The sequence below is a fragment of the Ruegeria sp. BK1 genome, assembly GCF_056535645.1.
In genome coordinates, this window is sequence record NZ_JBQFIS010000001.1 from 788181 (window position 1) to 1014972 (window position 226792).

A 226792-nucleotide genomic window follows, 5' to 3' on the forward strand; every position below is an offset into this window, starting at 1 on the left:
GATGTTCAGCCCGTTCCAGAGAATGCCGTTGATAAAGGCCAGTTGATAATTTCCGCTTACGTCGTAAATCCAACCCGACATCCAGCCGCCCAAGGCCATGCCCATGATGGTCATCATCATGACAAAACCTACGCGGGCTCCGGCCTCTTGCGGGGGCATGTATTCACGCACGACCAGCGCATAGCTGGGCACGATGCCGCCCTGTGCCAGCCCGAACATGAGGCTGATGATGTACAGCGAGACCATGCCGTCATAGGGCAGGAACAGGAACAGCGCGATACATTGCAGGATCGACCCGATCAGCAGGGTCATCAGCCCGCCCAGTTTGTCGGCCACCATCCCGGAAATCACGCGGCTGACCACGCCGCCCAGCAACATCAGCGACAGCATCTCGGCTCCGACAGCGGGGCCATAGCCCAGCCCGACGCAGTATGAGACAATATGGACCTGCGGCATCGACATCGCGACGCAGCACCCGATCCCGGCCAGACCCAGTATGTATTGCAACGCGCGTGGTGAGATCCCGACGCTGCTGGCCTTGATGCTGGCGCTGGCGGCTGCGGTCTGATGCGCTTCGGCCGGAACCTGACGGCGCAGCAATAGGGACAGGGGGATGACGATGGCGGGCGTGATCATGGCAAGCGTCAGGTAGACCTGCTGCCAACCGTCCCGCGCCAAAATGTCCGACAGAAGGGTCGGCCAGATCGCGCCTGACAGGTAATTGCCGCTGGCCACCAGTGCCACGGCAATACCGCGCCGCTTCATGAACCAGTGCGAGATATCGGCGATCAGCGGCCCAAACCCGATGGAGGTGCCCAGCCCCACCAGCAAATGTGCCAGTGACAGGGTGATCATGTTCGGCGCCAGCGTTGCCAGCACATAGCTGACGGTGCTGAGTATGGCGGCCCCGATCAACGCTTTGGTCACACCCAGCCGATCGACCAGTTGCCCCAGCCACATGTTTCCCAACGCAAAGCCTACCATGGTCAGAACGTACGGCAGCGAGGCTTCGGCCCGTCCGGCGTCGAACTGTGTCTCAATCGCGGGCATCACCACGATCACCGCCCACATGCCGACATTCGCCACCGTAGCGATGGCAAGCGTGATCGTGAGGCGTAGCCAAGAATAGCGGCTGTCGTGGATTGCGTGGCTCATTCCCGGAACGCTAGGGCGCAGGGTGGGGGTTGGCTAGTCACTTCTTTCGTGATCACGTGGTGGTGTCACGCCGATACCTCGTCGGTTGCCGTTCTTTGCAGGTTCAATCCGGCGCGCGGTTTGGTCTGGGTGGCCTGCCATGTGACTGGGGGCAGGGCGCGGGCACGGCGGCGGGTTAGGGTCCAGCGGCGCGCCTCTTGAGTATGGTTCGCGGCCATGTGCCAGCGCGTCTCAACCCCTTGCGCGCCGCCGTCGCCGGGTGTCAGCAACAGCCCCAGTGGGGCCCGTCCCATCGCGCCGCCCTGTTCGGCCGCCAGATGCATCCGCCGCACGGGCGTCAGCCCCGGCGCGCCGGGCAGATCACCGATCACCAGCGGAACGGCCCCGCTGCGCAGTGCCTCTTCCAGACACCACAAGATATCCTCGGCGCGGGTGGGGTGGACAAAGATGAACCGGGCGGGGTCGACAAAGGGCATCATGCCGTCGGGGTTCAGCTGGCCCGGCTCCCACGCGGGGGAAATCCACAGCACGGGGCCTTGCGCCTGACCAGCCAGCCAGACGGCGAAACTGCGCCGGGCAGGGCCGCAGGCTTCGTGCACGCGGCCCAGTTGCAAGGTGATCTGAGGGTGCAGCGCCAGCCCCGGTATATCACGTGCGGGTTTGCGGCCAAGAAGCGTTGTGGACATGCCGACAATCTAACATGTTCTTATTTTGTTCTCAATCCTGAAATATCTCTAGCGAGACAGGATCATACGCCCGTCCGCGAATTGGATGTTCGAAAACAGATGCAGGTAATCCATCCCCAACAGCGACTGGTGCAGCTCGCCCTCATTCACCCAGGCCGAGATATTCTGATCGGTGATCGGGCCCAAAGTGACCGTTTCCAGCCGTACAGGCGCGGTGCGTACCTCGCCATTCGCAGTCAGAGCGCGTCCGAAATAATTCAATTGGTTCAGGTCAACGCCGATCCGTTCAGCGTCGCGGGAGCTGAGAACTATCTGGCTGGCACCGGTATCCACTAGGAAAGTGATCGTCTGACCATCGACCTCGACCGGCAGGTAATAATGGCCATCTGCCGAGCGGGGCACTTCGATCGTTTCGCCGGTCACGGTCAACTGCGGCACCGGGCTGATGGTCGAGCGGATATCTTCCCACAGGCCAACGACGGCGATTACGCCGATGAAGATGAATACCCAGGCCATGGCCTGTTGCAACGTCTTGTTCAGCGTCTGCCGGTTTTGCGAGATGAACCACGCGACAACCGCCACGCCCAACAGGCTAAGATACGCCAAACGTGCAATGCTATCCCCATCCATACCGATATCCTAACGGGTTGACCTGACACGTATATGGGGGGTCAGGAGGCAAATCCAAAGGCCTTGAGGCCATCCAGAATGAATTGAACCGACAGCGCCGCCAGCAGCATCCCCAACAAACGGGTCAGCACATTCAACCCGGTCTTGCCGAGGATGCGCGCGATCACGCCGCCTGACAGGAAAAAGATCAGAACTACCGCCATGACGGCCAGCATGACGATACACGCTTCGACAATGCCCAGAACGCCGGGATGCTGCCCCGCCAGCAGGATGATCGTGGCAATCGAGCCCGGCCCCGCGATCAGCGGAATGGCCAGCGGGAACACAGACGGGTCGGGATGTTCCTCTTCCTCGGCCCGGTCCTCGCGCCGTTTGGTGCGGCGGTCGAACAGCATGTCGAGCGCGGTCAGGAACAGCAGCGCGCCGCCTGCGACGCGGAAGGCCTCCATCGAGATTCCGACAAAGCCAAGCACGGCCTCACCAAACGCGGCAAAGGCGATCAGGATGCAAACGGCAGTCAGGCAACTGCGGATCGCCGTTTTGCGGCGTGTCGCGGCGTCCATATCCTGTGTCAGAGCCACGAAGATCGGCGTGGTGCCGAACGGGTCGATCACCACGAACAAGGTGGTGAAAGCGGTGATGAAGAAGGCCAGGTCGATCATTCTGCGGCACCGCGCTGAAGTTCTGTCAGGATTGCCACGGCCTTATCGGCCTGATCGCTGGGAACGTAAACGTGGTCATGGTGATACCCCGCGACCATGTTTGCCGGAATGCCGGCTTGTGCAAGTGCGCTTGAGACAGCAGCGGTGAGGCCCACACCTTCCAGCGAGGAATGCACCTGCAGGGTAATGCAGCGCATAGGGACTGCGCCGGTCTGTGCTGCCTCGAAGGGAACGATCAGCGAAAGACCTTCGGCCTCGATACAGCTGGCCCTTGTGCCCTTTGGCCATTCTGCGTCGGACGGCCAGACAACAAAGGCATATTCACCGGGCTGAAGCGAAGGGCGCATACCGGCAATCATGGCTTTGGTTTCGGTCACGGGGGATGTCATGACGCTTCGGCTTCCTCCAAACGTTCTGCGGCGGCGACCCACAGAGCTTCGGCTTTTTGCATCGCTTCAACCACCTCGGCGAATTTGCGGTTCCATGTTTCCAGATCGTTGATCCGATCATCTTCATACAAGGCTGGATCAGCCAGTTTGGCAGACAGCTTTTCATGCATATCCGTCAACTTCTCAATCCGGTCCTCGCATTTGCGGAGATCGGCGCGTAGCGCCAGCATTGCATCGCGTGAGGGGCGTTTGGGTTTCGCAACTGCAGGTTTTTCCTTGACCGGCTTGTCGCGGGCCAGCAACAGGGCGCGATAGGCTTCCAGGTCGCCCTCGAACGGTTTTACCGTCCTGTCCGAGACCAGCCACAGCCGATCCGCAACCAGCGACAGCAGGTGCATGTCGTGGCTGACCAGCACCACCGCGCCGGAATAGGCGGTCAGCGCCTCGACCAGCGCCTCGCGACTTTCGATGTCCAGATGGTTGGTCGGTTCATCTAGGATCAGCATATGCGGCGCGTCGATCGTGGCCAGCAGCAGCGACAGGCGTGCTTTCTGGCCGCCCGACAGACGCCCGACCTCTGTATCCGCCTGGTCGGCATTCAGGCCAAACCCGGCCAGACGGGATCGCCACTTGCCCGGTGCCTCATCCGGGCGCAGGCGGCGCAGGTGGTCCAGAGGAGTCTCGTCCACATACAGCTCATCCACCTGATGCTGGGCGAAATAGCCAATGCGCAGCTTAGAGCTGCGGGTCATCTTGCCTGCCATCAGGGGAAGGCGGTCGGACAGCAATTTCGACAGAGTCGATTTCCCCTGACCGTTCTTGCCCAGTAGGGCGATGCGGTCATCCTGATCAATGCGCAGGTTCAGACGGCGCAGCACTTCGGTGTCGCCATAGCCTGTGATACCGCCCTCAAGATGAATGATCGGGGGCGAAAGTTCCTCGGGCTCAGGGAAAGAGAACGCGCGCAGGGCGGCCTCTTGCGGGGTTGAGACAAGCTGTATGCGCTCGATCATCTTCAGACGCGACTGGGCCTGCACGGCCTTTGTGGCCTTGGCGCGGAAACGGTCCACGAAGCTTTGCAGATGGGCAATGCGGGCCTTGGCCTTGGCGTTCTCCGATTCCGCCTGAACAATGCGTTCGGCGCGGCGTTCGGCGAATTTGTCGTAAGGCACCGCGTAGTAGGTCAGCTTGCGATCTTCCAGATGCAGGATCGACCCCACCGCGCGGTTCAACAGCCCGCGGTCGTGGCTGATGATGATGACCGTGTGCGGGTATTTGGCCAGATAGCTCTCCAGCCACAGAGCGCCTTCGAGATCCAGATAGTTGGTCGGTTCGTCCAGCAGCAGCAGGTCGGGCTGCGAAAAAAGCACCGCTGCCAGCGCAACCCGCATCCGCCAGCCGCCCGAGAAATCCGAGCAGGGTTTCAGCTGATCCTCATCATCAAACCCCAGGCCCTTCAGGATCGAGGCTGCGCGGGCTTCGGCGGACCAGGCGTCGATATCGGCAAGGCGAGTCTGAATCTCGGCAATGCGCGAGGGATCGGTGGCGCTGTCGGCCTCGGCCATCAGGGAACTGCGCTCGGTATCAGCCGCCAGAACGGTATTGATCAGCGAGACATCGGAGGAGGGCACCTCTTGCGCCACACCGCCGATCCGTGCGCGTTTGCGCAGCACGATATTGCCCGATTCCAACGCCAGTTCGCCCCGGATCAGGCGGAACAGAGTGGTCTTTCCGGTGCCGTTGCGGCCCACAAGACCCACCTTGTGCCCATCGGGTATGGTTGCACTGGCCCCGTCGAACAAGGGGCGGCCTTCAACGGCGTAATTGATGTCTTCGATCCGTAGCATGGGCCGCTCTTAACAGAGGTATGATGCCGCCGCCAGCGGCTTGGCATGTTCAACACGGGATCAATGTGATAGCGCTGCCATGTTTGAATGAAGTGGAATGTTTGATGCGGCCTGCGCAGTCCCCTCCGTCCTTGATCACATTGGTTTTGCTGACGGCGCTTTCGGTTCTGTCGCTGAACATGTTCCTGCCATCGCTGCCCAGTATCGGCGCGGCACTGGAGGCGGAATACGGCCTGGTGAACCTGTCGATCGCGGGTTATCTGGCGCTGTCGGCAGTCCTGCAACTGATCATGGGGCCGTTGTCCGACCGGTTCGGACGCAGGCCGGTATTGCTGATCTGTATGGTCATCTTCGTCATTGCCTCGGTCGGTTGTGCGCTGGCGCAGTCGATCTGGGTGTTTCTAGGGTTTCGGATGCTGCAAGGTGCCGTAGTGGCCGGGCAGGTGCTGGCCCGCGCCGCGATACGAGATATGCATCCACCGAATGAGGCCGCGGCAAAGCTGGGTTATGTCTCGATGGCTATGGCGCTAGCACCGATGCTGGGGCCGATGCTGGGCGGTCTGCTCGAGATGCTATTCGGCTGGCGCGCCGGGTTTATTTTGTATCTTCTTCTGGGCGCGGGCCTCTTGGCGTTGATATGGGTCGATCTGGGTGAGACCAACACTAACACAACCGCTACCTTCGCCGCGCAGATGAGGCTCTATCCGCAGCTTTTCAATTCACGTCGGTTTTGGGGCTATTCCTTTTGTGCGGCGTTTTCGATTGGAGGGTTCTATGCGTTTATCACCGGTGCGCCTTTGGTTGCAGCAACGTGGTTCGATCTGAACCCCGCGCTATTAGGGTTGGGGATTGGGATCATCACGCTGGGGTTCATGGCGGGCAGCTATCTGACCGGGCGTCTGGCGGCGCGGGCCCGGCTGAATAATATGATTCTTTTTGGGCGTGTGATTGCCTCGGTTGGGCCACTTGTGGGTCTTGTGGTGTTCGCAGCCGAGGGCGGCAGCGTCTGGACCTTTTTTGGTTCAGCCATTCTGGTGGGGTTCGGCAACGGGCTGACCGTCGCCAATGCCACCGCCGGTCTGATGTCTGTACGTCCGCAATTGGCGGGTAGCGCTGCGGGGCTGTCTGGCGCGATGACTGTGGCGTTGGGGGCCGTGCTGACCATGGCCACCGGGGCCTTGGTTACTGCCGCGAATGCCCCATTTATCGTTCTTGGCATGATGTGCCTCAGCAGTTTCGCAGGACTTCTGTCCATCCTCTATGTTCGGCGGGTCGACCAGTTGGACCCATTGCCGGACACGATCTGAGCGCCGCGCCATATAACACTTTTCTTGGGCCACATACCGTGCTAGGCGGCGCGCGATGGATTTCGGCGCACACCACGCGCCACATTGTAAGGAGAGGCCGATATGGCACTGGAACGCACATTCTCGATCATCAAACCCGATGCAACCCGCCGCAACCTGACTGGCAAGATCAACGCCAAGTTTGAAGACGCAGGCCTGCGCATCGTTGCGCAAAAGCGCATCCACATGACCAAGGAACAAGCCGGTAAGTTCTACGAAGTTCACGCCGAGCGTCCGTTCTATGACGAGCTGTGCGAGTTCATGTCGTCGGCTCCGGTCGTCGTTCAGGTTCTGGAAGGCGAAGGCGCCATTGCCAAGAACCGCGAAGTCATGGGCGCAACCAACCCCGCAGACGCGGCCGCCGGCACCATCCGCGCCGAGTTCGCTGAATCGGTTGGCGAAAACTCGGTCCACGGTTCCGACGCACCTGAGACCGCAGCGGTTGAAATCGCCTACTTCTTCTCGGGCATTGAACTGGTCGGCTAATCTTTAACCACAATAGAATTCAGGGCCGCTCCCGTCACCGGGGGCGGCCTTTTTCATTCGGGTTTGAGGTCCGCAGCCGAGACCCGCACGCCGATCGCATCCAGATCAGCGATGATCTGCATCTCAGGCGCGGTGCTGACACTGGCCTTGATCGCATCGAACCGTTTGCGCAGCGCCTTCTTCTCCTCGCCTTTGCAATCGTTCCATGGACGCCCCTGAAGGCCCATGACCAGCACGTAGTACCCGATGAAATGCGGGCGAGAACCCGACTGCAATAGTTTCGTGTAGGCCGCATCTGGTCCCAATTCCCGCAATCCTTGCGCCGAGTGTATCCCGGCACGAGCACAGGCCTGTTCGAAAGCGGGGCCGAGGTTGCGTATGGATGAGACGGGATCGGACATGTGAAAAGTCTTATGATACGGTGTATCCTCTGTCATCCGAATTTCACCGTGAATGCCTCCCGGTCGTAGTACCTTTGCCTGCAGGACCAAGTTAAGATTTCACGGGCAAATACCGTCATGAGGTCCTTTCGTGCCCAAGACTATGGAAATCGCTGAAAAACAAATTCTTACCTGCAAGATGTACATGCGATCCGGGCGGCTGGAGGGTTTTTGATGGGCAAAGAAAGTTCGGTGTTCTTCTTGTCAGGTCGGTTTGACGAAAAAGCTATCGAAGGGGTGCTCAAGAATCATTGGAACTTGACGATCGGCGAGTCATCAAAACGGCTTTTTCACATCCTAGATTGCCATGACCAATCTCTTGTGTCCAAAGGCAAACTTTTGATTGAAACTGATGGAAAGTTGCATCTGTTTTCCTTTAAGCGACATGTGACGCAGCAGGGCAGTGGCGCCGGACAGTTCGTTCAAAATCTACCAAACGGCGCGGTTCGGTCAGGATTGTCAAAGTTTCCCACGCTTCGGGCACTGATCCCGATTGCGTCTGGAACTGTGAAGGTGCGCAAGTTCTCGGTTCTCGACGACTTGCGAAAGACACGTGTTCAAGGCCAGGTGGTTGATCTTGTTTCGGATCATGGACGTGCGACGATTGTGGTTTTGTGCCAAGTGAACGGGCCATCTTCAAGTTTCAAAAATATCCGTAAGTCGATTGAAAAAAACAAAGATATACGAAACGCAACTGGGGTTTTCACTGCGCTGTCTCCGGACACGCCGCGTTATCAGGCCAAACCCGATATCCCCCTCGCTCGAGCAGAACCCACTGTAGATGTGGCGACCAAGATTATTGGGACCTATCTGGCGGTGGCGCGCCAAAACGAAAATGGTGTGATCGCAGATTACGATACCGAGTTCCTGCATGACTACCGTGTCTCACTCCGGCGCATCCGTTCGGTACTCAGCCTGTTCAAAGGAGTTTTTTCACCTCATCAGACGATGGGCTTGAAGAGAACGTTTTCCGATCTTATGGCCCCGACCAACCGGTTGCGCGACCTTGATGTCTATCTACTTGAGAAAAATAACTATTACAGCATGATACCGGAAAACCTTCATGTTGGTGCTGAGATCATGTTTGCACAGTTTGAGGCAGAGCGTAAAAGGTCATGGAAAGTTCTATCTCAGAAATTCAGAAGTGTGTCCTATAACCGGTGTATGTTGGAACTGAGCAGACAAATCACCGATCCAAAGAGTGTACAGACCGGCCCGAACGCAGAGCTTGCAGCTTATGACTTCGCCTGCACCATGATCTGGAAACGCTATCGAAAACTGTGCAGACGGGCGCGTCGGATTATGCCGAATTCGCCCGATACCTTGGTCCATGACCTGAGGATCGAAGGGAAGAAACTCCGTTATTTAATGGAGTTCTTTGGTCCTTTGTTCAACCAAAAATCTTTAAATACCATACTTAAACCGCTGAAAAAACTGCAAGATAATCTAGGCCGATTCAACGACTTCTCGGTTCAGCAAAAAGCGTTGCTGGAATTGGTGGATCGACAGGTTGAAACCGAACAGCCCGAAATCGCCCAGCTCGCTCTGTCCGCAGGCGGGGTGATCACTGTGCTAAAACAACGGCAAGAGGCAGAACGCCAGCGTGTGATCGCGCATCTCCGTGGTTTGGACAACCCCGAGATCAAACATCAGTTCTGGAGGCTGTTCCAATGACAGCCTGCGAGCCCCCTCGGTTCGGTGGCAAAGCCTTTTCTCATATGAGATAGTTACTAGTGATGAGGTTGGCCGTCGTTGATAGCAATGTAGGTTCATAGGCATGGGCACTGAAATCGAACGGAAATTCCTGGTTTCTGCGGTTCCAGACTTGCAGCATCTGGACCGGGCCGTGATCCGCCAGGGCTATTTGACTGCGCCTGAGGATTCCACTGAACTGCGGTTGCGGCAAAAGAATGAACGCTATTTCCTGACGCTGAAGGGTTGCGGAGAACTAGTGCGCGTAGAACGCGAAACCGAAATCTCGGGCGAGCAGTTCGAAACCTTCTGGCCCGAGACCACGGAACGGCGGGTTGAGAAGGAACGTTACACTGGAACGCTGTCCGATGGGCGCGTTTTTGAGTTGGATGTTTTTCAGGGTGGCCTGACGCCGTTGCACATAGTCGAGGTTGAGTTTGAGACCGAGGCAGACGCCAAATCCTTTGTTCCGCCCGAATGGTTCGGCGCGGAAGTCACAGAGGATAAATGCTATAAGAACAAGACCTTGGCGATCAAAGGTGTGCCAGTTTGATCGTCGCTTTCAGACCGGGGGCCGCGTCCTGCGGCAGGAATTCTCCACCGTGCATATGCGCGATGGCCGATACCAGCGCCAGACCAAGTCCTGCATTGCGTTCGGTCCGGGCTGGATCGAGGGTCACAAAGGCCACTTGAAGGCGTGAAAGATCCTCGGGCGCAACGCCCGGCCCGCGATCGCGGACGCTTAGGTATGTCTCCTTACCATCATCGGTCAAAGTGATTGTGATTTCAGTATGTTCCGGTGCGTAGCGCAAGGCGTTTTCAAGCAGGTTCGACAGGGCCTGGGACAGCAGGGGTTTATGCCCGCTCAGCGGTGCGGCGGTTCCTTCAATTACCAGACGAATGTTCTCTTCTGCGGCGACGGGATCGTAAAGGTCGACCACATCTCGTACCAGTTGTTCAAGTTCAACTGTTTCGAACTGTTCCCGCCCCACGCCGGCTTCGGCGCGGGAAATCTCGGTCAATTGGCCCAGAACGCGCAGTACATGGTCGATCTCGGTTGTTGCGCGGGCTACGTCGATATCGCGGTCTTGATCGGTTTTGGTGGGATCCGACAGCGCTTCGACGCGTTGCTTTAGACGGGACAGTGGGGATCGGAGGTCATGGGCGATTGAGTTGGAGGTGGTGCGCAGGTTGCTGATCAACTCTTCGATCCGGTCCAGCATCGAGTTCAGCGTGCCGGCGACCTGATCGAACTCATCCCCGGTTCCACGCATTGGCATTCGGCGAGACAGATCCCCGGAAACGATATCCTCGGCGGTGTTTGCGATGTCGGACAGGCGGGAAAAGACCAGACGCGTGAACAGCCACCCGGTCAAGGTGCTGAGTGCCAGGGCAATGACCAAGACGATCCCAACGGTGCGCAAAAGGACCCGGTCAAACTGCTGCCGCGCCAGCGCGTCTCGCCCGACCAACAGGCGCTCACCGCCGGGTAGACGGATTGAGGCCGCTGAGATGGGCACAAGTTGGTCATTGTCCGCACGGCGCAGTTCCAGATCGACCCAACCGCTGCCAGCCGCGATGTCTGCTGGCCATTGCTTGAGATTTCCGGCTAGTGTCGCCCCAAAGCGATCTGTCAGCAGGTACATCGCATCCCGCTCGGCGGCGGATGGCAGGCGGCGTTCAATCGCTGTTAGCAGCCCGATCAGCCCGCGTCGTTCATATTCATCCGCCAATCCGGTGAGTTCGGCCGATACGACCGAACGCGTCTCGCCCTCGATGCTTCGATTGGCAGTGACGTAGACCAATGCCAGAACCGTCGCGGTCAACAATGTGCTGAGCACCATGCTGGCCAATATCAGGCGCGTGCGTGAATTATTGAACGACAGCCGTATGTTATCCATCAGATATCATGTAACCCGCACCGCGAACGGTTTCAATCAGCGGCGGCCCACCGCCTTCGTCCAGCTGACGCCGCAGCTTCGAGATATGGACATCGACGACATTCGTATTTGGGTCGAAATGATAGTCCCATACCCCTTCCAGCAACATGGTACGTGACACCACGCGGTTCTTGCGGCGCAGGAAATATTCCAAAATCTGGAATTCGCGCGGGGTCAGTGTAACTTCGTGCCCATCGCGTGTGACCTTGCGGGTCAGCAAATCCATTTCAAGATCGCGGCAGGTCAGGATGGCGCTTTCCTCGGATTCCTGCGGACGCCGCAGGAGTGCTTCAATACGGGCATGTAACTCCTGAAAGGAAAACGGTTTTACCAGGTAATCATCCGCCCCCGAACGCAAACCTTTGACGCGTTCGTCCACCGCGCTCATGGCGGTCAGCATCAGGACTGGTGTCTTCAGCCCCGCGGCCCGCAAGGACCTGATTAGGGACAACCCGTCCAGCCCCGGCAGCATTCGGTCCAGTACAATGGCATCAAACCCGCCATCGGTGGCATGGTATAGCCCCTCGCGGCCATCAGCAGCTTGTTCGACCACGTAGCCTTCTTCGCCAAAACCTTTGGCGATGAAGTCGCGCGTATCTTGGTCATCTTCGACGATCAGCAGACGGCGGCTCATGATCGGACCTCCTTTCCAACGGGATTTAAACACAAATTTCCGGGTAAGGCACCGGGTTTGATGGGATACGTGCCGGGTGCGTTGCGGCGCACCCGGCAGTCCCGGCAGAGAGCGGACAAGACAAACTGCCGGGGAGGCGCACGCCAGATATTCCCCATCACGTGGCGCGCGCGGGTGTCAGATCAGGCGATTTCCACCGCCACGAAGATCTGGTTTCCGGCCCGGTTGATCAGCACCAGCGCGGGATCGGTCTTTTCGCTGTCCAGCGCGGCTTTCAGCGCGTCGGGCGTGTCGGTCTCCTGGCTGCCCAGTTTGACGATGACATCACCGCGTTGCAGGCCCGCTTTTGCCGCAGGGCTGTCGGGCTTGAGGTCGGTCACGATCACACCGTTGACCGAGTCGGACACACCGATCTCGGAGCGGGTGGTTTCGGTCAGCGGGGCGACGGTCACACCCAGTGCGGTGCCCGAGGTCGCCTCGGCCACCGGGTCTTCAACGTCCAGTGCCGCGCTTTGGTGCTGGCCGATGGTCAGTTCCAGCTGCTGTTCGGTCCCGTCCCGCAGCACCGTCAGGGTGCTTTCGGTGCCAACCTTGGTAGTGCCCACCAGAAGCGGCAGGTCACTGCTGGAGTCCACGGCCTCGTCATTGAAGGTCAGGATGATATCGCCCTGTTGCAAGACGCCTTCGGCGGGGCTGCCATCGACCACATCCGACACCAACGCGCCGGTTGAGATGTCAATGCCCATGGCTGCGGCAATTTCGGGGCTGACATTCTGGATCGAGACACCCAGCCATCCACGGCTGACCTGACCGTCATCGCGCAGGTCGGCGGCGATATGCTCGACGATGTTCGAGGTTACCGCAAAGCCCAGACCCACAGATCCGCCGCTGGGCGAATAGATAGCCGAGTTCACGCCAACCACTTCGCCGTCCATGTTGAACAGCGGCCCGCCCGAGTTGCCCTTGTTGATCGCCGCATCCGTCTGGATAAACTCGGCATAGGGCCCTTGCGAGATGTTGCGCCCCTTGGCCGAGACAATCCCTGTAGTCACGGTCGAGCTAAGCCCGAACGGGTTGCCGATGGCCACCACGTCCTCGCCTACGCGGATCACGTCGCTGTCACCCAGTTCAACGGCCTGCAATCCGGCGTCGGCGTCAATCTTCAACACGGCGATGTCTGTCAACGGGTCGGTGCCGATGATTTCAGCATCGAATGTGCGGTCGTCATACAGGCGAACGGTGACGGTCGTGGCGTTATCGACGACGTGGTGATTGGTGATGATGTAGCCTGCCTCGTCCAGCACGAAACCGGATCCCAGACCTTGTGCCGGTCCGCGCTGTGGTGTGTTGAAGCCCTCGGGCGTGCCGAAACGTTTGAAGAATTCGCCAAACGGGTGGGCCTCAAAGTCAAAGTTCTGACCCTGTGCCGGTGTCGGCTTTGCCTCTTGTTCCGCGATAATGGTCACAACCGAGGGAGACACGCTCTCAACCAGGTCAGCCAGGGCTTCGTCCGCTTTCGAGGGCAGGGCGGTGGTGGCCAGCAGCGCGGCGCTCAGGGCGCTGACGCCGATCCAGCCGGACGTGCGCGGCACGAGAAGAGAGGATTTACGGATGCTCATTTTGGTCTCCTGTTTTATCGCGCGGTTCCGTTCGCGCGTTAAGTCAGGAGGTGGCGCACCAGTCTGATCATTTCCTGTGCCAAAGGTTAAGAAATCTTAATTTTGCCATAAAGACACGGTGGTATGACGACCGGTCGGTCATACGACTCGGGTCAACGGAGCGAATCGCGTGGCTCGAATCGTGAGATTGTCCGCTATTGCCGGTCCAATCCTCCAAAAGACGCGAATTGATTCAATTTGATGAACAAATGATCAAGCCAAGGTGGTGTTGGCTTGGGGTTCGACTATTGGTTGTGGAGATGTGTCAAAACATATTGGTCGCACAGGTATAATCGTAGATTTTCGGTGGGTATACATGTCAAATGTGCATGTTTAACCTGCTATTTTCCTTAAATTTCAATAGCAGAATGCAACCTAAGGGAGAAGTCAATATTCAGAGATGTTGCTGAAAAACCATTCCGATACATCCTAAATGACCCGATCTTTCCAAATTTACGTTGTTTGCCCTCAACCAATCGGTGACGATGATCAGGCCCAAGCGAGGGGAAGCCGACGGCACTAGGGGGTGCCGAAGGTTCGTCACGATCACTGGAAGCGCTGAGCGGCATGTTAACGAGGGGGTCTTGTTTAGGTTCGGCAGCGGATAGCCGAGGTGCCTTATAGGCAGCTTTGGCCGCGCTTTCAGGGTTGATGAAAAGTGGTAGTCCTGTTTTGGGCACCGGCCCGGTCTGCAAAGACCGGGCCGTGTTTGTTTTACGGACCTGCCTTACAAGCTGTGCCGCGCCCGCCATGCCGCCCAATCTTCGGGCGTATCCAAGTCCAGCAGTGCGTTCCGATTGGGCAAGGGGTGAAGATGCACCTTGTCGGAATGCGCGCGCACAACAGTTTGCGCACCTTCATCGCCGGTCAGGCGGCGCAGCTCCGCGAACAGAGATTTGTCAAAAATAACCGGGTGACCGGGTTTTCCATCCTTAGTTGCGCCGCGCCATATCAACTTTTTCGGGTGTTCTGAAACCGAGCTGACCACACTGTTTAAATCCTCGGCCGTGATGTCGGGAAGGTCCGAAAGCAGGACCATTGCGGCTGTTGCTTCGGCCGGCAGATGGGTCATGGCACCCCGTAGGCTGGCATTCATACCTTCGGCGGCATCCGGGATCTCGACCAGTGTCAGGTCCAGCCCGTCCAGCGCTTGATAGCGCGGATGAGGGAGCGGGGGCAGGGCGACGATCACCGGCCCAACCTGCCGGGCCGTCATGGCTGAGCGGCGCAGAAGAGGAGTATCTCCGACGTTTTGCATCAGCTTATCCGTGCCGCGCATACGGCTGGATTGCCCAGCGGCCAAAAGGATGATCGGGATGAGACTCATTTATTTAAGATGGCCGCGTTCCGCCCCGCTGTCATCCCCGCATTCGCGAGCCATCCGCATCAAAAAGTGGGGTTGAAATCATCCGCGCGCGGCGGCGTTGCCCCAGTATCTCGATCTCGACGTCCTGACCGTCTGTCGCGTGTTCGACGGGCAGGAACCCCATAGCAATCGACTTTTCCGCAAAATGGGAATAGTCGCCCGATGTGCAGAACCCGACCACCTTGCCGTTCAACCAGATCGGCTCATAGGCGTTGACGTCGGCGTCCTCGGCATCGACCTGGAATGCGACAAGCCTTCGGGAGGGGCCGTTTTGCGCCTCACGTTCGACCGCCGCACGCCCTATGAAATCGACGGGTTTTGCGAAGGATATGAACCGATCCAACCCGGTTTCAGCCGGTGTGTAGTCGGGAGAATACTCCCGCATCCATGATCCAAAGAACTTGTCCAGACGTAGGCTCATCATGGCGCGCATGCCGAAGGGGGTCAGGCCCATCGGCTCTCCGGCTTGCCACAGCGTCCACCACAGCTGCCGCTGCGCCATCGGATCACAATAGATCTCGTACCCCAGGTCACCGGTATAGCTGACGCGTTGGACGATGCAGTCGGTCATGCCCACGGTCATGCGGCGCACATCCATGAAGCGCAGCGCCGAGACATCATCGCGGGTGCAGGCGGCCAGAACCTCTGCTGCCTTCGGGCCTGCGATCTGGAATCCATTCAGCCGGTCGCTGATATTTTCGATCTGCAAGCCGTCTTCGCGATGTTGCAGGAACCACCGCATATGGAACGCCTGCGCCCCGTATGAGGCGGTCAGGCGGAACTCGGTCTCATCCAGGCAAGAGACAGTGAAATCCCCGATCAGCTTACCCTTGGGCGACAGCATCGGCGTCAACGACAGGCGACCTGGTTGCGGGATGCGCCCGGCCATGATCCGATCCAGCCAAGCCCGCGCATTGGGACCTGTGATGCGGTACTTACCGAAATTGTGGACTTCGTTGATGCCCACGGCAGTGCGCACAGCACGAACCTCGCGCCCGGTGGCTTTGAAGGCATCGGACCGGCGGAATGAGGGCGTCTCATAGTCTGGTTCATCGCCCTGAGCGAAGTAATTGGGGACCTCCAGCCCGTATTGCTGGCCCCAGACAGCGCCCAGATCGGTGAAGATGTCATACATCGGGGTGGTTCGGTTGGGGCGGGCGGCGGGCAGTTCTTCGTTCGGATAGGCGACGCTTAAGCGTTTTTGGTAATTCTCGATCACCTTGGGGCGGGTGTAACCGGGACTGATCCAGTCGCCAAAGCGGGCCACATCCATAGCAAAGACGTCTCGCTCAGGCTCGCCCTCAATCATCCATTGAGCCAGCGTCAGGCCAACGCCACCACCTTGGCTGAACCCGGCCATAACTCCGCAGGCTGACCAATAGTTGCGCAGCCCCGGTACCGGTCCGACCAGAGGGTTCCCGTCCGGCGCAAAGGTGAACGGACCATGGATCACCGATTTCACTCCGGCTTCGGCCAGAACCGGAAAGCGACGATAGGCGAATTCAATACTGTCGGTGATCTTGTCATAGTCGTCGGGCAGCAACTCGTGCCCGAACTCCCACGGGGTTCCGTCCACGGCCCAGGGCTTGCAGGGTTGTTCGTAAAAGCCGATGCACAAGCCCCGGCCTTCCTGCTGCAGATAGCTTTCGCCTGCGGGGTCCATCACATGCGGATGTTCTCCGCCTGCGTCGATGATGGCCTCGATCTGAGGGATCGCGTCGGTGACCAGATACTGATGCTCCATCGGGTGCAGCGGGAAATAGACCCCTGCCATTGCGCCGACCTCACGCGCCCATAGGCCACCTGCGTTGACCACATGTTCGGCGTGGATGGTGCCCTTGTCTGTCACCACATCCCAAGTGCCGTCGGGGCGCTGGTTGGTCTCGTGCACCATGCAATGGGTTTCGATCGCGGCCCCGCCCATCCGGGCCGCTTTGGCATAGGCGTGGGTGGTGCCAGAAGGGTCAAGATGGCCGTCCAGCGGATCATAGAGCGCGCCAAGGATGCCATCGGTATTGGTGATGGGTGCGATTTTCTTGATCTCGTCAGGGCCAATGATCTCTGTCTCTAGCCCCATGAACCGGTGTTTGGCGCGCTCGGCCAACAGCATGTCGAACCGGTCCTGATTGTCGGCCAGCGTTACCCCGCCCACATGGTGCAACCCGCAGGACATGCCGGTGATCTCTTCCAGTTCCTTGTAAAGGCGGATCGTATAGCCCTGCAAAGCGGCCATGTTGGTGTCGCCGTTCAGCGTGTGAAACCCGCCCGCCGCGTGCCAGGTGGACCCGCTGGTCAGCTCAGAACGTTCCAGCAGCACCACGTCTGACCAACCCAGCTTGGTCAGGTGGTATAGAACCGAACATCCGACAACACCGCCACCAATCACTGCCACCCGCGTTGTCGATTTCATGCCCGTGCCTCCGCTTTGTATCTGGCCAAAGCGTGCAAGGGCAGACCGGGGCTGACTGTTCCGTTTCCGACGCGACATGTCGCACGAGACGTTTTACAGTGGACGGATTTTCAACTCAGTGATGCGGTTACCTTCACGGGTGGTAACTTCGAACCGGAAACCGTGGAACGAGAATACCTGACCCACTATGGGGATCATCTGCGCCTCGTGGATGACCAGACCAGCCACGGTATTGGCCTCGTCGTCAGGCAGCGTCCATTCCATCGCGCGGTTCACATCCCGGATCGTCATCGCTCCTTCAACAAGGTACTGACCATCTTCGGTTCGGGTGACGGGGACGTCCTCATCAATGTCGAACTCATCGGCGATCTCGCCCACGATCTCCTCAAGAATATCTTCCAGAGTGATCAACCCCCGCAGCGAGCCATATTCGTCCACCACCAACGCAAAATGACTGTGCATCCGCAGGAATTCCCGCATTTGATCGTCCAGAGTGGTGGTTTCTGGCACGAAATACGGATCATTGGCCACCTTCGAGATATCGAAGCTTTCCAGCCGGTTGGCTTCGCTTTCACTGTCGCCGGCATGCGCGTACATGGCGCGGAACAGGTCTTTGGCATGAACGACACCCACGATGTTCTCGGGCTCGTCCCGAAAGACGGGCAGGCGGGTATGAGGGCTTTTCAGACACTGCTGCAAGATTGCCTCGGGCGCGTCGTCGGCGTCGATCATCTCGATATTCGAACGGTGCAGCATGATTTCCTCGACTGCACGGTCCGCAAGATCCAGCGCGCCCAGAATACGATCGCGGTCTTCCTTTTCTACCACGCCTTCCGAATGACCCAGTTGCAGCGCACCGGCGATCTCTTCCCGCACGGCAAGGATGTTGCTGTCTGGGTCGATCTGTACCCCAAATAGCCGCAGAACACCCCGCACCAAAAGTCGGACGGCGGCCACGACCGGGGAAAAGACGGTCACCACTACGCTGATGATCGGGGCGACCAGCGCGGCGGCTTTCTCGGCATTGGTGATGGCATAGGTTTTGGGCAGTACCTCGGCGAAGATAAGCACCAGCAAGGTCATCACCAGTGTCGCAAGCGCTACGCCGCTTTCGCCGAACAGCTTGGTAAACAGCGCCGTCGCCAGTGAGGCCGCCAGGATGTTCACGAGGTTATTGCCCAGTAGGACCGAGCCGATCAGACGTTCATTGTCATCGGTGATATCCAGCGCCTTCTGCGCCCCGCGCGAGCCTTTGTCGGCCTGCGCCCGTAACTTGCCGCGCGACGAGGCGGTCAATGCTGTTTCGGAACCTGAAAAAAATCCTGAAAGGACAAGTAAAAGCAAAATGGCGCCGGTCGTAAACCAGAATGCGCCGTCGATCATAGAAGCAGAGGGTTCCATCGGTCCTTGGTTGTTTGGGTTGTTGTCTTCGTTATGGGGGTGCGGCCCCTGCGGATCAAGAGGTTAGCCCTTATCACCGGGGTCTTTCGCCAACGGGTGATGCTCGAGCACCAGCTCGGCCAGACGTTCGTCCAGCACATGGGTGTAGATTTCCGTCGTGGCGACATCGGCGTGCCCCAGCAATGTTTGGATCGAGCGTAAGTCGGCCCCGTTCGCCAAGAGGTGGGTCGCAAAAGCATGGCGCAATGTGTGGGGCGTCACCTTTTCAGGCGATACGCCACCCTGCACGGCCAGGTCCTTGATCAGGTGGAAGAACATGTGCCGGGTCAGATGCCCGGACTTGCCCCGCGACGGGAATAGGTACCGAGAACGCTGACCGCCATTTGAAACTGCGTCGTCCTCGGCGGCGTCTCTCGTCTCAAGCCACAAAGCCAGCGCGTCGCGGGCCGGAGGGGAGAGGGGGACCATCCGTTCCTTGCCGCCTTTACCCAAAACCAGCAGCATTCGAGGATCGCCCCGCGCCGAAGAGACCGGCAGTGACACCAGTTCGGTCACGCGCATGCCGGTGGCATAAAGCAGCTCCATCAGGCAGGTGTTGCGGATGCGGTCGGCCTTTGAGCGGCCGGTTTCGCGCGCGGCTTGCAGCAAGCGATCGACCTCGGGTACATCCAACGTCTTGGGTAGGCGTTTCTGGCGGCCCGGACCCTTGATCTGGATTGCCGGATTGGTGTCGCGCCAACCTTCTTCAAACGCGAACCGGTATATCTGCTTGATCGCAGACAAGCGGCGGGCGCGGGTCGACTGGGACAGGCCCTGCGCGTCGCAATCGATCAGATAGCGCTCGATCAAGTCGCGGTCTGCTGCGGTAAATCCCATCTTGCGGCGTTTCAGCCAAGCGGCAAAATCCTTCAGGTCGTTGCCATAGGCCAAAAGGGTGTTGTTGGCCGCACCTAGCTCGGCGGCCTGAGCTTCCAGAAAGGTCGAAATCCAAATCTCGGCGGAGGCAGGGGCGGCCATGATCAGGTGCCTTGCAGGATCAGCAGGTTCAGTGCAGCGCGGCGGGCGGTATCCTCAAGCCCGACGCGGCGCAGGGTGGCGATGGCAGCAGTCAGGTCCACGAGGTTCCCGCGAGAGCCATGAGCAAACAGGTTCATCGCTTCCAAAATCGCCTCACCCAGCTGGCTGTTGTTTAGCAGCGTTTCGATATCTGACGGCACAGGTGCGGCCCAGGCAAAGCCTTGTGCAACCGCATCGGCTAATGGCGATGGCGAGCGCGCGCGCCCCGGATCCCCTTGGGCTAGTGCGGCCAAAAACTGGTTCTCCTCGCCTTTGTCCGGGACGGATAGGGCGGCGCTTTCATAAAGGTCCGAGAGCAGCAGGATACGCCACCGCAAGGTCTCGGCTTCGGCATCCGTAAGTGAAACCTGCGACAGCCGGTCTGCGAAAAGTTCGGCAAACGGGACCTCAAGCCCGACGCTGCGCATTTGGGTCCAGACATCGAGAAGGGCGGGTGATATGGCCTCGGGCTTGCCGGAATCCAGCGCGGTTTCGAACCGCTGCACCGCCGCGACGCGATCCCAAACCGCACCTGAAGCGGCAGGCGAACGTTCAGTATAAAGCCCCAACAACTGGTTCGGCGTCAGCGCACCCACACGGGTCAACCGCTCGGCCGCCTCGATCTGGGCTTTCCAGCCCGCCACATCCCGCAGGTCGGCATTGGCAAAGGCCCGCGGCAATGGGGCCGAGGGCAAACGCTCGCCAATCGCCTCATAAAGGCGGAAGGTCAGCGGATCAGGGTCATCAGGTTGCGGCAGGTATTCGGCGTCTTCGAATAGTTCGGGGCTGAGGAAGCGGTCTAGAACGGCCAAATCCTCATCGGGCAGCACTTGCAGCGCATGGGCCGCCTCAAGCGTCAGCGCTGCTGAGGCCCAGTCGCCGCGTCGCGCTTTGCAGAAAATCTGCGCCGCGTAATCCTGTGACAGGTGCGGTTGCGCGATCAGTGCGGTGCAACTGCGATCTTCGTCGCCCGTCAGCAGCGTCGCGTCAAACCAACGTTGAAACCTGTCGCGGCTGTCGGTCGGACCAGCCAGTTGCACCAGCGATTGCGCAGGATCGGCCGCGCCCAGTTGCATCAACCGATCCAGTCGCGCCAGCAGCAATATCTCTTGGGCATTGGGGCCGGATGGCGCACGCGCCTCGGACAGCAGCAAGGTGAACAGCAGGCGCTGCATTGCCGGGTTATACCTTACGGGTACATCGGCGATCAGTTCGGCCAGCCTGCCTGGGTCGCTGTTTTTCCACATATCGACCGGCAGGCCTGTCACCGAGGACGACACCAACCCCAAGGGCGGCAACAAAGCCTCAAGCGCTGTGACCTCGACCCCCGGCTGCAGGCCGGTCTGTGACACGGGCGGTTCCAGCAAAACGGTGCCGGGCAAGTTTTCCGGAGGTTGGGTCAGCCATTCGATCGCAGACAGGGGTTCCTGCTGCGCCTGTGCGGCTCCGGCCAGGAAAAGCGCGGCAACTGCGCTCCTACTCCACATTCAGGATGACCGGTTCGCGGACTTCATTCTGCGGGGCCGAGAAATCCACCCCGAAGAACGGGCCAAGATAGGCATAGCCCACCAGCCCGATAAAACACAGGCAAACCAGATATATCAGCAGTTTGATCAGACGGCCCATTGCTCAACGTCGCCTCAATTTTTTCTTTTGTCCCAGTTATAGCTGGCATTTTTCTTAAGATCACGTCATTCACGGTGAAATGAGCGAAATAAAGCAAAACACTGACACGGTTGCCCCAGTCCAGCACCTTGTGTTGCACAAAACCGTAGTTCTGGTGGGGATGATGGGGGCTGGAAAGACCGCCGTGGGCCGTGCATTGGCCCTACGTCTGAGTGTCCCGTTCCTTGACAGTGATGCCGAGATCGAATCGGCAGCAAACATGACCATCCCCGAGATTTTCGAACGCGACGGCGAGCCGTTCTTTCGCGCCAAGGAAAGTCAGGTCATCGGGCGGCTGCTGGATGAGGAAAAGGGCATTCTGTCTACCGGCGGCGGCGCGTTTCTGTCCGAGCAGAACCGCAAGATGATCACCGAACGCGGCGTGTCCGTCTGGCTGAATGCTGATCTGAGCGTGTTGTGGAACAGGGTCAAGCACAAGGATACCCGGCCCTTACTGCGCACCGACGACCCTTATGCGACATTGCGCGGGATATATGAGGCGCGCGTGCCGGTTTACCAGCAGGCCGATTTGACTGTGACCTCGGACGGTGAGATTTCGATCGACAATATGGTTGGCCGCGTTGTCGAGGCTTTGCTGAAGCGGCCTGATGTCCTGGAACAAAAATAAATGCACCAAACCGTACATGTTGAGCTGGGCGAACGCGCGTATGATGTCGAAATCGGGCCAGACTTGCTGGCGCAGTCCGGCACGCGGATCGCGCCCTTATTGCACCGGCCCAAAGTCGCCGTCCTGACGGATGAGAACGTGGCCGCGCTGCACTTGGATGGGCTGCGCGAGGGGTTGGCGACAGCCGGGATCGAGATGTCGACACTGGCCTTGCCTGCGGGTGAGGCGACCAAGAGCTGGCCTCATTTCGAACGTGCTGTCGAGTGGCTGCTGGCCGAAAGGGTTGAGCGCCGGGATGTTATCATCGCGTTGGGCGGTGGCGTGATCGGCGACCTTGCGGGCTTTGCCGCGGCCGTTTTAAGGCGCGGTGTTCGGTTCGTACAAATCCCGACCTCGCTGCTGGCGCAGGTGGACAGTTCCGTCGGGGGCAAGACCGGCATCAATGCACCACAGGGCAAGAACCTGATCGGAGCCTTCCATCAGCCCTCGTTGGTGCTGGCCGATACCTCGGTGCTGGGCACGATGACAGATCGGGATTTCCTGTCCGGCTATGGCGAAGTCGTCAAATATGGCCTGCTGGGGGACGCCGACTTCTTTGAATGGCTCGAAGACAACGGAACCGATGTGGCGGGGGGCAATATGGCGGCGCGGGTGCGGGCCGTGACCCGCTCGGTGCAGATGAAGGCCGATATCGTGGCACGGGATGAGACCGAGCAGGGCGACCGTGCGTTGCTGAACCTCGGCCACACCTTCTGTCACGCGTTTGAGGCTGCAACGGGTTATTCCGACCGGCTGCTGCATGGTGAAGGCGTGGCCATCGGCTGCGCGCTGGCGTTCGAGCTGTCCTCGCGTCTTGGTCTGTGTTCTCAGGAAGACCCCAGCCGCGTGCGTGCGCATTTGCGTACGATGGGCATGAAGACCGATTTGGCGGACATTCCCGGAGAACTTCCAGGCGCTGAGGCTCTGGTTGATCTGATGGCGCAGGACAAGAAGGTGATCGACGGTCAGTTGCGGTTCATTCTGGCGCGCGGAATCGGCCAGGCATTCGTCACCTCTGACGTACCGCGTGATGCAGTACTGTCGGTGCTTCAGGACGCGCTGGCCACTGCCTGATCAACGCCCGTTGAGCACCATCAGCTCGCCGATATTCTCGCGTGTGATATAGCCCACCATCGCCCCCGAAGCAGTGCAAACCGCAATGGCCGGGGCGCCTTTATGCAGCCCGTCCAGCACGGCCTCCAACCCGTCGGTCAAGCGAACTTTTGGAATGTCCGGTTCCATGATCGAAGTGGCCGGATTGGACCGGGGTGTTTCATCGGCAAGGGCCGCGAACAGACGATTGCGCGGGACAAAGCCTTGCAGCTTGCCATCGGGGGACAGCACCGGAAACTCATGCTGCGTGGTATGGATGACGGCCTGCGCGGCGGTCGCCAGCGTGTCGTCGGGGGAAAGAGCGTGAAATTCGGTGATCATCGCATCGCGCGCCAGCACGCGCCGCGCGACCGAGCGCATGGTCACGTCCTGACTTTCGGCATTTGCTGCTACGAAGACGAATACCGCGATCAGCACCAACAGCGCATTCCCGGTGCTGAGCCCAAGGAACCCGAACCCGACCGCCACCGCCTGTCCCGCCAGCGCGGCGACCCGTGTGGCTTTGACGCGATCCATTTTCAGACACAGCAGGGCACGGAACACACGCCCGCCATCCATCGGAAAGGCGGGGATCATGTTGAACGCGGCCAACAGCAGGTTCACATAAGCCAGACGGTTCAGCAGGCCGGGGCCGGTGCTGTCGATCTGAGCCATGGTTTCAAGAGGCATTCCCGCGCCCAGAAGAACCAGCAAGACCCAGATTACAACATTGACCGCAGGGCCTGCCAGCGCCACCCAAACCTCTTGCATGGGGTTTTCCGGCATCCGCTCGAGCCGAGCCAGCCCGCCGATTGGCAATAGGGTAATGTCAGGCGTTTTGATCCCATAGCGCCGGGCCATCAGCGCATGGCCAAATTCATGGGCGACCACACAGGCAAATAGCGCCAGCACGAAGATCAGGTTTTCAACCGCGGCCGCCAGACCTCCACTGGAATAGGCGGCAAACCCGACCCAGGCCAGCAACAGGAAAAAGGTGACATGGACCCTCAGTTCCGACCCCAATATCCGGCCGAGTGAGAAGGACCATGTCATGATATTTCTCCGTCTTGGTTAGAACGGAATCTCGTCGTCGTCGATACCGCCGGATGCAGGTGCCGGAGAGCCGGACGGCCCACCATAAGGATCCCCATAGCCGCCACCGGCCTGACCGCCATAGCCGCCACCGGATTGGCCGCCGCCATAGCCACCACCGCCGCCACCTTCACCGCGCGCGTCCAGCATGGTCAGTTCACTGCGGTAAGGGCGCAGAACCACTTCGGTCGAATATCGATCCTGTCCGGACTGATCCTGCCATTTGCGGGTCTCAAGCTGGCCTTCGATGTAAACCTTGCTGCCTTTGCGCAGATACTGCTCGGCCACGCGCACCAAGGGCTCCGAGAAGATGGCGACCGTATGCCATTGCGTTCGGTCCCGGCGTTCGCCGGTATTGCGGTCTTTCCATGTCTCAGACGTGGCGATGCGCAGGTTGCAAACCTTTCCACCATTCTGGAACGACCGAACCTCAGGGTCGGCACCGAGATTTCCGATCAGAATGACTTTGTTGACTGAACCCGCCATATATTCCCTCGTTCTTGTCTGACTGAGCAGTGCCCGAATCTGGCACCTGTTATTTCTGCGACCCTATACGGCCTGCGCTTTGGTTGAAACATGGTTGATGACGCGAAAATGAGCGCGCTAATTCTTTAGGCATGATTTACCAAGCTTTCATTCTTTGCTGAAATATCTATACTCGTTCAGGTTCGTAGAGATCGGGATCGGCATTTATGCGGTTGTTGTTAGCGAGTTTTTCGGTGCTATGCTGTGCACTGGTCTCAGCCCCGGCTGAGGCGGATACCTTGTCGACGAAAAGCCGCAAGGACATTTTCCTCAAGCAATCCAAGGTGTTGGATTCGCGAGCGGCCACACAATACCGCAATTCCGAGCGCTATAAGCCAAAGACGCCGAGGCGTCAGTTCAGCCAGCGTTATAATGGGAAATACAAAGGCCAGTATCTGACCATCGCGCGGCAAGCGGCGCGTAAGCATAACGTCCCCGAAGACTTGTTCTTGCGGTTGGTGCAGCAGGAAAGCGGCTGGAACCCCAATGCTGTCTCGCATAAGGGAGCACTAGGTTTGGCACAGCTTATGCCTGCGACAGCAAGAACGCTTGGCGTCAACCCGCTGGACCCACGGGAAAATCTGGAAGGTGGCGCGCGCTATCTGTCCGCTCAATACCGCAAGTTCAAATCCTGGCGTCTGGCGCTGGCGGCATATAATGCTGGTCCGGGCGCGGTGGAAAAACATGGTGGCGTTCCGCCGTATAAAGAAACGCAGAATTACGTCAGGGTGATCTGGGGCGGTTAAACTCCGCTTCCCGTCCCAATAGGTAAAAGGCCAACCCTGCGGCTGGCCTTTGTGTTTTATTCGGCTGCAATCTTGATGACCGGCTCCATACGTTCCAGGACATCCTCGGCCAAATGACATTTGACCTGATGTCCCTCGGCCAGAGTTTTCACCGGCGGAACGCGCTGTTCGCACAAGCCACCCGGCACCTCGGACTTCCAGCGGCACCGCGTCTGGAACGGACAGCCCGGAGGCGGGTTCATCGCAGAAGGAATATCGCCTTCTAGCACGATATGCTGTTTCTCGATTGACGTATCAGCGATGGGCACCGCGCTCAGCAACGCTTCGGTATAGGGATGATAAGGCGGGGCAAAGACCTGATCGGTGGTGCCCAACTCGACCACATGGCCCAGATACATGACCATCACCCGGTCGCTGAGATAGCGTACAATCGACAGGTCATGGCTGATGAACAACAGAGTCGTTTTGTGTTCACGCTGGATCTCCATCAACAAGTCCGTCACGGCCGCCTGCACGGACACATCCAGTGCCGAGACCGGCTCATCCGCCACCACGATCCGCGCGTCCCCGGCAAACGCACGGGCAATGCCCACACGCTGTTTCTGACCGCCAGACAGCTGGCGAGGCATCCGATCGGCAAAGGCGCGCGGCAGCTTCACCAGATCAAGCAGCTCCAGCATCCGCTTCTTCCGCTCGGCTTCCGAGTTGCCGACACCGAAAATCTCAAGCGCGCGGATGATCTGGCGGCCAACGGTCATCGACGGGTTCAACGTGTCAAACGGGTTCTGGAATACCATCTGAACTTCGCCCACCGTCTTGGCGTCCCGCTCTTCAATCGGCACGGCCTCGATGTTGCGATTGTCCAGAAGGATTTGCCCATCCGTCGCCGTTTCCAGCCCCATCAACACCTTGGCAAACGTAGACTTGCCACAGCCGGATTCGCCCACAATGGCCAATGTCTCGGATTCATGCGCCTCGAAGCTGAGCGTTTCGTTGGCCTTCACCACCTTAGTCTCGCCGCCGCCAAACAGCGCATTCGCCGCGACCTCATAGTATTTCTTCAGATTGTCCATCTTCAGAACTGTGCGGCCAATCGCAGCCTTTTCCTTTTGTTCCCCAACGGTGATCGGTGCGTTCCAGTCAATCTCCTGGAATTTCAGACAGCGCGTATGGTGTCGGTCATTTCCGGGCACAGCCTGCATCAGGATATCCTGAGCATCACAACGCCCTTCTTCGAAATAGTCACAGCGCGGCCCAAAGTTACAGCCCGGCGGGCGCTCATGGGGCAGGGGGAAGTTCCCCGGAATGGCCACCAGCGGGCGCGTGTTCTTGTCGGCCCCAGGCAAAGGGATCGAGCGGAACAGCGCCTGTGTATAGGGGTGCTGCATCTCGTCAAACACATCCTTGATCGAGCCGCGCTCGACCGCCTCACCCGAATACATCACGCAAAGCCGGTCGCAGGTTTCCAACACTAGCCCCAGATTGTGCGAGATAAACAGCATCGAGGTGCCGTATTTCTTGCCCAAATCCTTGACCAGTTCGACCACAGCCGCTTCAACCGTCACGTCCAGCGCGGTCGTTGGCTCATCCAGAATCAAAAGCGCCGGTTTCGACATCAATGCCATGGCGATCACGATGCGCTGCTGTTGTCCGCCAGAGAGCTGATGCGGGAAAGAATTCAGCATTCGCTCGGGGTCGGGCAGGCGCACATCGGTGACAACCTCCAACGCGCGGGCATAAGCCTCTTCCGCGCCTACGCCTTCGTGGATCATCGGCACTTCCATCAACTGCTTACCGATCTTCATCGCTGGGTTCAGCGATGCCATCGGTTCCTGATAGATCATCGCGATCTCATTGCCGCGAATGTCGCGCAACTCCTCGGTAGTCATCTCACCCAGATCACGCCCTTTGAACTTGATCGAGCCGCCAACGATGCGCCCGTTCTTGCCCAAATCCTGCATGACTCCCAATGCAACCGTGGACTTGCCACAGCCAGACTCACCAACTAGCCCCACAGCCTCACCAGGTTGCACGCTGACCGAGAAATCCATAACGGCGGGAATTTCCCTCAACCGGGTAAAAAACGAGATTGAAAGCTTGTCGATCTCAAGAATTGGCCCGTCATAATCCGCCAGTTTGTTCATCTTGTTACTCCTCGCGAGAGTCAGGGGGATCCCTTCATCTGGCTAAAAATATCCCGGGGGGTCCGGGGGGCTGGCCCCCCGGCCTCGATCACAATCAGTCCTTCAGACTTTCTTCGCGCAAACCGTCGGCCAGCAGGTTCAAACCCAGAACCAGTGACAAGAGGGCCAAAGCAGGCGGAAGGGCAGGGTGCAGATAGATCGACAGCAGCTTACGCCCCTCGTTAATCGTTGAACCCCAGTCCGGGCTTTCCGGTGGCAGACCCAATCCAAAGAAACCCAAGGTCCCCAAAAGAATGGTCGTGTAGCCAATCCGCAAACAGAAATCGACGATCAGCGGACCACGCGCATTGGGCAGAATCTCCCATAGCATGATGTACCAGGGGCCTTCGCCTCGCGTTTGCGCCGCCGCCACATAGTCGCGGGTTTTGATATCCAGCGCCAGCCCGCGAACGATACGGAACACAGTGGGCGAGTTAACAAAGACCACCGAGACAAACACCACCAAAATACCGCCAGGGATGTCGAATAGGTCCAGATAGGTTGGCAGACCCCAGATGCTATAGCTGTCGGTGTTGACAATGTACCCGCCGGTCGAGATCAGCGACAGATACAGCCACAACGCCACCCCAAGCACACCAATCAGCAGCGGCGTGCGGAAATTCGGGCGTGTGTAGTAACGAGAGTTTAGCAATACGCCCAAAAAGATGATCGGAAAGACAAAGAGGACAGCGGCCATATAGTTCGGCACCCCTGTCGCCACGATCTCGGGCGTGACAAGCAGGTAGAACAACAGGATCACCGGGAAAGCCAGGATCAGGTTGGCCAGGAAGGACAGCAGTGTGTCCAAACGACCGCCATAGTACCCGGCAGGCAAGCCTAGCGTGATCCCGACCATGAAGGCGAACATCGTTGCCAGCGGGGCGATCTGCACCACGATCCAGGCCCCTTTGACCATGCGGCTGAACACGTCGCGGGCCAAGTTGTCTCCGCCCAGCAGATACCAGGCGTATTGACCCTCTTCCAAACTGGACAAAGGCGTTCCTGGTACTTTGTTCTTCATGCCCGAAATCTGGTCCAGCGGGTCATGGGTGACGATCAGATCCATCGCCCCAAAAATTCCGGTAAACACCCAGAACATCACAAGGCCGAACCCGATCATGCCGATGGGGCTGTCGAACAGCTTGCCATACAGACCCAGCTTGCGCTTGAACGCGATCGACATGGCGTAAAGCAGGATCAGCGACATCCAAACCGGCAGAAACTGCTGGGACATGGCGCCGATGATCCCGGCGTTTGTGCCCATTAGGATGCCAAGGACGATATAGGCAACCGCAAGGCCGACACTGGCCAGAAAACTGTATCGCATCGCGGCTTGGATCATATTTCGCAGCCCCGAACTGGACGTGAGCGTGCCGTCCGGGTTCACGGTCATCTGATCCTCGGGCAGGATGATGCTCGCCAGCATCCAGGCGACAACGGACAGCGCCATCAGTGCCAGCGCCAAGGCGATCAGCGGGTTGAGGAAGGCGATAGAGCCGGTCCAGGTAAGTGGTTCCATGATCTAACCCTCCCTTAAGAAATGCGAATACGCGGGTTGAGGTAGACATAGCCGATATCCGAGATCAGCTGCGTCACCAGCACCACAAAGACCGACACGACTGAAATCGCCAGCAAGAGCTGGATGTCGTTATTCCCCGCCGCCTGCACCAGCGCCCAACCAAAGCCCTTGTAGTTGAACAGGGTCTCGACGATCACCACACCATTCAGCAGCCATGGGAACTGCAACATGATGACGGTAAAGGGGGCGATCAGCGCATTGCGCAGCGCGTGTTTCATGACGATGTTCGAGAAGGACACGCCTTTCAGCCGCGCGGTACGGATATATTGTGCCGTCATTACCTCGGTCATCGAGGCGCGGGTCATCCGAGCGATATAACCCATCCCGTAAAGCGCAATCGTCAGCACGGGCAGGAAGAAATTCTCGAATGTCGGGTTCTCCATAGCCTGCGTGGCCGTGCCCTTGAACCACTTCAATCCGACGGCGGATGAAGTGAAAATTGCGATGAAGATCACACCTGACACATATTCCGGTGTCGCTGTCGTGGTGATGGCAAAGGTGGACAGCGTGCGGTCGGTGGCCGAACCCTCTTTCATGCCCGCCAGAACGCCAAGGATCAGTGCCGAAGGGACCATCAGCAGCATCACCCAGAACATCAGCCGACCGGTTAGGGCGAGACGTGTGCCGACAACTGTTCCGACCTCTTCTTTGAAGACTGTGGAATAGCCCCAATACCCCTGCAAGATACCGCAGAAATTGGGCGATTCCTCGGCGGTTTTACCCGGAAGAATGCATCGGCCCTGAATGGTTCCGTCTTCGTTGGTGTGCCGGTACGACGGCAGAACACCCAGCCATTCGCCATATTTTATGGGCGTTGACTGAAGATAGCCGCCTTTTTCCAGAAAACTCTCGACCTGTTCATCCGACATCCGAAAGTTGCCCTGCGTTTTGGCAAGCTTTTCGAGGTTCGGATACAGGTTGGTGAGGAAAAAGACCAGGAATGTCAGGCACAATGCTGTCAACAGCATGATCCCGACCCGCCTTAGAATGAATAGTCCCATGATAGCCCCTGTTGGTCGGCTGGCGCTGGTTTCAGGCCGTGCGCGTCGCTAGTATTTTTCGCCGGGTCAGCGCCGACGAAAAGGCCGCGCCCTTACGGCGCGGCCCTGTAGGTGTCGGCTTAAGAGACGATGCCGAACTTATACAGCTGCGGCAGGTCCGCGATGTGCTTTTCAACACCAACCATGTTGTCACGGTGGTGACGCATTGCTGTCCGCCAATAAGGCTGGATGGTCACACCCTCTTCGATCATGATCGTTTGCAGCTTGGCCATCACCTCGCGGCGCTTGTCCACATCGGCGATCGAGTTCGCTTCGGCGAGAAGCGCATCGAACTCGGCATTGGCAAAGCCGGACTCGTTCCACGCCACGCCTGACTTATACGCCAAGGCCAGAACCTGCGTGCCCAGCGGGCGGTGGTTCCAGTTGGTCGAGGAAAAGGCGTATTTCGTCCAGTCGTTCCAGAAGGTCGAGCCGGGCAGAACCGTGTGTTTGGCCTTGATGCCCGCATCGTTCAACTGCGCAACCACAGCAGCGGTGGTATTGCGACGCCAGTCATCGTCGATCGACTGAACTTCGTGCTCGAAGTCCGCCATGCCCGCTTCTTCCATCAGGGCCTTGGCACCTGCCGGATCATAGGGAATACGGGTCACCGCCGAGTCATATTCGGGGTGCATCGGACCTACATGGCAGTTCTCGGCAGGGATGCCGTAGCCGGACATACCAAGCTCGAGGCAGACATTGTTGTCCACGGCCATGGCCAGCGCCTGACGCACACGTTTGTCGCCATAGATCTTATTGCCATTGGCGTCTTCGGCCAACTGGTTCGGACGAATGACGATGGTAAAGCCCGAGGGGATTTCCGAGCGGGTCAGGCCGATGCCGTCGAAGATGTCAACAAATTCGCCGACCGATTCCCAGTTCATGTCGATCTCTTCGGCCTCATAGGCGGCCAGGAAGGCTGCCGGGTCGGTGCCGTAGTCGATAAACTCGATCCGGTCGATATAGCCGCCTTTGCCGGCCTCATAGCCCCACCAGTCAAAGCCTTCGTTGCGCACGAGCACACCTTTGACGCCGACCTCGTGGCTTTCGGGGATCATAAAGCCGGTGCCGACAGGGTTGGCCAGCATGTTATTGGCATCAAAGCTACTGTGTACGATGGCGGCCGGATAGTCCGCCATGCCGGGAATGATGGTGATGTCGGGCGCGTTACACGTCAGTTTGACGGTATGGGAATCAACAACTGTAATTGCACCGTCCGCGGCCTTCTGCGTGGCTTCGTCAATCAGCGATGCCATGCGGGATGCCATCGAGTTGCCCTCTAGCCCCGCATCACACCAGCCGGTGATGTTGCGTGCCACGTCTTCGGCGGTGAAGTCGTCGCCATTGTTCCACTTGACGCCTTTGCGGACGTTCAGAGTGTATTCTGTCGCGTCGTCATTGGCCTCCCAGCTTTCCAGCAGCATGGGTTTGAACGAGCCGTCATTGTTGTATTCGACCAAATATTCCAACCAGCCAGCGGTGTAAGTGGCGATTTGGGTCCAGTCATAGGTGCGCGGATCCTTCAGCGCGCGCACTTCCATCTGATAACGGATGGTGCCGCCACGCTGCGGTTCTTGCGCGGCTGCGGGTGAATTCAGTCCGATCATGCCATAAGCGGCGGGCACGGCAACGCCCAACGCGGTGGCGCGAGCCATGAACTCGCGCCGGCTGAGCTTGCCGTCACGATATTCCTGTGCGTGCATCTCCGCCGCCCAGTGCATCGGTGCTCCGGTCAAGGTTTGCTTTGTCATTTATGTCTCTCCCTGTGACATCAATTTTTGAGATTTGTGAGTGGAACCGCTCAACGCCGAAAGAAGCGTGCAGCGCGTCCGCGGGTATTCGTTGCTGTGATACTGAACATCCCCATGCCTTCATTCGGCACCAGAAATTCTGTTAGGTCAACGTTCGAAATCGTCATTCAGGAGACAAAAGCGACATTGTGGAGGGTCGCAGCCTGGAAATACGGGATCGTGTCCTGGCTCAAGATGCCTGGCGGGTTCCCATTAACACAAGGGATTCGGATCATCGATGGCGCGTAATTTTTGCCGTCTATCGCGGTGGCAAGTTGCGCTAGTATCACTTTGAGAAATCAACGTGAATCCAGTTTTTCATCCGTGCTCGAAACCAGGTGCGTTGTCGTTTGGCGAACTGGCGGGTCGAGATCGTGGCGCGATCTCGGGCGGCATCCAGGGAAAGCTGGCCGTCAAGATATGACATAAGCTCGGGGACACCGATGGCCTTGAAGGCGGGAAGAGAGGGGTCGTAGAGGGATCGCATCGCCTCGACTTCATTCAAAGCGCCTGTATCTAGCATCAGATCGAAACGGCGATTGATCCTATCCAGAAGCCATTGTTTGTCCACGTCAAATACGATCGGCACCGTGTCGTCCGGGCTCAGAATAGGCGGCGGAGTATCAGCTTGCCAGTCCCGCAGGCTGCGTCCGGTGGCGCGCTGCACTTCCCAAGCGCGCTGGACGCGGGCGCGGTTTTGCCGGTCCAACCGGGCCAGAGTTTCGGCATCCACACCCTTGCTCAGCGTTTGCAGGTCAAGCTGGTCGCCCTCGGCACGTATTTCTGGCGGAGTAGCGGGTATTTCGGCCATGCCCTCGGTCAAGGCCGAGAAATACAGCCCCGTGCCCCCAACAATAATCAGGCGTTGTGGGCCGGTCAGCAAGGGTGTGACCTCGCGCAGCCAATGGCCGGTCGAATAATCCTGATTATACGCGACATGACCATAGAGCAGATGCGGTGCGCGGGCCTCATCCTCAGTCGAGGGGCGGGCCGAGATCACCTGCCAGCAGTCATACACCTGACTGGCATCTGCATTGACGACGATGCCGCCAAATTCTTCAGCGATCCGAAGTGCAAGTTCGGATTTACCTGACGCTGTCGGCCCCGCAATCAGTACGGGTTTATCGTCTGGGATAGGGGGCAGGCGGTCCCAAACTGGCGATGTATCTGTTTTGGCCATTGGGGCTGCCTTGTTCCTCATGATCCGCATTGAACCTGTCGCGGTTTTGCTTCATTTTGCGCCGGAATTAAACCCGTGCCAGCCCGGAGCGCAACATGACCCTTTCCCCAGACATCGATACCCCGAAAACCAAATACAGTCGCGTGATGCTGAAGATCTCTGGCGAGGCGCTGATGGGCGACCAAGGGTTTGGCCTGCATCCGCCGACCGTCCAGCGCATCGCGCAAGAGGTCAAATCGGTGCATGATCTGGGTGTTGAGATCTGCATGGTGATCGGCGGCGGCAATATTTTCCGGGGTCTCAGCGGCTCGGCGCAGGGGATGGAGCGGACGACGGCGGACTATATGGGGATGCTCGCCACGGTGATGAATGCGCTGGGGATGCAATCCGCGTTGGAAGAGATCGGGGTGTTCACCCGTGTGATCTCGGCTATTCGCATGGATGAGGTGTGCGAACCTTATATCCGTCGGCGTGCTGTACGGCACCTTGAGAAAAAACGAGTCTGCATCTTTGCAGCGGGGACCGGGAACCCTTATTTCACCACCGACACTGCGGCTACTTTGCGAGCAAATGAAATGGCTTGCGAGGCGATCTTCATGGGGAAGAACGGCGTGGACGGTGTCTATGACAAAGACCCCAAAGAACATGCGGACGCGGTGCGCTATGACACAGTCACCTACGATGACGTGCTGGCAAAACGGTTGCGGGTTATGGACGCCTCGGCCATTGCGTTGGCGCGAGACAACAACCTGCCGCTCATCGTGTTTGGTCTGGACGAACCAGGCGGCTTCCGGGGAATCCTTGCCGGTGAAGGGACTTATACCAAGGTTCAGGGTTAAGCCTTCACCCATATGTGACAAAAGCCGGGCCATCGCACCCGGCTTTTTTTGTTCGGGCGCTTGACGGGATTGGTCGGTCTGGGCAGTTTGGCCGCGTCCTTGCCTGTGCTGGGGCTGTCGTCGCGGCTGCGGCGGCTCGGCTGGAAGACCTGCCATGATGTCCGAAGAGGCCGGAATCATGCCCGGTCCCTTAAAAGATTGACCTGCATGATCAAGGAGTTCCGTGCCATGAGCACTTTGGATATAGACTTTGTCCGCGCGCAGTTTCCCGCCTTTTCCGAACCATCTCTGCAAGGCCAGGCCTTTTTCGAAAACGCCGGTGGGTCTTACACATGCAAGCCCGTGCTGGACCGGCTGTTTCGCTTCTATACCGAACGCAAAGTACAACCCTATGCGCCCTATGAGGCCAGTCGTCTAGCGGGCGCCGAGATGGACGAGGCGCGTCGGCGCTTGGCGGCTATTCTGGGCGTCGACACCGATGAGTTAAGCTTTGGCCCTTCGACCACGCAGAACACTTATGTCATGGCGCAGGCATTTCGGCATTGGATGCAGCCGGGTGAAGCGATCATCGTCACCAATCAGGACCATGAGGCCAATTCCGGCCCGTGGCGGCGCTTGGCCGAGGATGGGATTGAGGTCAGGGAGTGGCAAATCGACCCCGAGACCGGCTCGCTTGACCCGCAGGATCTGGCAAACCTGCTGGACGACAAGGTGCGTCTGGTCTGTTTCCCCCATTGCTCGAACGTAGTTGGTGAGATCAATCCGGTGGCCGAGATCACAGCTATTGCGCATGCAGCGGGTGCGTTTGTCTGTGTTGATGGGGTGTCCTACGCGCCGCACGGCCTTCCGAATGTGGATGAGCTAGGGGCGGATATCTATCTGTTTTCAGCCTATAAAACTTATGGTCCGCATCAAGGATGTATGGTGGTCCGGCGAAAATTGGGGCAGACGCTGCCCAACCAGGCGCATTTTTTCAACGGCGATGTGCTGTATAAGCGGTTCACGCCTGCCGGACCCGATCATGCGCAGATCGCGGCCAGTGCTGGCATGGCGGATTATATCGCCGCACTCAGCGTTCATCACGGTGGTCCCGACGGGTCCGACACTCAGCGTGGAGCGTTCGTGCATGATCTGATGCGTGGGCACGAGGTGTCATTGCTGCAGCCGTTGCTGGATGCGGTGTCAAACCGCAATGCTGTGCGCTTGATTGGCACCGCTGATGCAGAAAAGCGCGCACCCACGGTTGCTTTGGCGTTGAACCGAAATGCGGAAGAGGTGGCGGGTGAATTGGCCACACACGGGATTATGGCGGGTGGAGGCGATTTCTACGCCGGGCGTCCGTTGCAGACGATGGGGGTCGATCCGGCGCAGGGCGTGTTGCGAGTCAGCTTTACGCACTACACATCGCAACAGGAAATTGATCAATTATTGAATGCACTTGACGCCGTTTTGTGATCCAGTTCCCGTCCACTCCCGTAAAATGGGAAAAACATCTGGGCGGTTATGGAACAGCAATCTGCTATCATCATGTGGTTCCGGCGGGACTTGCGCCTGTCAGATCACCCAGCGCTAAGCGCGGCCGCCGCCACCGGTCGGCCCGTCATCCCGCTGTTCATCTGTGATGATCTGACGGACAAATTGGGCGCTGCGCCGAAATGGCGGCTGGGTCTGGGGATTGAGGCTTTTCAGAGCGCCCTCGGCAAGGCCGGCAGCCGTCTGATCCTGCGCAAGGGCATCGCGTTGCAAGTATTGCAAGACGTTGTCGCCGAAACTGGGGCTTCGGCCGTCTATTGGTCGCGCGCCTATGACCCGGATGCCATTTCGCGCGATACCCAGCTAAAATCTGCCCTTAAGGACCAAGGGGTTGAAGCCAAATCCTTCCCTGGCCCTTTGTTGTTCGAGCCTTGGAACGTGGCCACCAAAACGGGTCAGCCGTTTCGCGTGTTTACTCCAATGTGGCGGGCTGTTCAGGGTCGGGCGGTTCCACAACCGTTGGCCGCGCCGACTCGATTGACGCCTCCGGTGCACTGGCCCGCGTCCGAAGATTTGTCCTCATGGCGTTTGGGTGCTGCGATGAACCGGGGCGCGCAGGTCGTAAAACCCTTCGTACAGCCGGGCGAAACTGCGGCACTGGTCGTATTGCAAGGGTTCTTGAATCGTCTGCCTGACTATTCCCGAAACCGCGACCTGCTGGCGTCCGAGGGGACCTCAACCCTGTCCGAATACCTGTCGCTGGGAGAGATCAGCCCTCGGCGTATTTGGCACGCGGTACAGAATGCTGCCCTGAACGGGGTGTCGGGCTCGGATGCCTATCTGCGTCAGCTTGTCTGGCGCGAGTTCGCCTATCACCTGATGTTTCACTGGCCGCATATCACATATCAGAACTGGAAGCCCGAATGGGATCAGTTTCCATGGCAAACGCGCACTGACCAACCCGAGGTTCTGGCCTGGACGCGGGCCCGAACAGGTATACCCGTGGTGGATGCCGGTCTGCGTGAGATGTATGTGACGGGACGGATGCACAACCGCGCGCGTATGATCGTGGCAAGCTACCTGACCAAGCATCTGATGACACATTGGAAAATCGGGATGCGGTGGTTCGAGGATTGCCTGATTGACTGGGACATCGCCGCCAATGCGATGGGCTGGCAATGGGTGGCCGGATCGGGGCCGGATGCGTCTCCGTTCTTTAGAGTGTTCAACCCGGTCACGCAGCAAGAAAAGTTTGACCCAGACGGCGAATATGTCCGGCGGTGGATCGCTGAAGGACAAGCCAATCCGCCCGACACCGCGCTTGCCTATTTTGAGGCCATCCCGCGCGCTTGGGGGCTGGCCCCAGATGACGGCTACCCTCAACCCGTTGTCGAATTGGCCGACGGGCGCAGGCGCGCGCTGGCGGCCTATGAACACTACAAGAACCAGTAAGGAACTGAAAACTTGCCAGAAACACAAACTCGGCCTAGCCTACGCCAACAACCGCATAGGGGAGAGCGGATGATCCTGACAACGACAGATGGGCAAGAAAACCTGCCACGATACTTCACGCAAGTGACGAAGATGTTGCGAAAGATGGAGTCCGGTCGCCTGGACATTGTGCTGCCTGATGGCCGCGTGTTTCGCACCGAAGGGGCCAAGCCCGGACCAATCGCGCAGGTAGATATCCATAACCCCGACGTTTTTGCCCGACTAGTGCGTGAAGGTGAGCTTGGGTTCTCGGACGCCTATCTGGAAGGTGACTGGAGCACGCCGGACCTGCGCTCTTTTATGGACCTGGTGCATCTGGGCACCGAAACGGTTTACGACGATTTCACCGGCAAGTTTCTGGTGCAGGCTTATGAGCGTTTGCGGTTCTGGCTAAACGGAAACAGCCGCAAGCAGGCCAAGAAGAACATCTCGTATCACTATGATTTGGGTAATGATTTTTACTCCGCATGGCTGGACGATACGATGACTTATTCCAGCGCTTTGTTCGAAACCGGACAGGAAAGCCTAGAGAAGGCGCAGACGGCAAAATATGCCAGCCTTGTCGACGAGATGGGCGCAAAACCCGGCGATCATATCCTTGAAATCGGATGTGGCTGGGGTGGCTTCGCTGAATATGCCGCGAAAGAGCGTGGCTTGCGGGTCACAGGGCTGACCATCAGCCAAGAGCAGTTGAAGTTTGCGCAAGAACGTATTGAGAAAGCTGGTCTTTCTGATCTTGTTGAATTCAAGTTGCAGGACTACCGGGACGAGCGTGGGCAGTATGATGGCATCGCCTCGATCGAGATGTTCGAAGCGGTGGGTGAGAAATACTGGCCGATTTATTTTGAAACCGTCCGCGAAAGGCTCAAACCAGGCGCGCAGGCCACGTTGCAGATCATCACTGTCGCCGACCATCGCTGGGACGTCTACCGCAATGGTGTTGATTTCATTCAAAAATATATCTTCCCGGGTGGGATGCTGCCCGCGCCGTCCGTGCTAAAGGATCAGGTGACTCAAGCGGGTTTGACCGTGGTCAAATCAAGGGAATTTGGCAAAAGTTACGATCTGACACTGCGACGTTGGTATGACACGTTCAACGATAAATGGGACGATATCGCTCAGATGGGTTTTGATGAGCGTTTTCGCCGCATGTGGAATTATTATTTGACCGCATGTGGCGCGGCCTTTGACACGGGTAATTGCGATGTGACACAGATCACAATAGCAAAACCGAGTTAAACAACGGACCCTTACAATGCCCACCGCGTCTCGTCTTGTCGCTGCAACCTGCTTATTGGTTGTGGCTTTTCTCGTCTCCAGCATGGTGATCGAGAACGGCGAAGAGGGGAAGGATTACGGCTGGTTCACCTATGTCAACATGTTGCTTGGGGTCATCTGTGGCTGGAAAGTCATGGGCAAACGTGCGGGCCGCGGGTGGACAGCCGGTGTGAACAACGGCCTGACCGGGATGGCGGCTCTGGTGTTCTGGGGCCTGTTTGTTCAGGGCTGCAATGAAATGATCCGGCTGGCCATGCGTCACCGCTATGATGGCCCGTTCGAGGCTTTGCTGGCCATTTTTCAGATCAGTGTCGAATTTGGGCAGCAGTTGCTGACCCCAGAAATACTGTGGACGTTGGCGATCGGTGCGTTGGTCGCGGGTCTTGCCACAGAAGAAGCCAGCCGTCGCTGGCGGTAATTCTCGACCGAATACGAGACTTGATCCGTGACTGACCTGTTTTTCTACGGCACGCTGCAACACCTGCCTTTGCTCGAGCTTGTGCTGGATCGCCCCGCATCTGAAATGAAACTGTCCGAGGCCAGACTGCGCGACCACGCGGTTTATGGGGTCAAAGATCAGGCGTTTCCGATGATCCTGTCAGAAAATGGCTCGTATGCGGAAGGATTGCTGGTTCAGAATCTGTCTCAGAACGACCTTGAGCGGCTCAATTTTTATGAGGGTGGATTTGACTACGAACTGCGCCCACTTCGGATTGAGACAGTGGAAGGTGACAGCGTGCAGGCAGACGTGTACTTCCCCGATCCGGGTCTCTGGACCCCGACGGAACTTTGGGAATTGCGAGATTGGGTAGATCGTTGGGGCGATATTTCCGTAACCGCCGCGCATGAGGTGATGGGCTATTTCGGCAAGATCGACGCGGCCACGCTGGCCAGAAACTTTTCGGCACTTCGAACACGGGCATGGGCAAAAATCGCCGCGCGTCAGCGCGGGACAGGGGACCTGCGTGATGTTACCAAGGATGTGGTCTTGCATAACCACCGGTATGCTCATGTGAACTACTTCGGAATGGAAGAGGTCGCGTTGCAACACAGGCAACATGACGGCACGATGGGGCCGGTTCTACAACGTAGCAGCCTGATGCAAGGCAGCGCTGTTGTGGTTCTGCCCTATGACCCGGCGCGCGATGTGGTCTTGCTGGTTGAACAATTTCGCCCGCCGGTTTTCATTATCGACGATCCCGAGCCCTGGATGTGGGAACCCGTCGCAGGGATGATCGACCCGGGTGAAACGCCCGAACACGCCGCCCGCCGCGAAGCGCAAGAGGAAGCGGGCGTGGTCCTGCAGTCGCTGGAGTATGCGGGCGGGGCCTATTCCTCGAGCGGGTCATCGACCGAATACATTCACCTTTACGTGGGTCTGGCGGATCTGGAACTGACAGTTCAAGGCGGTGGGCTGGCCTCGGAAGGAGAAGATATCCGAAGCCAAATCCTGCCATTTGTCGATTTCATGGATCGTGTCGATGCGCATGGGTTCAAAGATTTGCCTTTGCTGGCGCTGGCCCATTGGCTTGCGCGGCACCGAAACCGTTTGCGCGCCTGAGGATCGCCGCTTGTGGTTGGCGCGCGGCAACTGTAAATCTGCCTTGATCCGTAATGAAATGAGGGCGCCATGCGCATTGCGAAAGACCTTGCCGACGCAGTCGGAAAAACACCACTTATCCGATTGAAGCGCATCAGCGAGGAAACCGGGTGCGAAATTCTGGGGAAGGCCGAGTTCATGAACCCCGGCCAGTCGGTCAAAGACCGCGCCGCGCTCTATATCATTCGGGATGCCATCGCGCGGGGTGAATTGAAACCTGGTGGCACGATCGTCGAAGGCACCGCCGGGAACACCGGGATCGGTTTGGCGCTGGTCGGGGCCTCGATGGGGTTCAAGACTGTAATCGTGATCCCGGAAACCCAGTCCGAAGAGAAAAAGGACATGCTGCGTCTGGCCGGTGCGCAACTGGTGCAGGTGCCTGCCGCGCCCTATCGCAACCCCAACAACTTCGTGCATTACTCGCGCCGTCTGGCCGAGGAACTGGCGCAGACCGAACCCAATGGCGCCATCTGGGCCAATCAGTTTGACAACGTGGCCAACCGTCAGGCGCATGTGGAAACCACCGGGCCTGAGATCTGGGAACAGACCGGCGGCAAAGTCGATGGCTTTGTCTGCGCCGTGGGTTCCGGCGGGACGCTGGCTGGCGTCGCTGATGCATTGCAGCCAAAGGGCGTTAAAATTGGCCTCGTCGATCCGATGGGTGCGGGGCTTTATTCCTACTACACCACCGGTGAGATCGCGATGGAGGGCAGCTCGATCGCCGAAGGCATCGGTCAGGTGCGCATCACCAAGAACCTCGAGGGGTTCAAGCCCGATTACGCCTATCAGATGACCGATAATGAGGCGCTGCCACTCATCTTCGATCTGCTGCGCGAAGAAGGACTGGTTATGGGCGGTTCGACCGCGATCAACATGGCAGGTGCAGTGCGTCTGGCCAAGGACCTTGGGCCGGGCCATACGATCGTGACGATCTTGTGCGACTACGGCACACGCTATCAGTCCAAACTGTTCAACCCGGAATTCCTGCGCGAAAAAGAACTGCCGGTACCCGATTGGATGACCGAAGCCCCACGCAGCATTCCCGGCGTGTTCGAGGACGTGTGATGTTGCGACAGGTCCGCCTGTTCCTGGCGCTTGTCTCTGTTTGTATAGCGGTTCTGTGTGGCCCAGCGGTCGCGCAGCTTTCGGACAGACAGAGCGAGTATTATCAGGGCTGGGTCAAAACAGCGGACCGAGCCGAGACCGTGATCGAAGCGGATCGCGCCTCGAACGCAGCGCTCGAGAATCTGCGTGCGGAAATTCATACGTACCGCGATGACTTCAACCGAGCACGCGGCGCGAATACCGAGCGTATCCAGACGCTTGATGCGCAAATCAAGGCGCTGGGTCCCAAACCCGAAGGTGACGCGACCGAGCCCGATGACATTGCCGCTCTGCGGGCCCATTTGGAAGAACAGCTGAATACGCTTCGGGTCCCGCAGATCATTTCGGAAGAGGCGTTCAGCCGCGCCAATGGCCTGATCACCGAAATCGACCAGCTCTTGCGGACCCGGCAGACCAAAGAGCTGTTGGAGCGGGGACCGTCGCCGGTCAATCCCGTGTATTGGGGGCCGGCATGGACCGATCTTCGCGAAGCAGGTCAAAGCCTCTTTAACGAGGCGCGTCGAAACTTTGGCACGGATGCCGTGCATGAAAATCTGCGCGATCAGGGGCTGGGTATCGCCCTTCTGGTGACAGTTGCCGGGGTTTTGCTGTTCTTCGGCAAGCACTGGTCCGAGGTGGCCGGAAACTACATGCGGCAGTTCGGCGGGCAGGGCAGTGGGGTGTGGACCTTTCTGACATCGCTGCTGCGCATTCTTTTACCCTGGCTGGGGGTCTGGCTGGTCGTCAAGGCCATTGTCATGTCCGGACTTCCCGGCTTTCGCGGCACATTGCTGCTGCAAAACGTGCCATATTGGGCTGCGATCATTTTCTATTTCGACTGGATCGGGCGGCAAGTCTATGTGCTGCAAGAAGCACAGGGGTTTAAACGTCTGACCGCCAAGCCCGTGGCTGAGTTGCGGGTCTATTTGGACGTTCTGGCCGTGCTTTTGATCCTGCATGAGCTGGTAGACCTATTCGAGCAGATCGAGAATATCTCGGATGCGACGCGCGCTGTTGTCGGGTTCCCCGTCACCATTGTGACCGCACTGGTCCTGTTACGCGTGCGACAGATCCGAAGCACCGAAGCCCCGCTGGATGCTGATGATGGGTCGCTGGCTCGGGGTACGGGTTTGACCCAGTTGATCGAGTTTCTCCGCCGGGCATTGTTCCTGTTGGGTATAGCCAGCCCAATTCTGGCTGTCATCGGCTATACGAATGCCGCCGAAGCGATTGTCTATCCTGCGGTTAAATCACTGGTCCTGATTGGGGCACTGGTCATCTTCCAACGTTTCCTGACGGCCGTTTATGGCTGGATTTCGGGGCAGGGCGAGGCGGCGAAAGATTCGCTTTTTGCGGTCTTGATCGGGTTCGCGATGGCGATCTTTGCGTTGCCAGTTCTGGCGATCTACTGGGGCGCTCGCGAAACCGACTTACTCGAGGTCTGGTCCCGCATCCTGCTGGGTTTTGACATCGGTGGCGTGACGATTTCACCGAAGAATTTCTTTACCTTCCTGATCGTCTTCCTGATGGGCTTTGGCCTGACCCGAATGCTGCAAGGGGGGCTACGCAGTTCCCTGCTGCCCAAGACCAAGATTGACCCCGGTGGCCAGAACGCGATCGTCGCCGGGACAGGCTATGTCGGAATTTTCCTGGCGGCGCTCTGCGCCATTATGGTGGCTGGGTTCGACTTGTCCTCGCTGGCGATTGTTGCTGGTGCGCTGTCGGTCGGTATCGGCTTTGGCTTGCAGACCATCGTGTCTAACTTTGTCTCGGGTATCATCCTGCTTGTCGAGCGTCCGATCTCGAAAGGCGACTGGATCGATGTTAACGGGATGATGGGCTATGTGCGCGATATCTCGGTCCGTTCGACACGGATCGAGACGTTCGACCGATCCGATGTGATTGTGCCGAACTCGGACCTGATCAGCGGTGTGGTGACGAACTATACGCGCGGCAACACGGTCGGGCGAGTGATCGTGCCGGTCGGGGTCGCTTATGGCACCGATACCCGCCGGGTCGAGGCGATCCTGGGCGAGATTGCCAATGCGCATCCCATGGTTTTGGCTAATCCGGCCCCCAATGTGGTGTTTCAGGGGTTTGGCGCAGACTCGCTGGATTTTGAAATCCGGGCTATCCTTCGAGACGTCAACTGGATGCTGTCCGTGAAGTCGGACATGAACCACGAAATCAACCGCCGGTTTGTCGAAGAAGGTATCGAAATCCCGTTTGCCCAACGCGACGTCTGGCTGCGCAATCCCGAAACCTTGCGTGTGGCGGATCCCGCCCAGGACAGCGCGGCACAGGCGTCTGCGCCCGCATCCACGCCGATCGAGATGACCGAGGTTGACCTGTCAGGCGGGGACGGGGACGAGCCTTGACGGGTTTCGCGACCCTTTCCGCAAAGCGAAAAAACGCTCTAATCGGGCCTTGCAAATCCCCAAGCGATAGTCCAAATATCGCCCGCACGGAGAGGTGGCCGAGTGGTCGAAGGCGCACGCCTGGAAAGTGTGTAGGCGGGAAACCGTCTCCAGGGTTCGAATCCCTGTCTCTCCGCCACAATCCCTCAATTCTCGAACCTCAGATATACCCCCAGACTGTCTTAGCCCGAGGCGAATTTCTCCTTGGACCTTTGGTCGCGTGCTTGCTGGTTTGTTGTCTGAACGTCGCATAGTTTGACCGCTTCAGATAAATAACCGCTTTTGTCGCAAGTTGGGCGCAATGCTGCCATATCAGTCGGGCATCGGGACATCGTTGTGTAGTCCGAAACGGCAATGTGACAGATCGGTAACTACAGGCTGAAATCTGGCGTGTTTGGATTAGCGGTCGTTTCGGCTTGAGATATCAAGGGTAAGGATCCGAAAACTAGGAGTTGACCGGCCTCGCATGGCGGGGTTGGGATGTGCATAAAACGAGTAGGGCAATTTGCCTGCGGAGGTTAGATGTTATTGTCTGTCGTCGTCCCTTGCATGAACGAAGAGGACTCTCTTCCCATGTTGGTGGATCGTTTGATCGCTGCGACCAGGGCCTGGGCCTCGGAGGTTGAGATCGTGCTGGTTGATGACGGCTCAACGGACAAGACCTGGGACGGTATTTGCGCACAGGCGGATCGACATTCATGTGTGCGCGGCTTGAAGTTGTCGACCAATCGCGGACATCAGGTAGCACTGACCGCAGGTCTGATGGCAGCCAAAGGCGAGCGGATTTTCATGCTGGACGCGGACTTGCAGGATCCGCCGGAATTGCTGTCGGATATGATGGCGATGATGGATCGTGGGTATGATGTGGTCTATGGTCGGCGTAGTGAGCGCAAGGGCGAAAGCTGGTTCAAGAAGATGACCGCGCACGGGTTTTACCGCTTACTGAATCGCCTGTCCGATGTTCCGATCCCGAATGATACGGGCGATTTCCGGCTGGTCAGTCGCCGCGCGCTGGATGCGGTTTTGAACATGCCCGAGCGATCTCGGTTCATTCGCGGCATGTTTGCCTGGGTCGGGTTTCGCCAGATTGGCATTGAATACATCCGCGACCCCCGCGTGGCCGGTGAGACTAAATATCCGATGTCCAAAATGATTAGGCTGGCCTTTGACGCTCTGTCCAGCTTTTCGATTAAGCCCCTGCAAATCGCCACGCGCCTTGCGTTTCTGACCCTGATCATTGCGGCCTTGATGGCCGTTTATGTGTTCTGGTCCCTGATCCTGTATAGCACTGTGGCTGGTTGGGCCTCGACCGTTCTGGTGATCAGCTTCTTCTCGGGCATTCAACTGCTGACGCTCGGCATCATCGGTGAGTATCTTGGTCGCCTTTATGTCGAGGCCAAGGGCCGCCCGTTGTATTTTGTCGATGAACATGTCGGGCAATCCACGGATGTCTCGGTTAAGGACGTATCAAAGCAGGCATGACCGATACACGTCGCATATTCCGCTTTGCGGTCGTTGGTACAGGCGTGGCTGTCTACTATTTCCTGACCTATCTGGGGCTGTTGCGGCTTGTCGGCTCACCTTGGATTGCCAATGCGCTGGCTTTTGGAACCGCGATCTTGATCCAGTATATAGGTCAGTCTGTCTGGACCTTCGGCAAGCCCGTCATGGCGCCGGCTCAGTTTGGTCGGTTCTTGTGCATGATCGGCATCGGACTTGTCGTTTCATCAACCATTACAGGTGTTTTGGGGCCTCGGTTTGGACTGTCTCAGCCGGTCACCGCCGGACTAGTAGTCATCGTCCTGCCTGTCATAAATTTTGTGATCCTGCGGCTTTGGGTCTACCGCGAAGAAAAGTCACTTTGAAAGAGCAGCTATGTCTCACATCTATTCAAACGAGTTCTTTGATTATATCGACCGCGGAGCCCGCGAATCCGCTGTCCGGCTGATCCGTTGTCTTCAGACATGGGTCAAGCCAGACAGTGTTGTCGATTTCGGCTGTGGCCGAGGTGTCTGGCTGTCGGAATGGTCCGCGGCGGGATGCCCGGATATCGCCGGTGTAGACGGAGACTATGTTGATCGTGAGCGTCTGGCCATTTCACCGGATGCTTTTTTTGGAAAGGACCTAACTCAGCCCGTCGATCTTGGGCGGCGTTTTGGTCTGGCCCAATCTTTAGAAGTCGGTGAGCATCTGCCGCATGAGGCCTCGTCCAGTCTTGTGCAAAGCCTGACAGCCCATAGCGACCTTGTGTTGTTCTCGGCGGCGGTCCCGGGGCAGGGCGGAGAGTTCCATATCAACGAGCAACCTTTATCGTTCTGGCAAGGGCTGTTCGAAACGCAGGGGTACACGGCCTACGATTGCCTGCGCCCAAAACTGTTTTCCGACGGGGCAATCGAGCCCTGGTACCGCTACAACAGTGTGCTTTACGCCAATGCGGCTGCAGCAGCGTCCTTACCGCCAGAGGTTTTGGCAACAAAGGTTGCACCCGGAGCGCTGCGTGAGGTTGGAACCTTCGGTTGGAACTTGCGAAAGATGATTGTCCGGCGACTGCCATTGCGTACGGTCACCGCAATCGCGCAAGCCCGCGCTTCAATTGTCGCACGGTCTCATCGGAGCAACTGATGACCGCGCGTTCGGATATAACGCTGGTTTTCTGGCTGACGCTGCTTTGCCTCGGAACTCTGATGGCGACCTATGGGCCAATTCTGAGCGATCCATTTGTCCGTCATGACGACTTTCCCGCCTTGCTGGGCCATTTCGACATGGCTTATAGCAAAGCGCTGGATGAGGGGCGCTGGCTAAATTTCTGGTGGCAGTTTCGACCGTTCCTCTGGCCTGCACCGGTCAATTTTGCATTGTACCTTCTGGGTTGGTCGATCTTTTCTGCATGCACCGCGATCATAGTCCTTGGGCGCTCCATGCCTGCGTGGTTCTTGTGCGTCATGGCATTGTTCGTCGCGTTGTCGCGGCCGGCTTTTCTGATATCGTTCTGGTTCAACACTTTGCTGCCCGGTATCTGGGTACTAGCGTTGTTTTCACTGGCCGTAGTTTTTCTGTCCCATCGGGCGTCAGTTCTGTTGCTGATCGTGGCGGTGCCGCTGTCGTTTATGGCCTACACCACATACCCGTTCATGATGTTGAGCCTTGTTTTGCTGTCCCGAAAGGCGCCGCAAACCTATGTCAGTGCGGGCGTAACACTGGTGGTTTTTTTTGCGAGCCTCGCATTGGCCTTCGGTGTGGTCTACTCGTTGAATTTCCTGCATCACGGAGTGTTCGACATTCCGGTGGCCGAATGGCGCGACCCAACCGAGGTCAAGTCGATAAGCGATCTGGCATTGAACTATCAAAAGCTTAAACTGCACCTGTACGAAAACTTGCATCGCGTCGGCAGCGGGTCTTTGTCCAACGGGGTGTTTTTGATATCGCTCTTCGCGGTTTCGTGGCTTTACCTGCTTCGGCGTCAGCGTTATGTGGCAACGATTGTACTGGTCGCGGTACTCGCCGGTTGTGGCCCTTTGTTCGCCAAAACGCTGACATCAGGTCTTAAGGTTCCGTTTCGGGCACTTGGTTGGAACTGGATTTTGTTCGGTTACACCCTGACAATGTCGGTGTTTATCCTTACGAACACATCCACCCGGTTGGCCAGCGTCGCGCGCATTGTGATCATGTGTGTTCTGTTGATCGCAACGATCCAATTCGGACGCATCACCTACGGCACCTTTCCTCTGTGGCAAAAAACAACGCGGGCTTTGGCGGATGAGATCCCAGACGGGATGAAGCGAGTGCAGCTTTATGGTAGTTACTACGGATTGGAAGGCGCGCGCGAGGCGTTCATTCAGTTTGATCGCGGATTGCGTCTAAGGTTGGAATATCTGACTGGGGCAGAGGTTGTATCGTGCGACACGACACCAGACGAGTGTACGGATGCCACCCCGCCATTTGATCCGCTGGGCTGGACGCATACATCTTTAGTCGAAACGGATGGCACCGTGGCATTTGTCCTGCTGCCGAGCCCGCCGGTCGGGCCATAGTCTGACGGCGGTTATGGCAGGTTCGAGATTGCGTTGCGCTGAATCTCCGTCTCTGTCCGGTCGACGGTAAAAACACATTTGTAACCGCAGGGCGAAGGATTTATGACCCTGACGCAAGGTGCCAGTTTATGCGGCCGTCGGCCATGGCGCGCCCCCTTTAGGTATCGGATCCAAATGATTGACCTGACTGACCACACCCCATTGCGCAAAAGCCGGAATTACCTGATCTTTCAGCACCCCGATCGGCAGGATGCCTTGTTGAAAGTCCGCGCGGATGTTCCTGTACGTGATCATTGGATTCCGCGCTATGCGGAATGGCGCTATGGCAACCTGCGCCAATGGAACCGCGAAGCCAACGAATATTTGGCCGCGCTGCATCGCGGTTGCCCCGAGATTGAACGTCTGGCCCATTTCATGGGCTATGCACCGACCTCATTGGGGCCGGCGCTTGTTGTCGAGAAAATGACGGGACCAGATGGAGATCTGGCGCCGACAGTCTACAAGGAATGGATGTCGCTCAAAGAGGATCCCGCTGGACGCAAACGCCTTGGGGAAGAGTTCATGGAGTTGCTAGACGACCTGGAACGGGGGCGGATCATCGTCGGCGATATGAGCCACGAAAACATAGTGCGGGCCGAAGAACGCGGCGGCAAATTGGTGGTGATTGATGGTTTGGGCGAACGTGTCTTGTTTCCGCTGGCCTTGTTCAGCGACTGGGCATTTCGCAAGTCCATGCAGCGTCGTCGGGAACGGATGGGCAGCATGTTTGGAATTCGCTCTTAGGGCTGCATTTCTGCTAGGATCCCCGGATGCATGAGGAAAACAGGATCACGATCGGATTTCTGCTGTTTGACGGCTTTCCGATGGCCTGCCTGACCTCCGTCATCGAACCGCTTCGGGCGGCCAATGAAATCGCCGGGAAGCAAGCCTTTGGATGGGTGCTTGTGTCCGAGCGTGGGCAAAAGGTTCAATCCAGTGCGGGTGTGGGGTTTGAAGCCGCGCTAGCCCTGACAGGGTGCAAGGATATCGACATCCTGTTTCTGCTCAGCAGTCCGACATCCGGGTTTGCCGATCCGCGCACTGGAAACGGCGCGTTACGTGGATTTGGTCGGCACGGCACTGTCCTCGGCGGCATTAGCGGAGGCGTATTCCCCCTTGTTCGCTCGGGCGCGATGGTGGATCAGCCGGTCTCGGTTCATTGGTGTTATGAAGCGGCGTTCGAGGCTGAGTTTCCCGACATAGACGCGCGCAGTGAAGTGATTGTGCGCACCGATACGCGCTGGACCGCCGCGGGCGCGGCCGCTGGATTTGATCTGGCGTTGCACTTGATTTCAGACCGTCTTGGCAGCGAGATCGCGCATGAGGTCGCCTGCTGGTTTCAGCACCCGATGATGCGAGGCGCAGGGGTGCGTCAAAAAGTTCCGGACACAACTGCACCTGGTTCAGGTGATCAACTGCCCCCGTTGGTTGCGCGTAGCGTTGAGCTATTTGCCGGCCATCTGAGCGAACCGATCTCGATTGCAGAAGTTGCCGGGCAGATGAGGGTCACGCCCCGCCAGATCGAGCGAGCTTTCAAACAGGCGACGGGTCAAAGCCCAAGCCACTACTATCGGTCTATGCGCATGAAAGCCGCGCGCCAGATGGTTATGTATACGAAAGACCCGATTGCACAGATTGCCGCTGCAGTCGGGTACAGCTCGGTCACGCCGTTGGTATCGCACTACAAAGCGGCCTTTGGGCTAAGTCCTGCAGAGGACCGTCGCCGGATCAACCGGTTCCGGGTCGAGGACAACGCGCCGTTGCCTTCGATCTGATTGTCTTAATGGGCCGAACGCATGGCCGCCAGAACCGCATGGTGCAGCGATCCGGCCGATGATCTGGGACCATAAAGGCTGACATGGTCGGCGCTGCGGCACAGGATGAAACACCCGATGTGATGAACTGCGCCCCGCGCGACGTGACCGGACTGAAACTGACGTAGGTCCAGTTGGCATAGCAATTCCAGAACCGCGTTGATCCCGTCGCCCTGCAAGTCGAACCGCGCCCAGGCATCCGTTTGCTCAGTGACAGAAGCGACGGTTCCGACGGCGGTCTTGACGTAGGCGGCAAGGTCTTCTTGGGTGGAGAAGGGGGCTTCGATCATCCATTGGTCCGGGCCGGACCAGAAGGCGGTCACAGGGTCTCCGGCAAAACGCTGCACGGTCGGTGTTACGGTTCCGATAAGCCGCGCCACCTCATCCTGCGTTGCAGCCTCGTGCCCCAACCGGGCAGTGACTGAGGCCAACGCCACATCTGGGACTTCAGAACATGTGACCGAACCGACCGTATCCACGCGTGGCGCGGCCCCGCCGAGGGCGGTTATTGCAACAAGATCATGCACGCAGTCGTTCTCCTTCGGGGTCAACGAAATGAGCCGAGACAATTTCGACTTCGACATTCAATTCGGTCAGGGGTGACACAAGGCGCATCTTCTCGCCCATCCGCTCGTCGCCGCGTTTCAGCAGGCCCAGCCCGATATGACTGTTCAGATTGGGCGAATAGGCCGCCGAGGTCACATAGCCCTGATCATGTGCTGCATCGACCGGTCCATCCGCATTCATCAAATGGCCGCCAGCGGTGATCTTGTCCTGCGGATTCACAGGCTTTAGCCCGACCAGTTTCAGCACATCCGGTGCGGTCAACGCTTCACGCTCGGACAGAACAGAACCAATGCTGTCTTTCTTCTTTGACACCATCTTGCCCAGACCAAGGTTCAGCGCCGTGGTGGTGCCGTTCAACTCATTGCCGACCGGGTGGCCCTTTTCGATGCGCATCACGCTCAGCGCTTCGGTGCCATAAGGGGTGACGTCAAACTCTGCGTCCTCTGTCATCAACCGCCGCATCAGCGCATCTCCATAGCGCGACGGGACGGCAATCTCGAACGCCAATTCGCCCGAGAACGAGATACGGAACAGCCGCGCCCGTAATCCACCACAGACGGTGATCTTGCCGCAGGCCATGAAGGGAAACGCCTCGTTCGAAATATCGAATTCCGGGTCCACGATCTTTTGCAGAAGCTTGCGCGAGTTTGGTCCCGCCACCGCGTATTGCGCCCAACCATCGGTGGTCGAAATCAGCTGCACATCCATGTCCGGGAACAGGCACTGGCGCACAAATTCCATGTGGCGATAGACACTTACAGCATTCGCCGTGGTTGTGGTGACAACGAAATGATCCTCGGCCAGCCGTGCGGCGGTGCCGTCATCCATGACCATCCCATCCTCGCGCAGCATCAGCCCATAGCGCGTTTTGCCCACTGCAAGCTTGGCAAAGCCGTTGGCGTAGACGCGGTTGAGGAACTCGGCAGCATCCGTGCCCTGCACGTCGATCTTGCCCAGCGTGGTGCAATCGCACACCCCGACCGAGGCGCGGGTTTGGCGCACCTCACGGTCGACGGAGTCGCGCCAATGCGTCTCACCGGGCAGGGGAAACCACTGCGCACGCAGCCAGTTCCCAGCCTCGACAAACACCGCCCCGCGCTCCTTGGCCCAATGGTGCGATGGGGTCAGGCGGGTCGGGTGGAAGTCCTTGCCCGTCATTCGGCCCGCGAAGGCACCGATGGGCACCGGGGTATAGGGCGGGCGGAAAATGGTTGTGCCGGTTTCGGGGATCGACTTGCCCGCAACCTCGGCCATGATCGCAAGGCCCGTGATGTTCGAAGTCTTGCCCTGATCGGTTGCCATGCCCAGCGTGGTATAGCGTTTCAGATGCTCGACCGAGCGGAAGCCTTCCTGATAGCTGAGCTTCACATCCTTGATCGTCACGTCGTTCTGCTGATCGACCCATGCGCGTTTGCAGCCCTGCACATACCAGAACGGCTTTAGCGCAATGGGCGCGTCCTCGGCTTCTGGCAGGTCGGGCAGGGTGGTCAGGTCCAGCGCGGCAGCGGCCGCTTCGGCTCCCGAGCGCAGTGCGCCGTGGGTTGACATGACGCCATTGGCAGAACCCGCGACGGACATGCCAACCGGTAGGTTTTCTCCCGGAACGAAAGCAGCAAGGGCTTCGTTCCAAACAGGGCGTCCGCGTTGGTGGCAGGTCAGGTGGACATTCGGGTTCCAGCCGCCCGACACGCCCAGCGCGCCACAATCCAGTGTCCGGGTCGAACCATCGGGCAAGGCGACCTCGACAAAGCTCAAGCCCAGACGGCCCCTGGTGTTTATGACCTGCGCGCCTTTTAGCACCTCATAGTCATAGCTGAGGGGGGCATCTTCGCGCACATCGACCACGGCGGCGATTTTAACACCCTTGGCGTGTAGGTCATCGGCCGTGCGGTGGCCGTCATCATTGCTGGTAAAGATCGCAACCCGCGGCGAAGCTGTCACCGCAAAGCGATTGACATAAGTCCGCAGCGCGCTGGCGGTCATGATGCCGGGGCGGTCATTGTTTTCAAATGCAATGGGACGCTCGGTTGCTCCGGCACACAGCAGGGCCTTTTGGGTATAGATGCGCCACAGGATCTGGCGCGGTTTGCCAGCAGGCAGCGAGGGCAGATGATCACCCGTCCGCTCGACCGCCCCATAGATTCCATGGTCAAACGCTCCGATCACCGTGGTGCGCGGCATCAGCCGGACGTTCGGCATTGCCAACAGTTCGGCCACGGTTTGTGCCGTCCAGTCGGGGGCGCTGTGGTCGCCGACCGAGAAGGTCTCGCTGTTCAGGCGTCCGCCCAGCGTGAAATCCTCGTCTGCCAGTATGACATCTGCGCCAGCACGCCCGGCGGTCAACGCTGCCATCAGGCCCGCAGGTCCGGCACCGATGATCAGCAGATCGCAGTGACGAAACCCCTTGTCGTATTCATCCGGGTCCGCCTGCATCGACAGTGAGCCAAGGCCAGCAGCGCGGCGTATGATAGGTTCGTACAGTTTCTCCCAAAACGCAGCGGGCCACATGAAGGTTTTGTAGTAGAACCCCGCCGACAGGAAGTTGGAAAACAAGTCATTCACCGCAAGCGCATCGAACCGAAGACTTGGCCAACGGTTTTGCGAGTTTGCGATCAACCCGTCGAACATCTCGATCGTCGTGGCGCGGGTGTTGGGTTCCTTGCGGGCGCCTGCGCGCAGTTCCACCATGCCGTTGGGTTCCTCGGATCCCGCCGTCAGCAGCCCGCGCGGGCGGTGGTATTTGAACGATCGCCCGATCAGTCGCACATTGTTGGCCAGCAGCGCTGAGGCCAGAGTATCTCCGGGGTGCGCGGTATAGCTGCGCCCGTCAAAGTAGAAGTTCAGGGTCTTATTGCGGTCGATCTGCCCGCCGGTCAATCGGTTCGCTTGTGTCATTTCGAACGTCCCCGCGCGCAGGCCACATCGCGGGCCAGTTCAACCTTGGAAATCTCGTGGGTCAGAGTGTTGCGGGTGACAACTAGCCAAGACCGGTCCCCGGCTTCGTGATACCACAGCTCGCGGTGTTCACCGGCGGGGTTGTCGCGCAGATAAGCATAGTCATAGAACGCGTCGGCGGCATTCTCGGCCATTCCGTCGGGCCGGTCGATCAGGGATGCATCGCCCAGATAGGTGAATTCTGAGGCATCCCGGGGCCCAAGCAGAGGGTGGTTGATGATCATATCCCTAGGTCCCCTCTAGTGCAGGTTGGGCTGGTTGCCCGCGCCTTTTTCGTCGATCATCCGGCCAGTGAGGAACCGGTCCAGGCGATAGGCGGTGGCAACGGGGTGCGGTTCGTCTTTTGCCAGCAAATGCGCAAAGCAATAGCCAGAGGCGGGCGTGGCCTTGAACCCGCCGTAGCACCAGCCGCCGTTGAAATAGAGCCCTTGAACCGGAGTGCGGTCGATGATGGGTGAGCCATCCATCGACATGTCCATCACGCCGCCCCACATCCGCAGCAAACGCGCCCGGCCGATCATGGGCATCAGGGCCATGCCGCCCTCGCACACATCCTCGACCACGGGCAAGTTGCCGCGTTGGGCATAGGTGTTATAGCCGTCGATATCGCCGCCAAAGACCAGCCCGCCCTTGTCGGATTGGCTGACATAGAAATGGCCCGCACCAAAGGTGATGACGCTGGGCAGAACGGGCTTCAACCCCTCGGACACAAAAGCCTGCAACACATGGCTTTCAATGGGCAGCCGCATCCCGGCCATGCCCATCACGCGGCTCGAGTTTCCAGCGACCGCACAGCCCACTTTGCTGGCTCCGATAAAGCCTTTTGAGGTTTCGACGCCCAAGCAGGTGCCATTTTCAATCCGCAGGCCCGTGACCTCGCAATTCTGGATTATGTCGACCCCGTGCAAATCCGCCGACCGCGCATAACCCCAAGCCACCGCGTCATGGCGGGCCGTGCCCGCGCGGCGCTGGACGAGACCGCCTTTGATGGGAAACCGGGCGTCGTCGAAATTCAAATAGGGATGTTCGGCCCGTACCTGGTCGGCGTCCAGCAGTTCCGCATCAGCACCGTTCAGGATCATCGCATTGCCGCGCCGCGTATAGGCGTCGCGCTGGCTGTCCGTGTGGAACAGGTTGATGATACCGCGCTGGCTCATCATGGCGTTATAGTTGACGTCTTGCTCCAGCCCCTCCCACAGTTTCAGCGAGAATTCGTAGAAGGGCTCATTCCCGTCCAGCATGTAGTTCGAGCGCACGATCGTCGTGTTGCGCCCCACATTGCCGCCCCCGATCCAGCCTTTCTCGACCACTGCCACATTGCGCTGGCCGTAGACCTTGGACAGGTAGTGCGCCGTTGCAAGACCGTGACCGCCGCCGCCAATGATGATGACGTCGTAATGAGGTTTTGGGTCAGGCTCGCGCCAGACCGGTTTCCAGCCCTTATGGCCGGTCAGTGCCTCTTTGATGACTCGAAAGCCGGAATATCGCATGAATCGGACCTTTTTTTCCAGAATTCACTATTTTGGTGCGGTTGGGTATCCTCAGATGCGACATCGAACTGTCTGAATCAGACCCAAGTATCTGAATGATGAACCGATGGTGGGGGGTAACACTCAGGTTGCCTAAGGTTGTTTGCGGCCTCGCCAAACTCTCCGTCCTACTTCGACAGCAATCATAACATAAGTGCAGATAGCGCAGCTGTTGATGATGCGCTAAACCTGTGGAAACACAGGGAGAGCAGGCATGAAACTGAAGGCACCGAATTTCACAGCACCGGTAGATGCGGTCGTCCGTCAGAGCCTGCCTCCGGTCATCTGCTACCCGCCGGATAGTTTGCCGCAACCCGACATCGCCGGGCTGAAGGCTCTTCGACAGGGGGCGAAGAAAACGGCCGAGGCGACGGCGGCCCCGCGCGATGCAGTTTGTGTCGAGGTGCCCGCAGGGGCCTTTCTGCGCGTGCTTTCGGTGGATGGCCCACAGGTGGGCGATCTGAACATGTGGAACAAACATGACCTGACCGAGCGGTTTTATTCGGGTAAAACCCGCGCTTTGCACGGTACGCATTTGTCCACCGGCGACCGTATGTGGTCTAGCTTTCCTAACATGCGCCCGATGGCGACCATCGTCGGAGACACGCTGGACTGGTATGGGTTCGATGCCTACGGAGGATCGGTCCATGACGTGATCGGGACGCGCTGTGATCCTTATACGGGACGGTTGCTGTCAGGGGACGACTATCACTATTGCTGCCATTCGAACCTGACCCGCGCCTTGGCCGATCATTGCGACCTGCCGCTGCACGAGGCCGAGATGCATGTGCATGATGTGCTGAATGTCTTCATGTGTACCGGCTTTACCCGCGACACAGGGCAGTATTTCATGAAGGCCAGCCCGGTGCGCCCCGGCGACTATCTGGAATTCTACGCCGAGATTGACCTGATCGTGGGTCTATCGGCCTGTCCCGGCGGCGATTGTTCATCCGAGCATTCGTCAGACGTGGCCGCCTGCTATCCGCTGGTGATGGAGGTCTATGATCCCGGCGAGGATGTCCGCGCGGCCCATGTTCAGCCCGCGCGGTCCGCCTATGATCGGACGCACGGCACGGGCTAGGCGGTCAGGCGGCGGCCCAGACGGTCCAGCATCCGGCAACACAGGTCCAGCTGTTCGATCTCGACATATTCGTCGGCCTTGTGCGCTTGGGTGATTGAGCCCGGCCCACAGACGATGGCGTGAACGCCAAGCTGCTGGAACAGACCGGCCTCGGTGGCGAAGGCTACAGTGCCTGTGCCGTTGGCGCCGGTCAGTTCGGCCACCAATTTGCGGGCAACGTTGTCCTCCATCGGCTCCAACCCCTGAACTTCGGCGACGACGTCCTGCGTGATGCTGGCTTCGGGGTGAACGGCCTGCATTTCGGGTAGTAGCGTGTGGTTAATGTAGTCGCTGAGCGTCTGGTTAACGAGATCGGCGTCGCTGGCCTGAACCGGGCGCATTTCCCAGCCGATCTCGGCCTTGCTGGCGATCACATTATGCGCGACGCCGCTATTGAAGAACCCGACATTGATCGTGGTCCATGGGGGTTCAAACGCGCTGCCCGCCGGTGCGCGCGATTTCAAAATATGGCGCAGTTCAAGCAACTTGCCCACATAACGCGCGGCGTATTCGGCGGCGTTTACACCGTCATCCGGGGACGAGCTGTGACCTTCCAGCCCGGTAAAACGCGTGGTGTATTCAAAGCAACCCTTATGGCCTTCGATCACCCGCATTTCGGTCGGTTCGCCGATGATGGCAATGTCGGGCACGATGCCGCGTTGGGACAGGTCATTGACCAGATTCTGCGCGCCCAGACAGCCGGTTTCCTCGTCGTAGGTAAAGGCGAAATGCAGCGGTTGGGTCAGTTTTTCGACGTCCAAAGCTTCGGCAAAGGCGAGCGATGCCGCGATGAACCCCTTCATATCGCAGGTACCCCGCCCATACAGTCGCCCATCTCGTTCAATCATCTCGAACGGGTCTGAGGTCCAGTCCTGATCGGCCACGGGCACGACATCTGTATGGCCGGACAGCAGGATACCTCCGGGTATGTCAGGCCCGAGTGTTGCAAAGACGTTGGCCTTCTTGCCCGTCGCATCGCGCGTTTCGATACAGCGTGCTCCCAGGGCTTCAAGCCGGTCGGTCAGATAGCGGATTATCTCAAGATTGCTGTCGGCCGAGACCGTCTCAAACGCGATCAGATCGGCTAGAATGTCTTTGGTTCTTTGAAGGGTCATGGTTTCACGAACAGCTTTCTTGGACGGTTGCAGAGACATTCGGCGGGTCCGGTTTCGGTGATCAGGATGGTCTCGGTGATCTCAAGCCCCCAGTCGTCCATCCAAAGGCCGGGCATAAAGTGGAACGTCATGCCGGGTTCCAGCACGGTTTCGTCTTCCGCGCGCAACGATATGGTGCGTTCCCCCCAATCGGGCGGATAGCTGATGCCCACCGGATAGCCGCAGCGCGCACCGCGCTCGATTCCGGCGCGTTCCAGCGGAGCGGCCAGCGCAAGGGCGACGTCGCGGGCCTTATTGCCCGCACGGGCGGCATTCAAACCTGCCTCAAGTCCCTCCACCAGCGCGGCTTCGGCCCGTTGAAGGTGGTCTGGGGGCTGGCCCAGAAAGACTGACCGGCAGAAAGGTGCGTGATAGCGGCGATAGCAGCCCGAGAGTTCGAAGAAGGTGCATTCCCCGGTTTTGAATGGCGCGCCGTCCCATGTCAGATGCGGGGCGGCGGCATCAGGCCCCGAAGGCAGCAGGGGCACGATGGCGGCATAGTCTCCCCAATCCTCACCCACGCCCGAGATCGCGTCATGGTAAATCTGCGCCACCAGTTCGTTCTTGCGCAAGCCGGGTTCGATCCGTTCTATCACCCCATCAATCACATGTTCCGAAATCCGCGCAGATTTGCGCATCAAGGCGATCTCTTCACCGGATTTCACGGCACGCTGCCAGTTCACCAAAGCGTTGCCATCGACCAACGTGGCCTGAGGCAATTCGGCGGCCAATGTCAGATGCGCCTTGGCCGAGTAATAGTAATTGTCCAACTCAACCCCGATGCGGGCGCGTTCAAGGCCGCATTCCAAGATCAGGCGGGAAAGGTCTTGCATCGGGTGCCGCTCGGTCGATTGAACATAGTTATCTGCATAGCCGTGAATGCAGTCATCGCTCATCCAGACCGTGCGCCGCGCGCCGTTGGCGTCCTGATTGCGGCCCCACCAGATTGGATCAGTATCGTGTAGGACGACGACGCCCTGATGCACGTAAAAGGACCAGCCCTCATACCCGGTCAGCCACGTCATGTTCGACGGGTCCTGTACGAACAGCGCGTCCAATCCGGCGTCAGCCATGGCCGCACGCGTCTTGGCAAGCCTGCGATCGTATTCGGCGCGGGTGAAGGCCGGATTGGCATGGGGCATGAGGCGCTCCTATCGCGATGGAGTTTCCGTTGACAGAACGGGACGAATGCAGTCACGTCAATGGGCAACTCAGGAAAGACACCCCAGTGAAGATCACCCTCAATCCCCATCGCGGCGGGCAGAAACTCGCCGGCTCTGCTCCGTACCCTTCCATAAATGCTGCTCGTGTAGCGGATCTTCTGGCGCAATGTCCGGCGGCGGGGGAAACCGCTTTGGTCGATGCCAAGGGGCTGGCCGATGTGGCGAATCTGTGGGTCAAGGACGAGCGCGGACGCATGAATCTTGGGTCGTTCAAGGCCCTTGGCGCGGCCTATGTGATTGCACGACATGCTGCGGATGTGTCGGATTTGCCTGCCGAAACAACGCTTAGCGGGCGGACCTATGTCACCGCCAGCGCCGGAAACCACGGGATGAGCGTCGCCGCCGGGGCGCGGATATTCGGCGCGGATGCGGTCGTCTATATCGCCGAGACCGTGCCCGAAGGCTTTGCTGACCGCCTGAGGGCGCAAAACGCAACGGTCGTGCGACACGGCGTGGACTATGCCGCCAGCATGCAAGCTGCTAGTCAGGCCGCGCAGGATAACGGCTGGACATTGCTGTCCGACAGCTCGTGGGAGGGGTATTTTGAACTGCCCCACACTCTGATGGAGGGCTATCTTCAAATGGCGGCCGAGGCCGTGCGTCAATGCCCCGAGGTGCCGACGCATATCATGCTGCAGGCCGGTGTTGGCGGTTTGGCGGGGGCGGTCGCCGCCTATGCCCGGAATGTCTGGGGCGATGCGCCCCGGATTATCGTCGTCGAACCCGACGCCGCGCCCGCCCTGCAAGCGAGTATCGAGGCCGGAGCCTGCGTCTTTGCCGACGGCCCGGACAGCATCATGGGGCGATTGGATTGCAAAGAGCCTTCGCTGATTGCTTTGAACGGATTGGCGCGGGACGCCGATGTGTTCCTGACTTTGACGGATGATGAGGTCGCGCAACACCTGCCCGCGATGTCGGAGGCCGGTGTGGCCACAACGGCATCTGGCGGGGCAGGCGTGGCCGCCGTCATGAACCCGGACGTTCGCGCCGAACTGGGTATCGGTCCCGACGCACGGGTCCTCTGTTTCCTGTCCGAGGTCGCGGAATGAGGGGGTTTGACACCGCCGAGTTTCAAGCGCGGCTAACGCGCGCGCAAGACAGGATGGCCGAAGCGGGCCTGTCTGCCTTGCTGCTGACCACTGAGCCCGAGGTTCGGTATTTCACCGGCTACTTGACCCGGTTCTGGGAAAGCCCCACGCGGCCTTGGTTTCTGATCGTCCCGGCCAGCGGGAAACCTATCGCGGTCATCCCCTCGATCGGGGCTGCTTTGATGGGCCAAACCTGGGTCGAAGATATCCGTAGCTGGAGCGCGCCGGACCTGTCGGATGACGGGGTCAGCCTGTTGGCCGAGACTTTGAGTGAGGTCACTCCGGCTGACGCGACAATCGGCGTGCCGGATGGACATGAAACTCATGTCCGGATGCCTATGGCGGACTTGCTGCGGCTTCAGACGCAATTGGGGTCGCGGAAAGTCTCGGGCGATGCTGGGATTCTGCGAACCCTGCGCATGATTAAATCCGAAGCCGAGATATCCAAGATCGAAACCGCCTGTGCCATAGCCGGGCGCGCATTTCAGCGTGTGCCCAAGATTGCCGGGCGCGGGGTCTCGATTGATCAGGTCTTTCGCCAGTTTCAGATGCTGTGCCTTGAGGAAGGCGCGGACTGGGTACCTTACCTTGCGGGCGGGGCCGAGCAGGGTGGCTATATCGACGTCATTTCACCCGCTCCGGAAAGCGAGATGAGTGATGGCGATGTTCTCATGCTGGATACCGGTTTGGTGTGGGATGGGTATTTCTGCGACTACGACCGCAACTGGGCGGTCGGCGCGCCCACGGACGCGGTGCGCAGGGCCTATGCGGCGCTGATCGAAGCCTCGGACACCGCATTTCAAATCGCGCGCCCGGGGGCCACTGCGTCTGACCTGTTTCATGCTATGAATGACGTTCTGTCCCGCCACAACGCCGATACCGGGGCCGGAAGGCTGGGGCACGGGCTGGGGATGTCGCTGACCGAATGGCCGTCATTGATCCCGTCCGATCACACGGTGCTTGAACCCGGCATGGTGCTGACGCTTGAACCGGGCATTGCGGTTGGCGGCAAAATCCTAGTGCATGAGGAAAACATCGTCATCAATGACGGTGCGCCGCGCTTCCTCAGCCCACGCGTTGGGTCGGAGTTGCCTGTGATATGAGTTACTTACCTTACGAACTGGAACCAGACGATCCACAGGTCACACCGATGGGTCTGATCGTCCTGCAAACGGATGAAACGATCGAACCCGAGTTCAACACTTATTTCTCGGACCGTCGCGCGCCAATTTACGTGTCCAGAATTCCCAGCGGTCACGAGGTGACAACCGAAACCCTGTCGCAAATGGAGGCCGCATTGCCCGCAGCGGCGGATCTGTTGCCGAAGGCGAGGCCCTACAAAGTGGTTGGCTATGGGTGCACCTCGGCTAGTTCCGTGATTGGCTCGGCTGCCGTTGAGAGAATGGTGCAGAAAACCTGTGCTGCAGCGAGGGTTACGAATCCGCTGCGCGCGGCGTCTGCTTGCGCTGCGGACAGGGGTGTGTCCAAGTTTGCGCTGTTGTCCCCGTATATCGAAGAAGTGAACGAACCGTTACGCAAAGCCTTTGCTGAAAACGGGATTGAGATGGGTGTTTTCGGCTCGTTCGGAGAAGCCGAGGAAAGCAAGGTCGTCCGAATCTCACGCGAGTCCGTGGTCGAGGCCGCCGTGCGGTTGGGAGCTGATTCGGCAGTTGAGGCTGTGTTCCTAAGCTGTACGAATCTAAGAACTTTCGATGCGATACCTGAGATCGAAAATCGGCTGGGAAAACCTGTTCTGTCCAGCAATCAAAGCCTTGCGTGGCATATGCGGCACCTGAATTCAGCCTGAATTTCAGGCGGCTGGCGGCGTCATTGACATACTGCTGACATATTTTGGTTGCGCGACCTGTCCTGCTTGTCCTTAAATGGTTCGCGAAAGGTCTTTGAGATCCGGATAAACCGGGCAAGCAAGGACAGACAGGGGAGCCAAGTTGGTAATGTCAAATGACGCAGCGTTCGTCGAGTTTCAACGTGTCCAGAAATCTTATGACGGCGAGATCCTTGTCGTAAAGGATCTGAACCTTTCACTTCCAAAAGGTGAGTTTCTGACGATGCTTGGCCCATCGGGCTCGGGCAAGACCACGTGTCTGATGATGCTCGCCGGGTTCGAGACGGCCACACATGGCGAAATCATGTTGGACGGGCGTCCTATCAACAATATCCCGCCGCATAAGCGGGGCATTGGGATGGTGTTCCAGAACTACGCACTGTTTCCGCACATGACTGTGGCCGAGAACTTGTCCTTCCCGCTGGAAGTTCGCAAGATCGGCAAGTCTGAGCGCGAAGAGAAAGTCAAACGGGCGCTGGATATGGTGCAGATGGGGGCCTTTGGCAGCCGCCGCCCTGCGCAATTGTCCGGTGGTCAGCAGCAGCGGATCGCCTTGGCGCGCGCGCTGGTGTTCGAGCCCGAGTTGGTTTTGATGGATGAACCGCTGGGCGCGCTGGACAAGCAGCTGCGCGAGCATATGCAATTCGAAATCACGCGTCTGGCGCATGAGCTGGGTATTACCACGGTTTACGTGACCCACGACCAGACCGAAGCGTTGACGATGTCAGATCGTGTCGCCGTGTTTGATGACGGGCGCATTCAGCAGCTTGCCCCACCTGATCTTCTGTATGAAGAACCCGAAAACAGTTTTGTGGCGCAATTCATTGGTGAAAACAACACATTGGAGGGCGTTGTTAAATCGATAGACGGCGACTCTTGTGTCGTGACGCTGGATGACGGATCAGAGATTGACGCCAAGCCAGTGAATGTCAGCGCTGCGGGCGAGCGGACCAAGGTCTCGATCCGACCCGAGCGGGTGGAATTCAATAAGGACCGTTTGCACGCGGATGCGCATACGTTGAAGGCCACTGTGAAGGAATTCATCTATATGGGTGACGTGTTCCGATTCCGCCTGTCAGTTGCGGGGAATGATGACTTTATCATCAAAACCCGGAACGCACCGGATGCGGTTCGCCTGTCACCCGGCCAGGAAGTCGAGATTGGCTGGCTGGCTCATGACTGCCGGGCGTTGGACGCCTAAGGCATGAAGACCCCGCACCATCGGGGAAAAGAACAGCCGGATTGCCCCGTGATCCGGTTCTGAAATGCAAAATCAACGGGAATAACAGGGAGTTAATCATGAAAGTTAAAACCACTCTGATGGCAAGTGCGATTGCTGCCGTTGCTGGTGGCGCGATGGCCGAAGAGATGACCATCGTGTCCTGGGGCGGCGCCTATTCCAAATCGCAGCTCAAGGCGTATCACGAGCCCTATTCGGAAAAAACGGGCGTCACCATCCTGAACGATGACAGCTCCGCCGAAGCAGTTGCCAAGCTGCGCGCCATGAATGAAGCGGGCAACATTACCTGGGATGTGGTCGACGTTGTGGCTGCGGACGCGATCCGTCTGTGCGACGAAGGTCTGGCGATGGAGATCGACCCCGACGTGCATCTGGCCGCGGCGCCAGACGGGACTTCGGCGGCGGATGACTTCGGTGATCTGCTGGTCAGTGACTGCTTTATCCCGCAGATCGTGTATTCGACCACATTTGGCTATCGCACCGATCTGGTGGGCGACACACCGCCGACCGATGTATGCGCCGTGTTCGATCTGGAAGCTTATCCAGGCAAGCGTTCGTTGGAAAAGCGTCCGATCAACAACATGGAATGGGCATTGATCTGTGACGGCGTTGCCAAAGACGATGTCTATGATGTTCTGGCGACGGCTGAAGGCCAAGATCAGGCACTGGCCAAGCTGGACACGATCAAAGACAGCGTCGTCTGGTGGTCTGCCGGTGCTGACACACCGCAGCTTCTGGCCGATGGTGAGGTCATCATGGGTTCGACCTATAACGGTCGTCTGTTCAGCGTGATCGAAGAGCAGAAACAGCCCGTCGCCATGCTTTGGGACGCGCAGGTGTTCGATCTGGACGGCTGGATCATTCCGGCAGGTCTGAGTGAAGAACGCACGCAGCGTGCGCTGGACTACATCATGTTTGCAACCGACACGCAGCGTCTGGCGGATCAGGCCAAGTACATCTCGTATGGTCCGGCCCGTGCCTCGTCGGCTCCGCTGGTTGGTCAGCACGCCGACCTGGGTATCGACATGGCGCCGCATATGCCGACTGACCCGGAAAACGCCAAGAACACGTTCCTGTATAACTACGAGTTCTGGGCAGACTACCGCGACGACATCGACGCGAAATTCCAGGCATGGTTGGCTCAATAAGCCTGTTTTAAGTCATCGGTCGGGGCCGCAATTGGCCCCGACCCACCAAAAAAGACCAAGGGACGCAGATGACTGACGCAACTCAATCCGGTCCGATGCTGGCTGCAGATGGTACGCCGCTGAAGAAATCTCTGGCGCGATCATTGCGCCGCCGCAAGTTGCGGGCGCTGGCCCTGATTGCACCGCTGCTATTGTTCGTTCTGCTCTCTTTCGTGATCCCGATCGTTTCGATGCTGTTCCGATCAGTTGAAAACGGCATTGTGGCCGAGACCCTGCCATTGACCGTGGTCGAGTTGAAAAACTGGGATGCGGAAAGCGGCGAACTACCGGATGAAGCACTATACGCCGCGTTCACCAAAGATATGGTCGTTGCCATTGACGAGAAGACACACACCCGGCTTGGTTCGCGCCTGAACTATGAGCAGACGGGTATGTCCTCGATGTTCCGTCGCTCGGGTCGTCAGATCAAAAAACTGGACCCGGAAACCGATGGCCCGTTCAAAGACAAGCTGATCGACATTCACGACGGTTGGGGGGATATCGAAACCTGGCGTACCATCAAGACCCACGCTGTTCCGATCACCAACGGATATTTCCTGAACGCCATCGACATGCGCCGCACGCCCGAAGGCGCGCAGGCGCAGCCAGAAGACAAACAAATTCTGATCAAGCTGTTTGGGCGCACTTTGATGATGTCGCTGATAATCACGGCATCCTGTATCCTGCTGGCCTACCCTGTGTCGTATTTGCTGGCGACGCTGCCGATGCGCGTGTCGAACCTGCTTATGATCCTAGTGCTACTACCATTCTGGACGTCACTGCTGGTGCGAACTTCGGCTTGGAAGGTTATGTTGCAGCAGCAAGGTGTTATCAACGAAACTTTAGTTTGGCTTGGGTTAGTGGCCGATGATGCACGGTTGGTGATCATCAATAACCAGTTCGGCACAATCATTGCGATGACGCATATCCTGCTGCCGTTCATGATCCTTCCGATGTATTCGGTCATGCAGACCATTCCGCCATCCTACACCCGCGCCGCGAAATCTATGGGCGCGACGAACTGGACGACCTTCTGGCGTATCTATTTCCCGCAATCCATTCCCGGCATCGGAGCGGGGTCGATCCTCGTGTTCATCCTTGCCATCGGCTACTACATCACGCCGGAGATCGTTGGCGGGACCAAGGGTGTCTTCATCTCGAACCGGATTGCGTACCACATCTCATCCTCGCTGAACTGGGGATTGGCTGCTGCGCTCGGGACGATCCTGCTGGCGGTCGTTCTGTTACTCTACTGGTGCTATGACAAGATCGTGGGCATCGACAACGTGAAGCTGGGATAAAGAAGATGGCAGCACTTACACCTATATCCCGCAAACCCATGTCGGTTGTCCTGCCCGCAGTGGCCATTGCCGGAGGTTTCCTGGGCATGTTCGTCGGGGCCGGGCAGGGCAGTGTCTTGCTGGGCATTGTGATCGGCGCGGTTCTTATGGCGGGGCTGGCCTGGGTCTATATCAACGTTCTGGACAATGAACGTATGGCCCGCTGGATCACAATCCTCGGACTGGGCGCGCTTGGTTTGCTGTTTGCTGGCGTGACCGGCCTGATCGTTGGTTTGCTGGCTGGTTGGTTCTTTGCCTTCTTCATCTTCTGGCTTTACGAGGGGCGCTACCGCCAAAAGCTGCTGCCCTATATGACAGGCCAGCAGGTTTTCTGGCACTATGCGTTCCGAGTGATCTGCGGCGCGATCTTCGTATTCCTAATCACTCCGATCCTTGTGGTTCTGCCGCTGTCGTTCAACGCGCAGGATTTCTTTACCTTCACGCCCGAGATGCTGCGGTTGGACCCCGAAGGCTATTCGCTGAAACACTACCGCGACTTCTTCACCAACAATGAATGGCAGCGTAGCTTCAAGAATTCGCTGATCATTGCACCGATTGCTACGATCATCTCGGTCTCGCTGGGGACTCTGGCGGCCATCGGCCTGAGCCAGAGTCACGTTCCGGGGAAACGGGCCATCATGGGTATCCTGATCTCGCCCATGATCGTGCCGCTGATCATTTCGGCCACTGGCATGTTCTTTTTCTACAGCGATATCGGACGGTTCCTTGAGGGCACGCTGGGCATGGACAAGAACTTTGTGGGCTATGTAAAAGTGATCCTTGCGCATGCGGTTCTGGGTATTCCGTTCGTGATCATCACCGTGACCGCAACGCTGGTGGGTTTCGACCAGTCGCTAACGCGGGCCTCTGCGAATATGGGGGCAGGGCCGGTGCGGACCTTCTTCAAGATCCAGATGCCGTTGATCCTGCCAGGCGTGATCTCGGGTGGCTTGTTCGCGTTTATCACGTCGTTTGACGAGGTGGTTGTGGTGTTGTTTGTCGGCTCGGCCAGCCAGAAAACGCTGCCGTGGCAGATGTTCACCGGTCTGCGCGAACAGATCAGCCCGACCATTCTGGCGGTGGCGACGATTCTTGTCGTGATCTCAATTGCGCTGTTGACCACGGTTGAATTGCTGCGCCGCCGGTCCGAGCGTCTGCGGGGTCTTTCCCCCGCTTGACGCGCGCCGCGGCGTGATTTAGCCATTGCGATATGCAGCCCGGTCACGATGGCGTCGTGACATCTCTACGGGCGCATGGCTCTCGGTTCCCGAGACCGCTTGTCCTGAACGCCGGGACTTGTGGCCGGGCACCTTTCGTCCGGCATTGCAGGAGAGAGCATGATGACAGACCTGACAAACCGCCCCGAGTTCTTCACCAGCCACAATGGCGACAAGGCCCCGTTGCCGTTCAGCAAGGCCGAATATGACCGCCGCCTGTCGGGCCTGCGCGCCATGATGGCGGCACGGGATATTCCGGCGGTGTTGCTGACTTCGATGCACAATATCGCCTATTACTCGGGCTTTCTGTATTGCGCCTTTGGCCGTCCTTATGGCTGCGTGGTGACGCAGGACGCATGTACGACGGTGTCGGCGAATATCGACGCAGGCCAGCCGTGGCGACGCTCGGTCGAGGAAAACGTGATCTACACTGACTGGAAACGCGACAATTACTGGCGCGCGGTGGCCAGCCTGATCGGCGGCGCCAAGCGGATCGGGATCGAAGGCGACCACATGACGCTGGCCGCGCGTGATACGGCGCTGGCGATGCTGGGGCAGCCCGAGCTGGTGGATGTGGCCACGGATACGATGGCCGCCCGCATGGTGAAATCCGCAGAAGAGATTGAGTTGATCAAGGGCGGTGCGCGCACGGCGGATGTGGGCGGTGCTGCGATCCACGCCGCGATCCGTGAAGGGGCGACCGAGATCGAGATCGCTATGGCTGGGCGCGACGCGATGGAGGTTGAGATTGCCCGCGCATACCCGGATGCCGAATACCGGGACACCTGGGTCTGGTTCCAGTCGGGCCTGAATACGGACGGTGCGCATAACCCCGTAACCAAGCGGGCGCTGCAAAAGGGTGATATCCTGTCGCTGAACACCTTCCCGATGATCTCGGGCTATTACACCGCGCTGGAACGTACCCTGTTTCTGGGCGAACCCGACGCCGACAGCCTGCGCATCTGGAAGGCCAATGTCGCCGCGCATGAGCTTGGCCTAAGCCTGATTAAACCCGGCGCGACTTGCTCGGGCATCACAGCCGAGATCAATCGGTTCTTCGCAGATGAGGGGCTGCTGCAATATCGCTCGTTTGGGTATGGCCATTCGTTCGGAGTCCTCAGCCATTACTATGGCCGCGAAGCAGGGCTGGAACTGCGTGAAGATATCGATACGGTGTTGGAACCCGGCATGGTCGTGTCAATTGAGCCGATGCTGTGGATTCCCGAAGGCCAGCCCGGTGCGGGTGGCTATCGCGAGCATGACATTCTGGTTGTCGGCGATGATGGGGCCGAGAATATCACCGGGTTCCCCTATGGGCCTGAGCATAACACGATTGTCTGACCGGATAGGCGAGAGGGGCGCTTAGCCCCTCTTTCCACTTTCGTGGAAAATGAAGCCGATGAAATTCAGCAGCACCTGCGCGGCTAGAATTTGCGTGCTTTCGGTGGGATCATAGTTCGGCGCGACCTCGACCAGGTCAATGCCGACCACATCTCCGCGCTGCGCCAACCCCTGCAGGATCTCCAGCACGTCATAGTACAGAAACCCCCCGTGGCTGGGCGTGCCGGTGCCTGACGCAATCGATGGGCAAAAAGCGTCAATATCAATCGTCACATAATACCGCGCGCCTTCGGGGATGCGGGCCAGGACGCCCTCGGTTCCCAGTTTGCGGACCTGTCGCACCGACAGGATATCCGACCCCCGCGCGCGGGCGTCCTCATACCCTTCCTTCGCGGTCGATGACACATTGCGGATGCCCAGCTGGGTCATGCCCGAGACATAGTTTTTCTCAATCGCGCGCCGCATCGGGTTGCCGTGACCAGCGGTGACGCCGTGGCGTTCGTCAACGAAATCAAGATGGGCGTCGATTTGCACCACATGGATCGGACCATTCTCGGCGCAATCCTCGGCAAAGGCGTTTATGCAGGGGATGTTGATTGAGTGATCTCCGCCGATGGTGACGGGCAGGGCACCGGCGTTCAGGATTTTCTCGACCCCGAACTGGATATTGGCGTGGCTTTCGTCGGTCTTGGTGTGGATGATATCGGCGTCCCCGATATCGACCATGCGGACCGAGCTATCCAGATAGGTTGCGTCATCCTCGTGATCATACGCCCCGGCATGGCCAAAGCTGAACAGTGTCGACGCCTCACGCACCGCACGTGGCCCGAACCGAGCGCCGGATCTCCATTGTGTGCCGAAATCGAAGGGTGCGCCCATGATCGCCACATCCGCGTCGATCTGGTCCCAATCCTCGACATATGGCGATTTGCCAAAGGTCGAAATACCGACGAATGGCAGGTTCAGACGGCCACTTGCATACCCATGAGACGACATAGCGCGATTCCCGTTTCTTGTTTGTCCGTTGTAGCTTAGAAGCCTTGTCTTTAGCAGGATAGGTTTCTTTGAGGGGTGGATGGGTTGAATGTCGCCCGCCAAGGGTGTCTATCTGAGCGAAAGGTCTGAAAGGAATTGCCGTGGGACAGCACGAACTGCCACCCGAAACAGGTGTGTTCTATATCAATCTGGACCGCGTCCCCGCCCGTCGGGATTTTATGGAATCGCAGTTCGATCACGCTGGACTATCAGGTGCCACCCGGTTCAGTGCGGTTGACGGGCAGCAACCCGGAGCGTTGCACCAGAACGGCTATCTTCCCGGTTCAGGCAGTCGCTGGGGCTTGAAACAAAGCGAGATCGCCTGTTTCGAAAGCCACCGGGCCGTCTGGCAGGCCGCCGTCGACCAAAACCTGACCGCCGTGGCGATATTCGAGGACGATGTCGAGATGTCCGCAGATGCGGGCCGAGTCATTGTGGACGTTCTGAACCGTTCGACCGCGTATGATTTCGTCAAGCTGGACTATTCGCCCAGGCCCTTGCGATTTGGGACAGAACGGGATTTGGGGCAGGTGAAAGTTCGCCCCATGCTGGAAATGGCACCAAGCGCGGCGGCCTATGTGGTGTCGCAAGCGGCCTGTCGCAAGTTGCTGGCATGGTCTACGGCCTATTCCGACCATCTGGACGATTTTGTCTCGCTCCCGCGCGCGGATTGGCGGATGTATCAGTGCTTTCCTGCTGTCGGTGTGCAGATGATCTGGTCTAAGCAGCAGGCGGAAATTGTTGACGAGGTGAAGGTCAGCGAACGCTCGCAGGATCAGAAAACCAATAGCGGGTTGGACAAGGGGCCGACATGGTTCCGGTTGCGACGTGAATTGCTGGCGGCCGGGCGTAAGTTGCGCTGGCGCATGGGGGCCCAAACGCGGCTTTTGAAGCAAGGGGGATATGTCGGTTTCATCCCATGTGCCGATGATCTGAGCGTTTAGGTGCGCCGGGATTTTAACCTTTCGAAGCCCTGCGTTTAGCGATCCAAAGGCATAAGCGTTAACAAAACTGTCGGTTTGATATAATCTTCCAGTGTTGTTTACGGTTAAACAAGGGTCTGGGGGATGAGTCAGTCAATTTACGACCGCTATGGGGGCTTCAAAACGATCAGTCGGATCGTGATGACCTTCTATGAAATGGCGCTGGATTCTGATCAGATCGGCGGTCATTTCGAAGATATCGACATGCCGCGTCTGATTGATCACCAAACCAAGTTTGTGTCTTCTCTGGTTGGTGGACCTGCCTCGTTCAGTGATGACCGGATCGAGGCAGTGCATCGGCATCTGAACATCACGCATGAAGATTTCGACGAGATGGCCGATTTGTTCGGCGAAGCTCTTGCCCAGCACGGCATGGAAGACGCGCATATCAAGATTGCCTTGGGAGCCATTGAATCCAAACGCGCAATCATCGTTGCGCGCTCGGCGGCATGAGTATTCAGGCCATCAACGAACAGTTGCTGCGGGCAATTGGCGTTGGTGTTGCGGTCGTGCGTGCCGCGGATCTGAGCTTCGTTTTTCAGAACGGTCCGTTCATGGAATGGTTTGGGACGCCTGAAAAAGGACAAACGCTGCTGGATCTGTTCCCCGATCTGGACGCGCGCGAATTGGAGGACGTCAAGCAATCGGGCCTGCGCTATTCCGTGGAATTGCAGATCAAGCCCAAGCGCCGGACGTTGGTTTTTGCGGTCGCCGTGTCTTTGGCAAGTGGGCTGGACGAGCAGCTTCTGGTGGTCGAATGCCAGAACATCACCCGCATCCGCGAATTGGAAAGCATGATCGACAGCTATTCCTCAATGGTTGAGCGGAACACGCGTGAGTTAGAGCGCGAGAAAGAGCGTGTCGAACGTCTGCTGCTGAACCTGATGCCGCGCGCCGTGTATGAAGAGTTCAAGACATTTGGCGTGGTGACGCCGCAGCTTTATGATGAGGTCTCGGTCGTGATGCTGGACTTTGTCGGCTTCACGGACTTTGCCGCCAAGACGGACCCGACCGTGACCCTGAGCGAGTTGAATGACATTTTCACCGCCTTTGATCGCATCGTCGAACAGTTTGGCTGTGAGCGGATCAAGACCATCGGAGATGCTTATCTTGCGGTATCGGGAATGCCCGATCCAACCCCGGATCACGCAACCGCCGTTGCGCATTGTGCTGTCCGGTTCCTGCGGTATCTGGAGCGGCGCAATGAAAGCCACCCCCACAAATGGCAGGCCCGTGTCGGGTTGGGTATGGGGCCCGCAGTCGGGTCGGTCGTTGGTATACAGAAATACGTCTATGACGTATTTGGTCCGGCGGTGAACCTGGCCTCGCGCCTTCAGGTTTTTGCCAACCCGATGCATATCGTGGCGCCGGATGAGATGAAATATGCGCTGATTGACGCGTTTCAGGTGTCTGATATCGGTCGCGTCGACGTCAAAGGCATGGGTGAGATGGACTTGATCAATGTCACGTCGGGCCTGAGTATGCCGAAGCCCAAAACCGTTTTTTGATCAGTCATCCTGCGGCACAAGCCCCAGCCCCCGCAAATAGATACCGATCCCGGACTCCAGAAGATCCTCGGGCGGGAAAGGCGAACTGGCTCCGGTGTTGCGGGCGAACAGCTCCACCACACCGTGGCTCATGGCCCATATATGCGCGCTGAACATGGATGCCGGAGGCCGCTTTTCGGGCGGAATATGCTGTGACAGATCGGATGCAGCCTTTTCCAAAACCGCTTTTGCTCGGTTGGCGGCAAGGGCCAATTCTGGTGTGCGGTTGATCGAGATACCGCTTTCGAACATCGCGATATAGTGGCCAGGATGTTTGCGGGCGAAAGCCAAGTACGCGCGTCCGGTCGCTTCGAACGCGGCAAGGGCCGAGGGTTGGCCTTTGTCATAGGCGAACTGCATCAGATCCGCGAACATCTCAAACCCCTGACGGGCGGCTTCGGCGATCAGGTCCTCGCGGCCCTGATAGTGGCGATAGACGGCGGCAGGCGTCACGCCTGCGGTCTTGGCAGCTTCGGACAGGGTAAACCCGGTTGGGCCTTTTGCCTCGATCAACGATAGCGCCGCCTCGATCAGCGCCTGTTTCAGATTTCCGTGATGATAGCCGCGTTTGCTCATGCCTGTGTTAAGCGCCTTTTTTGTTTTGGCTCGTTGATCTTATGACATAATGCTGAGATGTCGGTACGTCCAACCGATCATCCGTCGGGCGCGGCCTACGCATCCCAGATATCCGGGCCCCCGCAAATTTTCGGATCGTTTGCGCCAATGGCATCCGCGTCTTTTTCGTCATAATCCACTGCGTGCAGCACGGTCCTGATTGCGGCAAGTCGAGCGCGTTTCTTGTCGTCGGACCGGACAATCGTCCACGGGCAGGTATCCGAGTGGCTGCGGGTCAGCGTCTCGGCTATGGACTGTGAATATTCCTCCCATTTACTCAACCCAGCAACGTCAATTGGGCTGAGTTTCCACTGTTTCAGAGGGTCGGTTTCACGCGCTAGAAAGCGATTAAGCTGTTCGGCCCGACCAACATTCAGCCAAAATTTGAAAAGCTGGATTCCGTCATTGACCAAACCGGTTTCAAGCGGCAGGACTTGGCGAAAGAACCGCTCGCGCTCTTCCGGTTCGCAAAACCCGAACACGTTCTCGACCACACCGCGATTGTACCAGCTGCGGTCGAAGAACACGATCTCACCGGCCGAGGGCAGGTGCGGGATGTAACGCTGGAAATACCATTGGCTGCGTTCTTGATCCGAAGGCTTGCTCAGCGCGACATTGCGCGCCCCGCGTGGATTAAGGTTTTCGCGAAAGCGCTTGATTGTGCCGCCTTTTCCTGCGGCATCTCGGCCTTCGAAGATGATTGCGATACGGCTTTCGGTTTCCTTGACCCAAGACTGCATCTTGACCAGTTCGATCTGCAATGCCTCCATCTGCTTTTCGTAGTCCTTACGCTTCATCCGTTCTTCGTAAGGATAGCTGGAGTTCAGAATATCGTCCTTGTCCGCCTTTTCGATCGCAGAGCGAACGTCTTTGGGCGCATCATTTCGAAAATATTTTTCAATGGAGCCTTTTGAGGATCGGGCCATTAGCTACCTCTCGATAAAATCCATATCCTACTATGGATTAGCGCAAGGCTTAACGCAAACCCGCCCTTTGGGCCGCGCGGTCGATGGCAGCGGCCACCTCGGGTGCAGCGACGACCTGCGGCATATGGCCGATCCCCGGCAGTTCGATCAGTTCCGCGCCGGGGATCTGTTCTATCAACCGGTGGGAATGCCAGCCCAACCCGACCGTGGTGTCGGCGGTGCCATGCACGATCTCGGTGGGAACATCGATATCCTTATAGCGCGGTTGCAGTGCGCGAACCTCTTCTAACAGGTTGGCGCGCTGTTTCGCATTGGCATGCATCGAGGCGCTTCGGATGGTCAGGCCGGGACCGAAGTGGTCTGAATAACCTTCGGGCGCGGTTTGTGGGGAGAAAACACGGTCCAGTGCCTTTTCGACATACCATTCGGGGATAAAGGCGCTGATCAGGGGAAGGGCCAGCGCGTTTCCGGCTGGGGTCGCTGCCATCCTGTTGAACCCGTCTAATGGGGTCTCCCAAGGAATGGCAGCCGGAGCGATCAACACTAGCGCCGAAATGTTTTCGGGGCGTGTCACAGCCCAGGCCAATGACACCGATCCGCCATAGCTTTGTCCGGCGACGATAGGCTTGTCCGCCCCAAGGCGCGCGGCGGCTTCTTGCAAGATTTCCGCTTGCTCGACAATAGTTTCGCCATCGGGGTTAAAGCTGGAGCTGTACCCCAGGCCAGGGCGATCAAAGACGATGACACGAAAATGCTCGGCCAGGATTGGGGCCAACGCAAAGGTCATGTCGCGCGTGTTCCCGCTGGAGCCATGGATCAACACCACATCCGGCCCTTCACCCATGACAACCGCGTGGACAGAAACGCCGTCTACGTCAACAATCTGACCTTCGGGTGGAAAGGCAGCCTCGGATCGCGCCTCATTCTGCGCTGCACGCCAGGTGGTAGTTATGGTCAGCCCGGCAACAAGCAGACCCAGAGTGACAAGCGTTTTAACGGCCAATTTGATCCATCTCGAACGGTGTGGTTTGGTAAATCTGATTGATCCAGTTGCCATAGAGCAGGTGCGCATGGCTGCGCCATCTGTTCTGCGGCGGCTGGCTCGGATCGTCATCAGGGTAATAATTCATCGGCACATTGATTGGCGTGCCATTGGCGATATCGCGATCATATTCTTGTTTCAGCGTGTCGCTGTCATATTCGAAATGATTGAATATATAGATTGCCCGATGCTCGGGGTCCTCAACCAGACAGGGGCCGACCTCGTCGCTGCCCAGAAGAGTCGTCAAGCCTACGGCGCCGTCGATCTCGGGTTGTTTCATCTCGGTCCAGCGGCTGACAGGGATCACGCATTCGTCCGAAAACCCACGCAAAAACGGCGAAGAGGGCACGAGATTGCGTTGTCGGAAACAGCCGAATGCCTTCGCGTCCAGCATATGTTTGCGAACGCCGTGGAAGTGATTGATCATCGCCATCCCACCCCAGCACACGCCGAAGGTCGAGTGCACGTTGGTCTGGGTCCAGTCGAAGACCTCGCTGATCTCCTCCCAATAGGTGACGTCATCGAATTCCAGATGTTCGATCGGCGCGCCGGTGATGATGAGCCCGTCAAACTTCTGGTCCTTGACCTCCTGGAACGGGCGATAGAACTCGGCCATGTGGGCGGCTGCGGTGTTCTTTGTGCGATGTTCCGTCATGCGGATCAGCGATAGGTCGATTTGTAGCGGCGTCGCGCCGATCAGGCGGGCGAACTGGTTTTCGGTCTGAATCTTCTTGGGCATCAGATTCAGCAACCCGATCCGCAATGGACGGATGTCCTGACGCATAGCCTGATCCTCGGCCATGACCATGACGCCCTCTTGCGAGAGTACGTCAAATGCGGGCAGGTCAGCGGGGATCTTGATAGGCATCAGGTGCAAGCCTTTGGTGTTTCAGTACAGAGGCGGTAATTAAGCGCGGTTGGCGCGGGTCTCAAGGGTGCGTTCGATCAACTCATCGAAATCCGCGGCGTCACGCACATTGTGCATGTCGTTTGCGGTTACTGCCACGCCCCAGTTTTCGGCCATGGCCTGATAGCGCGGTTGGCGATGGGCCAACGCGCGGGCATAGGTCCAGCGGACAAAGGCGTCGGGGTCGACCTCGGCGGCGGTGCAGCCTTGTTCGATCAGATACTCCTCCCAGACCCGCGTCAGGAATTCGGGCTGGTAGGACATCGGTTTGGGGGCCTTGTCGAAACGGCGGATCAGCTCGGCAGTGTGGTCTTCGTCCCCCTTGAGCCAGATCATCAGGGTCTGGCGCGACAGTTCCGACAGAACCTGATCGCGCGGATCATTTGGGTCGACCCATTCACAGATAGAGCCGCCAGTATCGCAGATAAAATGCGGATATTGGTAAAGGCGCTGCGCGCGGTCGATAAAGTATTCGGTGTCCAGCAGGGCGTGGATCTCGGCGAGGCGGAACTGTTCCTGCCTGCGGCGGTATTCCGACAGCTCCAATCCGCCCAATGCCGGGTTGCCGGGTTTGCCGAGATAGGCGGCGACGGGGGTCAGGTTTTCGAACGAGATATTCGAGCCGATATAGATCGAATCCGTTAGAAGAAGATCACGCAGGAACGGGACCTTCATCGCTTCGGCCTTGGCGTTGTCGGTGATGTATTCGCCCATATAGCGGGTACCAATGCGGTAATCGATCGAGTAGTGGAACCAGTCGCCCGAATCCCGCAGCACATTCGACACATAGGTTTTGCCCAGCCCCGACATGCCGAAGAAAAGCACTTTTTTCCGTGCCGCGCCCTGCCAGTCTTTTGCCGAGTTGTAGATCATCGACCGCTATCCCTTTTTCCAACCTTGCTAATTCGGGGCAGCGGCGGCGTCAATCACGTCTGGCCGAGCGGTTAAGGGTCAAGAGCCCGGCCGCCAGAACCGCAAAGCCCAAATAGGCTTGTGGCGGCAGGGCTTCATCCCGCAAAAGGCTGCCTAAAAGGATCGCCACAGGTGGAATGACAAGCGTGACCAGCATCAGATTTCCGGCACCCGCCATGGCGAGAACGCGGTAGTACAGCAGGTATGCGCCGGCGGTGGCGATGAGCGCGTAGTAGGCAATTGCCAGCCACGTTTCGGCGGGCAGGGCAAATGACGGCATCCCGTCTGTCATTAGGGAGAGCGGCAATATCATCATCGTTGATCCCGTCAGCATCCCCGCAGCGGCAACGATTGGCGAAAGATCGGCGAGGGTCGCGCGAGCCCATGCTCCGGCGAAGGCATAGGACAGGGTGCCTGCGACGATGGCCAACTGCGCCAGATTGCGCAGGTCGAAGGTGACTAAATTCTGCCAACCGATGGCGATCGTCACCCCGGTAAAGCCCAACCCAACCCCAACCGCGCGGGTCAGCGTCAAGCGTTCGTCCCGAAAGAACACCGCAGCGACCAGCACGCCGAAAATGGCAGTCGCTGCGTTCAGAATCGAGGTCAGCCCCGTTTCGATATACAACTGAGCCCACGCCATGAGAGAGAACGGGATCGCATTGTTCAAAAGGCCCATAACCAGAAAGGCTCCCCAAACGCGGCGGTTTGTCGGGATTTTCGACCCCTTGATCCAAACGACCAGCCATAAAGCTAACATCGCCCAGAAAACCCGGTGCAACACCGAGGTCATGACCGGTACCGTATCCAATGCAATACGAATCGACACGAAGGACGCGCCCCAGATTACGCCCAACAGTAAAAGTTCAGCCCATGCACGGCCTGAAAGGTGTTTTTGATCCATCATGCCGGTATTTCGCACGCTGCGATGATTCAAGGCGACCCGAAAGATGCGAAAAAGGCCCCGCCGATCAGGCAGAGCCTTTCAAGTAATCACTGAATGGATCAGTCCAGCGCGTAAGTCAGCTGCAGACCGGCACTCCAAGCAGAGTTGCCGCTGAATTCACCACCAGTGGTGGTGGTGGCGTCGCCGATGTCTGTATAGCGAATGCCGCCCGAGATCTGAGCTTTCTCAATCGAGTAGGTGCCACCTACGCCAACGCTCCAGAAGCCATTGGTCGGGCCGAGGTTCGACACTTCGGAGCCTGTGTCCTTCTCATAACCGAAGGACAGGGCGCCCGAGAATTCTTCGGAGAACTGGTAGCCGACACCCAGAGCGTAGGTGAAGGTGTCATCCGCGAAGCTTACAAGTGGATCGCTGTTGGGCGGTAGGCCGGTAAAGACCGGCGGTGAAACGTCAGACTGCGGCCAGTCGACCCAACGAATCGAACCGAACACCAGAGTCTTGGGCGCAACTCCGGTCTGGAAGTCCAAGTTGACAGACTGAGGCGAGACGATCTCGGTTTCGGTGTCCTGGGTTATCAAAGGTGCGCCGGGAGCCAGTGCGTTGAACGATTCAGTAGACGATACATCGTGGGTGATTTTCGAACTGTAAACCAGCGACACACGTGCCGCGATTTCAGGGCGTTCCCACGCCACGCCGACCACGTAGCCAAAGTCAATTTCGTCGCTGAAGTCGACTTCATAGCCTAGGACAGCCGGAACTGCGACATTGGCTTCGACGCGCTGAGCGCGGACGCCGCCGATGGCACTAAAGCCTCCGCTGAACTTGTAACGCAGCAGTGCAGTGATAGCGTCAAAATCTGCGTCGGCTCTTAATACGTCGGTTCGCCCGCCCAAACCCGCAAGAACTGTTGGATTCAGTGATAGGGGATAATTTGCAGGGTAGCTAACGTCCGCACCGAAAGGTTGATCATAGATCAGGGCAAAATCCAATGTTTCGTTGATTGCCCGTTTGTAACCCAATCCCGGTGAGAAAAAGTCCTCGGCGATGTCTCCGGAGTCGACGTCCCCCAGCCCGGGTGCAAACTGTGAGCCACTGATATCGGGGTCAGCGTAGCCAAGACGTGCCTGAACTACCGAGCCTTCTTCGAAGATCAAGTTGATGCCCTGACCGCTGCGGTCCAGACCCGCCGCGTGAACGCCGGTCGCACCAACGCACAAAGCGCACGCCTGCAGAAGCGCCTTTTTCATAGAATTCCTCCCTAATACTCTCCTGACATCTGCGCGGGGATCGTGTGTGAGTGCGCGCAGTGTGGTTGCTTGGACGCTCGATATTCACTCACGGGTCATTTTAGCGTCAACTAGTGACCGTGCGTTACTTGTGACGAGTGTTAGGGGAATCTGTTGCCAAACTGTTACGATTCTCTGCCCGAACGTTCAGAAAGATACCTGAAAAGATCACAACGGCACCTAGCAGCGTCCAGTGATCCAGCGGTTCGTTGTAAAGAATCACCCCCACAATGGCAATTGTGGGGAGCCTGGCGAAGTCAAAAGGAACAACAACTGTAGCGGGCGCGATCGCCAGCGCGTTGGTAATGCAGAAATGCGCCAGAAGCCCTGCGAACCCCACCAACAATAAGAACGGGGCGGTCGATAAGGTCGGCAGAACCATCTGACCGTCAACGACTGATGCGGCAAAGCCCAGCCCGGTTTGAATGACCGTCAGCCAGAACATGATGCAGCCGATACTGGCGAATTTAGTGAGTTTCTTCGTTGAAATCGTCGTCAGTGCGAAAAAGATGGCAGAGAGAGCTGCGGCGATCACTCCTGCACTTAACGGCACCGCGCCAGGGCGTGCCACGATCAGGATACCGGCAAACCCGATCAGCGCCGACAGGATGCGTATAGTGGTCAATCGCTCGCCCAATAGAAGCGGTGACAGCAGGATCACCCAGATGGGCTGAGTAAACTCAAGTGCAAAAACCTGCGCCAGAGGCACGACCGACACCGCGTAGAACCAAAGGTTCTGTCCGGTAAAGTGCATCACGTTGCGCAGACTGTGCAGCCCCAGACGATGCACCGAAATCTGATGCCATTTTCCTGTCACTGTGAGAACAAGGCTTACCACGCAGATGCCCACAATGCTGCGGTAGAACATGATCTCGAATGTATCATGCGTGACGCTGAGTTCGCGCCCGGCCACGGCCATCGAGGAAAACGACGCAATCGCCCCCAGCATCCAGAGCGCGGCCTTGCCGATTTGCGGTCTGGAACTGTCCATGAAAAGCCCTGTCTATTCTGGAATTTGTTGTCTTGATAAGTAACGGCAAATCGACCGACCAGAAACAAAAAAGCCGGGCAGAAGCCCGGCAATTTATCACTCCCATTCGATCGTGCCCGGAGGCTTTGAGGTGATGTCATAAGTACAGCGGTTGATGCCCTTGACCTCGTTGATAATCCGCGTGGCGGTCTCGCCTAGGAATTCATGGGTGAAGGGGTAATAGTCGGCAGTCATACCATCGACCGAAGTCACCGCGCGCAGCGCGCAGGCATAGTCATAGGTGCGCCCATCGCCCATCACGCCCACGGTGCGTACGGGCAGGATGGCCACGAAGGCCTGCCAGATCTCATCATAGAGACCATGTTTGCGAATCTGGTCGATATAGACGGCATCCGCCTCGCGCAGAATCTCCAACTTTTCGCGGGTGATTTCACCGGGGCAACGGATTGCCAGACCGGGGCCGGGGAAGGGGTGACGACCGATGAAGCTGGCGGGCAGGCCAAGTTCACGGCCCAAGGCACGGACCTCGTCCTTGAACAGTTCGCGCAGGGGTTCAACCAGTTTCAGGCCCATTTTTTCGGGCAGGCCGCCGACATTATGGTGCGACTTGATCGTGACCGAGGGGCCGCCCGAAAAGGACACCGATTCAATGACGTCGGGGTACAAAGTGCCCTGAGCCAGGAACTCGGCCCCGTCGATAGTGTCGGCGTGTTTCTGGAACACGTCGATGAACAGCTTGCCGATGATCTTGCGCTTGGTCTCAGGGTCGGACTGGCCTTCGAGTTCGCCGAGAAACAGCTCGCTTTCGTCCGCGTGGATGAGTTGGATGTTGTAGTTGTCGCGGAACATGCCGACGACTTCCTCGGCCTCGTTCTTGCGCAGCAGCCCGTGGTCGACGAACACACAGGTCAGCTGGTCGCCGATCGCCTCATGAATCAGGATCGCCGCGACCGAGCTGTCGACGCCGCCGGACAGACCGCAGATGACCTTCTTGTCGCCCACCTGTTCGCGGATTTTATCTATCATTTGTTCGCGGTAGGCGCCCATGGTCCAGTCGCCCTTGAACCCAGCGAGCTTCACGAAATTCTCGTACAGCTTCGCGCCTTTCGGCGTGTGATGTACCTCGGGATGAAACTGAACCGCATAGAAGTGACGGCTTGCATCAGCAGTGATCGCGAAAGGCGCGTTAGGCGAGGTGCCGAAAACTTCGAACCCTGGTGCGATTTCGCTGACGTGGTCGCCATGGCTCATCCAGACCTGCTCGTCACCCTCGGCGAACCAGTCTTCGAGAATATCGAGACGGTTCTGAGGCGTCACGAACGCACGTCCGAACTCGGCAGTGCCGTGGCCGCTTTCGACCTTGCCACCAAGTTGATGCATCATCACCTGCTGACCATAGCAGATGCCCAGAATCGGTACGCCATAGTCGAAAATCTCTTGCGGCGCGCGCGGAGAACCCTCGCGCGTCACGCTGTCCGGCCCGCCTGATAAAATCACGGCCTTGGGCGCCATCTGACGCACGAAGTCCATTGTGACGTTCTGATAAGGGTGGATTTCGCAATAGACGTTCAGTTCGCGCAGGCGGCGCGCGATAAGCTGCGTTACCTGGCTGCCGAAGTCGATGATCAGAAGGCGGTCATGGGTGTCCTGGGTCATGGTTGGCTATTAGGTCGCAAGCCTTGCATGTGCAAGCGCTATGACGGCAATAATGCAGGCATGGCAACGGAAAAGGTCGCAAATGTCTGAAATCGAACTGCGCCCGGCGACCGTGGATGACACACAAGCGGTCACAGACTGCATCGCGGCGGCATATGCCACGGCCTTGCGCGACCTGCCAGATTTGCCGGATGTGACCGATGGTGTGGCCGAGGATATCGCAAACCAAACGGCCTGGGTGGCCGTGCAGGGCGGGGATGTCATGGGCTTCATCGTATTTGGTCAGGTTGATGGCGCGGTGATGATCCATAACCTTGCGGTTTCACCAAGCGCCCAGGGTAAAGGGCTGGCAAAGCGCTTGCTAGGTGTCGCCGAAACCACCGCTCGTGTCAGTGGGTTGAAGAAACTCAGGCTGCGAACTCATCGTTTGATGAAGCAGACTGTATCTCTGTATCTTCATCTGGGTTGGGTGCAGCAAAAGGTGAGTGGAAACAGTGTTCTGATGGAAAAAACGCTGACAGAATAGCAACCGGGTCCACCGCGTTGGCGCAAAGCAGATGTCGCTTTTCCCCCGATAGCGCCGTAATCCATATGCTTTTCCCGCTTTAGCTGCTGTACCAAAATAATCAAACCAACCAACAGACGGGATCTTCACATGGCTGAGGCAAACACCCGGCGCCGGGCAAGAGGTGGCGGTGGCGCCGCCCGCCGGGCCGAGCGCACCGCGGTACGTATCGAAACAGCAAAGTATATCGAACGCAACATTCCGAACTTCGAAGTTCTGAACGAAGAAGCGTTGCAGATCATCGAAACCAACGCCGAAACCATTCTGGCCGAGGTCGGTGTCAACTTTGTCGACAACCCCGCCGCGCTTGAGCGTTGGAAGAACGCCGGTGCGGATGTTGACGGTGAGCGGGTCCGCATCCCGCGTGGTCTGGCGCGTGAGTTGATCAAAACCGCTCCCAGCGAATTCACCCAGCACGCCCGCAACCCCGAGAAATCGGTGGTTATCGGCGGTCGCAATCTGGTTCTGGCCCCGGTCTATGGCCCTCCGTTCGTGCGCGACGCTCAGGGTGGCCGTCGCTATGCGACCATGGATGATTTCAACAAGTTCGTGAAATTGGCCTACATGTCCAAATGGCTGCACCACTCGGGCGGTACGGTCTGTGAACCCACGGACATCCCGGTGAACAAGCGTCACCTGGACATGCTGATGGCGCATATGACCCTGTCGGACAAGCCGTTCATGGGGTCGGTCACCGATCCCAGCCGCGCGCAGGATTCGATCGAGATGTGCGAGATCCTGTTCGGCAAAGAATTCGTTCAGGAAAACACGGTCATGACCTCGCTGACCAACATCAACTCGCCGATGACTTTCGACGATGTGATGATGGGCTCTTTGGAAGTATACGCGGCGAATAATCAAGCCTGCATCATCTCGCCCTTCATCGTGGGCGGCGCTATGGCTCCAGTCTCGGTTGCGGGGACGCTGACTCAGGTGCTGGCCGAAGTGATGGCTGGTGTTGCCTATAGCCAGATCATCCGTCCCGGTGCTCCGGCTATTTTTGGTGCCTTCGTGTCGTCGATCGACATGAACTCGGGCGCGCCGACCTTTGGTACGCCTGAGGCGTCGATGGTCACCTATGGCGCAGGTCAGCTGGCCCGTCGTCTGGGACTGCCGTTCCGCTCGGCCGGGTCATTCTGCGGCTCGAAACTGCCTGATGCGCAGGCCGCGTATGAGACAGCCAACTCGTTGAACATGGGCCTGATGGCGGGTGTGAACTTCATGCTGCATTCCTGTGGCTGGCTAGAAGGCGGTTTGGTTGCCGACTTTGAAAAGTTCGTCATGGATGCCGACCAGTTGGGCGTACTGCACGGTCTGGCCAAGGGCGTTGCCTATGACGATAACGCACAGGCAATGGATGCGATCCGGGAAGTTGGCCCCGGCGGTCACTACCTTGGCTGTGCCCACACACAGGCGAACTTCAAGGAGGCATTCTGGAAGTCTGATCTGCTGGACTACAAACCGTTCGAAACTTGGGAAGACGAAGGTGGCCGCGACACGCGCCAGTTGGCGTCGTCGCGGGTTGAGCACCTGCTGGCCAACTACCAGCAGCCGCAGCTCGACCCCGGGATCCACGCGGCCCTGAATGAATATATCGAGAAGAAAAAGGCCTCCATGCCGGACGCCTTTGCTTGATTACTGATATTGCGCGGCGCGGCTGGCCTTGTACAGCTGCGCCTCGCCCAGTAGCGCGATCAGCAGGTCCAGATGACGGACCAAGGAATAGGCCGCATCTTCGGCAACTCGCTGCGCGTTGACCTCTCTCTCCATATCCATCAGCCGGATCAGCGCCGCGCCTGTTCCGGGCAGGGATCCGTAGCCCAGAATGCGCTGCAAGTGCCGATCCCGGTCATAGTCCTGCGCGCCGTGTTTTGCCGCCCGTGCTAACAGGCGAGGGCGGCGTAAAGCGGTAATCATGGTCATCAGATCTTGCATGGAAGGGGTCCCTTGTCTGTGTAAAAGTCTCCGTCTTTGTCACACAACCTAAGCGGGTGTTGCTTTAAATGCTTTCCCTCCGAACGATGGTTTCATGACTGTTTATGATTTTGAATCAAATCTGGTTTTTACCCCCGTTGGTTAACGAACGAGTAACGAAAGCGGCTCTAGTTAGAATTGGTTAACACATTCATCGGGGGCGATTGGAATCAGAATTGGATTGTCGACGAGGGCAAGTAACTATGGAAAATAACGTGGCTTTCACCATTCCGGCCTGGGTACCTGAGGGGGCGCAGAGATATCTGGCGCATACCGAGACCGGTCAGTCGATCCGCGACATTGCGCGGTCCGCGGGGTGCCATGCGTCGACCATACTTCGGCAAATACGTCGCGTTGAAATGCGGCGCGATGACCCGCTGGTGGATGCTGCCCTGCAATCCTTGGCCGAGACGCATTTCTCGGACACCTCCGAGAAGTTCCCAGCCGGGCATGAAGATCGGGTTGCTGCGGCCGAAGAAGAATTCTCGCGCGAGGCGCTGCGGGTTCTTAGGCGGTTATGCGAATCCGGGGCGGTGCTGGCCGTAGCCGAGGAAATGGATAAAGCGGTTGTGGTGCGCGACAGTGGCGACAATAGCGCGACCCGAACGGCGGTTGTGGACTGCAAGTTGGCGCAGGCGCTGGCGTTGAAGGATTGGATCACCTGCGACAATCCCGGTCGCATTTCCCGCTACCGGATTTCATCGTCTGGGCGCACCGCGCTCAGTCAGTTGGTCGCCGAGGCCGAGAACAAGGCGCGCAGCCGCAACGACTTTGGAATGGCCGAGGCGCAGGCTCCGTTTCAAACGGCGTCGTCGCTGGCGCAGGTCGGAGCGGCCAAAACGGAAGGACGCCGTCGGATGCGCTATAGCGCGGCCGAGAGCCCACTGATCGCCCTGGCGCGCCGCCGGGACCGGGATGGGAAACCCTTTCTGGATGAAACCCTTGTCCGAGCAGGAGAGCGGTTACGCGAAGATTTCGAACTGGCCCAGATCGGCCCACAAGTGACGCAGAACTGGGATCATTTCCTGACCGCGGGTGGGCGTGGCAGCTTTGGTGCAGGTATGAAAGATGGACGCGGTTCTTCCGATGCGCGGGATCGGGTCGAATGCGCCTTGTCCGATCTGGGGCCAGGTCTAAGCGACGTAGCGCTGCGGTGTTGCTGTTATCTTGAGGGACTCGAACTTGCCGAAAAGCGTATGGGCTGGTCGGCGAGGTCAGGAAAAATCGTCCTGCGGATCGCGCTTCAGCGCCTAAAGCGCCACTACGAGGATCAGGCGGAAAAGAACCGAATGATCGGCTAGGGTAATAATTTGCCCTTGCGGTTGGGCGGTGTTGAGATAATCAAAGGTTATGAATTTCACGCTCAGACAACTTCAATATTTCAATGCCGTGGCCGATCAGCGTAATTTTGGCCGGGCGGCGCAGATGTGCAACGTCTCGCAACCCGCCCTGTCGGTGCAGATCAAGGCGCTGGAGGAAACGCTGGGCGGCCCGCTGTTCGAACGGCAGGCTCGCGATATTCTGCTGACGCCGCTAGGGCGGGACGTTCTGGACTATGCGCAGCAGGTGCTGGGCGCAGCGGACCGGCTTGACCAGTTCGCGCGCGACCATTCAGGCGGGCACAGGTCTTTGTCTATCGGGATTATTCCCACCATCGCGCCCTATATCCTGCCGGGAGTTCTTGCAGGGCTTCGCGCCTCAGATGTCTCGCTACGGGTGCAGATTCGCGAGGCGCGCACGGACCGTCTATTGGCCATGCTGCGCGCTGGAGAGATCGACGCAGGCGTCATGGCGCTGCCGTCTGGCGGCAATGAGCTGTTCGAACTGCCCTTGTTTGAAGACCGCTTCTTGCTGGCAGGCAGCGCGGGTCGTTTGCAGACCATGAGGCAGGACCCCGAGGCGCTGCGCCCCGTCGATTTGCAAACCACGCAGTTAATGCTTCTGGATGATGGCCATTGCCTGACGGATCAGGCGCTTGAGGTCTGCGGGCAGGATCGCAGCAGTGGGTTGATCAATATGGGCGCGTCTTCGTTGGCGACTCTGTCAAGGCTTGTAGCCGAAGGATTCGGTTTGACGTTGATGCCGGAACTGGCAGCGAAGGCCGAAACCGGGGCGGTGCCGGGGTTAAAGCTACAACGGTTCGGCAAACCGCAGCCCTTTAGAACCGTGGGATTGGTCCGGCGCAGGTCTACCCGTGCCGAGGATTGGTTTGACAGTCTAGCCGATGTGATCCGTGTGGTCGGTGAAGACATCGTGTCGATTACGCGTATATAAATCCTGTCGGTCACGCGTACACAAAAAAGACCCGCCAAAAGGGCGGGTCGTTCCGACTTCAAAAGATGGACGCTCAGGCCAGCGCAGGTTCTTTTGAGTCTTCCAGATGCTGCATCAGCGTTTCCGGTGAGGATACGCCATATGGGTCTTCAGGGCAGTTATCCATCAGGCCGGGCTCTTCGAACCATGCGTCGACCACGCCATCATTGACGATGGCCGCATAGCGCCACGAGCGCATTCCGAACCCCAGATTGTCCTTGTCGACCAGCATCCCCATCTTGCGGGTAAACTCGCCCGAGCCGTCTGGGATGACTTTGACGTTCTTCAGCCCCTGATCCTGGGCCCATTTGTTCATGACAAAGCTGTCATTGACCGACATGCAGTAGATCTCGTCGATCCCTTTGGCGATGAAATCGGCATAGCCGTTTTCGAACCCGGGCAGTTGGTAGGTCGAGCATGTGGGCGTGAACGCACCGGGCAGCGAGAACAGGATGACCCGTTTGCCTGCAAAGTAATCTGCGGTGGTCTTGTCTTCCCAACGGAAGGGGTTGGGGCCTTCGACGGCGTCATCGCGGACGCGGGTGTGGAACGTGACCTCAGGCAGTTTGGCACCGGATTTCATATTCATCTCCTGTTATTCATTGATGATTTTTCGGCTCTTTAAAAGAGTTCCAACCCCGCTTCAATCGGCCTTTTGCTGCAAGTGCGAATTTGCCTAATCTGCTGAAATCGTGCGGTGGTTCGCACCCAATCGCGTGTCGCAACTGTTGAATGCTGCGTCGCAAAAACACCAACGCATGGCGGATATGTCCCAGTGGCATGGTGCGGATCGTCAGACTATGTTAGACGACAGCAAATTGACCCAAAGTCAGGAAAGCCAGCCGTGCGTGATCTGAAGATCCCCGAACAACGTCACCCTGAAAAGGCCCATAAGCCCGATAATGCTCAGCCCAAGAAACCAAGCTGGATTCGGGTCAAAGCGCCGGGCGGCAAAGGTTATGCGGATACGCGGCGGATCATGCGGGACAACAACCTAGTCACCGTCTGCGAAGAGGCAGGTTGCCCCAATGTTGGTGAATGCTGGAGCCAAGGCCACGCCACCATGATGATCATGGGCGAAATTTGTACTCGAGGTTGTACCTTCTGCAACATCGCTACTGGCCGACCGGATGCGCTGGATGTGTTCGAACCGGGTCGTGTGGCCCATGCGGTTGAAAAGCTGGGGCTGAACCACGTGGTGATCACCTCGGTGGATCGCGACGATCTGGCCGACGGTGGGGCAGACCACTTTGCCCAGACCATTCGTGCGGTGCGGCACCGCTCGCCCAAGACGACGATCGAGATTCTGACCCCGGACTTTCTGAAATGCGAGCCATCGGTTCTGGAAGCTGTGGTCGAGGCGAAGCCGGATGTGTTCAACCACAATCTTGAAACTGTGCCGGGTCTCTACCCTGAGGTGCGCCCCGGTGCCCGCTATTTCCATTCTTTGCGCTTGTTGCAGCGGGTCAAGGAACTCGATCCGTCGATCTTTACCAAATCCGGCATCATGGTTGGGCTTGGTGAGCAGGAACAAGAAGTGCGGCAGGTGATGGATGATATGCGCGCTGCCGATATCGATTTTCTGACCATTGGTCAGTACTTGCAACCGACGCCGAAACACCATGCGGTGGATCGGTTCGTGACGCCGGAGGAATTCGCGTCGTACGAAAAAGCGGCCTATGGCAAAGGTTTCCTGATGGTTTCGGCCACGCCGCTGACCCGGTCGTCTTATCATGCGGGCGATGACTTTGCCCGCCTGCGCGCCGCACGGCAGAAAATGTTGGATCAGGGGTGAGTCCCGAGACGCTGGCGCGACTAACCGCTCTGCGCCATGACCTGCACCGGTTTCCCGAACTGTCAGGGCAAGAGAATAACACAGCTGCGCGTGTGGCCGGTCTGCTGACCGATTTGGGCGCTGACGAAGTCCTGACCGGTATCGGCGGTCATGGAGTGGCCGCAGTATTCGATGGCGCGGCACCTGGACCCACCGTCGCCATTCGGTGTGAGTTGGATGGTCTGCCGATTCAAGAACTGGGGGATTTGCCTTACTGTTCGCAGATCCCCGGCAAAGGGCATCTGTGCGGGCATGATGGCCATATGGTCATGGTGCTGGGCGTAGCTGATCATCTGGCCCAGGCCCCTCCGCAAAAGGGCCGTGTGGTGTTGATCTTTCAACCCGCCGAGGAGACCGGGCAGGGGGCAGTATCATATATAGCTGATCCTCAGTTTGCGCCAATCGCGCCGGACTTCGTATTTTCGCTGCACAACCTGCCGGGCCTTGCGCTAGGTGAGGTGCTGCTGTGTGAGGGCCCCGCCAACTGCGCGTCACGCGGGATGCGGGTGATGCTTGGTGGCAAGACCTCTCACGCGGCGGAACCGCAGGATGGAATTTCGCCGGCTGGAGCGCTCGCGTCTTTGATGCCGGAGCTTGCGGATCTAGGAACGGGCGGTGCATTGAATGCCGATTTCGCCCTGACGACCGTGACCCATGCGCGGCTGGGCGAACCCACATTCGGCGTCGCCCCCGGAGCGGCCGAACTGTGGGTGACGCTGCGCACCGTGTCTGACACCCGTATGAAATGCTTGATCGCCGAAGCCGAAGATCTTGTCACCCAAACAGCAGAAGCCCAGGGATTGGCGGTCAAGATCACTTATGAGGATGTGTTTGAGGCCTGCACAAACAATGCGCAAGCAGTGGCTGCGGTTGCCGAGGCTTGTGTCACGGAGGGCGTGCCTTGCACTCTCACGAATGAGCCTCAAAAGTTTTCCGAGGATTTCGGCCAGTTTGGCAAAAGCGCCGCGGCGGCGATGTTTTGGCTGGGTGCCGGACAAGCGCACCCGCAACTGCACAACCCGGACTATGATTTTCCGGACGCGCTGATCCCTGTAGGGGTAGATGTTTTTAGTGCAGTAATTCGATCTCTTGTAGGCCGAGCCCTCAGTTTACGAGATCACTGACAATTCCAACGGCATCAATAACTGTTTTTGTGTCATCGGATATCGACAGGATTTCGTCATCTACGCGGATATACCGCTGACCGGCGGGCAGGGGTTTCAACTTCCAGCCATCGAGGTCGTCAAGATAGTCAAAATCCAAGTCATTAGGGATTTTCTGACCTCGCGTGTAACGCTTGATCTGTCCTGGCGGTACACCGACGCCTTTATTTGTTTTTACCGACTTTTCAATTTTCGACTTGTCGGGGCCTTTACCTTTGCCCTTGTTGTCCTTTGCATCCGCAATTCCAACTGTTGCGGCTACCGCGCAAGCCGCCATAAGTCCAATAGACAGTGTTTTCATACGTAAAAAACCTCCCAAAGTACTCGAATGGTAGTCTCTTGCTGGGAGGAATGTCCAATAATATTCAAATAGGAGAATTTTTAGGAAGCTTAACCACTGCTACTTGCACAAACTGGATAGGTCAGAGGGCCGCTCAGTCTTTGACAAATCGCACCTTGCCAATAAAGGGCAGGTTGCGATTGCGTTGCGCGTAATCGATGCCGTAGCCCACGACAAACTCATCAGGGATTTCAAACCCGATCCAGTCCGAGCGGAAATCGACCTCGCGGCGGCTGGGTTTGTCCAGCAACGCAATGGATTTCAGCCGCGCAGGCTTGCGGCTTTGCAGCAGTTTGGTAACGTGGTTCAGCGTGTGGCCGGTATCGACAATATCTTCAACCACCAACACATCGCGTCCTTCAATTGCGCCGCGCAAGTCCTTGAGAATACGTACTTCACGGCTGCTCTCCATGGAATCCCCATAAGAGGACGCCTCGAGAAAATCCACTTCGATAGGCAGGTCCAACTCGCGCACCAAATCAGCGATAAAGACAAAACTGCCGCGTAAAAGACCAACGACAACCAGCTTGTCGGTTGCGCCAAACTCGGCTGTGATCTCGCGGCACAACTCCTCGATCCGGGCGGCGATGGCCTTGGCCGAGATCATCTCATCTATCACATATGCGCGGTCTGTCATCACTGCCCCCTTGATCTTTGGCGCGCAACATACGACATGACGCGCCATTGTCACCTGCAAATAGCGGACCGCCATGCCGACCCATTCCGAGACACGTCACCTGCCGTATACCGCTCAGCAGATGTATGACCTTGTCGCGGATGTGGCGAAGTATCCGCAGTTTTTGCCGTGGTGCGCGGCGGCCCGGATCAGGCGCACTTATGCGGCGGGCGAGGCACAGGTGCTAGAGGCCGACCTGGTGATTTCCTTCAAAGTGTTCCGCGAACGGTTCGGCAGCCGCGTGACACTACACGCCGAGGAGCGCCGGATCGACACCGAGTATCTGGACGGGCCGTTCAAATACATGAAATCCGATTGGCAGTTCGCGGACGCGCCTGAAGGGGGCTGCAACATCTCGTTTCATGTGGATTTCGAGTTCAAGAACGCCATCCTGCAGGGCATCATCGGGGTCGTCTTTAACGAAGCCATGCAACGTGTGGTCAAAGCCTTCGAGGCCCGCGCCGCAGATTTGTACGGCTAAGGCTTTACCCGACCCCGGCGCACGCTAGACTGCGCCGCATGAGTGATTTTACCAATACCTTGGCCAGGTTTGCTGCTGGCCCCGTTTCCACGTCGCGACAAGCCCGCATCGTGACGTCTTTGTCCGTTTTGGATTGGCTGGCGGTGGGGCGGGCTGGGGTAGACGAACCCGTTTCGCAGACCGTGCGCGCCTTGGTTCTTGATGAGGGCGGCACCATGCAGGCCCATCTATTCGGCGGTGGGGCCGCGCCCTTACGCGGGGCGGCTCTGGTTAACGGGACGGTGTCGCATGCGCTCGATTATGACGACACGCATTTCGCCCATATCGGCCATCCGTCGGTGGCCATTCTACCTGTGGCGCTTGCGCTTGGTGAATGGGACGACCGCATTCTTGTGGATGTTCTTGAGGCCGCTTTGGTGGGGATGGAGGTCTCGATCCGCGTGGGGCTGTGGTTGGGGCGCGACCATTATCAGGCCGGGTTTCATCAGACGGCTACAGCCGGCGCGTTTGGGGCGGCCTTGGCTGCGGGCCGTATTCTGCGGTTCGATGTGGATCAGATGCGCAAAGTTCTGGGTCTGTCGGCGACCCGCGCGGCGGGGCTCAAAGCGCAGTTTGGAACTATGGGTAAGCCCTATAACGCGGGGCTTGCGGCCTCGGCTGGCGTCGAGGCGGCTTTGCTGATCGCCAAAGGTTTTGATCCAAATGTCGAGGCTATGGAAGGCCCTTATGGGTTCGGCGCAACCCATCAGGGGCAAAACGATACGCAAACCGCGCTGGACCGGTTGGGCGAGGATTGGTTGTTCGAATCCGTCAGCCACAAGTTCCACGCTTGCTGCCACGGGCTGCACGCAGCGCTGGAGGCCGCACGCACGTTGGATATCGCCGAACCCGAAGTGGCCGAGATCACGGTCAAGACCCATCCGCGATGGATGAGCGTGTGCAACCAGATTTCTCCGACAACTGGGCTGGGCGCAAAGTTCTCATATCGGACGGTGATTGCGATGCAGGCTCTGGGATATGACACCGCCTTGCCCGTCAGCTATTCCGAGAAAACCTGCGCCGATCCGCGCCTGATCTCGCTGCGCGATCGCGTTACGGTCGAAGCGGATGAAACGCTGTCCGAGACGCAAGCCCACCTGATCCTGCTGCGCCGTGATGGTGCGCGCAAAGAGGCCAGCCATGATCTTCTGACCCCGATGCCCTTATCTGAGCGAGAAGATCGGGTGCGCGGCAAGGCCGCCAAACTGATCGGAGGTGACGAGGCGGACTCGATCTGGTCGATGCTGCGCACAGGAGGCCGCGCCCGCGATCTGGCGGCATTGCTTGCGGATTAGACCACGCGCCAATGCAGCGGGAATCCTGGGTCGAACACCGTGACAGGCCCGTCACCAGAGTCGATTTTTTCGGGATACACGACCGGTTCGCCCTTGGTCAGTGTGATCGTGTCCTCATTCACCGGCAGGCCATAGAAACCGGGGCCATTGAGCGAGGTAAACCCTTCCAGCTTGTCCAACGCCACTTCACGGTCGAACATCTCGGCCACTAGTGACATCGTGTTCGTCGCGGTGAAGCACCCGGCACAGCCGCAGGCCATTTCCTTGTTCGCATCCGTATGCGGTGCACTGTCAGTACCAAGGAAGAACCGCGCATCGCCCGAGGTCGCAGCAGCCAACAGCGCCAGCCGGTGTTCCTCGCGCTTGGCGACGGGCAGGCAGTAGTAATGTGGCTTGATCCCGCCAACCAGAATATGGTTGCGGTTGATGATCAGGTGATGCGCCGTGATCGTCGCGCCCAGATCAGTACCATTGGCTTTGACATAGTCCACGCCGTTCGCGGTCGTGATATGCTCCATCACCACGCGCAGGCTGGGGGTCGATTTGCGGATCGGATCTAGAACGCGCTCGATAAACACGGCCTCACGGTCGAAAATGTCGATCTCCGCATCCGTAACCTCGCCATGCACACACATGGGCAGGCCGATCTCGGCCATCTTTTCCAGTACCGGGCGCACATTGTCGAAATCCCGCACGCCCGAGGCCGAATTGGTCGTGGCCCCTGCCGGATACAGCTTGCACGCCTTGATCAGCCCGCTGGCATGGGCGGCGGCGACATCCTCGGCATCCGTGTCCTCGGTCAGATAGAGAGTCATCAGCGGCTCGAACGCCATCCCATCGGGCAGGGCGGCCAGAATGCGGTCACGATAGGCGGCGGCCTGATCGCCGCGCACCACGGGCGGTACAAGGTTTGGCATGATAATCGCGCGGGCGAAATGGCGCGCAGTTTCGGGCAGGACAGCTTCCAGCATCGCGCCATCGCGCAAATGCAGGTGCCAGTCGTCGGGGCGGCGGATCGTCAGGGTATCGGTCATGGCCCCCGGCTAGCACAGTGCGCGCAGCCGTGAAAGGCCCCGAATGCACGGCTGCCCCTTGTCAACATGCCCGAACGTCGTAACTCCTTGCAAAGCCCCGGTCTTGACGCGCGCGCGCCGTCGTGACCTCTTGTGCCCCGAGGGAGATCGCCATGACACAGCCAAATTCCATCGACGCCGTTCAGACCATGCTGGGCGATCAGGGCTATGTCTGCGGACGGGCCTTGGCCACGGTTGTCTTCCTGTCGCTGAAACTGGGCCGCCCGCTATTTTTGGAGGGAGAGGCCGGTGTCGGCAAGACAGAGATCGCCAAGGCGCTGGCCGCCGGGCTGAACCGCCGACTGATCCGACTACAATGTTATGAGGGGCTAGATGCGTCCTCCGCCGTTTACGAATGGAACTTCCCAGCGCAAATGGTAGCAATCCGCACAGCCGAAGCCTCAGGCGGCGCCGACCGGGGTGCCTTGCAATCCGAGTTGTTCTCGGACGACTACCTGATCGAGCGCCCGCTGCTGCAAGCTATGCGCCCGGACGAACACGGCGCGCCGGTCCTGCTGATTGATGAATTGGACCGTACGGACGAGCCTTTCGAGGCGTTCCTGCTCGAAGCGCTCAGCGACTTTCAGGTTACAATCCCCGAACTGGGCACCGTCAAAGCGCCGGAACCGCCCATCGTCATCGTTACCTCGAACCGGACGCGCGAGGTGCATGACGCCCTGAAGCGCCGCTGCCTCTATCATTGGGTCGACTACCCCGATTTCGAGCGCGAGATCGAAATCCTTCACGCCCGCGCACCCGAAGCGGCACAGGAGCTCAGTCGTGAGGTGGTGGCCTTCGTCCAGCACCTGCGCACCGAAGACCTGTTCAAGAAACCTGGCGTGGCCGAGACGATCGATTGGGCCAAATGCCTGCTGGCACTTGATGTGATCAACCTCAGCCCCGAAGTGATCGGCGACACGCTGGGCGCGATCCTGAAATACCAGGACGACATCCAGAAACTGCAGGGTTCTGAGGCAAAACGTATTCTGGACGAAGCCAAAGCCACGCTTGAACCGGTGTGATGGCTGAGCAGCTTCCCCTAGATATCCCAGATGACCCCAAACTGGCGCAGAACATCACCCATTTCGCGCGGGCCCTGCGCAAGGCGGGATTGCCCGTAGGTACGGGCCGTGTTGTCGATGCCATCCGCGCGGTGCAGGCTGCCGGGTTCTCGGAAAAGCAGGATTTCTACTGGACCCTGCACGCCTGTTTCGTGAACCGCCCCGAACATCGCACAGTGTTCGCGCAGGTCTTTCGAATGTATTGGCGCGACCCGCGGTATATGGAGCATATGATGGCCATGATGCTGCCTGCGATCCGTGGTGTTCAGGAAGACCGCAAGGCCGACGCGGGCGAAAAGCGCGCGGCCGAGGCGCTGTTAGACGGTGTCGAACGCGATCAGCCAGAGACGCAAGACACGGGCGAAGAAACTGAGCTTGAGATCGACGCCTCACAAACCGCCTCGACCGAGGAACGCTTGCGCAGTCTGGACTTTGAACAGATGAGCACCGCAGAGATCGCTCAGGCCAAGCGCATATTGGCCCGTATGACGCTACCCGTAAAACCAATCGAATCCCGGCGCGGTCAAGCCAGCCATGTAGGGCAAAGGATCGACCGCGCCCGCACCTTGCGCGCCGCCATGCGCCAGGGCGGAGAGTTGCACGAAATCGCCCGTCAGAAACCCCGAACCCGCTGGCCCAATCTGGTGGTGCTGTGTGATATCTCGGGGTCGATGAGCCAATACAGCCGCATTATCCTGCATTTTCTGCACTCGGTCTCGAACGCGAAAGGCGCGGGATGGGCCAAGGTTCACGCGTTCACTTTCGGGACGCGGCTGACCAATATCACCCGCCACCTGCATCAGCGCGATGTGGACGCCGCTTTGGCCGCCGCTGGGGCGGAAGCGCAGGACTGGGAGGGCGGCACCCGCATCGGCGAATGCCTGCACGCGTTCAACCGCGACTGGTCGCGGCGCGTCATGGGGCAGGGAGCGGTGGTTCTGCTGATCTCGGACGGATTGGACCGGGGCGAACCGCAAGCGTTGGGAAAAGAGATGGAGCGTCTGCACCTTTCCGCCCGCCGTCTGATCTGGCTGAACCCACTGCTGCGCTGGGACGGGTTTGCACCTAAGGCGCAGGGCGTGGCCGCGATGTTGCCGCATGTAGACAGCTTTCGGGCCGGGCATTCGATTGCCTCGCTCGAAGATCTGGCCGAGGTCATCTCGAAACCCGATGACATGGGTGAGAAAGCGCGGCTGATGACCGCGCTTTCGAGTTAGGGTTAACTCAGCTGTTCTTCATTGCACTTGCGGGCCATTTCCATGGCCTTGTAGGTGCCAGTCAGATCCACGGTGAAGGCAAATTCCTTCTCGGGGAAGACAAGCATCACCTTTTGCTTGGCAATGTCTTCAGCGAATTGGGGATCATTGGACAGAACGTAGCCGCCCGAATACCCCTTGGTGATGTTACCCTTCATGCCGGTGGCTTCACCGATATAGAGATTGTCGCCCAGAAGAATTGCCACAGCCTCGGTATCGCCGCGCTTGATGTCGGTTTTTTCTTTGGTGAAGACGCCCACATAGCCAACGCCGCGATCTTCGGTTAGCCCCATCTGAACCACGTTCTCGGAGTCATCGATAGCCTCAATCAGGCAGGATTTCTTGTCCTGATCAATGAATACCTTCCAGCCCTCGACCTCGCCATAGCGCAGGAATGTATCTGCACTGACTGCCGTAGATGCCAAAAGTCCGATTGCTGTTCCGAGTGCAAAAATGCGTTTCAACTCTTTGTCTCCCTTGTGAAAATTAAATATGCGCATATTGGAATGCAGCAGATGTATGTGTAGGCTAGAATCTGCTCTGCAGACAATCAATGCTTTGCAGAAAATGGTAAAAACTCAGCTAATTCGCGCCGAAGCCTGACTGCCGCGTCTGACCTTAAAGTCGGGGTTCCTTTTCATCTGGCCAAACCTGCCTATGTTGGGTCAAAGCACTATGGGAGGGCGCAATGGACAGATTCGACAACAGCCCAGAAACTGCGCTGCGCTGGTTCAGCAATGGCAAAAAGGCCGCGCTCGCCACCGTGGTTGAGACTTGGGGAAGCGCCCCGCGCCGTGTGGGCGCGCAGTTGGTCATTGGCGGCGATGGTCGGATCGAAGGCTCGGTTTCGGGCGGTTGTGTCGAAGGCGCTGTGATCGTCGAAGCGCTTGAGGCCATAGATGAAGGCGAAGCACGTCTGTTGGAATTTGGTGTCAGCGACGAAGATGCGTTCGCTGTTGGTCTGGCCTGTGGAGGGACGATTCGGGTGTTGGTCGAGCCCATCGGAAGCGTTCTGCCCGAACCCATGCTTCGTGATCTGGTCGAGGCGCGTGCCGCGCGAGTTCCACTCGCCTATGAGGTAAATGTCGAGACCGGCCACCGCGCGCTGCGTCGCAACGCTTATACCGACCGGCTGCGCATGGATCGCTCGGGGTTTGAAGAGGACGGCAAGACCTTTGTGGCCGTTTACAACCCACCTTTGCGCCTGATTGTCGTGGGTGCGGTTCATATTGCGCAGGCGCTGGTGCCGATGGCACGGATTGCAGGGTATGACCCCGCGATTATCGACCCACGGGATGCTTTTGCGTCCAGCGCCCGTTTTCCGGGTGAAAACATACTGACCGATTGGCCGGATGAGGCTGTTGCCAAGCTGGGTCTGGATTCGCGCACTGCTGTGGTGTTGTTGACCCACGACCCCAAGCTGGACGACCCGGCGCTGGAATCAGCGTTGGCCGCCGGGGTGTTTTACATCGGTGCTCTGGGCTCGACCCGGACCCATGCCAAACGCGTGGCTCGTATGACCGAGGCCGGGTTCACCGAAGATCAGATTGCCCGCATTCATGGTCCGGTTGGTCTGGATATCGGGGCTGCCGATCCGTCCGAAATTGCAGTCGCCATATTGGCACAGATGACCGCCGTGTTACGAGGCAAGGCGTGAAGTTCGGTCCTGTCCCCGTTGCCGAGGCCGTAGGCACGATCCTTGCCCATTCGATCAAGGTCGGTGACCGTAAGCTGCGTAAAGGCATCGCGCTGACGGCAGACCACATCGAAGACCTGACCGAGGCTGGCCTTGGCTCCGTCACTGTCGCGCAACTGGAACCCGGTGACTGTCACGAGGATGAGGCCGCCCGGATGCTGGCCGCCGCTCTAGCTCCGAACCCAACCGAGGCGGGTTTACGCGTGACCCAACCATTCACCGGTCGCGTGAACCTGCTGGCGGATGGACCGGGCGTCGCCGTGCTGGATGTCGAGGCGTTGGAAGCGTTCAATCGCGTCAACCCGATGATCACCGTCGCGACTGTTCCGCAATACCAGCAGATGGGCGAAGGCGGCATGGTGGCTACGATCAAGGTTATCTCTTATGCCGTGCCCGGAGGCGATGTGATGCACGCAGCACGTCTGGCACAGGCATCCATCCGTATGGTCTCGCCGGTTCACAAAACGGCGGGTCTGGTGGTGACTGATATTCCCGGTGGCCCGTCGAACGAAAAGGGGATCGCAGCGATCCGCGGCCGTGTCGAAGCCCTGGGGATGGAACTGTCAGACGTTCGGATCGTCCCGCATCAGGCAGAACCTTTGTCCTCGGCTGTGTCCGACGCTGAGGGGGATATCGTCATGATTCTGACCGGCTCGGCCACGTCCGACGTTTGCGACGTGGCGCCCGAGGCGGTACGCGCCGCCGGAGGGCAGGTGGACCGGTTCGGAATGCCGGTCGATCCGGGCAACCTTCTGTTTCTCGGAACGCTTAGCGAGCGGCCCGTGATTGGCTTGCCGGGCTGCGCGCGTTCACCTGCACTGAACGGGGCCGATTGGGTTTTGTCCCGCGTGGCCTGCGGGATCGAAACAACGGGGCTCGACATCGCCGGAATGGGTGTTGGTGGGTTGCTGAAAGAGATCCCGACGCGCCCGCAGCCCCGTTCTTCTCGGAAACCGTGATGCGGTGAGCTTTCCCGACAATCCTCTGAACCGCCTCAGATTTTTGTTCTCAAATGAAAACCCGCGTGTTTAACTCCACCCGAGGAACAACACGAAACGGGAGGATTTCATGGCACAGGTCTCGATGACTGTGAACGGCGTAGCTGTGAGCGGTGAAGTTGAGGGACGGACGTTATTGTCTGGCTTTTTGCGTGATCATTTGGGGATGACGGGGACGCATGTTGGGTGTGACACGGCGCAATGTGGTGCGTGTGTTGTGCATGTTGATGGTCAGGCTGTGAAGTCTTGCAACATGCTTGCGCTTGAGGCGGACGGGTCTGATGTTGGCACGATTGAAGGTCAGGCGACTGCGGATGGGTCTTTGAACGTGATCCAGCAGGCGTTTCAGGATCATCACGGTCTTCAGTGCGGGTTCTGCACGCCGGGGATGGTGATGAGTGCGGCGGCCTTGCTGAAGGACAATCCGCGTCCGACCGAGGCCGAGATCCGGCATTATCTGGAAGGCAACCTGTGCCGGTGCACGGGCTATCATAACATCGTCAAGGCGATCATGGCCGCATCGGGTCAGGACGTGAGCAACATCGCTGCCGAATAGGGCGGCGGGCAAGAATTTTCGTCGAAAATTCTTTTCCAGGGAGGAGATCAAGCAATGCCCAAAGACAGTGGCATCGGAGCCAGTTCCAAGCGGCGCGAGGACGTGCGCTTTCTGACCGGAGCGGGCAATTATACCGACGACATCAACGTGGCCGGACAGGCCTATGTGTATTTCCTGCGCTCGGATATCGCGCATGGCCGGATCACCAGCATCGACACCTCGGCCGCTGAGGCCATGCCTGGTGTGGTCAAAGTGTTTACCGGCAAGGATTTCGAAGGGGTGGGTGGCATCCCCTGCGGCTGGGAGGTGACCGACAAGCACGGTGCGCCCATGCAGGAACCGGCGCACCCCATTCTGGCGCAAGGTAAAGTGCGTCATGTGGGCGATCCCATCGCGGCCGTGGTGGCTGACAGCCTGGAACAGGCGCGCGACGCGGCCGAGGCGATCGATCTCGATATCGAAGAACTGCCCGCCGTGATCGACATGAAAGCCGCCGCCCAGGAGGGCGCGACGCTGGTCCATGACGATCTGAAGAACAACATCTGCTATGACTGGCAGCTGGGTGAGGCGGATGACGCTAAGGTCAATGAGGTCTTTGCCAATGCGGCCCATGTGACCACGCTGGATCTGGTGAACAACCGTCTGGTTGCCAACCCAATGGAGCCGCGCGTGGCGGTGGCGGAATACAGCCGCGGGACCGAGGAGTATACGCTCTATACCACCTCGCAGAACCCGCATGTGATCCGTCTGCTGATGTGCGCCTTTGTGCTGGGCCTGCCGGAGCATAAGGTGCGCGTTGTGGCCCCGGATGTGGGCGGTGGTTTTGGCACCAAGATCTTCCATTATGCGGAAGAGGCATTTGTGACCTTTGCGGCCAAGGCCTGCAACCGGCCTGTGAAGTGGTCGGCCAGCCGGTCCGAGGCGTTCATGTCCGATGCTCATGGCCGCGACCATGTCAGCACGATCGAACTGGCGCTGGATGCGGACAATAACTTTGTCGGTCTGCGCACCAACACCTTTGCGAACCTTGGCGCCTATCTGTCGACCTTCTCAAGTTCCGTGCCCACATGGCTGCACGGCACGCTGATGGCAGGCAATTACAAGACGCCGGTCATTCAGGTGAACGTGAAGGCGATGTTCACCAACACGGTGCCGGTGGATGCGTATCGCGGCGCGGGCCGGCCCGAGGCGACCTATCAGCTGGAGCGCGTCGTCGACAAAGCCGCGCGCGAGTTGGGGGTCGATCCCATTGCGCTGCGCCGGCAGAACTTCATCACCCAGTTCCCCTATGACACGCCGGTGGCGCTGACCTATGACACTGGCGATTACAACGGGACCATGGACAAGCTGGAGGCCGCCGCCGATCTGGCCGGCTTTGCCGCGCGGCGCGCGGAAAGCGAGGCCAAGGGCAAGCTGCGGGGCCTTGGGATCAACTGCTATATCGAGGCCTGCGGCATAGCGCCGTCGAACATCGTGGGCATGCTGGGCGCGCGCGCGGGTCTCTATGACGCGGCGACCGTGCGGGTGAACGCCACCGGCTCGATCAGTGTCATGGTCGGTGCACACAGCCATGGACAAGGGCATGAGACCGCCTTCCCGCAGGTTGTGGCCGACATGATCGGCATCGACGAGTCGATGGTCGAGATCGTGCATGGCGACACCTCGAAGATCCCGTTTGGGATGGGCACCTATGGCTCGCGTTCGCTGGCGGTCTGTGGCTCGGCCATGGTCAAGGCCACCGAGAAGGTGATCGACAAGGCCAAGAAGATCGCCGCTCACCTGCTGGAGGCGTCGGAGGCTGATATTGAGCTGAAGGATGGTCAGTTCAGCGTGGCGGGCACCGATAAATCGGTGGCCTGGGGCGATGTGACCCTGACGGCCTATGTGCCGCATAACTACCCGCTGGAGGTCGAGCCGGGGCTGGAGGAGACCGCGTTTTACGACCCGGCCAACTTTACCTTCCCCTCGGGCGCCTATGCCTGCGAGGTCGAACTGGACCCCGAGACCGGCAAGGTCAGCATCGAGGCCTTCACCGCCGCCGATGACTTTGGCAATATCGTCAACCCGATGATCGTGGATGGTCAGGTGCATGGCGGTATCGGTCAGGGTATCGGTCAGGCTCTGCTGGAGAACTGCGCCTATGACGAGAATGGCCAGCTGCTGAGCGCGTCCTTCATGGATTACGCCATGCCGCGCGCCGATGATGTGCCCTTCTACGGCGTGGATCATTCCAGCCAGACGCCATGCACGCATAACCCGCTGGGTGTGAAGGGCTGTGGTGAGGCTGGGGCCATTGGCTCGCCGCCGGCTGTGGTCAATGCGGTTCTGGATGCGATGAACTCGGGCGGCAAAGCGGTGGATCACATCGACATGCCGGTCAGCCCGTCGCGCGTCTGGGCGGCGATGAACAGCTGAGTTGAGAGGGTGGACCGGGGGCCAGCCCCCGGACCCCCGAGGTATTTTTGAACAGAAGAAGGGCGGGGCGTGCCGTGTCCTGATTTTGGAAAGGAAAAGCGGAATGTATAATTTCGAGTTTGAGAAGCCCTCGAGCATCGCCGATGCGGTGGCTGCGTTGGGGGCTGAGGATGCGCAGGCGTTGGGGGTGGTCAGACGCTGATCCCGACGTTGAAGCAGCGGTTGGCGGCGCCCTCGGCGCTGGTGTCGCTGAGCGGGATTGCCGAGATGCAAGGGGTTTGCATCGAGGATGATGGCTCGGTCGCTATCGGTGGGGCGACGACCCACGCCACGGTGGCGCGCGAGGCGGCGGCAAGCTATCCGGCGCTGGCAGCATTGGCGGGGCAAATCGGGGATCCGGCAGTGCGCAATCGCGGCACCATTGGTGGCTCGGTGGCCAATAACGATCCGGCGGCCTGTTATCCGGCGGGTGTGTTGGGCTCGGGCGCAACTATTGTGACCAATGCGCGGCAGATCGCGGCGGATGATTTCTTTCAGGGCATGTTCACCACGGCGCTGGACGAGGGTGAGATCATCACATCCATCCGCTTCCCGGTGCCGCAGGCGGCGAGCTATCAGAAGTTCCTGCAGCCGGCCTCGCGCTTTGCGTTGGTGGGTGTCTATCTGGCGCGGTTTGCGGATAGTGTCCGCGTGGCCGTGACCGGTGCCAGCGAGGACGGCGTGTTCCGCTGGTCTGAGGCCGAGGAAGCCCTGACAAAAGAGTTCCGCGCCGACGCGCTGATGGGTCTCAAGGTGAACCCGATGAACATGATCGGCGATCTGCATGGCAGCAAAGACTACCGCGCGCATCTGGTCAGCGTCATGACCAAACGCGCCGTACAAGCCTGCGCGTAACCGCCTAGACAAACGAACCCAAAAGCCCCGCAACAAAAGCGGGGCTTTTTTATCGCCGGATACGTGGCGTTTTGGAGGGAGCCCAATACGCGCCGTTTTGTTCCCTGGCTTTTTCGTAGGCCTGAACTTGGTTCAGTGCCTCTGCACCGCCTGCGTCGAACAACTGCCCAAGAAGGCATTCAAGGACAGCCATTGCGCCGGAATATGCAGAAAAGTGATGCAGGGATCTTGTGCTGACCGGGAACAGGACGTCGGGTTGAATGCCTGGTGCGACCACCTCGCTGTCGGTGATCAGGATGAGGCGCATCCGGCGGGCTAGCGCAGAGCGCATCGATTGGATTGTATCTGCGGAATAGGGGTGAACGGTGATGGCCAGCAGGCAGTCTTGCTGGGTCGCGTCCACGAGGTCATCGCTGGCTGCGCCAATATGTCGTGGGATCAACTGTATTCCGGGATGTGCCATTCGGCCCACATACGAGAAATAGTAGGATAGCGCATAACTGGCGCGGGTGGCGGTGACAAAGCACCGCCGAGAGGACGTGATGACATCCAGCGCCTGCGCCGTTTTTTCGGGCGTCATCAACCGAAGGGATCGGGTTGTTACATTCAGTGTGGTTTCGGCGAATTTGGCCTGTGCCTGATCGGCGGGCGTGCCTTCGTGCAATTCCGCCAACCAGCTTTGGTTCAGGTGTCGCTCCCGATCAGTTAGCAGAGCATGGCGAAAGGGTGCGCGGAAGGCCTCGTAGCTGTCGTACCCAAGTCTTTCGGACAGCCGGACCAACACATTGGTGCTGACGCCGATCTTGTCGGCAGACACTCGGATTGGGTCCAGCGCGATATTGCCGGGATGGTCGAGTACGTATTTTGCTGCCGCTTGCAGGGCCGGGGGCAACTGATCGATTGTACCGCGCAAGCGTCGGGTCAGGGAATTGAGTGTCATGTTCCGCATAAAAACAAATGTTTTGAAAAAGGCAAATTGAAAACATTGAAGCGAACCGTCATGTCCGAGGTGTTCAAAAGGATGTGCCAATGTCTGCCCAGAAGACGCCCAACAAACCCTATGTTCTGGTTGCGCCAAACGGGGCGCGGCGCGGGGTTAAGGATCATGCCCATCTACCAGTGACGCTGGATCAGATCACGGTGACGGCGCAGGCATGCCATGGGGCCGGGGCGCAGGGTCTTCACTTGCATATCCGTGATGCGCAGGGACGGCATAGTTTGGACGCGGGGCAATATCTGGAAACGATTGCCGAACTACGCAGACAGGTCCCGACGCTGGACATCCAGATCACAACCGAAGCGGCCGGTCTGTATGACGTGCAGACGCAGTATGACTGTCTGGCCGGGGTGAGGCCGGGTTGGGCCTCGGTCTCTGTGCGCGAGATTGCGCGCGCGCCGGACCTCGCAGATCGGGTTTATGGGCTATGTGCCGAACAGGGGACGCGGGTTCAGCATATCCTTTATGATGCAGCAGACGTTGCTTTGTTGGCGCAATGGCGCGCGTCGGGCATAGTACGAATGGAACAGTCGGAGCATCTGTTGGTTCTGGGGCGGTATTCGGCAGGGTTGAATTCAACACCCGAGGATTTGGACAGGTTGCCGCCGTTCGATGCGCCCTGGATGGTCTGTGCTTTTGGGCCGCGGGAACATGCGTGCCTTGCGATGGCTGCGAAAAAGGGTGGAGACGTGCGTGTCGGGTTTGAAAACAGTCTGACGGACCACGCCGGAACCCCTTGGGCCGACAACGCGGCATCTGTTGCCGCTTTGGTAGAAACTTTGAAAGGTATCAGATCATGAGCCACGTTTTTCCACGCCATACCAAGGCTGATCTGCCAACTGCTGTTGGAGGCGACGGATGCTATCTGATCGACTCTCAGGGGCGTCGGTATTTGGATTGTGGCGATGCGGCTGTGTCTTGCCTTGGCCACTCGGATCATGCGGTGATTGCCGCTGTTCAAGAGCAGGTTGGAAAGATCGCGTTTGCCCATTCCGGGTTCATGACCTCGGAACCGGCCGAGGCGTTGGCGGATCTGCTGATCAAACACGCACCGGGTGATCTGGACCGCGTTTATTTTGTATCGGGCGGATCCGAGGCGACCGAGGCCGCGATAAAACTGGCGCGGCAATATTTTCTTGAGATCGGGCAACCAGACCGGCGTCATGTGATTGCACGTCGTCAAAGCTATCACGGGAACACCTTAGGGGCCTTATCGGCCGGCGGGAACGCATGGCGGCGTGCGCAGTTTGCGCCGATGCTTATCGAGATGTCTCATATCCCGGCCTGCTACGAATACGGCGAGAAACCCGAGGATGAGAGTAGCTTTGATTATGGCCAGAGGGTCGCAAACGCGCTTGAGGCAGAAATCCTGCGGTTGGGACCGGACAGCGTGATGGCGTTCATGGCCGAACCCGTAGTTGGGGCAACATTGGGTGCGGTACCGGCGGTCGAGGGGTATTTCAGACGAATCCGCGAGATTTGTGACCAGTACGGTGTGTTACTGATCCTGGACGAAGTAATGTGCGGTATGGGGCGCACAGGGCATCTGTTCGCTTGCGATCATGAGGGTGTCGCCCCCGATATCCTGTGCATTGCCAAAGGTCTGGGGGCGGGATATCAGCCGATCGGGGCCATGATGTGCACCGGGAAGATTTATGACGCAGTCCGAGACGGCTCCGGCTTTTTTCAGCACGGTCACACCTATATTGGCCACCCCGTTGCAACAGCAGCGGCACTTGCCGTTGTGACACAGATGATCGAGCGGGATCTGCCGCATCGCGTGATGCAGATGGGTTCGATGGTTCAGGACGCTTTGCTTGCCGAGTTCGGTCAGCACCCCAATGTCGGAGATATTCGGGGGCGGGGGCTTTTTCGTGGAATCGAGTTGGTCGCGGACCGTGTAACCAAAGCCCCCTTTGATCCGTCACAGGGTGTGGCTACCAAGATCAAAAAGGCCGCTTTAGCGGAAGGTTTGATCTGCTACCCGATGTCAGGCACACGCGATGGGCGATTCGGAGACCACGTTCTTTTGGCTCCTCCTTTCATTCTAAAGGAGACTCAGGTTGGCGAAATGGTCACAAAGTTGAGTAATTCTTTGGCCGCAGTCGTATAACGTGTTTGTGTACTGACAGCTCCTGTGTAATTAATACACTTATTCATTATTTTATTGTGAATGAGTGTGAGTAATGATCGCAGACATTTGGTCAAGTTTTCGGGCACTGCCACTATGGGTACAGTTATGGATGACGTTCATCCTTGTGCCTGTGAATCTCGGCACTCTGGCTTTTGTTGATCAACCGCAGGGTGCACTGATTGCGGCCTTGGCCGTGACAGGAATGGCGTTGAATATTCCTATCATGAGGGCCGCACGCGGCATGTCCAAGGCCATGGCTCTGCCTCATCTGATCTGCTGGGTGCCGATGGTGGCGATCATCATAATCCTGCTAACGGATGGAACTCCGCTGACCACCGGATTTGTTCGGTTTCTGGTTCTGCTTTTGATCGTCGATCTGATCTCATTGGGATTTGACTTGAACGACTCAATCGTGTGGCTGCGTGAACGGCAGGATGAACAGAAAAAAGCCCCCACGGCGGGGGGCTTTGAATAACATCCGGTAATTCTGATTACTTCTGAGGAAGCGGCCCGATCATCATGATCATCTGACGGCCTTCCATTTTGGGCATGTTTTCGACCTTGCCCAGATCCTTGATGTCCTCTGCCACGCGCTCCAGCAGTTCACGCCCAAGATTCTGGTGTGCCATCTCACGGCCTCGGAAGCGCAGAGTGACTTTGACCTTGTCGCCCTTTTCCAGGAACTTGAAAACGTTCTTCATCTTGACGTCATAGTCATGCGTGTCGGTGTTGGGTCGGAACTTGACCTCTTTCACCTCGATGACTTTTTGCTTCTTACGCGCTTCGCTTTCGCGTTTCTGCTGTTCGTATTTGAACTTGCCAAAGTCCATGATCTTGCAGACCGGCGGGTTCGCGTTTGGCGAAATCTCGACCAGGTCTAGGCCCGCATCTGCGGCAAGTTGCATGGCTTTGGCGGGATGAACCACCCCGACGTTATCTCCATCAGCGCCGATCAGGCGGATTTCGGGGGCACGGATTCTTTCATTGACGCGCGGGCCGGTATCTCTCTGAGGCGGCGCGTTGTGAGGTCTGCGGGCTATGGGTTCATTCCTTTGATGATTGCAGAAATTCGAGCCCGAAATTTAGACCGCTCCGGTGCCTGATTCAAGCGTGATCCACGCCAAAACGATGGAATTTCGGTGGTTTCACAGCAGGTTTATGCGCCGGTCAGGGGTAACCCGGTGACCGGCGCGGCCTGACTAGCCTACAAAGGCCTTTTCGATGACGAATTCCTTGGGTTCGGAATTCGCGCCTTCACGCAAGCCGAACTCTTCCAGAATGGCTTTGATATCGAGGTTAAAGGCCAGTGAGCCACAGACCATAGCACGGTCGGTTTCCGGCTTGATGCCACCTTCGATACCCAGATCGGCAAAGACAGTGCCGTCTTGCAGCAGGTTGGTGATGCGGCCCATCTTGGGGCTCTCTTCCCGTGTGGTGGTCGGGTAGTATCGGATCTTGTCGGCGAAACCTTCGCCCATCAGCTCGGCCAGCATCTCGTCCTTACGGATGTCTTCGATCAACTGACGACCGTATTCCAGTTCGGCCACTTCGCGGCAGGTATGCGTGATGATGACCTCATCATAATCTTCATAGGTCTGCGGTTCGCGCAGCAGCGAGGCGAAGGGCGCAAAGCCGGTGCCGGTGGCGAAGAACCACAGGCGTTTGCCGGGCAGCAGGGCGTCATGTACCAGCGTGCCAACGGGCTTGGGCCGCAGGATAATCTGATCGCCGGATTTGATATGTTGCAACTTTGACGTCAGCGGACCATCCTGCACCTTGATCGAGTAGAACTCCAGCTCTTCGTCCCAGGAGGGCGACGCGATCGAATAAGCGCGCAGAAGCGGTTTTTGGCGGCCGGTCTTGGGGTCGGGATCGCCCATCAAACCGATCATCACAAACTCGCCCGAGCGGAACCGCAGCGAGGCCGGGCGCGACACTTTGAAGGAAAACAGGCTGTCGGTCCAATGCTTGACGTCGGTGACGGTCTGGGCGTCGGGCAGAACGGGGGCCTTCACGGCGGTTGCTTCACTCACTGGTTTCATCTCTGTCATCGTTATATCCGCCAGTTGGGTAAACCGGCATCTCCGTTTAATCTTTGATCCACGTCAGGAAAAGGGGGCAGTTGCCCCCACGTCCTGTCCTCAAGCTGACCGATGGCGGTCTTAACCGCGCAGGCGGGCCTGATAGTTGTTGTCTTCCCAGTTCGACCGGGCCAGCCACTGATCCTCGGGCTGACGCTGGGCCAGTGCCAGGTCGATCTCGACCTCGTCAAAGCCGCTACGGCGAGCCATGGCGAATTGATCCGCCAGTACATGGCCGCGGGCGCGCAGACGGCCGGTATAGCCTTTCAGGCGCAAAATGCGGGCAATGGTAAAGCCGCGCCCATCAGCCGACGACGGAAAGTCCACGCGCACCATTTTGGCGCTGCCCAGACGTTCAAACAGCTCATCCGGATCGGTGTCCGAGGCCACATCCAACGCAACCACGTCATTGGCGGCGTCTTCCAGCGTAACAAACCCATCGGTCCAGTCATCGGGGGCGAAGCCCTCATCATTTACGATTACGTTCATGTTGTCTCTCCGGCGCGCACCATCTTGCCATCGACAAAATGGATGCCGCATTCTTCCTTGTTCTGATCGCGCCAACGTCCGGCGCGAGGGTCTTCGCCTTCTTTGACCGGCGAGGTGCAGGGCGCACAACCGATCGAGGGGTATCCTTTGGCCACCAGTGGATGCCGGGGCAGGTTGTTTTCTTCCATATAGGCGCGCACATCCTCGGGCGCCCAATGGGCCAACGGGTTGACCTTGATCCGGCCAGTGCCGTCTTCGACCTCGAAGAACTCCAGCGCGGCGCGGGTGCCGGACTGAAACCGTTTGCGCCCGGTGATCCAGCCGCAGTAGCCCGCCAGGGCCCGTTGCAGCGGGAAGGTCTTGCGCAGGTTACAGCACGCATCCGTATCCCGCAGACGCAGGGCACCATAGGGGTCGTCGCGCTTCACATCCTCGTCCTCGGCGCGGATGATCTGAACGTTTTTAAGCCCCAGACGTTCGCTGACCTCCTGCTGGTATTCCAGCGTTTCGGTAAACAACATCTGAGTGTCCACAAACAGCACCGGGGTCATCTTGTCGACCACCGCCGCCATGTGCAGCAACACCACCGACTCGGCCCCAAAGCTGGACACCAGGGCAAGATCTTCAATCTGGTCAATGGCACCGTGCATCACGTCATGCGCGCTGTGGTGCCGGAACCGGGCGTTCAGCGCCTCGACTTTTTCGGTCAGTTCGCTGCGGGCTTTGCCCAGTTCCGTCTGGATCAGATCAAGCGGCATTCGCCTGAGCCTCGGGGTACAGAGCTGCCTTGAACGGAGCCATGCCGACACGGCGATAGGTCTGCAGGAACTCTTCTTCGGGGCTGTCGCGCTGTTCCAAATAGGTGTTCACGATCCGCTCGACCGCCGGGACGATCTCATCATAAGCAAAGCCTGGACCGGTACGGTCGCCGATGGCTGCCGTTTCAGTGCCGTCGCCGCCCAGAGTGATCTGGTAGTTCTCGACGCCTGCACGATCCAGACCCAGAATGCCGATGTGACCCACATGGTGGTGACCACAAGCGTTGATGCAGCCCGAGATCTTGATCTTCAGGTGGCCGATATCATGCTCCAGCTTAAGATCGTCAAAGCGGGTTGCGATTTCCTGTGCAACCGGGATCGAACGTGCCGTGGCCAGCGCGCAGTAATCCATGCCGGGGCAGGCGATGATGTCGCTGATCAGGCCGATATTTGCGGTGGCCAGATCGTATTCCTTCAGCTTGGCGTGGATCGCGGGCAGGTCCGATTTGTGGACATGCGGCAGGATCACGTTCTGCTCGTGGCTGATGCGCAGCTCATCATAAGCGAACTCTTCAGCCAAATCGGCCATCACGCGCATCTGTTCTGCGGTCGCATCACCCGGTGTCGCGCCGTGCTTTTTGATCGAGATCGTGACAATCGCGTGGTCCGCGTTCTTATGCGGCGCGATATTGGTATCGACCCACGAGCGGAAGACTGGATCGTTGGTATAGGCGCTCTCAAAGGACGCGACCGAGCCCTGACGGAAATCAGGCGCTGCAAAGTGGCCCTTGATCTCTTCCAACAACGCCATATCGGCGCCTTTGAATTGGGGGCGGACCTGAAGGAAGCGCTCGTTTACCTTGGCGCGGATGGTGTCGATGCCGTTTTCATGAACGGTGATCTTGATGCGTGCTTTGTATTTGTTGTCACGGCGGCCGATCTGGTTCCAGACAGACACAGTCGCTTCAAGATAGGCCAGCAGGTCGTCAAAGGCGACGAAATCCGACAGTTCCTTGCCGATCATCGGCGTACGGCCCAGACCACCGCCCACGATCACGCGGGCGCCCAGAACGCCGTCGCGTTCAACCAGTTGTAGGCCGATGTCGTGCGCTTTGATTACAGCACGGTCGTTTTCCGAACCGGTGATGGCGATCTTGAACTTACGCGGCATGAACTGGAATTCCGGGTGATCGGTGGACCACTGGCGCAGCAGTTCGGCATAGGGGCGAGGATCGGCGATCTCGTCCGCGGCGGCACCGGCGAAATGGTCGGCGGTCACGTTGCGGATCGTGTTGCCCGAGGTCTGGATGGCGTGCATGCCGACCTCGGCCAGCGCGTCCAGCATATCGGGAACGTCGTTCAGCTTGGGCCAGTTATACTGGATGTTCTGGCGGGTGGTGAAATGGCCATAGCCCTTGTCCCACTTCTCGGCCAGCAGGGCCAGTTGGCGCATCTGTGCACTGGACAGCGTGCCATAGGGAATGGCGACGCGCAGCATGTACGCGTGCAGTTGCAGATACAGGCCGTTCATCAGACGGAAGGGTTTGAACTCATCCTCGGTCAGCGAGCCGTCGATGCGACGCTCAACCTGGGCGCGGAACTGCTTGTTACGTTCTGCCAAAAATGCTGTGTCGAACTCGGAGTAGCGATACATGATTAGCTGTCCTTAGTTGCAGCCCCGATACCTTGGGGCCTTTTTGGGGAGAGAGAGGGCCAGAGATCAGGCCCGGGGCTGCGTTGTTGTTTCCTGCTTGCCGTGGGCATAGTTGGACGGGCCGGTGCGGCGGAAGTCCTCGCGGAAATGGGTGGGTTCGGGGCCGTTTTCACCGGCCACTGCATCGGCCAGATATGCGCCGACGATCTTATTGGCTTGACGCGCGGCATCCAGCAGGCGGACCTGAGCGTGGGCCTCGTCGGTGATCAGCTCGGCCTCGGCCAGGTCGCGCGACCAACGGTCATCGGCGGTCAGGTAGATCACGTCGCCTTCTAGCAGGTCATTCGCAGTGACAACTTTGGGGGTAAAAGCGCGGGCCATCAGGCGTGCTCCTTCTTGAATTCGGTCAGGGTCTTGGCCGCTTGGCGCGGGGCAAGGCCGTAAAAAGTCAGGGTGGGGCCGTCCATTTCGGCGGCGTTCAGATCGGCGGGCAACTGGTCCAGATTGGTTGACACGATGCGCTGATCAGGGCGCGAGGCGTTTTCCACCAATGTGATGGGCGTGGCGCGGTCGGCGCCGTGCATGATCAGGCGGCCCTGGATGAACCGAGCCGATTTTTTGCCCATATAGATTGCCGCGACAGAGCCCGGACGCGCCAGTGCTGACCAGTCGTGATCGGCAAAGCCCTTCAAGTCGTGGCCGGTCAAGAACCGGACCGAGGAATTGCGGCCGCGCTGGGTAAGGCTTTGGCCGATACCCGCCACAGCGCCCGAGGCAGCTGTAATACCGGGGATGATGGTCCAAGAGATGCCTGAGGCTTCAACGGCCTCGATCTCTTCGTCCAGACGACCAAACACGGTAGGATCACCAGATTTCAGGCGTACGATCCGCTGACCTTTTAACGCATGTTCCACCAATAGGGCGTCGATATCCGCCTGTTTCCACGAAGGACCAAAACCGGCTTTACCCACATCAACCAGAGCAGCCGTTTTTCCCGCCATCGCCAAAACCTCGGCACTAATCAGGCGGTCATGAAGTACGACATCCGCGCGCTCGAACGCACGCAGCGCCTTGAGCGTCAGCAATTCAGGATCGCCGGGGCCCGCGCCGACAAAGTCGACATGCCCTGTGCCATCATATGAACGTGCGTCTTGCATAGTTGATTCCGGTTGGTTTGACTTGACCTGCAATATAGGAAATATTCCCAGTATTGCGCCATATGGGCGCTTAAATAAGAACATACGTTCCTGTAAAATTGGGATGTGGAACGTGGGTTTCGAAACGAGGGATAAATTGGAATGTCGGTGCGAATAGACGACACGGATCGGAAAATTCTGGTTGAGCTTCAGCGCGATGCCAGTCAATCGCTGGACGAAATAGCAGCGCGGGTCGGCAGCTCCAAGACCCCGGTCTGGAATCGGATCCGCAAGCTAAAAGGGGCCGGAGTCATCGGTCAGCAGACCGTTTTGCTGGACGCCGAGGCGCTGGGGTTCGAGGCTACGTTTTTTGTGCTGATCAGAACCTCAGAGCACGAGGCTGATTGGCAGCGCAGGTTCCTCAAGGCCTTGCGGGATCGGCCCGAAGTGCAAGAGGCGCACAGGCTGGCGGGAGATATCGACTATATTCTGAAAGTGCGTGTCAAGAATGCGCGCGCCTATGATGAGTTCTACCAGACCCTGATCTCGGAAGTGCGGGTCCACAACGTGACCGCGCTGCTATCGATGGAGGAAATCAAGTCCACCACGATGTTGCCCTTGGGTGCTTTGGTCGACGGATAGTTTCAGGTTTCCACTATCAAGCGCTGCAAGCCGTGGAAGTGATAGGTGTTGTCATAGGCCGGTGCTTCGCTCAGGCGTAGAGAGGGGCACCGATTGAACAGGATTGACAGCGCGACTCGCATTTCCAGCCGTGCCAACGGCGCCCCGACACAGAAATGCAAGCCGCCGCCAAAACTGGTGTTGGTGACAACCGGGCGGGTTGGGTCAAACTGATCTGGGTTTGTCCACACTGCCGGGTCGCGGTTCGCCGCCCCCAAAAGCAAGGCCACCTCGTCGCCGCGTTTGAAACTGTGGTCGAACAGGGTGACGTCTTCGTAAGCATAGCGCGTGAACATGTGCAGCGGCGGATCGTAGCGCAGGATTTCCTCGACCGTTCCGTCTATGACACCCGGCTGAAAGACGCTGCGATCAAGGCCTAGTTCCAACGCTGTCTTCACGCCGTTGCCCAGCGAATGCACGGTTGCCTCATGTCCGGCGTTCAGCAGCAGGACGCAAGTGGCGACCAATTCATCGCGCGTCAGTTTCTCGCCATCTTCCTCGGCTGCAATCAGCCGGGTGATCAGGTCATCACGCGAATCCGTGCGACGGCGGTCGATATAGCTGTTCAGGAAATCAGTGAATTCTTGCGAGGCTGCGGCTGCATCTTGTTCGGTCTGTGCCGTTCGGCTGGCCTGATACATGGCGACCATGGAATGGGACCAACGCAGCAGGTCCGGCGACATCTCCTCGGGTACGCCCAGCAGACGGCAGATGGTGATCACGGGCACTTGGGTGCAAAACCGGTCCAGCAGATCGAACGGGGAATCCGGGAAATCGTCGATCAATGCGTGGGTCAGGTCCCGTATTGCGGGCTCTAGCGCAGTAATCGCGCGCGAGGTGAAGGCGCGCATCACCAAGGCCCGCAATCTAGTATGGCGGGGTGGTTCCAGCTCAAGCAGGGAATGCGCCTCGATCGCCAACCATGGGGCGAGGTGCCTTGGACCCGGCTTTTGCATCTCGGCTGGGGTTTCACGGCCAAAGCGGCGGTCTTTCAGCAACGTTTGCACGGCCTTGTGCGAAACGGCGGCCACAATCTGATAGTCGTCCCAATAAATCAGATCGCCGGATGCGCGGGCATGGTGATAGAAAGGGTAGGGGTTTTGGACGAAGTCCGGTGCAACCGGGGATTGGGTAAGCGTCTTCATTCCAAGGACACTTGCCATGAGGCCCGGTGAATGCAAGACCCTATTTCATGCAAAGGGTTTGGGTTGTTTTGGGATTTGTCTTGTCTGTCGCGCTGTTGGCGGCAGGGGTGTGGTCATACGGCTACCGGCAGGCGCTGCTGCAACTTAGTGACAAGGCCGAGGCTGATCTGGAACTCGCTGCCGACCGGCTGAGCACTCAGATGCAGGTCTATCAGGAACTTGCCGTTCTGATGGCCACACATCCTGCTTTCGACACGCTGGAGACCGAAGCACAACGGCGCGATGCGCGCTTCGTGCTGTTGGATGTTGCCGACAAGACAGCGGCGGTCGATATGATCTATCTGGACCGCGACGGTCAGGTTCTGGCCTCGGCACAACCGGCGGCACAGACCAATATGGCCGATCACCCTGCCTTTGAGCGTGCCTTGCAGGGCGCGATGGGCAGTGCGCATGGGGTGTTAGACGCGACCGGGGACCGGATCTATTCTTACGCCGCCCCCGCGTTTGGCCCCGAAGGGCAGGTGGACGGGGCATTAATGGTCATCGCCGACGTGCAGGATGTCGAGCAGACGTGGCGCGGCAGTACCGAGGCTGTTTTCTTTGTCGATGCCGAGGGGGTCGTGTTCATCTCCAATCGCTCGGACCTGTTGTTCTGGCGCCGTGACGACGGCCAGCTGGGGCTATCTCCGCCAACCGGTGAGTCCGTGGCCTTCGCCTCGGTCCAAGTGGGACCGCATGAGTTGTGGGAGGTCGATTGGGGTCGGTATTTACCGCAACGTGCCTTGCATCTGACGCTGGATCTGCCAGTGATCGACATGACGGCCGAAGTGCTGGTCGATGTTGCTCCGGCCCTGCGCTTGGCCGGGTTGCAGGCGGCGACGGTGGCGGCAATCTGTCTGGCCTTTGGGGCTTTGTTGTATCTGGCCACCGAGCGCAGGCGCACTTTGGCCTTGGCCAATGTCGAGTTGGAAAGCCGCGTGGCGCAACGCACTCATGAACTGACGGATGCCAACACCGCCCTGCGCCGCGAAGTGCATGAGCGACAGGAGGCGGAAACCGCCCTGAAACACGCGCAGGAAGAATTGGTGCAGGCTGGAAAACTCAGCGCATTGGGGCAGATGTCTGCTGGGATCAGTCACGAGTTGAACCAGCCACTCATGGCGATCCGGCAATTCGCCGATAATGGAACCGCTTTCCTGACCCGTGGACGCGAGGAAAAGGCCGCTGAGAACCTAACCCGCATTTCCGATATGGCCGCACGTATGGCCCGCATCATCAAGAACCTGCGGGCGTTTGCGCGCAATGAAAGCGAGCCGATGAGCAAGGTTGATCTGGTGCAGGTCATCGAAACCGCGATCGAACTGACCGAGGCGCGTTTGCGCGCGGATGGGGTGGTTCTGGACTGGACCCCTCCGGTGCGGCCTGTGTTCGCGTGGGGCGGAGAGGTGCGTCTGGGGCAGGTTTTCGTCAACCTGATCAACAACGCCGCCGACGCCATGAGCCAGCAACCCGAGCGGCGGATCGACATTGAAATACATGATGACGAAAAGCTGTCGGTGACAGTCCGCGATATCGGTCCGGGGATTGAAAATACGGAAAAACTGTTCGAACCGTTTTATACGACCAAAGAGGTCGGCTCCTCAGAGGGGATGGGGCTGGGTCTTTCGATCTCGTACGGGCTGGTGCAAAGCTTTGGCGGCAATATTCGCGGTGTGAACTCGAATCCAGGGGCGACCTTTACGGTTGAACTGGAGTATTTTCGGGAAGATGAAGTGGTATGACACGCAAGGTTCTTCTGGTCGATGATGACGCGGCGGTCCGCGAGGCATTGGCGCAAACGCTGGAACTGGCGGATTACGCGCCGGTCACGGCAGGTTCTTTTGTTGCGGCCAAGGACCATATTCGCGCGGATTTTGCGGGGGTCATCGTCTCGGATATCCGCATGCCCGGACGGGACGGGTTTTACCTTTTGAACTACGCGTTGGAGATTGATCCCGAGTTGCCGGTGATCCTGCTGACAGGCGAAGGCGATATTCCAATGGCCGTTCGGGCGATGGGCAAGGGTGCGTTCGATTTTCTGGAAAAGCCCTGTGCGGCCTCTGATCTGCTTGAGGTGCTGGAACGGGCGCATCTGGCGCGGCGGCAAGTGCTGGAACAGCGCGCCTTGAAACAGGAGTTGGAAAAGGGCGACCCGGCGGCGCGGCTTCTGTTTGGTCTGTCTGCGCGGTCGGAGGCGTTGCGGGACCGGGTGCGTTCAGTTGCGCCGACTGGGGCCGAGGTTCTGGTGACAGGACCTGCGGGCAGTGGGATATCAAAGGTTGCTGAGGTGGTTCATTTGATGTCACCGCAATCGCAGGGCCCATTCGTCAAGCGGCCCGCTTCGGGCATGTCGGTTCAGTCTTTGCAGCAGGTGTGTGAGGACGCGGCTGGTGGGTCACTGTTCCTTGACGAGGTTTCGGTGATGCCGAAAGACACCCAATATGCGGCGCTTGAAATCATCGAGCAGGGGGTTGGGGCACGGATCATCGCCGGCACCACTGCGGATCTGGCGGATCTGTCCGCAACAGGGCAGTTTCATGCGGACCTGTTCTATCGGTTGGATGTGATGCGCGTGCGCATCCCGTCCCTGTCCGAGCGGCCCGAGGATATCCCGGTGATCTTTCGCCACTACGTCGCGCAGGCTGCGGAACAGGCTGGCATTGCAGTACCTGACATCTCTTCCGAACATTTGGCGGCTTTGATGTCGCAAGATTGGCCAGGGAATGCCCGATCCTTGATGTCAGCGGCCATGCGCTTTGTGCTTGGGATGCCGGATGAGGTGGGCGCCGCCACTGAGTTGGGTCTGAGCGAGCAGATGGCCCAAGTTGAGCGGTCACTTTTGATCGCGGCGCTGGGGCGCCATAACGGCAAAGCATCGGACGCGGCCAAGGCGCTGAAACTGCCGCGCAAGACATTTTACGACAAGCTGGCTCGCTATGGCATTCGGCCCGAGGATTATCGCAGGTAGGTGCTCCCGCCCGCTTTCTCTGCATTTCATGCAGGTCAGGCGGTTGGGCCGGGCAGTTCGCTGACGCGAACTGTGGTTGCGCTTGATTGGGTGGTGATTCTCGATGGGCGAATCAAGTTGTGCGGAAAACCGCACAGAAGGGGTTTGGGCTTGTGCGAAATTTCGCACGTCGCTCAAGGATAGCAGCCAAAGATCTGTTCGCGCGGCTTGTAATGAACTGTTAATTAACAAAAAAATACAATCAACCGGCATTCAGAACAAAAAGTTGAGCGGTAAGAGGCGATTCGGTTCACTGCCCGGCATGAGGCGCTCGTCGAGCGTCTGGGAGAAGTTTTGTGAAGTCTGGGAGGATAGGACAGATGAAATTCCTGACAACAGCCGCAACCGCACTGGCGCTGACCGTGACCGCGACCGCTGGGATGGCGGCGTGTGACGACGGCGAGATCGTGGTGAAGTTTGCGCATGTGACCAACACCGACAAGCACCCCAAGGGGATTGCTGCATCGTTGCTGGAGCAGCGTGTCAATGACGAGATGAACGGCGTTATGTGCATGGAGGTGTTCCCGAACTCGACCCTCTATAATGACGACAAGGTGCTGGAGGCGATGCTGCAGGGCGACGTCCAACTGGCCGCGCCGTCGCTGTCGAAGTTTGAAAAGTTCACCAAGCAGTTCCGTCTGTTCGACCTGCCGTTCATGTTCAAGAACATTGATGCGGTGGACGCATTCCAAGCCTCGGCTGACGGTCAAGCGATGAAGGACAGCATGCAGCGCCGTGGCCTGCAGGGGCTGGCATTTTGGCACAACGGCATGAAGCAAATGTCGGCGAACAAACCTTTGGTTGATCCTTCCGATGCGGATGGTCTGAAGTTCCGTGTTCAGTCTTCGGACGTGCTGGTCGCGCAGATGGAAGCCATTGGTGGCAGCCCGCAGAAAATGGCGTTCTCGGAAGTCTATGGCGCGTTGCAGCAGGGCGTTGTGGACGGGCAGGAGAACACCTGGTCGAACATCTACGGCAAGAAGTTCTTCGAAGTGCAAGACGGTATTACCGAGACCAACCACGGCATCATCGATTACTTGGTTGTGACTTCGGTTGACTGGCTGGACAGCTTGGACCCCGAAGTGCGCGATCAGTTCCTGACGATCCTGAGTGAAGTCACCGAGACGCGGAACAAAGAAGCCTTTGCGGTGAACGAAGCGGCCAAGCAGTCGGTGATCGACGCCGGCGGCACCATTCGTGAGCTGAACGCCGACCAGCGTCAGGCTTGGGTCGATGCGATGAAGCCTGTCTGGGACAAGTTCGCTGGCGATGTGGGTCAGGACAAGATCGACGCTGCACAGGCGATCAACACCGGATTTTAATCCGATCAGTCCGCGCGTCGGGGGACTGGGGAGTTATCGATGCGCGGGCCGGGCGGGCTGAAACAGGCCCGCCCCAATTATTCTCATCACACAAAATGCGGGGACAATGAGATGTCTGGTGCGAAACCCGGCTCTGGCGGGCTGATCGACCATATCGAAGAGACGATGATCGCGCTGTTGTTGGGGGTGATGACCGTCGTCACCTTCGCCAACGTCATCGCGCGGTTCGTCTTTAATTCTAACATCCTGTGGGCGCTGGAACTGACAGTGTTCACCTTTGGCTGGTTGGTGCTGTTGGGGGCGTCCTATGCAGTGAAGAAACACGCGCATCTGGGCGTGGATGCGATCCTGAATATGCTGGCACCTGCGCCGCGACGCATCCTGGCTCTAATTGCGGTGGCGTGCTGTCTGGTCTTCTCGTTGCTGCTGCTAAAGGGGTCTTATGACTATTGGGCCGTCTTCGCGGATCTGCCGCCGACCTCAGGCCGGTGGTTCCCGACCGGGTTCGATACCGGTGCGCGCAGCCAGAGCTTTTACGAGGTTGACGACATCCCAATGGTCGCGCCGCTGCGGTTTTTGGAAGACATGATCAACTATGGCGAGGGCTATGAAAAGCTGCCCAAGGTGATCCCGTATCTGGTGTTGCCGGTGTCGATGATCCTGCTGGTGATCCGCTTTTCTCAGGTTGCAGTACAAATCTGGCGCGGCGAAACCGACCGCCTTGTCGCCAGCCACGAAGTCGAGGACGAGATCGAAGAAGTCCGCGCACAACAAGGGGTGCATGACTGATGGACGTCGTTCTTCTTTTCTCAATGGTCATTGGCCTGCTGTTGATCGGTGTTCCGATTGCGGTGGCGCTTGGCCTTAGCTCGACCCTGTTCCTGCTGATCTATTCTGACAGTTCTTTGGCCTCGGTCGCAGGCACGCTGTTCGAGGCCTTCGAGGGGCATTTCACCCTGCTAGCAATCCCGTTCTTCATTCTGGCGTCGTCTTTCATGACAACGGGCGGTGTGGCGCGGCGGATCATACGCTTCTCGATTGCCTGTGTTGGGCATTTGCCTGGTGGTCTGGCGATTGCGGGCGTGTTTGCTTGTATGCTGTTCGCGGCACTGTCGGGGTCGTCCCCGGCGACCGTTGTGGCCATCGGCTCGATCGTGATCGCAGGGATGCGTCAGGTGGGGTATTCCAAGGAATTCGCCGCTGGTGTGATCTGTAACGCGGGTACGCTGGGCATCCTGATCCCGCCGTCGATCGTGATGGTTGTCTATGCAGCCGCCGTCGAGGTCTCGGTCGGGCGCATGTTCCTTGCAGGGGTCATTCCGGGCCTGATGGCAGGTCTGATGCTGATGATCACCATCTATGTCATGGCCAAGGTCAAGAACCTGCCCAAAGGTGAGTGGAAAGGATGGGGCGAGATCTTTGCCTCGGCGCGCGAGGCCGGATGGGGCCTTTTCCTGATCGTCATCATTCTGGGTGGTATTTATGGCGGTATCTTTACTCCGACCGAAGCCGCGGCCGTGGCCGCCGTCTATGCCTTCCTGATTGCCAGCTTCGTCTACAAGGACATGGGCCCGCTCAGCACGGAAGAAGGGCAACCCAATCTGCCGCTGATCAAAAAGCCCTATGCGCTGGTGACGGCCTTTTTCCACCCCGATACCAAGCATACGCTGTTCGAGGCAGGCAAGCTGACCGTCACGCTGCTGTTCGTGATCGCCAACGCGCTGATCCTGAAACATGTGCTGACCGACGAGCAGGTGCCGCAACACATCGCCAGTGCCATGCTGTCGGCGGGTCTGGGACCTGTGACCTTCTTGATCGTGGTGAACGTGATCCTGCTGATCGGCGGTCAGTTCATGGAGCCTTCGGGCCTGCTGGTCATCGTGGCACCTCTGGTGTTCCCGATTGCGATTGAACTGGGCATCGACCCGATCCATCTGGGCATCATCATGGTGGTCAACATGGAGATTGGGATGATTACACCTCCGGTCGGGCTGAACCTGTTCGTGACCTCGGGCGTGGCCGGAATGCCGATGATGAGCGTCGTGAAGGCGGCGCTGCCCTTCCTGGCGGTTCTGTTCGTCTTCCTGATCATGGTCACGTATATCCCATGGATATCGACCTTCTTGCCCAACACTTTCATGGGGCCAGAGATCATAACGAACTAGCCGTGAACCACATGAAAGCCGGGCCCCAGAGGCCCGGCTTTTTCCTTTGCGCCCCTCTTGACGAATTGCGGGTCATGCCCATCTGGAGGGCAGAGGACGACCTCACCACTTTGGTTGATCATTCGGGACGACCCGAACGGATATGAGGTGCCTCTATGCCCTGGATTTTTCTGCTATTCGCCGGTTTGTTGGAAATAGTCTGGGCCGTTGCGATGAAGCAATCGGTTGGCTTCACCCGGCTTTGGCCGACCGCCCTGATGGGCGTGTCGATGATCGGGTCTTTTGGCTTGCTGGCGCTGGCTATGCGGGATTTGCCACTCGGCACGGCCTATACGATCTGGACCGGGATCGGTGCGGTTGGAGCGTTCATGATCGGCGTCATGTTTCTAGGCGAGGCCCTGACAACCCCGCGCTTGATTGCAGCGGCCCTGATTGTGGCCGGTTTGGTAACTATGAAACTGGCGTGACGCTCAGGCGTTTTGCAGCGCGTCGATGATGCCCGCGAAATCCTGCGCTTTCAGGCTGGCCCCGCCGACTAATGCCCCGTCCACGTTGGACACGGCAAAGATGTCTGCGGCATTGCCGGGTTTGACCGACCCGCCATAAAGTAGCCTGACCGAGCGGCCCACGCCCTCGCCAAAGCGACGTTCCAGACGGGTTCGGATAAAGTCGTGGACCTCTCCGATTTCGTCGAGGGTGGGGACCTTGCCCGTGCCGATGGCCCAGATGGGTTCATAGGCTACGATCAAGTTCTCACCGGTTGACTGATCAGGGATCGAGCCCGACATCTGACCACCGATGATATCCAGCGTGTTGGCTGCTTCGCGCTGTTCCAGGCTTTCACCGACACAGATGATGGCTTTCAACCCAGTGTCCATGGCAGCACGGGCCTTAGCACGGATGTCTTCATTTTGCTCGCCGTGATCCTCGCGCCGTTCAGAGTGGCCCAGAATGACCGCGGACGCCCCGGCATCGAGCAGCATTCCGGCGCTGATATCACCGGTATGGGCGCCAGAGGTGTTTGCATGGCAATCCTGACCGCCAACCTGAATATCTATGGCCTGCACGGTGCTGGCCGCGCGGTGCAGCAGGGTTGCGGGCGGGCAGATCAGCACATCGACCGTAGGGGACGGATACATGCGGGCGAGGGTGCTCAACTCCTCTAGCTCGGCCGACATCCCATTCATTTTCCAGTTACCAGCCGCCAGCTTGCGCCGCATCGCACACACTCCCACAAGAATTTTTGTTTGTGTTTCGGATAACACCCGCCGGGGGTCGTGACAATTCCGGTTGCAGACCATCGCAGAAATCGACAGAACTCGCGCGAGCGAATGAGGCAGAGATGATCGACACACTGGATCTTGCGAAATTGGACGCCCGTGATGTGGCGGAACTGGCCAGATTGCGGCGCGCCGTTAGCGACGTTGGGTTTCTGCGCGTCTCCAACACTGGATTAGACAAGGCGAGGATCGAAGCCGTCCTAGCCGCTTACAAAGCGTTTTTCCAACTGCCCGAGGCGCAGAAAAGCCGCGTCGACATGGCAAAGACCGGGGCAAATCGAGGCTGGGGTGCGCCGCATTCCGAACAAGTCGATCCCGATGCGAATCCGGACTACAAAGAGGTGTTCGATTGCGGTTTCGATCTGCCCGAGGACAGTGCCTATGCCGACCGGGGCCTGAGCGTTTACGCCCCTAACCAATGGCCCGACGCGCCGTCTGGTTTTCAGCACATGATTCAAGGCTACTATGGTGACGCTTGTGCCGTTGCGATGCGTATCTTGCGAGCGATTGCCGTTGCTTTGGGCCGCGACGCGGGCAGCTTTGATGTGGCGTTTGACACGCCGATGGCTTTGCTGCGCGGCAACTTCTACCCTCAGCGTCCCGTTTGGGCGGGGGCGCGTGATTTCGGGATCGGCGCGCACACGGATTATGGCTGCCTGACCTTGCTGGCGACCGACGGCACTCCGGGACTTGAGGCACAATTGCCGGATGGAAGTTGGGCCGAGGTCCAAGCCGACCCCGGCACCTTCGTGATCAACTTCGGGGAAATGCTGGAGTTCTGGACCGCAGGGCAGGTCAAAGCGACCATGCACAGGGTCGTCGGAGGAGCGGATGAACGGGTTTCGGTGCCGCTGTTTTTTAACCCGTCCTATGACACCAACGTTGCGCTACCTGAGTCGGACCAAGTGATTTCAGCCGGAGAACACCTGACCCGGCGGTTCAACGAGACGTACGTCCACCTGAAAACGGCGTCCTAATTCTGTGCTGACAGGGTTTCGTCGAACTTGATCGACTCGCCGCAGCCGCAGGCATCGACCACGTTGGGGTTTCGGAATTTGAAACCGGATTCCAGTAACGAGACTTCATAGTCGATTTCGGTCCCGAACAGGAACATTTGCGCCATTGGGGCGATCATCACCCGTGCGCCATCCTGTTCGACCACCTCATCATTGGTGTCGGCCTCATCCACATAATCCATGGTGTATTCCATGCCTGCGCAGCCACCTTTCTTGACGCCAATGCGCAGTCCCGCGTGCCCGCCCGATTCCATCAGGCGTACAATCTGGGCCGCAGCCTTTGGGGTCATGGTCACGGCCTGTTTGCCGGGAATGCCAAACATTTTCGTCTCCGTCGTCGCGCGTTGTTAATAACTTAGTCCTCTGGTGGGGCAGTCTCAAGACATAGCAGACGTGCTTACCTAAGTTTTCCACTCAGGTAGGCACACATGCAACCTACGCTTGCCTAACGCTGCACCTTCGTCCTAGCCTTGCACGCAGTAGAGCAGAGAACACTGCAGGTAGGATAACAGGATGAATTCTTCGCTAAAACTTAGTGGAATAAAAGCGGTGCCGTTAATTGCCCTCGCGGCGTTTGCTGGTGCTGCTGCGGCTCAAACCGATGAAAAGCGGCATCCGGTGAATTGCGCCACTGCGCCAGGGGATTTGCGCGCCATCGCGGCTGAGAAAAAACACGCTCAAGCTCAACAGGTTGCAAGCGTTGTTTCAATCCTTCCAGCCGGTGCGCTGCTGGGCCTTATCACCGGGACCGAGAAGAAACATTTGTCGATGCTCTCTGGTGATTACGTCAAAGCGCTGGACGCGCGGGCGGAAGAAATTAAATCCACCTGCGGTATCAAATAAAAAACCGCCCCGGTGATTGAGGGCGGTTTAGTCATCGACAGCTGGTTTGCTTACATGAAGCCCAATTCCAGACGGGCCTCGTCGGACATCATCTCCATGCCCCAGGGCGGTTCCCATGTCAGTTCTACGTCCACTTCCTTGACACCGGCCACCGGTTCGACAGCTTCGACAATCCAGCCCGGCATTTCGCCCGCGACAGGGCAGCCTGGCGCGGTCAGGGTCATGATGACCTTAACGGCGTTTTCGGGCGTGATGTCGATGGTATAGATCAGGCCCAGATCATAGATATTGACCGGAATCTCAGGGTCATAGACGGACCGGCACGCCTCGACCACCGCTTCATACAAGGGGTGCTCAATCGTGGAAGGCGCAATCAGCGGGGTGCCTTCGAACTGTTCACTCGGGTGGGTCATTCGTGCCTCGGGTCTGTTTCCTGAGCTTTTATATAGGGAAAGCCACGGGCAGCGTCCAGTGGTGCCGTGGCGCCCTTATTGGGCGCCGAGCGATTCATTCGTTTATATCATGCCGGAAGGTCTTCACCTGACCATGGGGCAGGGCGAACATCCGCCGCAACACCAGCCACGCCACCAAGGACAAAGCTGCAAAGATCAGCAGCAAAACCGGCAGGGACGGTGCGACCCCGGGAATGACCAGCAACAGCCCAGTGATCGCCGCGCCGATTGCGAAGCCCAGAAAGATAAACCCCGGCAGCACAATCTCGAGGATGCCGAGGGCCAAAGCCCCCGCCAACCAAATCCACCATGTCAACCAGAACGGATCGGCCATTACCGGCCTCCTTTCAACATTTTGAAGGCATCGCCAAACGCCTCGAGCGCATTCGCGGGCACCACGATGGTTTGTGAGCCATTGCCTGCGCCAAGTGCGTTCAGGGCCTCGACCTGTTTCAATGCGACCTGATACTGAGCGGCCTCGATCCCGTTATCCTGAATAGCTTTGGCGACCACGCCCGTTGCATAGGCTTCGGCCTCGGCCTCAATACGGCGGGCTTTGGCGGTTTGTTCAGCCGCATATAGCTCGGCATCGGCGTTCAGTTCAACGGCGCGTTTCTGACCCTCGGCCTCAGTCACCTGCGCGCGACGGGCGCGTTCGGCGTTCAGCTGCTGCAACATTGCGTCGCGGGTGGCCTGATCCAGGTTAACGTCTAAAATCTCGGCCCGAGTCACCTCGATACCCCAGTCATCCACGGCGGTTTCCACGCTTTCCTGAATACGGGTAATCAGCTGCGCACGGTTCGACTGTACCTCATCCAGGTCCATTTTGCCGATCTCGGCGCGGACGATACCGGCCACGGTGGTGGCAATCGCGCCATCTACGTCACGGATACGATAGACCGTCTTTTCCGGTTCAAGAATGCGGTAAAAGACCGAGGTGTCGATCTGCACCAGCACGTTGTCTTTAGTGATCGCGTCCTGAGTCGCGTTGGGCAACTGACGCTCCAGAATGGATATTTTGTGGCGTGCAACGTCCAGAAACGGAACGATAAAGTTGATCCCCGGTCCAAGGACCGAATGAAGGCGCCCGAACCGTTCAATCACGAACTTCTCGGATTGAGGCACAATCTTTATGCCCTTGAAAATGACGACGACGATCAGCGCCGCGCCCAGCAGGAAAATGATGTTGGATGAAATCAATCCAATAATCTGTTCTTCCATATAACTGTCCTCTCGGTATTGTGTACTATAGTATACATTTGGGGATTGACTCGCCCAATTTCAACTCAGCTATCCCGAGAAGGGGCGCGGAATCAAATCATTGAATAAGCTGATAAGGGGGGCGGAGGCCTGTCTGTGACCACTTTGCATCCCTTGCCGATTGCGCTATCGGGCAAACATGAAACTGATTATAGACACTGACCCCGGCATTGATGACGCAATGGCCATCGCCTATGCTGCTGCTGCCCCCGAGATTGAGCTGATTGGCCTGACCACGGTTTTCGGCAACACCCATGTGCATCAATCCAGCCGGAACGCGCGGTTTTTGTTAGATAAACTGGGCATAAACGCCCCGGTCGCAGAAGGCGCACCCGTGGCGCAGGGGGCGGACACACATGCGCCGTCTGAGCATGTTCATGGGCCTGAGGGGTTTGGAGATGTCACCGACATCCCTCAGATCGGGAGCAATCACAGCCTGTCCGCTGCCGAATACCTGGTTGAAATGGCCCGCGTGCATAAGGGCGAACTGGTGGTCTGCGCCGTCGGTCCCTTAACTAATATCGCCGCTGCACTGCGTCTGGACCCGGAATTTGCCCAGAACATCGCCCGCTTGGTCATCATGGGCGGTGCTGTTTATTGCCCTGGTAACATTACCCCGCATGCCGAGGCGAATATCTACCATGACCCTCTTGCCGCCGATGAGGTTTTTGCCAACCCTCCTACGACGGTGGTTGTTGGCTTGGATGTGACGCTCAGGACCCTCTACGAAGGGGCCGATTTTGACGGCCTCGCGGAACAATCCGCAGATATGGGTGGGTTCCTGCGCGATATCTCGAAGTTTTATCTGAAGTTCTACAAGGATGTTGGTGGGCTTGAGGGTTGCGGGCTGCACGATTCGACAGCTGTGATCGCCTGTACCCATGCGGACATGTTCACAATGGTGGAAACCGGGTTGCAGGTTGTTGCGGACGGCCCCGAGATTGGCCTGACCCGCCCTGATCCTTCGCGTCCCGTCGTGCACGTGTGCTGCGATGTCGACGGGGCAGGGGTGGTCGATCTCTTTACCCAACGGGTCGCTTCATTGCCCTGACGGGTTGCAAAGGACGGGCAGATCGGGCAAATCCTGCCCGGTTCAGCGACCCCGAGGCCCCCTATGACCGAACGTTTTTCTTTTGACCTGAAAGCCACCGACGGAAAGGCGAGAGCCGGCGTGATCCGCACACCGCGCGGCGAGGTTCGGACGCCCGCTTTTATGCCTGTCGGAACGGCGGCGACGGTCAAGGCGATGATGCCCGAAAGCGTGCGCGCAACCGGGGCCGATATCCTGTTGGGCAACACCTATCACTTGATGCTGCGCCCGACGGCAGAGCGGATTGACCGTCTGGGTGGTTTGCACAAGTTCATGAACTGGGAACGTCCGATCCTGACAGACTCGGGTGGGTTTCAGGTTATGTCCCTGGCCGGGCTTCGAAAACTGACCGAAAAGGGCGTGACCTTCAAATCGCATATCGACGGCTCCAAGCATGAGCTGACGCCAGAGCGGTCAATGGAAATCCAGCGCCTGCTGGGTTCGGATATCGTTATGTGTTTCGACGAATGCCCGGCCTTACCCGCGGACCGGGACCGGATTGCTGAATCGATGCGACTGTCGATGCGATGGGCGCACAGGTCGCGCGATGCGTTCGGCGACCGTCCGGGCCACGCTTTGTTTGGTATTCAGCAAGGTGGACTAGAACACGATTTCCGCGAAGAATCCGCCGAAGCCTTAAAAGAGATCGGGTTCGAAGGCTATGCGGTCGGCGGACTGGCCGTCGGCGAAGGCCAAGAGGCCATGTTCAGCGTTCTGGATTTCGCGCCTGATATGCTGCCCACCGACAAGCCACGCTATCTGATGGGAGTAGGCAAGCCCGACGACATCGTAGGCGCCGTTGCGCGCGGCATCGACATGATGGATTGTGTTTTGCCTTCGCGTTCAGGGCGCACAGGGCAGGTTTTCACCCGCTATGGCGTGGTCAATATTAAAAACGCCCGCCATGCGGATGACCCGCGCCCGCTGGATGAGCAGTGTACCTGTCCGGCCTGTTCAAACTACTCCCGCGCCTATTTGCACCATGTATTCCGCGCGAACGAGATGATCTCGGGGATGCTGCTGACCTGGCACAACCTGCACTATTTTCAGGAAATCATGCAGGGAATGCGCGGCGCGATTGCGGCAGGCACGTTCCAGGCATGGAAGGCCGAGTTCCACGCACAGCGCGCGCAGGGCGATATCGAGCCGCTTTAGGCGGCGGAATTCAGTTCTGCCCAGCAAAAACGGTGGATATGTGATCGCGACGCCTTGCAGTCAGAAAAACCTCGGGTCATTCTGATCCGCATAACAGGCGGTGAGGTTGAAAACGGGTGTAAAAGCCCCACCTTTATCGTCCAAACAGGAGATGGCCGAGCGTTGCCTTGATAGGGACCGGAGCCGTCTTGCCAATGATAAGGATAGAGCATGCAAGAGCCTCTGAATTCCTCGTACCCAGTACTGCCGTTGCGCGACATCGTGGTGTTTCCACATATGATCGTGCCGCTGTTCGTGGGACGGGAAAAATCCGTCCGCGCGCTTGAAGAAGTGATGCAGGACGACAAGCAGATTCTGCTGTCCAGCCAGATTGATCCGGGTGAGGACGATCCCGCAATCGACGGGATTTACCGGTCGGGCGTACTGGCAAATGTGCTGCAACTGCTGAAACTGCCCGATGGCACTGTCAAAGTGCTGGTCGAAGGTCAGGCGCGCGTGCAGATCACCGATTTTCTGGAAAATGACGATTTTTTCGAGGCCCGCGCTGAATATCTGACCGAAATTCCGGGCGACGTGACGACGACCGAGGCGCTGCTGCGCACCGTCGCAGATGAGTTCGAGCGTTACGCCAAAGTCCGCAAGAACATCCCCGAAGAAGCGCTGACCGCCGTTGGTGAAACCACCGAACCTGCCAAGCTGGCCGACCTGGTTTCGGGCCATCTTGGCATCGAGGTTGAGCAAAAGCAGGAACTGCTTGAGACGCTCTCGGTTAGTGAGCGGCTGGAAAAGGTCTATGGCCTCATGCAGGGCGAGATGTCGGTTCTGCAGGTCGAGAAAAAGATCAAGACCCGCGTCAAATCCCAGATGGAGAAGACGCAGCGCGAGTACTACCTGAATGAGCAAATGAAGGCCATTCAGAAGGAACTTGGCGATGGCGAGGACGGCGGCAACGAAGTTGCTGAACTGGAAGAGAAAATCGCCGGGACCAAGCTGTCGAAAGAAGCGCGCGAAAAGGCCGAGGGTGAGCTGAAGAAGCTCAAGAATATGTCACCCATGTCGGCCGAGGCCACCGTCGTGCGCAACTATCTGGACTGGATTCTGTCGCTGCCGTGGGGCACCAAATCCCGCGTCAAAAAGGATCTGGGCCGTGCCCAGGACATTTTGGATGCCGATCACTATGGGCTTGAGAAGGTCAAGGAACGGATCGTCGAGTATCTGGCGGTTCAACAGCGCTCGAAAAAGCTGAAAGGCCCGATCCTGTGCCTTGTCGGCCCTCCGGGTGTGGGTAAAACCTCGCTGGGTAAGTCGGTTGCCAAAGCCACGGGGCGCGAATTCATTCGCATCTCGTTGGGTGGAGTGCGTGACGAATCTGAGATCCGCGGCCACCGTCGGACCTATATCGGTTCGATGCCCGGCAAGATCATCCAGTCGCTGAAAAAGGCAAAGACCACGAACCCGCTGATTTTGCTCGATGAGATCGACAAGATGGGGCAGGATTTCCGTGGCGACCCGGCTTCGGCCATGCTTGAAGTGCTGGACCCGGAACAGAACAGTACGTTCATGGACCACTACTTGGAGGTCGAATATGACCTGTCCAACGTGATGTTTCTAACCACGTCGAACAGCTATAATATGCCCGGGCCTCTGCTGGACCGGATGGAGATCATCCCGCTGGCTGGCTATACCGAGGAAGAGAAATCCGAGATAGCCAAGCAGCACCTGATCAGCAAGCAGGTTAAAAACCATGGCCTCAAGGCCAAGGAATTTGAGCTGACCGATGATGCGCTGCAATCCATCATCCGCACCTATACCCGGGAAGCGGGCGTGCGGAACTTGGAACGAGAGATCGCCAAGGTTGCCCGGAAATCGCTGACCAAGATCATCAAGAAAGAGGCCGAGTCGGTCACGGTGACGCCCGACAATCTGGATGATTTCCTGGGCGTGCCCAAATACCGCTATGGTCTGGCTGAACAGGACGATCAGGTCGGTGTTGTGACTGGTCTGGCTTATACCTCGGTCGGGGGCGATCTGCTGCATATCGAAGCGCTGAAACTGCCCGGCAAGGGGCGGATGAAGACCACCGGTAAGCTGGGCGATGTGATGAAGGAATCCATCGACGCGGCATCGTCCTATGTGCGGTCAATCTCGCCTCAGATCGGGGTGAAGCCGACGAAATTCGACACGCTGGACATTCACGTCCACGTTCCGGATGGCGCAACGCCAAAGGATGGCCCTTCGGCCGGTCTGGCGATGGTGACTTCGATCGTGTCGGTGCTGACCGGTATTCCGGTTCGCAAGGATATCGCCATGACGGGCGAGGTTTCGCTGCGCGGCAACGCGATGCCGATCGGTGGGCTCAAGGAAAAACTGCTGGCGGCACTGCGTGGTGGCATCAAGACTGTCCTGATCCCCGAGGAAAATGAAAAGGATCTGGCCGACATCCCGGATAACGTGAAGGAAGGGCTGGAGATCATCCCGGTCACGCATGTGTCCGAGGTTCTGAAGCAGGCGCTGATTAGCGAGCCTGAACCCATCGAATGGGACGAAGCAGCCGAGGAGGCCGCCGCCGCGGCTGCGAAAGCCGCGGAAAGTTCGGCAGCGTCTGCCAGAACGCACTGAGTTCGGATTGAATGATCAAAATGGGCGGGGTTTCAACCTCGCCCTTTTTATGCGACTACCCAAAGAATTGGGACGCAAGGAACCACCAAGTTTTAGGGGAAAATGGTGGGTGATAAGAGATTTGAACTCCTGACATCTTCGATGTGAACGAAGCGCTCTACCACTGAGCTAATCACCCGTAAGGCGGCGTCTTACAGTGAGTCTTGGCCCGCCGCAAGAGCCGGGATTCGTTTTTCTAACCCCGGCACCAAAGTCCCCCCGGAGGCGCGCCCCGAGAGGAAAATGTCCTCATAGACCCGGCAAACCTGGCAGTCTGGACAGAACGCCACGCTGACCGAAGGTGGTGCCGCGTTCGTTGCCAAAGTTCACACGGACGCCGAAGCTGACATATGCTTCGTTTTCGCTACCGGACACCAATGGGGACGAAATATGGGCAACACCGACATTGCCGTAGACTTCGGCATTGTCCGCAGCCGCATAAGAGGCGCCAATAGCAAACAGGTTGTAGTCCAGTGCACCTGCAAAGTTGTCAACGATGTCAAAGCTCGCGTTCAGTTCCCATGCATCAGCCAATTCGGTTTTTGCCGAAATACCAAATAGCATGCCATCCAGATCCGAGGCATTTGTCAGATCTTGCCGCCCAAGATAACCTTCGATCTCTGCGGGTCCGGCATCAAATCCGGCTTCCAGACCGTAGAATTCGAAATCGGCATCGTCCAGGTCTTCCTGGCCGTAAAACAGGCCGAAAGACGCGTTGTTGGCGGTGTGCCAGTTGCCGTGCAAGGTCCAGTTCGTTGCGGTCTCGCTTAGGTCCTGAAATCGCTGGACGCCAAGATCTAGCTGTGTGCTGAATGCGCGGTTAAATGCCAATTCTCCAGAACCGTTCAGGTTGTAGGCGTCACCGAAGTCGGTGTCTGTGAACGTAGAATAATCCAGATTCAAATATCCGCCGGAAAATTCGACAGCTTGTGCTGCACCAGTCAGGGTTGCTGCTGACAAAGCGCTGCTAATAAACAACTTTTTCACGTTTATGCTCCGTTTTCTTTTCGTTGTGCAATAGGGTCTTGTTGAGACCTTCTGAGCAATTGCGGACTTAATCGGGCTAGAGCGGAAAGTGTATCTGGCACAGTTGAATTAGGTGCGATGTGGCGAAGCTGACACAGTTTTTGGTTGTGGCGAAAACACCTGCTGCTTGATCCACTTGCGTTGTTGGCTGATCTACTGTCAAGACCGGTGATGACACGTTGATCCGAGATCTTCGGCGAAGGTAAAATTCCCGAATTCGGAAAAAACTTCAAAACGCCGCTTGACGCTGCCCGAGCGGAGCCATAATACACCCCAACGTTCAGCAACGAACGTGCAGCGGGCGGTTGTAGCTCAGTTGGTTAGAGTACCGGCCTGTCACGCCGGGGGTCGCGGGTTCGAGCCCCGTCAACCGCGCCATCGCTGCACTCCTTGGTCCAGGTTAAAGGCCGTAAAAATAGATGCGCGGTTGTAGCTCAGTTGGTTAGAGTACCGGCCTGTCACGCCGGGGGTCGCGGGTTCGAGCCCCGTCAACCGCGCCATTTATTTCTCAAATCTCAGTCAGAACTTTGAACATTCAGCACATTGCGCGCCGACGCACATGTTTTGTCAGGAGTGATCGGCAATAATCCGTAAGTTCACACTTTGTTCTAATTTTTCTGTTGGAGACTCAGTGCTGCTCGCCTATTTCTAGGTCACTTGCGTGTAGGGGGCCAAGAATGGCTGAGCTGAAGAATATCGAGGTGCGCGGCGCGCGCGAACATAACCTCAAAAGCATTGATGTGGATATTCCGCGGGATCAGCTTGTGGTGATCACGGGGCTATCTGGTTCGGGCAAGTCGTCGCTGGCCTTTGATACGATCTATGCCGAGGGTCAGCGTCGCTATGTCGAAAGCCTGTCGGCTTATGCGCGGCAGTTTCTGGACATGATGGAAAAGCCCGATGTGGATCACATCAGTGGGCTGTCTCCAGCGATCTCGATTGAACAGAAGACGACGTCGAAAAACCCGCGCTCGACCGTGGGGACCGTGACCGAGATCTACGACTATCTACGCCTTTTGTTTGCCCGCGCAGGTACGCCCTTTAGCCCCGCCACCGGCCAGCCGATTGAGGCGCAACAGGTGCAAGACATGGTCGACCGGATCATGACGATGGAGGAGGGCACGCGCGGCTACTTGCTGGCCCCCATCGTGCGCGACCGGAAGGGGGAATATAAGAAAGAGTTCCTTGAACTGCGCAAACAAGGTTTTCAACGTGTCAAAGTGGATGGCGAGTTCTATGAGCTCGATACCCCGCCCACTTTAGACAAGAAATTCCGCCATGACATCGACGTGGTCGTAGACCGCCTTGTTGTGCGTGAAGGGATGGAGACTCGGCTGGCCGACAGCCTGCGCACCGCTTTAGATTTGGCGGATGGCATCGCGATTCTGGAAACCGCCCCGAAGGAGGGCGACCCGGAACGTATCACCTTCAGCGAGAATTTTGCCTGCCCAGTCAGCGGCTTCACCATCCCCGAGATCGAACCACGCCTGTTTTCTTTCAACGCGCCATTTGGGGCGTGCCCGGATTGCGACGGGTTAGGGGTCGAGCTGTTCTTTGACGAACGCCTCGTGGTGCCGGACCAGACGCTCAAACTGTATGACGGTGCCTTGGCCCCGTGGCGCAAGGGTAAGTCGCCATATTTTTTGCAAACCATCGAAGCCATTGCGCGGCATTTTGAGTTCGACAAGAACACCCCGTGGAAAGACCTTCCCGCCAAGGTGCAACAGGTATTCCTGCGCGGCTCTGGTGATGATGAAATCCAGTTCCGTTATGATGAGGGCGGGCGAGTCTATCAGGTGACACGCAGCTTTGAGGGCGTTATTCCGAATATGGAACGCCGCTATCGCGAAACCGACAGCGCCTGGATTCGGGAAGAATTCGAGCGTTATCAGAACAACCGTCCTTGCGGGGCCTGCGAAGGCTACCGTCTGCGACCCGAAGCTTTGGCCGTCAAGATCGCGGGTCTGCATGTGGGGCAGGTGGTTCAGATGTCGATCCGTGAGGCCTTGGCTTGGGTTGAGGACGCCCCGAACCATCTGAGCGTACAGAAGAATGAGATTGCTCGGGCGATTCTGAAAGAGATTCGCGAGCGCCTCGGATTCCTGAATAATGTCGGTTTGGAATATCTTACGCTGTCTCGTTCTAGTGGCACGTTGTCCGGTGGCGAAAGCCAGCGTATCCGGTTGGCCAGCCAGATTGGGTCGGGCCTGACGGGCGTGTTATATGTGTTGGACGAGCCTTCGATCGGGTTACATCAGCGGGATAATGACCGGCTGCTGGGGACGCTCAAGAATCTGCGCGATCAGGGCAATACGGTGATCGTGGTCGAACATGACGAAGAAGCGATCCGCGAGGCTGATTACGTGTTCGATATTGGCCCCGGTGCCGGTGTGCATGGCGGACAGGTGGTCAGCCATGGAACGCCAGAGCATATCGCGGCCGATGCGGCCTCGATGACCGGGCAATACCTGTCGGGCACGCGAGAGATTGCTGTGCCGACTGACCGGCGCAAAGGGAACAAGAAAAAGCTGAAGGTCGTCAAAGCCACCGGGAATAACCTGAAAAACGTCACGGCAGAATTTCCGCTGGGTAAGTTCGTTTGTGTGACCGGTGTATCGGGCGGCGGCAAGTCGACTTTGACGATTGAGACACTGTTCAAAACCGCCTCGATGCGATTGAACGGCGCGCGGCAGACGCCTGCGCCCTGTGAGACGATCAAGGGTCTGGAGCATCTGGACAAGGTGATCGACATTGACCAACGCCCAATTGGGAGGACTCCGCGTTCGAATCCAGCAACTTACACCGGAGCTTTCACTCCGATCCGCGACTGGTTTGCCGGTCTGCCGGAAGCCAAGGCGCGAGGGTACAAGCCGGGGCGGTTTAGCTTTAATGTCAAGGGCGGCCGGTGCGAGGCGTGTCAGGGTGACGGCGTCATCAAGATCGAGATGCACTTTCTGCCTGACGTCTATGTCACCTGCGAAACCTGCAAGGGTGCGCGCTACAATCGCGAAACATTGGAGATCAAATTCAAGGGCAAGTCCATCGCCGATGTCCTTGATATGACTGTAGAAGACGCGCAGGAGTTCTTTAAGGCCGTGCCTTCAATCCGCGATAAGATGGACGCACTGGCGCGTGTTGGGCTGGGCTATATCAAGGTTGGGCAGCAGGCCACGACCTTGTCCGGGGGCGAGGCGCAGCGGGTGAAATTGTCTAAGGAATTGTCCAAACGCTCGACTGGGCGGACGCTGTATATTCTGGATGAACCAACGACGGGTCTGCATTTCGAAGACGTGCGCAAGCTGTTGGAAGTGCTCCATGAATTGGTCGATCAGGGCAATACGGTCGTTGTGATCGAGCACAATCTGGATGTGGTAAAAACCGCTGACCATATTATCGACATCGGCCCCGAAGGTGGCGATGGCGGTGGTGAGATCGTCGCCACCGGCACGCCCGAAGACGTGGCCGCCGTCGAGCGCAGCCATACTGGGCGATACCTGAATCAGATGCTGAACTCTGAACAGGTCGCGGCGGAATAGCGTCAATACTGCGCGTATCGCACCATATGCCAGTGGCGCAGTAATGGTGGGAAGAAAAGAAACACAAAGCCGAAATTCACATAGGCAAACACCATCATCGGCAGCCACATGACGACGCCAATCAGTCCGACAAATCCGGCAATGCGGGTCGCTGTTACGGGTTTCACCATGCGGTTCAGCATTGCGTGGAACAGCCGTCCACCATCCAGCGGCATCAATGGCAGCATGTTGAAAATCGCCAGCCACAGGTTCAATTGTGCGGTCACGACCAAAACCCACCCCAGCGCGGGAGAGGAAACGAAGGGCTCGACCAGTGAACACACCGCCCAAAGGGTCAGGTTCATTATTGGCCCCATGGCCACGATCAACTCATCCTCGTACGACGAGGTCGAGCGGCGATGTTCGCAAAATCCGCCACCGCAATAAAGGACGACGCGGTTGACGGGGACGCCCTGGATCAAACAACCCCAAGCGTGCCCGAGTTCGTGCAGCAGGATCGAGCCCAGCAAAATACCCACGAATCCAAGCGCATAGGGCAGGGTCCCGGGGTCGAAGTTGAATCCGACGATGATCAGAACCAGTAAAATCAGGCTCTGGTTCAATTGAATGGGTACGTTCCACGGGCCGCGGAACTCAAAAATCGCACCGTCACTAAACATATTCAATCCTCGCAATAACGAGAATCGTGATGACGCAGAATTGCGTCAAAAATTGGGTGCTATCGTTGAGGTTGTGTGACCTAGTTCAGAATGTCGACGACCGAGCCGATCAAGTTCAGCACTTTGCGCGTTTCGGGGTCGACCCGGTAAACGTAATCGCCAGCTCGGATATACGAACCGCGATCTAGACCATAACGGTAAGGGTCATTGATCCAGCGGTAGTCGTTATTGATGAACTCGCCGTTGCGATACAGTTTTTTGGCCTGGCCAGGCGGAACGCAAGGTACGTTTTTCTTGGCCAGACCCGGTGGGCAATGGCCACCCTTGTTCTTGACCTGAATCACAGGTTGCGAAGGGATGCGAAAAACGTTGTCCGTAGTCTTGCCGTTGCCTTTACCATTGCCTGCCATCACCGCCGCAGGAGCGGCCACCAGAGTGGAAACTGTTAACAAAACTGCCAAAACGCGTGACATCGTGATCTCCGACACAAAACTGCTCTGACTCGATAGATGGCGGTCCGAAGGTCGGCGGTCAACCCCGCGGGCAGATACCCGCCCACGGGATAATATCATCCGCGTCCGCGTTTTTCGAACCGGGGCAGCATGGCAGAAAAGTCCTTGCCCAGCCCGTTCTCGGCCTCGACAAACTGCTCATAAAGCGCAGTGGCCGCCTGTCCCATCGGAGTATCAGCATCCGAGCTTTCGGCCGCTTGCTGGCTGAGGCGCAGGTCCTTGAGCATCAGTTCCGCCGCAAAGCCCGGTTGGTAATCGTTGTCCGCCGGGCTGGCAGGTCCTACACCGGGCGCGGGGCAATAAGCGTTCATCGTCCAACTATAGCCCGAGGACGTGCTGACCACGTCGAACATCTTTTGCCGGTCCAGACCCAGCTTGTCAGCCAGCGCAAACGCCTCGCAGGTGGCGATCATAGTGACGCCGAGGATCATGTTGTTGCAGATCTTGGCGGCCTGACCGGCACCAGAGCCACCGCAATGCACGGCCTTTTGCCCCATGATGTCGAACAGTGGGGCGGCCTTGGCGAAGGCCTCCTCAATGCCACCTGCCATAAAGGTCAGGGTTCCGGCGGCGGCACCGCCAATCCCTCCGGACACGGGTGCATCCACGGCCAAGACGCCAACTTGAGCGGCTTGGTCTGCGACTGCGCGGGCACTGTCCACATCTACGGTCGAGCAATCCACCCAGACCGCGCCCGAATCCATTGCGGGCAAGATCTGGTCAGCGACAGCACGCAGTATCTGGCCGTTGGGCAGCATGGTGATGACGATCTCGGCACCGACGGCGGCTTCAGCCCCCGAAGCGGCCATAACTACGCCTGGAACGTCTACGTCTGCCATGTCAAAGCCTGCAACCTCGTGCCCGGCCTTGGACAAATTGGCAGCCATCGGATTGCCCATATTCCCAAGGCCGATAAACCCGATCTTCATTCCTCAATCCTCCTCGAATGTCAGCGTATTGCTGCCCAGTGGTTGTAGCACCCGCGACACTTCGACAATGGGGACAGTCCGGTCTTGGTGCTTCCAGCGGGGTGTGCGGTCCTTGTCGATAATCTGTGCACGGATACCTTCCAGAAAATCTCCGTGCTCGCTTGCGCGGTAGGTAAAGCGGAATTCATGTTCCAGCGCTTTCCGAATGGTCAGGTTAGGCCCGCGCAGCCGGTGCAGCATTTCGATACAGCAGGCCATGGAAAGGGGCGAACCTCGGTTCACCATTTTCAATGCGCTCGCCGCAAAATCCGTGTCTGACGCGGTCAGGGTGTTGAGGATGTCCTGCAACCCTTCACCATCAAAAAGCATGTTGATCTGGTCTTGCAGCGCGGCCAGTTTGCCGTCAGGGGCGTCTTGGGCATGGGCGGCCAGCAGGCTTGCGTCGCCCGAGGCTTCGAGCATGTCGATCAGGTCAGCCCATTGCGCGGTCGGGATGTAGTGATCGGCGAATCCGGCGAAAATCGCGTCGGCGGGGCCCATACGGTGGCCGGTTATGCCCAGATATTCGCCCACCCGACCGGGGGCCAGCGCAAGCATCAGCGAACTGCCCACATCCGGCACCAGACCGATGCCGCATTCGGGCAGGGCGATCTGGCTGCTTTCGCCCACGACGCGATGACTGCCGTGACATCCGATCCCAACGCCGCCGCCCATGGTAAATCCTTGCAGGAAACTGACGACCGGTTTGGGGTATTCGAAGATCAGCGCATTCAGGCGGTATTCACCCCGCCAGAACGTCTGACCATATGCGAAATCGCCCTTGGTGCCGGTTTCGTAAAGCTCGGCAATGTCGCCTCCGGCGCAAAAGGCTTTGTCGCCCTCGGCGTCAAAGATGATCAGATCCACCGCATCATCCTCGCGCCAGTTGCGGAGCGCCGCGTCGATGGCCATGCACATGTCATAGCTGAGCGCGTTCAGGGCCTTGGGCCTGGTCAGAGTGATCCGTCCGGCGCGGCCCGCTGTTCGAATGTCGATATCAGCCATGGCGCCCTCAGCGATTGGCCAGCATCTGGCGCGACACGATCACGCGCATAATTTCATTCGTTCCTTCCAGGATTTGATGCACGCGCAAGTCGCGGACCAGTTTCTCGATACCGTAGTCTGCAAGGTAGCCATAGCCGCCATGCAGTTGCAGGCACTGATCCACCACTTTCGATCCGGTCTCGGTCACGAATTTCTTGGCCATGGCGCAGAACTTGGTGGCATCGGGCGCGCCCTGATCCAGTTTCCACGCAGCTTGGCGCAAAAATGTGCGCGCGGCCTGCAACTCGATCTCCATATCGGCCAGACGGAATTGCAGCGCCTGAAACTGGTCGATGGACTGACCGAAGGCTTGCCGCTCGGACATATATTGCAGCGTCATATTCAGCCCCGCTTGCGCGGCCCCTAACGAGCATGAGGCGATGTTAAGCCGTCCGCCATCTAGGCCCATCATCGCGTATTTGAACCCGTCGCCTTCGACACCAACAAGGTTTTCGGCCGGGATTTTGCAATCGTCGAACTGCACCTGCGCCGTGGGTTGGCTTTTCCATCCCATCTTCTGCTCCAAAGCGCCGAAGGACAGGCCGGGGGCGCCGTCCTCGACATAGACCGTTGAAATCCCCTTGGGACCGTCCTGTCCCGTGCGCACCATGCAGACATAGGCGTCGGAATAACCACCTCCTGAGATGAACGCCTTGGTCCCGTTCAGCAGGTATCCTTCATTGCTGCGGTCCGCGCGGGTTTTCAGCGCAGCAGCATCCGAGCCCGAGCCCGGTTCGGTCAGGCAATAGCTGAGAACGGTATTCAGGCTGAGAACATCGGGCATGATACGTGCTTTAAGCGCATCCCCGGCGAAACTGTCCAACATCTTCGCGCACATGTTGTGAATCGAAAGAAACGCCGCGACGGACGGGCAGGCCATTGACAACGCCTCGAACACCATTGTGGCATCCAGACGCGACAGGCCCGAACCTCCACTGTCTTCAGAGACGTAGAGGCCGCCGAATCCAAGCTCTCCGACACGTGGCCACAGGTCTTTGGGGATGGTCCCTTCAGCCTCCCACTGTCGAGCATAGGGGGCTATGTTCTTCTGCCCGAACTCATAGGCCATGTCGAAGATCGCAGTCTGCTCTTCGGTCAAAGCGAAATCCATGGCTTCCCTCCCACGCCGACGGATGAATTGAACGAGTGTTTATTTCCCAATCCTTACAGAAATTTTTCACAGCCAGCAATTCCCAGCATCTGTCTATTGGGGATTAAAGGTCGTGGTGAAATTCCTCGATCAGGTGTTGGACAACCGCTTTTCCCGGATCTTCGCCACGGGCGGATGCCTCGGCATAAACGCGTCGCTGACGTGTGGCCGATGTTCCGTACTGTGCGATTTGTTGCAACCGCGCCAGTTCGGTCATTGTACCAAGTGCCTCGGTGTCTTCGGCCAGTAGTCCCATCAGTTCGCCCATCAGTTCGGGCATGGGCTTGATCGAGCGGTCGCCAAAGTCGATCATGCCCTCGCCGACGCCATAGCGCTGTGCGCGCCAACGGTTTTCTCCGATCAGGAACTGGTCATAGTTGCGCCAACGCAGGTTTCGCGCTTTCAGGCGGCACAGCATTCGGGTCAGGGCCTGTACCATCGCCGCAAGAGACAGCGCGTGTTCAAGCCTCGGTTGCACATCCATGATCCGCGTCTCAAGCGTGGGGAAGCGGTGCGACGGCCTAAGGTCCCACCAGATTTTCGACGTATCCTCGATCACGCCAAGCTCTACCAGAATACCGGTGGTGCGCTCATATTCGTCCCAACTGGCCAAGGCTGGGGGCAACCCGGTGCGAGGAAGGTTGTCAAAGACCGTCAAACGGTACGAGGACAGCCCCGTATCCTCACCGTTCCAATAGGGGGATGAGGTGGACAAGGCCAGCAGATGAGGCAGGAAGTAGGCCAGTTGCGGCATCAGATCAGCACGCAGGGCAGGGTCTTGAACCCCGATATGGACATGCATCCCACAGATCAGCATTCGCCTCGCCACGCCGCCCAAGGCATGTTGCAGCGCGTCATAGCGTTCCTTGCGCGTGTGGTGCTGCTTCTTCCAGTCGGCAAACGGATGGCACGACACCGCAATTGGTGCGAGGTTGTAGTCTGCCGCGCGTTTGGCCACGCAGGACCGTAGGCGTTTCAGGTCCTCTCGTGCGGCGGCGATAGTGGCATGGGGGCGGGTGCCGACCTCGATCTGACATTGCAGGAATTCGGGGCTGACCTGGCCTTTGAAGTCGGTCTGGCAAGCTTCCATCAACGCCTCGGGCGCTTCGGCAAGTTCGCATGTGTCGCGGTTGACCAGAAGATACTCTTCCTCGATACCCAGCGTGTATTCTTGCTGCATGGTCGCCCTCGTCGGTTATTCAAAACAGTGAATACGGAAATGATCGTCTTGCCAAGTGTTTGGCTTGCGAAGCCCCCGGCGCCGGCGATAAGAACCCTTCAGTCAACAGTCCAAACCCCGGAGCGTTCGCGTGAAACCCAGGAAATTCCGAAAAATCAACGACGCCCTTGAGGAACTTGGGGTTAAACTTATCGACAAAGCCCCCGAAAATGACGAACGCGCCCGCCTTGAAGCGTTTGAGAGGGCAGGAGGCTTGACTCGACCCGCCTATGCCTTGTCGCCGGGGATGAAGGAGTTCGATATTGCGCCGCTGGCGGCCGAATATGGCGAACATGCCGATGCGCTGGCCGCAATGAAGGACCCGGCGCGCAGTCAAACCGGCTATCGGATTGGCAATGGCTATTATGATAGCCCCGATGCCGATGCCTTGTACCTGATGATCCGTCGGTTCAAACCTCGAAGGGTGATTGAGGTCGGCTGCGGCAACTCAACGCGCGTGACCCGGCAAGCGATCATCGACGGCGGGCTCAAGACGCAGATCACCGCGATTGACCCCTATCCGCGTGCAGACATCGCCCATGTGGTGGATCATTTCGAACAGAAACGGCTGGAAGAGGTCGACCCCGCGCTGTTCGATCAGTTGGAGGCGGGCGACATCCTGTTCATCGATTCCAGCCACGTCGTACGCATAAGCAATGACGTCGCACACCTGTTCTGTCGCATCATTCCTGCATTGAAACCCGGTGTCGTGATCCATGTGCACGATGTTTTTTTGCCCTACGAATATCCCAAGCGATTCTTCTATGACTGCCCCGGTTGGGGCGAGCAGTACATGCTGCACGCTTTGCTGCAATCTGGCGCGTTTTCAATGCTTTGGCCGGGGTATTACCTGCAACAGGATCGTCCTGATGCGGTCGAGTCTTTGCCGTTCCTGGGCGATGGTCGTGCGCAAAGTATCTGGGTGCAGATCAAAGAAAATTGAACTCAAAGTGATCCGCTGCGGCTGAGGCCCCGTACCCCTTTCGATAACACGCTGGAGAGGAGATACAGCCATGTTCCGCCAAACACTGATGGGTGCCGCTGCCGCACTTGCCCTGACACTGCCGGTCAAGGCGCAAGCCGCCGACATCGTGGACACCGCCGTTTCGGCCGGGTCGTTCGAAACGCTTGTTGCCGCTGTTCAGGCTGCTGGTCTGGTCGACACGTTGAAAGGTGACGGCCCGTTCACCGTATTCGCCCCCACAGATGAGGCATTTGCCGCCTTGCCCGAAGGCACAGTAGAAACGCTTCTGCTGCCCGAGAATAAGGATCAACTGGTCGAAATTCTGACCTATCACGTGGTCCCGGCCAAGGTTATGTCCGGTGACATTGCTGGTAAGCGCGCAAAGGTTCTGACGGTCCAAGGTGATCGACTGAGCGTCAACGCCAAGCGCGGGGTTAAAGTCAACGACGCCGAAGTCATTCAGGCGGACATTGAAACCAGCAACGGTGTGATCCATGTTGTCGACGCAGTCATTCTGCCGGAATAACGCTCTTCTAAGTCATGAAAAAACCCCGGTCCTTGCGGCCGGGGTTTTGTGTTTCAAACCAGTCGAACTTGGGTTCCAACCTGGACGAGGGGATAGAGCTCCTCGACATGCTGATTGTAGAGCCCGATACAGCCGGACGAGCTTTGACGTCCAATCTTTCGGGTATCATGGGTACCGTGGACCAGATAGGCAGGCCAGCCAAGATACATAGCCCGCGTGCCCAGCGGATTGCCCGGCTCACCGCCTTCCATGCGGATCGGCAGATCAGGATCACGCTCGCGCATCGACGCGGTCGGTGTCCAGCTTGGGTTTTCGCGTTTGCGTACAACCTCGGTATAGCCGCGTTTTGTCAGATCTTCGCTCATGGGGACTGAGCTCGGATACAGTTTGTAGGTCCCGTCTGGACCCCAGTAATGCACCGCGCGGCTGGTGATGTCGGCCAACAGGGCACCCACACCCAGCTCATCAAAATGGTCCTGCCAGTTCTGCTGCGAGAAGGACGAAACGTTACGGCGCACCGGAAGCTGCGTGCTGATCGCGTCTTCGTTCTGCGGGAATGCGTCAGAGCTTTGGGCGCGCACAAGGGCAGGGGTGGCCAACAGGGACGCTGCCCCCAACAAGGCAGAGCGACGGGTCAAGCGGGAATTGGACAATTTGGCCTCCGGTTCAGGAACTGCTCGGTCTGTATTTTGTCGATAAAATATTGGCGATCGATGCACATTTCCAGACATCTTGGCCTGAATTTATCGTGAAATCGGCGCTTCGGCCTGAATTCGGCAGACCGTTGCCGAAAAAAACCGGCCCCCGAAGGGGCCGATTCAAAAACTACGTGGCATTTAATCCATGGCTTTGAAGTTAAATTCGCCGCCTTCTTTGATACCCGAGGGCCAGCGCGCGGTGACCGTTTTGGTCCGGGTATAGAATTTGAAGCTGTCCGGGCCGTGCTGGTTCAAGTCGCCAAACATGGATTTTTTCCAGCCGCCAAAGGTGTGATAGGCCAGCGGAACTGGGATCGGAACGTTGACGCCCACCATACCGATGTTCACACGGCTGGCGAAGTCGCGGGCGGTATCACCGTCACGGGTGAAGATCGCGGTGCCGTTGCCATATTCATGGTCCATCGCCAGTTTCAGCGCTTCTTCATAAGATCCCGCGCGAACGGTCGACAGAACCGGACCAAAGATCTCTTGCTTGTAGATGTCCATATCCGGGGTCACGCGGTCGAACAGGTGCGGGCCGACAAAGAAGCCGTCCTCATACCCCTGCAGGCTGAAGTCGCGGTTGTCGACGACCAGTTCTGCGCCTTGTTCAATGCCTGAGTTGATCAGGCCCAGAATACGCTCTTTCGCGGCTCCGGTGACGACGGGGCCCATGTCCACGTCATCGCCTGCGGTATAGGGGCCGACCTTCAGCTTTTCGATGCGCGGCACCAGCTTTTCGATCAGCGCATCGGCGGTTTCCTCACCCACAGGAACGGCGACCGAAACTGCCATGCAGCGTTCGCCAGCCGCACCAAACCCGGCACCGACCAGCGCGTCAGCGGCCTGATCCATATCCGCGTCGGGCATGACGATCATGTGGTTCTTGGCACCGCCAAAGCACTGCGCGCGTTTGCCATTCGCTGTGGCGCGGGAATAGATGTACTGCGCAATCGGGGTCGACCCCACGAAAGAGACGCCCTGAATGATCTCGCTGTCCAGCAAAGTATCCACGGCCTCTTTGTCGCCATTGACCACCTGGAACACGCCCTTGGGCAGACCAGCCTCGACAAACAGTTCCGCCAGCATCAGCGGGACCGAGGGGTCACGTTCGGACGGTTTCAGAACCACGGCATTGCCGCAGGCCAGCGCCGGGCCCACGTGCCACAGCGGCATCATGGCGGGGAAATTGAACGGCATGATCGAGGCCACAACGCCCAGCGGTTGGCGCATGGAATACATGTCGATGCCGGGGCCTGCGCTGTCGGTGTATTCGCCCTTCAGCATCTGTGGTGCGCCGATGCAATATTCGATCACTTCCAAACCACGCTGAAGGTCGCCTTTGGCGTCAGGGATGGTCTTACCGTGCTCGCGGCTGAGCGCCTCGGCCAGCTTGTCCATGTCGCGGTTCATCAGGCCAACCATGGCCATCATCACCCGCGCGCGTTTCTGCGGGTTAGTGGCTCCCCACGCGGGTTGCGCAGCGGCGGCGCTTTCGATGGCAGCCGTGGTCTCGGCCACGCTGGCCATCGGGCATTTGTACTGAACTTCACCCGTAGCCGGGTTGAAGACGTCGTCAAAGCGACCAGACGTGCCGGACACGTTCTCGCCGTTGATGAAATGGGACAGTTCGGACATTGCGAATTCCTCCGTTATCTTTGCGCGCACAATAGGCTTGCAAAAATCGCGTGAACAGAGGCAATGTCTCAAATATGTTTTGCAAAAATGCAAAGAGTATGCGGTGACACCGAATTGGGATGATATGCGGGTGTTTCTGGCGGTTGCGCGCGAAGAAAGCCTGTCCGCCGCGGGTCGGCTACTTAAGATCGACCCCGCGACAGTGGGCAGACGGATTGCTCGGCTTGAGGCTTCGCTGAACGCGCCTTTGTTCACCAAATCTCAGCAAGGCTATGTTCTGACCTCAGCCGGAGAACGCCTGATGGATCACGGGTTAAAAGCGGAAGAGGCGATGCGCGCTGTAGCCGGGGCTATGGCGGGGTCGTCCAAAACGCTAAGTGGACAGATCAGGATCGGGGCCCCCGATGGTTGCGCCAACTACCTGTTGCCACAGGTTTGCGCGCAAATCTGCGATGCCAATCCCGATTTGGATATCCAGATCCTGGCCTTGCCCCGCGTTATCAACCTGTCCCGACGCGAGGCGGATATGGCTGTAACCGTCAGCGCGCCGACGGCAGGCCGGGTGCTGGTTCAGAAGATCACCGACTACCGATTGCATCTGGTAGCCAGTGACAAATACCTTTCCGCGCGGCCCGCGATCCCAACGCCCGAAGCACTGAAAGGGCATCGAATGATCGGTTATATCCCGGACATGATCTTCGACCGCGAACTCGATTACCTGGTCGATCTTGGGGTTGACCGTGTCGCACTTGCATCGAATTCCGTATCGGTCCAGTTGCGGCAGGTTGCCTTGGGCTCTGGGGTTTGTGTGGCCCACGATTTCACGCTGCCATTCCATCCAAATCTGCGGAAAATCCTGACGGATCATGTCAGTCTGACCCGGAGTTTTCATCTGGTCCGACATCAAGGGGATCAACGAAACGAGCGCCTGAACCGGTTTGCAACTGCGCTGACCGCTGGAATTCGTGACGAAGTGGCGCGGCTGGAAGCGGCAGCTTCATCTTGACACATTCAAACATTCCGGCAACGCTTTGGAAAACAGCAAGTTATTTCGGAGGTTTCGCCTATGCTTGTTCAGGCCATTCTGAAATCCAAGGCCACCGAAGGGGTCATGACGGTTGCCCCGGACGTGACCGTGTCCGATGCGTCGAAAATTCTGGCAGAAAAGCGGATCGGTACGGTTGTGGTGTCCGAGGATGGCGGGAAATCCGCAGCAGGCATTCTGTCGGAACGCGATATCGTCCGTGAACTTGCGGCCAGCGGCAGCGGATGCCTCAGCAAACCGGTCAGCGCCTACATGACCAGCGATCTGGTAACGGCGACGCGTCAGGATTCGGTCCAAGACGTCCTGAGCCGCATGACTGAAGGACGGTTCCGTCACATGCCTATTGTCGAAGATGGCAAATTGATCGGCATCGTTACACTTGGGGATGTGGTCAAAGCGCAATTGTCCGAACTGGCAATGGAGAAAGAGGCGCTGGAAACCATGATAATGGGGCACTAATCGCCCCGATATCCACGCCAACCTATTGCACCTGCGGCAGAGTTGTGTTTGCTTGCGCAGAAATTTTGTTGCGCAGGAGGCGGCGATGAGGGTTGGATTATATCCCGGAACTTTTGATCCGATCACCTTGGGTCATATCGATATCATTCGTCGCGCATCCGCACTTGTGGACAAGCTGGTGATTGGGGTTGCGATCAACCGCGACAAGGGACCTTTGTTCACTTTGGAAGAACGCGTTGCCATGATCGAGGCTGAATGCGCGCATCTGACCGAGCAGACCGGCACGGAAATCGTTGCGCATCCCTTTGAAAACCTGCTGATTGATTGTGCCCGCGATGTTGGGGCTCAGATCATCGTGCGCGGCCTTCGGGCCGTTGCGGATTTCGAGTATGAATTCCAGATGGTCGGGATGAACCGCGCACTGGACAATTCGATTGAGACGGTCTTTCTGATGGCCGAGGCCCGCCATCAGGCGATCGCCTCGAAACTGGTTAAAGAGATTGCCCGTCTGGACGGGGACGTGTCGAAATTCGTCACGCCCCGTGTCGATGCGGCGTTGAAAGAGCGTTTAGGTTAACGCGCCCATAGCCGCTGCTGTATCCAGCATCCGGTTCGAGAAGCCCCATTCGTTATCATACCAGGCCAGCACCCGGACCAGAGTGCCGTCGGTTACCTTCGTCTCGGGCAGGGACACGGTCGAGCTGTGGGAATCGTGGTTAAAATCGACCGAGATCAGTGGGCGCTGTTCCGCCGCAAGTACGCCGGGGATCTTGGCTGCCGCTTCTACGAACAGGGCGTTGACCTCTTCCTCGGTAGTAGAGCGTGAGACTTCGACGACCAGATCGACAACCGACACGTTGGGCGTCGGCACTCGAATGGCCTGTCCGGTCAGTTTGCCTTGCAGTTGCGGCAGTACAAGACCCACGGCAGAGGCCGCTCCGGTTGTTGTCGGAATCATCGACAGAGCCGCGGCGCGGGACAGGTAGGGGTCTTTGCCAGCGGAATCGTGCACCGGTTGGCTGGCCGTATAGGCATGCACCGTCGTCATGTTGCCATGAACAATGCCAAGGCCCGCATCAAGGGCGGCAGCAACGGGTGATAGGCAGTTCGTGGTGCAAGACGCGTTCGACACAATGGTATCCTGAGCGGTCAACTCGTGATCGTTGACGCCGAATACGATCGTTTTCACGCCACCATCCCCACGGGCAGGGGCCGAGATCAGAACCTTCTTAGACCCATTTTCCAGATGACGGGCAGCAGCCTCGCGCGTGCGGAACACGCCGGTGCATTCCAGTACGACGTCCACATCGGACCAGTTCAGGTTTTCCGGGTCAAGCTCGCTGGTCAAACGTATGGGACCGGCGCCAACATCCATTCCGGCTTCAGACAGCGTCACTGGCTTGGAGTACCTGCCATGGACACTGTCAAACTCGAACAGATGCGCGTTCATCTCGGGCATGGCCAGGTCGTTTATGGCGACGATTTCAACATCGGTTCGGCCAGTCTCCATAACAGCACGCAACACGTTGCGTCCGATGCGTCCAAATCCGTTGATTGCCAGTTTGAGTGTCATGATCTGCTCCGTCCGTCTTTCGGCTTGCGTTCGAGTTAGCGCTAACAAAGCCAGAATGACGAAAAAGTCAAGCAAAACCTATGTCAGCGCCAGACGGCGATCCAATCCAGGAAGGCATAGAGTTTCTTGCCCAGAAACAGAAAATGCTCGGGCCCGAACAGGGCATAGTCTAGGCAGGCGGCCCCCAGAATCAAAAAACCCAGCCAGATAGCTATTTGATTGGTCATCGAGGCCCCGAACGAAAATGCCCGCCCAGATAACCTGAGCGGGCAAATATGTTCAAGAATTCAATGGCGTCTTAGTTAAGACGGCCCATCGCAACGGCGACATCCGCCATACGGACTGAGAAGGCCCATTCATTGTCATACCATGCCAACACGCGTACCATCCGGTCACTGACTACGCGGGTTTGATCCGGTGCGAAGATCGAGCTTTCTTCGGTGTGGTTGAAATCGGTCGAAACCAGCGGCGCGGGCTCATAGCCCAGAACGCGCTGCATATGACCCTGCGAAGCTTCACGCACGATAGCGTTGACCTCGTCAACAGTCACCTCGCGGCCGGCGCGGAAGGTCAGGTCCACTGCCGAGACATTCGGGGTCGGAACCCGGATTGCGGAGCCATCCAGACGACCTTTGAGGTTCGGCAGAACCTCACCCAGCGCCTTGGCAGCACCTGTCGAGGTTGGGATCATCGACATAGCGGCAGCGCGAGCGCGGTACAGGTCGCTGTGGCGGCGGTCCAGCGTGGGCTGGTCGCCGGTATAGGCGTGGATCGTGGTCATGATGCCATGCTCAATCCCGATGCCTTCGTCCAGAACCTTGGCAAGCGGAGCAAGGCAGTTTGTGGTGCAGGAGCCGTTTGAGACCATTTTGTCATCAGCAGCCAGGCTGTTGTGGTTCACGCCATAGACGATGGTTTTATCGACATTCTTGCCCGGAGCAGACAGCAGAACCTTTTGCGCGCCACGCTCAAGATGCGTCTTGGCTTTCAGGCCGTCATTGAACTTGCCGGTGCACTCCAGAACGACGTCGCAGCCTTCCCAGTCCAGCTCGTTCATGTCGTAGGTCGAGAACATCTCCATGGGGCCGCGGCCCAGATCCATGGTGTTGCCCTCGATCGAGACGTCGCGGGGGAAGCGCCCGTGGACGCTGTCATATTTCAGCAGATGCGCCGTGGTTTCTAGCGGGCCGGTTGCGTTGACCTTGATCACTTCGATGTCGTTGCGGGCCGATGCCGCGATATGCGACAGGGTGCAGCGGCCAATACGGCCAAAACCATTGATGCCGACCTTGATGGTCATCTAACGTCTCCAAAATGCGCTTGCGTTGCAGGCGATATAGCGGCCCTAACGCGTTCTCAAAAGAGTAAAAGTGACATATTTTTAACGTGTTAGCGCAAACCTTGGCCGGTATCGCTAACGCTTGCGCTAGCTGAAAGATCAGGTAGGGTCCACCTGCGGCTGGTTACAGGAAGGAACTAGGCATGAGCGGTCTTTTGGCATTGCTGGACGATGTTGCCGGAATTGCAAAAGTTGCGGCATCGTCGGTTGATGATGTTGTTGCAGCGGCTGGCAAGGCGGGGGCCAAAACGGCGGGCGTGATCATTGACGATGCAGCCGTGACGCCGAAATATGTGCAAGGTTTCGCCCCGGCGCGCGAGTTGCCGATCATCTGGCGCATCGCGCGCGGGTCGGTTTTCAACAAGATCGTGCTGCTGCTGCCCGTTGCGCTGTTGCTGGCTAATTTCGCGCCTTGGCTGATCACGCCTTTGCTGATGCTGGGCGGGTCTTATTTATGTTTCGAAGGGGCTGAGAAGATTTTCCATGTTCTCTTTCCCCATGGCAGCCATGCCATCGACGAGGATATGAAAATCCGAGATCCAGGCCATCTGGAAGAGCAGAAAGTCAAAGGTGCAATAAAGACCGATTTCATCTTGTCGGCCGAGATCATGACCATCGCGCTGGCCGCCATTGAGGCGCCGAACATCTGGATGCAGGCGGCGACGCTGGCTGTTGTCGGGATCGGCGTGACGGTTGCGGTCTATGGCTCGGTTGCGTTGATCGTGAAAATGGACGATGTGGGCCTGTTTCTGGCGCAGAACGCACCAACGCCGATCGGGCGCGGAACCGGGCGAGGCTTGGTCAAAGCCATGCCGATTGTGATGAAGCTGCTTTCAATCGTTGGGACCGCCGCAATGCTGTGGGTCGGCGGGTCGATCATCATCCACGGGCTCGAGGTTTTGGGCTTTGGCTGGCTGGGCCACCACATTCACGACTGGGCCTATGCGGTGGGCCATATGGTTTCAGCGCAATATGAAGGCGCGGCTGAGTGGATCGCCAAGGCAACTATGGACGGTGTGTTCGGATTAGCCTGGGGGCTGGCGTTAATCCCGGTGGCGACAAAGCTGCTCAAATCGCACTGATCTGGCCAATCCGCGCCGCCATAATGAGCGGCGCGGCATCGTGTCAGAAACCGTTGGTATTGCCTTCGACCACAACTCCCGACCCGTCGATCTTGCCGTCTTTGAACAAGGTTACGGCGACCCCGTCAATTTTCAATTCCCAGCAATTCTTGGGGTCTGTGCCGTATTGAAAGCACATGCCACTATCCGTTGCTTCCCACTTGCCCGTGTAGCCCTCGCCCTTGATGGTGCCATCAGCGGCGTAATATTCGGTAAACGCGCCCGACAGCATACCTCCGGCATAGGTGTGGCCCGCCATGGTTTTCTGAATCTCTTCCTTGCTGGCAAATTCAGCCGCAAAGGCTGGGGCGGCGGTGGCCATGACAACGGCGCAGAGGACGGCGTGGAGTTTCATATTTGGTCTTCCCTGTGACTGGTTGGTTTTGCCGCAGGTAATGCGTTTCAGTCGTGAGGATAGGGCAGGCGGGGTCACAATGACTCACCAACCTGTGACAGGAAACAGGTAGGAAAAAAGGCGACCACTGTGGTCGCCTTTTTTGTGATTTGATATGCGTTGCGGGTTAGCCAAGCAGGTCCTTGACCTTTGCAACGGTGGCTTCGGCAGTGATGCCGAAATGCTTATACAGCTCACCCGCGGGGGCCGACGCACCAAAACCCGACATGCCGATGAACCCAGCCTTGGCTTCACGGCCACGCTCGCCCAGTAGCCAGCGATCCCAGCCACCGGCGCGGACGGCGGCCTCGATGCCGACGCGGACGGCACCGGCGGGCAGCACGCGCTTGCGATAGGCTTCGTCCTGCTCGGCGAACAGCTCCATACAGGGCATGGAGACGACGCGGGTGCCGATGCCTTCGGCCTCAAGCATCGCTTTGGCTTCCATCGCCAGTGACACTTCCGAGCCGGTGGCAATCAGGATGGCCTGGCGTTTGCCTTCGGCCTCGGCCAGAACATAAGCGCCTTGTGCGGTCAGGTTCTTGGTTTTGTGATCCTTGCGCACGGTCGGCACGCCCTGACGGGTCAGCGACAGGACCGAGGGGCTTTCCTTGAAGGTCAGCGCCAGTTCCCATGCCTCAGCCGTTTCAACCGTGTCGGCGGGGCGGAACACATAGGTGTTGGGTGTCGCGCGGCTGATCGCCAGATGCTCGACCGGCTGGTGGGTCGGGCCATCTTCGCCCAGACCGATAGAATCGTGAGTCATCACGAAGACCGACGGGATTTTCATCAACGCGGCCAGGCGCATCGACGGACGCGCATAGTCGGTGAAGGCCATGAACGTGCCGCCATACGGGCGGATGCCACCATGCAGCGCCATGCCGTTCATCGCAGCGGCCATCCCGTGTTCGCGGATACCGTAGTGGATGTAACGGCCCTTGCGGTTTTCCGGCAGGAACACGCCCATATCCGCAGATTTGGTGTTGTTCGACCCTGTCAGGTCAGCCGAACCGCCAACGGTTTCGGTCATGATCGGGTTAACGACGTTCAGAACTTTTTCCGACGAGGCGCGGGTGGCCAGTTTCGGTTGGTCTTCCGAGGCTTGTTTCTTGAACGCGCGGATCGCGCCGGCCAGTTTCTTGGGCGCTTCAAACGCATATGCGCGGTTGAACTCGGCCTGCTTACGCTCGGACAGCTCGGCAAAGCGGGCCTCCCATGCGGTGCGCTCGGCGGCACCACGGGCACCGATGGCTTCCCAAGCCGATTTCACGTCGGCAGGGATTTCAAACGCGCCATGCGGCCAGCCATAGCCTTCTTTGGCGGCTTTTAGTTGATCCTGATCGGTCAGCGCGCCATGGCCTTTTGATGTATCCTGAGCCGCGTGACCCAGAGCAATGTGGCTTTCGCACGCGATCATGGTCGGTTTGTTCGACTTTTTCGCTTGCACGATGGCTGTGTCGATGGCTTGCGGGTCATGGCCGTCGATCTCGATCACATGCCAGCCCGAAGCCGCGAAACGGCGCACCTGATCGGTCCGGTCTGCGATGTCCACGGTGCCGTCGATGGTGATGTTGTTGTTGTCCCAGAAGACAATCAACTTGCTCAGCTCATGACGTCCGGCGAGGGTGATCGCCTCTTGGCTGACGCCTTCCATCAGGCAGCCGTCGCCCGCGATCACATATGTATAGTGATCAACGACCTTCTTGCCGTAGTGCGCGCGCTGGATTTCCTCGGCCATGGCAAAGCCCACAGCGTTCGAGATACCCTGACCCAGCGGGCCGGTGGTGGTCTCAATTCCATCGACCAGAAAGTTTTCCGGATGGCCTGCGGTTTTTGCGCCCAACTGGCGGAAGTTTTTGATCTCGTCCAGCGTGACGTCAGCGTGGCCGGTCAGATACAGCAGCGAATAGATCAGCATCGAACCATGGCCGGCCGACAGGATGAACCGGTCGCGGTCGGGCCAGTTCGGGGCCGAGGCGTCAAATTTCAGGTGCTTTTCGAACAGCACGGTCGCAACATCGGCCATGCCCATCGGCATGCCAGAATGGCCGGAATTGGCGGCGGCGACGGCGTCCAGGGTCAGGGTGCGGATGGCCGCAGCTTTGTCCCAATGTTCGGGGTTTGCATTGCGCAGCGCAGTCAGGTCCACGGGCGTTATTCCTTTGGATTACGGGCAGATTGCGCGCTGAATACCACTCAGCCCTCAAAGTGCAAGCAGAACCGGGGGTTACGCGGTCGCAGTGGTTCAAGAATGCGGTCCAAGTGATTGAAAGCAAACAGTGGGTATTTTCCGCGCCATTCGGTTAGACTAGGCCAAGACGAAGACAATGTTGATTCGCACAAATCACATTTCAAGGAACCTTGGTAAACAGGTGGCACAGGTATGAGCCAGATCGAAGAACTACAACGTCGCATTGTCGCCGCGATGGAACGGATTGGAGCCGGCGTCGATGCCTTGGGCACCAAACCAGCAGATCCCTCCGGACAAGACGATGTACTGAAAGCTGCATTGGATGACGAAAAAGTTGCCAACGCGCAGCTTGAAGAGCGTTTGAAATCGCTGAAACAGCGCCACGAGCAAGAGGTCGACGCGATGCGCGCCGACATGGAAAATTTGCGTGCAGCCCCGGTCGAAGACCCTGAGGTGCCTCAATTGCGTCAGCAATTAGCAGAGGCGACCGCGAAACTGGCTTCTGTCGAAGCGGCGCGGGCCGAGTTGGCCGAAGCCAAGGCGGCTTTGGAAAATCAGGATGAACTGGACGCGCTGAAATCCGAAAACGAAGAGTTGAAGGCCGCGATCAACGGGGCTCTGGCTCTGGAAGAAGAAAACGCGCGTCTGCGGTCCGAATTGGCTGATAGCGAGCGGGTTGCTGAACTTTCGGCCGAGTTGGAGATGCTGCGCGCCGAACGCAGTAGTCACGGGGCCGCGATGTCGCGTCTGGATGATGACCTGCAACGGATGCGCAAGGCAAATGAACAGCTGCGCGAGACGGTAGATGAGCTGCGGTCTGCCTCGCAAAACGGAATGCCGGATGCCGAATTGTTGAACCGCGCCACGGTGGCCGAGCTTGAGGCGACCCGCGCCGCACAAGCCACAGACGCGGCCGAAGCCCACGCAGTTCTGGCCCGGCTAGAGCCGTTGTTGTCGCGCGCGAAACTGGCGGAAGGTGAGGTGGAGTAATGCCCGAGGTGACCATTCAAATCGGCGGTCGTGGCTTTGAAGTCTCGTGCCAGCAGGGGGAAGAAGTGTTCTTGCAGGCCGCTGCCAAGATGTTGGACGACGAGGCTCAAGTGCTGTCGGATCAGATTGGCCGGATGCCGGAATCGCGGATGTTGCTGATGGCTGGGCTGATGCTGGCCGATAAGGCCGCCGCTACGGATGATCGTATCAAGATGCTGGAAGGCAAGCTGGCTGAGGTCGAGGCCGAGGTGCAGACCCTGCGCAACGCCCCGCAGCCTGAACCAGAGCGTGTCGAAGTGGCGGTCGTGCCGCCCTCGGTCACGGATACGCTGGCGGAACTGGCCGCACGGGCCGAGGCATTGGCGTCGGTGGTGGAAGAGAAAGCGGGATGAAATTTTTCCCTGCTACTGCGCTAGCTTCCATGCTGGGCATGTGGGGCAGCGTCGCATCGGCCCAGATAGACGTCCTGCCTGTGACCTTCACATGCGAGAACGGCACGCCGCTGGAGGTGATCTTTTTCAACGCTACAGACGGTGCAAGTGCTGCGGCGATGTTGGTGGATAACCGGTTGATTGCATTGGAGCAGACCATCAGCGGGTCGGGTATCCAATACCGCTCCAGCGGTCCGGGTGGCAGCTATGTCCTGCGCTCGAAAGGCTGGGACGCAACTGTCAGCTATCTGGCGGCAGGGGATGCCGCCAGCGAGCAGGTTGTTCTAAGCGATTGTAGTAGCCGCTAATCAGGCGTTAGCTTCGCGGATCTTGTCGGCGGCATCTTTGTTGTAGCCGACGCCATTGTCGTCAAACAGCGTGTCCAGTTCGCCGGACAGGGTCATCTCGGTGATGATGTCGCAACCGCCGACGAATTCACCTTTGACGTAAAGCTGCGGCACGGTCGGCCAGTCGGAATAATCCTTGATGCCCTGACGGACCTCTTCATCAGCTAGAACGTTCACGTCGGCATAGTCTACGCCCATATAGTTCAGCACACCAGCCACGCGGGACGAGAATCCGCATTGCGGCATTTCCTTGGTGCCTTTCATATACAGCACCACATCGTTGGCTTTGACGGTTTCGTCAATCTGGGTCTTAACGTCGCTCATCTTGCGTTTCCTTCTCCCCCGCGTCCGGGGCGTTGGTTTCATCCTGAGACAGACCGGGGGTCCATCCTTCGTTCTGTAGCCGCCGCTGCTCCGTCTGAGCCAAAATGTACGGGTCGAGACCGCGGCGTTTGATACCGCCAGCTTCGCCGATCTTGTCCGGGGCCGGGCGTATTTCGGCCAGTTTGTGTTTTCTTTCCCGTTTCACATAGGCTTCGATCAATGCGGCGGCAACTATTGATGCAAAAACTATTGCAAAAACGATGGAAGCCACTGGCATCAAGATTGAGAACTATCTGAACGATGCTGTTCGTTCGCGCTATTACGGAGTCTTCTACGATAGTGAAGTATCAAACCGGGCAAACCGATCAGTACAATTGGAGCTAGCAAAACTGCTAAAACGCTATATGCCGCAATTGAGCCGTAGATCGCTAAGTTACTCCGGTACTTTCGTTGTCAGCGCCAGCGCGTGCAGCTCTCCATCTGGGCCGTCCATCTTGCCTTTCAAGGCCGCATAGACCGCGCGCTGTTGTTGAACCCGGTTTTTGCCGCGAAAGCTCTCGTCCACGACCATCGCGGACATATGCACGCCATCACTGCCGCCGACTTGAATTTCCGCATCGGGAAAGGCTTCGCGCAGCAGGTGTTCGATTTCGTGGGCGCTCATCGGCATGTAGGTTACTCCTAAAGGTCTTTCCCAAGATGTAGAGCGCCTAAGCGGGGCGCGCAAGTGGTCCTGAGACGACAAAACCCGCGCCGATCAAAGCGCGGGTTTCGGTATCGTTTGAGAAGGCTATGTCAGGCGACAGCTTCCGCAAAGCTGCTACGGAATGTGGCGGTCAGCTCACCCAGCGCAGCCTCAGAGCCTCCGATCTTGACCGCATCGCCGGTGAAGCGGCCGACCGAGACCAGCGGAACGCCGGCCTGACCGGCAGCGATCATTAGCGCCTCAGCCTGATCAAAGTTGCAAGCCACCAAATACCGGGCTTGATCCTCGCCAAACAAGAATTCGGTTGGAGCTTCGTCTAAGTGGACACCGACGCCCGCGGCCTCGGCCAGTTCGAACGCAGCTAGCGCCAGACCGCCATCGCCCAGATCGGTACAGGCTTTGATCATCTCGCGGTTGGCGCGGATGAAGTCACCGTTGCGTTTTTCTGCGTCCAGATTGACATGCGGCGCGTCGCCGTGTTCGCGGTTGAACACCTCAGCCAGTAGGGCGGATTGGCCCAGATGGCCTTTGGTTTCGCCGATGACCAGTGCAACATGGCCTTCGCGAACCTCATTGCCGATGATCTCATCAGTGTGGTTTAGAAGGCCAACCGCGCCGATGGTGGGGGTCGGCAGGATCGCATGACCGTCGGTCTCGTTATAGAGCGAGACGTTGCCCGATACGATCGGCATATCCAGAGCGGCGACAGCCTCGCCAATACCTTTGATCGCGCCGACAAACTGTCCCATGATCTCGGGCTTTTCGGGGTTGCCGAAATTCAGGTTATCGGTGGTTGCCAGCGGGGTTGCCCCCACGGCGGTCAGGTTGCGATAGGCTTCGGCCACCGCCTGCTTGCCGCCCTCAATCGGGTTGGCGCGCACGTAACGCGGGGTCACGTCGCTGGTGAATGCCAGAGCCTTTTCGGTGCCATGCACGCGGACCATACCCGCGCCCAGACCCGGCGTGCGGGCGGTGTCGGCCATGACCATCGTGTCATATTGCTCGTACACCCACTGCTTGCCTGCGTAATTGGGCGAAGAGAGCAGGGCACGCAGACCATCGATTGGATCAATCTGAGGGACCTCGGCCAATTCCTCGGCTGCGGGTGTTTCGACCCAAGGGCGGTCGTACTCGGGCGCGGTCGAAGACAGTTTCGACAGAACCAGATCAGCTTTGACCTCGCCATTATGAACGATCAGGAAACGGTCTTCAGCGATTGTTTCGCCAACAATGGCAAAGTCCAGATCCCATTTCTCGAACACGGCGCGGGCCTCAGCCTCAAGCTCGGGCTTGAGGACCATCAGCATCCGTTCCTGAGATTCCGACAGCATCATCTCATAGGCGGTCATGTTTTCTTCGCGCTGGGGGACGTTCTCGAGATCTAGACGTACGCCAAGGCCACCCTTGTCGCCCATTTCAACTGCGGAACAGGTCAGGCCAGCTGCACCCATATCCTGGATCGAGATCACGGCGCCGGTCTGCATCAGTTCCAGCGTTGCCTCCATCAGGCGCTTTTCAGTGAAGGGGTCGCCAACCTGAACGGTGGGGCGCTTTTCTTCGATGGTGTCATCGAACTCGGCCGAGGCCATGGTCGCACCGCCAACGCCATCACGGCCGGTTTTGGCGCCAAGATAGACGACAGGCATGCCGACGCCCGAGGCGGCCGAGTAGAATATCTTGTCGCTATCCGCCAGACCAGCAGCAAAGGCGTTCACAAGGCAGTTGCCGTTATAGGCCGGGTGGAACCGCACCTCGCCACCCACGCAGGGCACACCGAAGCAGTTGCCGTACCCGCCGATGCCTTCGACCACACCATTCACAAGCTGGCGGGTTTTGTGGTGGCCGGGTTCGCCAAAGGACAGCGCATTCATCGACGCAATGGGACGCGCCCCCATGGTAAAGACGTCGCGCAGGATGCCGCCCACGCCGGTCGCAGCGCCTTGGTAGGGTTCGATATACGAGGGATGGTTGTGGCTTTCCATTTTGAACACCACGGCCTGACCGTCGCCAATATCGACCACGCCCGCATTCTCACCCGGGCCACAGATCACTTGTGGGCCAGAGGTGGGCAGGGTGCGCAGCCATTTCTTGGAGGACTTGTAGGAACAATGCTCGTTCCACATGGCCGAGAAAATACCCAGCTCGGTAAAGGTCGGCTCGCGCCCGATGATTTCGAGGATCATGTCATATTCGTCGGGCTTAAGCCCGTGTGCGGCAATCAGATCCGGGGTGATGGCGGGCTCTTGCATCTTATGTCCTGTGTCCAAAGGGGCCGAGATTGCGCGCCTTTTAGGGCAAGGGCGCGCCCGTGGGAAGGGTCAAGTCACCGCAGGGTGGTCTGGATGAAGAAAAACGGGCCCCGCAAAGGTGCAGGGCCCGCGTATTGGTTCAAAAAGCGTGGGCTCAGGCCGGGGCTTCGCCCTTGTTGACTGCATCGGCGGCGGCGGCACCGACGGCTGCTTTTTGCTCTTCCGAGAGGTTCTCGTTCTCTTCCAATCCCGGAATGGCAACCCGAACTTCCCGGCGCGCAAAATCGATGCCGTTGGCATTGAATTCCGCCTTCACGCGATTGAAAATCTCTTTGCGGAGCGTGAACTGTTTGCCCGGTTTGGCCATGAACTTGCCCCGGATAATCATGCCGACATCGTCGAAGTCGAATACTCCTTGAGATTTGAACGGTTGCAGGAAGCCATCCTTGTGGGTCTCGTCCTGCATCATCTCGGCCCCGATCTTCTTGAAGATTTTCTTGACCTTGTTGGGATCAGTATCAAACGGTACGGTAAATTTCAGCTTCATGATGACCCAGTCGCGGCTGAAATTGGTCAGCTTTTGTATCTCACCATAAGGGATCGTGTGAACGGGTCCGCGGTGGTGGCGCAACTGCATGGAGCGGATCGAGATCTTTTCGACAGTACCCATGGTGCCGCCCACATCGACATATTCACCCACGCGGAAGGCATCGTCGATCAGGAAGAAGATGCCGCCGACGATGTCAGCCACCAGTTTCTGTGCGCCGAAGCCGATGGCCAGACCCAGAACACCGGCACCAGCCAGTAAGGGCGTGATGTTGATGCCTAGCGCCCCGAGGGCAAGCAGGCCGAAGATTACCGCGATGGTGATCTGCGCTGTGATGCGCAGCAGCGGCAGGACAGTCGCAAGACGCGAACCACCCGCGCCGCCGCCTTCGCCACCGGCTTCTTCGTCCAGCGCCTCAGCTGCGGTCTGTTCCTTAGCCAAGCGACGGTTGATCCAAAGAGAGACGACCTCGTTTAAGATATAGCCAATGGCGATGATCAGCAGGAACTCGATCACGGCGCCGCCCACTTCGGCACTGACGCCGGCCGAGGCCACATCGCGCAGGTCCAGATGCCAGGCGTTCGCGATCATGAATACAACGAAAAGGCCCGCAATAACGCGACCGATGCGAATATAGCTGCGCTTGGCCGAGCGATGCGCCCGTTCGGCTAGCGGCCCTTCACCCGACATCGGCGGTTGAAGATGCCGCACCAAGCCCCGAATCAATGTATCAAGTGCGGGCGCGATCAGCAGCCAGAACATGGTGGTGAAATGCGCCCCGTTGACCAGAACACGCATGACAGCGGGGTCACGCTGCGCCACAAGGAATTCGACCAGCAACCAGATCGCGACCGAGACCCCAATTGCGAAATAGGGGTAATAGTGCGAAACTTCTTCGTCGAATTTGGTGTGATCGGGGTCTGTACCCAACATCATCTGGGATAGGCCCTCGCGCGCAGTCCAGGCGATCAGGCCGATATAGATGTGGATCGCGGCGTTCAGCCAGAATCCGATGCGCGTATCGTCTGATGTTATGTCATTCAAGCCATTGAAGCGCAGGATGAACAGGGTAAAGCCGATCAAGATGAGCAGGCCAATCAGATTGCGATGCAGGTATTTTGCCCAGTGATCATCAATGTTGACGAGCCGGAACTGCGGTTTTTGCGGTGCCAGAACAAAGCGCGAGACAGCGGCCCCAAGACGCGGCACCCAGATCAGGTAGAATACAAAGGGTCCGGCATAGATGATCTGCTCGGGCGTCAACACGCCGCGACCGAATGCACGGACGACCACATAAAATACGATTAGCCCCGCGATTTCCCTACAAAACCGTCGAAACAGGTATCGGGCAGCGCCCCATAGATCGGCCTCGTCCGCGACCTCTGTCGCTTCGTGCCAATGACGGGTCAGGAAAATAAACAGTTTTTCGGCGACAAACCCAACCAGAAGGACGGACAAGACGAGCCCTAAAAGAGTGAAAACCCCGGTCGTGCCGAACGTATCAGCGAAATTGCCGAACGCTGTGATCTGCGCCGTTACAATCCTGGGAAGTGTTGTAAGAACATGAGTCCAGGACGAAACCATCTCGGCCCAGATTTCGTTGATTTCGGTCAGTGGGTCTTCGACATTGGCTTTTTCAGCGGCTTTTTGTTCGGCCACGGCATCCAGCCGCTCCAGAAGAATCGCGCGCACCTGATCGTCAGACATACGCGCAACAAGATCGTCGACCTGTTCAGGTGTCAGATCCTCGGGAATTGTGACCGATGACGCGCTGGTATCCTGCGCAAAAACGGGAACCGCCAGAGAAAGCGCAGCGACCATCGCCAGCGCCAGGCGAAGTGGGTGAAGCATGAATGAGCCCTCGAACACAAATTATTTAGCTTTTTCGGGATCATATGCGGTTGGAGGAATTTTTCCCAGTAGTTTTGCGGGGGCGACAAGGGTGGAAGCCAAAAAAAAAGGCCGAGCACTAAGCTCGGCCATAGTCCAACAGGGAGGTATGAAGATGATGAGCGTTGCAGCATCATCGCCTTCATGTGCTCATTTAGGGATCACTTTATGAACGATCAAGATGTTTCAGACTGATCAAAGGTCATGTCCGCTATGACCTTGGTGCATAGCTAGAGTTTTCCCATCTGCTTCAACTGTTTGCGCTGCGCGATGATTTCGTCCTGCACGAAGTCGCGGAAAGCGGCGACACGCTTGGAATGGCGCAGTTCTTCGGGGTAGGCCAGATAAACGGGGACATCTGCAGTTTCGATATCGGTGAGCAGGGGTACCAGATGCGGAAAATCCTGGGTTACGTAGTCCGGCAAGACGCCGATGCCAAGGTTGTGAAGCACGCCTTGCAGCACGCCGAAATAGTTGTTCACTGACAACAGGGACCTGGGGTTATAGGTCATCAGGTGCCGTACCATGGCAGCACTTGCCCCAACTTGTGGCGCAGATGGCGTCTGGCTGATCAGCCGGTGGTTCGCGATTTCCTCCAACTCCTCAGGGGCGCCGTTTTCCTCTAGATATTCTTGCGTGGCGTAAAGTTGCATCTGAACGGTCATCAGGCGTTTGCGTACTAGATCAGCCTGGCTGGGCTCTTTCATGCGTATGGCGACGTCTGCTTCACGCATGGGCAAGTCCAGAACCCGCTCCTCTAGCATCAAGTCAATGTTAAGGTCCGGGTATTGTTCGTAAAGCTTCGGTAGGCGCGGTGCGAGCCAGAGCGTGCCAAAGCCGAACGTTGTGGTGACGCGCAGAACGCCGAACACTTCTTCTTCACTGTCACGGATACGCGCGGCGGCGGCATCCAGACGTTTAGACATGGCCGAGGTGGCGTCGAACAGCAACTCGCCCTGTTCGGTCAGGATCAGTCCGCGTGCGTGGCGGTGGAAAAGAGTCGAATCAAGCGATTCCTCCAGCGCCCGAATTTGGCGGCTGACGGCGGATTGCGACAAATTCAGCTTGTCGCCCGCATGAGTCAGGCTGCCTGCATCGGCCACCGCGTGAAATATCCTAAGCTTGTCCCAATCCATCGCCGCAACTTTCGTTATCTTTTGGAAGCCCTATATGAAATAGGTAACAAGTTCTACATTCAAACTGTGATTTTGGCAGGATTACAGAGGGTAAAACCTATACAGGTCAGAAATTGTGACCTAAAATGCGAGGGAAATACGCACACTGATCTGACGAGGGGAGACGTCTGATGAGCCAGCCACAGATATCGCTGAACGACCGGTTTGATATTGAGAAGAACCCCGTCCTTTTGAACGGCACACAGGCGCTTGTGCGGTTGATGCTGTTGCAGAAGGAACGTGACCGACAGGCAGGTTTGAATACTGCAGGTCTGGTCACAGGGTATCGGGGCTCTCCGTTGGGTGCGGTCGATCAGCAGATGATGCGGGCGCAAAAGCATCTGGCTGAAAGCGATGTCACCTTCCAATTCGGCCTGAACGAAGATCTTGCTGCCACCGCGCTCTGGGGCAGTCAGCAGGCAGGTCTGCGGGGTGATGGCAAGTTCGATGGCGTGTTCGGCCTGTGGTACGGCAAAGGCCCCGGCGTTGATCGTTCGGGCGACGTGATGCGCCATGCCAACATGGCGGGAACGGCGGAACATGGCGGTGTCCTTGTTGCGATGGGCGACGATCACACCGGCGAAAGCTCGACCGTGCTGCACCAGTCCGAGTGGGCGTTGGTGGATATGTATATGCCTATTGTCAGCCCGGCGGGTGTTCAGGAAATCCTCGATTACGGCATCTACGGATATGCGCTCAGCCGGTTTGCGGGCGTGTGGGTCGGGTTGAAGACGATGAAGGACACGATCGAAGTGACCTCGGTCGTCGATGGCAGCCCGGATCGGATCAAAGTGGTCACGCCGCAATTCGACATGCCCCAAGGCGGCCTGAACATCCGTCTTGGCGACACGCCGCACCTGCAAGAGGCGCGGATCATCGACGCCAAAAGGTTCGCGGCTGAGACGTTCTCGCACGCCAACAAGATGGACAAGCGCGTCTGGGGCAAACCCGGTGCCAAGATCGGTTTCGTCGCGGCGGGCAAGAACTGGCTGGATCTGGTCCATGCTCTGTCGCTGCTCAATATCGACGAGGCTGAGGCCGAACGGCTGGGGATCACAACCTACAAAGTGGGCCAGACCTTCCCGCTGGATATGGCGGGTTTTCATGACTGGGCCGAAGGGCTGGACCTGATCGTCATCGTCGAAGAAAAACGCAAGCTGATAGAGGTTCAGGTCAAGGAAGCCATCTTCGACGACCGTCGCGGGCGGCGCGTGTATGGGTGGTACAAAGGTGGTGCAGGGACCCTACACCGGGAAGAGCTGTTCCCGACCCGCGGTGCCCTTGATCCGATTATGATCGCGGAAAAGCTGGGCGATATCCTGATCGAAGAGGGGCGCGAAACCGACGGTGTGCGTGCAGGGCTTGCCAAACTGGCCGAGTCGCGCCGGGCCGACAATGCCGAAGAGATCGCGACGCGTTTGCCCTATTTCTGCTCGGGATGTCCGCATAACAGCTCGACCAAGGTGCCCGACGGCAGCCGTGCTTATGCAGGCATAGGGTGTCACTACATGGTTCAATGGATGGACCGAAATACCTCGGGCTTTACCCAGATGGGGGGTGAAGGCGCGAACTGGATTGGCGAGGCTCCATTCTCGACCACACCGCACGTCTTTCAGAACCTCGGTGACGGGACCTATAACCACTCGGGCGTGCAAGCCATCCGGGCGGCGCTTTCGGCGGGGACGAACATTACCTTCAAGATCCTGTTCAACGATGCCGTTGCCATGACAGGTGGACAGGGCAATGAGGGCGATTTGACCGCCGAACGCATCGTGGCCGAGGTCAAGGCGATGGGCGTACAGCACGTGGCTTTGGTCTATGACGAAAAGGAAGATGTGAATTTCAAGGCGCTGCCATCGGGGGTAGATACGTTCGAACGCGCCGAACTAATGCAGGTTCAGGAAAAATTCCGCGAGATCGAGGGCGTCTCGGTCATTGTCTACGTGCAGACCTGCGCTGCTGAAAAACGCCGCCGTCGCAAACGCGGAACGTTCCCGGACCCGGATAAACGTGTCTTCATCAACACTGACATCTGTGAAGGCTGCGGCGATTGTGGGGTTCAATCCAACTGCGTCTCGATCGTTCCGAAAGAGACCGAGCTGGGCCGGAAGCGCGCGATTGATCAATCCAGTTGCAACAAGGATTTTTCCTGTGTGAACGGGTTCTGCCCGTCTTTCATCACGTTGGAAGGTGCGAAGATCCGTAAGGAGGCCACCACCGAAATCGATTTGCCGGATTTGCCAATGCCCGATCTGCCAGAGATCAATGGCACGCACAACGTGGTGATTACCGGAATTGGCGGGACCGGCGTGGTGACGCTGGGCGCGGTATTGGCGCAGGCGGCGCAGATCGACGGCAAAGGTGCGGGCATGATGGAAATGGCTGGCCTGGCGCAAAAAGGCGGCGCGGTGCATATCCACTGTCGTCTGGCCAATCGCCCCGAAGATATCAGCGCCATCCGCGTGGCCACCGGCGAGGCTCATGCGCTGATTGGTGGCGATCTTGTCGTGTCCGCAGGGGCAAAGACCCTGGGCCTGACCCGTGCAGGCCAGACCGGTGCCGTGGTCAACAACCATGAAACGGTGACAGGTGATTTTACGCGTGACACCGCCTTCCGTATTCCTGGCGAACGTTTGGAACTGGCACTGGAAGCGCGGCTGAAAGAGGATGTCTCCCTGTTCGACGCGACCGCATTGGCGCGCGCCGTGATGGGGGATTCGATCTATTCCAACATGATGGTCTTTGGGGCCGCGTGGCAGCGTGGATTACTCCCGGTCAGCCATTCGGCCATAGAACAGGCTATCGAATTGAATGGCACTGCAGTGGAACGCAATAAGCGCGCCTTTGATATCGGCCGCTGGGCGGTTCTGCACCCGCAGCAGGTCGCCGATATCCTGAAACCGAACGTCGCTGAACTGCCCAAAACGCTGGATCAGATCATTGATTTCCGTGCTAACCACCTGACCGATTACCAAAGCGCGCGTCTGGCCAAAAAGTATCGCAAAATGGTCGATGCCTTCGAGGATACCGATATCCGCGAGGCCGTGGCGCGGGGCTATCACAAACTTCTGTCCTACAAGGATGAATACGAGGTCGCGCGTCTACTGCTGACCAGTCGCGAAAAAGCCACAGCCGAGTTTGATGGCGATTTTCAAATAACCCTGCATCTGGCCCCGCCCATTCTTGGCAGCAAGGGGCCGAATGGTCGCCCGAAAAAACGAACCTATGGCGAATGGATGCTGGGCCCGCTCAAGCTCTTGTCCAAGTTGAAAGTCTTGCGAGCGACGCCTCTGGACATTTTTAGCTACAGCTCCGAACGTCGGATGGAGCGCGCCCTGATCAAACAATATGAGCGTGATCTCAAAGAGATCACTCCGCTGATCAACGCTCAGACACGGGACGCGGTGATCGCACTGGCGTGTCTGCCGCTGGACATTCGTGGCTTTGGTCCGGTCTTGAAGGAAAGCGAAGCCAAGGCCGCCAAGCGGCGCGAAGAACTGTTGTCTGTCATTCGCAGCGGTGGGCCCGATTTGCGCGCGGCGGCGGAATAGATCGTCACATCCCTGTCACGATCTCTAGGCAAACCTGTGGGCTGCACCTAAGTTGCAGGCCACAGAACCTCGGAGACCGCAATGCCTTCGCCCCGCCATGTCGCTCGTGACATTTCCTATGCTTATTCCGCCGAAACCAAAGGCGGTCGCATGGTCATCAAGTTGATGGAAAACACGACGGGTCGGATGCGCCTGATCAAACGCGCGGACGGCTATGAGCAAGAGGTCGCGCAGGGCCGCGATTTTTGGACGGTCATGGTGGACCGTTATGGCCTTTCTCTGGATGTGGTGGGTGGATCGCTCGCGAATATCCCCAATACCGGCCCACTGATCCTGATTGCCAACCACCCCTATGGCATTCTTGATGGGATGATGATGGGACATATTCTGTCGCAAACGCGCGGCGATTTTCGCATTCTGGCCAACAGCGTGTTCCGCAAGGCCGAGGACTTGAACCGGGTCGTTTTGCCTGTGTCGTTTGACGATACCAAAGAAGCGATGAAGCTGAACTTGCAAACTCGCAAAACGGCCCTGAACTATCTGGGTGACGGTGGCGCGATTGGGATTTTCCCCGGTGGTACGGTCAGCACCGGGGTTAAGCCGTTCTCATACCCGATGGATCCGGGCTGGCGCGGCTTTACCGCACGTATGGTCGCTAAATCGAACGCAACAGTGGTGCCGGTCTTCTTTGACGGCCACACCTCGCGTCTGTTTCAGATCGCCAGTCATCTGCACAGCACTTTGCGCATGGGTTTGCTGATCAAAGAGTTCAAAAAACGTGTCGACACTCCTGTCAAAGTGGCGATCGGGGAGCCGATCAGCCGCGACGTTCTAGACCCTCTGGCCAGTGACACACGCAAGATGATGGATTTCCTGCGCAAAGCCACGTATGAGCTGTCCCCGAAGCCGTTGAAGTCTTATGACTACGGCTATGAGTTTGAGGAACGGCATCGCGCCTGAAGGGGCAAATGGCAGTAGGTATTTTTGATTCTGGTTTGGGCGGGTTGACCGTTCTGGACGCCGCGCAGAAACGTCTGCCGGAGGTGGATTTCCTGTATTACGCAGACAGTGCGCACGCGCCTTATGGCGTGCGGGATGCGGAAAACATTTATGACCTGACCCGCGGGGCGGTGAACGCGTTGTGGGACCGCGGCTGTGATCTGGTGATCCTGGCCTGCAACACCGCCAGCGCTGCTGCGCTGCGCCGGATGCAAGAAGAAGGCGTGCCCGAGGGCAAGCGCGTGCTGGGTGTCTTTGTACCGCTGATCGAGGCTTTGACCGAGCGGCAATGGGGCGACAACAGCCCTCCGCGTGAGGTTGCCGTAAAACATGTGGCGCTGTTTGCGACGCCCGCGACTGTCTCCAGCCGTGCATTTCAGCGCGAACTGGCCTTTCGCGCCATTGGCGTGGATGTTGAGGCCCAGGCCTGTGGCGGCGTGGTCGATGCCATCGAGGACGGCGACATGATTCTGGCCGAAGCCCTGGTACGCAGCCATGTCGATGCGCTCAAACGCAAGATGCCTGATCCGCAGGCCGCGATTTTGGGCTGCACCCATTACCCGCTTATGGCCGAGACCTTCCAGGCGGCTCTTGGTCCGAATGTGCAGGTGTTTAGCCAAGGTGATCTGGTGGCCGAAAGCCTAGCGGATTACCTAGCCCGGCATCCAAACATGCTGGGCAAGGGCGAGGCTGGGTTTCTGACCACCGGCAAGCCCGCCTTCGTCAGTGACCGGGCAACGCAGTTCCTGCGACGACAAATCTCCTTCGAGGCTGTCTGACTTAGGTCAAGGACGCCAAGCGGACGAATCCGTAAACCAAGGCCGGCGCATCGGCGGTCGTGATATGTGACATATGAATAGAAGAGGTCTGACATGACCCATAAAATCGCAATTCTGGGCGCTTCCGGCTACACCGGTGCCGAACTCGTGCGCCTGATCGCCGAGCATCCGAATATGGAGATCACTGCGCTGGCCGCCGAGCGTAAGGCGGGCCAGTCCATGGCGCAGGTCTTTCCGCATCTGCGCCATATGGATCTGCCGGACCTGTGCAAGATAGCCGAGATTGACTTTTCGCAGATCGACCTGTGTTTCTGCGCCTTGCCGCACAAAACCAGCCAAGAGGTCATCCGCGATCTGCCCAAAGATCTTAAAATCATTGACCTTTCCGCTGATTTCCGCCTGCGCGACCCGGATGAGTATGAGAAATGGTACGGCAACCCGCATGCCGCTTTGGCGCAGCAGGACGAATCCGTCTATGGTCTGACCGAGTTCTACCGCGATGATATCCGAAATGCACGTCTGGTAGCCGGTACCGGCTGCAACGCGGCCACAGGGCAATATGTGCTGCGCCCGCTGATCTCGGCCGGGGTGATTGATCTGGATGACATCATTCTGGACCTCAAATGCGCGGTGTCCGGCGCGGGGCGGTCGCTCAAGGAAAATCTGCTGCATGCCGAACTCAGCGAAGGGTACAACGCCTATGCCGTGGGTGGCACGCACCGGCATCTGGGTGAGTTCGATCAGGAGTTCTCGGCCCTAGCAGGACGTCCGGTCCATGTGCAGTTCACGCCGCATCTGGTACCGGCCAACCGGGGCATCCTGGCGACCACTTACGTGAAAGGCGATCCAGAAAGCGTGTATGAAACGCTGGCCAAAACCTACGAACACGAACCTTTCATCCAGATGCTGCCCTTCGGTGAGACCCCGTCGACCCATCATGTGCGGGGCTCGAATTTTTGCCATATCGGCGTGGTGGGCGACCGGATCGAACGTCGCGCCATTGTGATCGGCGCGCTGGATAACCTGACAAAAGGTAGCAGTGGCCAAGCCTTGCAGAATGCGAACCTGATGTTAGGTGAAACTGAAACCCTTGGCCTGATGATGGCCCCTCTGTTCCCGTGAGGATATCATGAAGTCACTCAAGAAACGTCGTCGCGTACAAATCATTCTGCTGGCTGTGGTGGCCTTGGTGTCATCGACGGCGTTGATTGGGTGGGCTTTGCAGGATGGAATCAACTTTTTCCGGTCCCCCAGTGAAGTAATCGCCGAGCCACCCAAACCGACGGAGGTTTTTCGCATCGGCGGGTTGGTCGAAGAAGGCTCGATCGTGCGGGGGCAGGGAGAGACTGTGACCTTTGTCGTCACAGATGGCGGCGAAAGTGTACCGGTGGCCTTTACCGGTGTCTTGCCTGATTTGTTTACCGAAAATCAGGGTATGGTCGGCACAGGAAGCTACGTGAATGGCGTGTTTGAAGCCACTGAAATCCTTGCGAAACACGATGAGACATACATGCCAAAAGAGGTGGTGGATGCGCTCAAGGAACAAGGCGTCTACAAAGAAGGCAGCGATAGCTGAACTCCGCTCAGATTTGAGTAAACGGGCGTTGCGAGGATGAACCTTGCAGCGCCCTTTGTCATTGTTCTGAATTAACCGTTCTCTGCCAGCGTCCTCGGCAATCAGATGCGGAGGATGCCATGCAAACGGTTCGGGATATCGCAAAGCAGATCGTGGCGCGCGAAGGTGGGTTCGTGGACGACCCGGACGACCCCGGCGGCGCGACCAAATACGGCGTCACAATCCATACGATGCGGCGTTTGGGGCTGGATTTGAACGCGGACGGTCAGATGACGACAGAGGATGTCAGGCTGCTCAGCCTATCGCGAGCCGTCGAGATTTTCGTCACGCATTATTTCGACCGTCCCCGTCTGGCCTTGCTGCCCGAGGGTCTTCAGGCGTCAGTTTTCGACATGTATGTGAATACCGGCGCGCAGGCCGTGAAACTCCTGCAACACTTGCTGCGCGATATGGGGTTTGCGGTGACGGTTGATGGGGTCATCGGGCCGCAAACCGCGCAGGCCAGCCTCAAGGCGGCCGAAAGGAGCCCAACGGCCTTGGCCGATGCATACGGGATTGCGCGCCGAAACTATTACTTTCGACTGGCCGACCGTCGCCCTGCGTCCCGAAAATACGCGCGAACGCGGGCCGGGGGGAAGGGTGGGTGGATACGCCGGGCGGAAGAGTTCATTTCGGCCCGCTATCACCTGAACGAACGCGAATTTCAGCAAAGGGTTGCGCAATGGGATTGATCTCGGATGTCTTGACGTTTCTGTTCGGAGGAGGGCGCAACGTGGTGCGTGAAACCGCTGAGGTATTCCGCGAGAATGCCGAAAACCGCGCTGTCCGGGATGCGACAGTTCAAAGCCAAACGCTTGCGCAGTTTGGGGCCGAGTTTCAGATGCCGCAGAAAGGCGCCTATGACCGGTTCATCGACGGGTTAAACCGCCTGCCGCGCCCCGCGCTGGCGCTGGGAACGATGGGGTTGTTTGTGGCTGCCATGATCGACCCGCTGTGGTTTGCCGCCCGAATGCAGGGAATCGCCTTGGTGCCCGAGCCGCTTTGGTGGCTTTTGGGGGTCATCGTGTCGTTTTATTTCGGTGCGCGACATCAGGCCAAGGCACAGGATTTGCAGCGGGAAATCTCAGCCACAGTCCTGCGCGCACCCCAGGTTGCCGGAAACATCGAGACCCTGAATGCGCTACGTCACACCAGCGTGGGTCGGTCGGATCCTGGCCCTGACGCAGAACTGTCCGAGACGATCTTGACCCCGGACCAGAACCCGGCACTTGAAGAGTGGCGCCGCGCGAAAACAGCCTGACCCGCGACACTATGTGCGTGCTGTTTAAGCGAAAGTTATTGGTGCTTGCGGCGCAACAGGACTATATCCGGGGCCATGATTACAGAACTCGGTCACTACGCGCTCATCCTCGCCTTCCTCGTTGCGATTGTGCAAACAGTCGTTCCCTTGATCGGCGCGGCCAAAAGGTGGACCGGGTGGATGACATTCGGCGAGACGGCGGCCATCGCTCAGTTCGTTTTGGTCGGGTTCTCTTTCTGTGCATTAGTCTGGGCCTTCACGACTTCGGACTTCTCGCTGCGCATCGTGGTTGAGAACAGCCATTCCGCAAAGCCGATGCTTTATAAGATCAGCGGCACATGGGGAAATCACGAAGGGTCTATGTTGCTGTGGGTCTTCATCGTGGCGATTTTCGGCGGTATGGCAGCGATATTCGGCGCGGGGCTGCCGCCAACGCTGAAAGCACGCGTCTTGGCGGTGCAGGCGGCAATTGGTGTCGCGTTCTATGCCTTTATCCTGTTTACATCGAACCCGTTTGATCGCCTGATCGTCGCTCCGTTTGATGGGCGGGACTTGAATCCTCTGCTGCAAGACCCCGGATTGGCCTTCCATCCGCCCTTCCTGTATCTGGGCTATGTGGGTCTGAGCATGGCCTTCAGCTTTGCCGTCGCCGCCCTGATCGAGGGCCGCGTAGACGCGGCTTGGGGACGGTGGGTACGCCCCTGGACATTGGCCGCATGGGTGTTTCTGACCATCGGTATCGCGCTGGGATCGTGGTGGGCTTACTACGAGCTCGGCTGGGGTGGATTCTGGTTCTGGGATCCGGTTGAGAATGCCTCGTTCATGCCATGGCTTTTGGCGGCGGCGCTGCTGCACTCGGCCATTGTGGTCGAGAAACGCGAGGCGCTGAAAAGCTGGACCATCCTGCTAGCGATCATCGCATTTGGGTTCTCGCTGATCGGCACGTTCATCGTGCGCTCGGGGTTGCTGACCTCGGTCCATGCCTTCGCAAACGACCCGGAACGCGGCGTGTTCATCCTGTTCATTCTTGTGATCTTCATTGGCGGCGCGCTGACGTTGTTTGCCGCACGCGCGCAGGCGATGGAGGCCAAGGGTGTCTTTGGAATGGTCAGCCGAGAAAGCGCGCTGGTGCTGAACAATATCTTGCTGGCCGTTAGCTGTTTCGTGGTCTTTTTCGGAACCATGTGGCCCATGGTGGCCGAGATGGCGTTTGATCGGAAACTGTCCGTTGGGCCTCCGTTCTTCAATGCCGCCTTCACGCCCTTCATGATTGCTTTGGGCCTTGTGCTGCCCATTGGGGCGATCCTGCCGTGGAAGCGGGGTAAGATCGGCAAAGCGGCATATTCGCTACGCTATGCGTTTGTGCTGGCTGTTGCATTGGCCATTCTGGTTTGGGCGATGCAGACCGGCCGCAGCGCCATGGGCCCGGTTGGGCTGTTTCTTGGCGCATGGATCACCTTCGGGGCCGCGGTGGACCTGTGGAGTCGCACGGGCCGTAAAGGCAGTATCCAACGTCTGTTCCGACTGCCTGGTGCGGATTGGGGCAAAGCAGTCGCTCATACTGGGCTTGGCGTCACCATTTTCGCTATTGCGGGTTTGACCGCTTGGGAAGTCGAGGATATCCGCGTCGCACAACCTGGCCAACCTTTCGAGGTTGGGCAATTTACGCTGACACTGGAAGATGTCAGACGAGTTGAAGGTCCCAACTATTTCTCGACAACTGCTGATGTTCGGGTCGAAAAGAATGGTCGTCCGATGGGCAGCCTGCATCCCGAAAAGCGCGACTACCCGGTCGCACGAATGCCCACAACAGAGGCGGCGATCGACTATCGCTTTTTGGGCGATCTTTATGTTGTGATCGGCGATCAGCAGGCCGATGGCGGCTGGGTCATGCGGACCTATATCAAACCGCTGGCCAACTGGATTTGGGGCGGGTGTATCCTGATGGCGCTGGGTGGTTTCCTCAGCCTGTCGGACCGGCGGTTCCGGGTCGCAGCGGGCGCGCGCAAGGCCCCAAGTGGCGGAGTACCTGCGGAATGAAGCGCTTTTTCCTGATCTTCGCCCTAATCGCCTCACCCCTGTTTGCGGTGCAGCCTGATGAAGTGCTGGACGATCCGGTTCTTGAACAACGCGCCCGCGATCTGAGCACCGGGCTGCGGTGCCTTGTTTGCCGCAACGAAAGTATCGACGAAAGCAACGCTGATCTGGCCCGTGACCTGCGCCTATTGTTGCGCGAGCGTCTGGTTGCCGGGGACACGGATGACGAGGCAATCCGGTTCATTGTAGATCGTTACGGCGAGTATGTCTTGCTGAAGCCAACAGTTACGGGGTCGAACCTGATGTTGTGGCTGGCCGGTCCGATCATGCTATTGATCGCCGCTGCGATGGGGTGGAATTTCCTGAGAAAACGTTCGGACGTTCAGGCCGCGGGCTCGGATACGCTCAGCGAGGCGGAAAAGAAGCGATTGGAACAAATTCTGAAGGACTAACCCTTGGTCGGTCTTTCCCTTGTGATGTAATTGCGTCAGGGTTTGCCCAAGACTGTTGTTTGGGGGGATCCTGATGAATTACGAAACCGTGTTGCTCGACATCTCGGACAATCTGGCGGTGCTGACATTGAACCGGCCCGACAAGATGAACGCGATGACAGCGCAGATGCGGGCCGAGGTCGCCTATGCGATGAAACAGGCGGCCGCGAATGCGCGTGCGGTGGTTCTGACCGGCGCTGGTGCAGCGTTTTGTTCCGGGCAGGATCTGGGGGATGCGTCCAGCACCGGCAAGATCGACCTTGAGCGGACCTTGCGCGACGAATACGAACCGATGCTGGAAACGATCTACAACTGCCCCGTGCCGACCATCGCCGCGGTGAACGGTCCAGCGGCGGGGGCAGGGTGCAATATGGCGCTATGTGCCGATGTAGTGATTGCCACGGAAAGCGCCTATTTCCTGCAAGCCTTCGCGCGGATCGGGCTGTTGCCGGATGCGGGCGGCACTTGGTTCACGCCGCGCCAGATGGGGTTTGCCAAGGCGATGGGCGCCGCACTTTTCGCTGACAAGATCAGCGCCCGGCAAGCAGATGAGTGGGGCATGATTTGGGAGGCCGTCCCAGACGCGGAATTCGACGCACATTGGCGCAAACGGGCGACTTATCTGGCAAATGGTCCGACCGCAGGGTTCAGCGCGATCAAGAAAGCGATCCGTGGTACTTACGAAAAAACGCTGGACGAACAACTGACGTTCGAGGCCCATTTGCAGGGCGAATGCGGACGTTCGCGTGATTTTGCCGAAGGTGTCGTGGCCTTCATGGAAAAACGCCCCCCGAAATTCGAGGGGCGCTAATCGTCAGGCGCGGCGGCGGCGGCGTGTCCGTCGCTCGGGCACGGCATCCTCACCCGTGCCGTCCGAGGCCGATGAGAACGGCCCCAGCGCATCCGTGATCTGATCCAGAGTAGGGCGCACACCACGCGGCGCGCTGTCCAGCGCTTCGCGCATCTTGCGCAGGTGATCGGGCATCGTGCCGCAGCAGCCACCGATGATTGTTGCGCCGGCATCGCGGGCCATGGCCGCATACAGGCCCATCAACTCGGGCGTGCCGTCATAGTGGATATGGCCGTTCACATATTTGGGGATACCCGCATTGCCTTTCGAGATCACAGGACGTTCGGTGCCCTGTGCCGCAAAGCCCAGAACTGTACGCAAAATGTCCGATGCTCCGGTGCCGCAATTAGCGCCAAAGGCCACGGGCGGGTTCGGTAGCGTTTCAACCAGTTGCGCCAGGTCGGCCGAAGTCACACCCATCATGGTGCGCCCTGCGGTGTCGAAGCTCATAGTCCCGCACCAGGGCATGTCGGCCAGCGCAAAGGCTTCGGCGGCAGCGCGGAATTCCTCAGGTGCGCTGATGGTTTCAAGCCACAGCACATCGGCACCGCCTGCTTTCAACGCTTCGGCCTGCTCGTGGAACATCTCGACGGCACCTTCATGAGAAAGACTGCCCACGGGCTCCATAATCTCTCCGGTCGGCCCGACCGAGCCCGCGACGATCACGGTGCGGCCGGCCTTATCGGCCACCTCACGGCCCAGCTCGGCCCCGATGCGGTTCAACTCAGCCACGCGGTTCTGCGCGTCGTGGAGTTTCAAACGGGCGGATGTACCGCCAAAGGTGTTGGTCAGGAACAGATCGCTGCCCGCATCGACCGAGCCCTGATACAAAGCCTTGATCTTGTCAGGCGCGTCTAAATTCCACAGCTCAGGCGCGTCACCGGATTGCAAGCCCATGTTGAACAGGTTTGTTCCGGTGGCCCCATCGGCCAGAATCGCATCTTTGGTTTCCAGAAGTTTCGTCAGTGCGTTTGTCATTGGGCTATCCCAAAAAGTCGGCGAAGCCGATAAAACTAAGAAGTCCCGTGTCTCATGACCGGGACTTCAAAGCAAATTCATAAATCTCATGAAGATCATGAGGCGGGGCGAATTCCCTCAGTCGGTTTCGCTGAGAACCTGCGCCTTGGCTTGGGGCAGCAGTTCGGCCATCTTGGCACGAATTTCGTCATCCGACGACAGCGAGCCCAGATCGCCAGAGACCTTGCGCACGACATCTTCGTGTCCGGCCTCCTCGAAATCGGCGATCACAACAGTTTTGGCGTATTCCTCGGCGTCGGCACCGGACTTGCCCAGCTTTTCCGCGGCCCACAGGCCCAGCAGCTTGTTGCAACGCGCCTGCGCCTTGAACTGCATTTCCTCATCATGGGCGAATTTGGCTTCAAATGCGTTTTCGCGTTCGTCAAACGTGGTCATGGGTTGGGGACCTCTTCGGTTATATCTTCTTGATTGATGATATGACGATAGCCGCGCCCGGACGCAAGGGATTTGCGCTGCGTCAAAGCCTCTCGGTTTACTGCGCTTGCGGGAAAAGGGGGGTTGGACTATGAGAGCGCCAAGAAGCGGGAATATTCCCGCTCGTCAGTCTGGAAGGGTCGCTTATGGCGCGTCGCAAGAAAATCTACGAAGGCAAGGCAAAAATTCTGTATGAAGGCCCCGAGCCGGGTACGATCGTTCAGTACTTCAAGGATGATGCCACTGCCTTCAACGCGGAAAAAAAAGACGTGATCGACGGCAAGGGCGTTCTGAACAACCGCCTGAGCGAGTTTTTCATGACCGGTCTGAACCAGATTGGCGTTCCGACGCACTTCATCCGCCGCCTGAACATGCGTGAACAACTGGTGCGTAGCTGCGAGATTGTGCCGTTGGAAGTGATCGTGCGCAACTATGCCGCCGGGTCGATGTCCAAACGTCTGGGCATTGCCGAAGGCACGCAATTGCCGCGTCCGATCGTAGAGTATTGCTACAAGGATGACGCTCTGGGTGATCCACTGGTGACCGAGGAACATATCGCCGCCTTTGGCTGGGCCAGCCAGCAGGACATGGATGATATTCTCAGCCTTGCGCTGCGGGTGAATGATTTCCTCAGCGGCATGATGCTGGCGGTGGGTATTCGTCTGGTCGATTTCAAGATCGAAATCGGGCGCGTGTACGAAGGCGATTTCCAGCGCCTGATTATCGCCGATGAGATCAGCCCCGACAGTTGCCGTCTGTGGGACATCGAAAGCGGTCAGAAGCTGGACAAGGACGTATTCCGTCGCGATCTGGGCAGCCTGACGGATGCCTATTCCGAGGTCGCGCGCCGTCTGGGCGTTCTGCCCAAAAGCAATGTGACCAAGCCTACGCTGATCAACTGATCTGCCTCGCTTGCGTGGAATACTGGAAACGCCGTGCCCTTGCGCGGCGTTTTTGCTTTTGCGCCGGTTCCTGCGGCAAACTGCGTGCGGACAAGGGTTGTCGAATGGCAAAAGGCGCGCTATCCCCCGCGCAACGGAACGGGCCGCGACTTTTGGCCCTTAGCTGGAGTTGCAGGAATGAAAGCACGTGTGCATGTGATGCTCAAGAATGGGGTTCTCGACCCGCAGGGCGAGGCCGTGCGCCACGCATTGGGTGCCATGGGCTTTGATCAGGTCGAAGGCGTGCGTCAGGGCAAGGTGATCGACCTTGAGCTGGCCGACGGCGCGACCGAAGCCGACGTGACCCAGATGTGCGAAAAACTGTTGGCAAACACGGTCATCGAACGCTACGAGATCGAACTGGTCTAAGCGGATGCGGGCGGCGCGTCTAATCACCTATCGCCAGCCGCTCGAGCTGGCCTCGGTTTCCGATCCGGAACCGGGAGAGGACGGTGTGGTTCTGCGCGTGCTGGCCTGCGGCGTGTGCCGTTCCGACTGGCACGCATGGTCCGGTGCGGACCCCGATGTTGTCCTTCCCATGATTCCCGGACACGAATTCTGTGGCGAGGTGGTTGCGGTTGGCGCGCGTGTCAGCCGTTGGAAGGCAGGGGATCGGGTGATCGCGCCCTTCATTCTGGCTTGCGGCCATTGTCCGGATTGCGCGCAAGGCCATCAGACAATCTGCGCCGATCAGGTGGTGCCTGGCTTTACCTGCGATGGCGCATTTGCTGAATATGTCTCGGTGGCGCATGCAGATGCCAATCTTTCGGTGTTGCCTGACACAATGCCTCCTGAAATTGCTGCTGCCTTGGGCTGTCGTGTCACGACGGCCTGGCAGGCCCTGGTGGGGCGTGCGCAGTTGCAAGGCGGTGAGTGGCTAGCGGTTTTCGGCGGCGGTGGAGTAGGGATATCGACCCTGTTGCTGGGCAAGGCGCTGGGTGCGCGCGTGATCGTTGTGGATATCGCCGACGACAAGTTGAACTACGCCAAAACTCTGGGTGCAGATGTGGTGGTCAACGCGGCGACCAGCAATGCGCCAGAGGCTATTAAGGATATCACCTGCGGTGGTGCCCATGTCGCGATCGAGGCTCTTGGGATCGAAACTACTACAATCGCCGCCATGAAATCCCTGCGTAAGCTGGGTCGCATGGTGCAAATAGGAATGCCCGCCGGACCGCATAGCAACATGACCTTGCCGATGGATGCGCTTTATTCCGGTCAGCTTGCCGTATTCGGAACCCGCGGTATGCCCAGCTGGCGCTACCCCTCGCTTTTGTCGTTGATCGCAGGGGGCAGTGTTGACCTGAGCCCACTGGTGACGCGGCATATTTCTTTGTCCCAGGTAAGTGAAGAACTTGCCGCCTTTGACCACCCGACGCCGCCCGGCGTTGCCGTTGTCACCGATTTCACGCATTAGGAGGCCCCGCCATGCGCGCAGCAGTCATCGTATTTCCCGGCTCCAACTGTGACCGGGACCTGGCCGTGGCCTTTGAACAGGCCGGTTTTCAGGTCGACATGGTTTGGCACAAGGATGCCGCTCTGCCCGAGGGCGTGGATATCGTGGGCGTGCCCGGCGGGTTCTCGTACGGTGACTACCTGCGTTGCGGTGCGATTGCCGCGCAGTCTCCCATCTGTAAGGCGGTTGTCGACCATACTGACCGTGGTGGCTATGCCGTGGGTATTTGCAACGGCTTTCAGATCCTGACCGAAACCGGGATCTTGCCGGGGGCGCTGCTGCGCAATGCGGGCCTGAAGTACATCTGCAAGACCGTCGGCCTGAAAGTTCAAACCAGCGACAGCGCCTTTACGCAGGGCTACAACGCAGGTGACGAGATCGGCGTGCCGATTGCCCATCATGATGGAAACTATTTTGCTGACGACGCAACATTGTCCACGCTTCGTGATCAAGATCGCATCGCATTCACCTATACCGAGAATCCGAATGGCTCGGTCGGGGACATCGCAGGCATCCTCTCGGAAAACCGCAGGGTTCTCGGGATGATGCCGCACCCTGAACGGGCGGCGGATCAGGGCCATGGCGGCACGGACGGAACGGCATTGTTCCGCGCATTATCAGGCGTTCTTGCTCCGGCGTGACTTGAGGAACCGATTCAGCCCGCGTAGTTTCCGGGGCATGAGTTCCGACAATCGTTCAGGCTGGTCTTCTTTCAAGACCCCGTTTCAAGGCGCCCCTTTGGGGTGGCGATTGCGCGTTGCGGTCACGGTTCTTCTTCTGGCAACCGTGGCGACGATTTGGGTCACGAACCGGTTGCTGATCGACCGCTTTACCGAATCCACGCGCAACCGCGCTGAACTGCGGCTGGCTTTGTACTCCGGAAATTTGCTGAGCGAACTACGCCGCAATGCTATTGTTCCGCAGCTTTTGGCGCGCGATCCCAGCCTGATCTCGGCCTTGCAGTCCAGTGATTATACGCTTTCCAGCCAACGCTTGATTTCATTTGTCGAGGAAATAGGCGCGGCCTCTCTGATGCTGTTGGACGGCGATGGTCTGACACGGGCGGCGACGGACAGGAACCGTCTTGGCGAAGGGCACAGAAACTCGCCTTATTTCATTGATGCGGTTCGCTCCAACGCGACGATCTTTACCGTGATCCAGACGGAGTCTGGTGGATACAGCTTTGTTTATTCGCGTCGGATTGAGGCAAATGCCGAAGTCCTCGGTGTCATCGTGGTCGAAGTCGATCTGCAAAAGTTCGAACGCGCTTGGGCCGGAATCTCGGATGCCGTTATGGTGGCGGACAGCACCGGGACCGTGATCCTTTCCACAGAACCCAAATGGCGAGGGCTGGACGAAAACACTGCCATTCAACGCCAATCGCCGGATTCTGCCATCGAACGCGCCATACGCGCGACGGCCGATTGGACAGCCCTGCCTGCCGACGCCTATGTGCAGGGCGAGGCCGTGATGCGCATGGAAACCCGCATTCCGTTTCGTGGATGGAAGATGACATCATTCACGACCTATTCCTCTATCCGCGAAAAAGTGAACAGTGTCATCGCGTTGGAGATCATGGGCTTTGCGATTCTTCTGGCGCTGGCCTTCTATGCGCTCAGCCGCCGGGCCACGTTCCGCATGACGCTGTTTCAGCGCGAGTCGGCAGAGCTTCGCGCATTGAACGCCCGCTTGCAGCGGGAAATTGCTGAACGTGAACGGGTAGAAAAGACGCTGGAAGTGGCTGAGCAGACGCTGGCACAAAGCTCGAAACTTGCGGCGTTGGGTGAGATGTCGGCAGCCGTCAGTCATGAGCTTAATCAACCTCTGGCTGCAATGAAAACCTATCTGGCCGGGGCACGCCTTTTGCTGCGCCGCAACCGTCCCGAAGAGGCATTGGCCAGCTTTGGTCGCATAGACGGGCTGATTGAGCGGATGGGGGCGATCACCCGCCAGCTCAAGTCTTACGCAAGAAAGGGGGCGGACGCATTTTCCCCTGTAAATCTTGGCGAAGCGCTGGCCTCGGCCTTGTCAATGATGGAACCGCAGTTGCGGCAACGCCATGTTAAGATCACTCAGATTCTGCCCGAAGAACCGGTATTGGCCATGGGCGACCGGATGCGGATCGAGCAGGTTATGGTAAACCTCTTGCGCAACGCGCTGGACGCCACCAAGTCAGTATCTGAGCCCGACGTTGAAATCATTTTGGCAGCAGGCGATATGGCGGTGTTGACGGTGCGCGACAATGGGCATGGTATCGAAGATATCGAGAACCTGTTCGAACCGTTCTATACAACCAAGCAGCCGGGCGACGGGGTTGGGCTGGGGCTTGCCATCTCCTCTGGGATCGTGAACGACCATGGAGGACGGCTGACCGCCCGCAATAGTCCCAACGGGGGCGCGGTGTTCGAGATGCAGTTGCCAATACTTGGAAGCGATGGCCTAGAGGCCGCGGAATAACGGGGTAAGAAAATGGCACAAGCCATGAAGATCGCCATTGTGGACGACGAACAGGATATGCGCCAGTCGATCAGTCAATGGCTGGCACTGTCGGGATATGACACCGAAACCTTTGCCAGCGCCGAGGATGCGCTCAAGGTATTAGGGCCGGACTACCCCGGCATCGTGATCTCGGACATCAAGATGCCCGGTATGGACGGCATTCAGTTGCTGAAGAAACTCATGGGCGCGGACAGTACACTGCCGGTCATCATGATCACCGGGCATGGGGACGTGCCTATGGCGGTTGAGGCGATGCGCGTGGGCGCGTTCGACTTTCTGGAAAAGCCCTTCAACCCCGACCGGATGTCCGAACTGGCCAAACGCGCCAGCAACGCCCGTCGTCTGACGCTCGACAACCGGGCTTTGCGGCGTGAGTTGTCCGATGGCACCCAGATCATGAGCAAACTGATCGGGGCCAGTCCGGTCATGGAGCGCCTGCGAGAAGATATTCTGGATCTGGGACAGGCCGATGGGCATGTTCTGATCGACGGTGAAACCGGAACTGGCAAGACATTGGTGGCGCACGCTCTGCACGCCGTAGGCAGTCGGGCAGGTAAGAAATTCGTCCTGATCTCATGCGCAGCCTTGGAGGAAGAGGCGCTGTCCAAACGGTTGTTCGGGCCTATGATGCCCGAGGATGCGCAATTGCCTGCCATTGAAGAGGCGCGTGGCGGCACGCTGGTGCTGGAAGATGTCGAAGCGTTGAGCGACACGTTGCAGGCGCGATTGCTGAGCGTGATGAATGATCAGGGCACACCTGCCGAGACCCGCATTATCGCAATTTCGAATTTGCAGGAAGCGGGAAAGACCTCGGAAGATGTTCTGCGACCGGACTTGTTCTATCGGTTGGCTGCGCTGCGCATCACCATGCCGCCGCTGCGCCAGCGCGGCGAAGATATCCTGACGCTATTCACGCGCCTTAGCGAGCAATTTGCCGAGGAATATGGCTGTGATGCACCGCAGGTCAGTGCGCAGGAGGCCGCGCAGCTGTTGCAGGCACCGTGGCCGGGTAATGTGCGGCAGCTTATTAACATTGCGGAACGTGCGGTTCTGCAATCACGGCGCGGGTCTGGAACGATCGCATCGTTGTTGATGTCGGATCATGAAGAGATGCAACCGGTTATGACCACAGAGGGCAAGCCGCTGAAAGAATATGTTGAGGCGTTCGAGCGGATGCTAATCGACAATACCATGCGCCGGCACAAAGGCTCGATCGCTTCGGTGATGGATGAGCTGTGTCTGCCGCGTCGGACGTTGAACGAAAAGATGGCGAAATACGGGTTGCAACGCTCGGACTATTTGTGACGGTTGGGAGGGGGCCAGCCCCCTCTTGAGCCTGTGGCTCAATTCACCCCCGAGGTATTTTTTAAACAGAAGAAGGTTTGGGAGCGTGCTGGATTGAGGCGGCATGCAGTTTGCCCATTGTCTTTTCCACAGGACTGCTTTTATTGTACCCGAACGGGCCGGGCCATTTTTGTGCCCTGAAGTCCCGAATCTTTGAGTTTCGCTGCGAGGTCGCAGGTGGTGACATCTTCCCACACAGGCTGAGCAGGCCGATTGTGCCCCGATCAAGGGGCAGTTGAACGCCTGAACCCGTGGATGCGGGTGAAAGGAATATAATGGGCAGACAGCGTCAAGGCGCGTCTGTCGGAGAAGAACCGCGATGACGCGCGCGCAACGATTGACTATACGGGCAGGGGGCCACAGCGCCAGACCCTGCCGCGCGCCGTCCGAAATCGCCCGTACAAGACACCTCCCCAAAAGTGCCTGTCCGCCTGGACGGGTCAGGACAACGCGTTTGGCGCGGTGCACCAAGGACAAATGGCTAAGAAAATGCTTATCGATGCCACCCACGCCGAGGAAACTCGGGTTGTGGTGGTCGATGGAAACAAGGTCGAGGAATTCGATTTTGAATCTGAAAACAAACGCCAGCTCGCTGGTAACATCTATCTTGCAAAAGTAACACGGGTCGAGCCGTCGCTGCAGGCGGCTTTTGTGGACTATGGCGGGAACCGGCATGGGTTCCTTGCGTTTTCCGAGATTCATCCGGACTATTACCAGATCCCCGTCGCCGACCGCGAGGCGCTGATGGAGGAAGAGCGCGCCTATGCCGAGGCGATGAAAGCGCGCGACGAGGCTGAGGAAGCGAAGCCCAAGAAGCGCCGGTCGCGGTCGCGGAGCAAGGCAGCGGATGTGAAAACCGATGATGCAGTGGAAACGCTGGAGGTGTCGTCGGAACCGTCGGGCATGGAAACCATTGACCTGGATGACGGGGATGAGAACGCCGATATGGCCGTTCCCGAAGGTTCGTCTCCGGTCGATCGCGTTGCGGAAACGCCGGTTGAGGAACCCGAAGAGGATGCGGCTTCCGAGGATACTCCGGCTGAGACTGAAGAAGCGGATACTGAGGTTGCATCGGAAGATGACCAGCCGGATGTATCGGTGGAGCCAGAGCTCGCAGAGGAATCTGAGCCTGATGCTGCTATTACGGATGACGCGGTGGCAGAAGAAGCTGCGGAGACCGAAGAGGCAGAAGGAAAAACTGAGGACGAGGGCGAGGCGCGTGCAGACGCGACGGCCAAGGATGACACGATTGAATCAGTGGCGGATGAGGATGACAGCGAAGACATTCGTCCTCCGCGCAAACCGCGCCCGCGTCGGTACAAGATTCAAGAGGTCATCAAGGTCCGCCAGGTTCTGCTGGTGCAGGTCGTCAAGGAAGAACGGGGCAATAAAGGTGCCGCACTGACCACCTATCTCTCGCTTGCAGGGCGTTATTGCGTGTTGATGCCGAATACCGCGCGTGGCGGTGGGATCAGTCGCAAGATCACCAACGCTCCGGATCGTAAGAAGCTGAAGGAAATCGCTGCCGAGATTGACGTTCCCACGGGCGCAGGTCTGATCATTCGGACCGCTGGCGCCAAGCGTACCAAGTCCGAGATCAAGCGCGACTACGAATACCTGCAGCGCATGTGGGAACAGATCCGCGAACTGACGCTGAAATCCATCGCGCCAGCTAAGATCTATGAGGAAGGCGACCTCATCAAACGGTCGATCCGCGACCTTTACAATCGCGAGATCGACGAGGTTCTGGTCGAAGGCGAGGGCGGCTATCGCATCGCCAAGGACTTCATGAAAATGATCATGCCGTCACACGCCAAGAACGTGAAGCGGTATGAGGATTCGTTGCCTCTGTTTGCGCGTTATCAGGTGGAAAGCTATCTGGCTGGGATGTTCAACCCTACCGTACAGCTGAAATCCGGCGGCTATATCGTGATCGGCGTGACTGAGGCGCTTGTGGCGATCGACGTGAACTCGGGGCGGGCGACCAAGGAAGGCTCGATCGAGGAAACCGCGCTCAAGACCAACCTTGAGGCGGCCGAGGAAGTCGCGCGCCAGCTGCGCCTGCGCGATCTGGCCGGTCTGATCGTCATCGACTTTATCGATATGGACGAGCGTAAGAACAACTCGGCTGTCGAAAAGCGCCTGAAGGACAAGTTGAAAACCGACCGTGCCCGCATTCAGGTGGGTCGGATTTCCGGCTTTGGACTGCTTGAGATGAGCCGTCAGCGCCTGCGCCCCGGTATGCTTGAGGCGACGACACAGCCTTGTCCGTCGTGCCATGGCACTGGGCTGATCCGCTCGGATGATAATATGGCGCTGACCATTCTGCGCCAGATCGAAGAAGAGGGCACGCGTCGTCGTTCGCGCGAGGTGTTGGTACGCTGCCCTGTCAGCATTGCGAACTTCCTGATGAACCAGAAGCGCGAGCATATCGCGCAGATCGAGGCACGCTATGGCCTGTCAGTTCGGATCGAAGGCGATATTCATCTGGTCAGCCCCGATTTCTCGATGGAGAAGTTCAAGACTGCCAGCCGAATTGTGCCCGAAGCCTCCGCGCCTGTTGTGTCGGTGGACGCGTCCCTAATGGATCTCGTGGATGCAGATGAAGAGGAAAAGGTCGAGGAAGAAACGCCTGTGACCGACGAAGAGATCAAACCCAAACGCAAACGTCGTCGTCGGCGTCGCAAGAAAGGCAATGGGAATGGCGATCAGGCCGAAGGGACGGTGGACGAGGCTGAAAGCCAGGACGAACCCTCTGCGGAAGATGCGCCTGCCGAAACGGATGCGGCCGAGAAAAGCGACGAGGAAGCAGAGGTCAAACCAAAGCGCCGCCGCGCACCGCGTCGCAAAAAGAAAGAAGAAACACCGGTTGAAGATGAAGTCAGCGCCGAGGCGTCTGATGAGGCCGAGACACCTTCGGAACCCCTTGAAGCGGCAGCGGTTGAAGAACCGCGTGTCGAAGCTGCCGAAGAACCTGCGGCCGAGGCGTCAGAGGATTCCCAAGAAGCGGAGCCTGCAGTCGCAGCGGATGGACCTGTGGCAGAACCCGAAGCCGAAGAAGTTTCCGAAGAAGGGGCTGCAGCAGAACCTGTTGAAGAGCTTAGCGCCGAGCCAACCGCTGAACCCGTTGCCGAAGCCAGGGAAGAACCTGCAGCGGAACCCGTCGCTGAAGCTCCGCAAGAGCCTGTGGTCGAAGAACCGGTTCTTGAGGTTGTGTCGGACGAACCTGAAAAGCCCGCTAAGCCGAAAAGGCGTGGGTGGTGGTCATTGGGACAGTGACCAAAGGGCGGGCCAATGGCCCGCCTTTTTTGTTCAGTATTGAAACAATTCTAGCCTATTTTCTGGATGATATAGATCTGATGCCCGTTTGCCTCGTCCTGTGAAACGAGGCGATGACCGCTTTCCGCGCAAAAATGCGGAACGTCGACAACGGCTGCCGGATCGTCGGCCAAGACACGCAATAATGCGCCTTCCGGCATAGATTTCAGGCGCTTACGTGCCTTGAGGACGGGTAGGGGGCATAGCAGCCCCAACGCATCAAGTGTATCAGATGGGTTTGACATAGGCCTGAGATATTTCCAACTTGGCTGGGTGTCCAGCGTGCAACCACGAGGATGTGACCGAATGGCCCCGTGACGTTCACGGCTTCATACCATATGTGCTGAAACATGTTCGGAATTGATATCATAGACGCGGGCCTGCTGCCTGCCATGTTCATCGCGATGCTGGGCGGGCTGATCAGCTTTCTGTCGCCTTGCGTTTTGCCCATCGTTCCGCCTTATTTGGCCTATATGAGCGGCGTGTCGATCAACGAAATGCAGGATCAGGCCGCCGCCAGACGCAAGGCAACGCTAACGGCGTTGTTCTTTGTGCTTGGCCTGTCGACGGTCTTCCTGTTGCTGGGCTTTACCGCATCGGCCTTCGGGGCCTTTGTGCTGCAAAATCAAGTGCTGTTCGCAAAGCTGTCGGGCGCGGTTGTTATCGTGTTCGGCCTGCACTTTCTGAACGTGTTCCGCATTCCTTTCCTGGACCGGGAAGCGCGGATTGAAACGGGCGACTCGGGTGGTTCCGTGTTTGGGGCATATATTCTGGGCCTTGCCTTCGCCTTCGGCTGGACGCCCTGCATCGGGCCGCAACTGGGGGCGATTCTGTCTCTGGCCGCGTCTGAGGCTTCGGTCGCACGGGGAACCTTGTTGCTGGGCGTTTATGCGGCCGGGCTTGGTATTCCGTTCCTGCTGGCAGCGATGTTCCTGAACCGCTCGATGACTGTGATGAACAAGATCAAACCGCACATGGCGACTATCGAGAAAGTCATGGGTGGCCTGCTGCTGTTCGTAGGTATCATGCTGATCACCGGCCTGTTCACTCAGTTCAGCTGGTGGTTGCTGGAAACCTTCCCTGCGTTGGCAAATTTCGGGTAAAAACCGGACCCCACTTACCTTGCCGGTAACGCTGCGCTAACCTGCGCCGCAGAAGGTAAGGGCATGCGCAGTCACGACAATCACAGGCAGGTTAAACGACGTCGGGTGTTCTATATTCCCGGCTATGACCCCATTCATCCCCGCCGGTACCGAGAGCTTTACCGGACCGAAAGCGCGGCTCAGGCGGCCCTATCAGGGTATGAAATCACACTATCGCCCAGAACTGGCGATGGGCCTTATGGTTGGCACGTGCGATCCGTGCAGGACGGGACGGCGGTAGAGGCCGAGTTTCAGGTGCTCGTGTGGTCGGATATCGTGCGCGACAGCATGTCGAACTCGATAGCGGCAACCTATGGGCAACTGATCAGAACTGCGTGGGTCTATATCTCGACTGGGGCTTTGTGGCGATTGATGAAGCTCCGCAAAGGGCCTGTAATCGCCGCAATTTATCCGGTTGCGATGTTGCTGATCCAATTGGGTGTCGCCGTCGGCGCCGCGTTGGGAATATGGGCGCTTCTGTCGTCGATACTGGGCTGGGTGGCCTGCATTCTTGCCACCGCATTGGGCTATGCCGTGCTGCGATGGTTCCGCAAAATCGACAACCACCTGTTCGCCTATTACCTGATGCATGACTACGCCTATTCCGCTGCACTACGGGGGCGAACACCAAATGCGTTGCAGCAACGCCTTTCTGAATTCGCGTCGTTGGTCGACGCCGCGCTGAAGGACGATGTGGATGAAGTTCTGGTCGTAGGTCACAGTTCGGGCGCGCATCTTGGTGTCGCCGTCCTGGCCGAGCTTATCCGGTCTGCACTCCCTGACAGAGACGGTCCAACACTGTCTTTTCTGTCGCTTGGTCAAGTGGTTCCGATGGTCTCTTTTCTGCCGGACGCGACTGACTTACGCGCTGATCTGCAATTCCTCTCGCAGCAAGAGGGGGTGACGTGGGTCGATGTCTCGGCCCCAGGCGACGGATGCGCCTTTGCGCTTTGTGATCCCGTGTCTGTGACAGGCGTTGGAACCGATACGAAAAAGTGGCCTTTGGTGCTATCGGCCGCCTTTACGCAGACACTTTCACCAGAGCGGTGGGGGAAGTTGCGCTGGCGGTTCTTTCGGCTGCATTTTCAGTATCTTTGCGCTTTCGACCGGGTGGGCGCCTATGATTATTTCCGTGTGACCGCTGGACCTTTGACCTTGGGTGCACGTTTCGGGGATCGCGCACCTTCCAAATCGCGCATTGATACGCCTGTGTCGAAATACCGTTCGGTGGTTGGATGAAACCGCCCAAGCCGACCCCGCGGCCAGACAAGGTCTCGCTTTGGCGGTACCTCAAACTGTTTCGGCAGGATCTTTTGTCGGCCCAGCCACAACGACTCTACCGGGCATGGATGGCTGAATTTCGGACTGTTTTCTTTCGATCCTACATGATCAACCAGCCAGAGCTGGTTGAAACTGTATTGAAAAAGAGGCCCGACGACTTCCCCAAGTCCAACCGCATCGCCGAAGGCCTGCGCCCTTTGCTGGGCAATTCAGTGTTTCTGACCAATGGTGACACGTGGAAACGCCAGCGGCGGATCATTGACCCTGCCTTTGAAGGCGGCCGTCTGAAAGATACCTTTCCGGCGATGCAGGATGCCGCGCAAGCCGCCAACGATCGGTTGCAGCAAAGCCTGAACCAGATCCTCGAATGTGAGAAATTCACCAGCCACGCGGCGGCGGATGTGATCTTTCGGACCCTGTTTTCAGTGCCCATCGAGCATGAAGTTGCCGCGCAGGTGTTCACTAAATTCCGCGCCTATCAACGCAGACAGCCCTTGTTGAACCTAGCCGCGTTCCTACCGCTGCCTAGCTGGATGCCTCGGTTCCATTCACGCCAAACAAAACAAAATGCCCGAGAAATCAGAGAGCTGATCGAACATCTTGTTTCAGCGCGCGCCGCGCTGATCGCCCAAGGTATGGCGCCAAACGATCTGGCGACCAAGATCATGACGACCCCGGACCCCCAGACTGGCAAGTGTTTCGACACAGACGAGATGGTGGATCAGGTGGCCATCTTCTTTCTGGCTGGCCACGAGACCAGCGCATCCGCATTAGCGTGGGCCCTGTACCTACTGGCACTGTATCCGGACTGGCAGGACAAGGTGGCTGAAGAGGCCGCAGCGCTGGACACCCCCGGCATGACCGCCGTTGCTGGCTTGAAGATCAGCCGCGATGTGTTCCGCGAAACCCTGCGCCTATACCCGCCGGTCCCGATGATGGTGCGGCAGGCCACATGCCCCGAAGTCTTTCGGAACCGGCAGATACAACCCGGTGCTCAGATGGTTATCAGCCCCTGGCACCTGCATCGTCATGAACGCCTGTGGGACAATCCCGACGGGTTCGACCCCGGCAGATGGCACACTGAGAATGGCAAAACCTGCCAGCGCACCGCGTTTATTCCGTTTTCGGCAGGCGCACGGGTCTGTAGCGGGGCAGGGTTCGCGATGGTCGAAGGGCCTTTGATCCTGTCTACGCTGCTGCGCCGCTATCGCTTCGAACTGGTCGAAGGCCAAACACCGGTTCCCGTGGCTCATCTGACCGTTCGCTCAAAAGATGGCATTCGGTTGCGTGTGGTTGAGCGCTAACAAACTACCATCACCAATCACGTTGCTGTATGCGGTTGAAAACAGCGGAATCATTTCGAACGGGAAAACCTTATGTCCAAATCAGAACAGCGCGCGCAAATGGCCAATGGGGCGGGGTTTATCGCCGCTCTGGATCAAAGCGGTGGTTCGACCCCCAAGGCGCTGGCGCTTTATGGTGTTGAGGCATCGGATTACAGCTCGGATGCTGAGATGTTCGGCGAAATCCAGAAGATGCGCGCGCGCATCATTCTGGCCGATGACTTCACTAAGGATAAAGTGATCGGCGCCATCCTGTTCGAACGCACCCTGGGCGAAGAGATCGACGGCAGGAAAGTTGCCGATTACCTGTGGTCGCAAAAAGGGATCGTGCCGTTCCTCAAGATCGACAAGGGGCTAGAGGATGAAGCGAACGGCGTACAGATGATGAAGCCGATCCCTGGCTTGGCGGATACGTTGGCCAAGGCCGACGGTGTTTTCGGCACCAAGGAACGTTCTGTCATCCATGAGGCGAATGCAGAGGGCATCGCCGCTGTGGTCGCCCAACAGTTCGACGTCGCACGCGAGGTTGTTGCAGCTGGTATGGTGCCGATTGTCGAGCCTGAGGTAAACATCAACTCTTCCACCAAGGCCGAGGCTGAGGACATCCTGAAAGCGGAAATCCTGAAGAATCTCAATAAGTTGGAGGACGGGCAGGATGTAATGCTGAAGCTGACCATCCCCAGCACCGCCAATCTTTACGATGCTGTGGCCGATCACCCGCGTGTTCTGCGCGTTGTGGCGCTTTCGGGTGGGTATTCGACTGATCAGGCCTGTGCGCTGCTGTCCGAGAACGGCAAGATGATCGCATCTTTCTCGCGGGCGCTGACCGAGGGTTTGTCGAAACAGCAATCAGATGCCGAGTTCAACGCGGCGCTGGGTGGCAATATCGACAAGATCTTCCAGGCTTCGGTCTGATCTGACCTAAACCGGTTTTGTGAATTCGCGGCGCAAACGCGCCGCTTTTTCACGAATCACGCACCCTTCCGCGTGATCATTCACAAGCCCCATCGCCTGCATGAAGGCAAAAACCGTGGTGGGGCCCACGAATTTCCAGCCCCGTTTCTTCAAATCCTTCGACATCGCAATGGACTCGGCCGAGGTTGAGGCCGTTTGCGGAACCGGGGGCATTGTCGTCTCATACCGCCACACATAGGCTGCCAGCGACCCCTCGGCCGCGATCAATTCCTGCGCCCGTTGGGCGTTGTTGATCACGGCCTCGATCTTGCCGCGATGCCGGATGATACCTGCATCCTGCAACAACCGTTCCACATCCGCGTCATCAAATTGCGCCACCTCTTTGATATTGAAATGTTTAAACGCTTTACGGAAATTTTCGCGTTTGGACAGGATTGTGCGCCAGCTTAAGCCGGATTGAAAACTTTCGAGGCAGAGCTTTTCGAATAACCGTTGATCATCCGCGACTGGATATCCCCATTCAGCATCGTGATACGCAAAGAACTCAGGTGCGGCCTGACACCAGGCGCATCTGGGTTGGCCGTCCGGGCCTTGTACGGTCTTCAACATGTATGTACCCTTTTTGTTCCATTGACGCTACTGCGCCTCAGGCCAAAAAGCAATCGCTCACGGACGGTTGCGGTACCAGTTCAGCACATAGACCCGAATTGCCGACGCTAACCCGATATCAGGGTCACGCTCCACATCAATCTGCGCAGCCAACGCATTGATAGGCATTTGTTTTTGCTTTGCAATATCCCGAAATGCGGACCAAAATTCATCCTCAAGCGAGACCGAGGTTCGGTGCCCTTTGAGGGTCACAGAGCGTTTGACAGGGCGCCCGCTCATTCATCTAACTCGTGATTGTCCAGATCGCGTGTCTGTTTTTCTCGATCCAGCCGGTCCGCCTCTTTCTGAGCTTTACTGCGCCCGAAAGCGACGGCGTTCTGGTCAGCGCGGGCCTTTTTGTTGGCCCGCGCTTTTTCCTTGCGGTACCGGTTCAGATTGACCGGTTTGCCCATCAGTCCTTTGGACCAATCATCTGTTCGGGGCGGACAACCGCGTCAAAGGTCGCCTCATCCACGAAACCCAGCGCGATGGCTTCTTCTTTCAAAGTCGTGCCATTCTTGTGCGCCGTTTTGGCAACCTTAGTGGCGTTGTCATAGCCAATGGTGGGGGCCAGCGCTGTCACCAGCATCAGCGATTCCTTCATCAGCTTGTCGATGCGTGGTTCGTTGGCCTGAATGCCCAGCAGCATCCGTTCCGTAAAGCTGTCCGCAGCATCGCCCAGCAACTGGATGGATTGCAGCAAGTTGTAAGACATCATCGGGTTGTAGACGTTCAGTTCAAAATGACCCTGACTACCTGCGAATTTGATCGCGGCGTCATTGCCCATCACATGCGCTGCCACCTGGGTCAGCGCTTCGGCCTGTGTTGGGTTCACTTTGCCGGGCATGATGGACGAGCCGGGCTCATTCTCGGGCAGGATCAGTTCACCAAGGCCGGAACGAGGGCCGGACCCCAAAAGCCTGATATCATTGGCAATCTTGTAGCAGCTACCGGCAATTGTCGCCAAGGCGCCAGACAGGAATACCATGGCATCATGCGCGGCCAGCGCCTCGAACTTGTTGGGCGCGGTGACAAAGGGCAGGTCGGTGATTTCTGCCATATTGGCTGCCACAGCCTCGCCCCATCCGTGCTGCGTGTTCAAACCGGTACCTACAGCTGTACCGCCTTGGGCCAACTCATAAATGCCGGGCATTGCAGCGTTTACACGTGCGATTCCCTGTCGGATTTGATGGGCATAGCCGCCAAATTCCTGGCCAAGCGTCAGAGGGGTCGCGTCTTGCGTATGGGTACGGCCGATCTTGATGATATCTTTGAACTCATCCGCTTTCTGTTCCAGTCCACTGGCCAGCTTTTCCAGGCCGGGCAAGAGGACATCCCGAACGCTCATCGCGGTTGCGATATGCATGGCGGTTGGGAAGGTGTCGTTTGACGATTGCCCCATATTGCAGTGATCATTGGGATGCACCGGGTCCTTCGATCCGATCACGCCGCCGAGAATCTCTATGGCGCGGTTTGCAATCACCTCGTTCGAGTTCATGTTCGATTGGGTGCCGGAGCCGGTTTGCCACACTACTAGCGGGAAGTTGTCGTCGAACTTCCCTTCAAACACCTCACCAGCCGCCTGAATTACCGCATCCGCAATCGTTGCGTCCAGTTTGCCGGTTGCCTTGTTCTGCATGGCGCAGGCTTTCTTGATCACCCCTAGCGCACGCACGATGGCGACGGGCTGTTTTTCCCAGCCGATGGGAAAATTCATGATCGAGCGTTGCGTCTGCGCGCCCCAATACTTGTCTGAGGGAACCTCCAACGGGCCAAAGCTGTCGGATTCGGTGCGGGTCTGGGACATCGGTCACTCCGTCGTGTATGCCGTTGCATGCCGTTTACGCACAACTTTAGCATCATGCAATCGGCCAGTTGCGCGCACCATAAACTTAAGGTGGGCAAAGGTATAGATCGTGCCGAGTGTCATTTTCTTCTGTTAAACTTGAAACGGACCATTGTACGCGCCGGTAGGTGAGCTAGAATAAATCATCATCATTTTGGAGGCGCACGTGCTCCTACAAGTTCCGGTTCATTCCTTTAGACTTATTGGCCTTGTTGCAGGTTGGGTGGCGTTTTTTTCGGTCGTCGCATTGCCATCGCATGCTGCTGAGATCACGCCTTTTGTCGGTGACTATGTAGGTTCGGCCAATATGGTTGATCAGGATGGCACCGAAACCCCAAGGGACATGAGCGTTTCGATCCAAGAGAACAAAAACGGATTCAATGTCAGTTGGAAAACGACGACCTACAAGCATGACGGGCGCGTGAAAGAGCAGGCCTTCTCGATCGACTTCAACCGCTCTGAGCGGTCTGATGTTTTCTCGGCCGCGATGCGCCGAAACGTTTTCGGGCACGAAGTGCCGTTGGACCCGATGCAAGGCGAGCCATTCGTCTGGGGCCGGATCATGGGCGACACCCTGACCGTGTTTTCGTTGTTTATTGATGAAAACGGTGGATACGAGCTGCAGCAGTTCGACCGCACCCTGGCGGAGGGTGGGCTTGATCTATCCTTTTCCCGGTTTCGCAACGGGATCAAGTCCCGCTCGGTCGAGACCTTCCTGAAAAAACAATAATCCCGACAGGGTTACTTCCGGAAACTGTCTAGCGACACGACATCAGCGTCATGATGCTCGTCCTGCTCGGCCTCGATTTCAATCGGCGCCTCTGCTATCGGTACCTCATCGTCCTCATCTTCGGCGCTTTCAAAACGCAGTCCGAATTCGACAGAGGGATCGACGAAAGTTTTGATCGCAACATACGGAATATACAGCGGTTCCGGCGCATCACCGAAGTTCAGCGTAATTGCAAAACCCGAGTCTCCGACTTCGAGATTTTCGAACCAGTGCTGGATGACGATCGTCATCTCTTCTGGATATCGCTCGCGCAGCCAATCGGCCATTTCAACGCCGTTCTGGCGCGTGTCGAAAGTAATAAAGAAATGATGCGCTCCGGGAAGACCGTTTTCAGAAACGCTGGTCAGAACCGTTTTGATCAGCCCGCGCATGGCGGTGTGCATCAGGTTCCCGTAATCAATGTCCTGCGACATGTGTCATCCTCAAATATGGTGCCCTTCAGCATAAGGGATTCCATTGGAAACGAAAGACCGAGAGTCGCGGGATTGTTCAAAGAAAATACGTTCCGACACCGGCTATGGCCATCAAGGCCAATGTCTTTCCCATGCCGAATTTGAATCGAAATATCAACACTTCAGCGATCACAGTTAATATCAGGGCGGAGATATTGAGCGTATTTGAAGCGGGCCAGGGCAAACGAACAAGCCCCCACGCTATCTCTTTCACGTTCGTGAAAAAAACATGCAAGGCAAACCAAAGAGAAAGGTTGAGAATCACACCCACAACTGCCGCCGTTATGCCATGCAATGCGGCTGAAAGGCGGGGTCTGGCGGCCAGCTGGTCCAAGTATGGTGCGGTCAGGAATATCCACAGGAAACACGGCACGAATGTAGCCCAAAGCGCAACGATTCCCGCAGCCAACGCCAACGGCAAACCTGCCGTTGTTTGTCCGGTCAGCATGGCGACGAATTGGGTAACAAGGATAAGCGGGCCCGGGGTCGTTTCAGCCAAACCCAATGCGTCGATCATCTGGTTGGTTGTGATCCACTCGTATCTTTGGACGACGGTTTGCGTCATATACGCAAGAACGGCATATGCGCCACCAAATGTGACTACTGCCAAACGGGCGAAAAACCAACCCAGATCGCTTAACAGTTTAGCGCCCGCAATGCTGAGGAGAAACAAAGGTGTCAGCCACAGAGTGATCCAAATCAGACAGGTGCGCACAGGGTTGGTTTGGGGCGAGGAAATGCCCGATACGGAAGACTGGCCCCCATCAAGCCGTAGATACCCCCAAACCGCGGCACTCAGAATAATGACAGGAAAGGGCAGTTGCAGTGCGAAGATGGTCAGAAAACCGAACAGGGCGATAAGTTTGCTTTCGCCACTGGTCAACGCGCGGCGTGACAGATTGCGCAATGCTTGAATGACAATGACGATGACTGTTGCCTTCACTCCTAGAAAGCCCGCTTGGACGAAAGGAAGGTCACCAAACCGAGCGTAAAGCAAAACCAGAGCGCCAATAACTATTGCACCAGGCAGTACAAATAGAGTGCCGGCAATCAAACCGCCGGGCACGCCGCGCAAACGCCAGCCGGCATAGGTGGCCAACTGCATTGCCTCGGGGCCGGGAAGCAGCATGCAAAGTGACAGCGCCCGCAGATAGGTGTGTTCATCCAACCAAGGGTGTTTTTCGACAAGTTCTTCGTGCATCAATGAGATTTGCGCCGCGGGTCCGCCAAAAGATAGCAGGCCAATACGTCCAAAAACACGGATCAACTCGGGGACCGAAGGGGGCGTCATCTGGTTCTGTCCATGAAAACGGCTAGGTATTGCGCTGACGTCAAACGACAGCTGCTGCGAGCAATTCCACTTTCAGTGCGCGAAGTTAGGTCTAAGCAACAAAGAGTTACGGCGGGAATATTGCGTTTTTGTCTTTGGAGTACATTCAGAATAGGTTGAATAGGGCACGGCATGTCACTTGCCTCAGGCACGACCACGCGAAGCTTGGGGTTACCCCATCACGGGTGTTCGCGACCTGACCCTCTGCCCGTTGCTAACGCGCATCAGACAAACGGGTCAAGCGCCCTGCAAAACTATACCCAATCCAACCGCTGCCCGGTCATGCAAACAGGCAATGTATCCTTTGGGAACTGTCCTAATTGCTCGAAAAGCGAGATGAAGTCGAATTGGTTATATGCCTCAACCATTTTGTCGCCGCGAAAGCGCGCCACGACCTGACCCGTCACCTCAACCGGGGCACCATTGTCAGCCCGAGAGGTTTGAACGTGCAAAATACTGGACACCCAATCGCCGTTCTCGATGGTCTTACGTACATCAATTGAGATTTCTCCCAAGATATGGCGAAAAGCCATGACTAAATCACGAAAGTCGTCGGCACCGACCTGCATCTCGGGGATCAACCCCTCAGCCGCTGTATCAGGCGTGAAATACCGATCAATCGCATCGGTGTTGCCGTTTTCCCAAACCTCGGAATACCACTCACGTAGGATCTCTGCATGTGACATCTCAGCTCTCCTGTCTTGCTGGAACAAAGATGAACAAAAGGAGTGAACAAACTCTGAACACTGAAGATAATATGAGGTGGAGAAATGCAGGTTTCTGTTGCCAGGTACCTGCGAACCCCGCCTTACGCGGCTAGGCGCAAGGGCTTAAGTTTCGGTCTTGTTACTGCTTACGCAGCAACTGCAACCGGAGCACGATTGTCGTTTGCAATTGTACTAGTTTCGCCGATAACGGTGGCAGACAGCCGAGACAAAGCTAACCCCTTTAGACGTTCGTCGATCCTATTTCGGCCCCGAAATCCTCAAACGAAGGATGATTGGTGGAGCCGCCGGGTACCGCCCCCGGGTCCGATCCGCTTATTACGAGCGCGTTTATGTCCATAGTCCCGAGGGACACATCTTATATAGGTGAGGGTCGTCGGGGATGCAATTGCTCAATTTTAGAGCGTGTATAACATGATTACAGTTGCTTACGGCGCTTTATTCAAGTTTGCCAATATCAACCAAATCGCAAGTACCGCTTCGATTCCGCCAAAAGTCAGGGCCTTGACCAAAGGCGGATTGTCCAGAATGACCGACAAGAAGCGACCAAGTGCTGCGCCCGCATAGACCGCGCCCAACATTGCGTAGGCCATTGGCGCATTCAGCCATAGGACCGCAATACCCGTCACAACAAACAATCCGCCAACCGAGGCACGCATTTCGCTCAGCCCCATGGTGCTGTTGGTCGGGGCCAGATCCAGCGCGTTGGCGGTATAAGCCGGAGCCAGAAAACCGAACAATCCAAAGCCGATAGTTAGCACGGCCGCAGTGATATTCAGGACGGATACCATCAGATCCTCTCTAGGCTGGTTTGCGTCGCTGTTCCGCGACATCATGGGCCAGTTTTCGTGTGTATTTTTCAAGCTTTACGAGGCTCTCATCAACCACGTCTGCATCGCCGTTTTCCAGGCCGTCGGCAATCTGAGTGTGCAGCGAAATGATTTCCTCGCGGGACCGGGCGGTGAAGGTGATCATGTTCATCAGTGGCTGCATCGCTTCGACCGCACCCGCCAACTGGTAGGACAACACAGGGTTTCCTGCGCCGTCGACCAGCGCACGGTGGAAGGCCACATCTGACGCGCAGAAAGCTTCATCCGTCAGGCCAGGCTGCGCTTGGCGAAAGATCTCGGCCCGCATGGTGGCCAGTTGATCGGCCGTCCGACGCTGTGCCGACAATCGGGCGCAGGCGCGTTCCAAGGCATAGCGCGCCTCGCAGGCCGTGTCGAAACCGACCGTGTTCATGGACAACAACAGTGTCGACGTAGTGATTTGTTGGGAATAGGCGTCCTCAAAGCTCAACCGATTGACAAAAGCACCGCCGGTCGCACCCCGTTGCGTGCGGATCAGAGACTGCGCAGCCAGCCGCTTCAAGGCCTCGCGCACCGTCGGGCGCGACACCTGAAATTGGTCGGCCAACTCTGCCTCGGACGGCAACCGCTCATCAACGATCAACTGGCCCGAGACGATGGCATCGCGGATCGCCTGCGCAATCTGCGCGGACAGGTCGGCGGGCTTCTGAGGATCGATTTTCATATTCCGGCACCTGCTGGTACGTTTTTATTTGTCTGACATTTAAAAGTCTGACATTTGAATTGCAAGGACTGAGTCGGGAGGGACAAGTGAGTCGCGCAGTTCTCCGTAACGGGTTTTGGCTGGGGTTTTACGCTCTGATCTTGTGGGCGTGGTGGATGATGTTCACCATGAGCCGCGCAATGGACCTGGACTGGATCGGCCGTCCGGGTCCGATGGGACAGGCCATGGCCGCGATGGATCCGCGGATGGACATGTATATGCCGATGGCCGAGTTCGGCCCCTTGTTCTGGATGTGGGCAATCATGATGGCTGCGATGATGCTGCCGACATTGGTTCCGACCCTGCGCAGCTATGACGACCTGATCCGCAGCGCCAATGGCACGCGGGCAGGGTGGCTGGGCGTGCTGTCTGGTTACTTCGCTGTTTGGGTCGGGTTTGCAGCACTTATCACGGCTGTTCAACTGGCGCTGTTGTTCGGTGGCGTGGTTGACATGCTGGGCATCCCCAAATCGACGTTCTTATCCGGCGCTTTGATGATCGCAGTGGGCGCATTTCAATTCACCCGAGCTAAAGAGGTCTGCCATGGCGTCTGCCATGCGCCAATGAGTTATTTTCTGGGCCATTGGAAAACCGGATTTACTGGCGGACTGCGGATGGGGCTTGGACTTGGCGCATTCTGCGTCGGCTGTTGCTGGGGGTTCATGGCGCTTGGTTTTGTTGGTGGCGTCATGAGCTTGTTGTGGATGGGTCTTGCGACTTTTTTCATGGTTCTCGAAAAACTGCCTCAGATCGGGCACGCGATCACGCGTCCGCTGGGGTTTGCTTTGATTGCGGGCGGCGCTTTGCTGCTCATCTATCCCTTTGCTTACGGAGGATAAGTTGATGGCTAAAAACAGAAAAACAGATTCGGACCGCTTGCCGATCAGTCAACGAATCGACAGCCGTATGCCCAACCCCAAACGGCGCGAGATGAGCCCGACCAACTGGGCCATCAAAGGTGAACTGATCCTGAATTGTTCCTGTGACGTGTTCTGCCCCTGTGTGGTCTCGCTGGGCGCGCATCCTCCGACTGAGGGGCACTGCCATGCCTGGATGGGCGTGATCATCGACGAAGGTCATTTCGAGGGCGAGGACCTGTCGGGACTGAATGTGGGTCTTCTGGTCGACATTCCAGGCCGCATGGGCGAAGGACAGTGGAAAGTCGCGGCTTATGTCGATGAACGCGCCAGCGGCAAGGCCTATAACGGTTTGCTGCAAATCTTCAGCGGGCAGGCGGGCGGCACCACCGGGCTGTTCACCATGCTGGTCAGTGAGATCATCGGGGCAGAGCGCGCTCCGGTCGTCATCGAACGCGACGGCACCAAGCGGCGTATCGTGATCGGCCGAAAAATTCAGGGCGAAATTGAAATGATGGCGGGCAAGGATCCGGATCACCCAGTGATGGTCTCGAACTCGAAATACTGGATGGGTCCGGATATCATCGTGGCGCGTGGCACCAAATCCAAGGTGCGGGACTATGGCCGGGTGTGGGATTTTGGTGGTAAATCGGCCGAGATTTGCCCAATCGACTGGCATGGACCCAAGTGATGATCACCGCGGCTTATGCGCAGGAGATGGCGCGCTATAATCGCTGGCAGAACAGTCAGTTGAAAGAGTTCTTTAGCGCACTCACCACCGAGGAATTGAACCGTGAGCGCGGAGCGTTTTTTGGGTCGATTCTTGGGACTGCCAATCATCTGCTTTGGGGTGACTGGATATGGATGTCACGTTTCGACGGAGGCGAAGGACCCGACGGTGGCATTCCGGAAAGCACAGCGATCTGTGCTGATGTCGATGAGTGGGTGGTGTTGCGTGACGTTGTTGATACCCGGATGGAAGGTTGGGTCGCCAGCCTGAAGGATGAGGCGTTGTCAGGGCCCTTCACATGGTTTTCAGCGGCAAAACAAGCCGATGTCACGAAGCCCTACGCGCAATGTGTAATGCATTTCTTCAACCATCAGACACACCACCGGGGTCAAATTCATAAAATGTTGACCGAGACCGGATCGGCAGCGCCGGTCAGCGATCTGGTCTTCTTACCACAGGAGGGATGAATGGCTCAGGTTTCGTTTTCACGTCGGTTGCGCCGGACCCCTTTCTCTGAGGGCGTCGAGGCGGCGGGGGTCAAGGCCTACACTGTCTATAACCGGATGTTGCTACCCACCGTTTTCGAGTCGGTAGAGGCCGACTACCGACACCTCAAGGAACATGTGCAGGTCTGGGATGTGTCCTGCGAACGTCAGGTCGAGTTGCGCGGCCCGGATGCAGCGCGTTTGATGCAGATGCTGACCCCACGTGATCTGCGCGGCATGTTGCCAGGTCAGTGTTTCTATGTGCCCATCGTGGACGAAACCGGCGGGATGCTGAACGACCCGGTGGCCGTGAAGCTTTCCGAGGACCGTTGGTGGATTTCGATTGCCGATAGCGACCTATTGTTGTGGGTAAAGGGTATCGCCAATGGCTATCGGTTGGATGTTCTGGTGGATGAACCGGACGTGTCCCCTCTGGCCGTGCAGGGTCCCAAAGCCGATGAGCTGATGTCGCGTGTATTCGGCGACCGCGTGCGCGATATCCGGTTTTTCAAGTTCGACATGTTCGCGTTCGAAGGCCGCGACTTGGCCGTTGCACGCTCGGGCTATTCCAAGCAGGGCGGGTTTGAGATCTATGTCGAGGGCTCAGATATCGGTATGCCGCTGTGGAACGCGCTGTTTGCGGCGGGGGAGGATTTGAATGTGCGGGCGGGATGCCCGAACCTGATCGAGAGGATCGAAGGTGGTTTGCTGTCTTATGGCAACGATATGACCGACGACAACACGCCGCATGAATGTGGGTTGGGCAAGTTCTGTAATACGCACACAGCAATTGGATGTATCGGTCGGGATGCGCTGTTGCGCGTGGCCAAGGAAGGGCCGGTTCAGCAAATCCGGCCGATTGCGATTGACGGCGCGGCGGTACCGCCCTGCGATCGGCCTTGGCCAGTCTATGTTGATGGGAGACGGGTGGGGCAGGTGACGTCTGCTGCTTGGTCTCCGGATTTTGGCACCAATGTTTCCATCGGGATGTTGCGGTTGAGCCATTGGGATGCCGGCACTCAGGTAGAGGTTGAAACACCTGATGGGATGCGTAGCGCAATCGTACAGGCGCATTTTTGGACTTAGGCGTGGTTGGGGCTCTGCCCCCGTCGCTGCGCGACTCCCCCGGGATATTTTTTGCCAGGTGAAGGACGGGGCCTGGCACCATGAGATGAAAGGAACGTTCAGATGTTTAATGCGTTGGTGATGGAGAGAGACGACGAGAGCGGTCTGGCCAGCCCCGTGGTCAAACAGCTGTCAACCGATGACCTGCCTACGGGTGAGGTTACAGTTGCGGTCGAGTATTCGACGGTCAATTACAAAGATGGTCTTTGCATGTCGCCCAAAGGTGGCGGTCTGGTGCGCAGCTACCCGCATGTGCCGGGCATTGATTATGCTGGTACGGTCGAGGCGTCCGCGGACGATCGTTACAAGCCCGGCGACAAGGTTGTGCTAACTGGCTGGCGTGTGGGTGAGGCCCATTGGGGTGGTTATAGTCAGAAGGCCAACGCAAGAGCCGACTGGCTGGTACCGCTGCCCGATGGGTTGGACACGCGTCAGGCGATGGCTGTAGGAACCGCTGGGTTTACCGCCATGCTGGCCGTCATGGCGCTTGAGGATCACGGCCTCAAGCCTGGCAACGGGTCGGTGCTTGTAACCGGTGCTGCGGGCGGCGTTGGTTCGGTTGCGACAGCGATTCTGGCAAACTTGGGCTACGAGGTCGCAGCAGTGACGGGCCGGGCCGAAGCAGGCGATTACCTCAAATCTTTGGGGGCTACGACCATTGTTCCTCGTGATGAGTTGAACGAGACGACCAAGCGTCCGCTGGAAAGCGAGACATGGGCAGGCTGTGTCGATGCCGTTGGTGGTGACATGCTGGCCCGTGTTCTGGGGCAGATGAAATACGGTGCGTCGATCTCGGCTGTTGGTTTGGCAGGTGGCGCCGGACTTCCGGCAACCGTCATTCCGTTCCTGCTGCGTGGTGTAAACCTGTTGGGGATCGATAGCGTGATGCAGCCCTACGAGAACCGCGTTCGGGCGTGGAAACGCGTTGGGACCGATCTGCCCATGGACAAGTTGGAGGCCATGGTTCACCCGGCCACACTGAGTGATCTGCCACAATTGGGCGCTGATATCCTAAAGGGGCACGTCAAAGGCCGGGTGGTTGTGGACGTAAACGCCTGAACCCATGTCAGAACACCGCACCGGTCCGGCGCCGCCCGGGCCGGTTCCTGCGCCCTTGAACGACCGTGAAAATGCCGCAAACAGCTCTGGTCATTGGCGCAATTCCGGATCATCATCGCTATACATCCCAATTGTGATGGCTTATGAGCCATCCCAACAGCACCTGAAGACGGGGAGTGAGCAGAATGGCTGACGATTTCGAACTGGATACCGATGACCTGAAGCGCCGCATGGAAGGCGCGATGTCCAACCTCAGAACCGAATTCGCATCGTTGCGGACCGGGCGGGCTTCGGCCTCGATGCTGGAGCCGGTGATGGTTGATGCCTATGGTTCGATGACGCCCATCAATCAGGTTGGCACGGTCAATGTACCCGAGCCGCGTATGGTGACGGTCAATGTCTGGGACAAAGGTCTGGTCGGCAAGGTCGAAAAAGCCATTCGCGAAAGTGGGTTGGGGATCAATCCGCAACTAAACGGGACGATCATCATGCTGCCGATTCCGGAGCTGAACGAAGAACGTCGCCGCGAGCTGGGCAAAGTCGCCGGTCAGTATGCTGAACATGCGCGCGTCTCGATTCGTAACGTGCGTCGGGATGGGATGGACCAGATCAAAAAGGCCAAGGCAGACGGGATGTCCGAGGACGATCAGAAGTTCTGGGAAAGCGAAGTTCAGGACCTGACCGATCAGATGATCAAAACCGTGGATGCCGCGCTTGAGACCAAGCAGGCCGAGATCATGCAGGTCTGAGACCGGATATGCCTGACACCCCACAGACGGCGCCTCAGGATGGGCCTCGGCATGTTGCGATCATCATGGATGGCAACGGTCGCTGGGCTCAGGCGCGTGGACGGCCGCGCCTGTTTGGCCATCAGGCCGGTGCGCGGCGCGTGCGGGATGTGGTCGAGGCCTGCCCGGGGCTTGGCATCAAGTATCTGACTGTCTTTGCCTTCTCGACCGAGAACTGGAAGCGGACACAGGCCGAAGTGGCCGGGCTGATGAGCTTGTTCCGGCGCTACATCATTAAGGAAACAGCGAACCTGACAAAAAACGGGGTACGGGTTCGGTTCATTGGCGATCGGGTGCGTCTGGACGCTAAGCTGATCGACCTGATGGACACGCTGGAAAATGCCACCAAGGATAACGATCTGGTGCATCTGACCATTGCTATCAACTATGGCGGTCGGGACGAGGTTGCGCGTGCCACCAAGCGGTTGGCGCGTGACGTGGCCGAAGGTCGGTTGCGACCTGAGGATGTGGATGAAGAAACGCTGCCAAAGTATCTGGATACGCACGTTCTTCCCGACCCTGATCTGGTCATCCGCACCAGCGGTGAAGCGCGAATCTCGAACTTTCTTTTGTGGCAATCCGCCTATTCGGAATATGAATTCATTGACACGCTCTGGCCGGATTTCACTGCTGATGAACTGGCGCGGTTGTGCCAGAATTTCGGGGCTCGCGAACGTCGGTTTGGGGCTGTCCCAGCATGAGCGACAGCCGATGGTCTGATCTGACAGCGCGGGTTCTGTCGGCTGTGGTGCTTGTGGCCGTCGGCTCGGTTGAGGTTTGGCTGGGCGGGCTGTGGTTCGAAGCCTTCATCGCTATCGCCTGCGGCCTGATGACCTGGGAGTTGGTTCGGATGATCGACCCGGACCGGACTGGGGTCGCTATCCAGCTTGCAGTGTTGACCGGGGTTGTTGTTGTCCTCAGTTATCATCTTCCGCCGCTTTATAAATTGCCGTTCCTGCTGGCTCCGGCACTGGTTGGGGCGGGGCAGGTAAGTCGGGCCAAGGGTACGTATCTGCTGTTTGCAGCGTGGATTGCGGCGGCGGGGCTCGGGTTTATCTCTATACGTGAAAACATGGGGTTTGGCTGGATGGTCTGGCTGATCTCGGTAGTTGTGGCGACGGATGTCGCGGGGTATTTCGTGGGCAAGGCGCTGGGTGGGCCGAAATTCTGGCCGCGCGTGAGCCCCAAGAAAACATGGTCGGGCACTGCTGGCGGGTGGTTCGCGGCGGCGATCGTCGGCGCGGTTTTTGCGGCTTTCGCAGGGTTCGGATTTTTGTTCGTGTTGGTGTCCGTCGCAGCCTCGATGGCCAGTCAAGCCGGCGACATAGTGGAAAGCGCGACAAAACGGAAGTTTGGCGTCAAGGACAGCTCGAACCTGATCCCGGGCCATGGCGGCTTTCTGGACCGGTTTGACGGGATGATGGGTGCGGCTTTGTTCGTTCTGATTGCTGGGCTGCTATACGCACCGGGACCGATGTGATGTGCAGGGTTTCGATTTTTGGCGCCACCGGGTCGATTGGGCAGAACACGATCGACCTGATCGACCGGAACCCTGATGCGTATGACGTGGTGGCACTGACGGGTGGGGCGAATATCCACAAACTGGCGGAGGATGCCAAACGCCTGCGCGCCAATGTGGCTGTAACCGCCCATCAGGACCGGCTGGAGGATCTGCGGGCTGCTTTGGCGGGTTCCGAAGTGCAGGCAGCGGCTGGCTCTATGGCCCTGACCGAAGCGGCCGCGCGGCCAGCGGATTGGGTGATGTCGGCCATAGTTGGGGCTGCCGGACTTCCACCGGGGCTAGAAGCTTTGAAGCAGGGCGCGACGCTTGCCCTGGCAAATAAAGAGACTTTAGTCTGCGCTGGTCCCCTGGTCCTTGATACGGCGCGGCAACACAATGCAACCCTTTTGCCGGTCGACAGCGAGCACTCCGCTGTGTTTCAGGCCCTGGCTGGAGAGGATATGAGCACCGTCGAGCGGATCATCATCACAGCCAGTGGTGGGGCATTCCGCGATTGGCCGTTAGGTGATCTGGCCAACGCAACGGTCGAGCAGGCTTCCAACCATCCGAACTGGAACATGGGTCAACGAATTACTATCGACAGCGCCTCGATGTTCAACAAGGCGTTGGAGGTAATTGAAACCAAGGAATATTTCGGGGTTTCACCTGAGCAGGTTGAGGTTCTGGTTCACCCCGAGTCCATCGTCCACGCGCTAGTCGGGTTCAACGACGGGGCGTTTATGGCACATATGGGTGCGCCCGACATGCGCCACGCCATCGGATACGCGCTGCATTGGCCCGCGCGGCAGGACTTGCCGGTCGAACGGCTCAATCTGGCCAAGCTTGGTCAGTTGCGGTTCAGCGAGCCCGACGATGCACGCTATCCTGCGCTGAAACTGGCCCGGCACGTGATGCAACGTGGCGGCTTGTCTGGTGCCGTGTTCAACGCCGCCAAGGAACGCGCGCTTGATCACTTCATCGCGCGTAGGATCGGATTTTTGTCGATGGCCGATTGCGTTGCCGCTGTTTTGGACCGATTTGATGCCCAAAGCAGCCTTATTGATGCCCCTTTGACCCTTGATAACGTGCTGCAAACGGACCATCTGGCACGTAAATGGGTCGATGAAGCCATAAGCCAAAGAGCAGGATAGAATTTTGGACATACTCTCGCTGATCCCTCAGTTTGGAAACTTGCTGTATACAATTGTGGCTTTTGTCGTCGCCTTGTCGGTGATCGTCGCGGTGCATGAGTATGGACACTACATCGTCGGCCGCTGGTCAGGCATCCATGCCGAGGTTTTCTCAATTGGGTTCGGACCCGTGCTGCTGAGCCGCGTGGACAAGCGCGGAACGCGGTGGCAAATCGCTGCGCTGCCTTTTGGCGGCTACGTGCGGTTTCTGGGCGATTCCAATGCGGCATCCGGCAAGGATGAGGCGGCGATGGACGAAATCACCCAGAAAAGCCCCGAAGAACTACGCCGCACCATGCATGGCGCGCCTCTGTGGGCACGCACGGCAACAGTTGCAGCTGGACCGGTGTTCAATTTCGTCATGTCGATCATCGTTTTTGGCACAATTTTCCTATCGCAAGGCGTGACCAAGGAACCTTTAACCGTCGGCAGCCTGCACCCGCTGCCGGGCACCGAACAGCAATTGCGGGAAGGCGATGAGATCTTGTCGATCGCCGGTATTCAGGTGCCCGAATTCGACGAACAGGACGCCTGGACGCAGTTCACCGATGCGCTACCCGTGCAGCCCGTTTTGGACTATACTGTCCTGAGGGACGGCCAGACGCAGGACGTAACCGGCCCTTGGTTGTTCCCGCCTCTGATCCAACAACTTGCCCCACGCAGCGCAGCCTATGACATCGATCTGAAGCCGGGTGACGTAATCACTGCAGTCGATGGCGATCCGATCTTTGCGTTTGAACAACTTAAAGAGCATGTCGAAGGCTCAAATGGAAAAGTCCTGTTGCTGAACGTGTGGCGTGAAGGGGCCGAGCTGGATTTTGCACTAGCCCCGCGTCGGACGGATGAGCCGCAGCCGGATGGCGGGTACGTCACTCATTGGCGGATCGGCATTGTGGGCGGCATGATGCTGGAACCGGCGACCGAACCGGCCGGCCTGTGGGCTTCTGTGACAGGGGGCACGCGTCAGACCCTGCGTATTATCGACGCGTCCCTGTCGGGCATGTGGCACATGGTGACGGGTGCAATTAGCACCTGCAACATCTCGGGCCCTATCGGAATCGCGGAAACGTCAGGCGCTATGGCCAGTCAGGGCGCGCAAAGCTTCATCTTCTTCATTGCCGTCTTGTCCACAGCAGTCGGGTTGCTGAACCTGTTCCCGATCCCTGCGCTGGATGGTGGCCATCTGGTGTTTTATGCTTATGAAGCCGTGACCGGTAAGCCGCCCAGCGACGGCGCGTTGCGGATATTGATGGGGATCGGGGTTTCGTTGATCCTTGGTCTTATGGTATTTTCAGTAACCAACGATCTCTTCTGTTGAATGTGGCTTTAGCCGCCCAGAAAAGCCGTAATTCCGCCGCATTCAATCTGTAGGTTTGTGACCAAATCCAAACTGAGTCAGAGGCTACAATGGCAAAGGCGCTGAAAAAATCCTATCGAAGCTTCAGCTTCCTGTTCATGCTGAACTGGGACTCGATCCTGTTCTTTGCGGCGACGGCAATTGCGATGGCAGGCTGGGCCTATTTGATCAGCATGTGATTCTGTGATCACCAGAATTTAAAAGTGTTTGGCGGCCCATTGGGCCGCTTTCTGTTTTGGGCTTTTGACAAGAATAATTAATCCCGTTACTCAGCTTCTAAGTCCTATAATTTTGGGTAGAGAAAAATATGACTGATCGGCGAGGCGCAGGCACATCCTGCGGAGGGCAGACGCTGGCAAACAAGATTTTGTGGCGGGCGCTATCCGTTTTTTCCTTTATTGTTCTGGTGGGTTTAGTTGCCCTGCCACAATCGGCAAAGGCGCAAAGTTTCATCATCAACTCCTTCGAGGTTGAGGGTAACCGGCGGATCGAAACGTCCACGATTATCGCTCGAACAGGGATCGAACCGGGGCAGACTGTCACCGCGGGTGAACTGAATGACGCGTTTCAGCGTTTGCTTGACAGTGGTGTTTTTGAAACAGTCGAACTGACGCCGCGCGGCAATACATTGGTGATCGAGGTTCAGGAATATCCGACGATCAACCAGATCAGCGTTGAAGGGAATCGCCGGGTCAAAGATGATGTCTTGCTCGAGGCGATTTCGTCAGAACCCCGACGTGTCTTTACGCCTCAGGTTGCCGAAGCCGATGCAGATTTGATCGCGCAGATCTATTCGGCGCAGGGCCGGGTGTCAGCGACGGTTATTCCGCGCATTATCCGACGCAGTGACAACCGCGTCGACCTTGTGTTTGAAGTGTCCGAAGGCACCACGATCGAGGTGGAGCGTGTCAGCTTTGTGGGTAACCGCGCCTTCACCGACCGTCGCTTGCGTCGCGTGCTGGAGTCTAAGCAGGCAAACATACTTCGGACTTTCATTCGCAGCGATACGTTCATCGGCGACCGGATTGAGTTCGACAAACAGGTCATTCGGGATTTCTACCTATCCCGTGGCTATGTCGATTTCCGCGTCAACAGCACTAATGTTGAATTCACTCAGGAGCGGGACGCCTTTTTCCTGGTTATGAACATTACCGAGGGGCAGAAATTCTCGTTCGGGAACATCACAACAGTCAGTGAAATCCCAGGGGTGAACGCGGCGGAGTACCAAGCGGCGCTCAAAATCAAACCTGGGGTGACCTACACCCCGTCTTTGGTGGAAAATTCGATCGCCCGGCAAGAGCGGTTGGGCCTTAAACAAGGCGTCGATTTCCTGCGGGTTGAGCCACGGGTGACGCGCAATGCGCGCGAATTGACCCTGGACGTCGAGTTTGTCCTGACCCGTGGTCCGCGCATCTTTGTTGAACGGATCGATATCGAGGGCAACACCACCACGCTTGACCGTGTCATTCGCCGCCAATTCGATACGGTCGAGGGTGATCCGTTCAATCCACGCGAGATCCGTCAGGCCGCTGAGCGAATTCGGGCTCTGGGTTTCTTTGCCAACGCTGAAGTCGAACCGCGCGAAGGCTCAACCCCCAGTCAAGTCATCGTCGATGTGGATGTCGAGGAACAGCCTACTGGCTCGTTGAGCCTTGGCGGTAGCTTCTCCGCCTCGGATGGTTTCGGTATCGCGGTTGGCCTGACCGAGACGAACTTTCTGGGTCGCGGACAAACCCTAGGGCTGAACCTGTCGACGGCGCAGGACTCGGAACAGTATACGTTGAATTTCACTGAACCTTTCCTGCTGGGACGCCGACTGCAATTCGATGTGGGTCTGGGCCTGGCGACTACAAACTCGAGCTTTGCCAGCTTTGACACCGACAGCCTGTTCTTCCGTCCCCAGCTGAGCTACGCCATCGGTGAACTGTCTTCTCTGCGTCTGCGCTATGAGTGGGATCGCAGTGAGATGACGCAGCAGGACGACGAAGTGAACGGTGTTGTCGTCGCGTCCGAGATTGCGCAGGGCGAACGGACAACGAGCGCTCTTGGTGTCTCGTATGTGTATGACAGCCGTCGTGGTGGCCTGAACCCCAATGCCGGAGTGCTGTTTGAGGTTGGCGTTGATGCCGCAGGTCTGGGTGGTGACAATGAGTTCTTCCAGACGACGGCCCGCGCGATCGCCCAAACTCGCGTCCTGAGCGAAGAGGTGGTTCTGCGTGCCTCTTTCGAACTGGGCGCATTGCACTGGACGGGGGATGATTTCAGCCGCACAGTCGACCGTTTTGTTCTTGGCCCCAGCACATTCCGCGGTTTTGAACCTGCCGGTCTGGGTCCGCGTGACCTGTCGAATGGTCAGGATGACGCCATTGGTGGCAACTATTACTGGGTCGCTCGGTTTGAATCGGACTTTCCTTTGGGCCTGCCCGAAGAACTGGGCCTGCGGGGCGGGGTGTTCTATGATGTCGGCAACCTCTACAATCTGGATGATGTGAACACAGCAGGAGCGGATATCGTGGGCGAGGACGGGTCGGTCCGACACGTTGTTGGTGTTTCCGTGCTTTGGACGACACCCTTTGGTCCGCTGCGCTTCAACTTCTCGAAAGCGATCGTGAAAGAAGATTTTGACCAGGAACAGAACTTTGACCTGACCATTCAGGCACGGTTCTGATCCGTTCATGATGAGCTTCTGGAAGTCGTATCTACAGGGCCCTATCTGGGCCCTGTATTTTATTTTCATCCATGCCTTAGCGCTACCGCTTGAGGCACAGCAACTGGGTGTGCCAGAAACGACCGTGCTGACGATTTCCAGCGACCGTTTGTATTCGGATTCTGCCTTCGGTCAGCGCATATTGCGCGAGATTGAGGCTGAAGGAACTTTGCTGGCAGATGAAAACGAGCGCATCGTGGCTGAGTTAAGCCGCGAAGAAAAAGAATTGACCGAAAAGCGGGCTGAAATGCCAGCAGATGAGTTCCGTCCCTTGGCCGAGGCATTCGACAGCAAAGTTCAGTCCCACAGAGATGGCCAACGGGCCAAGTTGGATGCCTTGGCGCGTCGCAGCGATGAGGCGCAACAGTTGTTTTTTGAAATGATCCAGCCGGTTCTCATTGAACTGTTGCGCGACTCTGGCGCGACCGTGATTATTGAACGCTCCAGCGTCTTTCTAAGCTCGGACAGGACCGATGTGACCGAGATCGCGATTGGACGGATCAATGCGGCCATTGGCGATGGTAGCGCCCTTGAAAAGAATGGCGACCAATAGGTTCGCTTGCCCTTGCGGCGCTGTGTTGCTAACCACGCGTCCAAGAGAAATCCATAACGGGACGACCAAAAGATGACCTCGGAAACAAAAAGCGCAGATATTCAGCTGATCCAGCGGATCTTGCCACATCGCTATCCGTTTTTGCTGGTTGATAAAGTTGTCGATATCTCAGGCTATCAATCCGCCGTTGGCATCAAGAATGTCACCATGAACGAGCCCCATTTTCAGGGCCACTTTCCCGGCACCCCAATCATGCCCGGTGTCACCATCGTCGAAGCGATGGCGCAAACCGCAGGTGTGATGCTTGGTGTCGGCATGGACGTGATCGACAGCGAGCTGTTGATCTACTTCATGAATATCGACAAGTGCAAATTCCGCCGCAAGGTCGTACCCGGTGATGTGCTGGAAATGCATGTGGAAACCGTGCGCGGTAAGAAGGGCGGCAAGATCTTCAAATTCGCCGGCCGCGCGACCGTTGATGGCGAAGTTGCGGCCGAGGCCGAATTCTCTGCCTATGTGGACTGGGACATGGAAAAAACGACATGAGCGGCATTCACCCAAGCGCGATCATCGAAGACGGTGCGCAAGTCGGTGAAGGCTGTGTCATCGGGCCGTTTTGCTATGTCGGTTCTCAGGTCAAGCTGGGCGACCGGGTCGAGTTGAAGTCGCATGTTGTGGTCACCGGCGATACGGTGATCGGCGATGAAACCGTCGTTTTCAATTTCTCGGTCATCGGTGAAATCCCACAGGACTTGAAATTCGGTGGCGAAAACACGCGGCTGGAGATAGGCAAACGCAACCGCATTCGCGAGCATGTAACGGTAAACACCGGCACCGAGGGTGGTGGTGGCGTGACCCGGATCGGCGATGACTGTCTTCTGATGGCAGGCGTCCATGTGGCTCATGACGTTCAGATCGGTAATCGTGTGATCATGGTAAACCATGCGGGTGCCGCTGGGCATTGCATCATCGAGGACGACGTGATCGTTGGCGGTATCTCGGGTCTGCACCAATGGGTGCGTGTCGGTCGTGGCGCAATCATCGGTGCTTTGACCATGGTCCCCAATGATGTGATCCCTTATGGCCTTGTTCAGGCTCCGCGCGGGGAACTGGACGGGCTGAATCTGGTCGGCTTGAAACGCAAAGGTGTGTCGCGCGAAGACATCTCGGCCCTGCGGGCGGCGTTCAAAGAACTTTCGACCGGCGACGGTACATTCATGGAGCGCGCCCATCGCGTCGGAGCCAAGAATGAAAGCGAATATGTCCAGCGGATCGTGGACTTCGTAACCGGGCAGACCGACCGCTCTTTCCTGACACCGAGGAAGTAAGCCCATGCTGGCCGTGATTGCGGGAACCGGCGCTTTGCCAACCGAGGTGGTCGACCAACTGGCTAACCGCCCGGTGATCTGCGCGATGGAAGGGTTCGCGCCCGACACTCTGGACGTGGATATGACCTTCCCGCTTGAGCAGTTGGGGACATTCATCGCGGATTTGAAAGCACGCGGCGTAACGCAGATTTGCATGGCAGGCGCGGTGCGGCGCCCTGCAATTGATCCAAGCCGGATTGATGCCGCGACCATGCCTTTGGTGCCCATCTTGCAACAGGCCATCATGTCCGGCGACGATGGGGCCTTGCGAGCGGTGATCGGGATTTTTGAAGATGCGGGCCTACAGGTCCGTGCCGCCCATGAAATCGTGCCAGCCCTTTTGCCAGCTCTTGGACCGCTGACCGAGGCTCAGCCATCGGACGCGGACCTGTCTGACGCCAATCGAGCAGCTGGGATCGTTCGCGCCATGGGTGCTGCGGATATCGGGCAAGCTTGCGTCGTCTCGAAGGGGCAAGCGCTGGCGGTCGAGGGGATTTTCGGGACCGCCTGGATGCTGAAATCGCTGACACAACGGCCCGATGCGGGCGGAGGCGTCCTGTTCAAGGCCCCCAAACCCGATCAGGATCGACGTGCCGATTTGCCTGCGATTGGCCCGGATACCGTCGCGGATGCAGTGGCCGCCGGGCTGTCTGGTATCGTCATTGAAAAGGGTGGGGTGATGGTGCTGCAACGGCCGCAAGTCATCGCCGAATGTGACCGGCTGGGACTGTTTCTTTACGTGCGCGAGCGGACGAACTGATGCGCGTTTTCGTGGTCGCCGGTGAACCGTCGGGCGACCGCTTGGGTGGCGCACTGATGGAAGGGCTGCGCAGTCTTCAACCCGATGTGCAGTTCGACGGGGTCGGCGGCCCTCTGATGCAGGCGCAAGGATTAAACAGCCGCTTTCCCATGTCCGAGCTTTCGGTGATGGGGCTGGTCGAGGTCCTGCCTAAGTTCTTTCATCTCAAACGTCGCATAGCCGAGACTGCTCAGGCAGTTCTGGACATGCAACCTGATGTTTTGATCACCATCGACAGCCCCGATTTCTCGCTTCGCGTCGCCAAGCTGGTAAAAGCGCAAAGCAACATTCGTACGGTGCATTACGTGGCCCCCAGCGTCTGGGCATGGCGACCGGGGCGGGCGGACAAGATGGCCAAGGTCATCGACCACGTTCTGGCGCTATTGCCGTTCGAGCCGCCCTATATGGAACGCGCGGGGATGGAATGTGATTTCGTCGGCCATCCCGTCGCAAGTGAACCCATAGCAACCGAGGACGATATTGCCGCGTTCCGCAACGCTTATGATCTGGGGAATGCGCCGATCCTCTTGACCTTGCCCGGTTCGCGCCGGGGCGAGGTTGATCGCTTGGCCCCAGTCTTTGGACAGGCACTTGACCTTTATCTGCGCGATCACCTCGATACGCGCATAGTGGTACCTGCCGTAGCTCATATGGTCGAGACGGTTCAGGCGCATCTGGAAAACTGGCCCGGTAATCCAGTTGTTGTAGATCCCCGCAACTTGCCCGCGGATGAGGCAACCGCACAAAAACGCGCGGCCTTTGCAGCCGCCGATCTGGCTCTGGCTGCCTCTGGAACCGTGTCACTGGAACTGGCAGCGCAGGCGACGCCGATGGTCATCGCCTATCGTTTGAGCTGGCTGACGCAAAAGATGGCCGAGCGGATGGTCAAACTCGATACCGTCACACTGGTCAATCTGGTGTCCGAGACCCGCACCGTGCCCGAATGCCTGCTTGATGACTGCCAGCCAAACAAGATCGCCGAGGCGTTGGGGCAGGTGGCGGCAACGCCCGATCTTCAACAGCAGGCGATGGCTGAGACAATGCAGCGGCTGGGCCGGGGTGGCGAAGCGCCGGGTCTACGCGCTGCCCGCGCCGTGCTGGAGCGGATGGCAGGCTGATGCTCGACCACGTTCTTTTTGCGGTCTCGGCCGGATTGGCCATGATCTCGACCAATCTGGACAATCTGGCGGTACTGCTGGGCCTGATCCTGATTATCGAGCAACGCCGCGCGATCGCAGGATTTGCGGTCGCACAGGCTATGGTCTTGTCCCTTGCCATGATCGTGGCAATCGGGCTTGATCAAAGCGGCATCCCCGAGTGGATTGGATATCTGGGCGTCATCCCCTTGGTGTTCGGCTTGCGCGGCATCTGGCAGCAATATCGCGGGGACGCGGGCGAGGACATAAGCGCGAAAGGTGCTGTCAGTTCGGTTGTAACCCTGTTTCTCAGCCTGTCGGTCGACAGCTTTGCCGTCATGACCCCGCTACTGGCCGATTCCACACCTTCTTTCCGACTGGCTGCCCTGCTGGGTGCTGTAGTGGCCGCGTTCCTATTGGTCGCGGTGGCGGCTTGGGGGGCGCCTCGGGCTAAAAGCCTTGGGCCGCAAGTGGCGCGCCTGGACCGGATCGCGCCCTATGTCATGGTGTGCGTCGGGCTCTATATCCTGTTCAACTCGCCCACCGATCTGCTGTGATGCGTTGACCAAATCGGCCCTATCAGGTCTTTATGGCCCACCGCCAAGACCAGCCATGTCCGGTGAAGGAGAAATTTGATGTCCCGAATTCCGCCCCTCGTCGACGACGACATGACCGAGGCCGCGCGCGCGTCTCGGGCCCTGCTTGGGGCGTATGGGCCATTCGACAATTGGGCGCGCATTGCTGCCCATAGCCCTGCGGTGTTGGAACACGTGGCTGAGATGCTGACGGCATTCAAGGCGCAGGAAAACCTGCCGCGCCGTGCATTGGAACTGGCGATGGTTACGGTGTCCAAATTGAACGCCTGCGACTATTGCGTATCGCATCATACACCACAACTGACCGTGACCGGGCTAAGCCCTGAAGGCGCGGCGCGTCTGCCGAATGTCGAAAATCACCCCGAACTGGACGATTGCGACAAAGCGGTCGTTCGCTATGCCGAGGCGGTCACGACGCGGTCAGGCCGGATGCGCGATGCCGAAGTCTCGGACCTGCGCGCATGGTTCAACGATTCTCAGATCGTGGAGCTGACATGGCGCATTGCCCTGACCGGCGCGTTCAACCGCTTCAACGATGCGCTGCAAGTCGAGATCGAGACCGAGGTCACGCCCGTTTCGGCCTAGTAGCCGCGCCAGATCCAGCCGCCGCCAAAGATGCGGCTGCCCTCAGATGCATAGAACACGCAGGCCTGGCCGGGTGAGACGCCTTCCTCGGGCGTCAGCAGTTCAACCTCGGCGGTGGTGTCGGACAGGGGACGAATGATTGCCTCGCGCGGGGGGCGGGTCGAGCGGACTTTGACCTTCAGATGCCATTCATCACGAGACGTAAATGGTTCATCACCCAACCAGTTAATTTCGCGCACCGGGATCGTGCGGGTGGCCAACATGTCTTTGGGGCCGACGACGACCTGTTTCTTGTCCACATCCAACTTGACCACATAAAGCGGCTCGGTCAGCCCGCCGATGCCCAGGCCGCGGCGTTGACCGATTGTGTAGTGGATCACTCCGTCATGCTGCGCCAATACACGGCCATCGGCATGCACGATCTCACCCGGTTCAGCTGCGCCGGGGCGCAGTTTCTCGATAACGCTGGCATAGTTGCCGTTGGGCACAAAGCAGATGTCCTGACTGTCCGGCTTGTCGGCCACAGCCAGGCCATACTGTGCTGCCATCTCGCGCGTCGCATCCTTCGAGGGCAGGTGGCCCAGAGGAAAGCGCAGGTAGTTCAACTGTTCAGGCGTGGTGGAGAACAGGAAATAGGACTGATCGCGGTTCGCATCCTTGGCGCTGTGCAACTCGGGACCGTTGGGGCCCATCTTGCGCTGAATATAGTGACCGGTGGCCATGCAGTCGGCTTCAAGGTCCTTGGCGGTTTCCAGCAGGTCCTTGAACTTCACCCGCTCATTGCAACGGATGCAGGGCACCGGGGTGGCACCGGCCAAATAACTGTCGGCGAATTCGTCAATCACCGCGTCCTTGAAGATGTTCTCATAGTCCAGGACATAGTGGGGAAAGCCACGTTCTTCCGCCACACGCCGCGCATCGTGGATGTCGATACCCGCACAGCAGGCGCCTTTCTTGGCCAAGGCCGCGCCATGGTCATAGAGCTGCAAGGTCACGCCGACCACGTCATAGCCCTGATCGGCCAGATGCGCTGCCACAACGGAACTGTCCACGCCACCGGACATAGCGACAACCACCCGCGTTTCCGAGGGCGGTTTGGCAAAGCCAAGCGAGTTCAGAGGGGTCTCGGTATCGAGGGCCATGACGATTCCAGTGCGGGTTAAGAAAGACCGGCAGAATATAGGAAAATTCTACACACTCTCAAGAGGCGGTTTCACCGCACATTAAGTAGGCTGGTGTCAGCTTTGTCGCAGCAGAAAAGGTTGGAAAGATGTATTTGCACAAAGTTGAAGGGCCACGGTCCGTAACCCTGCCGGATGGAACGGTTTTATCGCGTGCAGACCTGCCACCGGACGACACGACACGCTGGGTGGCGTCGCGCAAGGCAATAGTAGTGCGCGGGGTACTATATGGCTTGATCGCACTGTCGGATGCCAAGAAACGCTATGGGCTAAGCGATGAGGAGTTCAACTCGTGGGTTTCAGCCGTGGCAAAGCATGGAACAGACGCTCTGAAGGCAACTTCATTAAAAAAATATCGACAACCTAAAGTAGAGCGTGAATAAATGATTCAACGGTAACGTCAGATTAACCATTTTTGATCAGGCTCAGTTTGAATTGGTAAATTGAACCGAATTGGAGCAGTAAATGCGTATACTTCTTGTCGAGGATGACCCCACCACGTCGAAAAGCATCGAGCTGATGCTGACGCACGCCAACCTGAACGTCTATGCGACGGATCTGGGTGAGGAAGGGATCGATCTGGCAAAACTCTATGACTACGACCTGATTTTGCTGGACCTGAACCTGCCGGACATGAACGGCCGTGAGGTTTTGCGCCAATTGCGCGTTGCGCGCGTTGAAACACCGATTCTGATATTGTCGGGCGCAGATGATACCGAAAGCAAGATCAAGGGCTTCGGCTTTGGCGCAGATGACTATATGACCAAGCCTTTCCACCGCGAAGAGCTGGTGGCCCGCATTCACGCAATCATACGACGCTCCAAGGGGCATTCGCAATCGGTCATTCACACCGGTCAGGTCGCTGTGAACCTTGATGCCAAGACCGTCGAGGTCGAAGGAAAGACCGTGCATTTGACCGGCAAGGAATACCAGATGCTCGAACTTCTGAGCCTGCGAAAAGGCACAACGCTGACCAAAGAGATGTTCCTGAACCATCTCTATGGTGGAATGGATGAGCCCGAGCTGAAGATTATCGACGTATTCATCTGCAAACTGCGTAAGAAACTCAGCAATGCAACGGGTGGTGACAACTACATCGAAACCGTCTGGGGCCGGGGCTATGTGCTGCGCGACCCGCAAAGCAACAGCGTCGATGAACGTCGCATGGCCGTCGGGGCCTAAAACAGATCTGCGGCTTTGGTCCGGGGCGGCTCCCTCACTCACTGAACAGCACATCTGGACCTGACCATGGCCTCGCCCTATCACTGAGGTCCAAGAAGACGTGACAGGGCGGGGCTATGGGCGATTCACTTCCGGTTTCAGAGCTGACAGAAGACAGCGCGCGCGCAGAACTTGCGCGGTTGGCCGAACTGCTGGCGCGGGCCAATACGCAGTATCACACGCAGGACGCGCCCGAGATTTCGGACGCGGAATATGATGATCTCAAACGTCGCAATACCGAGATCGAGAAGCGCTTTCCCCATCTGAAACGCGCAGACAGCCCATCCGACCAGGTCGGCGCCAAGCCGGGTGATGGGTTTTCAAAAGTGACCCACGCCGTACGCATGATGTCGCTGGGGAATGCGTTCGATGATGAAGATGTCGGCGACTTCACCCGTTCAATCCGAAAATATTTGGGCCTTGGCGACGATGCTCCGCTAGCGTTTACGGCTGAACCCAAGATTGACGGCCTGTCCCTGTCCTTGCGGTATAAAGACGGCCACTTGGTGCAAGCCGCAACGCGTGGAGATGGCGAGGTTGGCGAAAACGTCACCGCCAATGCACGCACCATCTCGGACATTCCGCACCGATTGGAGAATGCTCCAGCGGTGCTCGAAGTGCGGGGCGAGGTTTACATGTCGCACGCGGATTTCGATCAGTTGAACGCGCGGCAAGCGGAGGCAGGCGAGAAGACATTCGCCAACCCACGAAACGCGGCTGCAGGATCGCTACGGCAACTGGATTCGGCGATTACTCGGGCGCGACCATTGCGCTTTTTCGCTTATGCTTGGGGAGAAACGTCCGCGCCCTTGGCTGAGACGCAAATGGGCGCCATTGAACGGCTTAAGCAGTACGGCTTTTCGACCAACCCCCTGACGGCCCTGTGTGAGACGACGCATCATATGCTGGACCACTATCGTGGGATCGAAGCCCAGAGGGCAACACTTGGCTATGACATTGATGGTGTCGTCTACAAGGTCAATGATCTTGCGTTGCAAGCGCGATTGGGGTTCCGGTCGACCACGCCACGTTGGGCGATCGCTCATAAATTCCCCGCTGAACTGGCCTGGACCCGGTTGGAGGCCATCGACATCCAGGTCGGTCGTACCGGAGCGCTCAGTCCTGTGGCTCGGCTACACCCGGTGACGGTCGGCGGTGTGGTCGTCTCGAACGCGACCCTGCACAATGAAGACTACATTGCCGGGCGCGACGCCAAAGGCGGGACCATCCGGGACGGCAAAGATATTCGCGTCGGCGACTGGGTGCAGGTCTATCGCGCAGGGGATGTGATCCCAAAAATTGCAGATGTTGATATCTCAAAACGCCCTGATGATGCGGTCGAATTCACCTTTCCGAATACCTGTCCGGAATGCCAAAGCCAGGCAATCCGCGAGGAAGGTGATGCCGTTCGGCGGTGCACGGGCGGCATCATTTGCCCCGCACAGGCCACTGAAAAACTGAAACATTTCGTCTCACGCAAGGCCTTCGACATTGAAGGTCTAGGGGCCAAACAGATCGAAATGTTCTATGACGATCCTGATCTGTCCGTCAAAACGCCCGTCGATATCTTCACGCTGCAAACGCGTGACGCGGCAAATCTGAATAAGCTGGCCAATCGCAAGGGATGGGGTGCGCAAAGCGCGGGCAACCTTTGGGCTGCGATTGACGAAAAACGCCTTATCCCGTTTGGGCGGCTGCTGTTTGCCCTTGGGATTCGCCACATGGGCGAGGCGGCCTCAAACCTGGTGGCGACCCATTACGGAGAATGGTCTGAATTTGAGCGGGCGGTGACGGCCGCCTCCGGGTTCGAAGGGCCGGAATGGGATGAATTGCTGAGCATTGACGGCATCGGCGAGGTGATGGCGCGCGCGCTTGTGTCCGCCTTCGCACAAGAGGCCGAGCGGGCGAGCATCGACGCTCTGGTCGCGCAGCTTGAAGTTCAACCAGCCAAACGGCCCGACACCGATGGCAGTCCGGTGGCCGGAAAGACCGTGGTTTTCACCGGCACGCTTGAAAAAATGACGCGGGCCGAGGCGAAAGCACGTGCCGAGGCGCTTGGGGCCAAGGTGTCAGGTTCGGTCAGCAAAAAAACCGACCTGTTGGTGGCGGGCCCCGGCGCGGGGTCGAAGGCCAAAAAGGCCGCCGAGCTTGGCATCGAAACGTTGGACGAGGATGGCTGGCTACACCTGATAGGCGCGGCATGACCGGACGACCAGAAATCCTGTTTCCCCTGTTTGCCGGGTTGGAAACGCTTGATGGGGTTGGTCCCAAGACGGCGCAGCTTTTGACCCAAAGCGGGACCGAAGCGCCGCGAGATGTCCTGTTCGGTCTGCCTTACGCCGTGATCGACCGGCGACGGCGGGACACGATCCAAGGGGCGGATTTACCTTCGACCCTGACGGTAGAGGTCACGGTCGGTGCGCATCGGCCCGCACGAAACAAGGGTGGTGCCTATCGCGTTCATGTCGAAGATGCGCAGACAGAATTTCAGCTTGTGTTTTTCCATGCCCGCGGGGACTACCTGAAAAAGGTGTTGCCGCAGGGCGATCGGCGTGTGGTTTCGGGAAAGTTGGAGCTGTTCGACGGAATGGCGCAGATGGTACACCCCGACCACATTCTCCCGATCGAGAGCGCAGGGAATATCCCAGAATTCGAACCCGTTTATCATCTGACGCAAGGCGTGACCCAAAAAACGGCCTATAAGGCTGCGCGCAGTGCGCTTGCGCGGGCGCCGAAACTGGCAGAGTGGATAGATCCGTCACAGATCGGCAGAGAGCAGTGGCCTAACTGGTTCGATGCGGTTACTGCGGCGCACAACCCCTTGGGGGCAGATGACGTGTCACCTCATGCCCCGGCGCGAGCGCGATTGGCTTATGATGAGTTCTTTGCGCATCAGGTGACTTTGGCCCTCGCGCGTCAACGGGAACGCAAGGCGCGGGGGATTGTCAGTGTGGCGACCGGGCGGTTGCAATCCAGGGTTCTGGCAGATTTGCCCTACAAACCCACCGGCGCGCAGATGCGGGCGATTGATCAGATCACCGAGGATATGGCCTCGGACGCGCGGATGAACCGCTTGCTTCAGGGCGATGTCGGCGCTGGTAAAACGCTGGTGGCTTTCATGGCACTGTTGGTCGCTGTCGAGGCTGGCGGGCAGGGTGTCATGATGGCCCCAACCGAGATTCTGGCGCGCCAGCATCTGGAAGGGTTGCGCCCATTGGCGGAAAGCGCGGGGATCGTGCTGGAGATCCTTACCGGGCGCGATAAAGGCGCGGAGCGGCGCGCTAAGCTTGAAGCGTTACAACAGGGTAATATCCATATCCTCGTCGGCACTCATGCGGTGTTCCAATCTGATGTCGCCTTCCGGGATTTGCGCCTTGCCATCGTGGATGAACAACACCGGTTCGGTGTGCGGCAACGGATGGAGTTATCAGAAAAGGGACAGGGCGCGGATGTGTTAGTGATGACGGCGACGCCGATCCCACGCAGTCTCGCGTTGGCGCAGTATGGGGACATGGACGTTTCGGTTCTGGACGAAAAACCACCTGGGCGAAAGCCTGTGAAAACAGCGGTGATCAGCACGGAACGGATTGATGAAATCGTCGCCCATCTGCGGCGGGCCATCGACGAGGGACGTCAGTGCTACTGGGTTTGCCCGCTGGTCGACGAATCCGAAGTGTCGGATCTGACCGCCGCAGAAGAACGGTTCAAAAGGTTGCGCGCGGTTCTGGGGGAAGGGATCGTGGGGCTGGTTCACGGTCAGATGCCGCCAGCCGACAAGGATGCCGCGATGAAAGCCTTTCAGGAAGGAAAGACAAAGGTTCTGGTCGCGACCACCGTGATTGAGGTTGGTGTAAACGTACCCAACGCGTCGATCATGGTGATCGAACGCGCCGAGATTTTTGGACTGGCGCAGTTGCATCAGCTGCGCGGTCGGGTCGGGCGGGGTGAAGCGGATTCGACTTGTCTGCTGATGTATCAACCTCCGCTAACGGACGGCGGTCGGAAACGGCTGGAGATTCTTCGCGAAACCGAAGACGGATTTCGCATCTCGGAAACCGATCTTGAGATGCGCGGTGCGGGCGATTTGATCGGGACCGCCCAATCAGGCCTGCCAAAATTCAGAATTGCGGATATCGAGCGACAAGCCGGGTTGATGGCAACGGCCCAGACGGATGCGCGCGCGCTGCTGGCCAAAGACCCCAAGCTGACCTCGGATCGGGGCCGGGCAGTTCGTGTTCTTTTGTGGATGATGCGGCAGGATCAGGCGATCCGTTTAATTTCAGTGGGTTAGTCGAAAAGTTCGCGCAAGTTCACAAATGTTCTTAAAAAGTTCTTTACCGACTCGGTAAAATATGAGAACAAAAGGTCAACAAAGGATTAAAGCTCTGACCGGAGGTGACCTCATGCTGACCCAGATCAAAACCGCTATCAGCCGCTCGCACGCCACTTTGCTGCAAGATGCTGCCGGTGCTGTGTCTTTGGTCGTTATCCTGATGGTTGCCCTGCACCTGCCCGGAGCGTTCTGACCCTTTCTGCCTGCGATCTCATGCCGACAACGCCGCGCTGTCATCCCCATCTCAGTCAAGGGTGACCTGCCTGTCCCAATTCCCTTGAAGGGGCCATGCCTCGGCCCCGTGCGGTATACCGGACCCCACATGAGACACGCACAACCTGCCGCCGCCCTTTCCGCCCGGAAGGTGCGGCGGTTTTTTTCTTAGAGCTGTCCGGTGCGAATAATCTCGAGCACTGCCGACAAAACTGAGTTCACAGCGACCGAAGCCAAGATCATCCCCATGACCCGGCTGATAATCGCAGCGCCCGAGTGGCCAATTAGGCGAATGATCGGCTCAGCCAGCAGCATCAATACAAACGCAATGGCGATGACCGAGATCATAACCAGGGCCGTAATCCCCTGATCCGCAATGCTATATCGGTTGTTGTCGGTCAGAATCACGATGGCCAGCATGGCGCCGGGCGAGGCCAGAGACGGCACCGCCAGTGGGAAGATCGCCGGATTGTGCTGGTGCGACGTATCTTTCTCGTCATCTTCAGCGGCGCGTTGTTCCACATCCTGTTTGCTTTCGCCAAAGATCATAGTCAGCGCAAAAAGAAACAGGATGATCCCACCTGCGACCTGAAAGGAATTGAGACCGATATCCAACGCCTCGATCAACAATTGACCGAAGACGAGGAAGAACAACAAAACTCCGGCACTGATCACCGAGGCTAACAGCGCCATTTTTCGTCGTGCTGCAGCGCCCAGTCCAGCTGTCACCGCTATGAAGACCGGAATGGTGCCGATGGGATCAATGACGACCCACAGCGTTACAAAATGTTCAAGCAGATTGTTCACCGCGCCCCCTGCATTTCCAAAAGGTTAGACCGGATGCGCGAAAAACGCCATGTTCAGGCGCAGTTGGCTTGCTCGGCCTGTTCCATTGCTTCGGCGGTCGCATCCAAAGCCAACAGGATCGACGCGTGCCGGTTTTTGTAGTCACGCGCAGGCATCAGCACCTCAAGCCCGTCAAACGGTGCATCGGGGGCAGGGCCGTCCTTCTTAAGCATGGCCGCCAGTTGATCCCGCGCGGCTTCGACCTGAGCACGGGTGGCACCGATCACCGCTCCGCCAACAACAGCGGCCGAGGCCTGACCCAAAGCACAGGCTTTCACATCCTGTCCAAACTCTGAAATCCGACCGTCCGTCAGCTTGACATCCACAGTCACCGTCGACCCACACAAGGGCGAGCGTTTCTTCACCGTCGCGTCGGGATCGCTCAGGCGGTCCAGATGCGGAATATCCGCCGCCAGCGCCAGAATACGGCCGGAATACAGCTTGATCAGATCATTGTCGCCGGACATGGCTTTCCCTCGGTTCGTGTTCCCCATACATAGTAAGCATCCACCCGGATGCAAAAGGTTTTTACGATGACGACCCCTGCGACTTTTGACCCATTGACCCTGACGTTCAACGAGGCTGGGCTGATCCCGGCCATCGCACAGGACGCAGACAGCAACGAAGTGCTGATGATGGCGTGGATGAACGCAGATGCCATCCGTAAAACGTTGCAGACCGGTCGGGTGACGTATTGGTCCCGGTCCCGACAATCCTTTTGGACAAAGGGCGAAAGCTCGGGCCACGTACAAGAGTTGGTCGACTTCCGCGTGGATTGCGACCGAGATTGCCTGTTGGTGATTGTTCGGCAAACAGGACCGGCCTGCCATACGAACCGGCGTAGCTGTTTCTACACCGCTGTGCGCGACGGTGACGAAACAGAACTGATGTCACCGATGGTCTAACCCGATCATAGCGCGGATATCGGCGGGCGAAACGCCCTCGTCGCGGTATTTCGAGATGGCGCGCGCATCGTCGCGTTTAGCCAATCTCTTGCCAGCATCATCGCGGATCAGTTTGTGGTGGTGGTAGATGGGCTGGGGAAGATCCAGAAGCGCCTGCAGAACCACATGAATGCGGGTGGCGTCGAACAAATCCTGCCCACGGACCACATGCGTCACATTCTGCGCGGCATCGTCCAGCACTACCGACAGGTGGTACGACGTGCCCATATCTCGCCGGGACAGCACGACATCTCCGATTGTGTCGGTCAGTTCCCGATCCGAGAAGAAGACACAGCCCGTGCTTCCACATGGTCCGCAACCGGTTTCAAAGAACTGAAATTCATTCGTGACCTTAACAGTTTGCGCGGCTTTCTGCATGTCCAGACGCAGCGGAATATCGCGTGGCACCGGACCTGAGCGATCTGCTTTCTCGCGGCACATACCGGGATAAACGATACCGTCTGGTCCCAGCAAAGGCGCGCCTTCTTGTGGTGCGCTGGCCGCCGCGGCAATATCGCGCCGGTTGCAGGTGCAGGGATACAGAAGGCCGCGTGACCACAATTGCTGCAACGCGATCTCATATACCTCCATCCGCGTCGACTGCCGAAGGACGGGTTCGGGCCATGTCAAACCCAACCATGATAGGTCGTCGTAAATCTGCTCTTCCCAATGTGAACGAGCGCGGGTGCGGTCAATGTCTTCGATCCTCAGCAAGAACTGACCTTCGTGCTGCCGCGCCAAGTCGCTGGCCAGCAAAGCCGAATAAGCGTGACCAAGATGAAGAGGGCCGGTTGGGGATGGCGCAAACCGAGTGGTGAAAATCACGCTTTTTCAACAATGTAGACGTCAGATTTCAGGTCCATACCCGGCAGGTGCGGACCGTATTCCCGAAAAAGCAGCCGGGCGGCCCCGATATCAAGCCAATCGTTCAATCGACAGGTGTAGCTGTAATCCTTAAGCGTGTGATCATTAAATGAAAACGCCAACAATCCACCCTTGGGCAGCGCCTTCATCAGCATGTCGAAAGTCTCAGGAGGTGCCGCTCCGACGCTGATAACACCGATGGCTGCAATCGCCTTATAGGCCCCTGCGTTAACCGGATTGGGATTGGAAATCTCGAATGAGGACAACTGCCGGTAAACGCCTTTGGATTCGGCCTCTTCCAGCATTCTGGTTGTGGGATCTATGCCGTCGATAACTTCGAACCCGGCGGTCCGCAGCGCCTGACCAGACAGCCCGGTGCCGCAGCCATAGTCAAGGATCGCCGTCTGAGGTTCGGGGAGTTTCGACCACAGCGCCTCGGCCACACGGGTTGGGGTAATATAGCCGTGCGATGCGACCTCGCTATCGTATGAGGATGCCCATTTCTGATAGTGGTCGCGGGTTGCCTCGGGAGTGTCCAGCCCGTAGACGTCTTTCATGTATTCGTCGCTCATGCCCCCATGTTAGGCCGGTACTGCGCGTTGCGTCCAGTCAGCAATGCGCCAGCCAGTCTGACCACGCCGCCTTGGCCCGATCTGTATAGGCCTTGTAGCGGTCCTTGCGGCCACGTCTGCCACCTTTCAGCCCATCGACCGGGCGGAACAGGCCGAAATTCACATTCATCGGCTGAAAGGTCTTGGCCTCAGCACCGCCTGTGATGTGATGGATCAGTGCGCCCATGGCGCTGTCTTGCGGCACATTTGGCAACTCTTTCCCCAGAATCTGCGCCGCAGCCAGCCGCCCGGCCAGCAGGCCCATAGCGGCGCTTTCGACATAGCCCTCGACCCCGGTGATTTGCCCGGCAAAACGAATGTTGGGTCTGGACTTCAACCGCATCTGTGCGTCCAGAAGGGTTGGAGAGTTAATGAACGTATTGCGGTGAATCCCGCCCAGCCGCGCGAAACTTGCATTCTCCAGCCCCGGAATCATACGGAAAACATCCGTTTGCGCGCCGTATTTCATCTTGGTCTGAAAGCCCACGATATTGAATAGCGTGCCCAATGCATTGTCGCGGCGCAGTTGCACAACGGCATGAGGCTTCACATCGGGCTGGTGCGGATTGGTGAGGCCAACGGGTTTCATCGGACCATGGCGCAGGGTTTCACGGCCGCGTTCCGACATCACCTCGATCGGGAGGCAGCCATCGAAATACCCGGCGGTTTCGCCTTCGTGGAACTCGGTCTTGTCAGCAGCCAACAAGGCATCAATGAATGCCTCGTAGTGGTCGCGGTCCATCGGACAGTTCAAATAAGCGGTGCGCTCTTCCTCGGTCTCGCCCTTGTCATAGCGCGACTGCATCCAGGCCTGGCTCATGTCGATGCTGTCGGCATAGACGATGGGTGCAATTGCATCGAAAAAGGCGAGCGAGTCGGTGCCGGTTTCCGCCCGGATCGCCTCACCCAGCGCAGCCGAAGTCAGTGGCCCGGTTGCAAAAATCCATTGGCCGTCATCGGGCAGGGTGGTTACTTCCCCCTCGGACACCTCGACACGTGGATGGGCCCGTAGCTTGGCTGTCACGGATTCGGCAAAGGGATCACGATCCACCGCCAGGGCGCCGCCTGCCGGCAGCCGATGGGCATCAGCGGTTGTCATAATCAACCCGTTCGCGGCGCGCATCTCCCAATGCAGCAAGCCAACGGCGTTCTGTTCATCATCATCCGAACGGAAGGAGTTCGAGCAAACCATCTCGGCCAGGTTACCGGTCTGGTGCGCAAAGGTGCCCACTTTGGGCCGCATTTCGTGGATCATAACATCCACGCCCATTTCCGCCGCCTGCCAGGCAGCCTCGGACCCGGCCATGCCGCCGCCCACGATATGCAGTTTCTGTGTCATGCGCAGCCACATAGGGCAGAGCACGCGTCAACGCAAACACCTGTTGGGTCAGATTGTCTGAAGAAGGGAAATTTTGGGGTCGCCGCTGCGGGAATGTCAACGCCGGTGAGAGAGACCAGCTGGAGGGACCTTCCGCCTACGGCGACCCAAAATCGGTTTTCAGGCCATAGCCTTGTCTCAGCATTGCCACAGTGTCGCCGTTTTGAAAAGTCCCAAAATGCGGAATCGGGCAGAATTCCCAAGAAACAATTGCGTTATTGTTCCCAATTTGGCGTTCTTTTTTCGATAAATGCAGAGATTCCTTCCTCGGTATCCCGGTGCATCATGTTCTGCGCCATCACTTCGCCGGTATGTGCGTAGGCTTGTTCAATGGGCATATCGAGCTGCTGATAGAACGCTTCCTTACCGATTTTCACTGCCGATCCCAACTTTTCCGCCAGTTGTTCCGCAAGGGATTGTGCCTCATGCTCCAGCAGCATTTCCGGCACGGCCCGGTTGATCAGCCCCAGTTCTGCCGCACGTTCAGCCGTTATGAAATCGCCTGTGGTCAGCATTTCAAACGCTTGTTTTCGGGGAATATTGCGGCTGAGCGCAACCATGGGTGTCGAACAAAACAGGCCGATATTCACGCCATTGACGCCGAACCGCGTCGTCTCTGCCGCCACGGCCAGATCGCAAGTGGCAACCAGCTGGCATCCAGCGGCCGTCGCGATGCCATGAACCTGAGCGATGACAGGTTGAGGCAAAGACTGAATTGTCAGCATCATCTGTGCGCATCTGCTGAACAAGTCCTGGAAATAGGCCTTGCCCCCATCTTCGCTTTGACGCCCCGCTGTCATCTGCTTCAGATCGTGGCCCGCGCAAAAAGCTTTGCCCGCGCCCGACAGGACCACCGCGCGGATAGACCGGTCGTCGCGCAGGGCATCAAACTCGGTTTGCAGTGCCGCCAGCATTTCGTCGCTGAGGGCATTCAGACGTTCCGGCGCGTTCATCGTCAGCCTTGCGACCGCTCCGGTGTCGCTGCGTTCCAGAATTCCCATCTTGCCCTCCGATCTGATGTGAGGCCAACTCTAGGTCGGCAAATCGAGGAGGGGAAGCATGTCATTGGCCTTAGACCGGGAAGAATTGACTGCCTATATGAAACAGGTCTTTCCGCAGGTGCATCGGGACTTTGTGGTCGAGGACCTGACCGAGGACACAATCACCATGCGGTTGGTGGTCGAAGACCGGCACTTGCGGCCGGGTGGTACGGTTTCAGGGCCGTCCATGTTCGGTCTGGCCGATGTCTGTGTCTACGCGATCATTCTTGCGCGCAAGGGCCGACAATCTCTGGCCGTCACAACTGGCTGCTCGATGGACTTCATGCGCAAACCCGATGGAGACCAAGACATGATCGCACGCTGCACCCTGTTGAAGCTGGGAAAGGCTTTGGCCGTAGGCGATGTGCTGATGTATTCGAAAGGCTCTGACAAACCCGTTGCACGTGCCACGATGACCTATTCGCTGCCGCCCGAGGGGTCTGCCGCCGCGGCATTCGGATAAAAAATGGCCGGGACGAGCCCGGCCAAGGAAGAGGTCCCAATAAAGGGACTGGGGATATCTTACCCGTGCCAGAACGGGCGTTCGATTTCGCGGTTGGCCTGATCTCGGGTCAACCCGACATCACGCAGCAACCGATCATCCAGCTTCGACAAATTGACTCTGCTGCGGCGCTGTCGCTCCCACTTTGTGACAGTCGCCGCAAACCGCACGGCCAGCGATGCGATCAGCGGCAGCCGAGGGCTGTCGTTCAGCAGCAAAAGGGCGGGGGTGTGCATTGCGCGTGTCATCTTGGGTATCCTTTCAAATTGTATTGACACAAACGTAATATGTTCGGTATATGTGATTGATACATTCGACATTGTGTCAAAATCAAAGGAAGAATTGTAATGGATACAATTTGGCCGGAGTCTCTATCGAAATCCAAGGGACCTAAGTATACACTTGTGGCCGATACAATTCGAAAAGCTATTGATAACAAATTATTGGAGGTCGGAACTAAGCTGCCTCCGGTACGAGAACTGGCGTATCGGTTACAAATTACGCCGGGCACCGTTGCGCGTGCGTATACGATTCTGACAGATGAGGGATTGTTACAAGCCGAGGTGGGGCGCGGTACATTCGTGGCCCCGCCGAAATCGCCGATTCTGGATGATGTCTGGGCGCGGCAGTTGCATCTGCGCGACGACAAGTACAATGCCAGCGTCAGCCTGTTTAGCCCGCGACTGGCGGATGTAGGGCAGGTGGCTCTGATCCGGGAGTGCTTGCAAAAGGTGTCGCAATCCAATCCGGGGCTGTTTCTGAATTATCCTACCCGCGACGCGTATATACCGATGCGCCAGGCCGTAGTTGACTGGCTATCCGATCTGCCATTGGGGCCGTTGTCGCATAACGATATTGTACTGACACATGGCGGGCAGAACGGATTGTGCCTTGTGTTTCAAACCATTCTGCGTGGTCCCAAACCTTTGGTCCTGGTCGAGGACCTGTCCTATGCCGGGTTCCGCCGCGCCGGAGAGCTGATGCGGGCCGAGGTGGTCGGTGTGAAGATGGACAAATGGGGCATTGACCCCGACGCGATGGAGCACGTCCTACGTCAAAACCCAGCGCAGGCTGTCTGCGTTTCTCCGGAAGTTCAGAACCCGACTGGCGCGCATACCCCCCTGGAGCGACGCAAAGAAGTTGTCGAGGTCGCCCGTCGCTTTGACCTGCAAATCATCGAGGATGATTGCTACCGAATGGGCGACGCACGCGAGCCCAGCTACCGCGCCCTGGCCCCCGAGCGTGGATGGCACGTGTCGTCCATTTCCAAAACTTTGACGCCTGCGCTGCGGGTGGGCTTTGCGATTGCCCCGCGTGAGCGCAGTGTCGATCTGCGGAGGTCGGCGGAATACGGGTATTTCGGATTGGCGCAACCGCTGGCGGAACTGACCCGGCTCATGCTGTCCGACCCGCGCACCCGGCGAATTGCCCGCGATGTACGCGAGAAGATGGGGGAATATGTGCGCGTGGCTGTAAATTCTTTGGGTGGGTTTGACCTGAACTGGGCGCCTGATGTGCCGTTTGTCTGGCTTAACTTGCCCTCGGGCTGGCGTGCTGCTGCATTTAGCCGGGCGGCTGAGCGGGAAGGGATCCAACTGCGATCCGCCGATGAGTTCGCCTTGCGCGATGGACGCGCGCCGAATGCAGTGCGCATTGCGATGAACGGGCATGTCTCGCTGGAACGGTTCGAAGATGCAATGCAGCGCCTGCGCAATCTGTTGGACAACCCGCCCGAGCAAATCAGCGTTTAAATTGGGGTAAAATAATACCTATTTTATAAGTCACTGTTTTTACGACATTTAAAAGAGATTACTGCAGTTGACCTGCGCAACGCTCCCCTCTAAATACGCTCCATCGAATTCGGGCCGCTCCACACGGGGGCGGTCTTTCACATCAAACAGGACTATCCTGCCATGAAAACCTTTTCTGCAACACCTGCAGACATCGACAAGAAATGGATCCTGATCGACGCCGAGGGCGTTGTTCTGGGTCGTCTTGCTTCGATCGTCGCCATGCGCCTGCGTGGCAAGCACAAAGCGTCGTTCACCCCGAACATGGACATGGGCGACAATGTTATCGTGATCAACGCTGACAAAATCCAGATGACCGGCAAGAAGCGCGAAGAGAACTTCTACTGGCACACTGGCCACCCGGGCGGCATCAAGTCGCGCACCAAACAGCAGATTCTGGAAGGTGCACATCCTGAACGCGTTGTCGTTCAGGCCGTCAAGCGTATGCTGCCGGGCAACCGCCTGGCGCGCAAGCAGATGACCAACCTGCGCGTTTACGCCGGTGGCGATCATCCCCATGAGGCGCAAGCGCCCGAAGTTCTGGACGTTAAGTCCATGAACAAGAAAAACACCCGGAGCTAATGACCGATGGCTGATCAGATCAATACTCTCGAAGAGCTGAGCGCCGTCGCAGGCGTTGAAACCGTGGCCGAAGAAGTCATCGTGCGTGAACCCGTGCGCGACGAGCTGGGCCGTTCCTACGCCACCGGCAAGCGTAAAGACGCTGTTGCACGCGTTTGGATCAAGCCGGGTTCCGGCAAAGTCACCGTGAACGGCAAGGACCAGGACAAGTACTTTGCTCGTCCCGTTCTGCAGCTGATCCTGCGCCAGCCGTTCCAGGTTGCCGGTGTAGAAGGTGAGTTCGACGTTGTTGCAACCGTCAAAGGCGGTGGCCTGACCGGTCAGGCCGGTGCGGTCAAGCACGGCATCTCGAAAGCGCTGCAGCTCTATGATCCCTCGCTGCGTGGCGCGCTGAAAGCCGCTGGCTTCCTGACCCGCGACAGCCGCGTTGTGGAACGTAAGAAATACGGTAAGCGCAAAGCGCGTCGTTCGTTCCAGTTCTCGAAGCGTTAATCGCCACGGACACCGAATTGGAAAGGGCTCGCCTCGGCGAGCCCTTTTTCTTTGATTTATTCTTCGTAGACCAGTTTCCAAGCCCCATCTTCGACAACGCTGACAAAGACAGTATCCGCGCCCTGATGGTCGTCTGGACCATAGGTGATCTGGTTTCCGACCAGATCATCCTTGTAGTTCAGGGTCTCCATCGCCGCTATAAAGCTGTCATGGGTCAGGTCAGGGCCTGCGGCCTCTAGCGCTTTGACCATCATCTCGGCGGCCGAATAGCCTAGCATCGAGAAACCGACAGGGTCTTCGCCCGTGGCCTCCTTGTATTCGGCGATGAATGCGGCCGGGGCAGGCTCTTCCGCGCGAGCCCAGAGGTCCAGCCAGGAGGCCGCTGCATAGAACCCATCGGTTACGCCACCGGGTACTTGCGCAACCACGGTCAGGAAACTGGCCGAAGTACCAAGGAATTTCATATCCACTAGCCCCATCTTTTTGGCCGTGCCAACCACTGTGATGGCCTGCCGCACTCCCAAAGCCATTGTGACGATATCGCAGCCTTCCTC

At 58.0% G+C, this 226792-nt stretch carries 223 protein-coding genes, 4 tRNA genes, 1 other RNA gene and 1 pseudogene (2 of these 229 only partly in view); 127 read left to right on the forward strand and 102 right to left on the reverse strand.

Annotation, left to right across the window (positions count from 1 at the left end):
* From ACR3E7_RS03885 to ACR3E7_RS03910, 6 genes are all read right to left on the reverse strand, one after another.
* Positions 1–1155, reverse strand: partial view of an MFS transporter gene (locus tag ACR3E7_RS03885; protein WP_480502954.1) — the 5' portion only. It extends 60 nt beyond the left edge of the window; 1155 of the gene's 1215 nt are visible here — the first part of the coding sequence; its start codon is at positions 1153–1155; its stop codon lies beyond the left edge, outside the window.
* 65 nt (positions 1156–1220) lie between these two features.
* Positions 1221–1841 carry an ImuA family protein gene (locus ACR3E7_RS03890; protein WP_170769515.1) on the reverse strand — a complete coding sequence of 207 codons (621 nt, stop codon included), beginning with the start codon at positions 1839–1841 and terminating at the stop codon, positions 1221–1223.
* 48 nt (positions 1842–1889) lie between these two features.
* On the reverse strand, positions 1890–2471 hold the full coding sequence (locus ACR3E7_RS03895; RefSeq protein ID WP_480502953.1) for a retropepsin-like aspartic protease family protein: 582 nt from the start codon (positions 2469–2471) through the stop codon (positions 1890–1892).
* A gap of 41 nt (positions 2472–2512) precedes the next feature.
* On the reverse strand, positions 2513–3133 hold the full coding sequence (locus ACR3E7_RS03900; protein ID WP_170769517.1) for a MarC family protein: 621 nt from the start codon (positions 3131–3133) through the stop codon (positions 2513–2515).
* Positions 3130–3522, reverse strand: coding sequence for an ACT domain-containing protein (locus tag ACR3E7_RS03905; RefSeq protein ID WP_480502951.1), 393 nt, complete (start codon positions 3520–3522; stop codon positions 3130–3132). Before ACR3E7_RS03905 ends, ACR3E7_RS03900 begins: the two co-directional genes overlap by 4 nt.
* Positions 3519–5369 (reverse strand): ABC-F family ATP-binding cassette domain-containing protein, encoded by a 1851-nt coding sequence (locus ACR3E7_RS03910; RefSeq protein WP_480502949.1) that lies wholly within the window; start codon positions 5367–5369, stop codon positions 3519–3521. The genes ACR3E7_RS03905 and ACR3E7_RS03910 overlap by 4 nt, the downstream gene beginning before the upstream one ends.
* 104 nt (positions 5370–5473) lie before the next feature.
* Between ACR3E7_RS03910 and ACR3E7_RS03915 the strand changes: the two genes are divergently transcribed.
* Both ACR3E7_RS03915 and ndk read left to right on the forward strand, forming a co-directional pair.
* Positions 5474–6676, forward strand: coding sequence for a Bcr/CflA family efflux MFS transporter (locus ACR3E7_RS03915; protein WP_170788555.1), 1203 nt, complete (start codon positions 5474–5476; stop codon positions 6674–6676).
* A gap of 102 nt (positions 6677–6778) precedes the next feature.
* Entirely contained in the window at positions 6779–7201 is a 423-nt protein-coding gene (gene ndk / locus ACR3E7_RS03920) for a nucleoside-diphosphate kinase (protein WP_170352964.1), read from the forward strand.
* A 53-nt stretch (positions 7202–7254) separates the two neighbouring features.
* Here the strand turns inward: ndk and ACR3E7_RS03925 are convergent, their stop codons facing one another.
* Entirely contained in the window at positions 7255–7602 is a 348-nt protein-coding gene (locus ACR3E7_RS03925; protein ID WP_170769521.1) for a TfoX/Sxy family protein, read from the reverse strand.
* Positions 7603–7815: 213 nt separating this feature from the next.
* Between ACR3E7_RS03925 and ACR3E7_RS03930 the strand changes: the two genes are divergently transcribed.
* Together ACR3E7_RS03930 and ACR3E7_RS03935 are read left to right on the forward strand one after the other, a co-directional pair.
* Complete coding sequence (locus ACR3E7_RS03930) at positions 7816–9315, forward strand: CHAD domain-containing protein (protein WP_480502948.1); 1500 nt, start codon at positions 7816–7818, stop codon at positions 9313–9315.
* Between the two features lie 103 nt (positions 9316–9418).
* A complete protein-coding gene (locus ACR3E7_RS03935; RefSeq protein WP_480502947.1) occupies positions 9419–9886 on the forward strand; it encodes a CYTH domain-containing protein in 468 nt (155 codons plus the stop codon).
* Here ACR3E7_RS03935 and ACR3E7_RS03940 read toward each other — a convergent pair.
* The 9 genes from ACR3E7_RS03940 to ACR3E7_RS03980 all read right to left on the reverse strand — a co-directional run bounded on the left by ACR3E7_RS03940 (position 9867) and on the right by ACR3E7_RS03980 (position 21424).
* The gene (locus ACR3E7_RS03940; protein WP_480502946.1) at positions 9867–11234 is read right to left on the reverse strand and encodes a sensor histidine kinase; all 1368 of its coding nucleotides are present in this window, start codon (positions 11232–11234) and stop codon (positions 9867–9869) included. The two genes, ACR3E7_RS03935 and ACR3E7_RS03940, sit on opposite strands and share 20 nt — an antisense overlap.
* The gene (locus ACR3E7_RS03945) at positions 11227–11907 is read right to left on the reverse strand and encodes a response regulator transcription factor (protein ID WP_170769525.1); all 681 of its coding nucleotides are present in this window, start codon (positions 11905–11907) and stop codon (positions 11227–11229) included. Before ACR3E7_RS03945 ends, ACR3E7_RS03940 begins: the two co-directional genes overlap by 8 nt.
* A 182-nt stretch (positions 11908–12089) precedes the next feature.
* Complete coding sequence (locus ACR3E7_RS03950; protein ID WP_480502944.1) at positions 12090–13526, reverse strand: DegQ family serine endoprotease; 1437 nt, start codon at positions 13524–13526, stop codon at positions 12090–12092.
* Positions 13527–14292: 766 nt separating this feature from the next.
* The gene (locus tag ACR3E7_RS03955; protein WP_480502943.1) at positions 14293–14892 is read right to left on the reverse strand and encodes a nucleotidyltransferase family protein; all 600 of its coding nucleotides are present in this window, start codon (positions 14890–14892) and stop codon (positions 14293–14295) included.
* 31 nt (positions 14893–14923) lie between these two features.
* On the reverse strand, positions 14924–17341 hold the full coding sequence (locus ACR3E7_RS03960; protein WP_480502942.1) for a GcvT family protein: 2418 nt from the start codon (positions 17339–17341) through the stop codon (positions 14924–14926).
* A gap of 93 nt (positions 17342–17434) precedes the next feature.
* Positions 17435–18742, reverse strand: coding sequence for an HlyC/CorC family transporter (locus tag ACR3E7_RS03965; protein ID WP_480502941.1), 1308 nt, complete (start codon positions 18740–18742; stop codon positions 17435–17437).
* Between the two features lie 63 nt (positions 18743–18805).
* Complete coding sequence (locus ACR3E7_RS03970) at positions 18806–19759, reverse strand: site-specific tyrosine recombinase XerD (protein ID WP_170788562.1); 954 nt, start codon at positions 19757–19759, stop codon at positions 18806–18808.
* Between the two features lie 2 nt (positions 19760–19761).
* Positions 19762–21285 carry a hypothetical protein gene (locus ACR3E7_RS03975; RefSeq protein ID WP_170784573.1) on the reverse strand — a complete coding sequence of 508 codons (1524 nt, stop codon included), beginning with the start codon at positions 21283–21285 and terminating at the stop codon, positions 19762–19764.
* Positions 21275–21424, reverse strand: coding sequence for a hypothetical protein (locus tag ACR3E7_RS03980; RefSeq protein ID WP_480502940.1), 150 nt, complete (start codon positions 21422–21424; stop codon positions 21275–21277). The genes ACR3E7_RS03975 and ACR3E7_RS03980 overlap by 11 nt, the downstream gene beginning before the upstream one ends.
* 79 nt (positions 21425–21503) lie before the next feature.
* Between ACR3E7_RS03980 and ACR3E7_RS03985 the strand changes: the two genes are divergently transcribed.
* Together ACR3E7_RS03985 and aroB are read left to right on the forward strand one after the other, a co-directional pair.
* Entirely contained in the window at positions 21504–22091 is a 588-nt protein-coding gene (locus ACR3E7_RS03985; RefSeq protein WP_480502939.1) for a shikimate kinase, read from the forward strand.
* Complete coding sequence (aroB, locus tag ACR3E7_RS03990; RefSeq protein ID WP_480502938.1) at positions 22092–23204, forward strand: 3-dehydroquinate synthase; 1113 nt, start codon at positions 22092–22094, stop codon at positions 23202–23204.
* On the opposite strand, the gene ACR3E7_RS03995 is transcribed toward aroB, so the two are convergent.
* Together ACR3E7_RS03995 and ssb are read right to left on the reverse strand one after the other, a co-directional pair.
* On the reverse strand, positions 23205–24275 hold the full coding sequence (locus ACR3E7_RS03995; protein ID WP_480502937.1) for a site-2 protease family protein: 1071 nt from the start codon (positions 24273–24275) through the stop codon (positions 23205–23207).
* 18 nt (positions 24276–24293) lie between these two features.
* On the reverse strand, positions 24294–24800 hold the full coding sequence (gene ssb, locus ACR3E7_RS04000) for a single-stranded DNA-binding protein (RefSeq protein ID WP_170769536.1): 507 nt from the start codon (positions 24798–24800) through the stop codon (positions 24294–24296).
* Positions 24801–25006: 206 nt separating this feature from the next.
* Here ssb and ACR3E7_RS04005 point away from each other — a divergent pair, with 206 nt between their 5' ends.
* Positions 25007–25585: a lytic transglycosylase domain-containing protein gene (locus tag ACR3E7_RS04005; protein WP_170769537.1), complete on the forward strand. Its 579-nt coding sequence runs from the start codon at positions 25007–25009 to the stop codon at positions 25583–25585.
* A gap of 56 nt (positions 25586–25641) precedes the next feature.
* Here the strand turns inward: ACR3E7_RS04005 and ACR3E7_RS04010 are convergent, their stop codons facing one another.
* From ACR3E7_RS04010 to miaA, 5 genes are all read right to left on the reverse strand, one after another.
* On the reverse strand, positions 25642–27729 hold the full coding sequence (locus tag ACR3E7_RS04010; RefSeq protein ID WP_170784581.1) for a dipeptide ABC transporter ATP-binding protein: 2088 nt from the start codon (positions 27727–27729) through the stop codon (positions 25642–25644).
* A 94-nt stretch (positions 27730–27823) separates the two neighbouring features.
* Positions 27824–29287 (reverse strand): ABC transporter permease, encoded by a 1464-nt coding sequence (locus ACR3E7_RS04015; RefSeq protein WP_480502936.1) that lies wholly within the window; start codon positions 29285–29287, stop codon positions 27824–27826.
* A 14-nt stretch (positions 29288–29301) separates the two neighbouring features.
* Complete coding sequence (locus ACR3E7_RS04020) at positions 29302–30348, reverse strand: ABC transporter permease (protein WP_170788569.1); 1047 nt, start codon at positions 30346–30348, stop codon at positions 29302–29304.
* Between the two features lie 119 nt (positions 30349–30467).
* Positions 30468–32138: an ABC transporter substrate-binding protein gene (locus ACR3E7_RS04025; protein WP_170769541.1), complete on the reverse strand. Its 1671-nt coding sequence runs from the start codon at positions 32136–32138 to the stop codon at positions 30468–30470.
* Positions 32139–32463: 325 nt separating this feature from the next.
* Positions 32464–33357, reverse strand: a complete 894-nt coding sequence (gene miaA, locus ACR3E7_RS04030) for a tRNA (adenosine(37)-N6)-dimethylallyltransferase MiaA (RefSeq protein WP_480502935.1) — start codon at positions 33355–33357, stop codon at positions 32464–32466.
* A gap of 95 nt (positions 33358–33452) precedes the next feature.
* On the opposite strand from miaA, the gene pyrH reads away from it, so the two are divergent.
* From pyrH to ACR3E7_RS04105, 15 genes are all read left to right on the forward strand, one after another.
* Entirely contained in the window at positions 33453–34196 is a 744-nt protein-coding gene (gene pyrH, locus ACR3E7_RS04035; RefSeq protein ID WP_170769543.1) for a UMP kinase, read from the forward strand.
* A 228-nt stretch (positions 34197–34424) separates the two neighbouring features.
* Positions 34425–35651, forward strand: coding sequence for an aminotransferase class V-fold PLP-dependent enzyme (locus tag ACR3E7_RS04040; RefSeq protein ID WP_480502934.1), 1227 nt, complete (start codon positions 34425–34427; stop codon positions 35649–35651).
* 48 nt (positions 35652–35699) lie between these two features.
* Positions 35700–37121, forward strand: coding sequence for a cryptochrome/photolyase family protein (locus ACR3E7_RS04045; protein WP_480502933.1), 1422 nt, complete (start codon positions 35700–35702; stop codon positions 37119–37121).
* Between the two features lie 69 nt (positions 37122–37190).
* Positions 37191–38399: an SAM-dependent methyltransferase gene (locus ACR3E7_RS04050; protein ID WP_170769546.1), complete on the forward strand. Its 1209-nt coding sequence runs from the start codon at positions 37191–37193 to the stop codon at positions 38397–38399.
* 16 nt (positions 38400–38415) lie between these two features.
* On the forward strand, positions 38416–38856 hold the full coding sequence (locus tag ACR3E7_RS04055; RefSeq protein WP_170788573.1) for a TrgA family protein: 441 nt from the start codon (positions 38416–38418) through the stop codon (positions 38854–38856).
* Positions 38857–38883: 27 nt separating this feature from the next.
* On the forward strand, positions 38884–39999 hold the full coding sequence (locus ACR3E7_RS04060) for an NUDIX domain-containing protein (RefSeq protein WP_480502932.1): 1116 nt from the start codon (positions 38884–38886) through the stop codon (positions 39997–39999).
* A 69-nt stretch (positions 40000–40068) separates the two neighbouring features.
* The gene (locus tag ACR3E7_RS04065; protein WP_170788575.1) at positions 40069–41103 is read left to right on the forward strand and encodes a cysteine synthase A; all 1035 of its coding nucleotides are present in this window, start codon (positions 40069–40071) and stop codon (positions 41101–41103) included.
* Positions 41103–43520: a DUF3772 domain-containing protein gene (locus ACR3E7_RS04070; RefSeq protein ID WP_480502931.1), complete on the forward strand. Its 2418-nt coding sequence runs from the start codon at positions 41103–41105 to the stop codon at positions 43518–43520. The genes ACR3E7_RS04065 and ACR3E7_RS04070 overlap by 1 nt, the downstream gene beginning before the upstream one ends.
* Before the next feature lie 88 nt (positions 43521–43608).
* Positions 43609–43698, forward strand: a tRNA-Ser gene (locus ACR3E7_RS04075).
* 383 nt (positions 43699–44081) lie between these two features.
* Positions 44082–45041, forward strand: coding sequence for a glycosyltransferase family 2 protein (locus tag ACR3E7_RS04080; protein WP_170769551.1), 960 nt, complete (start codon positions 44082–44084; stop codon positions 45039–45041).
* Entirely contained in the window at positions 45038–45424 is a 387-nt protein-coding gene (locus tag ACR3E7_RS04085) for a GtrA family protein (protein WP_170769552.1), read from the forward strand. The genes ACR3E7_RS04080 and ACR3E7_RS04085 overlap by 4 nt, the downstream gene beginning before the upstream one ends.
* Before the next feature lie 10 nt (positions 45425–45434).
* Positions 45435–46181, forward strand: coding sequence for a methyltransferase domain-containing protein (locus ACR3E7_RS04090; protein WP_480502930.1), 747 nt, complete (start codon positions 45435–45437; stop codon positions 46179–46181).
* Entirely contained in the window at positions 46181–47590 is a 1410-nt protein-coding gene (locus ACR3E7_RS04095) for a hypothetical protein (protein ID WP_480502929.1), read from the forward strand. The genes ACR3E7_RS04090 and ACR3E7_RS04095 overlap by 1 nt, the downstream gene beginning before the upstream one ends.
* 174 nt (positions 47591–47764) lie before the next feature.
* A complete protein-coding gene (locus ACR3E7_RS04100) occupies positions 47765–48373 on the forward strand; it encodes a YrbL family protein (RefSeq protein WP_170788580.1) in 609 nt (202 codons plus the stop codon).
* Between the two features lie 26 nt (positions 48374–48399).
* Complete coding sequence (locus tag ACR3E7_RS04105) at positions 48400–49404, forward strand: GlxA family transcriptional regulator (protein WP_170769556.1); 1005 nt, start codon at positions 48400–48402, stop codon at positions 49402–49404.
* Between the two features lie 5 nt (positions 49405–49409).
* Here ACR3E7_RS04105 and ACR3E7_RS04110 read toward each other — a convergent pair whose 3' ends face one another.
* The 4 genes from ACR3E7_RS04110 to ACR3E7_RS04125 are packed head-to-tail and all read right to left on the reverse strand — an operon-like array spanning position 49410 to position 54455.
* Entirely contained in the window at positions 49410–49970 is a 561-nt protein-coding gene (locus ACR3E7_RS04110; RefSeq protein WP_480502928.1) for a sarcosine oxidase subunit gamma, read from the reverse strand.
* Entirely contained in the window at positions 49963–52905 is a 2943-nt protein-coding gene (locus ACR3E7_RS04115; protein WP_480502927.1) for a sarcosine oxidase subunit alpha family protein, read from the reverse strand. The genes ACR3E7_RS04110 and ACR3E7_RS04115 overlap by 8 nt, the downstream gene beginning before the upstream one ends.
* Entirely contained in the window at positions 52902–53189 is a 288-nt protein-coding gene (locus ACR3E7_RS04120; RefSeq protein WP_170788584.1) for a sarcosine oxidase subunit delta, read from the reverse strand. The genes ACR3E7_RS04115 and ACR3E7_RS04120 overlap by 4 nt, the downstream gene beginning before the upstream one ends.
* A 15-nt stretch (positions 53190–53204) precedes the next feature.
* Positions 53205–54455 carry a sarcosine oxidase subunit beta family protein gene (locus ACR3E7_RS04125; protein WP_170788585.1) on the reverse strand — a complete coding sequence of 417 codons (1251 nt, stop codon included), beginning with the start codon at positions 54453–54455 and terminating at the stop codon, positions 53205–53207.
* 253 nt (positions 54456–54708) lie between these two features.
* On the opposite strand from ACR3E7_RS04125, the gene ACR3E7_RS04130 reads away from it, so the two are divergent.
* Positions 54709–55575, forward strand: a complete 867-nt coding sequence (locus ACR3E7_RS04130; RefSeq protein ID WP_170788586.1) for an urea carboxylase-associated family protein — start codon at positions 54709–54711, stop codon at positions 55573–55575.
* Here ACR3E7_RS04130 and argE read toward each other — a convergent pair.
* Positions 55572–56768 (reverse strand): acetylornithine deacetylase, encoded by a 1197-nt coding sequence (gene argE / locus ACR3E7_RS04135; protein ID WP_480502926.1) that lies wholly within the window; start codon positions 56766–56768, stop codon positions 55572–55574. The genes ACR3E7_RS04130 and argE overlap by 4 nt on opposite strands.
* On the reverse strand, positions 56726–57910 hold the full coding sequence (locus ACR3E7_RS04140; RefSeq protein ID WP_480502924.1) for a M24 family metallopeptidase: 1185 nt from the start codon (positions 57908–57910) through the stop codon (positions 56726–56728). Before ACR3E7_RS04140 ends, argE begins: the two co-directional genes overlap by 43 nt.
* A gap of 86 nt (positions 57911–57996) precedes the next feature.
* Between ACR3E7_RS04140 and ACR3E7_RS04145 the strand changes: the two genes are divergently transcribed.
* The 8 genes from ACR3E7_RS04145 to ACR3E7_RS04180 all read left to right on the forward strand — a co-directional run bounded on the left by ACR3E7_RS04145 (position 57997) and on the right by ACR3E7_RS04180 (position 67250).
* Entirely contained in the window at positions 57997–59040 is a 1044-nt protein-coding gene (locus tag ACR3E7_RS04145) for a pyridoxal-phosphate dependent enzyme (protein WP_480502923.1), read from the forward strand.
* Positions 59037–60182, forward strand: a complete 1146-nt coding sequence (locus ACR3E7_RS04150) for a M24 family metallopeptidase (RefSeq protein ID WP_480502922.1) — start codon at positions 59037–59039, stop codon at positions 60180–60182. Before ACR3E7_RS04145 ends, ACR3E7_RS04150 begins: the two co-directional genes overlap by 4 nt.
* Positions 60179–60886 carry a maleate cis-trans isomerase family protein gene (locus ACR3E7_RS04155; protein WP_480502921.1) on the forward strand — a complete coding sequence of 236 codons (708 nt, stop codon included), beginning with the start codon at positions 60179–60181 and terminating at the stop codon, positions 60884–60886. Before ACR3E7_RS04150 ends, ACR3E7_RS04155 begins: the two co-directional genes overlap by 4 nt.
* 148 nt (positions 60887–61034) lie before the next feature.
* Entirely contained in the window at positions 61035–62126 is a 1092-nt protein-coding gene (locus ACR3E7_RS04160; protein WP_170784616.1) for an ABC transporter ATP-binding protein, read from the forward strand.
* 98 nt (positions 62127–62224) lie between these two features.
* Entirely contained in the window at positions 62225–63313 is a 1089-nt protein-coding gene (locus tag ACR3E7_RS04165; RefSeq protein WP_170769567.1) for an extracellular solute-binding protein, read from the forward strand.
* 68 nt (positions 63314–63381) lie between these two features.
* Positions 63382–64653: an ABC transporter permease gene (locus ACR3E7_RS04170; RefSeq protein ID WP_170769568.1), complete on the forward strand. Its 1272-nt coding sequence runs from the start codon at positions 63382–63384 to the stop codon at positions 64651–64653.
* A 5-nt stretch (positions 64654–64658) separates the two neighbouring features.
* A complete protein-coding gene (locus tag ACR3E7_RS04175; protein ID WP_170788591.1) occupies positions 64659–65870 on the forward strand; it encodes an ABC transporter permease in 1212 nt (403 codons plus the stop codon).
* A gap of 162 nt (positions 65871–66032) precedes the next feature.
* Positions 66033–67250, forward strand: coding sequence for an aminopeptidase P family protein (locus tag ACR3E7_RS04180; RefSeq protein ID WP_480502920.1), 1218 nt, complete (start codon positions 66033–66035; stop codon positions 67248–67250).
* A 21-nt stretch (positions 67251–67271) separates the two neighbouring features.
* On the opposite strand, the gene speB is transcribed toward ACR3E7_RS04180, so the two are convergent.
* Entirely contained in the window at positions 67272–68246 is a 975-nt protein-coding gene (speB, locus tag ACR3E7_RS04185) for an agmatinase (RefSeq protein WP_480502919.1), read from the reverse strand.
* Positions 68247–68386: 140 nt separating this feature from the next.
* Between speB and ACR3E7_RS04190 the strand changes: the two genes are divergently transcribed.
* From ACR3E7_RS04190 to ACR3E7_RS04200, 3 genes are all read left to right on the forward strand, one after another.
* Entirely contained in the window at positions 68387–69229 is an 843-nt protein-coding gene (locus ACR3E7_RS04190) for a glycosyltransferase family 25 protein (RefSeq protein WP_480502918.1), read from the forward strand.
* Between the two features lie 123 nt (positions 69230–69352).
* Entirely contained in the window at positions 69353–69721 is a 369-nt protein-coding gene (locus tag ACR3E7_RS04195; RefSeq protein ID WP_170769573.1) for a group I truncated hemoglobin, read from the forward strand.
* Positions 69718–70776 (forward strand): adenylate/guanylate cyclase domain-containing protein, encoded by a 1059-nt coding sequence (locus ACR3E7_RS04200; protein ID WP_480502917.1) that lies wholly within the window; start codon positions 69718–69720, stop codon positions 70774–70776. The genes ACR3E7_RS04195 and ACR3E7_RS04200 overlap by 4 nt, the downstream gene beginning before the upstream one ends.
* Here ACR3E7_RS04200 and ACR3E7_RS04205 read toward each other — a convergent pair whose 3' ends face one another.
* From ACR3E7_RS04205 to guaA, 9 genes are all read right to left on the reverse strand, one after another.
* On the reverse strand, positions 70777–71391 hold the full coding sequence (locus tag ACR3E7_RS04205; protein WP_170769575.1) for a TetR/AcrR family transcriptional regulator: 615 nt from the start codon (positions 71389–71391) through the stop codon (positions 70777–70779).
* Positions 71392–71486: 95 nt separating this feature from the next.
* The gene (gene ppk2, locus ACR3E7_RS04210; protein ID WP_170769576.1) at positions 71487–72356 is read right to left on the reverse strand and encodes a polyphosphate kinase 2; all 870 of its coding nucleotides are present in this window, start codon (positions 72354–72356) and stop codon (positions 71487–71489) included.
* 49 nt (positions 72357–72405) lie between these two features.
* The gene (locus tag ACR3E7_RS04215; protein WP_237217149.1) at positions 72406–73359 is read right to left on the reverse strand and encodes an alpha/beta fold hydrolase; all 954 of its coding nucleotides are present in this window, start codon (positions 73357–73359) and stop codon (positions 72406–72408) included.
* Positions 73349–74266: a homoserine O-acetyltransferase MetA gene (gene metA, locus ACR3E7_RS04220; protein ID WP_170788598.1), complete on the reverse strand. Its 918-nt coding sequence runs from the start codon at positions 74264–74266 to the stop codon at positions 73349–73351. The genes ACR3E7_RS04215 and metA overlap by 11 nt, the downstream gene beginning before the upstream one ends.
* A gap of 39 nt (positions 74267–74305) precedes the next feature.
* On the reverse strand, positions 74306–75178 hold the full coding sequence (locus ACR3E7_RS04225; RefSeq protein ID WP_170769579.1) for an ATPase: 873 nt from the start codon (positions 75176–75178) through the stop codon (positions 74306–74308).
* A gap of 49 nt (positions 75179–75227) precedes the next feature.
* Positions 75228–76124 (reverse strand): DMT family transporter, encoded by an 897-nt coding sequence (locus ACR3E7_RS04230; protein WP_480502916.1) that lies wholly within the window; start codon positions 76122–76124, stop codon positions 75228–75230.
* Positions 76125–76222: 98 nt separating this feature from the next.
* Complete coding sequence (locus ACR3E7_RS04235; protein ID WP_170788600.1) at positions 76223–77371, reverse strand: OmpP1/FadL family transporter; 1149 nt, start codon at positions 77369–77371, stop codon at positions 76223–76225.
* 124 nt (positions 77372–77495) lie between these two features.
* Positions 77496–78401, reverse strand: a complete 906-nt coding sequence (locus tag ACR3E7_RS04240) for a DMT family transporter (protein ID WP_480502915.1) — start codon at positions 78399–78401, stop codon at positions 77496–77498.
* A 96-nt stretch (positions 78402–78497) separates the two neighbouring features.
* Positions 78498–80057, reverse strand: coding sequence for a glutamine-hydrolyzing GMP synthase (gene guaA, locus ACR3E7_RS04245; RefSeq protein WP_480502914.1), 1560 nt, complete (start codon positions 80055–80057; stop codon positions 78498–78500).
* Between the two features lie 82 nt (positions 80058–80139).
* On the opposite strand from guaA, the gene ACR3E7_RS04250 reads away from it, so the two are divergent.
* Together ACR3E7_RS04250 and ACR3E7_RS04255 are read left to right on the forward strand one after the other, a co-directional pair.
* Complete coding sequence (locus ACR3E7_RS04250) at positions 80140–80583, forward strand: GNAT family N-acetyltransferase (protein WP_480502913.1); 444 nt, start codon at positions 80140–80142, stop codon at positions 80581–80583.
* Positions 80584–80712: 129 nt separating this feature from the next.
* Positions 80713–82257: a trimethylamine methyltransferase family protein gene (locus ACR3E7_RS04255; protein WP_170769585.1), complete on the forward strand. Its 1545-nt coding sequence runs from the start codon at positions 80713–80715 to the stop codon at positions 82255–82257.
* On the opposite strand, the gene ACR3E7_RS04260 is transcribed toward ACR3E7_RS04255, so the two are convergent.
* Positions 82258–82557, reverse strand: a complete 300-nt coding sequence (locus ACR3E7_RS04260) for a DUF6477 family protein (RefSeq protein WP_170769586.1) — start codon at positions 82555–82557, stop codon at positions 82258–82260.
* A 242-nt stretch (positions 82558–82799) separates the two neighbouring features.
* Here ACR3E7_RS04260 and ACR3E7_RS04265 point away from each other — a divergent pair, with 242 nt between their 5' ends.
* Positions 82800–83897, forward strand: a complete 1098-nt coding sequence (locus ACR3E7_RS04265; RefSeq protein ID WP_170788603.1) for a DUF6456 domain-containing protein — start codon at positions 82800–82802, stop codon at positions 83895–83897.
* A 49-nt stretch (positions 83898–83946) separates the two neighbouring features.
* The gene (locus tag ACR3E7_RS04270; RefSeq protein ID WP_170784640.1) at positions 83947–84870 is read left to right on the forward strand and encodes a hydrogen peroxide-inducible genes activator; all 924 of its coding nucleotides are present in this window, start codon (positions 83947–83949) and stop codon (positions 84868–84870) included.
* 73 nt (positions 84871–84943) lie between these two features.
* On the opposite strand, the gene ACR3E7_RS04275 is transcribed toward ACR3E7_RS04270, so the two are convergent.
* Positions 84944–85492, reverse strand: a complete 549-nt coding sequence (locus ACR3E7_RS04275) for a redoxin family protein (RefSeq protein ID WP_480502911.1) — start codon at positions 85490–85492, stop codon at positions 84944–84946.
* 261 nt (positions 85493–85753) lie between these two features.
* On the opposite strand from ACR3E7_RS04275, the gene lipA reads away from it, so the two are divergent.
* Positions 85754–86704 (forward strand): lipoyl synthase, encoded by a 951-nt coding sequence (gene lipA, locus ACR3E7_RS04280; protein WP_170784644.1) that lies wholly within the window; start codon positions 85754–85756, stop codon positions 86702–86704.
* Entirely contained in the window at positions 86701–87867 is a 1167-nt protein-coding gene (locus tag ACR3E7_RS04285) for an amidohydrolase (RefSeq protein WP_480502910.1), read from the forward strand. The genes lipA and ACR3E7_RS04285 overlap by 4 nt, the downstream gene beginning before the upstream one ends.
* On the opposite strand, the gene ACR3E7_RS04290 is transcribed toward ACR3E7_RS04285, so the two are convergent.
* Both ACR3E7_RS04290 and hpt read right to left on the reverse strand, forming a co-directional pair.
* A complete protein-coding gene (locus ACR3E7_RS04290) occupies positions 87848–88207 on the reverse strand; it encodes a hypothetical protein (protein WP_170769592.1) in 360 nt (119 codons plus the stop codon). The two genes, ACR3E7_RS04285 and ACR3E7_RS04290, sit on opposite strands and share 20 nt — an antisense overlap.
* A gap of 133 nt (positions 88208–88340) precedes the next feature.
* Positions 88341–88883 carry a hypoxanthine phosphoribosyltransferase gene (gene hpt, locus ACR3E7_RS04295; protein ID WP_170784648.1) on the reverse strand — a complete coding sequence of 181 codons (543 nt, stop codon included), beginning with the start codon at positions 88881–88883 and terminating at the stop codon, positions 88341–88343.
* Positions 88884–88956: 73 nt separating this feature from the next.
* Between hpt and ACR3E7_RS04300 the strand changes: the two genes are divergently transcribed.
* Together ACR3E7_RS04300 and ACR3E7_RS04305 are read left to right on the forward strand one after the other, a co-directional pair.
* On the forward strand, positions 88957–89403 hold the full coding sequence (locus ACR3E7_RS04300) for a type II toxin-antitoxin system RatA family toxin (RefSeq protein ID WP_170769594.1): 447 nt from the start codon (positions 88957–88959) through the stop codon (positions 89401–89403).
* 38 nt (positions 89404–89441) lie between these two features.
* Entirely contained in the window at positions 89442–90737 is a 1296-nt protein-coding gene (locus ACR3E7_RS04305; RefSeq protein ID WP_480502909.1) for an MmgE/PrpD family protein, read from the forward strand.
* Here ACR3E7_RS04305 and pyrC read toward each other — a convergent pair.
* Entirely contained in the window at positions 90734–91771 is a 1038-nt protein-coding gene (gene pyrC / locus ACR3E7_RS04310; protein ID WP_480502908.1) for a dihydroorotase, read from the reverse strand. The two genes, ACR3E7_RS04305 and pyrC, sit on opposite strands and share 4 nt — an antisense overlap.
* Before the next feature lie 152 nt (positions 91772–91923).
* Here pyrC and ACR3E7_RS04315 point away from each other — a divergent pair, with 152 nt between their 5' ends.
* Positions 91924–92832, forward strand: a complete 909-nt coding sequence (locus tag ACR3E7_RS04315; protein ID WP_480502907.1) for an AAA family ATPase — start codon at positions 91924–91926, stop codon at positions 92830–92832.
* A complete protein-coding gene (locus tag ACR3E7_RS04320; protein WP_480502906.1) occupies positions 92832–94088 on the forward strand; it encodes a vWA domain-containing protein in 1257 nt (418 codons plus the stop codon). The genes ACR3E7_RS04315 and ACR3E7_RS04320 overlap by 1 nt, the downstream gene beginning before the upstream one ends.
* A gap of 2 nt (positions 94089–94090) precedes the next feature.
* Here ACR3E7_RS04320 and ACR3E7_RS04325 read toward each other — a convergent pair whose 3' ends face one another.
* Positions 94091–94591 (reverse strand): hypothetical protein, encoded by a 501-nt coding sequence (locus ACR3E7_RS04325; RefSeq protein ID WP_170353103.1) that lies wholly within the window; start codon positions 94589–94591, stop codon positions 94091–94093.
* 224 nt (positions 94592–94815) lie between these two features.
* Between ACR3E7_RS04325 and ACR3E7_RS04330 the strand changes: the two genes are divergently transcribed.
* The 5 genes and pseudogenes from ACR3E7_RS04330 to ACR3E7_RS04350 all read left to right on the forward strand — a co-directional run bounded on the left by ACR3E7_RS04330 (position 94816) and on the right by ACR3E7_RS04350 (position 100686).
* Positions 94816–95784, forward strand: coding sequence for an XdhC family protein (locus tag ACR3E7_RS04330; protein WP_480502905.1), 969 nt, complete (start codon positions 94816–94818; stop codon positions 95782–95784).
* Positions 95781–96782 (forward strand): molybdopterin-binding protein, encoded by a 1002-nt coding sequence (locus ACR3E7_RS04335; RefSeq protein ID WP_480502904.1) that lies wholly within the window; start codon positions 95781–95783, stop codon positions 96780–96782. The genes ACR3E7_RS04330 and ACR3E7_RS04335 overlap by 4 nt, the downstream gene beginning before the upstream one ends.
* Positions 96783–96891: 109 nt before the next feature.
* A complete protein-coding gene (locus ACR3E7_RS04340; RefSeq protein WP_480719392.1) occupies positions 96892–97377 on the forward strand; it encodes a (2Fe-2S)-binding protein in 486 nt (161 codons plus the stop codon).
* Between the two features lie 54 nt (positions 97378–97431).
* Positions 97432–99792: a xanthine dehydrogenase family protein molybdopterin-binding subunit gene (locus tag ACR3E7_RS04345; RefSeq protein WP_480506175.1), complete on the forward strand. Its 2361-nt coding sequence runs from the start codon at positions 97432–97434 to the stop codon at positions 99790–99792.
* 103 nt (positions 99793–99895) lie between these two features.
* A pseudogene (locus tag ACR3E7_RS04350) lies at positions 99896–100686 on the forward strand (FAD binding domain-containing protein).
* A gap of 49 nt (positions 100687–100735) precedes the next feature.
* On the opposite strand, the gene ACR3E7_RS04355 reads toward ACR3E7_RS04350, so the two are convergent.
* Positions 100736–101626: a MurR/RpiR family transcriptional regulator gene (locus tag ACR3E7_RS04355; protein WP_480504407.1), complete on the reverse strand. Its 891-nt coding sequence runs from the start codon at positions 101624–101626 to the stop codon at positions 100736–100738.
* Between the two features lie 89 nt (positions 101627–101715).
* On the opposite strand from ACR3E7_RS04355, the gene ACR3E7_RS04360 reads away from it, so the two are divergent.
* The 3 genes from ACR3E7_RS04360 (at position 101716) to ACR3E7_RS04370 (ending at position 104292) form a co-directional block, all read left to right on the forward strand.
* Positions 101716–102483 (forward strand): beta-keto acid cleavage family enzyme, encoded by a 768-nt coding sequence (locus tag ACR3E7_RS04360; protein ID WP_480504406.1) that lies wholly within the window; start codon positions 101716–101718, stop codon positions 102481–102483.
* Positions 102480–103796, forward strand: a complete 1317-nt coding sequence (locus tag ACR3E7_RS04365; protein ID WP_480504405.1) for an aspartate aminotransferase family protein — start codon at positions 102480–102482, stop codon at positions 103794–103796. The genes ACR3E7_RS04360 and ACR3E7_RS04365 overlap by 4 nt, the downstream gene beginning before the upstream one ends.
* Before the next feature lie 130 nt (positions 103797–103926).
* Positions 103927–104292 (forward strand): hypothetical protein, encoded by a 366-nt coding sequence (locus ACR3E7_RS04370; RefSeq protein WP_237215911.1) that lies wholly within the window; start codon positions 103927–103929, stop codon positions 104290–104292.
* Positions 104293–104308: 16 nt separating this feature from the next.
* Here the strand turns inward: ACR3E7_RS04370 and infC are convergent, their stop codons facing one another.
* From infC to cobA, 7 genes are all read right to left on the reverse strand, one after another.
* On the reverse strand, positions 104309–104899 hold the full coding sequence (gene infC / locus ACR3E7_RS04375) for a translation initiation factor IF-3 (protein WP_456239037.1): 591 nt from the start codon (positions 104897–104899) through the stop codon (positions 104309–104311).
* 117 nt (positions 104900–105016) lie between these two features.
* Positions 105017–105868, reverse strand: coding sequence for a ferredoxin--NADP reductase (locus ACR3E7_RS04380; RefSeq protein WP_480504404.1), 852 nt, complete (start codon positions 105866–105868; stop codon positions 105017–105019).
* Positions 105869–105979: 111 nt separating this feature from the next.
* Positions 105980–106387 carry a DUF934 domain-containing protein gene (locus ACR3E7_RS04385; RefSeq protein WP_480504403.1) on the reverse strand — a complete coding sequence of 136 codons (408 nt, stop codon included), beginning with the start codon at positions 106385–106387 and terminating at the stop codon, positions 105980–105982.
* Positions 106384–107145, reverse strand: a complete 762-nt coding sequence (locus tag ACR3E7_RS04390) for a phosphoadenylyl-sulfate reductase (RefSeq protein ID WP_480504402.1) — start codon at positions 107143–107145, stop codon at positions 106384–106386. Before ACR3E7_RS04390 ends, ACR3E7_RS04385 begins: the two co-directional genes overlap by 4 nt.
* Positions 107135–108799, reverse strand: coding sequence for a nitrite/sulfite reductase (locus ACR3E7_RS04395; protein ID WP_170769611.1), 1665 nt, complete (start codon positions 108797–108799; stop codon positions 107135–107137). Before ACR3E7_RS04395 ends, ACR3E7_RS04390 begins: the two co-directional genes overlap by 11 nt.
* 66 nt (positions 108800–108865) lie before the next feature.
* Positions 108866–109180 carry a DUF2849 domain-containing protein gene (locus ACR3E7_RS04400; protein ID WP_170786582.1) on the reverse strand — a complete coding sequence of 105 codons (315 nt, stop codon included), beginning with the start codon at positions 109178–109180 and terminating at the stop codon, positions 108866–108868.
* The gene (cobA, locus tag ACR3E7_RS04405; RefSeq protein ID WP_480504401.1) at positions 109180–109956 is read right to left on the reverse strand and encodes a uroporphyrinogen-III C-methyltransferase; all 777 of its coding nucleotides are present in this window, start codon (positions 109954–109956) and stop codon (positions 109180–109182) included. Before cobA ends, ACR3E7_RS04400 begins: the two co-directional genes overlap by 1 nt.
* Positions 109957–110097: 141 nt before the next feature.
* On the opposite strand from cobA, the gene ACR3E7_RS04410 reads away from it, so the two are divergent.
* Entirely contained in the window at positions 110098–110577 is a 480-nt protein-coding gene (locus tag ACR3E7_RS04410; RefSeq protein WP_170786584.1) for an Lrp/AsnC family transcriptional regulator, read from the forward strand.
* A gap of 2 nt (positions 110578–110579) precedes the next feature.
* On the opposite strand, the gene ACR3E7_RS04415 is transcribed toward ACR3E7_RS04410, so the two are convergent.
* Positions 110580–111761, reverse strand: coding sequence for a cytochrome P450 (locus ACR3E7_RS04415; protein WP_480504400.1), 1182 nt, complete (start codon positions 111759–111761; stop codon positions 110580–110582).
* A gap of 47 nt (positions 111762–111808) precedes the next feature.
* Between ACR3E7_RS04415 and ACR3E7_RS04420 the strand changes: the two genes are divergently transcribed.
* From ACR3E7_RS04420 to ACR3E7_RS04445, 6 genes are all read left to right on the forward strand, one after another.
* Positions 111809–113542, forward strand: a complete 1734-nt coding sequence (locus ACR3E7_RS04420; RefSeq protein WP_170791733.1) for a sensor histidine kinase — start codon at positions 111809–111811, stop codon at positions 113540–113542.
* Positions 113539–114768 carry a sigma-54-dependent transcriptional regulator gene (locus ACR3E7_RS04425; RefSeq protein WP_170769617.1) on the forward strand — a complete coding sequence of 410 codons (1230 nt, stop codon included), beginning with the start codon at positions 113539–113541 and terminating at the stop codon, positions 114766–114768. The genes ACR3E7_RS04420 and ACR3E7_RS04425 overlap by 4 nt, the downstream gene beginning before the upstream one ends.
* A 359-nt stretch (positions 114769–115127) precedes the next feature.
* The gene (locus ACR3E7_RS04430) at positions 115128–116129 is read left to right on the forward strand and encodes a DctP family TRAP transporter solute-binding subunit (protein WP_480504399.1); all 1002 of its coding nucleotides are present in this window, start codon (positions 115128–115130) and stop codon (positions 116127–116129) included.
* A 111-nt stretch (positions 116130–116240) separates the two neighbouring features.
* A complete protein-coding gene (locus ACR3E7_RS04435; RefSeq protein WP_170769619.1) occupies positions 116241–116918 on the forward strand; it encodes a TRAP transporter small permease in 678 nt (225 codons plus the stop codon).
* The gene (locus tag ACR3E7_RS04440; RefSeq protein WP_170786590.1) at positions 116918–118294 is read left to right on the forward strand and encodes a TRAP transporter large permease; all 1377 of its coding nucleotides are present in this window, start codon (positions 116918–116920) and stop codon (positions 118292–118294) included. Before ACR3E7_RS04435 ends, ACR3E7_RS04440 begins: the two co-directional genes overlap by 1 nt.
* A 155-nt stretch (positions 118295–118449) precedes the next feature.
* Entirely contained in the window at positions 118450–118761 is a 312-nt protein-coding gene (locus ACR3E7_RS04445; RefSeq protein ID WP_480504398.1) for a DMT family transporter, read from the forward strand.
* Positions 118762–118764: 3 nt separating this feature from the next.
* On the opposite strand, the gene tpiA is transcribed toward ACR3E7_RS04445, so the two are convergent.
* Positions 118765–119514, reverse strand: a complete 750-nt coding sequence (gene tpiA, locus ACR3E7_RS04450) for a triose-phosphate isomerase (RefSeq protein WP_480504397.1) — start codon at positions 119512–119514, stop codon at positions 118765–118767.
* 122 nt (positions 119515–119636) lie between these two features.
* Between tpiA and ACR3E7_RS04455 the strand changes: the two genes are divergently transcribed.
* A complete protein-coding gene (locus ACR3E7_RS04455) occupies positions 119637–120551 on the forward strand; it encodes an isopenicillin N synthase family dioxygenase (RefSeq protein ID WP_480504396.1) in 915 nt (304 codons plus the stop codon).
* On the opposite strand, the gene ACR3E7_RS04460 is transcribed toward ACR3E7_RS04455, so the two are convergent.
* Positions 120548–120913 (reverse strand): HesB/IscA family protein, encoded by a 366-nt coding sequence (locus ACR3E7_RS04460; protein ID WP_170786598.1) that lies wholly within the window; start codon positions 120911–120913, stop codon positions 120548–120550. The two genes, ACR3E7_RS04455 and ACR3E7_RS04460, sit on opposite strands and share 4 nt — an antisense overlap.
* Positions 120914–121103: 190 nt before the next feature.
* Here ACR3E7_RS04460 and ACR3E7_RS04465 point away from each other — a divergent pair, with 190 nt between their 5' ends.
* Positions 121104–121433 carry a hypothetical protein gene (locus ACR3E7_RS04465; protein WP_480504395.1) on the forward strand — a complete coding sequence of 110 codons (330 nt, stop codon included), beginning with the start codon at positions 121104–121106 and terminating at the stop codon, positions 121431–121433.
* Between the two features lie 50 nt (positions 121434–121483).
* On the opposite strand, the gene ACR3E7_RS04470 is transcribed toward ACR3E7_RS04465, so the two are convergent.
* From ACR3E7_RS04470 to ACR3E7_RS04480, 3 genes are all read right to left on the reverse strand, one after another.
* The gene (locus tag ACR3E7_RS04470) at positions 121484–121846 is read right to left on the reverse strand and encodes an SUF system Fe-S cluster assembly protein (RefSeq protein WP_170769625.1); all 363 of its coding nucleotides are present in this window, start codon (positions 121844–121846) and stop codon (positions 121484–121486) included.
* Between the two features lie 94 nt (positions 121847–121940).
* Positions 121941–122219, reverse strand: coding sequence for an NfeD family protein (locus ACR3E7_RS04475; RefSeq protein WP_170769626.1), 279 nt, complete (start codon positions 122217–122219; stop codon positions 121941–121943).
* Positions 122219–123106, reverse strand: coding sequence for an SPFH domain-containing protein (locus ACR3E7_RS04480; protein ID WP_170791738.1), 888 nt, complete (start codon positions 123104–123106; stop codon positions 122219–122221). Before ACR3E7_RS04480 ends, ACR3E7_RS04475 begins: the two co-directional genes overlap by 1 nt.
* Positions 123107–123284: 178 nt before the next feature.
* Between ACR3E7_RS04480 and ACR3E7_RS04485 the strand changes: the two genes are divergently transcribed.
* From ACR3E7_RS04485 to lon, 3 genes are all read left to right on the forward strand, one after another.
* On the forward strand, positions 123285–124196 hold the full coding sequence (locus ACR3E7_RS04485; protein WP_480504394.1) for a nucleoside hydrolase: 912 nt from the start codon (positions 123285–123287) through the stop codon (positions 124194–124196).
* A 63-nt stretch (positions 124197–124259) separates the two neighbouring features.
* Positions 124260–125390 carry a tRNA guanosine(34) transglycosylase Tgt gene (tgt, locus tag ACR3E7_RS04490; protein ID WP_480504393.1) on the forward strand — a complete coding sequence of 377 codons (1131 nt, stop codon included), beginning with the start codon at positions 124260–124262 and terminating at the stop codon, positions 125388–125390.
* Between the two features lie 210 nt (positions 125391–125600).
* Positions 125601–128009, forward strand: a complete 2409-nt coding sequence (gene lon / locus ACR3E7_RS04495) for an endopeptidase La (protein WP_480504392.1) — start codon at positions 125601–125603, stop codon at positions 128007–128009.
* 103 nt (positions 128010–128112) lie between these two features.
* On the opposite strand, the gene ACR3E7_RS04500 is transcribed toward lon, so the two are convergent.
* Positions 128113–128187 (reverse strand) — tRNA-Val (locus ACR3E7_RS04500).
* Positions 128188–128297: 110 nt separating this feature from the next.
* A complete protein-coding gene (locus tag ACR3E7_RS04505; RefSeq protein ID WP_480504391.1) occupies positions 128298–129035 on the reverse strand; it encodes a porin in 738 nt (245 codons plus the stop codon).
* A gap of 340 nt (positions 129036–129375) precedes the next feature.
* On the opposite strand from ACR3E7_RS04505, the gene ACR3E7_RS04510 reads away from it, so the two are divergent.
* The 3 genes from ACR3E7_RS04510 to uvrA all read left to right on the forward strand — a co-directional run bounded on the left by ACR3E7_RS04510 (position 129376) and on the right by uvrA (position 132610).
* Positions 129376–129452 (forward strand) — tRNA-Asp (locus ACR3E7_RS04510).
* A 45-nt stretch (positions 129453–129497) separates the two neighbouring features.
* Positions 129498–129574, forward strand: a tRNA-Asp gene (locus tag ACR3E7_RS04515).
* Positions 129575–129751: 177 nt separating this feature from the next.
* Complete coding sequence (gene uvrA, locus ACR3E7_RS04520) at positions 129752–132610, forward strand: excinuclease ABC subunit UvrA (protein WP_480504390.1); 2859 nt, start codon at positions 129752–129754, stop codon at positions 132608–132610.
* Between the two features lie 2 nt (positions 132611–132612).
* Here the strand turns inward: uvrA and ACR3E7_RS04525 are convergent, their stop codons facing one another.
* The 6 genes from ACR3E7_RS04525 to ACR3E7_RS04550 all read right to left on the reverse strand — a co-directional run bounded on the left by ACR3E7_RS04525 (position 132613) and on the right by ACR3E7_RS04550 (position 138123).
* Positions 132613–133269: a site-2 protease family protein gene (locus ACR3E7_RS04525; protein WP_480504389.1), complete on the reverse strand. Its 657-nt coding sequence runs from the start codon at positions 133267–133269 to the stop codon at positions 132613–132615.
* An 80-nt stretch (positions 133270–133349) separates the two neighbouring features.
* Positions 133350–133742 (reverse strand): hypothetical protein, encoded by a 393-nt coding sequence (locus tag ACR3E7_RS04530; RefSeq protein WP_480504388.1) that lies wholly within the window; start codon positions 133740–133742, stop codon positions 133350–133352.
* Positions 133743–133837: 95 nt separating this feature from the next.
* Positions 133838–134710, reverse strand: a complete 873-nt coding sequence (gene mmsB, locus ACR3E7_RS04535) for a 3-hydroxyisobutyrate dehydrogenase (protein WP_170791081.1) — start codon at positions 134708–134710, stop codon at positions 133838–133840.
* Positions 134711–134713: 3 nt separating this feature from the next.
* Positions 134714–135754, reverse strand: coding sequence for an enoyl-CoA hydratase/isomerase family protein (locus ACR3E7_RS04540; protein WP_480504387.1), 1041 nt, complete (start codon positions 135752–135754; stop codon positions 134714–134716).
* 7 nt (positions 135755–135761) lie between these two features.
* Positions 135762–136904, reverse strand: a complete 1143-nt coding sequence (locus tag ACR3E7_RS04545) for an acyl-CoA dehydrogenase family protein (RefSeq protein ID WP_170791078.1) — start codon at positions 136902–136904, stop codon at positions 135762–135764.
* 103 nt (positions 136905–137007) lie between these two features.
* Positions 137008–138123, reverse strand: coding sequence for a carboxylate-amine ligase (locus ACR3E7_RS04550; RefSeq protein WP_480504386.1), 1116 nt, complete (start codon positions 138121–138123; stop codon positions 137008–137010).
* A gap of 130 nt (positions 138124–138253) precedes the next feature.
* Between ACR3E7_RS04550 and ACR3E7_RS04555 the strand changes: the two genes are divergently transcribed.
* Together ACR3E7_RS04555 and ACR3E7_RS04560 are read left to right on the forward strand one after the other, a co-directional pair.
* Positions 138254–139105, forward strand: a complete 852-nt coding sequence (locus ACR3E7_RS04555; protein WP_480504385.1) for a class I SAM-dependent methyltransferase — start codon at positions 138254–138256, stop codon at positions 139103–139105.
* A 70-nt stretch (positions 139106–139175) separates the two neighbouring features.
* Complete coding sequence (locus ACR3E7_RS04560) at positions 139176–139652, forward strand: fasciclin domain-containing protein (RefSeq protein ID WP_170786627.1); 477 nt, start codon at positions 139176–139178, stop codon at positions 139650–139652.
* 53 nt (positions 139653–139705) lie between these two features.
* Here ACR3E7_RS04560 and ACR3E7_RS04565 read toward each other — a convergent pair whose 3' ends face one another.
* Together ACR3E7_RS04565 and ACR3E7_RS04570 are read right to left on the reverse strand one after the other, a co-directional pair.
* Entirely contained in the window at positions 139706–140305 is a 600-nt protein-coding gene (locus ACR3E7_RS04565) for a L,D-transpeptidase (RefSeq protein WP_480504384.1), read from the reverse strand.
* A 183-nt stretch (positions 140306–140488) separates the two neighbouring features.
* The gene (locus ACR3E7_RS04570) at positions 140489–141988 is read right to left on the reverse strand and encodes a CoA-acylating methylmalonate-semialdehyde dehydrogenase (protein WP_480504383.1); all 1500 of its coding nucleotides are present in this window, start codon (positions 141986–141988) and stop codon (positions 140489–140491) included.
* 103 nt (positions 141989–142091) lie between these two features.
* Here ACR3E7_RS04570 and ACR3E7_RS04575 point away from each other — a divergent pair, with 103 nt between their 5' ends.
* From ACR3E7_RS04575 to coaD, 3 genes are all read left to right on the forward strand, one after another.
* The gene (locus ACR3E7_RS04575; protein ID WP_480504382.1) at positions 142092–142994 is read left to right on the forward strand and encodes a LysR family transcriptional regulator; all 903 of its coding nucleotides are present in this window, start codon (positions 142092–142094) and stop codon (positions 142992–142994) included.
* Positions 142995–143054: 60 nt separating this feature from the next.
* Complete coding sequence (locus ACR3E7_RS04580; RefSeq protein ID WP_170786633.1) at positions 143055–143492, forward strand: CBS domain-containing protein; 438 nt, start codon at positions 143055–143057, stop codon at positions 143490–143492.
* A gap of 85 nt (positions 143493–143577) precedes the next feature.
* Entirely contained in the window at positions 143578–144069 is a 492-nt protein-coding gene (coaD, locus tag ACR3E7_RS04585) for a pantetheine-phosphate adenylyltransferase (protein ID WP_170769646.1), read from the forward strand.
* On the opposite strand, the gene gap (ACR3E7_RS04590) is transcribed toward coaD, so the two are convergent.
* The 3 genes from gap (ACR3E7_RS04590) to gap (ACR3E7_RS04600) form a co-directional block, all read right to left on the reverse strand.
* A complete protein-coding gene (gap, locus tag ACR3E7_RS04590; protein WP_480504381.1) occupies positions 144061–145065 on the reverse strand; it encodes a type I glyceraldehyde-3-phosphate dehydrogenase in 1005 nt (334 codons plus the stop codon). The two genes, coaD and gap (ACR3E7_RS04590), sit on opposite strands and share 9 nt — an antisense overlap.
* 83 nt (positions 145066–145148) lie before the next feature.
* Entirely contained in the window at positions 145149–145292 is a 144-nt protein-coding gene (locus tag ACR3E7_RS04595; RefSeq protein WP_170791063.1) for a hypothetical protein, read from the reverse strand.
* Positions 145293–145363: 71 nt separating this feature from the next.
* Positions 145364–146365, reverse strand: coding sequence for a type I glyceraldehyde-3-phosphate dehydrogenase (gene gap, locus ACR3E7_RS04600; RefSeq protein ID WP_480504380.1), 1002 nt, complete (start codon positions 146363–146365; stop codon positions 145364–145366).
* 182 nt (positions 146366–146547) lie between these two features.
* Between gap (ACR3E7_RS04600) and ACR3E7_RS04605 the strand changes: the two genes are divergently transcribed.
* Positions 146548–147486, forward strand: coding sequence for a DUF808 domain-containing protein (locus ACR3E7_RS04605; RefSeq protein WP_170791058.1), 939 nt, complete (start codon positions 146548–146550; stop codon positions 147484–147486).
* Between the two features lie 43 nt (positions 147487–147529).
* Here ACR3E7_RS04605 and ACR3E7_RS04610 read toward each other — a convergent pair whose 3' ends face one another.
* Complete coding sequence (locus tag ACR3E7_RS04610) at positions 147530–147880, reverse strand: hypothetical protein (RefSeq protein WP_170769651.1); 351 nt, start codon at positions 147878–147880, stop codon at positions 147530–147532.
* A 166-nt stretch (positions 147881–148046) separates the two neighbouring features.
* Entirely contained in the window at positions 148047–150068 is a 2022-nt protein-coding gene (tkt, locus tag ACR3E7_RS04615; RefSeq protein WP_480504379.1) for a transketolase, read from the reverse strand.
* Between the two features lie 234 nt (positions 150069–150302).
* Here tkt and ACR3E7_RS04620 point away from each other — a divergent pair, with 234 nt between their 5' ends.
* Genes ACR3E7_RS04620 through ACR3E7_RS04630 form a run of 3 tightly spaced genes read left to right on the forward strand, consistent with a single transcriptional unit; the run spans position 150303 to position 151839 of the window.
* Positions 150303–151100, forward strand: coding sequence for a hypothetical protein (locus ACR3E7_RS04620; RefSeq protein ID WP_480504378.1), 798 nt, complete (start codon positions 150303–150305; stop codon positions 151098–151100).
* Positions 151100–151492, forward strand: a complete 393-nt coding sequence (locus tag ACR3E7_RS04625; RefSeq protein ID WP_170786647.1) for a cell division protein ZapA — start codon at positions 151100–151102, stop codon at positions 151490–151492. Before ACR3E7_RS04620 ends, ACR3E7_RS04625 begins: the two co-directional genes overlap by 1 nt.
* On the forward strand, positions 151489–151839 hold the full coding sequence (locus ACR3E7_RS04630; protein WP_170769655.1) for an MliC family protein: 351 nt from the start codon (positions 151489–151491) through the stop codon (positions 151837–151839). The genes ACR3E7_RS04625 and ACR3E7_RS04630 overlap by 4 nt, the downstream gene beginning before the upstream one ends.
* On the opposite strand, the gene grxD is transcribed toward ACR3E7_RS04630, so the two are convergent.
* The 6 genes from grxD to ACR3E7_RS04660 form a co-directional block, all read right to left on the reverse strand.
* A complete protein-coding gene (gene grxD, locus ACR3E7_RS04635) occupies positions 151840–152202 on the reverse strand; it encodes a Grx4 family monothiol glutaredoxin (protein ID WP_170791053.1) in 363 nt (120 codons plus the stop codon).
* Positions 152189–152422 carry a hypothetical protein gene (locus tag ACR3E7_RS04640; RefSeq protein ID WP_480504377.1) on the reverse strand — a complete coding sequence of 78 codons (234 nt, stop codon included), beginning with the start codon at positions 152420–152422 and terminating at the stop codon, positions 152189–152191. The genes grxD and ACR3E7_RS04640 overlap by 14 nt, the downstream gene beginning before the upstream one ends.
* Before the next feature lie 213 nt (positions 152423–152635).
* On the reverse strand, positions 152636–152872 hold the full coding sequence (locus ACR3E7_RS04645; protein ID WP_170354080.1) for a BolA/IbaG family iron-sulfur metabolism protein: 237 nt from the start codon (positions 152870–152872) through the stop codon (positions 152636–152638).
* A gap of 125 nt (positions 152873–152997) precedes the next feature.
* The gene (purL, locus tag ACR3E7_RS04650; RefSeq protein WP_480504376.1) at positions 152998–155157 is read right to left on the reverse strand and encodes a phosphoribosylformylglycinamidine synthase subunit PurL; all 2160 of its coding nucleotides are present in this window, start codon (positions 155155–155157) and stop codon (positions 152998–153000) included.
* Between the two features lie 154 nt (positions 155158–155311).
* Positions 155312–157555, reverse strand: coding sequence for a mechanosensitive ion channel family protein (locus ACR3E7_RS04655; RefSeq protein WP_480504375.1), 2244 nt, complete (start codon positions 157553–157555; stop codon positions 155312–155314).
* A gap of 269 nt (positions 157556–157824) precedes the next feature.
* Positions 157825–158730, reverse strand: a complete 906-nt coding sequence (locus ACR3E7_RS04660; RefSeq protein WP_170786651.1) for a LysR family transcriptional regulator — start codon at positions 158728–158730, stop codon at positions 157825–157827.
* A gap of 170 nt (positions 158731–158900) precedes the next feature.
* Here ACR3E7_RS04660 and ACR3E7_RS04665 point away from each other — a divergent pair, with 170 nt between their 5' ends.
* From ACR3E7_RS04665 to ACR3E7_RS04710, 10 genes are all read left to right on the forward strand, one after another.
* Positions 158901–162320 (forward strand): indolepyruvate ferredoxin oxidoreductase family protein, encoded by a 3420-nt coding sequence (locus ACR3E7_RS04665; protein ID WP_480504374.1) that lies wholly within the window; start codon positions 158901–158903, stop codon positions 162318–162320.
* 81 nt (positions 162321–162401) lie between these two features.
* On the forward strand, positions 162402–163280 hold the full coding sequence (locus ACR3E7_RS04670; RefSeq protein WP_170786655.1) for a lysophospholipid acyltransferase family protein: 879 nt from the start codon (positions 162402–162404) through the stop codon (positions 163278–163280).
* Between the two features lie 8 nt (positions 163281–163288).
* Entirely contained in the window at positions 163289–164098 is an 810-nt protein-coding gene (murI, locus tag ACR3E7_RS04675; protein ID WP_170769662.1) for a glutamate racemase, read from the forward strand.
* 93 nt (positions 164099–164191) lie between these two features.
* Positions 164192–165220 (forward strand): N-acetyl-gamma-glutamyl-phosphate reductase, encoded by a 1029-nt coding sequence (argC, locus tag ACR3E7_RS04680; RefSeq protein WP_480504373.1) that lies wholly within the window; start codon positions 164192–164194, stop codon positions 165218–165220.
* A 7-nt stretch (positions 165221–165227) separates the two neighbouring features.
* Complete coding sequence (gene ccmE / locus ACR3E7_RS04685) at positions 165228–165674, forward strand: cytochrome c maturation protein CcmE (RefSeq protein ID WP_170769664.1); 447 nt, start codon at positions 165228–165230, stop codon at positions 165672–165674.
* A 119-nt stretch (positions 165675–165793) separates the two neighbouring features.
* Positions 165794–166405 (forward strand): holin-associated N-acetylmuramidase, encoded by a 612-nt coding sequence (locus tag ACR3E7_RS04690; protein WP_170791041.1) that lies wholly within the window; start codon positions 165794–165796, stop codon positions 166403–166405.
* Positions 166396–166974, forward strand: a complete 579-nt coding sequence (locus tag ACR3E7_RS04695; protein WP_480504372.1) for a holin family protein — start codon at positions 166396–166398, stop codon at positions 166972–166974. Before ACR3E7_RS04690 ends, ACR3E7_RS04695 begins: the two co-directional genes overlap by 10 nt.
* A 75-nt stretch (positions 166975–167049) precedes the next feature.
* On the forward strand, positions 167050–169014 hold the full coding sequence (locus ACR3E7_RS04700) for a heme lyase CcmF/NrfE family subunit (RefSeq protein ID WP_170791037.1): 1965 nt from the start codon (positions 167050–167052) through the stop codon (positions 169012–169014).
* A complete protein-coding gene (locus ACR3E7_RS04705) occupies positions 169011–169463 on the forward strand; it encodes a cytochrome c-type biogenesis protein (protein ID WP_480504371.1) in 453 nt (150 codons plus the stop codon). The genes ACR3E7_RS04700 and ACR3E7_RS04705 overlap by 4 nt, the downstream gene beginning before the upstream one ends.
* A 73-nt stretch (positions 169464–169536) precedes the next feature.
* Positions 169537–170313, forward strand: a complete 777-nt coding sequence (locus tag ACR3E7_RS04710) for an enoyl-CoA hydratase-related protein (RefSeq protein ID WP_480504370.1) — start codon at positions 169537–169539, stop codon at positions 170311–170313.
* A gap of 3 nt (positions 170314–170316) precedes the next feature.
* Here the strand turns inward: ACR3E7_RS04710 and bmt are convergent, their stop codons facing one another.
* Both bmt and ACR3E7_RS04720 read right to left on the reverse strand, forming a co-directional pair.
* Positions 170317–171330: a betaine--homocysteine S-methyltransferase gene (gene bmt / locus ACR3E7_RS04715; RefSeq protein WP_480504369.1), complete on the reverse strand. Its 1014-nt coding sequence runs from the start codon at positions 171328–171330 to the stop codon at positions 170317–170319.
* A 117-nt stretch (positions 171331–171447) separates the two neighbouring features.
* The gene (locus ACR3E7_RS04720) at positions 171448–171765 is read right to left on the reverse strand and encodes a DUF1476 domain-containing protein (protein ID WP_170769671.1); all 318 of its coding nucleotides are present in this window, start codon (positions 171763–171765) and stop codon (positions 171448–171450) included.
* Between the two features lie 185 nt (positions 171766–171950).
* Here ACR3E7_RS04720 and purC point away from each other — a divergent pair, with 185 nt between their 5' ends.
* The 7 genes from purC (at position 171951) to ACR3E7_RS04755 (ending at position 181323) form a co-directional block, all read left to right on the forward strand.
* Positions 171951–172706 carry a phosphoribosylaminoimidazolesuccinocarboxamide synthase gene (gene purC / locus ACR3E7_RS04725; RefSeq protein ID WP_170769672.1) on the forward strand — a complete coding sequence of 252 codons (756 nt, stop codon included), beginning with the start codon at positions 171951–171953 and terminating at the stop codon, positions 172704–172706.
* A 177-nt stretch (positions 172707–172883) separates the two neighbouring features.
* The gene (purS, locus tag ACR3E7_RS04730; RefSeq protein ID WP_170769673.1) at positions 172884–173114 is read left to right on the forward strand and encodes a phosphoribosylformylglycinamidine synthase subunit PurS; all 231 of its coding nucleotides are present in this window, start codon (positions 172884–172886) and stop codon (positions 173112–173114) included.
* A 4-nt stretch (positions 173115–173118) separates the two neighbouring features.
* Complete coding sequence (locus tag ACR3E7_RS04735; RefSeq protein WP_480504368.1) at positions 173119–174162, forward strand: zinc-dependent alcohol dehydrogenase family protein; 1044 nt, start codon at positions 173119–173121, stop codon at positions 174160–174162.
* A gap of 11 nt (positions 174163–174173) precedes the next feature.
* Positions 174174–174842, forward strand: coding sequence for a phosphoribosylformylglycinamidine synthase subunit PurQ (gene purQ / locus ACR3E7_RS04740; protein WP_170791025.1), 669 nt, complete (start codon positions 174174–174176; stop codon positions 174840–174842).
* Between the two features lie 37 nt (positions 174843–174879).
* The gene (locus ACR3E7_RS04745; protein WP_170791023.1) at positions 174880–176658 is read left to right on the forward strand and encodes a sensor histidine kinase; all 1779 of its coding nucleotides are present in this window, start codon (positions 174880–174882) and stop codon (positions 176656–176658) included.
* A 12-nt stretch (positions 176659–176670) separates the two neighbouring features.
* Positions 176671–178005, forward strand: a complete 1335-nt coding sequence (locus ACR3E7_RS04750) for a sigma-54-dependent transcriptional regulator (RefSeq protein ID WP_170769677.1) — start codon at positions 176671–176673, stop codon at positions 178003–178005.
* Positions 178006–178521: 516 nt separating this feature from the next.
* Complete coding sequence (locus tag ACR3E7_RS04755; protein ID WP_480504367.1) at positions 178522–181323, forward strand: Rne/Rng family ribonuclease; 2802 nt, start codon at positions 178522–178524, stop codon at positions 181321–181323.
* A 50-nt stretch (positions 181324–181373) separates the two neighbouring features.
* Here the strand turns inward: ACR3E7_RS04755 and ACR3E7_RS04760 are convergent, their stop codons facing one another.
* Positions 181374–181607: a sulfurtransferase TusA family protein gene (locus ACR3E7_RS04760; RefSeq protein WP_480504366.1), complete on the reverse strand. Its 234-nt coding sequence runs from the start codon at positions 181605–181607 to the stop codon at positions 181374–181376.
* A 105-nt stretch (positions 181608–181712) separates the two neighbouring features.
* Here ACR3E7_RS04760 and ACR3E7_RS04765 point away from each other — a divergent pair, with 105 nt between their 5' ends.
* From ACR3E7_RS04765 to ACR3E7_RS04780, 4 genes are all read left to right on the forward strand, one after another.
* Positions 181713–182465 carry a cytochrome c biogenesis CcdA family protein gene (locus ACR3E7_RS04765; protein WP_170769680.1) on the forward strand — a complete coding sequence of 251 codons (753 nt, stop codon included), beginning with the start codon at positions 181713–181715 and terminating at the stop codon, positions 182463–182465.
* A gap of 63 nt (positions 182466–182528) precedes the next feature.
* Positions 182529–183743: a hypothetical protein gene (locus tag ACR3E7_RS04770; protein WP_480504365.1), complete on the forward strand. Its 1215-nt coding sequence runs from the start codon at positions 182529–182531 to the stop codon at positions 183741–183743.
* Positions 183740–185089: a cytochrome P450 gene (locus ACR3E7_RS04775; RefSeq protein WP_480504364.1), complete on the forward strand. Its 1350-nt coding sequence runs from the start codon at positions 183740–183742 to the stop codon at positions 185087–185089. The genes ACR3E7_RS04770 and ACR3E7_RS04775 overlap by 4 nt, the downstream gene beginning before the upstream one ends.
* A 72-nt stretch (positions 185090–185161) precedes the next feature.
* Positions 185162–186043: a fructose bisphosphate aldolase gene (locus tag ACR3E7_RS04780; protein ID WP_480504363.1), complete on the forward strand. Its 882-nt coding sequence runs from the start codon at positions 185162–185164 to the stop codon at positions 186041–186043.
* A 6-nt stretch (positions 186044–186049) separates the two neighbouring features.
* On the opposite strand, the gene ACR3E7_RS04785 is transcribed toward ACR3E7_RS04780, so the two are convergent.
* The 4 genes from ACR3E7_RS04785 to fumC are packed head-to-tail and all read right to left on the reverse strand — an operon-like array spanning position 186050 to position 188498.
* Entirely contained in the window at positions 186050–186652 is a 603-nt protein-coding gene (locus ACR3E7_RS04785) for a DNA-3-methyladenine glycosylase I (RefSeq protein WP_480504362.1), read from the reverse strand.
* Between the two features lie 57 nt (positions 186653–186709).
* A complete protein-coding gene (locus ACR3E7_RS04790) occupies positions 186710–186931 on the reverse strand; it encodes a ribbon-helix-helix domain-containing protein (protein ID WP_170769685.1) in 222 nt (73 codons plus the stop codon).
* Entirely contained in the window at positions 186928–187104 is a 177-nt protein-coding gene (locus ACR3E7_RS04795) for a DUF4169 family protein (protein WP_170769686.1), read from the reverse strand. The genes ACR3E7_RS04790 and ACR3E7_RS04795 overlap by 4 nt, the downstream gene beginning before the upstream one ends.
* The gene (fumC, locus tag ACR3E7_RS04800; protein WP_170791004.1) at positions 187104–188498 is read right to left on the reverse strand and encodes a class II fumarate hydratase; all 1395 of its coding nucleotides are present in this window, start codon (positions 188496–188498) and stop codon (positions 187104–187106) included. Before fumC ends, ACR3E7_RS04795 begins: the two co-directional genes overlap by 1 nt.
* 205 nt (positions 188499–188703) lie before the next feature.
* On the opposite strand from fumC, the gene ACR3E7_RS04805 reads away from it, so the two are divergent.
* Entirely contained in the window at positions 188704–189267 is a 564-nt protein-coding gene (locus tag ACR3E7_RS04805) for a hypothetical protein (RefSeq protein ID WP_480504361.1), read from the forward strand.
* A gap of 11 nt (positions 189268–189278) precedes the next feature.
* On the opposite strand, the gene ACR3E7_RS04810 is transcribed toward ACR3E7_RS04805, so the two are convergent.
* The 6 genes from ACR3E7_RS04810 to ACR3E7_RS04835 form a co-directional block, all read right to left on the reverse strand.
* Positions 189279–189740: an SspB family protein gene (locus ACR3E7_RS04810; RefSeq protein WP_480504360.1), complete on the reverse strand. Its 462-nt coding sequence runs from the start codon at positions 189738–189740 to the stop codon at positions 189279–189281.
* A gap of 76 nt (positions 189741–189816) precedes the next feature.
* On the reverse strand, positions 189817–191070 hold the full coding sequence (gene chrA / locus ACR3E7_RS04815) for a chromate efflux transporter (protein ID WP_480504359.1): 1254 nt from the start codon (positions 191068–191070) through the stop codon (positions 189817–189819).
* Positions 191071–191363: 293 nt separating this feature from the next.
* Positions 191364–191795, reverse strand: a complete 432-nt coding sequence (locus tag ACR3E7_RS04820) for an ester cyclase (protein ID WP_170769690.1) — start codon at positions 191793–191795, stop codon at positions 191364–191366.
* Positions 191796–191878: 83 nt separating this feature from the next.
* Positions 191879–192226, reverse strand: a transfer-messenger RNA (tmRNA) gene (ssrA, locus tag ACR3E7_RS04825).
* A gap of 36 nt (positions 192227–192262) precedes the next feature.
* Positions 192263–192625 (reverse strand): DUF4345 family protein, encoded by a 363-nt coding sequence (locus ACR3E7_RS04830; RefSeq protein WP_480504358.1) that lies wholly within the window; start codon positions 192623–192625, stop codon positions 192263–192265.
* 10 nt (positions 192626–192635) lie between these two features.
* Positions 192636–193367 carry a FadR/GntR family transcriptional regulator gene (locus tag ACR3E7_RS04835; protein ID WP_480504357.1) on the reverse strand — a complete coding sequence of 244 codons (732 nt, stop codon included), beginning with the start codon at positions 193365–193367 and terminating at the stop codon, positions 192636–192638.
* Positions 193368–193453: 86 nt separating this feature from the next.
* Between ACR3E7_RS04835 and ACR3E7_RS04840 the strand changes: the two genes are divergently transcribed.
* From ACR3E7_RS04840 to ACR3E7_RS04930, 19 genes are all read left to right on the forward strand, one after another.
* Complete coding sequence (locus tag ACR3E7_RS04840) at positions 193454–194245, forward strand: DUF2182 domain-containing protein (RefSeq protein WP_480504356.1); 792 nt, start codon at positions 193454–193456, stop codon at positions 194243–194245.
* 4 nt (positions 194246–194249) lie between these two features.
* A complete protein-coding gene (locus ACR3E7_RS04845) occupies positions 194250–194954 on the forward strand; it encodes a DUF1326 domain-containing protein (protein ID WP_170769693.1) in 705 nt (234 codons plus the stop codon).
* Positions 194954–195460, forward strand: a complete 507-nt coding sequence (locus ACR3E7_RS04850) for a DinB family protein (RefSeq protein ID WP_480504355.1) — start codon at positions 194954–194956, stop codon at positions 195458–195460. The genes ACR3E7_RS04845 and ACR3E7_RS04850 overlap by 1 nt, the downstream gene beginning before the upstream one ends.
* Entirely contained in the window at positions 195461–196564 is a 1104-nt protein-coding gene (locus ACR3E7_RS04855) for a dimethylsulfoniopropionate demethylase (RefSeq protein WP_170769695.1), read from the forward strand.
* A gap of 102 nt (positions 196565–196666) precedes the next feature.
* A complete protein-coding gene (gene acuI / locus ACR3E7_RS04860; RefSeq protein ID WP_480504354.1) occupies positions 196667–197662 on the forward strand; it encodes an acryloyl-CoA reductase in 996 nt (331 codons plus the stop codon).
* Positions 197663–197847: 185 nt separating this feature from the next.
* Positions 197848–198411 carry a ribosome recycling factor gene (gene frr / locus ACR3E7_RS04865; RefSeq protein WP_170769697.1) on the forward strand — a complete coding sequence of 188 codons (564 nt, stop codon included), beginning with the start codon at positions 197848–197850 and terminating at the stop codon, positions 198409–198411.
* An 8-nt stretch (positions 198412–198419) separates the two neighbouring features.
* On the forward strand, positions 198420–199151 hold the full coding sequence (locus ACR3E7_RS04870; RefSeq protein WP_480504353.1) for an isoprenyl transferase: 732 nt from the start codon (positions 198420–198422) through the stop codon (positions 199149–199151).
* Positions 199148–199930, forward strand: coding sequence for a phosphatidate cytidylyltransferase (locus ACR3E7_RS04875; protein WP_480504352.1), 783 nt, complete (start codon positions 199148–199150; stop codon positions 199928–199930). The genes ACR3E7_RS04870 and ACR3E7_RS04875 overlap by 4 nt, the downstream gene beginning before the upstream one ends.
* Positions 199930–201102, forward strand: a complete 1173-nt coding sequence (dxr, locus tag ACR3E7_RS04880; RefSeq protein WP_480504351.1) for a 1-deoxy-D-xylulose-5-phosphate reductoisomerase — start codon at positions 199930–199932, stop codon at positions 201100–201102. Before ACR3E7_RS04875 ends, dxr begins: the two co-directional genes overlap by 1 nt.
* A gap of 4 nt (positions 201103–201106) precedes the next feature.
* Entirely contained in the window at positions 201107–202459 is a 1353-nt protein-coding gene (gene rseP / locus ACR3E7_RS04885; protein ID WP_480504350.1) for an RIP metalloprotease RseP, read from the forward strand.
* Between the two features lie 89 nt (positions 202460–202548).
* Complete coding sequence (locus ACR3E7_RS04890; protein ID WP_269149762.1) at positions 202549–202677, forward strand: hypothetical protein; 129 nt, start codon at positions 202549–202551, stop codon at positions 202675–202677.
* 128 nt (positions 202678–202805) lie between these two features.
* Positions 202806–205166 (forward strand): outer membrane protein assembly factor BamA, encoded by a 2361-nt coding sequence (gene bamA / locus ACR3E7_RS04895; RefSeq protein WP_480504349.1) that lies wholly within the window; start codon positions 202806–202808, stop codon positions 205164–205166.
* A 10-nt stretch (positions 205167–205176) separates the two neighbouring features.
* Positions 205177–205758, forward strand: a complete 582-nt coding sequence (locus tag ACR3E7_RS04900) for an OmpH family outer membrane protein (RefSeq protein WP_237218056.1) — start codon at positions 205177–205179, stop codon at positions 205756–205758.
* 72 nt (positions 205759–205830) lie between these two features.
* On the forward strand, positions 205831–206304 hold the full coding sequence (fabZ, locus tag ACR3E7_RS04905) for a 3-hydroxyacyl-ACP dehydratase FabZ (protein WP_170769704.1): 474 nt from the start codon (positions 205831–205833) through the stop codon (positions 206302–206304).
* Positions 206301–207086: an acyl-ACP--UDP-N-acetylglucosamine O-acyltransferase gene (lpxA, locus tag ACR3E7_RS04910; RefSeq protein ID WP_170786696.1), complete on the forward strand. Its 786-nt coding sequence runs from the start codon at positions 206301–206303 to the stop codon at positions 207084–207086. Before fabZ ends, lpxA begins: the two co-directional genes overlap by 4 nt.
* 4 nt (positions 207087–207090) lie before the next feature.
* Positions 207091–207885, forward strand: a complete 795-nt coding sequence (locus tag ACR3E7_RS04915) for an LpxI family protein (RefSeq protein WP_170786697.1) — start codon at positions 207091–207093, stop codon at positions 207883–207885.
* Positions 207885–209042, forward strand: coding sequence for a lipid-A-disaccharide synthase (lpxB, locus tag ACR3E7_RS04920; RefSeq protein ID WP_480504348.1), 1158 nt, complete (start codon positions 207885–207887; stop codon positions 209040–209042). The genes ACR3E7_RS04915 and lpxB overlap by 1 nt, the downstream gene beginning before the upstream one ends.
* Positions 209042–209617 (forward strand): hypothetical protein, encoded by a 576-nt coding sequence (locus ACR3E7_RS04925; protein WP_480504347.1) that lies wholly within the window; start codon positions 209042–209044, stop codon positions 209615–209617. Before lpxB ends, ACR3E7_RS04925 begins: the two co-directional genes overlap by 1 nt.
* Before the next feature lie 78 nt (positions 209618–209695).
* Positions 209696–210241 (forward strand): carboxymuconolactone decarboxylase family protein, encoded by a 546-nt coding sequence (locus ACR3E7_RS04930; RefSeq protein WP_480504346.1) that lies wholly within the window; start codon positions 209696–209698, stop codon positions 210239–210241.
* On the opposite strand, the gene mnmA is transcribed toward ACR3E7_RS04930, so the two are convergent.
* A complete protein-coding gene (mnmA, locus tag ACR3E7_RS04935) occupies positions 210238–211383 on the reverse strand; it encodes a tRNA 2-thiouridine(34) synthase MnmA (RefSeq protein ID WP_480504345.1) in 1146 nt (381 codons plus the stop codon). The genes ACR3E7_RS04930 and mnmA overlap by 4 nt on opposite strands.
* 128 nt (positions 211384–211511) lie before the next feature.
* On the opposite strand from mnmA, the gene sciP reads away from it, so the two are divergent.
* The 5 genes from sciP to ACR3E7_RS04960 all read left to right on the forward strand — a co-directional run bounded on the left by sciP (position 211512) and on the right by ACR3E7_RS04960 (position 217169).
* Positions 211512–211805 (forward strand): CtrA inhibitor SciP, encoded by a 294-nt coding sequence (gene sciP / locus ACR3E7_RS04940; RefSeq protein ID WP_480504344.1) that lies wholly within the window; start codon positions 211512–211514, stop codon positions 211803–211805.
* 82 nt (positions 211806–211887) lie between these two features.
* Complete coding sequence (ctrA, locus tag ACR3E7_RS04945) at positions 211888–212604, forward strand: response regulator transcription factor CtrA (RefSeq protein ID WP_480504343.1); 717 nt, start codon at positions 211888–211890, stop codon at positions 212602–212604.
* A gap of 116 nt (positions 212605–212720) precedes the next feature.
* Positions 212721–214847 carry an NAD-dependent DNA ligase LigA gene (gene ligA / locus ACR3E7_RS04950; protein WP_480504342.1) on the forward strand — a complete coding sequence of 709 codons (2127 nt, stop codon included), beginning with the start codon at positions 212721–212723 and terminating at the stop codon, positions 214845–214847.
* Complete coding sequence (gene recG / locus ACR3E7_RS04955; RefSeq protein WP_480504341.1) at positions 214844–216934, forward strand: ATP-dependent DNA helicase RecG; 2091 nt, start codon at positions 214844–214846, stop codon at positions 216932–216934. Before ligA ends, recG begins: the two co-directional genes overlap by 4 nt.
* A 112-nt stretch (positions 216935–217046) precedes the next feature.
* Positions 217047–217169 carry a hypothetical protein gene (locus tag ACR3E7_RS04960; RefSeq protein WP_269150150.1) on the forward strand — a complete coding sequence of 41 codons (123 nt, stop codon included), beginning with the start codon at positions 217047–217049 and terminating at the stop codon, positions 217167–217169.
* Positions 217170–217357: 188 nt separating this feature from the next.
* Here ACR3E7_RS04960 and ACR3E7_RS04965 read toward each other — a convergent pair whose 3' ends face one another.
* Both ACR3E7_RS04965 and ACR3E7_RS04970 read right to left on the reverse strand, forming a co-directional pair.
* Positions 217358–217996 carry a MarC family protein gene (locus tag ACR3E7_RS04965; RefSeq protein WP_170769714.1) on the reverse strand — a complete coding sequence of 213 codons (639 nt, stop codon included), beginning with the start codon at positions 217994–217996 and terminating at the stop codon, positions 217358–217360.
* A gap of 53 nt (positions 217997–218049) precedes the next feature.
* Positions 218050–218502, reverse strand: coding sequence for an iron-sulfur cluster assembly scaffold protein (locus ACR3E7_RS04970; RefSeq protein WP_170769715.1), 453 nt, complete (start codon positions 218500–218502; stop codon positions 218050–218052).
* Between the two features lie 48 nt (positions 218503–218550).
* On the opposite strand from ACR3E7_RS04970, the gene hisI reads away from it, so the two are divergent.
* Positions 218551–218940, forward strand: coding sequence for a phosphoribosyl-AMP cyclohydrolase (hisI, locus tag ACR3E7_RS04975; protein ID WP_170786709.1), 390 nt, complete (start codon positions 218551–218553; stop codon positions 218938–218940).
* On the opposite strand, the gene gluQRS is transcribed toward hisI, so the two are convergent.
* From gluQRS to ACR3E7_RS04995, 4 genes are all read right to left on the reverse strand, one after another.
* Positions 218926–219804: a tRNA glutamyl-Q(34) synthetase GluQRS gene (gluQRS, locus tag ACR3E7_RS04980; RefSeq protein ID WP_480504340.1), complete on the reverse strand. Its 879-nt coding sequence runs from the start codon at positions 219802–219804 to the stop codon at positions 218926–218928. The genes hisI and gluQRS overlap by 15 nt on opposite strands.
* A complete protein-coding gene (locus ACR3E7_RS04985; protein WP_480504339.1) occupies positions 219801–220415 on the reverse strand; it encodes a class I SAM-dependent DNA methyltransferase in 615 nt (204 codons plus the stop codon). The genes gluQRS and ACR3E7_RS04985 overlap by 4 nt, the downstream gene beginning before the upstream one ends.
* Before the next feature lie 37 nt (positions 220416–220452).
* Positions 220453–221793, reverse strand: coding sequence for a methylenetetrahydrofolate--tRNA-(uracil(54)-C(5))-methyltransferase (FADH(2)-oxidizing) TrmFO (gene trmFO / locus ACR3E7_RS04990; protein WP_480504338.1), 1341 nt, complete (start codon positions 221791–221793; stop codon positions 220453–220455).
* A 254-nt stretch (positions 221794–222047) separates the two neighbouring features.
* Positions 222048–222833: an enoyl-CoA hydratase gene (locus tag ACR3E7_RS04995; RefSeq protein WP_480504337.1), complete on the reverse strand. Its 786-nt coding sequence runs from the start codon at positions 222831–222833 to the stop codon at positions 222048–222050.
* 58 nt (positions 222834–222891) lie between these two features.
* Between ACR3E7_RS04995 and ACR3E7_RS05000 the strand changes: the two genes are divergently transcribed.
* Positions 222892–223335 (forward strand): PaaI family thioesterase, encoded by a 444-nt coding sequence (locus ACR3E7_RS05000; RefSeq protein ID WP_480504336.1) that lies wholly within the window; start codon positions 222892–222894, stop codon positions 223333–223335.
* Positions 223336–223394: 59 nt separating this feature from the next.
* Here ACR3E7_RS05000 and ACR3E7_RS05005 read toward each other — a convergent pair whose 3' ends face one another.
* On the reverse strand, positions 223395–223622 hold the full coding sequence (locus tag ACR3E7_RS05005) for a DUF1127 domain-containing protein (protein ID WP_170769722.1): 228 nt from the start codon (positions 223620–223622) through the stop codon (positions 223395–223397).
* A gap of 99 nt (positions 223623–223721) precedes the next feature.
* Between ACR3E7_RS05005 and ACR3E7_RS05010 the strand changes: the two genes are divergently transcribed.
* The 3 genes from ACR3E7_RS05010 (at position 223722) to rpsI (ending at position 226238) form a co-directional block, all read left to right on the forward strand.
* Entirely contained in the window at positions 223722–225125 is a 1404-nt protein-coding gene (locus ACR3E7_RS05010) for an aminotransferase-like domain-containing protein (RefSeq protein ID WP_480504335.1), read from the forward strand.
* A 162-nt stretch (positions 225126–225287) separates the two neighbouring features.
* A complete protein-coding gene (gene rplM, locus ACR3E7_RS05015; protein ID WP_170711488.1) occupies positions 225288–225746 on the forward strand; it encodes a 50S ribosomal protein L13 in 459 nt (152 codons plus the stop codon).
* Positions 225747–225752: 6 nt separating this feature from the next.
* The gene (gene rpsI, locus ACR3E7_RS05020) at positions 225753–226238 is read left to right on the forward strand and encodes a 30S ribosomal protein S9 (protein ID WP_039535473.1); all 486 of its coding nucleotides are present in this window, start codon (positions 225753–225755) and stop codon (positions 226236–226238) included.
* A gap of 56 nt (positions 226239–226294) precedes the next feature.
* On the opposite strand, the gene ACR3E7_RS05025 is transcribed toward rpsI, so the two are convergent.
* On the reverse strand, positions 226295–226792 hold the 3' end of the coding sequence (locus ACR3E7_RS05025) for an ABC transporter substrate-binding protein (protein WP_480504334.1). It continues 663 nt past the right edge of the window; only the last 498 of its 1161 coding nucleotides appear in the window; its start codon lies off the right edge, out of view — the gene reads right to left on this strand; its stop codon occupies positions 226295–226297.

Bases quoted from the DNA above. Each gene is read 5' to 3' on its own strand.
- ACR3E7_RS04225 (WP_170769579.1), bottom strand. From the start codon at position 75,178: ATGATCTACAACTCGGCAAAAGACTGGCAGGGCGCGGCACGGAAAAAA.
- ACR3E7_RS04900 (WP_237218056.1), top strand. From the start codon at position 205,177: ATGAGCTTCTGGAAGTCGTATCTACAGGGCCCTATCTGGGCCCTGTAT.
- argE (WP_480502926.1), bottom strand. From the start codon at position 56,768: ATGTCTCTGCAACCGTCCAAGAAAGCTGTTCGTGAAACCATGACCCTT.
- ACR3E7_RS04275 (WP_480502911.1), bottom strand. From the start codon at position 85,492: ATGAAATCCGGTGCCAAACTGCCTGAGGTCACGTTCCACACCCGCGTC.
- ACR3E7_RS04205 (WP_170769575.1), bottom strand. From the start codon at position 71,391: ATGAGCAAACGCGGCTATCATCACGGAAATCTGAAACAGGCGCTGATC.
- purQ (WP_170791025.1), top strand. From the start codon at position 174,174: ATGCGCGCAGCAGTCATCGTATTTCCCGGCTCCAACTGTGACCGGGAC.
- ACR3E7_RS04050 (WP_170769546.1), top strand. From the start codon at position 37,191: ATGATCCTGACAACGACAGATGGGCAAGAAAACCTGCCACGATACTTC.
- ACR3E7_RS04820 (WP_170769690.1), bottom strand. From the start codon at position 191,795: ATGTCACATGCAGAGATCCTACGTGAGTGGTATTCCGAGGTTTGGGAA.
- ACR3E7_RS04095 (WP_480502929.1), top strand. From the start codon at position 46,181: ATGACCGCGCGTTCGGATATAACGCTGGTTTTCTGGCTGACGCTGCTT.
- ACR3E7_RS03940 (WP_480502946.1), bottom strand. From the start codon at position 11,234: ATGGATAACATACGGCTGTCGTTCAATAATTCACGCACGCGCCTGATA.
- ACR3E7_RS04845 (WP_170769693.1), top strand. From the start codon at position 194,250: ATGGCTAAAAACAGAAAAACAGATTCGGACCGCTTGCCGATCAGTCAA.
- ACR3E7_RS04550 (WP_480504386.1), bottom strand. From the start codon at position 138,123: ATGCAGCAAGAATACACGCTGGGTATCGAGGAAGAGTATCTTCTGGTC.
- ACR3E7_RS04875 (WP_480504352.1), top strand. From the start codon at position 199,148: ATGAGCGACAGCCGATGGTCTGATCTGACAGCGCGGGTTCTGTCGGCT.
- rpsI (WP_039535473.1), top strand. From the start codon at position 225,753: ATGGCTGATCAGATCAATACTCTCGAAGAGCTGAGCGCCGTCGCAGGC.
- ACR3E7_RS04670 (WP_170786655.1), top strand. From the start codon at position 162,402: ATGCCTTCGCCCCGCCATGTCGCTCGTGACATTTCCTATGCTTATTCC.
- ACR3E7_RS04195 (WP_170769573.1), top strand. From the start codon at position 69,353: ATGAGTCAGTCAATTTACGACCGCTATGGGGGCTTCAAAACGATCAGT.
- coaD (WP_170769646.1), top strand. From the start codon at position 143,578: ATGAGGGTTGGATTATATCCCGGAACTTTTGATCCGATCACCTTGGGT.
- ACR3E7_RS04545 (WP_170791078.1), bottom strand. From the start codon at position 136,904: ATGGATTTCGCTTTGACCGAAGAGCAGACTGCGATCTTCGACATGGCC.
- ACR3E7_RS04250 (WP_480502913.1), top strand. From the start codon at position 80,140: ATGTCTGAAATCGAACTGCGCCCGGCGACCGTGGATGACACACAAGCG.
- ACR3E7_RS04440 (WP_170786590.1), top strand. From the start codon at position 116,918: ATGGACGTCGTTCTTCTTTTCTCAATGGTCATTGGCCTGCTGTTGATC.
- ACR3E7_RS04065 (WP_170788575.1), top strand. From the start codon at position 40,069: ATGCGCATTGCGAAAGACCTTGCCGACGCAGTCGGAAAAACACCACTT.
- mnmA (WP_480504345.1), bottom strand. From the start codon at position 211,383: ATGGCCCTCGATACCGAGACCCCTCTGAACTCGCTTGGCTTTGCCAAA.
- ACR3E7_RS04160 (WP_170784616.1), top strand. From the start codon at position 61,035: ATGTCAAATGACGCAGCGTTCGTCGAGTTTCAACGTGTCCAGAAATCT.
- ACR3E7_RS03945 (WP_170769525.1), bottom strand. From the start codon at position 11,907: ATGAGCCGCCGTCTGCTGATCGTCGAAGATGACCAAGATACGCGCGAC.
- ACR3E7_RS04995 (WP_480504337.1), bottom strand. From the start codon at position 222,833: ATGGGAATTCTGGAACGCAGCGACACCGGAGCGGTCGCAAGGCTGACG.
- ACR3E7_RS04070 (WP_480502931.1), top strand. From the start codon at position 41,103: ATGTTGCGACAGGTCCGCCTGTTCCTGGCGCTTGTCTCTGTTTGTATA.
- ccmE (WP_170769664.1), top strand. From the start codon at position 165,228: ATGAAGTCACTCAAGAAACGTCGTCGCGTACAAATCATTCTGCTGGCT.
- ACR3E7_RS04595 (WP_170791063.1), bottom strand. From the start codon at position 145,292: ATGACCAATCAAATAGCTATCTGGCTGGGTTTTTTGATTCTGGGGGCC.
- ACR3E7_RS04170 (WP_170769568.1), top strand. From the start codon at position 63,382: ATGACTGACGCAACTCAATCCGGTCCGATGCTGGCTGCAGATGGTACG.
- ACR3E7_RS03890 (WP_170769515.1), bottom strand. From the start codon at position 1,841: ATGTCCACAACGCTTCTTGGCCGCAAACCCGCACGTGATATACCGGGG.
- pyrC (WP_480502908.1), bottom strand. From the start codon at position 91,771: ATGACCGATACCCTGACGATCCGCCGCCCCGACGACTGGCACCTGCAT.
- ACR3E7_RS04270 (WP_170784640.1), top strand. From the start codon at position 83,947: ATGAATTTCACGCTCAGACAACTTCAATATTTCAATGCCGTGGCCGAT.
- ACR3E7_RS04970 (WP_170769715.1), bottom strand. From the start codon at position 218,502: ATGTCCGGCGACAATGATCTGATCAAGCTGTATTCCGGCCGTATTCTG.
- rplM (WP_170711488.1), top strand. From the start codon at position 225,288: ATGAAAACCTTTTCTGCAACACCTGCAGACATCGACAAGAAATGGATC.
- ACR3E7_RS04705 (WP_480504371.1), top strand. From the start codon at position 169,011: ATGAAGCGCTTTTTCCTGATCTTCGCCCTAATCGCCTCACCCCTGTTT.
- ACR3E7_RS04290 (WP_170769592.1), bottom strand. From the start codon at position 88,207: ATGAAAACACTGTCTATTGGACTTATGGCGGCTTGCGCGGTAGCCGCA.
- fumC (WP_170791004.1), bottom strand. From the start codon at position 188,498: ATGTCCCAGACCCGCACCGAATCCGACAGCTTTGGCCCGTTGGAGGTT.
- ACR3E7_RS04380 (WP_480504404.1), bottom strand. From the start codon at position 105,868: ATGACAGAGATGAAACCAGTGAGTGAAGCAACCGCCGTGAAGGCCCCC.
- ACR3E7_RS04695 (WP_480504372.1), top strand. From the start codon at position 166,396: ATGGGATTGATCTCGGATGTCTTGACGTTTCTGTTCGGAGGAGGGCGC.
- trmFO (WP_480504338.1), bottom strand. From the start codon at position 221,793: ATGACACAGAAACTGCATATCGTGGGCGGCGGCATGGCCGGGTCCGAG.
- ACR3E7_RS04300 (WP_170769594.1), top strand. From the start codon at position 88,957: ATGCCGACCCATTCCGAGACACGTCACCTGCCGTATACCGCTCAGCAG.
- ACR3E7_RS04235 (WP_170788600.1), bottom strand. From the start codon at position 77,371: ATGAAAAAGGCGCTTCTGCAGGCGTGCGCTTTGTGCGTTGGTGCGACC.
- ACR3E7_RS04315 (WP_480502907.1), top strand. From the start codon at position 91,924: ATGACACAGCCAAATTCCATCGACGCCGTTCAGACCATGCTGGGCGAT.
- ssb (WP_170769536.1), bottom strand. From the start codon at position 24,800: ATGGCGGGTTCAGTCAACAAAGTCATTCTGATCGGAAATCTCGGTGCC.
- ACR3E7_RS04570 (WP_480504383.1), bottom strand. From the start codon at position 141,988: ATGTCCGAACTGTCCCATTTCATCAACGGCGAGAACGTGTCCGGCACG.
- hpt (WP_170784648.1), bottom strand. From the start codon at position 88,883: ATGACAGACCGCGCATATGTGATAGATGAGATGATCTCGGCCAAGGCC.
- ACR3E7_RS04200 (WP_480502917.1), top strand. From the start codon at position 69,718: ATGAGTATTCAGGCCATCAACGAACAGTTGCTGCGGGCAATTGGCGTT.
- ACR3E7_RS04480 (WP_170791738.1), bottom strand. From the start codon at position 123,106: ATGGAAGAACAGATTATTGGATTGATTTCATCCAACATCATTTTCCTG.
- ACR3E7_RS04040 (WP_480502934.1), top strand. From the start codon at position 34,425: ATGAGCACTTTGGATATAGACTTTGTCCGCGCGCAGTTTCCCGCCTTT.
- ACR3E7_RS04625 (WP_170786647.1), top strand. From the start codon at position 151,100: ATGCCCGAGGTGACCATTCAAATCGGCGGTCGTGGCTTTGAAGTCTCG.
- ACR3E7_RS05000 (WP_480504336.1), top strand. From the start codon at position 222,892: ATGTCATTGGCCTTAGACCGGGAAGAATTGACTGCCTATATGAAACAG.
- purC (WP_170769672.1), top strand. From the start codon at position 171,951: ATGGCGCGTCGCAAGAAAATCTACGAAGGCAAGGCAAAAATTCTGTAT.
- frr (WP_170769697.1), top strand. From the start codon at position 197,848: ATGGCTGACGATTTCGAACTGGATACCGATGACCTGAAGCGCCGCATG.
- ACR3E7_RS04150 (WP_480502922.1), top strand. From the start codon at position 59,037: ATGAGGGGGTTTGACACCGCCGAGTTTCAAGCGCGGCTAACGCGCGCG.
- ACR3E7_RS04085 (WP_170769552.1), top strand. From the start codon at position 45,038: ATGACCGATACACGTCGCATATTCCGCTTTGCGGTCGTTGGTACAGGC.
- argC (WP_480504373.1), top strand. From the start codon at position 164,192: ATGACCCATAAAATCGCAATTCTGGGCGCTTCCGGCTACACCGGTGCC.
- ACR3E7_RS04850 (WP_480504355.1), top strand. From the start codon at position 194,954: ATGATCACCGCGGCTTATGCGCAGGAGATGGCGCGCTATAATCGCTGG.
- ACR3E7_RS04430 (WP_480504399.1), top strand. From the start codon at position 115,128: ATGAAATTCCTGACAACAGCCGCAACCGCACTGGCGCTGACCGTGACC.
- ACR3E7_RS04120 (WP_170788584.1), bottom strand. From the start codon at position 53,189: ATGATCATCAACCACCCTCTGCTTGGGCCCCGGGATGCCTCAGAATTC.
- pyrH (WP_170769543.1), top strand. From the start codon at position 33,453: ATGACCCTTTCCCCAGACATCGATACCCCGAAAACCAAATACAGTCGC.
- ACR3E7_RS04165 (WP_170769567.1), top strand. From the start codon at position 62,225: ATGAAAGTTAAAACCACTCTGATGGCAAGTGCGATTGCTGCCGTTGCT.
- tpiA (WP_480504397.1), bottom strand. From the start codon at position 119,514: ATGCGGCGCAAGCTGGCGGCTGGTAACTGGAAAATGAATGGGATGTCG.
- ACR3E7_RS04320 (WP_480502906.1), top strand. From the start codon at position 92,832: ATGGCTGAGCAGCTTCCCCTAGATATCCCAGATGACCCCAAACTGGCG.
- ACR3E7_RS04710 (WP_480504370.1), top strand. From the start codon at position 169,537: ATGAATTACGAAACCGTGTTGCTCGACATCTCGGACAATCTGGCGGTG.
- ACR3E7_RS03975 (WP_170784573.1), bottom strand. From the start codon at position 21,285: ATGTGGAGTAGGAGCGCAGTTGCCGCGCTTTTCCTGGCCGGAGCCGCA.
- ACR3E7_RS04265 (WP_170788603.1), top strand. From the start codon at position 82,800: ATGGAAAATAACGTGGCTTTCACCATTCCGGCCTGGGTACCTGAGGGG.
- ACR3E7_RS04530 (WP_480504388.1), bottom strand. From the start codon at position 133,742: ATGTCACGCGTTTTGGCAGTTTTGTTAACAGTTTCCACTCTGGTGGCC.
- guaA (WP_480502914.1), bottom strand. From the start codon at position 80,057: ATGACCCAGGACACCCATGACCGCCTTCTGATCATCGACTTCGGCAGC.
- ACR3E7_RS04580 (WP_170786633.1), top strand. From the start codon at position 143,055: ATGCTTGTTCAGGCCATTCTGAAATCCAAGGCCACCGAAGGGGTCATG.
- ACR3E7_RS04835 (WP_480504357.1), bottom strand. From the start codon at position 193,367: ATGAAAATCGATCCTCAGAAGCCCGCCGACCTGTCCGCGCAGATTGCG.
- ACR3E7_RS04180 (WP_480502920.1), top strand. From the start codon at position 66,033: ATGACAGACCTGACAAACCGCCCCGAGTTCTTCACCAGCCACAATGGC.
- ACR3E7_RS05010 (WP_480504335.1), top strand. From the start codon at position 223,722: ATGGATACAATTTGGCCGGAGTCTCTATCGAAATCCAAGGGACCTAAG.
- ACR3E7_RS04445 (WP_480504398.1), top strand. From the start codon at position 118,450: ATGCCCTGGATTTTTCTGCTATTCGCCGGTTTGTTGGAAATAGTCTGG.
- ACR3E7_RS04960 (WP_269150150.1), top strand. From the start codon at position 217,047: ATGCTGACCCAGATCAAAACCGCTATCAGCCGCTCGCACGCCACTTTG.
- ACR3E7_RS03985 (WP_480502939.1), top strand. From the start codon at position 21,504: ATGAGCGAAATAAAGCAAAACACTGACACGGTTGCCCCAGTCCAGCAC.
- ACR3E7_RS04355 (WP_480504407.1), bottom strand. From the start codon at position 101,626: ATGACACTCAATTCCCTGACCCGACGCTTGCGCGGTACAATCGATCAG.
- ACR3E7_RS03925 (WP_170769521.1), bottom strand. From the start codon at position 7,602: ATGTCCGATCCCGTCTCATCCATACGCAACCTCGGCCCCGCTTTCGAA.
- ACR3E7_RS04770 (WP_480504365.1), top strand. From the start codon at position 182,529: ATGCGCAGTCACGACAATCACAGGCAGGTTAAACGACGTCGGGTGTTC.
- dxr (WP_480504351.1), top strand. From the start codon at position 199,930: ATGTGCAGGGTTTCGATTTTTGGCGCCACCGGGTCGATTGGGCAGAAC.
- ACR3E7_RS04720 (WP_170769671.1), bottom strand. From the start codon at position 171,765: ATGACCACGTTTGACGAACGCGAAAACGCATTTGAAGCCAAATTCGCC.
- ACR3E7_RS04795 (WP_170769686.1), bottom strand. From the start codon at position 187,104: ATGGGCAAACCGGTCAATCTGAACCGGTACCGCAAGGAAAAAGCGCGG.
- aroB (WP_480502938.1), top strand. From the start codon at position 22,092: ATGCACCAAACCGTACATGTTGAGCTGGGCGAACGCGCGTATGATGTC.
- ACR3E7_RS04665 (WP_480504374.1), top strand. From the start codon at position 158,901: ATGAGCCAGCCACAGATATCGCTGAACGACCGGTTTGATATTGAGAAG.
- ACR3E7_RS03895 (WP_480502953.1), bottom strand. From the start codon at position 2,471: ATGGATGGGGATAGCATTGCACGTTTGGCGTATCTTAGCCTGTTGGGC.
- ACR3E7_RS04700 (WP_170791037.1), top strand. From the start codon at position 167,050: ATGATTACAGAACTCGGTCACTACGCGCTCATCCTCGCCTTCCTCGTT.
- ACR3E7_RS04540 (WP_480504387.1), bottom strand. From the start codon at position 135,754: ATGGCTGATATCGACATTCGAACAGCGGGCCGCGCCGGACGGATCACT.
- ACR3E7_RS04620 (WP_480504378.1), top strand. From the start codon at position 150,303: ATGAGCCAGATCGAAGAACTACAACGTCGCATTGTCGCCGCGATGGAA.
- ACR3E7_RS04930 (WP_480504346.1), top strand. From the start codon at position 209,696: ATGTCCCGAATTCCGCCCCTCGTCGACGACGACATGACCGAGGCCGCG.
- ACR3E7_RS04810 (WP_480504360.1), bottom strand. From the start codon at position 189,740: ATGTCGCAGGACATTGATTACGGGAACCTGATGCACACCGCCATGCGC.
- ACR3E7_RS03995 (WP_480502937.1), bottom strand. From the start codon at position 24,275: ATGACATGGTCCTTCTCACTCGGCCGGATATTGGGGTCGGAACTGAGG.
- ACR3E7_RS04010 (WP_170784581.1), bottom strand. From the start codon at position 27,729: ATGAACAAACTGGCGGATTATGACGGGCCAATTCTTGAGATCGACAAG.
- mmsB (WP_170791081.1), bottom strand. From the start codon at position 134,710: ATGAAGATCGGGTTTATCGGCCTTGGGAATATGGGCAATCCGATGGCT.
- ACR3E7_RS03905 (WP_480502951.1), bottom strand. From the start codon at position 3,522: ATGACATCCCCCGTGACCGAAACCAAAGCCATGATTGCCGGTATGCGC.
- ACR3E7_RS04400 (WP_170786582.1), bottom strand. From the start codon at position 109,180: ATGGCCCGCGCTTTTACCCCCAAAGTTGTCACTGCGAATGACCTGCTA.
- ACR3E7_RS03950 (WP_480502944.1), bottom strand. From the start codon at position 13,526: ATGAGCATCCGTAAATCCTCTCTTCTCGTGCCGCGCACGTCCGGCTGG.
- ACR3E7_RS04655 (WP_480504375.1), bottom strand. From the start codon at position 157,555: ATGCTTCACCCACTTCGCCTGGCGCTGGCGATGGTCGCTGCGCTTTCT.
- bamA (WP_480504349.1), top strand. From the start codon at position 202,806: ATGACTGATCGGCGAGGCGCAGGCACATCCTGCGGAGGGCAGACGCTG.
- ACR3E7_RS04630 (WP_170769655.1), top strand. From the start codon at position 151,489: ATGAAATTTTTCCCTGCTACTGCGCTAGCTTCCATGCTGGGCATGTGG.
- ACR3E7_RS04140 (WP_480502924.1), bottom strand. From the start codon at position 57,910: ATGCCCCATGCCAATCCGGCCTTCACCCGCGCCGAATACGATCGCAGG.
- ACR3E7_RS03910 (WP_480502949.1), bottom strand. From the start codon at position 5,369: ATGCTACGGATCGAAGACATCAATTACGCCGTTGAAGGCCGCCCCTTG.
- uvrA (WP_480504390.1), top strand. From the start codon at position 129,752: ATGGCTGAGCTGAAGAATATCGAGGTGCGCGGCGCGCGCGAACATAAC.
- ACR3E7_RS04260 (WP_170769586.1), bottom strand. From the start codon at position 82,557: ATGCAAGATCTGATGACCATGATTACCGCTTTACGCCGCCCTCGCCTG.
- ACR3E7_RS04465 (WP_480504395.1), top strand. From the start codon at position 121,104: ATGAATTCTTCGCTAAAACTTAGTGGAATAAAAGCGGTGCCGTTAATT.
- tgt (WP_480504393.1), top strand. From the start codon at position 124,260: ATGACCGAACGTTTTTCTTTTGACCTGAAAGCCACCGACGGAAAGGCG.
- ACR3E7_RS04745 (WP_170791023.1), top strand. From the start codon at position 174,880: ATGAGTTCCGACAATCGTTCAGGCTGGTCTTCTTTCAAGACCCCGTTT.
- ACR3E7_RS04890 (WP_269149762.1), top strand. From the start codon at position 202,549: ATGGCAAAGGCGCTGAAAAAATCCTATCGAAGCTTCAGCTTCCTGTTC.
- ACR3E7_RS04765 (WP_170769680.1), top strand. From the start codon at position 181,713: ATGTTCGGAATTGATATCATAGACGCGGGCCTGCTGCCTGCCATGTTC.
- ACR3E7_RS03980 (WP_480502940.1), bottom strand. From the start codon at position 21,424: ATGGGCCGTCTGATCAAACTGCTGATATATCTGGTTTGCCTGTGTTTT.
- ACR3E7_RS04230 (WP_480502916.1), bottom strand. From the start codon at position 76,124: ATGATGGATCAAAAACACCTTTCAGGCCGTGCATGGGCTGAACTTTTA.
- ACR3E7_RS04130 (WP_170788586.1), top strand. From the start codon at position 54,709: ATGAAACTGAAGGCACCGAATTTCACAGCACCGGTAGATGCGGTCGTC.
- ACR3E7_RS04915 (WP_170786697.1), top strand. From the start codon at position 207,091: ATGCTGGCCGTGATTGCGGGAACCGGCGCTTTGCCAACCGAGGTGGTC.
- metA (WP_170788598.1), bottom strand. From the start codon at position 74,266: ATGCCTATCAAGATCCCCGCTGACCTGCCCGCATTTGACGTACTCTCG.
- ACR3E7_RS04455 (WP_480504396.1), top strand. From the start codon at position 119,637: ATGATCGACACACTGGATCTTGCGAAATTGGACGCCCGTGATGTGGCG.
- ACR3E7_RS04830 (WP_480504358.1), bottom strand. From the start codon at position 192,625: ATGGTATCCGTCCTGAATATCACTGCGGCCGTGCTAACTATCGGCTTT.
- ACR3E7_RS03935 (WP_480502947.1), top strand. From the start codon at position 9,419: ATGGGCACTGAAATCGAACGGAAATTCCTGGTTTCTGCGGTTCCAGAC.
- ACR3E7_RS04305 (WP_480502909.1), top strand. From the start codon at position 89,442: ATGAGTGATTTTACCAATACCTTGGCCAGGTTTGCTGCTGGCCCCGTT.
- ACR3E7_RS04370 (WP_237215911.1), top strand. From the start codon at position 103,927: ATGACGTTCATCCTTGTGCCTGTGAATCTCGGCACTCTGGCTTTTGTT.
- murI (WP_170769662.1), top strand. From the start codon at position 163,289: ATGGCAGTAGGTATTTTTGATTCTGGTTTGGGCGGGTTGACCGTTCTG.
- ACR3E7_RS04435 (WP_170769619.1), top strand. From the start codon at position 116,241: ATGTCTGGTGCGAAACCCGGCTCTGGCGGGCTGATCGACCATATCGAA.
- lon (WP_480504392.1), top strand. From the start codon at position 125,601: ATGCAAGAGCCTCTGAATTCCTCGTACCCAGTACTGCCGTTGCGCGAC.
- ACR3E7_RS04925 (WP_480504347.1), top strand. From the start codon at position 209,042: ATGCTCGACCACGTTCTTTTTGCGGTCTCGGCCGGATTGGCCATGATC.
- ligA (WP_480504342.1), top strand. From the start codon at position 212,721: ATGGGCGATTCACTTCCGGTTTCAGAGCTGACAGAAGACAGCGCGCGC.
- ACR3E7_RS04775 (WP_480504364.1), top strand. From the start codon at position 183,740: ATGAAACCGCCCAAGCCGACCCCGCGGCCAGACAAGGTCTCGCTTTGG.
- ACR3E7_RS04425 (WP_170769617.1), top strand. From the start codon at position 113,539: ATGACACGCAAGGTTCTTCTGGTCGATGATGACGCGGCGGTCCGCGAG.
- recG (WP_480504341.1), top strand. From the start codon at position 214,844: ATGACCGGACGACCAGAAATCCTGTTTCCCCTGTTTGCCGGGTTGGAA.
- bmt (WP_480504369.1), bottom strand. From the start codon at position 171,330: ATGACAAACGCACTGACGAAACTTCTGGAAACCAAAGATGCGATTCTG.
- ctrA (WP_480504343.1), top strand. From the start codon at position 211,888: ATGCGTATACTTCTTGTCGAGGATGACCCCACCACGTCGAAAAGCATC.
- ACR3E7_RS03960 (WP_480502942.1), bottom strand. From the start codon at position 17,341: ATGAAATCGACAACGCGGGTGGCAGTGATTGGTGGCGGTGTTGTCGGA.
- ACR3E7_RS04760 (WP_480504366.1), bottom strand. From the start codon at position 181,607: ATGTCAAACCCATCTGATACACTTGATGCGTTGGGGCTGCTATGCCCC.
- ACR3E7_RS04340 (WP_480719392.1), top strand. From the start codon at position 96,892: ATGGCACAGGTCTCGATGACTGTGAACGGCGTAGCTGTGAGCGGTGAA.
- ACR3E7_RS04560 (WP_170786627.1), top strand. From the start codon at position 139,176: ATGTTCCGCCAAACACTGATGGGTGCCGCTGCCGCACTTGCCCTGACA.
- ACR3E7_RS04015 (WP_480502936.1), bottom strand. From the start codon at position 29,287: ATGGAACCACTTACCTGGACCGGCTCTATCGCCTTCCTCAACCCGCTG.
- ACR3E7_RS04385 (WP_480504403.1), bottom strand. From the start codon at position 106,387: ATGAACGTAATCGTAAATGATGAGGGCTTCGCCCCCGATGACTGGACC.
- ACR3E7_RS04395 (WP_170769611.1), bottom strand. From the start codon at position 108,799: ATGTATCGCTACTCCGAGTTCGACACAGCATTTTTGGCAGAACGTAAC.
- ACR3E7_RS04645 (WP_170354080.1), bottom strand. From the start codon at position 152,872: ATGCCGATGAGCGCCCACGAAATCGAACACCTGCTGCGCGAAGCCTTT.
- ACR3E7_RS04020 (WP_170788569.1), bottom strand. From the start codon at position 30,348: ATGGGACTATTCATTCTAAGGCGGGTCGGGATCATGCTGTTGACAGCA.
- ACR3E7_RS04785 (WP_480504362.1), bottom strand. From the start codon at position 186,652: ATGTTGAAGACCGTACAAGGCCCGGACGGCCAACCCAGATGCGCCTGG.
- ACR3E7_RS04755 (WP_480504367.1), top strand. From the start codon at position 178,522: ATGGCTAAGAAAATGCTTATCGATGCCACCCACGCCGAGGAAACTCGG.
- ACR3E7_RS04125 (WP_170788585.1), bottom strand. From the start codon at position 54,455: ATGCGATATTCCGGCTTTCGAGTCATCAAAGAGGCACTGACCGGCCAT.
- grxD (WP_170791053.1), bottom strand. From the start codon at position 152,202: ATGAGCGACGTTAAGACCCAGATTGACGAAACCGTCAAAGCCAACGAT.
- ACR3E7_RS03970 (WP_170788562.1), bottom strand. From the start codon at position 19,759: ATGGCCGCCCCTGCCTCCGCCGAGATTTGGATTTCGACCTTTCTGGAA.
- ACR3E7_RS03900 (WP_170769517.1), bottom strand. From the start codon at position 3,133: ATGATCGACCTGGCCTTCTTCATCACCGCTTTCACCACCTTGTTCGTG.
- ACR3E7_RS04115 (WP_480502927.1), bottom strand. From the start codon at position 52,905: ATGACACAAGCGAACCGATTGACCGGCGGGCAGATCGACCGCAATAAG.
- ACR3E7_RS04470 (WP_170769625.1), bottom strand. From the start codon at position 121,846: ATGACCCACCCGAGTGAACAGTTCGAAGGCACCCCGCTGATTGCGCCT.
- ndk (WP_170352964.1), top strand. From the start codon at position 6,779: ATGGCACTGGAACGCACATTCTCGATCATCAAACCCGATGCAACCCGC.
- ACR3E7_RS04780 (WP_480504363.1), top strand. From the start codon at position 185,162: ATGTCCAAATCAGAACAGCGCGCGCAAATGGCCAATGGGGCGGGGTTT.
- lpxB (WP_480504348.1), top strand. From the start codon at position 207,885: ATGCGCGTTTTCGTGGTCGCCGGTGAACCGTCGGGCGACCGCTTGGGT.
- ACR3E7_RS03915 (WP_170788555.1), top strand. From the start codon at position 5,474: ATGCGGCCTGCGCAGTCCCCTCCGTCCTTGATCACATTGGTTTTGCTG.
- ACR3E7_RS04525 (WP_480504389.1), bottom strand. From the start codon at position 133,269: ATGTTTAGTGACGGTGCGATTTTTGAGTTCCGCGGCCCGTGGAACGTA.
- ACR3E7_RS04255 (WP_170769585.1), top strand. From the start codon at position 80,713: ATGGCTGAGGCAAACACCCGGCGCCGGGCAAGAGGTGGCGGTGGCGCC.
- fabZ (WP_170769704.1), top strand. From the start codon at position 205,831: ATGACCTCGGAAACAAAAAGCGCAGATATTCAGCTGATCCAGCGGATC.
- ACR3E7_RS04855 (WP_170769695.1), top strand. From the start codon at position 195,461: ATGGCTCAGGTTTCGTTTTCACGTCGGTTGCGCCGGACCCCTTTCTCT.
- ACR3E7_RS04080 (WP_170769551.1), top strand. From the start codon at position 44,082: ATGTTATTGTCTGTCGTCGTCCCTTGCATGAACGAAGAGGACTCTCTT.
- ACR3E7_RS04605 (WP_170791058.1), top strand. From the start codon at position 146,548: ATGAGCGGTCTTTTGGCATTGCTGGACGATGTTGCCGGAATTGCAAAA.
- ACR3E7_RS04390 (WP_480504402.1), bottom strand. From the start codon at position 107,145: ATGCCGCTTGATCTGATCCAGACGGAACTGGGCAAAGCCCGCAGCGAA.
- cobA (WP_480504401.1), bottom strand. From the start codon at position 109,956: ATGCAAGACGCACGTTCATATGATGGCACAGGGCATGTCGACTTTGTC.
- ACR3E7_RS04360 (WP_480504406.1), top strand. From the start codon at position 101,716: ATGTCTGCCCAGAAGACGCCCAACAAACCCTATGTTCTGGTTGCGCCA.
- ACR3E7_RS04790 (WP_170769685.1), bottom strand. From the start codon at position 186,931: ATGAGCGGGCGCCCTGTCAAACGCTCTGTGACCCTCAAAGGGCACCGA.
- ACR3E7_RS04105 (WP_170769556.1), top strand. From the start codon at position 48,400: ATGCATGAGGAAAACAGGATCACGATCGGATTTCTGCTGTTTGACGGC.
- ACR3E7_RS04345 (WP_480506175.1), top strand. From the start codon at position 97,432: ATGCCCAAAGACAGTGGCATCGGAGCCAGTTCCAAGCGGCGCGAGGAC.
- hisI (WP_170786709.1), top strand. From the start codon at position 218,551: ATGCAAAAGGTTTTTACGATGACGACCCCTGCGACTTTTGACCCATTG.
- ACR3E7_RS04460 (WP_170786598.1), bottom strand. From the start codon at position 120,913: ATGTTTGGCATTCCCGGCAAACAGGCCGTGACCATGACCCCAAAGGCT.
- ACR3E7_RS04175 (WP_170788591.1), top strand. From the start codon at position 64,659: ATGGCAGCACTTACACCTATATCCCGCAAACCCATGTCGGTTGTCCTG.
- ACR3E7_RS04750 (WP_170769677.1), top strand. From the start codon at position 176,671: ATGGCACAAGCCATGAAGATCGCCATTGTGGACGACGAACAGGATATG.
- ACR3E7_RS04985 (WP_480504339.1), bottom strand. From the start codon at position 220,415: ATGAGCGACGAATACATGAAAGACGTCTACGGGCTGGACACTCCCGAG.
- ACR3E7_RS04415 (WP_480504400.1), bottom strand. From the start codon at position 111,761: ATGAAGACGCTTACCCAATCCCCGGTTGCACCGGACTTCGTCCAAAAC.
- gap (WP_480504381.1), bottom strand. From the start codon at position 145,065: ATGACACTCAAACTGGCAATCAACGGATTTGGACGCATCGGACGCAAC.
- ACR3E7_RS04735 (WP_480504368.1), top strand. From the start codon at position 173,119: ATGCGGGCGGCGCGTCTAATCACCTATCGCCAGCCGCTCGAGCTGGCC.
- ACR3E7_RS04660 (WP_170786651.1), bottom strand. From the start codon at position 158,730: ATGGATTGGGACAAGCTTAGGATATTTCACGCGGTGGCCGATGCAGGC.
- gap (WP_480504380.1), bottom strand. From the start codon at position 146,365: ATGACCATCAAGGTCGGCATCAATGGTTTTGGCCGTATTGGCCGCTGC.
- ACR3E7_RS03930 (WP_480502948.1), top strand. From the start codon at position 7,816: ATGGGCAAAGAAAGTTCGGTGTTCTTCTTGTCAGGTCGGTTTGACGAA.
- ACR3E7_RS03955 (WP_480502943.1), bottom strand. From the start codon at position 14,892: ATGAGTCTCATCCCGATCATCCTTTTGGCCGCTGGGCAATCCAGCCGT.
- ACR3E7_RS04870 (WP_480504353.1), top strand. From the start codon at position 198,420: ATGCCTGACACCCCACAGACGGCGCCTCAGGATGGGCCTCGGCATGTT.
- ACR3E7_RS04100 (WP_170788580.1), top strand. From the start codon at position 47,765: ATGATTGACCTGACTGACCACACCCCATTGCGCAAAAGCCGGAATTAC.
- speB (WP_480502919.1), bottom strand. From the start codon at position 68,246: ATGTCGTCTCATGGGTATGCAAGTGGCCGTCTGAACCTGCCATTCGTC.
- ACR3E7_RS03965 (WP_480502941.1), bottom strand. From the start codon at position 18,742: ATGGAACCCTCTGCTTCTATGATCGACGGCGCATTCTGGTTTACGACC.
- ACR3E7_RS04025 (WP_170769541.1), bottom strand. From the start codon at position 32,138: ATGACAAAGCAAACCTTGACCGGAGCACCGATGCACTGGGCGGCGGAG.
- ACR3E7_RS04690 (WP_170791041.1), top strand. From the start codon at position 165,794: ATGCAAACGGTTCGGGATATCGCAAAGCAGATCGTGGCGCGCGAAGGT.
- ACR3E7_RS04005 (WP_170769537.1), top strand. From the start codon at position 25,007: ATGCGGTTGTTGTTAGCGAGTTTTTCGGTGCTATGCTGTGCACTGGTC.
- ACR3E7_RS04420 (WP_170791733.1), top strand. From the start codon at position 111,809: ATGCAAAGGGTTTGGGTTGTTTTGGGATTTGTCTTGTCTGTCGCGCTG.
- miaA (WP_480502935.1), bottom strand. From the start codon at position 33,357: ATGGCCAAAACAGATACATCGCCAGTTTGGGACCGCCTGCCCCCTATC.
- ACR3E7_RS04045 (WP_480502933.1), top strand. From the start codon at position 35,700: ATGGAACAGCAATCTGCTATCATCATGTGGTTCCGGCGGGACTTGCGC.
- ACR3E7_RS04330 (WP_480502905.1), top strand. From the start codon at position 94,816: ATGGACAGATTCGACAACAGCCCAGAAACTGCGCTGCGCTGGTTCAGC.
- ACR3E7_RS04475 (WP_170769626.1), bottom strand. From the start codon at position 122,219: ATGGCCGATCCGTTCTGGTTGACATGGTGGATTTGGTTGGCGGGGGCT.
- ppk2 (WP_170769576.1), bottom strand. From the start codon at position 72,356: ATGGCCCGATCCTCAAAAGGCTCCATTGAAAAATATTTTCGAAATGAT.
- purL (WP_480504376.1), bottom strand. From the start codon at position 155,157: ATGCAAGAGCCCGCCATCACCCCGGATCTGATTGCCGCACACGGGCTT.
- ACR3E7_RS04240 (WP_480502915.1), bottom strand. From the start codon at position 78,401: ATGGACAGTTCCAGACCGCAAATCGGCAAGGCCGCGCTCTGGATGCTG.
- sciP (WP_480504344.1), top strand. From the start codon at position 211,512: ATGTATTTGCACAAAGTTGAAGGGCCACGGTCCGTAACCCTGCCGGAT.
- ACR3E7_RS04485 (WP_480504394.1), top strand. From the start codon at position 123,285: ATGAAACTGATTATAGACACTGACCCCGGCATTGATGACGCAATGGCC.
- ACR3E7_RS04055 (WP_170788573.1), top strand. From the start codon at position 38,416: ATGCCCACCGCGTCTCGTCTTGTCGCTGCAACCTGCTTATTGGTTGTG.
- ACR3E7_RS04610 (WP_170769651.1), bottom strand. From the start codon at position 147,880: ATGAAACTCCACGCCGTCCTCTGCGCCGTTGTCATGGCCACCGCCGCC.
- ACR3E7_RS04365 (WP_480504405.1), top strand. From the start codon at position 102,480: ATGAGCCACGTTTTTCCACGCCATACCAAGGCTGATCTGCCAACTGCT.
- purS (WP_170769673.1), top strand. From the start codon at position 172,884: ATGAAAGCACGTGTGCATGTGATGCTCAAGAATGGGGTTCTCGACCCG.
- ACR3E7_RS04155 (WP_480502921.1), top strand. From the start codon at position 60,179: ATGAGTTACTTACCTTACGAACTGGAACCAGACGATCCACAGGTCACA.
- ACR3E7_RS04090 (WP_480502930.1), top strand. From the start codon at position 45,435: ATGTCTCACATCTATTCAAACGAGTTCTTTGATTATATCGACCGCGGA.
- chrA (WP_480504359.1), bottom strand. From the start codon at position 191,070: ATGACGCCCCCTTCGGTCCCCGAGTTGATCCGTGTTTTTGGACGTATT.
- ACR3E7_RS05005 (WP_170769722.1), bottom strand. From the start codon at position 223,622: ATGACACGCGCAATGCACACCCCCGCCCTTTTGCTGCTGAACGACAGC.
- ACR3E7_RS04410 (WP_170786584.1), top strand. From the start codon at position 110,098: ATGTCGGTGCGAATAGACGACACGGATCGGAAAATTCTGGTTGAGCTT.
- acuI (WP_480504354.1), top strand. From the start codon at position 196,667: ATGTTTAATGCGTTGGTGATGGAGAGAGACGACGAGAGCGGTCTGGCC.
- lpxA (WP_170786696.1), top strand. From the start codon at position 206,301: ATGAGCGGCATTCACCCAAGCGCGATCATCGAAGACGGTGCGCAAGTC.